This is a genomic window from Pectobacterium cacticida (assembly GCF_036885195.1).
Taxonomy (GTDB): domain Bacteria; phylum Pseudomonadota; class Gammaproteobacteria; order Enterobacterales; family Enterobacteriaceae; genus Pectobacterium; species Pectobacterium cacticida.
Genome location: NZ_CP133656.1, coordinates 115,343 through 346,028, shown reverse-complemented (window position 1 = coordinate 346,028; position 230,686 = coordinate 115,343). Strand labels below are relative to the sequence as shown.

Sequence of the window (230,686 nt, the reverse complement as noted above, 5' to 3'; positions counted from 1 at the left end):
CGCCGAGGAGCATATTGAACAGATCGATGTTTTCATCGCCATTACCAATGATGATGAAGCAAATATTATGTCAGCGATGCTAGCTAAGCGGATGGGGGCAAAAAAAGTGATGGTACTCATCCAACGTCAGGCTTATGTAGATCTGGTTCAGGGTAGCGTCATTGATGTCGCTATCTCTCCGCAACAGGCCACTATTTCTGCGCTACTTAGCCATGTCCGCAAGGCAGATATTGTTAACGTGTCTTCTTTACGCCGCGGTGTTGCCGAGGCCATCGAGGCTATCGCCCACGGCGACGAGGGTACATCAAAAGTTGTCGGAAGAATGATTGACGAGATCAAACTTCCCCCCGGAACGACTATCGGCGCAATTGTACGTGGCGATGATGTCATTATTGCCAATACAAATAGCAAAATTGAGCAAGGCGACCATCTTATTATGTTCTTAGCCGACAAGAAATTTGTGCCTGATGTTGAACGACTATTTCAACCTAGCCCCTTCTTCTTGTAATCTAGGAACAGGTTTATCGCGAATAGATAATCTGGCAAAGAGGCGGCAATTGGTTAGAATTAATTTATATTTTTGGCAAGGAGAGTGGATATGAGCATCATTAAAGAATTTAGAGAATTTGCCATGCGTGGCAACGTTGTCGATTTAGCTGTGGGGGTCATTATTGGCGCAGCTTTTGGAAAAATTGTCTCTTCGCTGGTATCAGATATTATTATGCCACCACTCGGACTTCTGATAGGCGGTGTTGATTTTAAACAATTCAGCCTAATTCTTCGTGACGCAGAGGGCGACATTCCCGCTGTTGTCATGAACTATGGCGTTTTCATTCAAAATATATTTGATTTTATCATTGTCGCATTTGCCATTTTCATGGCAATAAAACTAATGAATAAGTTACGGCGTAAACAAGAAGATGCGCCTGATGCACCACCAAAGCCTAGTGCCGAAGAGAAATTGTTGTCTGAAATTCGCGACTTGCTAAAAGAACAGCAGTCTAAACCGTAAACATCAAAGTCTATTCAGCATCTATCTCATCGCGTAAGAAGCGGAAAGGCCAGAGGTAAACAATCATTTGATTGCTTACCTCTGGCCTCCCAATCTCCTTTCTTAATATGCTTTTCTTTTCTGCGATAACTTCCTTTCCCTTTTTCATTTACTTCGATACGTTGACGAAACAGTGGATCATGCAGCAACGCTTCAATGACGTTGTCCTGAATTTTTCCGCGTCTATGACGATAGGTGGTCATTATCACTCCTAATAAAATTGAGCTAATGAGTAGTATATGTATTAATAAATCTGGAGAAGTATAAAGCAGCAATGGAAAGATGAGAACGAATTCTTTTGGTAACTAGAGCTTTTTATTAAGCTGTGTTTTATATTCCTGATAGAGAAAGTCAGTATTGATCCCTTTCTGCTGCAAGCTAAATTCCAGCATGCGCAAGCGCCGAGATACTTCCTCATACTTAGAGGAATCGCAGGATATCGTTCTAAGAAAGTCAGCTAGTTGTAAGGCATCTTTCCTTTCTTGAAGTTCTACAGGCAAATAACCAGCATTCTTGAGTAACCGATAGGCGATTCTTAGCTCCTGCGGTACACCGCTATCGTCATCAAGAATTAAAGGGCTACCGGTTCCAGGAAGGTTGTCAAAAACACCGTCATCCTGAGCCTTACGAATATGTTTTTCAACTAACTCATCAATCAACCACATGGCAATCTCTTACCCGCTTCATTAATAGAGCTAAGTTAATTTCAGATGTAAAAAAACCGGGTTACCCCGGTTTTTTATGCTTTTGCAGATTACTCTGCAGCAGCCACTTCTTCTGTCTGTGAAGCTGAGCGATCAACTAGCTCGATGTATGCCATCGGCGCGTTATCACCTGCACGGAAACCACACTTCATAATACGAGTGTAGCCACCAGCACGGCTCGCGAAACGCGGGCCCAGTTCATTAAACAATTTTGCCACAATCTCGTTATCACGAGTACGGGCGAATGCCAGACGACGATTAGCAACACTATCGGTCTTGGCAAGAGTAATCAGCGGTTCAACAACGCGACGCAGCTCTTTCGCTTTCGGCAGGGTCGTCTTGATGATTTCATGACGAACCAAAGAACTAGCCATGTTACGGAACATAGCCTGACGATGGCTGCTATTACGGTTCAGTTGACGACCACTCTTACGATGGCGCATGACCTTATCCTTCTCAGTAAAACCTTAACCTGTGATCCGGTTACTCATCAGCAATACTTGCCGGCGGCCAATTTTCCAGGCGCATACCCAGAGACAGACCACGGGAAGCCAGTACATCTTTAATCTCTGTAAGAGATTTTTTACCCAGGTTAGGTGTTTTAAGTAACTCAACCTCGGTACGCTGCACCAGATCACCGATGTAGTGGATAGCTTCTGCCTTAAGGCAGTTAGCAGAGCGGACAGTCAATTCCAGATCGTCAACAGGGCGCAGCAGAATCGGATCGAACTCTGGTTTCTCTTCTTTCACCTCTGGCTGACGAACATCGCGTAGGTCAACAAAAGCTTCCAGTTGTTCAGCCAGGATGGTAGCCGCACGGCGGATTGCCTCTTCAGGATCAATCGTACCATTGGTTTCCATTTCGATGACCAGCTTATCCAAATCAGTACGCTGTTCTACGCGAGCCGCTTCAACATTGTAGGCTATACGCTCTACGGGGCTGTAGCAGGCATCAACTAACAGACGACCAATTGGGCGCTCATCTTCTTCCGTATGAATACGGGCAGACGCCGGCACATAACCACGACCACGCTGAACCTTTATACGCATACTAATAGATGCATTTTCATCAGTCAGATGGCAAATTAAGTGCTGCGGCTTGACGATTTCGACATCACCATCATGGATAATGTCGGCTGCAGTCACAGGGCCAATGCCAGATTTATTCAAGGTAAGAATAATTTCGTCTTTACCTTGAACTCTCACCGCCAGCCCTTTCAGGTTGAGCAGGATTTCCAGGATATCTTCCTGTACGCCTTCTTTGGTGCTGTACTCATGCAGTACACCATCAATCTCAACCTCGGTCACCGCGCAACCAGGCATGGATGAAAGCAGAATACGGCGCAGTGCGTTGCCAAGAGTGTGGCCGAAACCTCGCTCTAATGGCTCAAGGGTCACCTTGGCGTGCGTCGAACTGACTTGCTCGATATCAACCAGGCGCGGTTTTAGAAACTCTGTCACAGAACCCTGCATTGTGTCCTCTCTTTGGTACTAAGCTTTACTTGGAGTAAAGCTCGACGATCAGGTGTTCATTAATGTCCGCAGACAGATCGGTACGTTCAGGAATACGTTTGAACACACCTTCCATCTTGGCAGCATCAACTTCCAGCCAAGTTGGCTTTTCACGCTGTTCAGCCAGCTCCAGAGCGGCTTTTACGCGAGACTGCTTCTTCGCTTTCTCACGGATGCTGACTACGTCATTCGGGAATACCTGATAAGAAGCGATGCTAACAACGCGGCCGTTAACCATAATTGCTTTATGGCTTACCATCTGACGTGCTTCAGCACGAGTGGCGCCAAAACCCATACGGTAGACTACGTTATCCAAGCGACCTTCCAGCAGTTGCAACAGGTTTGCACCTGTATTGCCTTTCAGTCGCGCGGCTTCTTTATAATAGTTGCGGAACTGGCGCTCTAGAACACCGTACATACGGCGAACCTTCTGCTTTTCACGCAACTGAACACCATAGTCAGATAAACGCGGTTTACGTGCGCCATGCTGACCAGGAGCTTGTTCAATTTTACACTTGGAATCGATCGCACGAACACCGGACTTGAGGAACAGGTCGGTGCCTTCACGACGGCTCAGCTTGAGCTTAGGACCCAAATATCTTGCCATTTTCTTTCTCCAGCAATCCTAAAAGCGGCGATTATACGCGACGCTTTTTCGGCGGACGACAACCGTTATGAGGGATCGGAGTCACATCAGTAATATTAGTGATGCGAAAACCAGCCGCGTTCAATGCGCGGATAGTAGACTCACGACCTGGACCAGGTCCTTTAACCATAACTTCCAGGTTCTTAATACCGTATTCTTTCACGGCCTCTGCGCAACGTTCTGCAGCTACCTGAGCAGCGAACGGCGTAGATTTACGAGAACCACGGAAACCGGAACCACCGGCAGTTGCCCAACCCAACGCATTACCCTGACGATCGGTAATAGTTACGATGGTATTGTTGAAAGAAGCATGGACATGAGCCACACCGTCAGAGACTTGCTTTCTTACACGTTTACGTGCACGAATAGGTGCCTTTGCCATTATTCAATCACCCCGATTATTTCTTGATCGGTTTACGCGGACCCTTGCGGGTACGGGCGTTAGTCTTGGTACGCTGACCACGCACCGGCAGACCACGACGATGACGCAAACCACGATAAGTACCAAGATCCATAAGACGCTTGATGCTCAGGGTAACTTCACGACGCAGATCACCTTCTACAACAAACTTAGCAACTTCGTCACGCAGCTTATCGATTTGCTCTTCAGACAGCTCACTGATCTTAACATCTTCAGCAATCCCAGTTGCAGCACAGATAGCCTGTGACCGGGTTTTACCGATACCGAAAATCGACGTTAAAGCAATAACGGTATGTTTATGATCAGGAATGTTAATGCCTGCTATACGGGCCACTATGCACTCCTACAATTTTATACAGCAACACCACTCTGAAAAGCCCGTTTTCAGGATACTCAAATAATGTTGCGGCTACATACAAAAGATTGGCTGGCTAATCTAGCCAGCTCAATCCAACTTTGCAAGAAAAATATGCGAGATAATCAGCCTTGACGCTGTTTATGCTTTGGTTCAGCACTGCAGATCACACGAACGACACCGTTACGTTTAACAATCTTACAGTTACGACATAATTTCTTGACGGAAGCACGAACTTTCATTTTTACTCTCCGTAACTTCTCAAGCTCACCTAATTAACGGTTATAGCCTTTCAGGTTTGCTTTCTTCAATGCAGACTCATATTGACTCGACATCATCAGAGTTTGCACTTGAGCCATAAAGTCCATGATGACGACAACAACAATCAACAAAGATGTTCCCCCGAAATAGAAAGGGACTTTCATTGCGTCACGCATAAACTCCGGGATCAGGCAGATAAAGGTAATATACATCGCACCAATAAGAGTTAGGCGAGTCATCACTTTATCAATATATTTCGCCGTTTGCTCTCCCGGACGAATTCCTGGCACGAATGCACCGGACTTCTTCAGGTTATCTGCTGTTTCACGCGGGTTGAAGACCAACGCTGTGTAGAAGAAACAGAAGAAGATGATTGCAGACGCGTAGAGTAACACATAAAGCGGTTGCCCGGGCTGCAAATACAGCGAAATAGTTGTCAGCCAGTCCCAACCGGTACCGCCCCCAAACCATGATGCGATCGTAGCAGGGAACAGAATAATACTGGAAGCGAATATTGCGGGAATAACCCCAGCCATATTTACCTTCAGCGGTAAATGCGTACTCTGTGCGGCATAAACTCGACGTCCTTGCTGACGTTTTGCGTAATTAACGACAATACGACGTTGACCACGCTCAATGAAAACAACGAAGAAGGTTACTGCAAACACTAAAACTGCAACCAACAGCAACAGGAGGAAGTGCAGGTCGCCTTGCCGAGCTTGCTCGATGGTATGGCCAATGGCCGGCGGCAAACCCGCAACAATACCCGCAAAGATTATGATTGATATACCGTTACCGATACCACGTTCAGTAATCTGTTCGCCTAGCCACATTAGGAACATCGTTCCAGTAACCAGACTTACGACAGCAGTAAAATAGAAAGCAAAACCTGGATTTATTACCAAATCTTGCATTCCAGGCATATTTGGCAAACCGGTAGCAATACCGATAGACTGAAATATAGCCAGGACTAATGTACCGTAACGGGTATACTGGCTGATCTTGCGTCGGCCAGCTTCCCCTTCTTTCTTAATTTCCGCCAACGTGGGATGAACCACCGTCAGCAACTGGATAATAATTGATGCCGAGATATACGGCATAATACCCAGTGCAAAGATAGAAGCACGGCTGAGAGCACCACCCGAGAACATATTAAACATCTCAATAATGGTGCCTCGCTGCTGTTCAAGCAATTTGGCAAGCACAGTGGCATCAATACCAGGAATTGGGATAAAAGAGCCAATACGGAAGACGATTAGCGCACCGATAACAAACAAAAGTCTGCGCTTCAGTTCACCAACCCCACCTTTAGCACTTTGAAAATCTAACCCTGGTTGTTTAGCCATCTGCTACTTATTCCTCAATTTTACCGCCAGCAGTTTCGATAGCAGCACGAGCACCTTTAGTGACACGCAGACCACGAATCGTTACTGGGCGGATAACTTCACCAGAAAGAATCACTTTTGCAAATTCAATCTGAATGCCAATAACATTAGCGGCTTTTAACGTATTCAGGTCAACGACATCGCCTTCTACTTTTGCAAGATCAGACAAACGGACTTCGGCTGTGATCGCTGCTTTACGAGAAGTGAAACCGAACTTCGGCAAACGACGATACAAAGGCATCTGACCACCTTCAAACCCACGACGTACGCCACCGCCAGAACGAGACTTCTGACCTTTGTGACCACGACCGCTGGTTTTACCCAAGCCAGAACCAATACCACGACCTAAACGCTTCGGCGCGTGTTTCGCGCCTTCGGCCGGAGACAGAGTATTTAAACGCATCTGTTACTCCTCCACTTTAACCATATAGGAAACCGCGTTGACCATACCGCGAACCGCAGGAGTATCCTCACGTTCAACAGTATGTCCAATACGACGAAGACCCAGGCCAAGCAGTGTTGCCTTATGTTTCGGCAGACGACCGATTGCACTACGGGTTTGAGTAATTTTAATAGTCTTAGCCACGGTCATTACCCCAGAATTTCTTCAACGGATTTACCACGCTTGGCAGCGACCATTTCCGGGGACTTCATATTCGCCAAACCATCAATTGTTGCACGAACCACATTAATTGGGTTAGTGGAACCATAAGCTTTAGCTAATACGTTGTGGACCCCTGCAACCTCCAGGACGGCGCGCATTGCACCACCGGCGATGATACCGGTACCTTCGGAAGCTGGCTGCATGAACACACGAGACCCTGTGTGAGCACCTTTAACCGGGTGCTGCAGGGTGCCGTTGTCCAGCGCGACATTCATCATATTGCGACGAGCTTTTTCCATCGCTTTCTGGATTGCTGCTGGAACTTCGCGCGCTTTACCGTAACCAAAACCTACGCGACCATTGCCATCACCCACTACAGTTAGTGCGGTGAAGCTAAAAATACGGCCACCTTTAACGGTTTTAGATACGCGATTTACCGCGATCAGCTTTTCCTGCAGTTCGCCAGCTTGTTTCTCGATGTGAGCCATCTTACACCTCTACCTTAGAACTGAAGGCCAGCTTCACGGGCAGCTTCTGCCAGTGCCTGGACTCGACCATGATATTGGAAACCGGACCGGTCAAAAGAGACATCCTTGATGCCTTTTTCTAACGCACGTTCTGCAATAGCTTTACCAATTGCACTTGCTGCGTCCTTATTACCGGTTGATTTCAATTGTTCAGCGATAGCTTTTTCTACAGTAGAAGCGGCTACCAGGACCTCAGAACCGTTCGGTGCAATGACCTGCGCATAAATATGACGTGGGGTACGATGTACCACCAATCGCGTTGCACCCAGTTCCTGGAGCTTACGGCGTGCGCGGGTCGCACGACGGATACGAGCTGCTTTCTTATCCATAGTGTTACCTTACTTCTTCTTAGCCTCTTTGGTACGCACGACTTCGTCGGCGTAACGGACACCCTTGCCTTTATACGGCTCAGGACGACGATAGGCGCGTAATTCCGCAGCAACCTGACCAATAGCCTGCTTATCTGCACCTTTCAGTACGATTTCAGTTTGGCTTGGACATTCTGCAGTAATACCTGCCGGCAGTGCATGATCTACCGGGTGAGAGAACCCGAGAGATAAGTTAACCACATTGCCTTTAACAGCAGCACGGTAACCAACACCAACCAGCTGCAGCTTCTTAGTGAAACCTTCGGTAACACCGATTACCATTGCGTTCAACAGCGCACGGGTAGTGCCCGCTTGGGCCCATCCGTCAACAAAGCCTTCGCGCGGAGCGAAAGTCAGAACGTTGTCAGCCTGTTTAACTTCAACAGCATCATGGATCTTACGACTCAATTCGCCGTTTTTACCCTTAATCGAAACATCCTGACCGTTGAGTTTTACCTCTACGCCGGCAGGAATGACGACGGGTGCTTTTGCAACACGAGACATTTTTCCTCCCGATTAAGCTACGTAGCAGATAATCTCGCCACCAAGACCAGCCTGGCGAGCTGCACGATCAGTCATAACGCCTTTAGAGGTAGAAACAACGGCGATACCCAAACCAGCCATAACTTTCGGTAGCTCATCTTTTCTTTTATAGATGCGCAAACCTGGACGGCTCACCCGCTGAATGCTTTCCACCACAGCCTTACCTTGGAAATATTTAAGTTCTAATTCCAATTCAGGTTTAGCGTCGCCTTCGATTTTAAAATCTTTAATATAACCTTCTTCCTTCAGCACGTTGGCAATTGCCACTTTCAGCTTGGAGGAAGGCATGGTGACCGCAACTTTGTTCGCGGCTTGACCGTTACGGATACGGGTCAGCATATCCGCGATCGGATCTTGCATGCTCATCTGTCTTTACTCCCGTGATTCAATTGGTGACAATTACCAGCTAGCCTTTTTCAAACCCGGAATTTCACCGCGCATAGCGGCTTCACGGACTTTGATACGGCTCAACCCGAACTTCCGCAGGAAAGCGTGCGGACGGCCAGTTTGGCGGCAGCGATTACGCTGACGAGACGGGCTGGAATCACGCGGCAGAGTCTGCAGCTTAAGAACCGCATCCCAACGTTCTTCGTCGGAAGAGTTCACACTAGAGATAATAGCTTTTAATTCCTCGCGCTTAGCGCGGTATTTTTCAGCCAATTTCACACGAACAACTTCGCGTGCTTTCATGGATTGCTTAGCCATTAGTAACCCTACCTTACTTGCGGAATGGGAAGTTAAAGGCGGCCAATAGCGCACGGCCTTCATCATCGGATTTCGCAGTAGTGGTAATGGTAATATCCAAACCACGCACGCGATCGACCTTATCATAGTCGATTTCCGGGAAGATGATCTGCTCACGCACACCCATGCTGTAGTTGCCACGACCATCAAAAGACTTAGCGGACAAGCCACGGAAATCACGAATACGTGGTACAGCAATGGAAATCAGACGCTCAAGAAACTCCCACATGCGCTCGCCACGCAGAGTCACTTTACAGCCGATCGGATAGCCCTGACGGATTTTGAAGCCTGCAACAGATTTGCGTGCTTTAGTGATCAACGGTTTTTGACCGGAGATTGCTGTTAGATCGGCTGCTGCATTATCCAGCAACTTCTTGTCAGCGATCGCTTCACCAACACCCATATTCAGGGTGATCTTCTCGACCCGAGGGACTTGCATGACAGAATTGTAGTTAAACTCAGTCATGAGTTTTTTAACTACTTCGTCTTTGTAGTAATCATGCAGTTTCGCCATCGTACTACTCCAAATTACTTGATAGTTTCGCTAGTAGATTTAAAGAAACGGACTTTTTTTCCGTCTTCGAATCTAAAGCCTACACGGTCAGCCTTACCAGTCGCCGTATTGAAGATTGCAACGTTAGAAACTTGAATTGCCGCTTCTTTTTCAACGATGCCACCTGGCTGATTCAGAGCCGGAACCGGCTTCTGATGTTTCTTAACCAGATTAATACCTTCAACAATGACCTTACTAGCAGACAGGACATTTTTTACTTTACCGCGCTTACCTTTATCTTTACCGGTTAGCACAATAACTTCGTCATCACGACGGATTTTCGCTGCCATGACTCGCTCCTTAAAGTACTTCTGGGGCTAAAGAGATAATTTTCATGAACTTCTCATTACGCAGTTCACGAGTTACCGGCCCAAAAATACGCGTACCGATAGGCTGTTCGCTGTTATTGTTTAAAATAACGCAAGCATTGCCATCGAAGCGAATGACAGAACCGTCCGGGCGACGAACACCCTTCTTGGTGCGCACCACTACCGCCTTCAGAACATCGCCTTTTTTCACCTTACCACGAGGAATAGCTTCCTTAATGGTAATTTTGATGATATCGCCGACGCCTGCGTAGCGACGGTGCGAGCCACCTAGAACCTTGATACACATTACGCGACGTGCACCGGAATTATCGGCCACATTCAGCATAGTCTGTTCTTGGATCATTTTAGTGCTCCGCTAATGTCAACTACTTTAGGACCCTTTCGGGCCATTAAATACCCCATAATTGAGGGCGCGGCATTATAACACCGCTTCCTTGGTATGGGTAGAAAAAATAAACGGCCCTTCGCAGAGCCGTTTATCATGAGAGATAAGCGAACCACTCTATTACAGAATCGCTTTCTCTACAACGCGAACCAACGTCCAAGACTTAGTTTTGGACAGCGGGCGGCATTCGTGGATTTCAACCACATCACCGATGCCCGCATCATTGTTCTCGTCATGTACGTGCAGCTTAGTCGTACGTTTAATGAACTTACCGTAAAGCGGGTGTTTCACAAAACGTTCGATAACGACAACGATGGATTTTTCCATTTTGTCGCTTACAACACGACCTTGCAGAGTACGGATTTTATCGGTCATTACGCACCCGCCTTCTCAGTCAGTAAAGTCTTAACTCGTGCAATATTGCGACGCACTTGTTTTACCAAGTGGGTCTGTTGCAACTGACCACTGGCAGCTTGCATACGCAAGTTAAATTGCTCGCGGAGCAAGCTAAGCAGTTCAGTGTTCAGCTCTTCTACGCTCTTTTCACGCAGCTCATTTGCTTTCATTACATCACCGTCTTAGTTACAAAGGTGGTTTTAATCGGCAGTTTCGCTGCTGCCAGTTGGAATGCCTCGCGGGCTAACTCTTCCGGCACCCCGTCCATTTCGTACAGGACTTTACCTGGCTGAATCAAGGCAACCCAATATTCCACGTTACCTTTACCTTTACCCATACGAACTTCAAGCGGTTTCTCGGTGATCGGCTTGTCTGGGAATACGCGAATCCAGATTTTACCTTGACGCTTAACAGCACGTGTCATAGCACGACGTGCAGCTTCGATTTGACGAGCAGTCAGGCGACCGCGGCCAACAGCTTTCAGACCGAAAGTGCCGAAGCTCACATCCGTACCCTGCGCCAGACCACGGTTGCGGCCCTTGTGCACCTTACGGAATTTTGTACGCTTTGGTTGTAACATCAGCGACGCTCCTTACTTGCGGCCTTTACGCTGCTGCTTCTTAGGTTGAGCAGCCGGTTTTTCCGGTTGTTCAACGGCAGCCATACCACCCAGGATCTCACCTTTGAAGATCCACACTTTTACACCGATAACACCATAAGTGGTGTGTGCTTCGGACGTGTTGTAGTCAATGTCTGCACGCAGCGTGTGCAACGGTACGCGACCTTCACGATACCATTCGGTACGTGCGATCTCTGCACCACCAAGACGACCGCTGACTTCAACTTTAATCCCCTTAGCACCCAGACGCATGGCATTCTGTACCGCACGCTTCATCGCACGACGGAACATCACACGACGCTCCAGTTGAGAAGTGATGCTGTCAGCAACCAGTTTTGCGTCCAGTTCAGGCTTACGTACTTCAGCGATATTGATCTGAGCAGGCACGCCAGCGATATCCGCGACGACTTTGCGCAGTTTTTCAACATCTTCACCTTTTTTACCGATCACGATGCCCGGACGTGCCGTGTGAATGGTCACACGAATACTTTTGGCCGGACGTTCGATAACGATACGAGAAACGGAAGCTTTCTCCAATTCCTTCGTCAGGTATTTACGAACTTTAAAATCGCTGTCCAGATTGTCAGCGAATTCTTTGGTATTCGCATACCAGGTAGAGTTCCAAGGTTTGACAATACCCAGGCGAATACCATTAGGATGTACTTTCTGACCCATTGCTAGTCTCCAGAGTCTCAGCGATCGGACACAACCACTGTAATGTGGCTGGTACGCTTCAGGATACGATCTGCACGACCTTTAGCACGCGGCATAATGCGCTTCATGCTCGGGCCTTCGTCAACGAAAATTTTCGCAACTTTTAGATCATCAATATCAGCGCCATCGTTGTGTTCTGCGTTAGCAATAGCAGACTCCAGCACTTTTTTAACCAGACCAGCAGCTTTCTTGTTGGTATAGGTCAGAACTTCCAGAGCTTGCGACACTTTCTTACCGCGAATCAGGTCTGCCACCAGGCGGACCTTTTGAGCAGAAGAACGAGCGTGGCGATGTTTAGCGATAGTTTCCATCTCTTCCTCCTACCTTAGCGCTTCTTAGCCTTTTTATCGGCCGTATGGCCGCGATAAGTACGAGTCGGCGCGAATTCACCCAGTTTGTGACCGACCATTTCATCGGAAACAAACACCGGAACGTGCTGACGACCATTATGGACAGCGATGGTCAAACCGATCATGTTTGGAAAGATCGTTGAACGACGGGACCAAGTGCGCAAAGGCTTCTTGTCGCCGCTTTCCACCGCTTTCTCTACCTTCTTCAGCAAGTGCAGGTCAATAAATGGACCTTTCTTGAGAGAACGTGGCATGGTTTATCCTCTAAGATTATTTAGTACGGCGACGTACGATAAATTTATCAGTACGCTTGTTGCTGCGGGTCTTTTTACCTTTGGTCTGAACGCCCCACGGACTTACCGGGTGCTTACCAAAGTTGCGACCTTCACCACCACCGTGCGGGTGGTCGACTGGGTTCATTGCCGTACCGCGAACGGTAGGACGAACACCACGCCAGCGTGCAGCACCTGCTTTACCCAAAACGCGCAGCATATGCTCAGCATTGCCAACTTCGCCCAGGGTTGCGCGGCAGTCAGATTCAACTTTACGCATTTCACCAGAACGCAGACGCAGGGTCACGTAAGCACCATCACGTGCAACGATCTGAACGTAAGCGCCAGCAGAACGTGCCAATTGACCGCCCTTGCCTGGTTTAAGTTCTACGTTATGAACCGTTGAACCTACCGGGATATTACGCATCGGCAGGGTGTTACCCGCTTTGATAGCAGCATCAACACCAGATTGGATCTGATCGCCAACTTTCAGGCCTTTCGGCGCCAGAATGTAACGACGTTCGCCATCTTTATATAGAACCAGCGCGATATTTGCGGAACGGTTCGGGTCGTATTCCAGACGCTCAACAACAGCCGGAATACCATCTTTGTTGCGTTTGAAGTCAACAATACGGTAAGCCTGCTTATGACCACCACCAATATGGCGGGTAGTGATACGACCATTGTTGTTACGGCCACCGGATTTGCTGTTCTTTTCCAGCAACGGGGCATAAGGTTTGCCCTTGTGCAGCTCAGGGTTAACCACTTTAACTACGTGGCGACGACCCGGAGATGTCGGTTTACATTTAACAACTGCCATTGTCTTTCTCCTCCGACTTACTCAGCGCCGCCGATGAAGTCCAGATTCTGGCCTTCTTTCAGGGTGACGTAAGCTTTTTTCCAGTCGCTACGACGACCGATACGCTGTCCGTGACGCTTGACTTTACCCTTAACGACAAGAGTATTTACGTCTTTAACTTCTACTTCGAACAGTTTCTCAACAGCAGCAACAATCTCTGCTTTAGTCGCGTCTTTAGCTACTTTGAGAACGATGGTATTCGTTTTTTCCATCGCGGTAGACGCTTTTTCAGATACGTGCGGCGCGCGCAGTACTTTCAGCAGACGTTCTTCACGGATCATGCCAGCATCTCCTCAACTTGCTTAACTGCATCGGCAGTCATAACGACTTTGTCGAAGGCGATCAGGCTAACTGGGTCGATCGCTGCCACATCACGCACGTCAACTTTGTATAAGTTACGCGCTGCCAGGAACAGATTTTCATCCAATTCACCAGTGATGATCAGTACATCTTCCAGGGCCATGTCTTTCAGTTTCTGAGCCAGCAGCTTGGTTTTCGGCGCTTCTACAGAGAACTTCTCGACAACGATCAGACGATCTTGACGTACCAGTTCGGACAGAATGCTTTTCAGCGCGCCACGGTACATCTTTTTGTTAACTTTCTGACTGTGATCTTGTGGCTTTGCGGCGAAGGTTACACCACCGGAACGCCAGATCGGGCTCTTAACAGAACCGGAACGTGCACGGCCAGTTCCTTTCTGACGCCATGGTTTTTTACCAGAACCAGTGACTTCAGCACGCGTCTTCTGAGCGCGAGTACCTTGACGGGCACCTGCTGCATAAGCAACAACAACCTGATGTACCAGCGCTTCGTTAAAATCACGACCGAAGGTAGTTTCGGAAACAGTCAGCGCGCTTTGCGCGTCTTTCAATACTAATTCCATTGCTATCTCCTCACGCCTTCACAGCTGGTTTAACGATCAGGTCGCTACCGGTTGCTCCCGGAACAGCACCTTTAACCAGCAGCAGGTTACGCTCAGCGTCAACACGCACCACATCTAAGCTCTGAACAGTGACACGTTCATTACCCAGTTGGCCTGCCATTTTCTTGCCTTTGAACACTTTGCCCGGAGTCTGATTCTGACCGATGGAACCCGGAACGCGGTGAGACAAGGAGTTACCGTGAGTCGCATCTTGAGTACGGAAGTTCCAGCGCTTAACTGTGCCAGCAAAACCTTTACCTTTAGATGTACCAGTAACGTCTACTTTTTTAACGTCTGCGAAAATTTCAACACTAATGCTTTGACCCACAGTGAACTCTTCGCCTTCAGACAGACGGAATTCACGCAGAGTACGGCCAGCTTCTACGCCAGCTTTAGCAAAGTGACCTGCTTCTGGTTTGGTAACACGGTTTGCTTTTTTAGCACCGGTAGTTACTTGCACAGCGCGGTAACCGTCGTTAGCCAAGTCTTTAACTTGAGTGACACGGTTTGCTTCAATTTCGATAACAGTTACAGGGATAGACACGCCGTCTTCAGTGAAGATACGGGTCATACCCACTTTTTTACCGACTAAACCAATCATTGTTTCAACCTCTCAATCGCTCAATGACCTGATTAACCCAGGCTGATCTGCACGTCTACACCAGCAGCCAGATCCAGACGCATCAGAGCATCAACGGTTTTCTCGGTTGGCTCAACGATGTCAACCAGACGCTTGTGAGTGCGAATCTCATACTGATCGCGCGCGTCTTTATTAACGTGCGGAGAAACCAGGACGGTAAAGCGCTCTTTGCGAGTCGGCAACGGGATCGGACCACGAACTTGCGCACCAGTGCGCTTAGCAGTCTCGACGATTTCCGCAGTTGATTGATCAATCAAGCGGTGATCAAACGCTTTCAGACGGATACGGATTCTTTGGTTCTGCATGAGACCAGAGCTCCAATTATTTATAAACGTAAAAAATTACTCCTCACACCCATTTCGATTGATGGGGGAGTGTAATCGTTAGCACATAACCTCCAAATCGGAGGTATTGTTGGCATTCGTTAACGCATAATGCCGCTGTAAGTCGATATACCACACAATAATGTGTGCAATATTTAACAAAACAGGCCTATCTTAATTCAGATAGGCCCGCGCATTATACGCAAATTTGTTCAGTAAGCAATCGCTCATTACAGGTATTGTGTCTACTGTAGTTGCGCCTGAAGGTAATTCGATAATCCGAGACGAGCGATCAACTCAAGCTCTGTCTCTATCCAATCAATATGCCCTTCTTCATCCGCCAAGATCTCAATTAGCAGATCGCGACTGACGTAATCGCGCACCGAATCCATATATGCAATCCCTTCGCGCAAATCCTTAGCCCCCTCCAATTCCAGCAGCAGGTCGGAACGCAGTATCTCTTCTACGTCCTCGCCAATATTGAGCTTACCGAGATCTTGCAAGTTGGGGATGCCTTCCAGAAAGAGGATACGCTCGATGTACCGATCAGCGTGTTTCATCTCATCGATAGATTCATGGTATTCATGCTGGTCAAGACGTGTTAACCCCCAGTTTTTAAACATGCGGGCATGTAGAAAGTATTGGTTGATAGCAACCAACTCATTACCTAGTAACTTATTTAAATGTGATATGACTTTTTTATCGCCTTTCATGACAGTGCTCCTCCGCCCCAAGTATTAAAAGTGTAGAGCCGTAAGGAGTAGAGTCAATGAAACAACCTACATTTAGTATGGTTTAATGTATAAGTGGCATTAGGCTACATCTGAGATTTGTGATAGCAAAGCTTGTTCTTCTTCCATAATCAGGCGAGCTTGGCGAATACATCTACCACAATCGCTGCCAATTGGCATCAAGTGACGTAATTGATTTAGCGATTTAGGTTGATGCTGGTGAACAGCGTGTCGAATAACTTTATCGGAAATTGCATTACAAAGGCAGACATACATATGAAATAACTCATTCTCTCAATTGCGGCTCTGCATACCTCAATGTTGCCTCTGGCCGCTTAGCAGTTGCAAAAGGTAATTAACTTTCAGCGGACTAGAGTCTAAATAAGAATGATTTTTATTTCAATTACAGTTTTGTCAACGCTATAAAAAAGGACACCGAAGTGTCCTTTTTTGCAACATCGCGTTGTTACTTAATTCCTTGAGAATTAAGCGATAACTTTAGAAACAACGCCCGCACCTACAGTACGACCGCCTTCACGGATGGCGAAACGCAAACCGTCATCCATCGCGATTGGGTGGATCAGAGTAACAACCATTTTGATGTTGTCGCCCGGCATTACCATCTCTACACCTTCTGGCAGTTCGATGGTGCCCGTTACGTCAGTGGTACGGAAGTAGAACTGCGGACGATAGCCTTTGAAGAACGGCGTATGACGACCACCTTCATCCTTGCTCAGGATATACACTTCTGACTCGAACTGCGTGTGCGGCTTGATAGAACCCGGCTTAGCCAGTACCTGACCACGTTCGATTTCTTCACGTTTAATACCACGCAGCAGAACACCCACGTTCTCGCCTGCACGACCTTCGTCCAGCAGTTTGCGGAACATTTCTACGCCAGTACAGGTAGACTTCGCGGTGTCCTTGATACCCACGATCTCTACTTCTTCGCCAACTTTGATAACACCGCGTTCTACACGACCCGTTACCACAGTACCGCGACCAGAAATGGAGAAGACGTCTTCGATTGGCAACAGGAAAGGTTTGTCAATCGCACGTTCTGGTTCTGGGATATAGGAATCCAGGTAGCCAGCCAGTTCAATGATTTTTTCTTCCCACTGGGCTTCGCCTTCCAGCGCTTTCAATGCAGAGCCACGCACGATCGGCGTGTCATCGCCTGGGAAGTCATATTGAGACAGCAGTTCACGCACTTCCATCTCAACCAGTTCCAGCAGCTCTTCGTCATCAACCATGTCGCATTTGTTCAGGAACACGATGATGTACGGAACGCCTACCTGACGGCCCAACAGGATGTGTTCACGCGTTTGCGGCATCGGGCCGTCAGTCGCGGCAACAACCAGGATTGCGCCATCCATCTGCGCCGCACCGGTGATCATGTTTTTCACATAGTCGGCGTGTCCCGGGCAGTCTACGTGTGCGTAGTGGCGTGTCGGGGTGTCATATTCAACGTGAGACGTGTTGATGGTGATACCACGCGCTTTTTCTTCCGGCGCATTATCAATCTGATCGAATGCACGGGCAGCACCACCGTAAGTTTTAGCCAGGACGGTAGTGATTGCAGCGGTCAGCGTCGTTTTACCATGGTCAACGTGGCCGATAGTACCGACGTTGACGTGCGGTTTTGTACGTTCAAATTTTTCTTTAGACACGGCGATATTCCTTACTATAGCGCTCTCACCTTCAGGAGAGAGCGCGGGATTTTGGTTTTAACCCTGTGGCTTATTTACCACGGGCTTCAATTACGGCCTGAGCAACGTTGTTCGGCGCGTCATCATACTTTAGGAATTCCATAGAGTAAGAAGCACGGCCTTTGGTCAGAGAACGCAGCTGAGTTGCATATCCGAACATTTCAGATAGCGGGACTTCAGCGTGAATCACAACGCCAGTCACGTTGGATTCTTGTCCCTTGAGCATACCACGACGACGGCTAAGGTCACCGATAACGTCGCCAGTATTCTCTTCCGGCGTTTCTACTTCAACCTTCATGATCGGCTCAAGCAGCACAGGTTTGGCTTTCTTAAAACCATCTTTGAAGGCAATAGCAGCGGCCAGTTTAAACGCCAATTCCGAGGAGTCAACGTCATGGTAAGAACCAAAGTGCAAACGTACGCCGAGATCAACGACCGGATAGCCTGCCAGCGGCCCTGCTTTCAATTGTTCCTGAATACCTTTATCAACGGCCGGGATATATTCACCAGGAATTACCCCACCTTTAATATCGTTGATAAACTCGTAGCCCTTCGGATTCGAGCCTGGTTCCAACGGATACATATCGATCACAACGTGGCCATACTGACCGCGACCGCCTGACTGCTTGGCGTGTTTACCTTCAATATCGGTAACTTTCGCACGAATCGCTTCACGATAAGCAACCTGAGGTTTACCCACGTTTGCTTCAACATTGAATTCACGCTTCATACGGTCGACGATAATGTCGAGGTGCAGTTCACCCATACCCGCGATGATAGTCTGATTAGACTCTTCATCAGTCCATACGCGGAAAGACGGGTCTTCCTTCGCCAGACGACCGAGTGCCAGACCCATTTTTTCCTGGTCTGCTTTAGTCTTCGGTTCTACGGCGATAGAAATTACCGGTTCTGGGAATTCCATACGTTCCAAAATGATAGCGTTGTCAGGATCACACAAGGTGTCACCCGTCGTGACGTCTTTCAGACCGATAGCCGCTGCGATATCACCTGCGCGAACTTCTTTGATCTCTTCACGCTTATTGGCATGCATCTGAACGATACGACCAAAACGTTCACGAGCTGATTTCACTGGGTTCAGCACCGTGTCGCCAGAATTAACCACACCGGAATACACACGGAAGAAGGTCAAGTTACCTACGAATGGGTCAGTTGCGATTTTGAACGCCAGTGCAGCAAATGGCTCGTCATCACTAGCATGACGCTCAGCCGGAGTATCTTTGCCGTCGTCCAAAATACCGTTGATCGCAGGCACGTCAACCGGTGATGGAAGATAATCAATCACCGCATCCAGCATCGCCTGAACACCTTTGTTTTTAAAGGCGGAACCACAGGTTACCAGAATGATCTCATTGCTTAGAACGCGCTGACGCAGAGCTTTTTTAATCTCTTCCTCAGTCAGTTCTTCACCGCCCAGATATTTCTCCATCAACTCTTCAGAAGCTTCGGCGGCGGATTCAATCAGATTTTGGTGCCATTCATCAGCTAACTCCTGCATATCAGCCGGAATATCTTCATATGTGAAGGTCACGCCCTGATCGGCATCATTCCAGTTGATCGCTTTCATTTTCACCAGATCAACAACACCGGTGAAACCTTCTTCAGCACCAATTGCCAGCTGTAACGGAACAGGATTCGCGCCCAAACGGGTTTTAATCTGACCAACAACTTTTAGGAAGTTAGCACCCATGCGGTCCATTTTGTTTACGAACGCAATGCGTGGAACTTTATATTTGTTTGCCTGACGCCATACGGTTTCAGACTGTGGCTGAACACCACCAACTGCGCAGTAAACCATCACCGCACCATCAAGTACACGCATGGAACGCTCTACTTCGATAGTGAAGTCAACGTGTCCCGGAGTATCAATGATGTTTACGCGATGCGGTTCATACTGCTTGGCCATGCCAGACCAGAATGCCGTCGTCGCTGCAGAAGTGATAGTAATACCACGTTCCTGCTCCTGTTCCATCCAGTCCATGGTAGCCGCGCCGTCGTGGACTTCACCGATTTTATGGTTTACACCGGTGTAGAACAGAATACGTTCAGTAGTCGTGGTTTTACCGGCGTCGATGTGCGCACTGATACCGATATTACGGTAGCGTGCGATGGGTGTTGTACGAGCCATTTGTATCCTCTATATACTAGGGCGTTCAATTTAGTTAACCCAAGCGGGTCGGCTATTTTTGGCGCCCGCTTGGTTAGCATGACTACAACGAAGGGATTACCAACGGTAGTGAGCGAACGCCTTGTTGGCTTCAGCCATACGGTGAACGTCTTCACGTTTCTTAACAGCAGTGCCTTTGTTTTCTGCTGCATCAGAAAGTTCGTTCGCCAGGCGCAGAGCCATAGATTTATCACCGCGTTTACGAGCAGCTTCTACGATCCAACGCATTGCCAGAGCATTACGACGAACCGGACGGACTTCTACTGGTACCTGATAAGTAGAACCACCAACGCGACGGGACTTAACTTCGACAGTCGGGCGAACGTTGTCTAGTGCTACTTCAAAGGCTTCCAGATGATCTTTACCAGAACGCTGAGCCAGGGTCTCCAGCGCGGTATAGACGATTGCTTCCGCAGTAGATTTTTTACCATCTACCATCAGAATGTTGACAAATTTGGCCAGAAGTTCTGATCCGAACTTTGGATCTGGCAGAATTTTACGTTGACCAATAACACGACGACGTGGCATGGAAATACTCCGTTGTTAATTCAGGATTGTCCAAAACTCTACGAGTTTAGTTTGACATTTAAGTTTAAACGTTTGGCCTTACTTAACGGAGAACCATTAAGCCTTTGGCTTCTTCACGCCGTATTTGGAACGGGATTGCTTACGGTCTTTAACACCTGAGCAGTCCAGCGCGCCACGAACGGTGTGGTAACGCACACCTGGCAGGTCTTTAACACGACCGCCACGGATCAGGATCACGGAGTGCTCCTGCAGGTTATGACCTTCACCACCAATATAGGAGGTTACTTCAAAACCATTAGTCAAACGAACACGGCATACTTTACGCAGCGCAGAGTTCGGTTTTTTAGGGGTGGTGGTATATACACGGGTACATACACCACGTTTCTGCGGGCAGGCTTCCAGCGCCGGAACGTTGCTTTTAGCAGCCTTCAGGGAGCGTGGTTTGCGTACCAGCTGGTTAATTGTTGCCATTAAAAAAGCTCCTGGGTTTTGCTTCGTAAACACGTAATAAATCGTCTCATGCTCGCGCAAGGCAAAGTATGAGGACGCGGAATTTTAGGGCTGGCAGTGGAAGGAGTCAAGAAATAGTCAAAAATTCAGCATTACCACGCCAATTGCTGCGGATGAATCACCGTCAGTTGAACAAAATCATTATAGTCGATGAGCGCGACACTGCATGAAATTTGTTCAGTCATCCCCCTCGCTACTACATCTGGCCGGAGTGCATAGAGAGTAACGTTTGAATCAAGTAGACGATGAATAATATTCCCGTTCTTCAACGCAGCAATGACCCCATCCTGCAATAAGACTAAGACATCTGTAGGATCTAAACTACGCAGCAGGACATCCAAATCGGCGTAATAAGGGGAACATGAGAGTGTATGCAGCATAAGCCGAAAGATCCGTCATTAAAATGAAAGGATAGAATGATAGCTCGCCAACTTGTTACGCCAGTCCTCCGGCGCTAATAACTCTGCCTTTAAAACCCAGTCCGTGTCGATAGGCAGACCGCGCTGGCGCACGGACGTTTCGCACAGATAACAACAGTCGATATCGTACAGCGGTAACACGCCAAACGTAGCGATGTAATTACGCATCAAAATCCGGTCTGGCTGTTGCTGAGGCAGCAATTGAAGTATGCCATCGCCAACAAAAAACACGCCAATTTCTTCCGTCAGTGCTGACATTGCCAGTAGCGCATCCAGCCCTTCTCGCCCGGAAGCGCTCCCATGCGGCGAATGGGTAAAAACAAAGGCAACTCGCTTCATAACGCCACCTAAAACTGAATAACTCGATCGCAGGTCAACACCGATTGCGCCAACTCACCCAGCCCACTCAGAACAAACCCGGGTTGTAGATTCGCGCCGGCAAGATTGAGCTGAACGGCTTGCTGTGCATCTGTCACACCGCGGCGCAAAGCGGCAGCGACGCAAACATTCAGCGCCACCTGATGCATTTCCGCCAACTGCTGCCAGGCACGTACAAGGTCAAACTCATCCGTAGCCGGTGAAGTCAGTTGATTGGCATTCAATACACCTTCCCGATAGAAGAACACACTTTTCAGTTGATGCCCCTCAGACAGCAGCGCCTGCGCAAATTGCAAGGCACTGCTCGCTTGCTGTGTGCCATAAGCCGGGCCAGTCACCAGCAAACAATACGTTAGCATCAGCGCTCATGCCCAGCGAAGTCACCGCTTTTGAACTGGCGTATATAAAGATAGACGGTGTGTTTAGAGATATTGAGGCGCTCAGCGACCTGGTTAATCGCATCTTTAATATCGAAGATACCTTTCTCATAGAGACTGAGGACGATTTGACGATTCTTCGCGTTATTGGAAACGTTACGATCCCCATTGACCTCCTCGATCGAAAACTCCAATGTTTGTGCGACAAGATCGTCAACCGATGACGCAAAGTTTACGGAAGAGGCGACATCGTGCGTTTCAGGTGGAATAAAGGTCTGTATGATCTGGGAAAACGGCACATCCAGGTTAATATTGATACACAGCAGCCCAATCACTCGTTGATCGCGGTTACGAATGGCGATTGTGACTGATTTCATCAATACCCCGCTCTTAGCGCGGGTGAAATAGGCTTTCGACACGCTGCTATCTTCACCGGCCATATCATGCAACATGCGTAATGCAAGATCGGTAATCGGTGAACCAATTTTTCTGCCGGTATGCTCCCCATTAGCAATACGTACGGCAGAACATTTCAGATCTTCTAGCGAATGCAGCACAATCTCACAGTGCTCGCCAATCAGCATGGCTAAACCATCAACTACCGCTTCATACGATTTTAGGATCTCATAGTCCGTTTGGCTAAACGGCCGTTCATCAAGCAAATCGAGTTCATATGATTCGCCAGACACAAGCAAATTAGACATGGCAGACACCACCTTCAACGTCACTATCTCCTAAATAATTCGAGCTGCGTGATTAAACGTTAGCGCTTTAAACAACGCCCCGCGTTGGCTCTTTAATGAGCCTTGTCACGCGGCAACCACGCAGACTCCAGATAGCTTACCTTGGTAATCTATCTGGAGAGTAAAAGACGGCCAACACACAAGCAGCTTGAAATATAAAGGGTATATTTATTTTATATAGACTGGAAACATAGTTTAGCAAATGTCACACCACCCGTCCCTGAATTTAACGGATAACCCTCTTGAGGGCTATTCATACTGGCGCAGACAATAAAAGCAGCAACAGAATAGCCTCGTCACTATTCTTGCCTCTTGCCGCATAAGCATGCAGCTGGCGTTACACTTCTATCTCCGCCTTATCCCCTTTTTCTTGCAACCAGTTACGGCGATCTTCCGCACGTTTCTTTGCGAGCAGCATATCCATCATTGCTATCGTCTGATCGATTTCTTCTTCATTAATAGTCAACTGCACCAAACGCCGAGTATTTGGCGCCAGTGTGGTTTCACGTAGCTGTAACGGGTTCATTTCACCCAAACCTTTAAAGCGCTGAACATTCGGCTTGCCTCTTTTACGTTTAAGCAACTCCAGTACGCCCGCTTTTTCCTCTTCGTCCAGCGCGTAATAAACCTCTTTGCCGAGGTCGATACGATACAACGGCGGCATCGCAACATAAACATGCCCATTCTGAACCAGAGCGCGAAAATGACGGACAAATAATGCGCATAACAGCGTTGCAATGTGCAAACCATCGGAATCCGCATCTGCCAGAATGCAGATTTTACCGTAACGTAGTTGGCTGAGATCGTCGCTATCGGGATCGATACCGATCGCCACTGAAATATCATGTACCTCCTGCGAAGCCAGAACCTCATCGGAGGAAACTTCCCAGGTATTCAGTATTTTACCTTTCAGCGGCATGATCGCCTGAAATTCACGCTCACGCGCCTGCTTAGCCGATCCTCCTGCCGAATCCCCTTCTACCAGAAACAACTCCGTTCGGTTAAGATCCTGCGAGGTACAATCCGCCAGTTTGCCCGGCAATGCTGGTCCGCTGGTCAACTTTTTGCGCACCACTTTTTTGGCCGCGCGCATCCTACGTTGAGCACTAGAAATCGCTAACTCAGCCAGTTGCTCTGCTGCTTGCACGTTCTGGTTCAGCCATAGACTGAACGCATCTTTTACGACGCCGGACACAAATGCGGCGCACTGGCGAGAAGAGAGCCGTTCTTTCGTCTGCCCGGCGAATTGGGGTTCCTGCATTTTTACCGACAGCACATAAGCACAGCGTTCCCAGATGTCATCTGCACTCAACTTTACACCACGCGGCAAGATATTACGGAATTCGCAGAATTCCCGCATCGCATCCAGCAACCCTTGCCGCAAGCCGTTAACGTGCGTTCCGCCCATTGGCGTCGGAATGAGGTTAACGTAGCTTTCCGTCAATAATTCTCCGCCCTCTGGAAGCCAAAGTAGCGCCCAGTCGACAGCCTCCGTATCGCCCGTAATCGACCCCAAAAACGGTTTTTCCGGCAGCGTGATCAAGCCGTTTACCGATTCGCATAAATAGTCATTCAGACCATCCTGATAACACCAACGTTGCTCGGTGTTATTCACGTTATCTTTAAAGACGATTTCCACACCGGGGCATAAGACTGCTTTGGCCTTCAGCAGATGCGTCAAACGGGAGACCGAAAAACGAGGGCTGTCGAAGAATTTCACATCCGGCCAGAAATGCACACGCGTTCCTGTATTGCGACGTCCACAACTCCCCGTAATGGTAAGATCCTGTACCTTCTCACCATTTTCAAACGCGATGTCATAGACCTGCCCATCACGTTTCACCGTGACTTCAACACGGGTTGACAATGCGTTCACCACGGAAATACCGACGCCGTGCAAACCGCCCGAAAACTGATAGTTTTTACCAGAAAATTTACCACCAGCGTGCAAACGACACAGAATGAGCTCAACGGCAGGCACGCCTTCTTCCGGGTGGATATCCACCGGCATGCCGCGCCCATCATCAATGACTTCCAGCGACTGATCGGCATGCAGAATGACATCAATACGGCGTGCATGGCCAGCCAAAGCCTCATCAACGCTATTGTCTATGACCTCTTGCCCCAAATGGTTGGGTCGCGTGGTATCGGTGTACATTCCCGGACGACGGCGTACCGGTTCCAGGCCGCTGAGTACTTCAATCGCATCAGCGTTATAACTTGATTGAGCCATAGTTTGCGTTAATTCTTTGAGTTCAGTGAATGGGATTAACGAGTCGCGAGATCGTTTTCAATCCATCATACATAAGTGGAGGTTCAGTCTGTCGTAAGCCCTAAAAAGTTCACTATCGGCGTGAAAAAGCGTTCGAACCCGACAAAGGCATGACTGCCTCCTGACTCCACCGTTTGACGGCAAGCCGTGTAATACGCGACTGCCTGACGATAGTCTAGGATCTCATCCCCCGTCTGCAACAGCAGCCACAGCAAATCCGGCGCTTCCAGCGGCTCAATCTGCATGACTTTCAGATCGTATACGTGTCGCGACTCTAGCACATATCGTTCGCCCGTATAGGGGTTATGGTATTCGCCCAAATGATCCAACAGTAGTTCAAATGGCCTTACCGCAGGGTTCACTACCACGGCTGGTAGCATAAAACACTGAGATAACCAAGTGGCATAATAACCACCGAGAGAGGAGCCAACAATACCTACCGGACGACCCGCTCGCGCCATAATCAACGATTCCATCATTTCAGCAGCTTCCGCCGGATAAGGCGGAAGCTGTGGAACCACCATATCGATGTTAGGATGCCGTTCTGCCAGCCACCTTTTCAACGCAGTAGCTTTCGCCGACTGGGGCGTGCTGTTGAAACCGTGTAGATAAAGAAGTGTTGGCATTAGTAACCGTCCGAATCCATATCAGGCAGGAATTCACTGCCCGACAAACGATGAACCTCCGTTTCTAGTCGCCCATCCGGCAGCAAATCCAGGTAACGCCATCCTGGAGCCACTTCATCAATGGTAAAATTGGTGCAATGCGGTTTGAACTGAACGCAGGTCGAGGGCGTCGCCAACAAACGTCGGCCGTGCCAGTCAACATCCATCTCCTGATGAATATGCCCACATAGCACAGTATTGACCTTCGGATAGCGTTCCAATATTACAGACAGATTATGCGCGTTACGTAGACTGTGTTGATCGAGCCAGGTACAGCCTGAAGGATGGGGATGATGATGTAACAGCAATAACGTAAAACGTTCAGACTGACTTTTCAGGCTACGATCCAGCCATTCAAGCTGATATTCGCTCAACTCACCATACGGGACACCGAATACCTGGCTATCTAACAAGATAATCTGCCATTTGTCGCCGAGCAGGACATGCTTGGATGGCGCAATACCAGCCTCAGCCAATGCATCAACCATTGCAGGCTGGAAATCGTGGTTGCCCGGAAGCCATACGCATGGAGCAGGGAGCTGTGCAATACCGTGCGAGAAATGATGATAAGCTTGCAGCGTATGATCCTGCGCCAAATCACCCGTCGCTACGATTAAATCAAACGCCTCCTGTCTGGCCTTGATTGCATCCAGCACCGCGTGATAACTGCGATAGGTGTTGATACCCAACAGAGTCTCATGCTCGCCCGCAAAAAGATGGGTATCTGTTATTTGTAAAATTCTGACTCTGGCGCCACTCGCCACAGGCAGTGTCAACAGGCTTTCCAAATGGTGTCCTTGGTTACGTAAAACTGTCTTTACCCGTCATCTTCCAAATTGAGGAATACGCTAATTGCCCTTAATGGTTTGGCTATTGTCGTCCCACGTCTTGAAATCTATTGGGTATCGAAAACCGGTATCGACATCGCACCATACGCCAAACAATACTTAAGCCAATCAGCAAGAAACTGATTAATTTGATGCTTTTCGTCACGTTGATGTAACTTCTTATTAGGATAATCATAACGCGCTTTAAAGCGAAAGATCTGCTGACTAGCACACACTTCCGCAACCAATGCGTCATGATACAACCTTACGCTCATCATTGGCAGACTCCAGTAGCTAACGGCGGGCACCGTCTGCTTGATTTCGACCAATGAGGTGTAACGGGTAGACTCAAGAATTGTCAACTGATAAGCCGCATTATTGACGTGATAAACCACAATTTCGCCGATTTCATCCGTTTTTGGCAACAGGCGTCGCAATTGCATGAAATTGGTTTCACACAGCCTCATCATGGCTGGGAAATCCGGCGTATAACGTTTCATCTATATCAATCCACCCATAATTCACCCTAACCACGCACGCTTTAATTCTTCATGGTGCAACGCCAACCATTGCAAGGCAATGACAGACGCGGCGTTATCAATAATCCCCGCTTCAACCCATTGATAACTTTGTTCACGACTTACAACATGCACGCGAATGTCTTCATTTTCTTCCACCAGGCCGTGAACCCCTTGCGCTGAGCGGGTATCGACCTCGCCGACCATTACAGCCAGACGTTCACTGGTGCCGCCAGGGCTGGCAAGATAGCTAATGATGGGGCGACAGCGCCCAATGCGTAACCCAGCCTCTTCCTGGGCTTCACGCCGCGCGACGTCTTCGTGGCTCTCGCCGGGTTCAATCATGCCTGCCACCAATTCAAACAACCAGGGTGACTCGCTGGTGTCATAGGCTGCAATACGAATTTGTTCTATCAAAACGATCTCATCGCGAACCGGATCGTAAGGCAGCAACACCACCGCATGACCACGCTCAAAGATCTCACGGCTGACCTCGCCGCTCATCCCACCATTAAACAAACGATGGCGGAAACGATAACGCGCCAGCGAAAAAAAACCGTCGTACAACGTTTCTCGTGCAATAATTTCTACATCATCTTTGGTAAAAGTCGTTTGGCCGGATACGGTAGACGTCATAGCTGGGCCCCTGTAACAAGTATTCACGGAATACGGTATTGTAGGGCGTAATCCGCTGTCATTATACTTGTCGTTGCTTTTCATTTATTAGGTATGCCATTTACAGCCGGAATAAGTGACCCCACCTGTGGGCGTAAGCCACCTCGAACCATTCAGTCGGTCAGTTAGCCCGATTATTTGGACAGACTTGGCGAAAAGATGGCACATTAAGCTACCCTATCCTATTGGCAGATTCTGATAGAATCGACGATTATTCGTTTACTGACAACGTTACCATAGCGAGATTGCTGCATAACAAGGAATGCAAATGAAGAAATTGCTCCCTCTTCTTGTTGGTCTAAGCCTGGCCGGGTTTAGCGCCATGAGTCAGGCAGAAAACCTGCTACAGGTCTACCAACAGGCAAAAAGCACCAACCCTGATTTACGCAGCTCTGCGGCAACCCGCGACGCGGCATTTGAGAAAATCAACGAGGCGCGTAGCCCGTTGTTACCGCAGCTAGGTTTAGGGGCTGACTATACCTATAACAAAGGCTATCGCGATAATAAAGGCGTTAATAGCAACGTCAAAAGCGCTTCGCTGCAATTAACGCAAACCTTATTCGATATGTCTAAATGGCGCGCGCTGACGTTGCAGGAAAAACAAGCGGGTATTGAAGACGTCACCTATCAGACCGCTCAGCAGAATTTGATGTTAAACACGGCAACCGCCTACTTTAATGTCCTGCGTGCGATAGACTCGCTCTCTTATATCAATGCACAGAAACAGGCAATTTATCGCCAGTTGGATCAAACGACGCAACGTTTCAACGTCGGTTTGGTTGCCATTACCGATGTCCAAAACGCTCGTGCGCAATATGACAGCGTGCTGGCCAATGAAGTCCTTGCTCGTAATACATTGGATAACGCACTGGAATCACTGCGTCAGATTACCGGTAATTTTTACTCTCAGTTAGCCAGCTTAAACATCACCCGTTTTTCCACGCAGAAACCTGAAGCAGTTAACAACCTGCTGAAAGAAGCGGAGAACCGTAACCTAAACCTGTTGTCTGCCCGGTTAAGCCAGGATTTGGCTCGTGAGCAAATTCGCTCGGCAGAAACCGGTTATATGCCAACGCTGGATCTCACCGCATCGACGGGCGTGAGCGATACCCGTTATTCCGGTTCACGGACGAATAATGGCAACTTCAACAGTACCGATACTGACGCGGGGCAACACAAGATCGGCATCAATTTCACGCTACCGATCTACAGCGGCGGTGCAACAAATTCCCAGGTGAAACAAGCGCAGCACAGTTACGTCAGCGCAAGTGAGCGACTGGAAAGCGTGCACCGTTCTGTTATCCAGACAGTGCGCTCATCGTTTAACAATATCTCTGCGTCTATCAGCAGCATCAACGCTTACAAGCAAGCTGTCGTGTCTGCACAAAGCTCTCTGGATGCGATGGAAGCCGGTTATCAGGTTGGAACACGCACCATCGTTGATGTATTAAATGCGACGACCACGCTATATAACGCAAAACAGCAGCTTTCCAGCGCTCGTTATGACTATTTAATCAATCAGTTAAATATCAAATCCGCTCAGGGCACGTTGAGTGAAGCCGATCTGCAAGCGCTGAATGCGTCACTGGGTCAACCCGTCTCGACTACACCGGCGGTAACGAATGACGGCGCTCCGTTAGTCACGACCGCATCTGCATCGCGCTAACTCATGCGGTTTTTCCGATACGCCAGGGAACAATGGTTCCCTGGATCTATTGAAAACGTGCGCGAACAGTTGCGAAGAGAGTAATGACGCACTCATATCACTATGCAACAGCCATACTCTTTTCTGTCCACAGGGAGATAAGCGGCGCTTAGAGCCTGTCCCAGTAGGCGTCATTGTCGCAGTCAGTTTGGTCACGGACAGCGTGCAAAAATCGGAGCGTACACGGAGTACGTGAGGATTTCGAGCACTGCCCAAGGCTAAAATGGCAAGTAAAATAGCCCTAATGGGATATCTTAATGTATAGCAACGTAAAGCCCCCTGCCATGACGCTTAATGCTGCTTTAAATCCAAGCAACGTTCCCCTATTCTTAGGCTCACTTATTCGATATCACAACAATGTTTCGCTCTGGGATAAATATGATGAAACGTACAAAAAACATTAATCAGGAAACGTTCCGCAAGGCGTGGCGGACGCCCCGTCTGGCACCTGTCGCTCTGGCCGTCAGCGCCGTATTCTTCCTGGCCGGCTGTGAACAAACCGACGAAACCGTCTCTCTTTATCAAAACGCTGACGACTGTTCGGCAGCCAACCCTTCCATGAGCGCGCAGTGCACTACTGCGTACAATAATGCGCTAAAAGAGGCAGAAAAAACGGCACCTAAATACGCGACAAAAGAGGACTGCATTGCCGAATTTGGCGAAGCACAGTGCGTTCAAACGCCAGCGCAGGCCGGTATGGCAGCGGAATCGCAACAGGGTGGCGGTATGTCCTGGATGCCATTGATGGCTGGCTACATGATGGGGAGAATGATGGGCGGTGGGGCCGGTTTTGCACAGCAACCGCTATTTAGCCCAAAGACACCAGCCAGCCCTGCTAATGGCCAGTTCGTTGATGCTGCGGGCAAAAACTATGGTAACGCAACGACAGGCCGCACGATGACCGTGCCGAAAACCGCACTGGCGCCAAAACCTGTGACAACCTCTACGATTACGCGTGGTGGCTTTGGTGAAACCGTCGCCAAACAAAATAGCATGCAGCGCAGCAGCACCAGTTCAAGTTCTTCCCATCGTAGCATGGGTGGCTGAGGCATAACCCATGAGGCGAATAGAGATTACCGCGCGTCCTGACTGGCAGGAAAAAGCCGCCGAGTTTGGTTTTCAATTCCACACTATGTATGGAGAACCTTACTGGAGTGAAGAAGCCTACTACCAATTCACGCTGGCCCAGATCGAAGAATTAGAAGAAACCACGGCGGAATTGCACCAAATGTGCCTACAAGTGGTGGAAAAGGTCGTCAACAGCGATGCGTTACTCGCCAAGTTCCGCATCCCCAAACACACCTGGGATTTCGTTAGGCATTCATGGCGTACCAATCAACCCTCGTTATATTCACGTCTCGATTTGGCTTATGACGGCAAATCGCCGGCCAAATTACTGGAAAATAACGCAGATACGCCAACATCGCTGTATGAAGCCGCTTTTTTCCAATGGCTATGGCTGGAAGATCAAATCAACGCGGGGAACCTGCCGCAAAACGCTGACCAGTACAACAGCATCCAGGAAAAGCTGATCGAACGCTTTGAAGAACTAAAACTGAATCATGGCTTCGGCCTGTTGCACTTCGCCTGCTGTAGAGATACGGAAGAAGATCGCGGTACGGTGCAATACCTTCAGGATTGCGCGCTGGAAGCGGGCTTACCCAGCGAATTTCTGTACATTGACGAGATTGGGCTTGGCGAAAAAGGCCAGTTTACCGATCCGCAAGATCAGGTGATCGGCAACCTGTTTAAGCTGTATCCGTGGGAATTCATGTTGCGCGAAATGTTTTCCACCAAGCTGGAGGATGCTGGCGTGCGTTGGCTTGAACCAGCCTGGAAAAGCATCATTTCTAATAAAGCTCTATTGCCTATGCTGTGGGAAATGTTTCCGAATCACCCGAATCTACTTCCCGCCTACTTTGCGGAAGATGACCACCCCACATTGGAAAGCTATGTTATTAAGCCGTTGTTTTCGCGCGAAGGGGCGAACATTAAGATCATTAAAAAAGGAAAAGAAATTGCGTCAGCCGATGGCCCCTACGGCGAAGAGGGCATGATTGTTCAGCAGTACCATCAACTGCCGAAGTTCGGCGACAGCTATACGTTGGTCGGTAGCTGGCTGGTGGACGATCGGCCGTGCGGTATTGGCGTACGAGAAGATCGCGCGCTGATCACTCAAGATCTCTCACGGTTCTATCCACATATTATTTTGGATTAAGTGGGAAAGTGAACGTAACAAAGCACGGCTCTCACCACCGTGCCTTGTTCATTTTCAATGCAATAGCAGATTACCCTACCTGTACGGACAGCATACTCAGCGATCCCATTTCGATCCCATCGACGGGCACTGTAATAGGCTCTTTGCCATCCCAACTCCCTAATACATAGAGCAGCGGAAGATAATGCTCGGGTGTTGGGTTAGATAATGCGGCGCCATCGTGTTGCATGAAATTCACCAGCGGATGATTATCGCCCTGATAAGCGAGGTTATCACGCACAAATTGATTGAATGAGACAGCCCACGGGTATGGCTCCGCGTCGCCGTCCCATTTCACCATCCGCAGGTTATGCACAACATTACCGCTGGCCACAATCATGATTCCCGCATCACGTAGCACTGACAGCTTGCGCCCTAATTCATAGTGATAAGCAGCGGGCTGCGTGCCGTCTATACTGAGTTGCACCACGGGAATATCGGCATTGGGATACATCTTGATTAGCACCCCCCAAGCGCCGTGATCCAACCCCCATTGTCCCCGATCGGCGGTCACAGGATACGGAGCCAGTACCTGCTGGATTCTCTCTGCTAATTCAGGTGAACCCGGTGCCGGATATTGCGTATCAAACAGCGCCTGCGGGAAACCGCCAAAATCATGGATGGTGCGTGGGTTTTCCATCGCCGTCACAGCTGTACCACGGGTATACCAATGGGCAGAAACGGCAATAATCGCTTTCGGACGCGGCAGCGTCTCACCCAGCGCTTGCCATGTCTGAGTGTACACATTGCTTTCCAACACGTTCATCGGGCTGCCGTGGCCGAGGAACAGTGCAGGCATCCGGGAAGTGTTGTTCATAGTCATATCCTCTGAAAGATGTCAGCAAACGTGCAACCGCACGCGATGACCTTACTTTACGCGCTTTATGACACAGAAAAAGTCAGAGTTATGTGATGAAGAACATCAATTAATTTGAAATTGCTTAATGCCTACCAGTCCGCGATAAGGCAACGCAAAACCCCGCCGAAGCGGGGTTTTATGATGATGAGAGTTGACCGTTAAGCCGCGTTCTTTCATAAAAAGCGTCGTGGACAGTCATTCATTTTGCCTCCCCCACAGAGCAAAACCCCGCCGAAGCGGGGTTTTATGATGATGAGAGTTGACCGTTAAGCCGGGTTCTGTCGTGGACAGTCATTCATCTAGGCCAGCAATCACTCACTGGCTCAAGCAGCCTACCCGGGTTCAGTACGGGCCGTACCATGTGAACCCCTATTTGGCCTTGCTCCGGGTGGAGTTTACCGTGCCACGAACTGTTGCCAGCCGCGCGGTGCGCTCTTACCGCACCCTTTCACCCTTACCTGATCCCACTTGCGTGGGCCATCGGCGGTTTGCTCTCTGTTGCACTAGTCGTAGGCTTGCGCCTCCCAGGCGTTACCTGGCACCCTGCCCTATGGAGCCCGGACTTTCCTCCCCTCCGCCTGTCTCCCCCGAAAGGGACGGCAGCGAAGCGGCGACTGTCTGGTCAACTCCGGCGCGGATGATAGGACAATTTGCCCTACTTGTCATCTTCTGATTCGCCATCCACCCCTTCTTGCTCCAGCATATAACGATACAATGCGTTCTTCTTCACACCGTGAATTTCAGCCGCCAGCGCCGCCGCTTTCTTTAATGGCAGTTCAGCGCGTAATAACGCCAACGTGCGCAATGCATCCACCGGCAACGCGCTGTCGTCCACCTGATATCCTTCTACGATGAGCACCATCTCGCCCTTACGCCGATTCTCATCTTCTTTTACCCATGCCAGGAGCTCTCCGACAGGCGCACCGTGAATCGACTCCCAGGTCTTGGTGATTTCGCGCGCGAGCACCACATAGCGCTCAGCCCCCAGCACCTCACAAATATCCTGCAAACTGTCCAAGAGACGATGGGTAGATTCGTAGAAAATCAGCGTACGCGGTTCCTCCGCTAGCTCATGCAACTTATCTTTACGTCCTTTGGTTTTGGCGGGCAGAAAGCCTTCATAGCAAAAACGGTCGGATGCCAGACCGGACGCAGAAAGCGCTGCGATGGCCGCACACGCCCCTGGCAGCGGCACTACGCGAACGCCCGCTTCACGGCAACGGCGAACCAAATGGTAGCCAGGATCGTTAATCAGCGGTGTGCCCGCATCTGAAACCAGCGCGATGCTTTGTCCTGCCTGCAATTTAGCCAGTAATACATCCGCTTTTTGTTGTTCATTATGGTCGTGTAATGCGAATAGTCGCGCATTAATCGCAAAATGTTGTAACAGCAGACCGGTATGACGGGTATCCTCTGCGGCAATCAGATCAACGCTCGCCAATACTGCCAGCGCGCGCTGCGTGATGTCGCCCAGATTGCCGATTGGCGTGGGGACAATGTAGAGGGTAGATGCAGAAATGTCTGCTTGTTGTGCTTGATTCATTGTTTCATCCGGGTTGCCGATTTAATATTGAGCATCTTTAAAAAATCACTGGATACAGTATGGTTCCCTTTCATTTCGTCCGTACCCAGGCGGGGCGTGCTATCCCCGTGTTGTTAGCGGCACTGTTTCTTACTGGCTGCCCAAGTCACGCGCCGCAAAGCCCGCCTCCTGAGATTCAGGGAACGGCCGACGCATCATCCGATTATTATCTGCAACAATTGCAGCAAAGTAGCGATAATAACAAGGCTGACTGGCAATTACTTGCTATTCGTTCCCTGCTACAGGAAGGGAAAATCCCGCAGGCGAGCCAACAGTTCAACACGCTGACAGAAAAACTGAGCGCGGCGCAAAAACAGGAACGGCAGCTACTCAGCGCGGAACTGTCCGTCGCCCAGAACAATATGGATGCGGCTAAGGCAGCTCTGAGCCAGCTTGATGTGAGCGCACTTTCCGATCAGCAGAAGCAGCGTTATTACCAGGCACAAATCAAAACCGCACAAGGCCGTCCGTCCATTGAGCTGCTACGCGCCTATATCGCCCTAGAACCGCTACTGACGGGTGAAGAGCATCAGATGAACCTCGATCAGACCTGGCTGGCATTGACGCAAATGTCTCCGCAAGAGTCTGGCGCGCTGTTGATTAACGCAAATGAAAACGTGCTTCAGGGCTGGGTAGATTTGTTGAATAGCTATCAGAACAACCGCGAATCTCCCAATCAGTTGCAGAGCGCTATTCAAGACTGGCAAACTCGATACCCGCGCCATCCCGCGGCAAAAACATTGCCGACATCGTTAAATCAGGTCATCAATTACCACCCTACCTCTATAAGGAGCATTGCGCTGCTGTTACCGCTTAATGGTCAGGCACAGGTTTTCGCCAATGCCATTCAGCAAGGCTTTAACGCCGCAAAGAACGGCCAGAGCGCCATTGCGGTATCGGCGCCGACGACACCACCAGAGGATGCCGGTCAGGGCGTTCAGGCAATCCCGACATCGGATAACCAGGCCGTACCGCCAGCCCCGTACAGCGATCAGACAGTCACCTCCCCGGCACCTGAATCACATGAGGTAAGCACCGGGCTACCCAGTACGCTCCCCGTCAAAGTGTATGACACGTCTTCACAACCGCTGGCCAATATTCTCACTCAAGCGCAACAGGATGGTGCATCACTCGTCATAGGGCCACTGTTAAAAAGCGAAGTAGAACAGTTGACTAACCATCCTTCACCGCTGGATATTTTGGCATTAAATCATCCAGAGCATGTTAAAAATAGTCCCAACATTTGCTACTTCGCGCTCTCTCCGGAAGATGAAGCCAGAGACGCGGCAACCTATATCCACCAACAGGGTAAACAGCAACCGCTGATCTTAGCGCCTCGCGGTACGTTGGGAGACCGTATCGTCAACGCTTTCGCTCAGGCCTGGAATCAACAGAGCGGCACCGTTCCCCTGCAACAACGTTTTGGCAGTACTACGGAGTTAAAACAGGCCATCAATAGCGGTGCAGGTTTAAGTCTGAGCGGCCAACCTGTGAGCGTATCGCCTCAGCCGTCTCAGCCGGGGAGCACGATTGGCGATTTAACCATCCCTTCACAGGTTCAACCGATGGTCGATACATCCGTCAGTGGTAACATCGACGCCGTCTATATCATTGCGACACCAGACGAACTGGCGCTGATTAAGCCAATGATCGATATGCGCACCTCTTCACGCGCCCGCCCCGCGCTATATGCCAGCTCACGTAGCTTTCAGGCTGGTTCAGGCCCGGATTTCCGCCTTGAAATGGAAGGGTTGCAGTTCAGTGATATCCCGCTGCTAGCCGGTGCGAATCCAGCATTGATGCAGCAAGTCAGCAGCCAATTTAAAAATGATTATTCGTTAGTTCGCCTCTATGCCATGGGGATGGATGCCTGGACGCTCGCTAACCACTTTGGTGAACTGCGCCAAATTCCAGGCCAGCAGATTGCCGGTGCGACAGGAAAGTTAAGCGCGGGACCGGAGTGCACAATCCATCGGCAATTAACCTGGCAGCAATATCGTCAGGGTCAATTGGTGCCTGCCCTCTGAACCGGCGTGCCACTGGCGCAGTTTATGAACAACAGGCCCGGCGTTATCTTGAACGTGCGGGCCTGACTTTCACTGCCGCAAACGTTACGCTACGAGGCGGTGAGATCGATTTAATTATGCGCGATCGCCAGGTTTGGGTATTTGTTGAAGTGCGCTATCGGCGCAACGCCTATTTTGGCGATGCGGCTGCCAGCGTTACCCGACGCAAGCAGCAACGATTGCTGCATGCCGCTGCCATATGGCTAGCGCAGCGCGGCGCCAGCTTTGACACGGTAGACTGCCGTTTTGACGTGTTGGCGATTACGGGCGAGCAGTACAACTGGCTTCCTAATGCCTTTACCGCACAAGGGTAACATGCCTCAATGAACTTCAATTTATGTAGGTTAATTCAACGTGCTGGATAGAATAAAAGTTTGTTTTACTGAGAGTATTCAAACGCAGATTGCCGCGGCGGAAGCTTTACCTGACGCGATTTCCCGTGGAGCGATAGCGATGGTGCAGTCTCTACTGAACGGCAATAAGATCCTGTGTTGCGGCAATGGAACGTCGGCGGCGAATGCCCAGCATTTTGCCGCCAGCATGATTAATCGCTTCGAGGCGGAACGTCCCAGCTTACCCGCCATCGCACTTAATGCCGATAATGTGGTCCTAACAGCGATAGCCAATGACCGTCTACATGACGAAATCTATGCGAAACAAGTTAGGGCGCTAGGCCAGGCTGGCGACATACTGCTGGCTATTTCAACACGTGGCAACAGTCGCGATATTGTTAAAGCCGTCGAGTCCGCCGTGACTCGCGATATGACGATCGTCGCCCTGACCGGCTACGATGGCGGGGAACTCGCCGGGCTGCTCGGACCACAGGATGTTGAAATTCGCATCCCATCACACCGTAGCGCTCGTATTCAGGAAATGCACATGCTGACAGTAAATTGTCTGTGTGACTTGATTGATAACACCCTTTTTCCACATCAGAACGATTGAAGGAGCACTACATGAGGATACGTTTTGCATTTGCCGTGCTATCTATCGCCCTGTTGTTACAAGGCTGTGTCGGGGTAGTTGCCGTTGGCAGCGCCGTGGCAACCAAAACGGCTACCGACCCACGGACCATAGGCACACAGGTTGACGATGGTACATTGGAGGTCCGCGTGGCGAATGCAATTAGTAAAGACGAGCAATTGAAAAAAGAGGCTCGCATCGTTGCAACCGCGTATCAGGGGAAAGTGTTGCTAACAGGACAGGCTCCCACTGTAGAAATGGCGAACCGGGCTAAACAAATTGCCCTGGGTGTAGAAGGCGCAGCCGAGGTTTATAACGAAATACGCCAGGGCAAACCGGTTTCAATAGGAACTGCATCCGTGGATACGTGGATCACCACCAAAGTCCGCTCACAGATTCTGGCAAGCGATAGCGTTAAATCCTCTAACGTAAAAGTCACCACCGAAAATGGCGAAGTTTTCCTGCTTGGCCTAGTGACCCAACGTGAAGGCGCTGCTGCCGCAGAAATCGCCAGTAAAGTTGGCGGTGTGAAGCATGTAACGACGGCCTTCACCTATCTGCAATAACCCGTTATTGCGTTAATGTGTTTGCTTTTTTAAACATAGAAACCGCGGATGAAGACATCAGCGGTTTTTTTATCTCTATTTGACAGGCTCATATTGTAAAACGATGAAGTCAGGGGACAACCCGATCACGGCGCAACAGGATTAAGCAACCAGAGCGCACGGCGGGTTTCCACGCTGATATGGCTCGGTTCTTTATCCCGATCGCTCGCCGCTCCAGAGAGTAATTCAGCAAAACCCGCCTGTTTGATTTGCGTCTGGTAGCGCGGTGCCTTTACACCTCGCTCCGCCTGTAATAACAGCGGAATAAGACGGCTGCTTTGCCTGTCCATCGTCTTACGAGGCCACGCCTTATCTTCATCCAGATACGGAACCATAAAATCCAGCGCCTTTATTGCGCTACTGCCCTTAGGCGTTTGGTATTGCCAGATATTTTCCCCAACGCGGGACGCCAGAATAGCCATATCCGTTATCGCCTGAAGGTTGAAGTAGCTGTAATGGAAAGATCGCGTACGAGCCAGTTCCTCCGGCTGAGAACCATCCGGTTGCAGTTGGTGATTCAACTTTTCCCGCTGTAATTGTGCCATGGATTTCACCACGTCGATGTTGCCCAGATACCAGGCAATCCCCGCCACCTGTACGGTATACCAGCTACCATGGTTGTTCTGAGCGATGGCCTCTTTTTTCCCCAGTTTGCTGGTTTGCAGCCAGTGCAGATAATCGCTCATCCATTTCTGCATCTGCCGCTCATCCTGCTTCGTCCAGCCTGGAGCATGGCGCAACATAAGCAACGAATCGACAATGCGGGTGGAAAAATAGCGTCCGTCCAACACACCCGACGCTCTGCCCGACGCGATACCCGGCACGCCTTGTGCAAAATCGAGATTAGGGTTCATACGCGTAGCAGGATCGATAAACCAGGTCCGGATCATCGATATGGCTTTGTCGGCATAAGCCTGTTTACCCGAGAAGTACCACGCCAACGTCAACACCTGCGTTTGGGCAGTGAATTTTGCCAGCCTAACCCCATCGGTCTCCTCATCCTTGCTGGCAGGGTTTACTTGCCCGTCACGACGAATCCAAGGAAGACCATCAACTTTATCGGGATCGGGCCACCAGTAGATGCTGAGGCTCAAATAATCCTGCTTTGAACCACTTGGCGGCATAGATTTTTTTTCCGTCACGCTAGGGTTAGCGATTTTCAACGCACGATCGGCTTCTGAAATAAGCTGCTCATACGCTATTCGCATCTGCGGCTTTTCCGTTTTCTGCTGCAACTGCTGTTTTACCGAGGATAGCTGGTGCTGTTGTAAGAAGGCGTAGGGATTATCGGGGGATAACGCTTTGGACAGCGCGTCCGCACGGACGACTAAGGCCACACAACACAATGCAACCAGTAACCCCGCGCAATAACGTAACCGCATACTTTCTCCTAATGTCGGAAGCACGACCATTCACGCAAAAATTTCTCGGTATGCTAACGAATAGGACGGGTTAATTCAGATTGTTGGCCCGCAAAAATGCGTTTCCGCCCATCTGACGCATCTGACGTAAAATCCACCGCTGGCGTTGAATAACATAGCCAGATGGCGCATTCACACGGAAGCGAATAGGGTTCGGTAACACCGCCGCCAATAACGCAGATTCGCTGGCCGTCAACCTGCTGGCAGGTTTATTGAAATATCGCCGCGCTGCCGCCTCCACGCCAAAGATGCCGGGGCCAAATTCGGCGATATTCAAGTACACGGTCAGTATCCGTCGTTTTGTCCAGACCAGCTCAACGCCGAGAGTTATCCCCGCCTCCAGCCCTTTACGTACCCAACTACGTCCCTCCCACAGGAACAAGTTCTTCACCATCTGCTGTGATAACGTTGAGGCGCCCCGAATCTGCTGCGTATTGTGTGCATTGTGCTTCAATGCCTGACTAATCGCATTAAAATCAAAGCCCCAATGCTGGGGAAATTTTTGGTCTTCCGCCGCCATCACTGCAAGCGCCATTTCTGGCGCGATATCTTCCATTGCCACCCAATCAGAATGCGCGACATAGGAGAATTCGCCGTTTAGCCATGCACTTATCTGCCTGTCGACCATCAGTGCAGAAAACGGCACCGGCAAGAAGGAGAACAGCAGGATGCCTGCCAGCCACACCCCGATAACCCCCAATACACCGCGAACGAGCAGGCGCTTCAACCGCGTTAGCCAGCTTCCACCCCCTCGACGCGATGTCATTCAATAAGATCCAATACGCGAGCCACGAGTTTGTCGATGCCTTTTGCCGCTTCACTAATGGAATTCGCCAGCATATAAGCAGGTGTGGTTACGATTTTATGTTCCGCATCGACCACGATGTCATCAACCGGGCAAACAATGTGAATGCCGCCCATTTCTTCTACCACCTCAGCGGTATCTACATCATTACCAATAGTTAGGCGTATAGCTTCACCCAACATTTTTGGTAGCAGTACAGGAGAGATGCAAATAAAACCAATTGGTTTATTTTGTTTATACATTTCCCTTGTAAGCAATTGCAGCGTTTCATCGATCTGGCAGGCGGCTCCCTGCGTCGCGAAATCACTGAGATTCTTCACTGCGCCTAATCCGCCTGGCACTATCAGTGCATCTAAATCTTGTGTATTGGCGCAAGAGAGCGGTTGAATTTTCCCTCTGGCTATCCGCGCTGATTCTGCTAAAACGTTACGATTTTCATCAGTTACTTCGCCATTAAGATGATTAACCACCTGTAATTGCGGCTTATCTGGCGCAAAGCAGACGGCTTGTGCTCCTGCACGATCCAGTGCGAGTAACGTCAATACCGCTTCGTGAATCTCAGAACCGTCATAAACACCACAACCACTCAGGACAATGCCGACTCGTTTCATCATTTTTTCCTTCATTTCATTACATTGATTAATTGATTTTTTGATGGACAACCACTAATCTAAATCACACATTTTAGTGATTCTTGTAACAAAGATTTCTCTATTTGCTATGTTGTTGCGTTACGACAATGTACTGTAGTTTATAGTAGTTGCTGTTGTAAGCTGTCCTTGTAAGGTAAACTGTATAGGCGCTATGCTTAAGTGTGTAGCACCGTTAGAATAGAAACATCCGCACTTGCGTGTTTACTAAACCTGAGATCTAAATGCAGGTGCTTGTTTTCCCTGGCGTTGGCGCATAATTCGCGCACCCCGGCTTCGGTCGGGGTCATTTTTTTCTGCTTAAGGAAAATAACAAAACTCGTCGCGTTTCTCCCCACTGGCACACTTTGCATAATCTGCCATCTTTTCGCTCTCCCATATGACATAAAAATTTTTTACGTCGTTTCACGCACCACATCCTTGTGCAATAGCAAACCACTGTCTGGCTCACTCACCTTTCTCTGCCTCGGCCACCCAGTCACGTAGCACCTGAACGTCATGACGCCAGTCGTGCTTCAGCTCATCAATCCATTCCTGCACATTATCCCACCATGCCGGAAGCGACGCGGTCTGAATCTGCTGAGCAACCTGTTGCAGGTGCCGTAATCCGACGGAACCTGCCGCACCTTTGATTTTGTGCCCTTCTTCCGTGATGCCCTTCTGATCGCGCGCCATCATATTGGAATCAAGAATCGCCAGATAGCCCGGCATCATTTGCTCAAACATCGCCAGACTCTGGTGGATCAATTTCGGCCCCACCAAATCTAAATATTGCTCCAGCATGGGAATATCCAGCAAATCTTCTTTCGCCTTTGCCATTTCGTCACCATCCTTAATCGTTGGCGCTTGCGCCCACACCCCATGTGTGTCCCAGAATTGCTTGATCACCGCGGTCAGCGCAGGCACCGATAACGGCTTGCTGAGCACGTCATCCATCCCCGCATCAAGATATTCACGTTTGTCCTTCAGCACATTGGCCGTCAGCGCTATTAGCGGAGGCAGATTGCGATTAGCATAGCGTTCGCGGAGCTGGCGCGCGACATCCAGTCCGGTCATATCTGGCAGTTGAATGTCGAGCAGCACCAGATCGAACTCGTCGGGATCGAACATATCCAGCGCTTCTTTTCCCGTCATGGCGACCTCCACGCTATTACCTAGTTTTTCCAGCACCGAACGCGCGACCACCACATTGAGCTCAATATCTTCGACCAGAAGAATGTGCAACACCGGTAACGGTAAATCATCATCGCCTTGTAGATTGCCTCTCTCTTCATCAGCGCTGGGTGCCATGACCGTCAGAGTGAAGCAGGAACCTTTACCTTGCGTACTGGCAACCTGAATATCGCCGCCCATGTTCTGTGCCAGACGCCTGGATACCGCCAAACCGATGCCGGAGCCGGTGGCTGGCTTACCGCCATGTTGGTCTTTGACCTGGTAATACATGGCGAAGATTTTTTCCTGTTCATCAGCCGGGATCCCCATGCCAGAATCTTCAACGTCAAAGCGCAGCCGATCGTTTTGTTCATGCCAGACGCGCACCACAATTTCACCTTGTGGGGTAAATTTCACCGCGTTACTCAGTAAATTCCATAGAATCTGTCGCAGGCGCGTCCCATCGGTCACCACACGCTGGGGCAACGGAGCGTGTGGTTCCATAATCAACTTCAGACCTTTCTGTTCCGCTAACAGACCACCAAGATTCTCCAGATCCACCAGAAAACCGGTGAAATCGATGGGCTGATTATCCAGTTGCACCTTACGCCGTTCTTGCTTGTCCATCTCAATCACGTCGTTAAAGATATTGCCCAGCGTGACCGCACTGACATGAATGGTTTTCAGGTATTTCAGTTGTTCAGCATCAAGTTGCGTATCCATTAAGATCCGACTTAATCCGACAATGCCGTTGAGCGGCGTGCGAAGCTCATGGCTGATGGTCGAAATAAAGGTGGTCTTCTCCCTGCTGGCATTTTCTAACGCGTCCTGGTAACGCTTACGCTCCGTTATATCGCGCCCAAACCCCATTAGCCCATGGCGCTTGCCCATGCGATCATAAAACGGCACCTTACGCAGCTCAAAACATGCTTTGCGTCCATCGGGATAGACCAACCACTGTTCATAGGTCAGAGAAACATTGTGACGGAACACTTTTTCATCCGTCTCCATCACTTTCTCAGCGATATCAGGGGAATAAACATCCTGCGGCGTCAGACCGATGAGTTGTTTCTGGCTTTTCCCCACCAGCAGTTCCATCGCGCGGTTACAACCGGAAAATGCTTTATCTTCATTACGGTAGTAAACCAAATCCGGTGATGCATCAAGGAACGATCGCAGCAATGACGATTGCTGCTCCAACTCAATTTGCGCTTGTTCGCGACGTGCTATTTCTTCCTGAAGTCGGCTCATCACCAGCGCGCGCGCCTCTTCTGCTTTGACACGATCGGCAATTTCCTGATTGAGCTGCATGATGTTTTCCTGAAGCTGCGCATTCAGTTCCAGGTCGCGGTGACGCATTTCTTCCAGCTTTGCCACCAACTTTGACAGTCGCTGGCGCGACTCTTCGAGCTGCTCCACTACGACAGAAAGAAAATAAACGGCCCAAGGCGTAATTAATAACCCGAAGAAAACGGAGCGCACAACATCGATTTTTTCGACCTCACCGCTGAGCAATAGCGTGACGGCCATTTGCACCACCATTGCCAGCAATACCAAGACAGAGGCTAACAGCAGTGAAAAACGGACAATCCCCAGTTTTACCATCAAATCAACATAATACTGCGCCAACAGGCGAATTTGCTTCATAGCAGTTTTCCTTAGTCACCCACCCGCGCATCATAACGCAAAAGCCTGCCTTATACGGTGCCACCACGCGTAATCAACGTGTCATGACCCTCGCGGCGTGACGTCGTCGCGTTTGTCTTAATTGACCTTTCATCCATCATAGGTCGTCATAACAATTTAGGTCGTCATAACAATAAGGCGTACCGAGCGCAGATCCCTGAACGCCGTGCGTTTGTAGATAGCGATCCAACTCTACCATCGCCGTCCAGCGATTTTCGCACCACAGCGGCGCCAGCAAGGTCGGTCGCCGGGCGCTGGCGGAAACGCGATGATAGATAATGTCTGGCGGCGTATGACGAATCATCTCCCCTGCTGTTTCCACGTAGTCATACAAGGCCAACGCTGACAGCCTTCCCGCACGCCAGGCCTTTGCCATCGTACTGCCTTCCACAATGTGGAGAGGATGCAGCTTAATACCATCCACGCCAGTCTCGACCACCTGTTCCAGCGTCGATAAGCAGCGCTGCGCATCTTCGCCCGGTAACCCCACAATCAGATGGCTGCACACCTTTAGACCACGTGCGCGCGCCCGGCGGGTGGTTTCTTGATAACAGGCGAAATCATGTCCACGGTTAATCCGACGCAATGTCTTGTCGCTCGCGCTTTGTAGCCCGAGTTCAAGCCAAACTTCGTAACCCCGATCGTGATAATGGGACAGCAGATCCAATACCGCATCCGGCACGCAGTCGGGGCGCGTACCGACGCAAAGTCCTACCATTTCCGCCTGTTGCAACGCTTCCTGATACAGGCTTTCCAATACTTTAACTTCGGCATAGGTGCTGGTATACGCCTGAAAATACGCCAGATAACGCTTGGCGCGGTTTACCTTTCCCGCCTGTGATTCCAATTGCTGTGCGATGCTATGCTGTTGCATTTTCTCGTCGGCAAATGAAGCCACATGACAGAACGTACACCCGCCTCGCCCCAACGTACCATCACGGTTGGGACAGTTAAAGCCGCCGTGTAGCGACAGCTTGTGCACCTTCTCGCCATAGCGGCGCTGAAGATATCCGCCAAACATATTGATTAATTTTTGCAATTGCATATTCTAACCCGCTCCCTTGAGGAGAGCAGACTACCTTTCTCTTACTTCCTGCGCGATGACGGCGATCAAGCGTACTTGCCCCAAAAAAGTGCATTTTTATTCGTTTTAGATGAAAAAAAACTCACATTTAGGCAAATTAATTTTTCTAATCCCAACGGCTCCTGTAATGAAAAGATGAAGCATTACTTAAAAATAGTTTCATGAAATCTAAAACTAGCCATATTTAGCATAATATGCTACTGAACAGACATAACATAGCATGGACACGGGTTATGGCGTCTCTATATAGTGATACAGTTCACACTTTAATTACGCGTATCTTTTAATTTCCACAAGATTTTTTCTAATAAAATCATTATTTTTCATAGATATAATTAAATATTATCGCTTATTGGCACAATTTATACAGGTATTTGACCTGAACAGGCTTTCTCGCTAATTTGGGAGCCCGCTGGAAGCTTTCCTGACGGGTTCACGACTCGTCATATTTATGCAGTAAATGAAGACTCCCTCTAAAAACAAGTCATTTACCACTTGTGAGACCGTCACGAGAGGCCGAAGAAGAGAGCGCGATTCGCCGCTCGACGCCACAGTGCTTTCTCGCAGTAGGTTGTGAGAGTCACACAGAGCCTGGGGAGGTTCACTAATATGTTGTACGATGCATCCCAAGAGAGAGATAACTGTGGTTTCGGATTAATCGCCCATATAGAAGGTGAGCCGAGCCACAAAGTTGTGCGCACCGCGATTCACGCGCTCGCACGTATGCAGCACCGTGGCGCAATCCTTGCTGACGGCAAGACTGGCGACGGCTGCGGCTTATTGCTTCAGAAACCCGATCGTTTCTTTCGTCTGGTGGCGGAAGAGCGTGGTTGGCGCTTAGCCAAAAACTACGCCGTGGGCATGATGTTCCTTAATCAGGACGAAGGACTCGCCCGCATTACGCGGCAGATCGTAGAAGAAGAGTTGCAGAACGAAACGCTGTCCGTGCTGGGCTGGCGTGAGGTTCCCACCAATCCAGATGTACTGGGGGAAATCGCGCTATCGTCCATGCCGCGTATTGAACAAATTTTCGTTAACGCCCCCGCCGGCTGGCGTCAACGTGATATGGAACGCCGCCTGTTCATGGCGCGTCGCCGTATCGAAAAGCGTATCGAAGACAAAGAGTTCTACGTTTGCAGCTTTTCCAATCTAGTGACGATCTATAAAGGCCTGTGCATGCCGGCGGATCTGCCACGGTTCTATCTCGATCTGGCCGATTTGCGTCTGGAATCGGCCATTTGCCTGTTCCACCAGCGCTTCTCAACCAACACCGTTCCTCGCTGGCCGTTGGCGCAGCCGTTCCGCTATTTAGCGCATAACGGTGAAATCAACACCATCGCCGGTAACCGACAATGGGCACGCGCACGTGCTTATAAATTCAAAACGCCGCTGATCCCGGATTTGCAGGATGCCGCACCGTTCGTCAATGAAACGGGTTCTGACTCCAGCTCGCTGGATAATATGCTAGAACTGTTTCTAAGTGGCGGGATGGATATCATCCGCGCCATGCGTCTGCTGGTTCCGCCTGCCTGGCAGAACAACCCCGACATGGATCCGGAACTGCGCGCTTTCTTTGACTTCAACTCCATGCACATGGAGCCGTGGGATGGCCCTGCCGGCATCGTCATGTCCGACGGGCGTTATGCCGCCTGTAATCTGGATCGAAATGGCCTGCGCCCTGCTCGTTATGTTATTACTAAAGATAAACTGATCACCTGCGCGTCCGAAGTCGGTATCTGGGATTATCAGCCGGATGAAGTGGTTGAGAAAGGTCGCGTAGGGCCGGGTGAACTGATGGTGATAGACACCCGCAGCGGCCGTATTCTGCACTCTGCCGAAACCGATGACGATCTGAAAAGCCGTCACCCTTACAAAGAGTGGATGGAGAAAAACGTTAAGCGCCTCGTCCCATTTGAAGAGTTGCCTGACGATCAGGTCGGTAGCCGTGAATTTGACGACGATCTGCTGGAAACATACCAAAAGCAGTATGGATACAGTAGCGAAGAGCTAGATCAGGTCATCCGCGTATTGGGGGAAAATGGTCAGGAAGCGACCGGTTCAATGGGCGACGATACGCCGTTCGCCGTGTTATCGAGCCGCCCGCGCATCATTTATGACTACTTCCGCCAGCAGTTTGCACAGGTAACCAACCCGCCGATCGACCCATTGCGCGAAGCGCATGTTATGTCGCTGGCAACCTGCATTGGCCGCGAGATGAATGTCTTTTGTGAAGCGGAAGGACAGGCGCATCGCCTGAGCTTTAAATCCCCGATCCTGCTTTACTCCGACTTCACGCAGCTGACGTCACAGGATGAATTACATTATCGCGCCGATACCTTGGATCTCACGTTTGATCCGTCACAGCAGTCGCTGCAACAGACTATCGAAAAGCTATGTGACGAAGCAGAACGTAAAGTTCGAGACGGTGCCGTTCTGCTGGTGCTTTCCGATCGTGGCATCAGTGAATCGCGCTTACCCGTCCCCGCGCCAATGGCCGTGGGTGCCGTTCAGCGTCGTCTGGTAGAAAAAAGCCTGCGCTGCGATGCCAATATCATTGTCGAAACCGCCAGCGCGCGCGATCCACACCACTTTGCCGTGCTGTTAGGCTTTGGCGCGACGGCAATCTACCCTTACCTCGCTTATGAAACGCTAGCGCGGATGGTAGATAACCACACGATAGATAAGCCCTACCGTACCGTGATGCTGAACTACCGTAACGGTATCAACAAAGGCCTGTACAAGATTATGTCCAAGATGGGCATCTCGACGATTGCGTCTTACCGCTGCTCTAAGCTGTTCGAAGCGGTGGGCCTGCATCAAGATGTGTCGACTCAGTGCTTCCTGGGCGTCGTTAGCCGCATTGGCGGTGCAAACTACAGCGACTTCGAACAAGATCTGCTGAATTTGTCCAAGCGCGCTTGGCTGAAACGTAAAACGCTGGAACAGGGCGGCCTGCTGAAGTTTGTTCACGGTGGTGAATACCATGCCTACAACCCGGATGTGGTTACCACGCTACAAACCGCAGTGAAAAGCGGCGAGTACAGCGATTATCAGAAATATGCCAAATTGGTTAACGAGCGTCCGGTAGCGACACTGCGCGATCTCCTGGCGCTGAAACCACAGGAAGGCGCCGCTATCGCGCTCGACAGCGTTGAACCCGCCTCCGAAATGTTCAAGCGCTTTGATACCGCAGCGATGTCGATTGGCGCGCTCAGCCCGGAAGCGCATGAATCGCTGGCAGAAGCCATGAACGGGCTGGGGGGCTTTTCCAACTCCGGCGAAGGCGGCGAAGATCCGGCGCGTTACGGCACAAATAAAGTATCTCGTATCAAGCAGGTTGCTTCGGGGCGCTTCGGTGTGACGCCCGCCTATCTGGTTAACGCCGATGTGATTCAGATCAAAGTGGCGCAGGGCGCGAAACCGGGCGAGGGGGGGCAGTTGCCGGGTGATAAAGTCACGCCCTATATTGCCCGTCTCCGTTACTCCGTGCCGGGCGTGACCCTGATTTCGCCGCCGCCGCATCATGATATTTACTCCATCGAAGATCTGGCTCAGTTAATTTTCGATCTGAAGCAGGTTAACCCGAAAGCCATGATTTCGGTCAAGCTGGTGTCTGAGCCGGGCGTCGGCACCATCGCCACCGGCGTTGCCAAAGCCTATGCCGACTTGATCACCATCGCTGGTTACGATGGGGGCACGGGCGCCAGCCCACTCACCTCGGTGAAATATGCCGGCTGCCCGTGGGAACTGGGTCTGGTGGAAACACAACAGGCGCTCGTCTCCAATGGCCTGCGCCATAAAATCCGTCTTCAGGTGGATGGCGGCCTGAAAACTGGTCTCGATATCGTTAAAGCGGCGATCTTAGGCGCAGAAAGCTTTGGTTTCGGTACCGGGCCGATGGTTGCGCTGGGCTGTAAATACCTGCGCATCTGCCATCTAAATAACTGTGCAACCGGTGTTGCAACGCAGGACGAAAAGCTGCGCCGCGATCATTACCATGGTCTGCCAGAACGTGTTGCCAACTACTTCAAGTTTATTGCCCATGAAACCCGCGTACTGATGGCTGAGTTGGGCGTCAGTCGTCTGGTGGACCTGATTGGGCGTACCGACCTGCTGGTTGAGCTGGATGGTTTCAGCGCTAAACAGAACAAACTGGATTTGTCACCGTTGCTATATGCGGCTCCCCCTCAACCTGGCAAGGCGCTGTACTGTACCGAAAGTAATTTATCGTTCGATAAGGGCTTATTGAATAAGGAATTACTAGCGCAAGCCCAGCCGCACATTGATGCGAAACAGGGCAAGGCGCTCTACTTCGATATTCGTAACACCGATCGCTCCGTCGGCGCGACGTTGTCTGGCGCGATTGCCGGAAAACACGGCGATCAAGGGCTGGCTGGTGATCCGATTAAGGTCTACTTCTCCGGTACCGCAGGGCAAAGCTTTGGCGTTTGGAATGCCGGTGGCGTGGAGCTGACATTAACCGGCGACGCTAACGATTACGTAGGTAAAGGCATGGCAGGCGGCTGCATCTCCGTGCGTCCTCCCGTAGGCTCGGCATTCCGCAGCCATGAGGCCAGCATTATCGGCAACACCTGCCTTTACGGCGCGACCGGCGGTAAACTATTTGCCGCAGGCCGTGCCGGAGAACGGTTCGCGGTGCGTAATTCCGGCTGTATCACCGTGGTGGAAGGCATCGGCGATAACGGCTGCGAATATATGACGGGCGGCATCGTCTGCGTGTTGGGTCGTACCGGCGTAAACTTTGGTGCAGGTATGACCGGAGGGTTTGCCTACGTGCTGGATGAAGACGGTGAATTCCGTAATCGCGTTAACCCAGAACTGGTTGAAGTGCTAAATGTGGAGGCATTAGCTATCCATGAAGAGCACCTGCGTGGCCTGATTACCGAGCACGTTCAGCACACGGGTTCACAACGCGGGGAAGAGATCCTCGCTAATTGGCTAGCCTGGGCACCGAAGTTTGCCTTGGTGAAACCGAAATCAAGCGATGTGAAGGCATTGTTGGGTCACCGTAGTCGCTCCGCAGCCGAGCTGCGGGTTCAGGCGCAGTAAGAGGTCATCATGAGTCAGAATGTGTACCAATTTATCGACTTACAGCGCGTTGATCCGCCCAAGAAACCGCTGAAGATTCGTAAGATTGAGTTTGTTGAAATCTACGAGCCATTTTCAGAAAGCCAGTCCAAAGCCCAGGCAGACCGTTGCCTGGCTTGCGGCAACCCGTACTGTGAATGGAAATGCCCGGTTCATAACTACATCCCGAACTGGTTGAAGCTGGCAAACGAGGGCCGCATTATTGAAGCGGCCGAATTATCGCACCAGACCAATAGTCTGCCCGAAGTGTGCGGTCGTGTGTGTCCCCAGGATCGTTTATGCGAAGGATCTTGCACGTTGAATGCGGAGTTCGGTGCAGTCACTATCGGCAACATCGAACGCTATATCAATGATAAAGCGATAGAGATGGGCTGGAAACCGAGCGTCGCCAACGTCAAACCCACGGGTAAACGCGTCGCCATTATTGGCGCAGGCCCCGCCGGGCTAGCCTGTGCCGATGTGCTGGCGCGCAATGGCGTACAGGCTGTTGTTTTCGATCGCCATCCTGAGATCGGCGGTCTGCTGACTTTCGGCATCCCTTCTTTCAAGTTAGAAAAAGAAGTGATGGTGAAACGGCGGGAGATCTTCACCGAAATGGGTATCGAATTCCGTCTGAATACCGAAGTCGGCAAAGATGTCGAAATGAAAGCGCTACTGGACGAGTACGATGCGGTCTTCCTCGGCGTTGGCACCTATCAGTCTATGCGAGGCGGGTTGGACAATGAAGACGCTCAGGGTGTTTACGATGCCTTGCCGTTCCTGATCGCCAACACCAAACAATTGATGGGCTTTGAGGCCGCCGCAGGCGAGCCTTACGTCAGTATGCAGGGTAAGCGCGTCGTCGTATTAGGCGGCGGCGATACGGCGATGGACTGCGTTCGTACCTCAATCCGTCAGGGCGCAACGCATGTCACCTGCGCCTATCGCCGTGATGAGGCGAATATGCCAGGTTCTAAACGCGAAGTGAAAAATTCGCGTGAAGAAGGCGTTGAGTTCAAATTTAACTTACAACCGCTGAGCATCGAGATCAACGGCGCAGGGAATGTGTGCGGTGTGAAAATGGCGCGTACCGCGCTGGGTGAACCCGATGCCAATGGACGTCGCCGTCCAGAAGTCGTAGAGGGTTCCGAGCACGTTCTGGAAGCCGACGCGGTCATTATGGCATTTGGCTTCCGCCCACACAAAATGGCGTGGCTGGCAGAACATGATGTCAAATTGGACAACCAGGGGCGGATTCTCGCCCCGGAAAGCGGCGACAACGCTTTCCAGACCAGCAACCCGAAAATTTTCGCCGGCGGCGATGCCGTTCGCGGCTCCGATCTGGTGGTAACCGCTATTGCTGAAGGTCGAAAAGCCGCTGACGGCATCATGAACTATCTGGAAGTGTAGAAATCTCGTCCGTTTTTCAGAGGGTAGCGCTGGCTACCCTCTTGTTTTTTCACAACAGCCCATTCCGAGCCGTTACCTAAACCTCGCCCAAACAGGTTAATAAGGCTTTTATCCCACCTCTACTTTCTAAAGAATTTTTCGTAATAAATCCTACAACGCGCCGTTAAAGCTCTATACTGACCTGAACATAGTTTGCCTTCATTATGATTGGATTTTATTAAGGAGAATATATGGCAGTCGAAGTGGCTCTTGTGACAGGCGCAGGTCAAGGTATTGGCCGTGCTATTGCTCTCAGACTGGCGGCTGACGGATTTGCCGTCGCCATCGTGGACTACAATAAGGAAACCGCGCACAGTGTCGCGCAGGAAATCGAAAAATCAGGCGGACAAGCTATCGCATTACAGGCAGATGTTTCAGATCGCGAGGCAGTCTTCGCGGCTGTCGCCGAAACTAAAAAGCATTTTGGCGACTTTAATGTGATCGTCAATAATGCGGGTGTTGCCCCATCAACGCTGATTGAAGATATCACACCAGAGATTGTCGATCGCGTTTATAACATTAACGTTAAAGGCGTCATCTGGGGCATTCAAGCCGCGCTTGATGCCTTTAAATCACTGGGGCATGGCGGCAAGATCATCAATGCCTGTTCTCAGGCCGGGCATGTAGGGAACCCCGAACTCGCCGTATACAGTTCAAGTAAATTTGCAGTCCGTGGGTTAACGCAGACCGCTGCGCGTGATTTGGCACCACTAGGCATCACGGTCAATGGCTACTGTCCTGGCATCGTAAAAACGCCAATGTGGGATGAAATCGATCGGAAAATCTCTGAGTCGGCCGGTAAACCGCGTGGCTATGCGACTGAGGAATTTGCTAAACGCATCACGCTCGGTCGCCTATCCGAGCCAGAAGATGTCGCCGCCTGTGTTTCCTATTTGGCTAGCCATGATTCTGACTATATGACGGGACAATCGTTATTAATTGATGGTGGTATGGTGTTTAATTAACCCATGCTACGCTAATTAACGCTGTAAAAAGGGCACCTGTGGTGCCCTTAGTTTTTGCCTATTTAACCACTCGCAGCGACGGCCTACCACCTTTAGGCGGCTGTGGCGGTTCATCATCAGAGCTGTCGCTCAATGCCGCAGAATCTAATGGAGTCTCGACCACCGACATCACTGGCGCCGCAGAGTGGGCGTCGTCTCTCGCGCCGTCCAATTCCCCCGCAGACTCATACGCTGGCTCTGGCTCAAACATTGTCCCTGCCCCGTTTTCACGCGCATAAATCGCCATCACGGCCGCCATCGGCACATAAACCTGGCGCGGTACGCCGCCAAAACGCGCATTGAAGCGCACGCTGTCATCAGCTAATTCAAGCCCACCAACCGCGCGCGGCGCAATATTCAACACAATTTGCCCGTCGCGAGCAAATTCCATCGGCACCGATACGCCCGGCAGAGTGACATCCACTACCAGATGGGGAGTTAACTGGTTATCCAGTAACCAATCATAAAAAGCCCGTAGCAAATACGGACGACGTGGAGACAATTGAGACAACGTCATGCCGATTAACCTCGGGTTTGCAAACGCATTTCACGCTCTACTTCCGTCAGGGAAGCCAGGAACGCATCACGTTCAAAGACGCGAGTCATATAACCTTTCAGCTCTTTTGCGCCGGAGCCACTCAACTCAATACCTAACTGTGGCAAACGCCATAGTAAAGGTGCTAAATAGCAATCCACCAGACTAAACTCTTCGCTCATGAAATAAGGCGTCTCATTAAACACCGGAGCAATAGCCAGTAGTTCTTCACGTAACTGCTTACGCGCCGCATCCGCTTCCTGGACGCCGCCATGCATGATTTTCATCAACAAAGAATACCAGTCGCTTTCAATACGGTGCATCATTAGACGGCTGTTGCCGCGGGCCACTGGATAAACAGGCATTAACGGTGGATGAGGAAAGCGTTCATCCAGATACTCCATGATAATGCGTGATTCATAGAGCGTTAGTTCGCGATCCACCAACGTTGGCACGGAACCGTAAGGGTTGAGGTCAATAAGATCCTGAGGCAGATTATCCATGTCAACCTGCTCAATCTCGACACTCACACCCTTTTCCGCCAATACAATACGGACCTGATGGCTAAAAATGTCGGATGGACCAGAAAACAGCGTCATTACCGAACGTTTGTTGGCAGCGACAGCCATGAAAACCTCCAAGTTTATCGAGAAAATACGGTGAATAACCACGCAGTAAATAATCTGCAAACCGCTATTCGAAATTCATCTCGCCAATGGGCAAAACGTCGTCCGGCAAAAACCGACGTTTCAGGCAGCTATGATAGCTGGCACATGGGCATAAAATCGGCAGATAGTTTATCAGATTTTGTTCGTTTTGTGGGGATATAAGCATCACGCTATAAGTAATATACTGATAATAAAACAAATATTATGATGAAACTTATTAGAAGCCATAAAAAACCCGGTGACCAGCACCGGGTTTTCGCATTGCTTTCGCTGCAAAGCAGCCAGAAATTAACGCTTGGAGAACTGAGGACGACGACGTGCTTTACGCAGACCGACTTTCTTACGTTCAACCTGACGAGCGTCGCGCGTTACAAAGCCTGCTTTACGCAGTTCGCCACGCAGAGACTCATCATACTCCATCAGAGCACGCGTGATTCCGTGACGGATCGCACCCGCCTGACCAGAGATACCACCACCTTTAACGGTGATGTACAGATCGAATTTACCGACCATGTCGACCAGTTCAAGCGGCTGACGAACTACCATGCGGGCAGTTTCGCGACCGAAGTACTGTTCCAGACTACGCTGGTTGATAACGATGTTACCGTTGCCCGGTTTGATGAACACGCGAGCGGCGGAGCTTTTGCGGCGACCAGTGCCGTAGTATTGATTTTCAGCCATTGCCTATAATCCCGATTAAATGTCCAGAACTTGCGGTTGCTGTGCCGCGTGATTGTGCTCGGTACCCGCGTAAACTTTCAGTTTACGGAACATAGCACGACCCAACGGGCCCTTCGGCAGCATGCCTTTAACCGCGATTTCAATCACACGCTCAGGACGGCGGGCAATCATCTCTTCAAAGGTCGCTTGTTTAATACCACCGATGTGACCGGTGTGATGATAATAAATCTTATCAGAACGTTTGTTGCCAGTTACGGCTACTTTGTCAGCGTTCAGAACGATGATGTAATCACCCGTATCAACGTGCGGAGTGTATTCCGCTTTATGCTTGCCGCGCAGACGACGAGCCAGTTCAGTAGCGAGACGACCTAAAGTTTTGCCGTTCGCATCAACAACATACCAGTCGCGTTTTACGGTTTCTGGTTTAGCTGTAAAAGTTTTCATTAAAAGCTTACCCAATAATTAGTTACACGTTGGTGAACACCCGAACGCTCGAAAACAGTTGAGGCTCACACGACCATCAAGTCCAGCAAACCTACCCCTTCGAATAGCCATTGCCGGCACTATAAAGTTTTGGGAAAAAAACTTTGTTGTAACGTGGGGTCGCAGGATTATAGAGAAGTCAGTCTTAAAGATCGACCTTTTTCACGCCAAAATGGCTAAAAACCCCGCCTGACACTACGCTAAGTGCGGTTGCCGCAGGTACGCTTCACTTTGCATTTCCTGCAATCGGGATAAACAGCGTTGGTACTCAAATTTCAGATGTTCCCCCTGATAGATATCGAACATCGATGCTTGCGCAGAAATTATCAATTTGATGCGACGATCGTAGCATTCATCCACCAGCGCCAGAAAACGGCGGGCGGTATTTTCTTCCTTTGTTTCCATTACGGTTACATTGTGCAATAGCACCGTGTGATAGAGACTAGCCAGCGCAATGTAATCATTTGGGCTCCGTGCTTCAACGCACAATGTGTGAAAATCGACCGCCAGCACGCCGTCGCTGGCGGCAAGCGTCGCCAGTGGGCGATGGTTAATGTCCAACACCGGCCCCGGCGTCTGCCATACCTTCCCGGTAAGTCGAGTGAACATCTGCTGCATTGCACTCGTCGTTTCTGCGTTCAGCGGCGAGAGGTAAAGGTGAGCCTGCGTCAGTGTGCGGAGGCGATAATCGATACCCGCATCAACATTGCGTATTTCACAATGCTGTTTAATCAGCGCAATGGCGGGAAGGAAACGCGTGCGCTGTAATCCATTGCGGTAGAGTTCATCCGGCGGAATATTCGACGTCGCCACCAGCGTAATACCACGGGCGAACAATGCACGCAGCAATTCAGCCAAAAGCATCGCATCGGTAATATCGGAGACGAAAAATTCATCGAAACAGAGTACATCGGTTTCGGCCTTAAATCCGTCGGCTACCTTCTCCAACGGGTTTTCCTGTCCCTGGAACTGGTTCAGTTCTTCATGTACACGCAGCATGAAACGATGAAAGTGTAGGCGAGTCTTACGCCCAGCCGGCAGGCTATGGAAAAACATATCCATTAGCCAGGTTTTACCTCGCCCAACGCCGCCCCACATATATAAACCGCGAACCGGCGTTGCGGAGTGTTCCTTCCCCCGCCCTAACCAGTGACGCCATTTCCCGACGATGCCGGATGCCCCGCCCTCGTTATTATCTGCACGTTCGCAGAGTGCCTGATATATCGACTCAAGACATTCTACAGTTTGCCGCTGAACATCATCGGGTTGGTATTCGCCAACAGAAAGCGCCTGCTGGTAAAGCGCCAGAGGTGTCATTTGTTGCTGCGTTACCGGTGGAATACGCATAGTCTTCATCATTCCTGAGAGAAAAAAGTGAGCCGTATTTTGCTGTATGTTACCGTCGAGTTAAGCCGTAATCGTTGCAATTAACAACCTTGATGTCTACGGCAGATCAACATTCTTTTCAGGCATCAAGCATCAGGATTCCACTCCGGCAAGGTTAACGGTTATAGTGACTATATATTAAGTGAAAAACCCTACGGGACTACGACGTCAAAATAGGAGCCATTATGACCTGGGAGTATGCACTGATAGGTTTGGTTGTCGGTATTATTATTGGTGCTGTCGCCATGCGCTTTGGTAACCGTAAGCTGCGGCAACAGCAAATAATGCAAAATGAACTGGAGAAGAGCAAAAGCGAGCTGGAAGCGTATCGTCAGGAATTGGTGGGACACTTCGCGCGCAGTGCAGAACTGCTGGATAACATGGCGGATGATTACCGCCAGCTTTATCAGCACATGGCGAAAAGCTCCAATAGCCTGTTGCCTCACGTTCCCGGTCAGGATAACCCATTTAAATACCGTCTGACCGAGTCAGAGGCAGACAACGACCAGGCGCCGGTAGATATGCCGCCACGTGATTATTCCGATGGTGCATCAGGTCTGTTGCGCGCCGAGCGCCCAATTCGCAAATAATTCGTTCTCCCTTGCGTGGGGCTTTCATGCCTCACGTTTTCCTTTCCCATGTTCTACGCTTAAAACGTATGCTTGTTGAGGTCGTGCTGACAGGGCGCTAACATTTGATAACATGATACGTTTGATAACATCCTGTTTAAGAGTAATAGTTACAATCTGCTGACGAAACAGCAGTGAACTTTACACATTGATCGCCGGTCAGACTCTTCACCGTGCCTTTAAGTTTATATATCATCATTTTATTCGTCCGCAGGCTCTAAGAGAGTTAATAACAATGAAAAAAACATCACTATTATTTAGTGCACTGGCAATGAGTATAAGCTTAACCCTGTCCACGCTTCCCGTCGCGAATGCGGCGCTGCCTGCTGCGGTACAAGGGCAACAGATGCCAAGTCTGGCCCCCATGCTCGAAAAAGTTCTGCCCGCCGTGGTCAGCGTACATGTCGAAGGTACACAGGTTCAGCGCCAGCGCGTACCAGAAGAGTTCAAATTCTTCTTTGGCCCCAATTTCCCGACTGACAGGCAAAGCGCTCGTCCATTTGAAGGGTTAGGTTCCGGCGTCATTATTGATGCGGCCAAAGGTTATGTGCTCACGAACAACCACGTTATTAATAACGCCGACAAAATCCGCGTCCAACTTAATGACGGGCGTGAATATGAAGCGAAGTTGATTGGTCGCGACGAGCAAACCGATATCGCACTGCTACAGTTAAACGGCGCGAAAAATCTGGTCGCGGTGAAAATCGCCGATTCCGATCAGCTTCGCGTCGGCGATTTTGCCGTTGCCGTCGGCAATCCATTCGGTCTAGGACAGACGGCAACGTCCGGTATTATTTCCGCGCTAGGGCGTAGTGGCTTGAATCTTGAAGGTTTGGAAAACTTTATCCAGACCGACGCCTCCATCAACCGCGGTAATTCCGGCGGCGCGCTGGTTAACCTCAATGGCGAATTAATCGGTATTAATACGGCTATTCTGGCGCCAGGAGGGGGGAATATCGGTATTGGCTTCGCTATTCCCAGCAATATGGCCCAGAATCTGGCACAGCAGCTCGTGGAGTTCGGCGAGGTCAAACGTGGCTTACTTGGTATTAGGGGCAGCGAAATGACGTCCGAGATGGCGAAAGCCTTCAAAGTTGACGCACAGCGTGGCGCCTTTGTCAGTGAAGTCATACCGAAATCCGCCGCAGCCAAAGCCGGCATCAAAGCGGGTGATGTGTTAACTACGCTGGATGGTAAACCTATCAGCAGCTTTGCGGAATTGCGTGCGAAAATCGGCACTACCGCACCGGGCAAAACCGTGAAAATAGGCCTGCTACGTGATGGTAAATCGATGGAAGTTTCCGTAGTGCTGGATAACAGCGCCTCTGCCGCAACGAGCGCCGAAACGCTTTCGCCACTACTGCAAGGTGCATCCCTGAGCAATGGTCAACTGAAAGACGGCAGTAAAGGCGTAAAAATCGATAGCGTCGGCAAGGACACGCCAGCAGCACAGATTGGGTTGCAAAAGGACGACGTCATCATCGGAGTGAACCGTGAGCGAGTGGAAAACATCTCGCAGTTGCGCAAATTGCTGGAGTCGAAACCGACCATTATGGCGTTGAATATCGTGCGTGGCGAAGAAACAATTTATCTGCTATTGCGTTAATCACTGTTAACTGTTCAGTAGATAACCCATTGGAAATTCATTAATCTTGCAAAATCGGGCACCGAGCTATGCGGTGCCCGAGCTTCTCGTGATATTCTCCCTTCATGTACTCCATCCACAGTAAATTACGGCCATGCTTGTTAAGTTATTACGTTCAGCGCTATTAGGTGTCCTCGTCGCCGGTATTATCCTGGCCGTACTTCCCTTTATTGGGTCTGGCACATCGTTTCTGAAACGCAATGACCAAAATAAGGAAGGCGTCCCCCTAAGCTACCATCAGGGCGTGAGCCGCGCGGCACCGGCGGTAGTTAACATTTATAACCGTGTTGTTAAGCCGGAAAAACACAACGAAGTCGCTATTCACCCTTTGGGGTCTGGCGTCATTATGAATGAAAAAGGCTACATTTTAACCAATAAGCATGTAATCAATGACGTACAGCAGATTCAGATAGAATTGTCGGACGGCAGATTGTACGAAGCGCGCGTGATTGGTTCCGATACTCTGACCGATCTGGCCGTGTTGCAAATTGATGGCGTTAACTTACCCGTTATCCCCATAAATCCAGACCGTATCCCGCATGTCGGTGACGTCGTAATGGCAATCGGCAACCCCTACAATCTTGGACAGACTATTACGCAGGGCATTATCAGCGCCACCGGGCGCGTCAGTCTCAGCGCCTATGGACAGCAAAGAAGTCAGGTAGGCCGCCAAAACCTGCTGCAAACCGACGCCTCAATTAACCATGGGAATTCCGGCGGCGCGTTGGTTAATACGCTCGGTGAATTGGTTGGGATTAATACTCTTTCATTTGATAAAAGTAGTAATGGCGAAACGCCGGAAGGGATTAGCTTTGCTATCCCAGTAGCGCTGGCCACGAAAGTGATGGATAAACTCATCCGCGATGGTCGCGTTATTCGCGGTTATATTGGCATCAATGGTGTACAGCTTGAGAACATTGAAACCAATAGTATAACCAATAGTCGTGGTGCCGCTGGGAGGTTAAACGGCATACTCGTACAGACGATTGATCCTGGCGGCCCTGCGGATAAAGCGGGGATTCGCGTCGAAGATATCATTGTCAGCGTTAACAACAAGCCCGCACGTTCGATCATCGAAACCATGGAGCAGGTATCGGAAATACGTCCCGGCACCGTCATACCGGTCACCATTGAACGCGCGAATAAGCAAATTACGCTACAAATGACGATTCAGGAGTTCCCCACGCAATAGCGGCATGCGGAATAGGTTAATCAGAGCCATGCTGACGGGGAACAAGAAACCGGGTGGGGACTTCCCACCCGATGTTAAATGTAATAAGCGGGCGTTTATTCGGGCGCACTAACGCGCTCAATATTCGCACCTAACGCACGCAACTTATCTTCAATACGGTCATAACCACGATCGATATGATAAATACGATCCACTATCGTCACGCCTTCCGCGATACAACCGGCTAACACCAGACTGGCCGATGCACGTAAGTCAGTCGCCATCACCTGCGCACCGGACAGCTTATCTACACCGTGACAGATCACCGTATTACTCTCGATTTCCGCCTGCGCGCCCATACGGATAAGTTCCGGCACATGCATGAAGCGGTTTTCGAAGATGGTTTCGGTAATCACCCCTGTTCCTTCTGCGACCAGATTCAGCAAGCTGAACTGTGCCTGCATGTCGGTCGGGAACCCTGGATGCGGCGAGGTACGCACGGTCACCGCTTTCGGACGCTTCCCATGCATATCCAGGCTGATCCAATCTTCACCGACTTCAATCTCCGCGCCGGCTTCACGCAGTTTGGCCAATACCGCATCCAACGTATCAGGACGAGTATGGCGACAGGTAATTTTCCCGCGAGACACCGCAGCCGCCACCAGGAATGTGCCGGTTTCAATACGGTCAGGCACCACGCGGTGTACGCCGCCGCCCAGACGCTTGACGCCTTCAATGGTGATTTTATCACTGCCAGCCCCACTGATTTTCGCCCCCAGCGTATTCAGGAAGTTTGCCGTGTCGACAATTTCCGGCTCACGCGCGGCGTTCTCAATAATCGTTGTGCCTTCTGCCAGCGTCGCCGCACTCATAATGGTTACGGTAGCACCCACGCTTACCTTATCCATCACAATATGCGCGCCTTTCAAACGACCATCCACCGTCGCTTTTACATAGCCTTCTTCCAGTACGATCTGTGCACCGAGTTGCTCAAGGCCGTAGATATGTAAATCAACCGGGCGTGCGCCAATGGCACAACCGCCGGGCAACGACACCTGACCTTGCCCAAAACGCGCCACCAGCGGACCTAAAGCCCAGATAGAGGCACGCATGGTTTTCACCAAATCGTAGGGAGCGCAAAATACATTAACCTTGCTGGCATCCACATGAACAGAACCATTGCGCTCAACGTGCGCGCCCAATTGACCGAGCAGTTTCATGGTGGTGTCAATATCGCGCAGCTTCGGTACGTTTTGGATCTCCACCGGTTCTTCTGCAAGTAAAGCGGCGAACAGGATCGGTAACGCAGCATTCTTGGCGCCGGAAATCGTCACTTCTCCCGTTAAGCGGGTTGGGCCCTGAACACGAAATTTATCCATAGTCTTTATATCTCAATGTCTTAATTCATTATTCGTCACACTAATGCTGACGGTTGATGCCCACCCGCACAGGGAAACTTAAAAGCCCATCAGTTTGCGGTCGCGCCGCCATTCTTCCGGCGTATAAGCTTTGATTGACAGCGCATGAATACGGTTGTCCTCCAAGTACTCAGTGAGCGGCGCATAGACGGTCTGCTGTTTTTTTACTCGGCTCATGCCAGCAAAAACGTCGCTTACAGCAATAACTTGAAAATGACTACCGTCACCAGAAACATGAACTTCTTCCAACGCTAAAGCATTCATCAGCACGTCTTTAATTTCGTTATTTTCCATCGCTCTCTATTTCTATGTCAGGGGGATGTTTTACAGGGAAGTATCTTAGATGAATCTGTGGTTATCTAAAACCAAGAATGCGCCGATGACCGAAGAGGGAATAGGACATCGACGCGATAACCTAAGCAACCGGGATGATTTCCTTCAGATTATAAAGCGCAATGAGCGTTTTTAAGCGTTCGCTGGCACCAACAATCTTGATGTTGCCGCCTGAAGGCGGCAACTGGTGAACGTATACAAGCAGTGCCAAACCGGCAGAATCGACACGATTTAACCCAGAGACATCCAGCGTGGTTTTACCCGCTAACAAGGCTTCCCGCTGCTGCCAAAACGGTAATAGCGTTTCACGGTCCAGATCGCCCGTTAAAGCCAGCGTTGACGCCTGCGTCTGCCAGTTCAATGCGTTTGCCATTTTCGTACCTAAATTGCGCTTACTGATCTAACGTGATGGGCTGCTTCGCCGAGGATTCCAACTGCTGAGTCAGGCCATCAACACCTTTCTGGCGCAATATTGTCGCCCATTCATTTTGCTTAGTGGTAATCATGCTGACCCCTTCTGCAATCATGTCGAATGCCTGCCAGTTGCCGGTTTTACTGTTCTTGCGCCATTGGAAATCCAGACGGACCGGAGGACGCCCCCCGTTATCAATGATGGTGACACGAATAGCAACAATATTGGCATCCCCCAACGGCTGCTCTGGAGCAATCTGATAGGTCTGCCCATGATACATGGCTAAAGCCTGACCGTAAGCCTGTTCAAGATAGGCTTCAAACGCTTTGAAATAGGCATCGCGCTGAGTCGGCGTAGCATCTTTGTAGTAACGCCCCAGCACTAGCGCTCCGGCGTATCTCACCTGGACATAGGGCAATAGCTCTTCACGCACGATAGTACGCAAATAATTAGGGTTTTGTTTTATTGTTGATTGCTCGTTTTTTAAACGAGCAAACGTTTTTTCCGCCGCTTCATTCATTAAGCTATAGGGATTCTTTTGATCCACCGCGTTGGCTAATGGCGCGACAACCAGTAGCGCCACCATCAGTAAACGTTTAAACATGTCGATATCCTCTTATGGATGTAAAGGGGCAGGCTCAGTACTGTGCGCAGGCTCGGCATCCGTTTCCGCCTTCGATTGACTCGCATTATCCTCGCCATTACCGCCACTCTTATATAGGAATTGACCGATGAGGTCTTCAAGCACCATAGCCGACTTGGTGTCCTGAATCACACCGCCGTCTTTCAGAATTGCGGTGCCCATTTCCTCATCCTCAAACCCAATGTTCAGCGCCAGATACTGTTCACCTAACAGCCCGGAAGTCCGTATAGCCAAAGAACTGGTATCGGGAATATGATCGTAGCGTTGCTGGATATCCAGCGCCACGCGTGGCAGATAGGTTTTCTCATCCAACGAGATCTCCGCTACACGCCCGATCACAACACCGCCGATCCTAACCGGAGAGCGCGCTTTCAGCCCACCGATGTTGTCAAACGTCGCATACAGACGATATGTTGGTTCGCTGCCGATCGATTTCAGGTCGGCCACTTTCAGGCATAAAAAGAGGACGGCAGCCAGTGCGATCAGCATAAACGCCCCAACCCAGACTTCAGTTTTCTTTGTTTGCATCGACTCAGTTCCCAAACATCAGTGCTGTCAGCACAAAATCCAATCCCAATACCGCTAACGACGCGTGTACGACCGTTCGAGTCGTTGCTCGGCTGATCCCCTCGGACGTCGGGAGCGCATCATAGCCGTTAAACAGCGCAATCCAGGTTACGGTAATCGCAAAGACAATACTTTTAATGACGCAGTTCAAGATATCCTGACGCCAGTCAACCGCGCCTTGCATCGCTGACCAGAAGAATCCGCTATCGATCCCTTTCCAGTCCACGCCAACCAGGCCGCCGCCCCAGATCCCGACGGAAACAAAAATCACCGTCAATAGCGGCATACTGATTAGCCCCGCCCAGAAGCGCGGTGCGACAACGCGACGCAGTGGATCAACCGCCATCATTTCCATGCTGGAAAGCTGTTCTGTCGCCTTCATCAGGCCAATTTCCGCCGTCAACGCCGAACCGGCACGCCCCGCGAATAACAGCGCCGTCACCACAGGCCCTAACTCACGCAGCAGTGACAGTGCGACCATCATGCCCAGGCTGGCTTCAGCGCTGTACGTCGTCAGAATAAGGTACCCCTGCAACCCCAGCACCATGCCAATAAACAGGCCAGATACGATGATGATCAGTAGGGACTGCACGCCAACGCTGTACAGTTGTTTTACCAACAACGGCCACTGTTTCCTGAATTCGGGTTTACCGACCAACGCATTAAATAGCATCAGCCCGGCGCGCCCAAAAGCCGCGCTGGTGGCAATGCCCTGACGCCCAAACGACGCCAATGTCCGTAATAACATGACTGCGTTACCTCTCTGAACCTAGCAGCGATGTCTTGTAATCCCCCGCCGGAAAGCGGAAAGGCACTGGCCCGTCGGCGATACCATCCAGGAACTGACGCACCTGCGGGTCATTATTTTCCCTCAGTTGCTCCGCAGTTCCTTCTGCCACCACGCGCTTATCGGCCACGATGTAAGCGTAATCGGCGATGCTCATCACCTCCGGAACATCGTGAGAAACCACAATACAGGTCACGCCCAAGGCATGGTTTAATTCATCGATCAGCTTCACCAATGTCCCTAACGTAATCGGATCCTGCCCGACAAACGGCTCATCGAACATAATCAGTTGCGGATCGAGCGCAATGGCCCTCGCCAACGCGGCCCGCCGCGCCATACCACCGGAAAGCTCCGCCGGCATGAGTTCAGCCGCTCCGCGTAGCCCTACCGCTTCCAGCTTCATCATGACGACGCTACGTAATAGCGGTTCCGGTAATCTCGTATGTTCTCTCAGCGGCCAGGCGACATTATCAAACACGTTCAAATCGGTGAATAATGCGCCAGACTGAAACAACATACTCATTTTCTTACGTGCGTTATACAACTCGCGGCGCGACAGCGCGGGAATATTCTCGCCATCAAACCAAATCTCACCGCTATCAGGCGGCAACTGTCCGCCGATCAGGCGTAATAATGTCGTTTTGCCAATACCCGAAGGCCCCATGATCGCGGTCACCTTGCCTCTAGGTACGTTCAACGTAATATCGGTAAAAATGTCTCGCTCCCCACGCCGAAAGCGAAGACCGCGGATCTCGACCAGATTCGTTGCCTCATGGTTCATTATTTCCATTCCTTACCCATCAGTAGGCAGCACGCTTAATGTAGAGCCTTCATTCCAGCCTAACCTCTGGCCTCCATTAAGGTGTGGGTTTTACAAAAACTTACTGTGTACTTTCACACCACGTTGCCGCATAGCCGCTTACCCAGTTTTACTTACCACGACAGGTTTTACTTTTTCACCAAGCCCCGTCAGAATTAACATCTATTATCACAGAAATTGCCGTTTATGCGATATTCGTCCAAAAACACGGGCTTATTCGACAATAAGCGGGTGATTATACACTAAATAATTCGAGTTGCAGGAAGGCGGCGGCACGGTGATCACCCTGAGGCCCACATCGATAAGTGGCTGGGGAGAACGATGGGGATAGCCAACGCACGGGTAGCTTGAAGTATGACGGATATATATCCTATTGAAGGACGCTGCATGCTTTTTGCAACACTGCTTTTGTTCGTTGGCTTGCTATTACTGGTTTACGGTGCCGATCGTCTTGTCTTTGGCGCCGCCGTGCTAGCACGCTCTTTCGGTTTGCCCCCCTTCGTCATCGGTATCACGATTGTCGGCTTCGGCACTTCATTACCTGAATTAATCGTTTCGGTAACCGCCGCCTTAAACAATAGGGTCGATATGGCCGTGGGTAACGTGATTGGCTCCAATATCGCTAATATTTTACTTATTCTCGGCAGCGCAGCGCTCATTCGTCCATTAACGGTTCATTCGACCCTACTACGTCGAGAGTTGCCGCTCATGTTGTCCGTCACTTTATTATGCGGTGTTTTACTGCATGATAGTTACCTAAGTCGTACCGACGGCCTGTTGCTGCTTTCTGCCGCCACGCTATGCCTGGTGTTAATTCTTCGCATGGCGCAACAGACGCAGCGTGAAGGGGGGGATCGCCTGACAAGTGAACAGGTGGCAGAGCTGCCACAGGACAACAGTAACCCAATGGTCGCCGTACTGTGGCTGATCCTCAGCATGGTTATTTTGCCGATGGCGGCGCGTATGGTAGTGGATAACGCCACGGTAATCGCACGCTATTTCGACATCAGCGAGTTAGCCATCGGGCTAACTATTCTCGCGATCGGCACCAGCCTGCCTGAGCTCGCCACCGCCATCGTCGGGACGCTAAAGAAAGAAGATGATATTGCGCTGGGCAACCTGATTGGCTCGAACATTTTTAATATTGCGATCGTGCTGGGCGTACCTGCGCTGCTCTCGCCGGGCGCATTGAACCCTCAGGCTTTTCAGCGCGATTATTGGGTCATGCTGGCGGCGAGCGCGCTATTAACCGCGCTGTGCCTCAGCAACAAACGTCGTATCGGGCAGGGCGCTGGCGCATTATTATGCTGCGCGTTCATCGCCTATCTGACGGCCCTGTTCTTTTTTTCATAAGGCCCTGTTTTTCATAATAACGTTATTCCATTTTCCATCATAATCAGGATATTGGTATGTCACCGTTTGAACATGATGCTCACCGAAACCAGCAGTCCGACCGTGCACTATCCGAGCATAAGTTACAGCCCGATTTTGACTTCCAGCAGGCGGGTAAAAACGTACTGCGTATTGAGCGCGATGGGCTTGCGCAATTAGAGCAGTACATTGACGACAATTTTACCCTTGCTTGCCAAAAGATATTTCACTGCCAGGGCAAAGTGGTGGTGATGGGTATGGGCAAATCCGGACACATCGGTCGTAAGATAGCGGCGACGTTAGCCAGCACCGGTACACCCGCTTTTTTTGTTCATCCGGGCGAGGCCAGTCACGGCGACCTCGGTATGGTGACACCACATGATATCGTCATTGCTATTTCCAATTCCGGCGAATCCCATGAAATCCTCGCACTGATCCCCGTACTGAAACGCCAAAATGTGTTTCTGATTTGCATGACCGGCGCACCGGAAAGTACTATGGGCAAGGCGGCTAATATCCACCTGTGCGTACATGTCCCGCAGGAAGCCTGCCCTCTTGGCCTGGCGCCCACGACCAGTACGACGGCAACGTTAGCGATGGGGGATGCGCTGGCCGTGGCCCTACTCCAGGCTCGCGGCTTTACCGCCGAAGATTTTGCCCTCTCTCACCCCGGTGGCGCACTGGGCCGTAAACTCTTACTGCGCGTCAGCGATATCATGCATTCGGGCGATGAAATACCGCATGTCCCGCACAATGCATCACTGCGCGATGCGCTGGTGGAAATTACGCGCAAAAATTTGGGTATGACGGTAATCTGCGAAGCAGATATGACCATCCAGGGTATCTTTACCGACGGCGATCTGCGGCGCGTTTTCGACATGAATATTGACTTGAACAGCGCTCGTATTGCTGATGTGATGACCGCAGGCGGCATCCGTGTCACGCCGCAAACGCTGGCAGTAGACGCGCTTAACCTGATGCAGTCACGTCACATCACCTCCTTACTCGTGACGGAGGATGATCGTTTGGTTGGTATCGTTCATATGCACGATATGTTACGGGCAGGCGTGGTTTAACAAGAAAGGATAATGGTGAATGAGTGAAGTCAAGGCGCAAACCGCTACCTGCTATGGGCCAGTCGATCAACGAGTACTGGAAAAAGCCCGCGAGGTGCGTCTGTTAATCTGTGACGTTGACGGCGTGATGTCCGATGGCCTGATTTACATGGGGAACCACGGCGAGGAGTTGAAAGCCTTCAACGTCCGCGACGGTTATGGCATTCGCTGTTTGCTGACATCCGGCATCGACGTAGCCATTATTACCGGACGTTCGGCAAAATTGCTGGAAGATCGGTGTAAAACACTCGGCATCGTCCATCTTTATCAGGGACAATCGGATAAGATTTTGGCCTTCTCCGACTTGTTGGATAAACTGGCGCTTCCCCCACATCAGGTGGCGTATATCGGCGATGATTTGATTGATTGGCCGGTAATGGCGCAGGTTGGGCTAAGTGTTGCGGTGGCAGATGCGCACCCATTGCTGCTACCGCGAGTGGATTATGTCACTCGGATTGCGGGGGGGCGTGGTGCCGTTCGTGAGCTGTGTGATTTGATACTGATATCGCAGAACAAATTGGAGCACGCCAAAGGGTTGTCAATATGAGTAAAACCAAACGTTGGCTGACCACTTTTCTGGCACTATTAGCGCTCGTCCTTATCGGCTGGAATATTGCCGATGACGACGGGGTATCGGTGCCGAGCGCCAACGATCCCGCCGTGCCAATCTACACGAGTGAAAAGACCGACACGCAGGTGTACAGTCCCGCGGGTAAATTGAGCTACCGATTAATTTCTGAACAGGTAGAATATTTCAACGATGAGCAGTTAAGTTGGTTTACCGCGCCGGTTGCTACGCTGTTCAACGAACAAGGCACGGCAACCTGGTCAGTTCGCGCCGATCGCGCCAAACTGACAAAAGACAGGATGCTCTATCTGTATGGCCATGTCGAAGTAAAGAATCTGACGACGGACACGCAGCTTCAACGCATCACAACGAATAATGCTCAGGTGAATCTGGTCACGCAGGATATTGCTTCCGATGATGAAGTCACCCTGTACGGCACTAGCTTTACCTCAAGCGGGATGAAAATGCGCGGGAATCTGCGTAATAAGACGGCCGAGTTGATCGAAAAGGTAAAAACCTCATATGAAATTCAAAACCCATAACCTGATGCGTAACACCCTGATCGCCAGTTCTCTGTTCGCCGTCAGCGTTTCCGCTCTCGCCGTTACTGGTGACAGCAATCAACCTATTCATATTGATTCGGCACAACAATCTTTGGACATGCAGGGTAATACTGTGACCTTCACTGGCAATGTTGTCGTAAAGCAAGGGACGATCGAAGTGAAAGCCGATAAGGTCGTGGTGACGCGGCCACAGGGCGCGCAAGGCAGCGAAGTGGTGGAAGGTTACGGTAATCCCGTAACCTTTTACCAGATGCAAGACAATGGGAAGCCGGTGAAAGGTCACGCACAGAAAATTCGCTACGAGTTAGCTAACGACTTCCTGGTGCTGACAGGTAACGCCTATCTGGAACAGCAGGACAGTAACGTCAAAGGCGATCGCATTACCTATTTGGTCAAACAGCAGCGAATGGAAGCGAGCAGCGACAAAGGAAAACGCGTGACAACCGTGTTAGTCCCCTCTCAGCTTCAGGGGAAGGAAAACAACAGTCAGTCTTCTCGTGCTCAACCCTCGCAACCACGGGTCACCGAATAAGTTATGGCAACACTAACCGCAGAAAACCTGGCCAAGGCGTATAAAGGCCGTAAAGTCGTGGAGAACGTCAGCCTCACCGTTAATTCCGGTGAGATCGTCGGTTTACTCGGGCCGAATGGGGCCGGGAAAACGACCACATTTTATATGGTGGTCGGTATCGTTCCGCGTGATGAAGGGCGCATCGTCATCGACGACGACGACATCAGCTTACTTCCTCTTCACGAACGCGCTTTGCGCGGCATTGGCTATCTGCCGCAGGAAGCGTCTATTTTCCGTCGCTTAAGCGTCTATGACAATCTGATGGCTATATTACAGATCCGCAAAGATCTGACGACGGAACAACAAGAAGATCGCGCCAATGAGCTAATGGAAGAATTCCATATTATTCATTTGCGCGATAGTCTGGGACAATCGCTGTCTGGAGGGGAAAGACGCCGGGTCGAGATTGCGCGAGCGCTGGCGGCGAACCCGAAATTCATCCTACTGGATGAGCCGTTCGCGGGCGTAGACCCGATCTCCGTACTGGATATAAAAAAAATCATTGAACATCTGCGTGACCGCGGATTGGGTGTGTTGATTACCGATCATAACGTCCGTGAAACGCTGGATGTGTGTGAACGCGCCTATATCGTGAGTCAAGGTAATCTGATCGCCCACGGTTCACCAGCCGATATTCTGGCCGATGAACAGGTGAAGCGCGTCTATCTGGGCGAAGGTTTCCGACTCTGATAGGGTAATATTTTTCTTTGCAGCACTTATGGGACGTTAGCGAGATTTATGAAGCAAGGTTTGCAACTCAGGCTTAGCCAGCAACTGGCCATGACTCCACAACTGCAACAGGCTATCCGCCTGTTGCAGTTGTCCACGCTTGAATTGCAACAGGAAATTCAATTGGCGTTGGAAAGCAATCCGTTGCTTGAACAAACGGATCAGCATGACGAAATCGAATCATTCGAAAAGGTAGACAGTGATTCTCTGGATACCGGTGAAGCCCTTGAGCAACGCGATATGCCGGAAGAATTGCCGCTCGACGCGACGTGGGATGAGATCTACTCCGCCGGTACGCCGTCAGGCACCGGCACCGACTATCGCGATGAAGAACTGCCTATTTATCAGGGTGAAACCACACAAACGCTACAAGATTACCTGATGTGGCAGGTTGAACTGACACCCTTTTCAGATACCGACGCCGCCATTGCGACATCTATCGTCGACGCGGTAGACAGCACCGGCTACCTGACCGTACCGCTGGAAGATATTCTTGACAGCATCGGCGACGACAATGTGACGTTGGACGAAGTCGAAGCCGTGCTTAAACGTGTACAGCGTTTCGACCCCGTTGGCGTCGCGGCGCGCGATTTACGTGATTGTCTTCTGGTGCAACTTTCTCAGTTCGCTGACGGCTCGCCCTATCTGGACGAAGCGCGGCTGATCGTCAGCGAGCATCTCGAATTATTAGCCAACCATGATTTTCGCAGTTTAATCCGACTCACCCGCCTGAAAGAAGACGTCCTTAAAGAGGCGCTGGCGCTGATTCAGTCTCTCGACCCACGCCCAGGGCAATCGATCAACACCGGCGAGTCCGAATATGTCATCCCTGATGTGCTGGTGCGCAAGGTTCAAGGTGCCTGGGTAGTTGAACTGAATACCGATAGCATCCCTCGCTTACAGATTAACCAGCAGTATGCGGCGCTGGGTAACAGCATACGCAACGACAGCGATGGGCAATTTATCCGCAGTAACCTGCAGGAGGCGCGCTGGCTCATTAAGAGCCTGGAAAGTCGCAACGACACATTACTGAAAGTGACACGCTGTATCGTCGAGCAACAGCAGGAATTCTTCGAGCACGGGGAAGAATTCATGAAGCCCATGGTATTGGCAGACATCGCGCAAGCGGTGGATATGCATGAATCCACGATCTCACGCGTCACTACTCAGAAGTTTCTGCACAGCCCACGCGGTATTTTTGAACTAAAATACTTCTTCTCCAGCCATGTTAATACCGATAACGGTGGAGAAGCCTCATCAACGGCCATTCGTGCGCTGGTGAAGAAACTTATCGCGGCGGAAAACCCCGCGAAACCGTTGAGTGACAGCAAACTCACCACCCTGCTCTCTGAACAGGGCATTATTGTGGCACGTCGTACCGTTGCAAAATACCGAGAGTCTTTATCTATCCCACCATCGAATCAGCGTAAACAACTGATTTGATCTCAACAGAGAAGGAAGACACGATGCAGCTCAACATTACCGGACACCATATCGAGATCACGGAACCTATGCGTGATTTTGTGAATGGCAAGTTTGCCAAATTAGAGCAGTATTTTGACCGGATTAACCAGGTTAACGTGGTATTGAAGGTGGAAAAAATCCGGCATATTGCCGAAGCCACGCTCTATGTTAACGGCGGGGAACTGCATGCAACGTCAGAAGCGGAAGAAATGTACGCCGCGATAGATGTATTAATTGATAAGCTGACAAGACAGCTTAATAAGCATAAAGATAAACTCAAGCAGCACTAACTTTTTCCTTGACACAATAGTCGAGGAGCCCACCCGGCCCACGCATCACGTCGGCCGGGGCCACCAGGAGTGCAAGCGTCGTAAAGTGAAAATAAAATGAATCACGATCCAGAATTCCAACTCAGCACCCTATTACGTCCTGAGTGCACACGCAGCCATGTCCATTGCCAGAGTAAAAAACGCGCTCTGGAAATTATCAGCGAGCTGGCCGCCCAGCAGCTTAACATCCCTGCACAGATACTTTTTGAAGCCATGTTGACGCGGGAGCGCATGGGCAGTACGGGAATTGGCGGCGGCATCGCTATCCCACACGGTAAGCTGGAAGACGATAACGTATTAAACGCTATTGGTGTGCTCATCCACTTAGAACACCCTATCGCTTTTGATGCGATTGATAACCAGCCCGTAGATCTCCTTTTTGCCTTGCTGGTTCCGGCTGAACAATGTAAAACCCATTTGCATACGCTATCGCTTGTTGCCAAGCGGCTGGCGGATAAGGCCGTTTGCCGACGCCTGCGAGCGGCACAAAGCGACGAAGAACTGTACCAGATTATGGCGGAGGCCGATTAAATCGGACGATCGACATACTCACGATAGCGAACAACTCGCGCTAAGTTCAGAGAATGCTTGCAATCCCTGGGCGAAGACGTCATTTTTTAGCTATACATCATAAAAATTGTGGCAATGAGAATTCGCCATCAGATTGCCAGAGGGGAGTCGTCAGATGGTACTGATGATTGTCAGTGGGCGTTCAGGTTCAGGGAAATCTGTCGCTCTGCGCGCATTGGAAGATATGGGGTTCTATTGCGTAGATAACCTGCCCGTCGTCCTATTGCCGGAATTAGCAAATACGCTCGCAACCCGGAACATTTCCGCGGCGGTCAGCATTGATGTGCGTAATATGCCGGAATCGCCGGAGATCTTTGAGCATGCCATGGCGCAATTGCCGCCGAGCTTCTCACCTCAGCTACTGTTTCTCGATGCAGATCGTAATACGCTCATTCGTCGCTATAGCGACACCCGCCGCCTGCATCCGCTCTCCAGTAAAAATCTGTCGCTGGAAAGTGCGATTGACAAAGAAAGTGACCTGCTGGAACCGCTGCGCTCCCGCGCCGACCTGATTATCGATACGTCAGAAATGTCGGTACATGAGCTGGCTGAGATGCTGCGCACACGTTTGCTGGGCAAGCGCGAACGCGAACTGACGATGGTATTCGAATCATTCGGCTTCAAGCACGGCATTCCGATTGATGCCGATTACGTGTTTGATGTGCGTTTCCTGCCGAATCCCCATTGGGATCCGAAACTGCGGCCGATGACCGGCCTGGATCGGCCCGTCGCCGCTTTCCTCGACAGGCATACGGAGGTTCACAATTTCATCTACCAGACCCGCAGCTATCTGGAACTATGGCTGCCGATGCTGGAGACCAATAACCGCAGCTACCTGACGGTTGCTATTGGCTGTACCGGTGGGAAACACCGTTCTGTCTATGTCGCCGAACAACTAGCAGACTACTTCCGCTCACGCGGTAAAAACGTACAGTCACGTCACCGCACGCTGGAAAAGCGGAAACCATCATGATATTCGGTAAATCAGCGTCTTTAGGTAACCGATGACAGTACGGCAAACGGTTGAAATCAAAAACAAGCTGGGCATGCATGCTCGCCCGGCCATGAAGCTGTTTGAACTGGTGCAGTGTTTTAATGCCGAAGTGATACTGCGTAACGAGAGTGGTACAGAAGCTGAAGCGAGCAGCGTGATTGCAATGCTCATGCTGGATTCGGCCAAGGGCCGCCTCATCGAGATAGAAGCAACGGGGCCAGATGAAGAACAAGCGCTTTCCGCCGTCGTCCGCCTGTTCGATGCCGGGTTTGACGAAGACTAGCGATTTTCTTTCGCAGATTATCTGCAACCCCCGCGACAGGGATCGCTTCACTTTCCCTTCCGAACCTCCTACTATCTAGCTACATAAATCATAATATTTTCTTATACCCCTGCTCCTTTGGGCGCGGGGGTAATTTTATATCATCTGAATATACCAACTGGAGAGGAGCATGACGAAACCTAACCTGACCATTAGCGAATTGGATGCGGAACGTTTGGATCGGTTATTGGAGCAGCCCGCCTTTGCGGATAGCGATATCGCACAGGCGTTGAATGCGGAACTGGATCGGGCAGAAATTCTGCCTTCGGCATCAATTCCTTCACATGTCGTCACCATGAACAGTCGGGTGCGTTTTCGCGATCTGAATACCAACGAGGAGCATGTCCGCACGCTAGTTTATCCAGCGGCGGTGAAAGACAGCCAAGAACCGTTGTCCGTAATGGCTCCGCTGGGGGCGGCACTATTGGGAATGCATGTAGGAAACTCGATCACCTGGCAATTGCCAAACGGTGAAGAAACACGCATTGAAGTAGTAGAAATACTTTATCAGCCAGAAGCCGCTGGCGAGTACCATCGCTAAGCCAGAAAAACGCTATAGCATAATAGCCGTCGGACACCGCCGACGGCGACGGTTACTCAACACAGAACCGATTTATTCGCCAGCGATCTTCATTTCAGGCAACAGCACGGAACCACACTGGATATTGCTTCGGGTCTCGATATCATTTCCCACCGTCACAATGTTACGCAGCATGTCTTTCAGGTTGCCCGCGATCGTAATCTCACTGACCGGATACTGAATTTCACCATTCTCGATCCAGAAACCGGACGCCCCACGGGAATAATCCCCCGTGACACCACTCACGCCTTGCCCCATGAGTTCGGTCACCAATAGCCCTTTACCCATCTGTTTCAGCATACCGTTGAAGTCCAGACCTTGTCCGGCGATGCGCCAGTTATGAATACCGCCCGCGTGACCGGTGCTCTTCATCCCCAGTTTACGTGCAGAGTAGCTCGTCATCAGCCAGGTCTGCAACACCCCCGCTTTCACAATTTCGCGCGCCTGCGTTCGTACGCCTTCGCTATCGAACGGCGTAGAAGCCAGCCCCTTAAGCAAATGCGGCTGCTCCTCTATCGTCAGCCACTCCGGCAGAATCTGCTGACCTAGTTTATCCAGCAGGAAGGTCGATTTACGATAAACGCTACTGCCACTGATTGCCCCGACTAAATGACCAAACAGGCCTGTCGCCACTTCGGCAGAGAACATCACGGGAGCCTTCATCGTGGGCAGTTTACGCGGTGACAGGCGGGATAGCGTGCGGCGCGCACATTCTTCGCCCACCCATTCCGGGCTACGCAAATCGTCTAACGCACGCCCAATGGTATAAGCATAATCCCGCTCCATATCGCCATTCACTTCGGCAATTACACAACTGGACAGGGAATGGCGGCTGGAGCAGTAGCTCTTCAGCAGGCCGTGGCTATTTCCGAACACCTTAACACCGTAATGGCTGTTAAAACTGCCGCCTTCGGTGTTGGTGATGCGCGAGTCGGCCTGTAACGCCGCCTGCTCTGCGCGCGCCGCTAATTCAATGCCGCGCTCCGCATCCAGCTCGGTCGGATGGAACAGATCCAGATCCGGTGCGTCAAACGCCAGCAGATCGCGATCCGCTGGGCCGGCGAAGGGATCGACAGAAGTGTAACGCGCGATATCCAGCGCAGCTCGTACAGTCCGGGCGATCGCATCCGGGCTGAGATCGGTAGAGGATGCGCTGCCTTTGCGTTGTTGATGATAAACCGTGATGCCCAGCGCACCATCGCTATTGAATTCAACATTTTCAACGTCACCATAGCGGGTACTGACGCTAATGCCTGTCGTTTTTGTCACCGCGACTTCCGCCGCATCAGAGCCGGCACGCGCAAGCTCCAACGCTTGCGCCACCGCGAGTTCCAGCGCTTTACGCTGTTCCGCAACTTGAGTAATTATCGTCATCGTTCTACCAAAGTAAGTGGAAGAAAGCTCACCATCATCCCCACTCGAAAAATGAGTGGAGAAATATGCTTTAAATAATTCAAGTTTCAGGAAGGCGGCAAGCGAAGATCAAATAAGTCATTCGAGTGACTGACAAATCAGCCAGAGGCTAGTTTGAACGCTGCTTGCAGCGGCCCCAACGGGGCGAGCCACACGCCAATGTGTCGAGTAACGCAGCCAACCCACATGCAACTTGAAGTAGTACGAGCACAAAAAGGTGTAGCATAATGCTTTCTAGTCTAACAGGATCGGCGGACAATTTCGCACAAAGCCTAAACCTGTTAGTATCAGCCTCTTTTTTCTGGTGGGCGCGCTGTTCACCATCCCGGAGCCGCGTTAAACCTTGCTCCTGGACACTTTTTAGGAGCCAACCATGAAGCAAAAGTACGAAGACTGGCTAAATGACATCCCCGAAAATCAAGAAGACGACGAAGATGATGAAATTATTTGGGTCAGCAAAAGCGAAATAAAACGCGATGCCGAAGCGCTGAAAGATCTCGGTGCCGAGTTGGTCGATCTGGGGAAAAATGCCCTTGAGAAGATCCCTTTGGATGACGATCTGCGTTCTGCGGTGGAACTGGCGCAACGGATCAAGAAGGAAGGCCGCCGCCGCCAGTTACAGTTGATAGGCAAGCTGTTACGCGCCCGCGATCCAGAGCCGATTCAAAGCGCGCTGGATAAACTGAACAATCGCCATAATCAGCAGGTCGCCTTATTCCACAAACTGGAACAACTGCGTGACCGTCTGATCGCCGAAGGCGACAATGCCATTCCAGACATTCTGGCGCTATACCCTCACGCCGATCGTCAGCAGCTACGTTCTCTGACACGCAATGCGCAGAAAGAAAAGGCCGCGGAGAAGCCACCAAAAGCCGCCCGTCAAATATTCCAGTATCTACGAGAACTGGCTGAAACCGTAGATTAACGGCAACGGCGGGATGAGGAGCCGTTCCTATCCCGCGTTCAGAAACGGTTCTCTTATGTCACGCTGTCTCAGGGTTAGTGATCCAGCGCATGTTGATAATCATGGAGAATTCCGGTTAATCGCCTGACTGGCTCAGTCATCTGTGAAGGAAGCTGTTGCTCCTTCAGCATTTGTTGATAACGCTCAAGCTCCTCTAACAGCCGCATAAAATGACGGTGACGCGAGGCGTCGCGTCGCGCGGAGATCACCTGTTCCGCCGTTGCACGAAGCTGGCGATGAAAAGCAGAGAGCGCCGCATTTGGCGGAATATCCAGTGTTCTTAAGCGCTGATGCATAATGATCAACCATAGCGCGAGACGATACTTGGCAATATCATTAGGGAAGCGGTTTAGCAGCAGGAATAGTTGTTGGTATAGCGCAGGCAGGTGATTTTCCTTGCGCCGTGTCGTGTTCGTGGTTAACGCTGAAACCGCACCATACACAAAGCGGTTCAACAGCACTCTCCCGGTATGCGCCTTCGTGTTATCGCGAATCAGCAGGATGACAATCAGCGCCAGAAAAGATCCAATGATCTGCCCGATCGCATTGTCCAAAAACTGGCTAATATTAAATGTCATCGGATTATCCAGCACCAGAATATTAATCGTGCTGGCTAATGCCCCCAACGAACCCAGTCGGCGCTTTTGTACTTCAAGCCCCAGGAAAAAAGCCATTCCCCCTAAACTCAGGCACAGCAACAGCATACTTTGCTGCGTCGACGGCATAATAAACATGAAGATCAGCGCTCCCAGCGGCAGCGCAAAGATCGTTCCGAAAAGAAAATCTTTTGCCACCATTTGTGGGTTCGGCAAACGCATAGCAAGCGACGTGACCACCGCGATCATTACCATACAGACGCTGCCGGAAGTCCAGCCCGTGCTAAGCCAAAATAGACAGCCTAACGCCGTCGCCACACCGGTACGTAACCCGTTGATCATTGCATGACGGGTTTCCGCGGAAGGGGCTTTCATTTTCACATCGCTGTTTAGTATATCAGCCTCAATTGACGTGATACGCCCGTTGGTCTGCACCCCCTTCGCCAACAGCTGGTAGCGTGTCGCCGCCCCAATCCAACCGATCAGCATCGGCGGCACGTCACGGCTATCCGCCGCAATCAATTGACGCAGCGCCTTCAGACGGCAATGCACATCGCGCAGCGACTCAACTGGTCGATCCAATATTAATTTCAGGCTGCTTTTAATCGGCGTAGGTTCATCGCGCAATATCAGATAGGCTTCGCATGCCTGCGTGATCATCGTCAGCGATTGCGTATGCAGGGAGATGAGACGACGATTGCTGTTCTGCCAGCGCGAGGATTCCAACATCAGGTTACTGCGCATGCCGTTTAGCGCGGTCGTTTTACGCACTAGCGCATGCCACGCCGCATCAATGCTTTCCTTATCCGCACCGTTGATACTGAGCTGCAAGAGTCGGTATTGTTCCACCAGCAACTCACTAATGCTTCGGTCAACGTTCTGCTTGATCGAGCGGGGTGAAAACAGTAAATCGGCCAGAATGGCGCAAACGATACCCAACACAATTTCGCTACAGCGCTCTACAGCAAACTGTGGCGTCAATAGCGGCATTCCCTCCGTTGAGACAATAATAATCAGTGCGGTATAGCCTGCCAGCCCGAATACATAGGCATTCTCGACTTTAACCAGCGAGGAAATCCAGGTACAAAAGCCCGCCCAGATGCAGCACAGCATCAACATCACAACGGGTGCACTCACGGTAGCAATAATGATGATAAGTGCGCCGATACAGCCAATGAAAGTGCCGATAATACGCAAAATACCACGATGCCGGATTGCACCGGAGAAGGGTTCACCACCGGCAGCAAACGCCGGGCCAGCCGCGACAATCGCCGCCGTCAATACCGACCAGCGCGGAGTTTCCAATTGGAGATGAAACCCCAGGAATAGAGACAATACAATCGCAAAACTCAGCTTAAAAGAAAAGCGAAGGCGTGCGAATGTCGGCGTCGTAAATAACGTGGCGCTTATCAACGGCATTTTTTTCATTATCGCCTCGCTTAGCCGAACTCACGCAGACGATAAAGCAGGCGAATAAGCGGCGACGGTTTTTTATCGTTGTTAACCTGTTCTCCGGTAATGACCACGGTCGCCGTGGTACCAGCCGGATAAAGGTCGCCCATTTGATGATCGAGACGGATCTTCACGGGCACGCGCTGAGCCAGACGCACCCACTCCAGATTGGAATCTACGTTAGCCAATCCCTTCGTATTCACACTGCTACTGCTGTTATTCACGCCTGCCGCCACGCTATCTACCGTGCCATAAAATATTTTTTCGCTACCCAGCGGGGTGATCTCCGCACGATAGCCGCGGCGAATACCCTCAAGTTTGGTCTCTTCCATATATGCCAATAGGTAAAACGAATCTTTTTTCACTAACGCCACCGCGGTATTTCCGCGTTCGATAAATTCGCCGCTTTGCACATGCAGATTGGTGATCCAACCGTCGGCAGGCGCACGGACCACCGTGCGATCGAGCTCCAATTTCGCCAGTGACAACACGGCCTGTGCTTTAGCAAGTTGGTGCGTCGCGATCTCCAAGGCACTACTGGATTGATCGATGTTTTCCTGTGACATCGCTCTCACCCCCAACTGCGCACGGCGCATCGATTCCCGGCGTTTTTCCCTAACCATCGCCTGATAGTAGGCGACATCGGCTTCCGCCTGCGCGACGGCCTGACGATAGCGCGGCTGATCAATGACAAACAGTACGTCACCTTTATTTACCAATTGGTTGTCCGTCACTCGGACATCGGTCAGCAATCCGCTCACATCCGGTGCGATCGCCACCACATCAGCCGTAAATTTGGCATCGCGCGTCCAGGGCGATTCGGTATAAAACGCCCAGATGCGGAAAATGGCGGCAATCGCACATAGCACAATGACCAGCGTAACCGCCACGCGACTAAGTTTTCTGATCAACATGGCCTGACGCCTAAATAAGGTTAACAAGAAAGCTTTCACAAACGCCTCACAGACCGTAACGGAACAGTAAATAAAACAGGCAGCAGAATAGCGCGCTGTTAAACAACGCCGGGTGCCAGACGAAATCATAGATCCCCGTCGGTTGCAGCAGGCGATTCACGACAAAGAACAGCGTTAGCGACACCAACAAGACAAAAAATACGGGGGGAAATGACAGCCCGAACAGCACCATAACCGGGAGTGAACTCATCCTCTTTTTCCTTTTTCTTCAATAACGGCAACGGCAGGTTAGCCACCGGATAAAATTTATGACACGTGGCACCACAATAGAGTACAGGTATAGCGTCGTACTGATGTTCAGCATAGACACAAGCTCTCAGCACGCAAGCGAGCAGCCTGCGGCGCAAATAATGTAAAACTGATGAGAGCAACGTCAGCAGGACTGGCTAACGATAGGAAATCAGCGAATTACGCGATAATAGGTAAATAAGCCCAATCATTAGAGAGTCCTGGATAGTGAATAGTCATGGACAATCGCAGACGACGCGCCGGTTCGCTTTTACGCTCAGATAAAACTGTCGCTTAAACGATAGCGGACAATGTTCCACTCGGCACCACCGGATAGGCTATATTATGGATGGATATTATTACCTTATCTACATAGTGTGATCTAAATCACTTTTAAGCTAGAGTGAATAATGGAAAGATTAAAGAGTATGTCGGTTTTTGCACGCGTGGTGGAATGTGGTTCTTTTACCGCCGCCGCTCGCCAGTTACAGATGAGTGTATCCGCCGTCAGCCAGACTATCACCAAGTTGGAAGATACCCTCCAGATTAAGCTGCTAAACCGTAGTACACGCAGTATCGGCCTGACGGAAGCGGGGAAAATTTACTACCACGGCTGCCGTCGCATGCTGCATGAGGCCCACGAGGCGCATGAGCAACTCTATGCCTTCAACAATACGCCGATCGGCACGTTACGCATCGGCAGTTCTTCTACTATGGCGCAGAATGTGTTAGCGACGATGACTGCTGCGATGCTGAAAGAGTATCCCGGCCTATCCGTAAATCTGGTCACTGGCATTCCCGCGCCCGACCTGATTACTGATGGGCTGGATATCGTTATTCGCGTCGGGGCGCTACAGGACTCTAGCCTGTTCTCGAAACGCCTGGGCTCAATGCCGATGGTCGTCTGCGCGGCAAAAAGCTATCTGGCACAGCACGGCGCGCCGGATAAACCGGCAGATATGGTGAATTTTTCCTGGCTGGAATACAGCGTGCGGCCCGACAGTGAATTCGAGCTGATCGCCCCTGAGGGAATGTCGACCCGACTCTCACCGCAAGGGCGCTTTGTCACCAACGATCCACAAACGCTCGTGCGCTGGCTCAAAACTGGCGCTGGCATTGCGTATGTCCCGCTTATGTGGGTCGTGGACGACATTCATCGTGGCGACATTGAAATCCTGTTCAGCCGCTACCACTCTGACCCGCGCCCGGTGTATGCCCTTTATACACGTAAAGATAACCTGCCGTTAAAAGTGCAAGTCTGCATTAACTACATGACGGAGTACTTTAAAAACGTCGCGATGACCTATCAGGCCTATCGCCAGGATCACGGCGAGGAAAAAAAGTAGGATTTGCAAAGAGGAAAATGCGAAACGCCTTCCTCTTTCATACAAAACACATCCCCATCCCACCATCCGTACGTTATATCTCTTTCCTTCGTTCAGGAAAGTAAAATCACATGGATAAGGTACGAATAAATTCGTACAATATAGGTGAAGGGATGGGGTTCAAGGATGCCAAAAAGCAGCTTATCGTCTGTTTGCAGTCGGGTACTGTGTTGCATGAAGCCAGAGGAAATATCAGTACGAAGAATCTGCTGGCAACCGGGCAAATATCAATAACAGAACTCATTGATATTATTTATCAATCTTCGGGGACATCCTACTCTTCTTCACCCCATCATTTTGCAGCGCATATTGATGTTCATATCATCCGTTGCCGCCATCGGGGAATATCGTGGTATATCAAATGGTATTTTGCCGAACCAAATTGTGTCTTTATTAGCGTCCACCATTGAGGTGATGACATGAAAATTTTCAAAGTCGGAGATACACAGTCCGCTATCTGTAACGCATGCCAGTCACTTGAAACTGCGACGTTTCAGCTTAGAGACGTCCCATTCAGCGATAACAGCGGCGTGGTGAGACAGGTTTTGGTTGGCGTTTGCAATCGCTGCGGGAATATTGCCATCATCCCCCATCAATCTACGCCCATGATTAAGAAAGCGCTCGATGTACAGCGTAAGGCGCTGGAAAGCAGAGTCCCTGCGCACATGATAGATATCTTAAATCTGGCAAGCTGCGAATTAGGTGGGGAACCCGATTTTATTCCCACGCTGATGAAATACTATCTTCACACGCTGGCAGCCGATCGCGCAGCGGCACAAGATATCCCGCGTTTTCTGCAAAGTGATTTGGCAAAAGGAAAATCCGAGAAACGTCTTTCTCTTAAAGGAAGGCATGTTGCGACAGACATTGACGTACTAAAAACCACAACAAACATATCCAGTACAACAGACCTATTAAAAGGCATTGTTCTCAAGATTAAGGAAGATGTCTTGGTACAGCGAGATGAAATACACATCAGGCAGCTCAAATCGATTATTGCAGCGGTTTCCTGACTTTTTACTCCATTACCTCTTAGCCCAATAAAAAAACCGCGCTCATAAAGCGCGGTTTTAAAAAGATATCAGAGCAAATTATGCCGTGCCGCCTACCGTCAGACTCTCCAGCTTCAGCGTAGGTTGACCAACGCCGACGGGCACACTTTGCCCTTCTTTACCACACACGCCGACGCCGTTATCGAGCGCCAAATCATTACCAACCATGGAGATTTGCTGCATCGCTTCGATACCAGAACCAATTAACGTAGCGCCCTTGACCGGCGTACTAATACGACCGTTTTCGATCAGATATGCCTCGGATGTCGAGAAAACGAACTTACCCGATGTGATATCCACCTGACCGCCGCCAAAATTTGGCGCATAGAGACCATATTCAACGCTGGAAATTATCTCTTCTGGCGTCGATTTACCCGCCAGCATGTAGGTATTCGTCATTCGTGGCATCGGTAGATGCGCATACGATTCACGGCGGCCATTACCCGTTGGCGCAACGCCCATCAAACGCGCATTCAGTTTGTCCTGCATATAGCCTTTCAGAATCCCGTTTTCGATGAGCACGTTGTACTGCCCTGCCACGCCTTCATCATCCATTGTAAGGGAACCTCGGCGCCCGTTTAGCGTGCCATCATCCACTACGGTACAAAGTTCCGACGCGACGAGTTTCCCCATCTGTCCGCTGAATACGGATGTGCCACGGCGATTAAAATCACCTTCCAGACCGTGACCGACAGCTTCATGCAGTAACACGCCGGGCCAGCCCGCCCCCAGCACTACCGGCATAGAGCCAGCAGGCGCCGCCACGGCCGACAGATTAACCAATGCCATTCGCACCGCTTCTTTCGCCCAGGCATCGACGCGCGCCTCTCCATCGGTGATTTCCCAGAAGTAATCGTAACCGCCGCGCACACCACCGCCGCAGGCGCCGCGTTCTCGTCGTCCTTCGGCCTCAACCAGCACGCTGATTGACAAGCGCACCAATGGACGAATATCCGCCGCCAGCGTACCGTCTGTCGCCGCGACCAACACCTGTTCATACACCCCCGTCAGACTGGCCGAGACTTCTTGTACACGCACATCAGCGGCGCGGGCAACGGTATCTGCTCGTTGTAATAACGCAATTTTATCTTCGCGCGTCAGGCTATCCAGCGGGTTCAATGCTGGATAGAGTGGGCGATGTGCCACTTCACCCAGCGTATGTACCGCCCCTGCTCCGGGTTCCCGCACGATGCTCCGCGCTGCCAGCGCACTCTGATGTAATGCGTTCAGCGTAATTTGATCGGCATACGCAAAACCGGTTTTCTCACCCTCAATCGCTCGGATACCCACGCCCTGATCGATATTGTAGGAGCCGTCTTTAATGATGCGATCTTCCAGTACCCAGGACTCATGGTAACTGGATTGGAAATAGAGATCGGCATAGTCTAAACGGCGCTCATTAAGCGACCCCAGAACAACGGCGAGATCGTCAAGATTTAATTTATTGGCGGTGAGTAATTGCTCACTGACAAACGAAAGGCTCATAGTTTTTCACTCTTTTATCTAATCATCGGTTGAGTATGCCGTGCTAGCCTGGCGATATCATTCGCCTTTCTTTTTATTCGGCTCACGTAGCACTTCCTGAATCTTTGGCTGATCGAGGCTACCAGTAATCTGGTAGCGAATCAGCGAAATCTTGTTCCATAACGGTGCCAACGCTTTACTGGCGGCAAATACCGCTGCGCCAACAACCGGATTAACGGCAAAGGCGGTCGCCACCCCCACCGTTGCTGAAATTTCCGGGGCAATAACGGCTTCCATATTGATTTGCCGCTGGTCGAGATCAAGGTCTCCCGATATCGCAATATCCGCCTCCAGCCCATCGACCAGCAGATCATCCGTATGCAGCACGCCATCCTTAATCCACGCGGTACTGCGAATCGAATCGAAGTAAAACCCATGGCCAAATGTATCGCTGAAATCGAATCGCAGCTTACGCATCAGCGCATCGAAGCTCAATAAACGCAGTAGCTGCCCGGCTTTACCGGTGCCGACATCGGCAATTTCCCCTTTACCAATGCGCGTGTGCAATATGCCACTCAGGCTTGTAATATCCGGTGACCAGGGCGCGCCACGCCAGTAGAGATCGTAATCCACATTAAACGCGCCCGCTTGTAGCGGCGATTCGACACCAAACCAGTCCGCATTCTGCGCCAAACTCTCTCCCGTTAGCTTCCCCTTCAGGGCCGTCCGCACGCCTTCTGCGTTTTCTTGCCAGGTGCCGTTTAGCGTCAGGCGGGCTTTGCCTGTATCAATAACCCCATCTGACAATGTTAATTTCTCCCTCTCTGGCAGTAGCGTTCCCTGAATACGGCCCATATTCTGTCCAAAAATCCAACACTGACGGCAGGTAACCGCCAGCGACGGCCAGTCGTCAAAGCGAATATTCGTGTCGCTCAGCGGCGATCTTTTTTCCGCCAGCGCCACGGGATTAGTCGCTTCATCGCCTTTCCACTGAGGATTGTAGTAAAGATAACGGATGTCGCTGCGCCATATGCCGCGATGAGGTATTTCAATCGTACCGTCAATTTCTCGCCCTTGCGCCTGTACTTCGCTGCCGCCAAGCGTATTTTTACGCGTGATTTCCAGATCGTGCCATTGCTGCCCCAATAATTGCAGCTCAGGCGTCCGCAGCGTCACAGACTCAGGAAAACGGAAAGAACTATGCGCTTTGTTCCCTCCTACCGACGTTGAGGAGCGCAGCGATGGCAGGATCCCCAACCAATTTTCCGCATCCAGCGGCGGGAGATCGAGCACCAAGGCGGAGTCTTCGGGTAACGTTGGTGTCGCCGCTGCCGTCTGCTGCCAGATTGCCCGCGCCAGCGTCACAGTGTTGCTTTTTAGCAACCATCGGCTATTGAAACGGCTACTTTTGCCCACGCGCCCCTGCAAAGTAAACCCCCTCAGATCGCCGCTGGCTTTAAATTCCAGCGGCAAATTCGCGCCAGCAGGTTTACTAAGCGGGTTAGGTAAGTGACTACTTACTTTTCTTAAATCAGCTTGCACATCAACATCGTAAGTTGTTTTACTCGCGTGCCCCAAATTAATAGCTACCGTACTTTTCCAACTCGCCGAGCCCGACAGGGCTTTGCTTGCCGCTGGCGGTAAGCCCGGCAGAAGCGCTGGTCTCCAGTCACCTTGTAAGCCCACGTTCACCAGAAAAGCGTTAGGTTGCTCTTCGGTGGTGAAATCGACCGTTATCGGTTGATTCAGCCAGTTAGCACGAAGTGTTTCACTGCGCAAGTTACCATTATCATAATGGAACGTGCCCGTGAACTCTTGAATCGTGGTGTCCAACGGTTTGATATACAGACTATTATTGTTCAGTGTAATATCGCCGCGCGCGTGGACATCATCACCGTCCAGCGGTATATCCAAGTGCAGAGAGCCTTGCACCCGCCCGCCAATTTGCAACGCGTCTAATGCCGTTCCCAGTGAGGATTTCAGCGGCGTCTAGTGAAAATAGTGGCCGACATCAGCCCCCTCACCCTCCAGTTCGCCATCGATCAGCAGTCGCTCTTCTTTATAATCGGGAATATCCGCGTGAATATTTTTGCCTTCCACCTTACCTAACCACGCTCGCGGCGCGAACATCCGCAGCCCGTTATTGGTAAAGTCCATATTGATATCTAGCGGTTCCAGCGCTGGCCACCCCGGCTGAAACGCAAACGTCGCGTTTTTAACCGGCGCCCAGACCTCAAATCGTCCTTCGTTATGTGTGAACGGAAAATGCTGTGGATTACCGGAAAAGATCAGCGTCGCATTATCGACATGCCCACCCTGCAATGCTCCGCTCAGATAATCCACCAGTTTCGTGCCCATAAGCCGTTCAGGGTAATAGCGCCAGGCATCTGCCGCCTCGGTCAAACGAATTCCCGCCAGAATATTCAATGAGGGTTCCTGGCCGACAGGTTGTTCGTAACGGAAATCACCATTAGCCCACAGCGATTTGGCCTGTACATCCAAGCCATCACTCCATAACTCCAGCCCTTGAGTATCGTTGCGCCAGCTAATCGTGCCGTTAGCTTGCTTGATGTCTAATGGTGCGCGAAACATCGCCGCATAAGGCAGCAAACTTTGTTTTAGTGCGACGCTAGCTTGACCCTGTTCGAGGCTCCCCTGAGCGACACCGGCGAAATGCTCAACACCCGGCAGCAATTTCCATGGCTGCCAGCCCACATTCTGCCAACTCGCCTTAAAACGGCTTTTCTCCGGCTGTTGCAGTGGAATATCCACAGCAACACTATTTACGATGCCCGTCGGCTGCAGTGCAGCCCAGCGCGTTTTCAGCATCGGCGTCGCCCCGGACAGCAGCGGAAGCAGTGTACTCAGCCGTTCCAGCGACAGGTTACTCGCCCGAAGGCGTAGCTCGTCCTGACGATCGGTCGCGGATATAGGCCCATTTTGGGGTGACCAGAGAACAGAGAGACGGCCTTTCGGCCAGACGATGCCATCCGTTGCCAGATTCAGCGACGGGATATCCATCTGCCAGCCATTCTCCTGGCGACTGACATGTAGCGTCATATCATCAATATTTAGGTGATGCGCCTCACGGCCCTCTCCCCAACCCGCCGTTCCCTGGTTAATAAACACATCGCCGCTGTGAATGTCACCCTCACGGACGTTAATCCACGCCGCGAGACTAAAATCAGCGCTTTCCAACCCGGTATTGGTTTTCATCCAGCGGCTGAGCCAAGGCTTCATATCAATGTTGTCAGCTTGCAGATAGAGCGTGCCCGTACTGAGCAAGCCTCGATCATCGTGCAAATCCATACGCATTTGCACTACGCCATGTTGCCCATTAAAACTCGACAGACTAATAGCGCCTTCCGCGCGGTGGCGTTGGTCAGAGTTTAGCCAGGTAAGTTGCGGTATACTCAGCGCCGCTCTGGAGCCGGAAGGGGTAAGAAAGGTAATTTGGCTATCACGCAGATCGAAGTGGTCAAACTGACGCAAAAACAGATCGCTGATCTTCCCTGAGCTTATCCGTTTACTGTCCTGTTGGCGGGTAAGTGGGCTATTAATATCGAGTTTTAACTGGTAAAACGTGAGATCGCGGAACTGCCAACGTCCGTGTAATAGCGACTGCCATACATCCAACGCCAGCGTGATGCGATCAACCTGCCAATCCGAATCGGGAAGGGAGGTACGGAGTTTTTCAATTTCTAACGTAGGGCCAAAAGACGCCCACCGCCCCGATATCGCGCCAATATCTAATGGGACGCCGGTCACCGACTGCACCCACGCCACCAACTGTGGCCGGAGATGATCGAGCTGCGGCAGCACCAGCCTTAAGCCGCTGACTAACAACGCCGTCACCACAACAAGCGCGGCACCCGTGGTGACTACGATTCCGGGCAGTCGCCTCACTACATTCTCCTTCTTTCGTCACCGACGACGAGCGACCAAATTTACATCATGACGACGTCAAACTGCTCCTGGCTATACAGGGGTTCGATTTGTACGTTAACCTGCTTCCCGACGAAGATTTCGACCTCGGCCAACGCATGCGATTCATCGCTCTTCAATGCTTCGCCAACCGCCGGAGAGGCATAGACAAGGAAACGATCGGCGTCATACGCATGATGCACACGCACAATTTCGCGCATGATTTCATAGCAGACGCTTTCGACCGTCTTCACGGTGCCGCGACCATGACACGTTGGACATTCATGACAGAGCACATGTTCGATACTCTCACGCGTGCGTTTGCGCGTCATTTCTACCAAGCCTAGCTGAGAGAAACCATTAATATTGGTTTTGACGCGATCTTTACTGAGGGCCTGTTCCAATGAATGCAGCACCCGCCGACGGTGATCGTCATTATTCATATCGATAAAGTCGATAATGATAATACCGCCGAGGTTACGCAAACGCAGTTGCCGCGCTATTGCCTGCGTGGCTTCTGTATTGGTATTGAAAATGGTTTCATCCAAATTACGATGCCCAACAAAGGCGCCCGTGTTGATATCGATGGTTGTCATGGCTTCAGTCTGATCGATGATCAAATAGCCACCGGATTTCAATTCCACTTTCCTATCAAGTGCGCGCTGGATTTCATTTTCCACATCAAACAGGTCAAAGATGGGCTGTTTACCGGCATAGTGTTCAAGTTTACTGGTCATCTCTGGGATATACTCGGCAGTAAACTCCAACAGGGCTTCATACGTCAGACGGGAGTCAATCCGAATACGATCCAGCGCCGCCCCGGCAAAATCACGCAAAATGCGCTGAGCAAGGGCAACTTCGCCATAGAGCTTACATTTGGTCTGGTTACGCTTTTTGCGCTCCATCACCTTGCTCCACAACCGTTTCAGGAACGCGGCATCCTGTGAAAGCTCTTCTTCACCGATACCCTCCGCCGCGGTACGAATAATAAAACCGCCGTCGTCGTCGCAATACCCGGCGACCGTTTTCTTTAAACGTTCCCGTTCAGCTTCGCTCTCAATACGCTGTGAAACGCCAACGTGCGACGAACCCGGCATAAAAACCAGATAGCGCGATGGCAGCGTGATATCGGTGGTCAGCCTGGCGCCTTTGGTTCCCAGTGGATCTTTGACAACTTGCACCATAAGATCCTGCCCCTGGCGTACCAGTTCAGCGATATCTCGGACGTGAAAATTTTTCTGTTCATCGCCAGCGACACATTCCGTGTGCGGCATAATATCGGATGCATGCAGGAACGCAGCCTTATCCAGGCCGATATCCACAAACGCTGCCTGCATGCCAGGCAGGACGCGGCTCACCCGCCCCTTGTAAATGTTGCCGACAATACCGCGCTTAGCCTCTCGCTCAATATGAATCTCTTGCAAAATGCCACCGTCAATGTAGGCAACGCGCGTTTCCGATGGTGTAACGTTTACCAGTAACTCAGCAGTCATGTTTTCCTCTTGCACTTCGCAATGCAGCAAAATTACTGAATAGCTCATGAGTTTCTACCAGCGGCAACCCAACGACCGCATAATAGCTGCCGTTAAGCGAACGGACAAAACATCCGCCCTTGCCCTGAATACCGTAAGCGCCGGCTTTATCCATCGGTTCGCCACTGGCAATATAGCGTTCGATATCCTGTTGGGAAAGCGAGCGGAAGAGGACATCGGTGATCACCAGACAGCTTAGTGTTTCATCTTTATCTGCCAACGCGACGGCAGTCATAACCTGATGCTGTTGTCCAGATAGTTGGCGTAGCATTTCCGCTGCGTGGGCATTATCCAGCGGTTTTTCCAATATCTGGCCATTTAACACCACAATAGTGTCCGCGCCTAAGACAGGCAAATCACGTGGTGCGACAACAACCCCGGCAGCCGCTTTTTCATGTGCCAACCGCCGAACGTAGACTTCAGCCGCTTCCTCCGGTAACCGCTGCTCTTCCACCGCGACGTTCAGTACAGCAAAAGGCATATCGAGCAGCGTGAGTAATTCACGGCGGCGAGGTGAGGCGGAGGCCAAATAAAGCTGAGTCATAAATCACCTTATTGCACAGCAAACTGACGCCGAATTTTACGCATCAGCAGAAACACCCACGGCCACAGAACGCCATCAATGACGCTATTCCAGAGCGTTTCCGGACGAAAAGTGACATTAATCACCAGAAACTCGGCCCAGAATACGGTGAGATCCATTAGCAGAGACAACAATATGACGATTAACGCTTGCTGCCACAGCGCCATATTGCGGAATAGCTGAAATTTAAAAGCCACCAGATAAGCAATAATGCTCAGCGCCAGTGCCCGTACTCCCAGTGTAGACCCAAGAATCAGATCCATTATCAGACCTAATACCAACCCAGTGCCGACGTTCACCCGATGCGGCAATGCCATCACCCAATAGATAAGAAATAATGTCAGCCAGGAGGGGCGAAACATATAGATTGCATCTGGCCACGGCATAATTTGCAGAACCATGGCGATCAGGAAAGAAAGCCAAATAATCCAGTTGCCATGACGGCGATAATGGTTCATTGGCGGCCCTCCTGCGACTCGGCACCGGACGTAGCAGTGCCAGGTGGCAACGGCGGCCCCATCTCCTCAGACGGCAACACCTGCGGCATCATCTGCATCAGGCGCTCATTCGCCACCCGATGCACTTCAGCGGGCGGCAGCGAGACATTCGCGTTATTTTCCACTCCCCACAGTAATAGAAGATAGCGTAAACGCTGTAGCCCCGCCGTCGGACGCGCCTGAATGATCGTATAAGCCCGCTGCGTATCCTCTTTAACCGATGAAACAACCGCCACCGGATACCCTTCAGGAAAACGACCGCCCAGACCAGACGTCACCAGCACATCTCCCACGCGGATATCGGTATTATTAGGCAGGTGTTCTAGTTGCAGGTCGTCGGCACAGCCATTTCCAGCGGCAATGACACGGATATCATTACGCAGCACCTGAATCGGCAACGCATGGGAAACATCACAGATAAGCAAAACCCGGCTGGTAAACTGGCCCACGGCGATGACCTGACCGACCACGCCCTTATCACTGATAACGGGCTGCCCTTCGTATACGCCATTCGCTCGACCTTTATCAATCACCACCTGATCGCTATAGGGATTTGTACCGGATGACAACACCTGCGTCACCATTTTCTGCTCATCCTGACGCAGCGGTGAACCCAGTAGCTCACGCAAGCGCGCATTTTCTTGTTTGAGCTGACCCAATAGCAGTAGATCGCTGTTCTTCATTAACAGCTCTTGGCGTAACGCAGTATTCTCAAGACCTAATTGTTCACGAGTGGCGAGCGAGGCAGACACATTGTCCAGCACCTGACGAGGCCCATTTGCCAGAAAATAAAATGGGCTGACGGCAGTATCCATGAAGGTTCTGATTTTGACGAACGAACCGAGCCGACTGTCTGCAACGATCACGACAATCGCGGTAATGACAGCAAGAAAAAGTCGTAATTGCAGGGAAGGCCCTCTGCTAAAAAGCGGCTTCATAAAATTTGCGTTTTCCTCGACAGCAACTTTAAATCGCGCCCGGCGATCTTTAACGTCACAAAGCGGCGAGACATAGGGTGGTATTATTACTCAGGTAAATAAAAAAAGGGGTAACCACGAGAGATGAAAAACGCAGGCGTTCATCCATCCGGTCCCCCCTCTTTTCCAGGCAGGATTATTCCTCGCTGAATAAATCGCCACCGTGCATGTCGATCATTTCCAGCGCTTTGCCGCCGCCACGGGCGACGCAAGTCAGTGGATCTTCTGCTACCACGACCGGAATGCCCGTTTCTTCCATTAGCAGCCGATCCAGGTTACGCAACAACGCACCGCCACCGGTTAACACCATACCACGTTCGGAAATATCGGAAGCCAGCTCTGGCGGACACTGTTCCAGCGCCGCCATGACCGCGCTGACGATACCGGTTAACGGTTCTTGCAGCGCCTCCAGAATTTCGTTGGAGTTCAACGTAAAACCACGCGGCACACCTTCAGCCAGATTACGACCCCGGACTTCAATCTCCAGCACTTCATCGCCGGGATATGCGGAACCAATTTCATGCTTAATACGTTCTGCCGTCGCTTCACCGATCAGTGAACCGTAGTTACGACGCACGTAGTTGATGATCGCTTCATCAAAGCGGTCACCGCCAATACGGACAGAAGAGGAATACACCACACCGTTCAACGAGATCACCGCGACTTCCGTGGTGCCACCACCAATATCCACTACCATGGAACCTGTGGCTTCGGATACCGGCATGCCAGCACCGATCGCAGCCGCCATCGGCTCTTCAATCAGGAATACTTCACGGGCGCCCGCACCCAGTGCAGATTCACGAATCGCACGACGCTCAACCTGTGTCGCCCCGACCGGAACACACACCAGCACACGGGGACTCGGACGCATAAAGCTGTCGCTATGCACTTGTTTGATAAAGTGCTGCAACATTTTTTCCGTGACCTGGAAGTCGGCAATAACGCCGTCTTTCATCGGGCGAATCGCCACAATATTTCCCGGTGTTCTGCCCAGCATCTGTTTTGCATCGTGGCCTACTGCCGCCACACTTTTTGGGGAACCGGCACGATCCTGACGAATCGCCACCACAGAAGGTTCATTCAATATGATGCCCTGCCCTTTTACATAAATCAGGGTATTGGCTGTACCCAGGTCGATGGACAAGTCGTTAGAAAACATGCCACGAAATTTCTTAAACATAACTAAAGGATAATCCTGCAAGCTGGGGGCGAAAAATAAATCCGCCTACTTTACCAACCACGCGAAACAGCGACAAGGCACGAATAAGCTCTGCTTCGGTGAAAAATAGGCCTGCGTTGCGCACGTCGGCGTCAGGAAGAAAACACGGCATGTCTTTTTCCTAAGCGGCAAGGCATCTTACCGCTGGCCATCCAACAGCATCGCGCGAACACAAGACATAAAATCTAACATTTAATCGGATCGCCGCTATCGTAAGCACACACTAACCGATTTAACAACCGCCTCATTCTACGTCAATTTACCCGGCACGTTTATATTAAACACGACGCCGCGGTGAATATTTTTTCAGCGCATCCGTAACAGGGACTGATGGAGCAAAAAAATCGCCTTGCCCACCATATACTCCCTTGTCCAACAACGTGCGCCACTCTTCTTTGGTTCGTACGCCGGCGGCAAATACCCGCGTTGACGTCCCTTTACAGGCTTCAGTCAGACTTTGTACAAAAAGCTGATTTTCCGGGCGACGGTCAAGGCTACGCACTAAACCGGGGTGGAGCTTAATAATCTCCACGGGAAGTGACTTGATATACGCGGTACTGACCAGCGTCAACCCAGCTTGTGTAACCGCCAGACGACAGCCAAATCCCAGGATGTCATTGAGAACCGGACGTAGGCGACCGATATATTGACAAATATCAGCCTCTGCAAGTTCAAATAAAATGCACTGCCGCCGCATTTTCGGACATTGCAGTAAAGCACCTTTTAGCCAACGCAGAAACGATTTCTGCAAAAGCGAGTCCACGCTGAGGGGGAGCGCCAGTGTTTCTCCAGGCCAGCTCGCCGACAGATCTATTATTCGCGTGACAAGCTGCCTATCATAATTGGTCGCCAACCCCAGTTGTTGAACCAGTGGCATATATTCCGCGGCGAGCAATTCCTGTTCACCGTCGTAAATCCGACTCATGATTTCACGATGATGTACCACATTCGCTTTGGTAACCGCGGGCTTTTGGTATAACCGCGGACCACCACGCGCTAACGTCTGTTCCAGCAATGTCCGCCATTTCACGCTGCCACGGCTTTTGTCAGGAACCTGTCTGTCAAATACGCACCAGTTATTTTCGCCCCTCAGCACCGCGTTGCGCGTCGCATCTTCCACACTTTCCATTATTTGTTCGGCACTTTGCCCGCTGTGATAAGCGCAGATACCAATATGAAGGACCGATTCCCGATCGATTAATGGGCATGTAGGAAGAATATCGAGCGCCTTCACCAACTGCGAGGCTATCGCATCGGCTTCCTTTAACGTACGGTGGGGAAGTAAGACGGTAAAATCGCTGCTAAAATAACGCGCCAGCAGCGCGGAAGGATAACGCATGACAAACGTCGATAAGAGATTGACCAACGTAAAGCGATATTCCTGAAGTGCGCAACTATCGCCGTGTATTTCCTGTAAGGTTTCAAAATCAGGCACCCGGATCATCATCACGACGCCGTGCGTCCTAACCTCTTCTCCTTCTTCTAATTCTAACTGCGTAGTAAGTTGATTATCAAAAAACAGGCGATTACTTAGCCCCGTCTCAGCATCCTGCGCAGCAAAAGCGCGAATCAAGGTATCGACTCGCCCACGTTCTTCCCGCGCGTCCACGAGATCAGACAGCAATTGATCGAGCGCTCCACTGACATTGACCGGCCATTCATGAACCGAACCGCGCATCACCGATTCTCGTTCGCCTCTAAGAATGCGCTGAGCACGCTTTTCTAACGCCGCCTGTCCGGCGAACTGACGGCGTAGCCAGCGGGTAGAAAAATACAACATCACCAACAGCAACCCCGCCGCTGGCAGTATTGAAAGCATTGAGATAGTGAAACGCGGTAACCCCGTCAACGGATCGACATACTTTAAAGTAATCGTTGTGTTGAGATGCTGCATCAATGGAAATTCCACCTCGTGATAGAGGTGCATGCGGCTCTTATCGGCTTCAGGCAAATACATCGAATAGAGGATCGAATCGTTATCTTGAATTGCCAGGGTGACAATACCTGCCGTTTTCATCATCCCCGGAAGCCAATACTGGATATTTTCGGGCGACTGAACTAACAGCGCTTGATCGACGCTGGTCGTGACCTCGCGCAACATTTGCTCAACCCGTAACTGGCTATAGTAGCGGAGGCTAATCATGCTACTGAACAACATCAGGAAAAGGGAACACAATGTCAGCAATACGATGAGTGTCGAGAATCTGGTCGTCAATCCCATCCTTGCATCCTATTCCAAATCATTATTATTTCTGCGATTTTGTTGTTTTCTATCAGTTTGCATAAGCTAGCAACATAGTACCTTCAACAACCAACCGAATTGTCATCAGCAATAATACTGTCACGAACACAGCGTTGCTGTAAAAACTACAGAGTAACCTGTAATAACTATAGTCACTAAATACGCCCTATTTCTATCATTCTACGACAGGAGATGCCCATGCAGGCTTTAGTTCTAGAACAGTCAGATGGACAAACGCATGCCCAGATCCGTGAAATTAACGCGGAGCAACTTCCCGCCGGAGATGTGACCGTCGATATCAGTTGGTCCAGCATTAATTATAAGGATGCGCTTGCCATTACCGGCAAGGGAAAAATTATTCGTCACTTCCCGATGGTTCCTGGGATCGACTTTGCTGGCACCGTGAACCATAGCGATAGCGAGCGCTTTACCGTCGGCCAGTCCGTGATCCTGACCGGTTGGGGCGTGGGGGAAAATCACTGGGGGGGATTGGCGCAACAGGCTCGTGTAAAAAGCGATTGGCTGGTTCCACTCCCCGCCTTGTTGGATGCACGTAAAGCCATGATCATTGGTACCGCTGGCTTCACCGCTATGCTGTGTGTCATGGCGCTGGAGGAAGGAGGCATTACGCCGGAAAGCGGCGATATTATTGTGACTGGCGCCAGCGGCGGCGTTGGGAGCACGGCGATCGCCCTGCTTGCCGCGCTAGGTTATCAGGTTACGGCCGTCAGCGGTCGGTCTGACAATGCCGATTATTTGAAAAAATTGGGCGCTAAACACGTATTGCAACGCAGCGAATTTAGCGAGGCCCCTCGCCCACTGGAGAAACAACGCTGGGCTGGCGCGATTGATACCGTCGGCGATAATGTCCTGGCGACGCTGCTGGCGCAGATGAACTACAACGCGACGGTGGCCGCCTGCGGTCTGGCGGGTGGGATTGCGCTACCAACCACCGTGATGCCGTTTATCTTACGTAATGTCCGCTTGCAAGGTGTAGATTCCGTTATGGCACCGCTGGCTCGCCGCCAGCAGGCATGGGAGCGTCTGGCTACCATTCTGCCAGAGTCGTTTTACCAGCACGTCACGCAGGAAATAGGGCTGGAAGACGTCCCTGCCACTGCCGCTGCGCTGCTGGAAAATAAAGTTACTGGCCGCACGCTGGTGAAAATCAGCTAACACCTTTCGTTGACGTATCAATTTGCGGAACGAAAACGGTGATAATGGAATAGAAGAGCAAAGCGTCCGCGACAGGGGACAACGTTGTCAGGAACGCCTTTGAACGTCGCTTGCGACGGCCCTGAAAGGGTGAATCTCAGGGATGAGATTCATATCTGCGCGGCTCTAGCGTACATGGATGTATTTACAGCATCTTTACGATCTATCCCTCACCTATCCCTCACCACATTATCAATAATCTTGAGCGCTGTTACACCTTGCAAAAAAGTATTTCATCTCTCCCATCGCGGTTTCTACCGCACTTCATCTATAACTAAACGACCGATAAGTATTTATAACGTCAGGTTACATTAACAATAAAAATGACTGTTGGGAGTTCACATGCATAAACATCGCAAGCTTACGGGAGCCGACGTTACGCCGGAATCTCTCTTTTACCAGCGTCGTCGCGTTCTAAAAGCGCTGGGGATTTCCGCTGCCGCGCTCTCACTGCCGTTTTCTGCACAGGCCGATCTGCTGGCCTGGTTTAAAGGCGCCGATAAACCTAAAGCACCACCGGGTAAACCGCTCACGTTTAGCCAACCTGCCGACTGGAAGCTTGATTTGCCGCTCACGCCGGAAGATAAGGTTACCGGCTATAACAATTTCTATGAGTTTGGGCTGGATAAAGCGGATCCGGCGGCCAATGCTGGCGGGTTAAAAACCGCAGGCTGGACCATTAAGATAGACGGCGATGTCGCCAAACCGCTCACGCTGGATATTGACGATTTGCTCAAACGTTTTCCATTGGAAGAGCGGATCTATCGTTTCCGCTGCGTCGAAGCGTGGTCGATGGTGATCCCGTGGGTCGGGTTTGAGCTGTCCAAACTGATTAAATTTGCTGAACCCACCAGCAACGCACGCTACGTGGCATTTCAGACGCTTTACGATCCAGAGCAAATGCCAGGGCAAAAAGATCGCTTCACGGGCGGTGGGCTGGATTATCCCTATGTTGAAGGGCTGCGACTGGATGAGGCAATGCACCCCTTAGCGCTACTGGCCGTCGGCGTTTACGGCAAGACGTTACCACCGCAGAATGGCGCGCCTATTCGGTTAGTCACACCATGGAAATATGGCTTCAAAAGCATCAAATCCATCGTACATATTCGGTTCACTCGTGAACGCCCGCCCTGCACCTGGAATCTGGCAGCGCCGGATGAGTATGGCTTCTATGCCAATGTTAACCCTCATGTGGATCACCCTCGTTGGTCGCAGGCGACAGAGCGTGTCATCGGTTCAGGCGGTTTACTTAACGTTGAGCGTCAACCGACATTGTTGTTTAACGGCTATGCCGAACAGGTCGCCTCGCTGTATCGCGGTTTGAATCTGCGCGATAACTTCTAGCCCATTACACTTTGTCAGGATAGGAATCGACATCAGCATGAGACTGACACTACAACATATTAATCGGTTAAAATTGTTACTCCATTTGGCTGGCTTTTTGCCGTTACTGTGGCTGATATTATCGGTCGATCAAGGATGGTTCAGCGCCGACCCGGCCAAAGATATTCAGCACTTTACCGGCAGAATGGCACTGAAATTACTGCTGGCAACGCTGTTAGTCTCGCCACTCGCACGTTACGGTAAACAGCCGCTGCTTATTCGCTGTCGTCGCCTCCTCGGCCTGTGGTGTTTTTTCTGGGCAACGTTACACCTGGTAAGCTATGCGCTGCTGGAGTTGGGCCTGAGCCACTTAACGCTGCTAGGTAAGGAACTGTTATTCCGGCCCTATTTGACGTTGGGTATCGTAAGCTGGCTGATTTTACTGACGCTAGCGATAACCTCGCCGCAGATAATGATGCGCAAGCTGGGCGCTCAATGGCAAAAATTGCATAATTTCGTCTACTTAGTCGCCATTCTTGCGCCTATCCACTATCTTTGGTCGGTTAAAATACTGTCTCCACAGCCCATTTTGTATGCGTTGGCTGCGCTAATATTGTTGCTGTTTCGTTATAAAAAATTTCGTCAATGGCGGCGCTAATCGCCGCGCTAGCATGAGGAGAATCGCTTACAGGCGACACGTCGAGTCACTTCGCCTCCCGCTGCTGGCGGGAATATCTCCACAGATAACACCAGTATTTGACTGCGAATTGCTGCGATATGGTTATAATGCACGGCTTAAATTTTTGGGTCGGACAATTTTCACCCGAAAGGTGACAAACGAATCGCTTCGCGCTATTTTGTGCGGCACCTAGTCAATCGCGGAAGATAGCAGCACAATGGCAGAAAAATTTCACATTTTGCTCTTGAACGGCCCAAACCTAAATCTGCTAGGAACCCGGGAGCCCGACAAATACGGTAAGACGACGTTAGCAGACATTGTTAGCGAGCTGGAAATACAGGCTCGCGCACTGAATGTAAAATTTTCCCATCTGCAATCCAATGCGGAGCATGTTCTGATCGATGCCCTTCATCAGGCCAGAGGAAATACCGACTTCGTTCTGATTAACCCGGCGGCGTTTACGCACACCAGCGTAGCGTTGCGCGATGCTCTGCTGGCGGTCTCGATTCCGTTTATCGAAATTCACCTGTCCAACGTGCATGCACGGGAGCCTTTTCGCCATCATTCCTATCTCTCAGATATTGCTGAGGGAGTGATATGTGGTTTGGGGGCAGAAGGATATCAGTATGCTTTACAGGCAGCGGTAAAACGCCTGTCAACTTCCAATTAAACAAAAGAGTACGGAACCACATCCATGGATATTCGTAAAATCAAAAAACTGATCGAACTGGTTGAAGAGTCCGGCATCGCCGAACTGGAAATCTCTGAAGGTGAAGAGTCAGTACGTATCAGTCGTGCGCCCGCAGCGGTTAATTACCCAATGATGCAACAGGCCTACGCCTCGCCAATGATGCAGCCGCAGCCTGCTCTGGCTACCGCCGTCGCACCCGCACCAGTGGACGCGCCCGCTGCGTCGACTGCCGCCATTAGTGGCCACATTGTCCGCTCTCCAATGGTTGGAACCTTCTATCGCACTCCAAGCCCGGATGCCAAAGCGTTCGTGGAAGTGGGTCAGCACGTCAACGTGGGCGATACCCTGTGCATCGTCGAAGCCATGAAAATGATGAACCAGATCGAAGCCGACAAAGCGGGCGTGGTAAAAGCCGTCCTGGTTGAAAACGGCCAACCGGTTGAATTTGACGAGCCATTGGTTGTCATCGAATAACGAGGCTTATCATGCTAGATAAAATCGTTATCGCTAACCGCGGAGAGATTGCGCTACGTATTTTGCGTGCCTGCAAAGAACTGGGCATCAAAACCGTCGCCGTTCACTCCAGTGCGGATCGCGATTTAAAACACGTATTGCTGGCGGACGAGACCGTGTGTATCGGTCCCGCGCCGTCAACCAAAAGCTACTTGAATATTCCAGCGATTATTTCCGCGGCGGAAATTACCGGGGCCGTAGCGATCCACCCTGGTTACGGTTTCCTGTCCGAAAACGCGGATTTTGCTGAGCAGGTTGAACGCTCCGGCTTCACGTTTATCGGGCCGCGCGCAGAAACTATTCGCCTGATGGGCGACAAGGTATCCGCCATCAATGCCATGAAGAAAGCGGGCGTACCTTGCGTACCGGGTTCTGATGGGCCATTAGACGGCGACATGGAAAAAAACCGCGCCTTTGCCAAGCGCATAGGCTACCCGGTTATCATCAAAGCCTCCGGCGGCGGCGGCGGTCGTGGGATGCGCGTCGTGCGCAGCGACAAAGAGCTGGAACAATCCATCAACATGACGCGAGCGGAGGCCAAAGCGGCCTTCAATAACGACATGGTTTACATGGAAAAATACCTGGAAAACCCACGCCACGTGGAAGTACAGGTGCTGGCTGACGGCCAGGGCAACGCCATCTATCTGGCCGAGCGTGACTGCTCCATGCAGCGCCGCCATCAAAAGGTCGTGGAAGAAGCGCCAGCACCAGGTATTACCGACAAACTACGTCGTAATATCGGCGAGCGCTGCGCTAAAGCCTGTATCGATATCAACTATCGTGGCGCGGGAACGTTCGAATTCCTGTACGAAGACGGTGAGTTCTACTTCATTGAAATGAACACGCGTATTCAGGTGGAACATCCGGTCACGGAGATGATCACCGGCGTGGATCTGATCAAAGAACAGTTACGCATCGCCGCCGGCCAACCACTGTCCATCAAGCAGAAAGATATCGTCGTTCGCGGCCATGCGGTGGAATGTCGAATCAATGCGGAAGATCCAAACTCATTTCTGCCGAGCCCCGGTAAAATCACCCGCTTTCACGCGCCGGGCGGCTTCGGTGTCCGTTGGGAATCGCATATTTACGCCGGTTATACCGTGCCACCGTATTACGATTCCATGATCGGTAAGCTAATCACCTACGGCGAAACCCGCGAAATCGCCATCTCTCGTATGAAGAACGCGCTGGCTGAACTGATTATCGATGGCATCAAAACCAATATCGAACTTCAGATGAAGATCATGAGCGATGAGAATTTCCAGAAAGGTGGCACCAACATCCACTATCTGGAAAAGAAACTTGGCTTGCAGTAAGCGTTGCGCAATCAAGTCAAAAGGCCAGCATTTGCTGGCCTTTGTCATGAGTACTTTCATTCTTTAGTTTTGGTATCGCATTCAATATCTTAGTTTATTGATTAATTTTACGTACTCGTCATCGTTATGTAGGATATGACGATATTTCTCCTCCAGGAATGTCAGGATAATATCCCGGTAGAAGAAATCCCGAAATACATCGACCAACTGTGTAGACTGGGTAGCAATAGCGTGCCAATCCACCCCTTCGGTAATAGCAAATATCACTTCTGCGCCGTCGACGACGATATTCTGAAACTTTTTCAGCCCAGTCTGACTTTCAAGTGGTACAAAGTTACTGAGATTACGTAAAGTCGATTCCATTTCGCCAACTACATGCGCTTCCACTTGAACACCTTGCCGTTCTTTTTCTTCCAGCAACGGTTGATAGACAAGAAAAATCTCTTTCCACGTGGAGATATTGATAGTCTTTTGCGCGTTCTCAATTAATGCCAAGCTATAGGCGTAAATAGATTCCTCCGTCGCAAGATTCCAAACCTTATCATCGGGGGCGATCTTTTTCTTTTTAATCTGTTTTAACTGTTCAATATCAGCCTGAAATTTCAACGTCAGTTTTTTTATGACCTGCTCAACGGACACCGCTTTATAAACTTTTTTCTTCTCAATCACCGAATCAAGCAAAATACCTTTATCCAATAAGCGGGAGATCACTTCATATACTTTAGCTTTCGGTACTCCGGATAATTTAGCAACAGCCGATGCTTCAACAGGGCTCGCCGCGGAAAGCACTGCTTCATACACTTGGCTCTCATATTGTGAAAATCCAAATTTCTCTAGCAAGATGTCACCCAATTAAGCGAAGAACTATATGAAGTTATTATACCTTATTGTGGTTTCTTGCGGAACGCCTTTCCTATGGTTACTATCGCGGTAGTAACTATAAAGCATGCGAAAAATAAAACACCAGTGCGGTCTGTAACAGACTACGGCTATCAAATGATAACCAAGAAAAAGGTCTGAGAATCTATAAAAATGGCAAGGTTACCGGAGTGTCATAATATGGCTATTGAACAACACAGTATTAACTATATCCCCGAATCAGATCGTTACGGGAAACCAAAGGATTTGTTCGCCGTCTGGTTCGGCGCGAACCTGAACCTGACGACCATCGTCACTGGGGCGGTACTGGTGATGATAGGGCTAAACCTCTTTTGGAGCATTGCGGCAATCCTCCTAGGCAATGCGATCGGCACTATTTTCGTCGCGTCGCATTCCGTCCAAGGGCCACGCCTGGGTATACCACAGATGATTCAGAGTCGTGCACAATTTGGCGTACTTGGTGCAATCATTCCTATGATTTTCGTCATGTTCGTTTACTTAGGTTTCGGCGTGGCAAATACATTGCTGATTAGCCAGACGCTAAATAATGTCCTGCCGCTCTCTTCTACCTGGGTCATTATTCTCTTTACCTTTATTTCCATCTTTATCGCTATTTATGGCTACCGACTGATTCACTTCACGCAAAAATGGCTGTCGATCAGCGCATTTATCGTGCTTGGTGTCGCTACAATAATGGCTTTCAGTCAGCCTCTACCGGAATCAGCCTGGGATATCAGGGCATTAGACCTTACATTGTTCGTTTCAGCCGTTGGCATTATCGCTACCTATGTGCTGGCCATGGCACCCTATGTTGCCGACTATTCCCGTTACCTCCCCTCAGGCGTCTCGTCCGCAAAAGTCTTTTGGTTTACCTATGGTGGCCTGACTACCTCCGGCATTTGGATGATGACGATTGGCGCGACGCTTGCCGTTATCTTTCCGGGTTTCTCCGATAATGCGGGCGGCAAAATGGCAGAGATGTTCCAAGGCTACAGTTGGCTTATGTATATCCTGATTGCCTATGGTTTGTTTGCCATCAATGTCTTTAATTTTTACGGTGCGTTTATGTCGGTCGTGACATCTATTCAACCGTTCAACAATCTGAAAGTCACTCCGCGCATAAGAACTATTATTTTTGGTGCAATTCTAGCGATCAATATTGTTCTAAGCCTCTTAGGCGGCGAGAGCAATTTTATGACGTTATTTATCAACTTTATTTATTTCATGAGTTATTTTCTGATCCCATGGACGGCAATTAATCTACTGGACTTCTTCGTTCTGCGTAAAGGTGAATATCATATTGAGGATATTTTTGATGTTCATGGCCGCTATGGGAAATATAATAAAATTACTCTTTTTGCCTTCCTGATAGCCATCATCGCTGAAATTCCGTTTATCAATTCGACTTTTTATGTCGGCCCGGTAGCAAAAATGTTAGATGGCGCGGATATGGCCTGGCTTGTCGGTATCGTGGCCGCACTGGTGCTGTATTACTTCCCGATGAAAAATTATCAAAACGCCTACGTTAGACAGAAAGCCTAATAACCAGACAGGATCTTTACCGATGAAAACTACTGTAATTACCAATGTTGTCATTTTTACGGTTGATAGCCGGGACACGGTTATCAGAAACGGGACGGTGATCGTTCAGAATGGCCTCATCGCCGCTGTCGGCAGTAAGGAGGCGATCCCTCTCCCCACCGATGCCGACGAAATCATCGACGGACGGGGACAAATGGCGTTACTACCGGGTCTGATTGATTCGCATAACCACTCCAGCCTGATGCGCGGTGTGGCAGAGGATTTACGTCTGACCGACTGGTTGCCTATTTACGATCTCGAACACCGGGCCTGTAACGAAGAGGACGCCTACCACGCCGCCAGGCTAACCTATCTGGAATGTTTGAAGAACGGGACCACCACCATTCTGGATATGTACCGTTTTATGCATCGTAGCGCCGAAGCCGCCGGTGAGCTTGGACTGCGGGTTCATTTGGCGCCTTATGCTGCAGACATTAAGCCATACGATTTCTTCGAGAGTACCAAAGCGAACGAAAAACTCATTAACACGCATCATATGAGCCAAAACGGTCGGATCCGCGTATGGATGGGTCTGGAAAACCTGTATTACTGTAGCGCAGACATGTACAAAGCCGCGCTCCAAGCCCAGAAAGAGTTCGGTATCGGCATTCATACGCACGGTTGCGAGCAGGAAGAAGAAGAACTCTCGATCATCCGCACCTTTGGTCGATCGACCATTGATATGCTGGAGCAGCGGGGAATTCTAGGTGAAAAGACGCTGCTGGCTCACTGTGTGTGGGTAAACGATGACGATATCAAGAAGATGGCCGCTACAGGCACCAACCTTGCGCATTGCGCCATTTCGGCCGCTAAATTGGGCTGTGGGGTCGCTCGCATTCCAAAAATGTTAAACGAAGGGGTTAATGTCTCGATCGGATCCGATGGTGTTATTGACAACAACAGCATGGATCTGTTTCAAGAAATGAAATTCGCCTCTCTAATACAAAAAGCGACGCAACACGACGCCTCGATTATGGGAGCGAAGCAAATGCTGCGCATGGCCACCATCAACGGCGCGAAATCACTGAATATGGAAAACGAAATTGGCTCGATTGAAACGGGCAAGCACGCCGATATGATTCTGGTAAATTTCTTCAAGCCAAACCTTCAGCCCGTTTTCTGGAACGAACAGGAAGAAACTAACCTGCTGTGGAATCTGGTATTTTCAGCCAAGGGCGAGAATGTCGACACGGTCATGGTTCAGGGCGATATTCTGGTACGCCACGGCGTCATTACCAAAGCGAGCGAAACGGATATCATGCTGACAGCACAGAAACAAGGGGAAGACTGGATGCGCCGACGGGAACAATGTAAACCGGGAGCGGCGGCATAACAGCGCAGCACTAAGGTTATTCGCTAGCTCTACTAGTTTGGGCGCCTTATGTTACGGATTGAATCCACCTCACCTCCCAATAGCGAACGCTATGGCATCCTCGCTCTATAAGGTGAGAATGTCATAGCGTAATTCTTACTAGTCAATTGGCCCACATGCCGTAAAATTCCCGCTTTCGTTATCACAACGCTCATAACAATACCTATGCTCCCATTTACGGTGGAGAAGAACATGGATACACGCTTTCCTCAGGCGCACAAAGAAGCCCGCTGGGCTTTTGGCCTGACGCTAGTTTATTTAGTGGCTTGGGGGCTTGCCGCCTATTTGCCAGACAACACACAAGGGATAACCGGCCTTCCACACTGGTTTGAGATGGCCTGCCTGCTACTGCCGCTGGTGTTTACGCTACTGTGCTGGCTGATGGTGCGCGTCATTTTCCGCGATATCTCACTGGAGAGTGACGATGCAAATTGAAATTTTATTACCGCTGATTGGCTATCTGCTGCTGGTCTTCGGGCTGTCGGTCTATGCGTACCGTCGCCGTCAGGCGGGCAATTTTCTTAACGAGTATTTCCTCGGCGGCCGTTCAATGGGCGGTTTTGTGCTGGCGATGACGCTGATCGGCACTTACGTCAGCGCCAGCTCCTTTATCGGCGGGCCGGGTGCCGCATATAAATACGGACTGGGATGGGTACTGCTGTCGATGATCCAGCTTCCCACCATGCTGCTGTCGTTGGGCATTCTGGGAAAAAAATTCGCCATTCTGGCGCGGCGCTACAACGCCATTACGCTCAATGACATGCTGTACGCCCGCTACAACAGCCCGCTATTGGTGTGGTTCGCCAGTATCAGCCTGCTGGTCGCGTTTATCGGCGCAATGGCCGTGCAGTTCATCGGTGGCGCGCGTCTGCTGGAAACCGCAGCGAATATCCCTTACGACATCGGCCTGCTGATTTTCGGCGTGACTATTGCGCTGTACACCACGTTTGGCGGCTTCCGCGCCAGCGTGCTCAATGATGCGATGCAGGGCATCGTGATGTTGATCGGCACCGTCATCCTGCTGGTCGGCGTTATCTATGCCGCTGGCGGTTTGCACAGCGCGGTGGATAAGCTACAACAGATCGACCCAATGCTGGTCTCTCCACAAGGTAGCGGCGGTGTACTGTCGATGCCGTTTATGGCCTCATTCTGGGTGCTGGTCTGCTTCGGCGTTATCGGCCTGCCGAACACCGCCGTCCGCTGTATCTCTTATCGTGATAGCAAAGCGCTACACCGCGGAATTATTATCGGTACCATCGTCATTGGCATTCTGATGCTCGGCATGCATCTGGCGGGGGCGCTGGGCCGCGCCGTGATGCCAAATCTGACGATTCCCGATCGGGTTTTACCCGCGCTGATGGTGACCGTGCTACCGCCGCTGGCCGCTGGGATCTTTCTCGCTGCGCCAATGGCCGCTATCATGTCCAACATTAATGCGCATTTGCTTCAGGCCTCCGCGACGATCGTTAAAGATCTCTATCTTAGTGTACGTCCAGAGCGGATCCATAATGAGCGTCATATCAAAACCCTGTCCAGTATGACCACATTGCTGCTGGGGCTGTTGGTGCTACTGGCTTCCTTACGGCCACCAGATATGATCATCTGGCTAAACCTGTTGGCGTTTGGCGGGCTGGAAGCCGTGTTCCTGTGGCCGCTGGTGCTGGGCCTGTACTGGGAGCGCGCCAATGCCGCAGGTGCGCTTAGCGCCATGTTTAGCGGGGCGATTTGCTATACCTTACTGGCCAGTTTCAATCTTCAACTGGCCGGATATCACCCGATTGTGCCATCGCTGTTACTCAGCCTGATGGCGTTTATGATTGGCAACCGCTTTGGTCATAACCCACCCGCGCCGGCTGCCGCTTCATCTTCACTTTAAATGTAATCGAGACTGCTATGCCGTGGATTCAACTGAAAATAAACACCTCAGGAAATGTGGCTGAACAACTGGGTGACGCCATGATAGAAAGCGGTGCGGTATCCGTTACGTTTCAGGATACACACGACACCCCGGTGTTCGAACCGCTGCCGGGCGAAACCCGCCTGTGGGGCGATACCGACGCGATTGCGCTGTACGATGCCGAAACCGACATGGATGCGGTTATCGCCATGCTGGAGCAAGAGCCGCTGCTAGGCGTCGGTTTTAAACACAAAATCGAACAATTGGAAGACAAAGACTGGGAACGCGAATGGATGGATAACTTCCACCCGATGCAATTCGGCAAACGTCTGTGGATTTGCCCAAGCTGGCGTGAAATTCCTGACCCGAACGCCGTCAACGTGATGCTCGATCCTGGTCTGGCGTTTGGCACTGGCACTCACCCAACCACCGCGCTGTGCCTGCAATGGCTCGACGGGCTGGATCTGGAAGGGAAAACTATCATCGATTTCGGTTGCGGCTCCGGCATTCTGGCCATCGCAGCCTTGAAACTGGGTGCCGCGCGCGCCATCGGGATTGATATCGACCCGCAGGCGATTCAGGCCAGCCGCGACAACGCACAGCGTAACGGCGTTTCCGAGCGTCTTGAACTTTACCTGCCAAAAGACCAGCCTGCCGACCTGTCTGCCGATGTCGTCGTCGCCAACATCCTTGCTGGCCCACTGCGCGAGCTGGCACCGCTGATTAGTGATTTACCTAAAGCGAGTGGTTACCTCGGCCTATCCGGCGTACTGGCGACGCAGGCCGACGGCGTCGCAGAAGCGTACGCAGACAAGTTTACGCTCGATCCAGTGGCTGAACGCGAAGAGTGGTGTCGCATTACCGGAGTAAGAAAATCCATTTAGATATTGATTAAGTGCAGTTCATGGGGCATTTTGCGCTACCCGTAGACATCGATTCGCCACCAATCGCTTGAACAGAGACATTTGGTAGCAGATTCATTGAGATGTTTTTACTGCCATAGCATAGAATGCTTTTGAACAAAAAATACATAATGTATTGTTATGTCTAGATAAATTAGATTTTCCAGCCTATAAGGTTCACTTTTGTCGGTAAGTTAGGTGCAAATTGGTCAAAGTTTGGCCTTTCATATACCGTAAAAAATGCGTAATATACGCGCCCTTGCAGGCACAGTATGGTCAATTTTTGTCTATGCACATTGGACAATTCCAGCTTACCAATCGTTTGATAGCAGCCCCGATGGCTGGTATTAGCGATCGCCCATTTAGAGCACTCTGTCATGCGATGGGCGCTGGAATGACCGTGTCTGAAATGCTTTCTTCCAATCCGGAAGTCTGGCGTTCAGACAAGTCGCGTTTGCGAAGGGTTCATAGTGATGAACCGGGTATCAGAGCCGTGCAGATTGCCGGTTGTGACCCTGATGAGATGGCGGCGGCAGCAAGAATCAATGCCGATTACGGCGCACAAATCATTGACATCAACATGGGCTGCCCAGCGAAGAAGGTTAACCGTAAGATGGCAGGATCTGCGTTATTGCAGTATCCGGATTTGGTCGAACAAATCCTCTCTGCGGTCGTGAAAGCGGTAGACGTACCGGTGACACTAAAGATCCGTACCGGTTGGGCACCAGAGCACCGCAACTGTGTAGAAATTGCCAAATTGGCTGAAGACTGTGGCATTCAAGCGTTAACTATTCACGGGCGCACGCGTGCGTGCTTGTTCAATGGTTCCGCCGAATACGACAGCATTCGGGCAGTTAAGCAGGCCGTTTCCATTCCTATTATTGCGAATGGCGACATTACAGACCCGCATAAAGCCAGAGCGGTTCTTGACTACACCGGGGCTGACGCCCTGATGATAGGACGAGCCGCTCAGGGAAGACCCTGGATCTTTCGGGAAATCCAGCATTATCTGGACACCGGGGAGTTGCTAGCGCCAATGCCACTGGCAGAGGTCAAGCGCTTGCTGATCGAGCATATACGGGAATTGCACGACTTTTATGGTCCAGGCAAGGGATTTCGTATCGCTCGTAAGCACGTATCCTGGTATTTGCAGGAGCATGCCCCAAACGACCAGTTTAGGCGCACATTCAACGCCATAGAGGATGCCAGCGAGCAGCTGGAGGCGTTGAAGGCATATTTTGAAAATCTTGCGTAAACAGAAAAAGAGCTGACAGAACTATGTTCGAACAACGCGTGAATTCTGACGTACTGACCGTTTCCACTGTAAACTCTCAGGCTCAGGTAACCCAAAAACCCCTGCGCGACTCGGTTAAACAGGCACTGAAGAACTATTTTGCTCAATTGAACGGTCAGGATGTAAGTGACCTGTATGAGCTGGTACTGGCTGAAGTTGAACAGCCACTGTTGGACATGGTGATGCAATATACACGCGGCAATCAAACCCGCGCGGCCCTGATGATGGGCATCAACCGTGGTACTTTGCGTAAGAAATTGAAAAAATACGGCATGAACTAATCAAAATTCATAACCGATTGTTTTTAAAGACGCTTGCCAGAAATGGCAGGCGTTTTTTTATAATGTTTATACAGATGTTTATACATGGAGTGCTGAACGACACTAAAAGCACAAAAACAAAAAAGGCCGCTTTCGCAGCCTTGCTAACGTGGGGGGTTACTTCAATGAACTCAGCTCTTTTTGAAAATCTTCGCTTAACCGCCCTTTGTGTTTGACCACAACATCACGCAGGAGGGCTAACGATGTTGTAATCGCTGACTGTGGCGTTTCCTCGTTTTTAAACGCGTGATTACAGGTTGCCGTTTTATGCCCTTCCAGTACCAGTTGCAGAAGCTCATCCGCCAGCGCGGGGCTGTCGCCAATGACCAGCGTAGCGGGCCTCGGTAATGATCTAATCGTTGGCTGGAAGTTCATCTTACGCCTCTGTACAACGGCTATGCCGCGATTTGGTTGGTCTGTCTGAAAGACAGTGAAGAGATAATATTCACGCGAGCATTACTCTTGATCGACACCAGAGCTGTCACAGACAGGATCCTCCCGAAACATCCAATACCTGTCCTGTCACCCAGCGCCCCTCCGCAGAGGCAAGAAACACTGCCATCGCAGCGATATCATCCGGCTGGCCGATGCGGGAAAACACGGAGTATCGTGCTGCCCGTTCGCGGATATCAGCGTCGGATAGCATATCCTTCACCATTTCTGTCTCTGTAACACCAGGGGCAATAGCATTAACAGTGATGTCTCGGGCGCCGAATTCCGGTGCCAGAGAGAGGGTCAACACATTAATCGCGCCTTTCGAAGCAGCATATACCGCGCGATTAGACGCGGCTATGCGGGTGCGAGCAGAAGAAACATTGATAATGCTTCCTCCCGGTCGCATCCTTTGCCCTGCCGCTTGAATCAGAAAGAAGGGGGCCGTGACATTAATTGCCATAACCCTGTCATACAGTTCATCAGACGTCTCACTAACGGTCGCCAAAGGTGATATCCCTGCGTTGTTCACCAGAATATCCAAACCGCTATTGGTATCGTCTAATACTTGCCTGAATTGTGCCCAGAGTGCTCGGCTACTCTGCTTGGGGTTGAGCGAAAAATCTGCAGGTATGACGACGACCTGCGCGCCAAGCTGGCGTACTTGGTTAGCCGTTTCTTGCGCAGCCTCAGAATCGTCGACATCATGGATACCAATTAATGCGGCCCCTTCAGCGGCAAACCGTTCCACTATCGCTTTTCCAATCCCACGAGCACTGCCTGTTACCAACGCTGTTTTACCTTTTAATCTGCCGTAGCTTTCCATCTCTACTCTCCAAGGTAACAATCAGGAACCTAAATATATTCTGACCCATGCTATATCACTACGCCAAACACAATAACGTTATGTAAGGAGAGCGGATGAGCAACTCATCATCGTGATACATGTAGAAGCAGAATGCTGCCAATACGATTAAATCCCGCTTTGCAGATTGAGGAAAATCAGTCTCGCGCTATGATCATGCTATAGATTCATATCACGGCTGCTTATTACGAAGAAGCTTTAATCTGACAACGTTATTCACTTCTGCTATAAATCATCACTCAACGTGATTTATAAATAGATGTGTTGTCGCGTAGATTCATTATTAACAATAAGTTATAAGCACATCGCTGCATATCACTCACAGGACTTCATAATGAAAAAAATACGTTTTGCTTTATTGACCAGTGCCTTGCTTGCTACCAGCGTATTCGCTCATGCCGATGACCTTAGCGCCATCAAGTCTGCAGGCGTAATCAAGTTCGGTACAGAAGGAACCTACGCGCCTTACACCTATCATGATAAGTCAGGCCAACTGGTTGGTTTCGATGTGGATATTGGCCGTGCGGTGGCAGAAAAACTTGGCGTGAAAGCCCAATTCATTGAAGGGCGCTGGGACGGGTTAATCGCGGGTATTGATGCCAAGCGCTACGATGCCGTCATCAATCAGGTTGGCGTAACCAAAGAGCGTCAGGCCAAGTATGACTTTTCTAAGCCGTATATTGATTCCAAGGCGGTGCTCATTGTCCGTGGTGATAACACCACCATCAAAGATTTCAGCGATCTGAAAGGTAAAAAAGCGGCTCAGAGCCTAACCAGCAATTACTCTAAGCAAGCCACCCGCTACGGTGCAGACATTGTGCCAACGGACGGTTTTAACCAGTCTCTGGAGTTGGTGCTCAGCGGCCGTGCCGACGCTACGTTAAACGACAACCTGTCATTCCTGGACTTCAAAAAGCAAAAACCGGATGCCAACGTGAAGATTGCGGCAACCTCAAAAGATGGTGAACCTTCCGCGATTCTGGTGCGTAAAAATCAGGCTCCACTGGTGGAGGCATTGAATAAAGCTCTGGATGAAATTAAAGCTGACGGCACCTATAAAACGATATCTGTGCGATACTTCGGAGAGGATGTTTCTCAATAATCGCACGGTTATCAGAGTGCGCTGTCATCGTTATGATGGTCACCAGCGCACGCTGTGATTAGCGCATACCGTTATCGGAGCTCGTTTTCATGCCGCCTTGGCTACAACTCATGGCAGACTCCTTCTGGAGTCTGCTTTCTGCGGGACTTAAATTTACTGTCCCGCTGGCGATTCTGTCTTTCATCTTTGGCTTAGCCCTCGGCATTATCATCGCGCTGGTTCGCCTTTATGGCCCCAAGCCGCTGAAATGGCTGGGTGATTTCTATGTTTGGGTTATCCGTGGTACGCCGTTACTGGTTCAGCTTTTCCTGATTTTTTATGGGCTACCCAGCGCGGGCATTACCTTGGATGCATTTCCAGCGGCACTTATTGGTTTCACCGTCAGTGTGGGAGCCTATAGTTCGGAGATCGTCCGTGGGGCAATCTTATCTGTCCCGAAAGGCCAATGGAGCGCCGCCTATTCTCTCGGCATGAACGGCAGACAGGCGATTCGTTGGGTCATTTTCCCCCAATCCGTTTTTGTGTCGCTGCCGCCGCTTTCCAATACGTTTATTTCCTTAATCAAGGACACGTCGCTGGCTGCAGTGATCACCGTGCCGGAGATGTTCTTATCCGCTCAGCGCATCGTTTCCGTGACCTATGAACCCTTGATTCTGTATGTCGAGGCTGCGCTGATTTACCTGATGTTTAGCACCGTGCTAAGTCAGCTACAGGTGAAACTCGAAAAGTATTATCAGCGTCACATCACGCACTAACGCCTCCCACATCAGCCCACGCCGTCCGCTGGGCTAATGACATTATCGCATTCCCGGGTTCCCCCAACTTAACAGGCAAACCTGAAGATGCCCCACGATCTTCATTTTGACGCACCAAAATAGGGCGCATCAACCTCTTTGCATTTGTCACGGTGCGAACATACCCAATTAGAATTACCCACTTAGATCAACAGTAACCCACTTTATTCTTCATTATCAATAAAATAGAAAACTGGCATTTTATTTGCTTTGCTCTGTTCACGTCGGCATACCGACTGACAGGTATGGTGCAGCTCATTGTGCACCGCAACACAACTGTGTACTGCAACAACAGCAGATAACTCTGGACGCTGGGATAATTATGAAAAGAATAGTGATTTCTACTCTGGTTGCTGGCGCATCTATTTTTGCCGCTATCAACCAAGCTCATGCTGGTACGACACTTGATGCCATTCAGAAGAAAGGATTTGTTCAATGCGGTATCAGCGATGGTTTACCAGGTTTTTCCTATGCGGACGCTAGCGGTAAATATTCCGGGATTGATGTTGACGTGTGCCGCGGGCTTGCTGCCGCTGTATTCGGCGATGCCAATAAGGTCAAATACACGCCGCTCACGGCAAAAGAACGCTTTACAGCACTGCAATCCGGCGAAGTGGATGTACTATCGCGCAACACCACTTGGACTTCCTCTCGTGACGGCGGCATGGGCATGCTCTTTACCGGCGTGACCTACTACGACGGTATCGGCTTCTTGACGCATAACAAAGCGGGCTTAAGTAGCGCAAAAGAGTTGGATGGCGCGACCGTTTGTATTCAGGCTGGTACCGATACTGAACTTAACGTCGCTGATTACTTCAAAACCCATAAAATGCAGTACACCCCCGTTACATTCGACCGCTCTGACGAAAGTGCCAAAGCACTGGAGTCTGGCCGTTGCGATACGCTGGCATCAGACCAGTCACAACTGTATGCGCTGCGCATCAAGCTAAGTAAACCCGCTGAGTTCATTGTGTTGCCAGAGGTGATATCTAAAGAGCCTTTGGGGCCGGTAGTGCGCCGTGGTGATGAAGAGTGGTTCTCTATCGTGCGTTGGACGCTCTTCGCCATGCTGAATGCCGAAGAGATGGGCGTGACCTCGAAAAACGTCGATCAGTTGGCTGCTAAACCGACTACACCTGATATGTCTCACCTGCTCGGTCATGAAGGCAGTTATGGTAAAGATCTCAAATTACCAAATGATTGGGCATTCAATATCATCAAACAGGTCGGTAATTACGGCGAGATCTTTGAGCGCAATGTCGGTATGGGCAGCGAACTAAAAATTAAGCGCGGCCTGAACGAATTGTGGAACAAAGGTGGGATCCAGTACGCGCCGGCGGTACGTTAATCCTCAGAAGAAACCGGGCGCAGCCTATTCTGCGCCCCTCAGTGCTTGTATCGAGGTTTCAGCATGCTACAACGCCCAACCGTAAAAAGTGGTTTATCACTGACTAATCCAGCGGTGCGCGCCTGGCTTTATCAAATTGTCGTCGTTATTGCAGTATTGGCCACCGCAGCCTACTTAATCCACAATACGGTGATCAATCTGGCACAAAGGGGCATAACCTCTGGGTTCGATTTTCTTAATAAAAGCGCGGGCTTTGGCATCGTCCAACACCTTATTGATTATCAACAGGGCGATACCTACGCTCGCGTTTTTCTTGTTGGGTTATTCAACACGCTTTTAGTCTCAGCATTATGCATCATATTTGCTTCTATTCTCGGTTTTACGATCGGTCTTGCTCGACTATCGGATAACTGGCTATTACGCAAGATATCTACTATTTATATTGAGATATTTCGTAATATCCCACCGTTATTGCAGATCTTCTTCTGGTACTTTGCCGTACTACGTAACCTGCCAGGGCCACGCCAGTCGCTTAGTGCATTTGATGCCGTATTCCTTAGTAACCGCGGTTTTTATCTCCCCTCTCCCGAAATAGGCCCGGGAGCAGTGGCGTTCTTTGTTTCCCTACTCATCACGTCAATGGTGACATGGGTTTTCTTCCGGCGTAATCGGCGTTATCAAGCGTTAACGGGACAACTACGCAGAACCTGGCCATTGACGTTAGGTCTTCTGCTGGTGCTTTGCACTCTCAGCCATCTTATTTTTGGCCGTGCTTTTCATTGGGATATACCCGAATTAAAAGGGTTTAATTTCCGTGGCGGTATGGTGTTGATCCCTGAACTGGCCGCATTGACGATTGCGCTTTCGGTCTATACCTCGTCGTTTATCGCTGAAATTATTCGTTCAGGGATTCAGTCGGTTTCACTGGGTCAACACGAAGCGGCGCGTTCTCTCGGTTTGCCAAACCCCGTTACGCTGCGCAAGGTTATCCTCCCACAGGCGCTACGCGTCATCATTCCTCCGCTGACCAGCCAGTATCTGAATATTGTGAAGAACTCGTCGTTGGCCGCAGCGATTGGCTACCCCGATATGGTGTCACTCTTTGCAGGTACGGTACTCAATCAGACAGGTCAAGCCATTGAAACCATTGCAATTACGATGTCAGTCTACCTCATTATCAGTCTACTGATCTCGCTGCTGATGAATCTATATAACCGTAAGATTGCGTTAATCGAACGCTAGGAGGGCGTCATGACGATAAATCAGTGTACTCAAGGTCGTCTATCACCCCTAGGTAGGGCCACGCGATGGGCGCGTATTAACCTCTTTTCAAGTATCAGCAATAGCTTGTTAACGCTATTGTGTCTCTGGCTATTGTGGATCGCTTTGCCGCCGTTGCTTAACTGGGCGATCTTTCAAGCTAACTGGATAGGCACTACTCGCAGTGACTGTACACGTGATGGTGCCTGCTGGGTCTTCATTCATGCCAGATTCAGTCACTTTATGTACGGTTTATATCCAGCGGAAGAAGTTTGGCGTATCAACTTCGCGCTCGCTATCGGGTTGCTCAGTATTCTACCGATGTTCCTGAAAAGCATACCCCATCGCGGGCGCTACATCGCTGTCTGGGCAGTGGCTTATCCCCTCATCACCTGGTGGTTGCTCTACGGCGGTTTTGGCGGGCTCAGCCGAGTAGAAACGTATCAGTGGGGCGGGCTCACATTAACGCTGATTATCGCCGCGGTAGGTATTGCGGGTGCGTTGCCACTTGGCATATTGCTCGCATTAGGCCGACGCTCCACGTTACCGGTTATCCGTACGCTTTCCATCGTGTTTATTGAATTCTGGCGCGGTGTACCACTAATTACCGTACTTTTTATGTCGTCCGTAATGCTGCCTCTGTTTTTAACGGAAGGCACGACGATTGATAAGCTATTAAGAGCGCTAGTCGGCGTGATTTTATTCCAATCCGCTTATGTCGCCGAAGTCGTTCGCGGCGGTTTGCAGGCGCTACCTAAAGGGCAGTATGAAGCTGCTGAATCTCTGGGCTTAGGTTACTGGCGTATTCAGGGGTTGGTCATTCTTCCTCAAGCACTCAAAATGGTCATCCCGGGAATGGTGAATACCATCATTTCACTCTTTAAAGACACAAGTCTGGTGATCATCATCGGCCTTTTCGATTTGTTCAGTAGTATACAGCAGGCTACAGTCGATCCCACTTGGCTGGGGATGTCGACAGAAGGCTATGTCTTCGCCGCAATGGTCTATTGGATTTTCTGTTTCAGCATGTCGCGCTATAGCCAGCATCTGGAAAATCGTTTTAACACCGGACACCAGTCGCACTGAGGCCACCCATGAATCAGACTGCATTAACTCAATCACCCAATCACATGATTACCTTAGAAAATGTGAATAAGTGGTACGGGCAATTTCATGTGCTTAAGAATATTAATCTTCAGGTCAGACAAGGGGAACGTATTGTACTGTGCGGACCCTCCGGCTCGGGGAAATCAACCACCATACGCTGTATTAACCATCTCGAAGAACATCAGCAGGGTCGGATTGTTGTTGACGGCCTTGAGTTAAACAATGATTTACGCAATATTGAAAAAATCCGCACTGAAGTCGGCATGGTATTTCAGCATTTTAATCTTTTCCCACACTTAACCGTATTGCAAAACTGCACGTTGGCACCGTGCTGGGTAAGGCACATGCCGAAAAAGGCGGCAGAAGAATTGGCTATGCACTATTTGGAGCGCGTGCGTATCGCTGCGCATGCACATAAATATCCAGGCCAGCTGTCTGGAGGCCAGCAGCAACGTGTGGCCATCGCCCGCTCGCTATGCATGAAGCCCAAGATTATGTTGTTTGACGAACCGACATCCGCGTTAGATCCAGAAATGGTAAAAGAGGTTCTAGACACTATGCTAGGGTTAGCCCAGGATGGGATGACAATGCTCTGCGTAACGCACGAAATGGGGTTTGCAAGAACCGTGGCCGATCGCGTTATTTTTATGGATCAAGGGGAAATAGTGGAGCAAGCGTCTCCAGATATCTTCTTTTCCAGTCCTCGCTCAGAGCGCACGCAATCATTTTTGTCACAGATTCTGCACTAGTCCGAGACTTACCTGTATCGAATAAGAGGCGGAGGCAAGCTCGCCTCCCTCTTTCATGCGCCCGCCCAGTGTAAGCGCCAGTGATATAAACAGTAATTCACCATTTGGATCATCCACCCCACTCAATGTGCTGTTTCCTTGAGGTTCTCACACCAGAAAGAACATCAATATGTCGAGCAGAGAGGCGCCGTCAGCGGGCACAGCATGGTGATCTGTTTAAGCCGAAGATACAGCGCGTGTGCGATGAAAACCACTGCGTGTACGGATTAACATAAGGCCTGGCGTCAGTTGCTGCGGGAAGGCATCAGCATGGCCAGATACACGGTGGCGCATCTGATGGCAGTCATGGGACTTGCCGGTGTGCCGGGGCAAGAAGTTCTGGGCCATCACCAGCCGGAAAGACACTGCCGTCCGTAGGCGACCATGCTTGCGGCAGAACGACTTGATTAGCTGTGGATAGCAGGGCTTCGCGTATGTGGCGACACATTCTCGATGTGTTTGCCAGTCGTATCGTGGACTAGCGGGACTCATCGTCGATGGAAACGACGTTCGTGCCGGAGTTAGCATTGTGGACCCAAAGGAGATGCCAACATTGAGATACTGAACGCGCTTAGGGTGGTAAAGACGAGAAATATTGCGTTCGCGGCCGACAGTCACTAATAAAATAAAACCCCATGCAAAAACATGGGGTTTTCAAAGACTTAATCCTTCACAATAATGCTAAGGATTCTATCTGGCAGGGGCGGAGAGACTCGAACTCGCGACACCCGGTTTTGGAGACCGGTGCTCTACCAACTGAGCTACGCCCCTAAATGCTTACTATTATGCCTGCTAATTCGCAGGCATAATTTTAATAAGTGGCGGAACGGACGGGGCTCGAACCCGCGACCCCCTGCGTGACAGGCAGGTATTCTAACCAACTGAACTACCGCTCCACCGAATTTCTCTACAATCACCAGATTGCTCCGGCTCACTGCTTAATTTGAAGCCTGGCAGTTCCCTACTCTCACATGGGGAGACCCCACACTACCATCGGCGCTACGGCGTTTCACTTCTGAGTTCGGCATGGGGTCAGGTGGGACCACCGCGCTATCGCCGCCAGGCAAATTTCTCGTCTCTTCCTGAGACTCGCCCTTCGGGTCGTCGCTCTGCAACGTACAAAATCGTTCCCGACGATTTTGTCTCCTCCCTTCTCAGGCCAGCGCTCCGCGCTGTTTTATGTCCACGCCATCGCGTAAACATTTAATCTTCAATCTTCGAACAAGCTGAATATCATTCTCTATGCGTCTTTCATCTCTCAAAACACCTTCGGTGTTGTAAGGTTAAGCCTCTCGGGTCATTAGTACTGGTCAGCTCAACGTATCGCTACGCTTACACACCCAGCCTATCTACGTCGTCGTCTTCAACGGCCCTTCAGGGGCATCTTGTGCCCAGGGAAGACTCATCTCGAGGCAAGTTTCCCGCTTAGATGCTTTCAGCGGTTATCTCTTCCGCACGTAGCTACCGGGCAATGCAATTGGCATCACAACCCGTACACCAGCGGTGCGTTCACTCCGGTCCTCTCGTACTAGGAGCAACCCCTCTCAATCTTCCTACGCCCACGGCAGATAGGGACCGAACTGTCTCACGACGTTCTAAACCCAGCTCGCGTACCACTTTAAATGGCGAACAGCCATACCCTTGGGACCTACTTCAGCCCCAGGATGTGATGAGCCGACATCGAGGTGCCAAACACCGCCGTCGATATGAACTCTTGGGCGGTATCAGCCTGTTATCCCCGGAGTACCTTTTATCCGTTGAGCGATGGCCCTTCCATTCAGAACCACCGGATCACTAAGACCTGCTTTCGCACCTGCTCGAGCTGTCACTCTCGCAGTCAAGCTAGCTTATGCCTTTGCACTAACCTCCTGATGTCCGACCAGGATTAGCTAACCTTCGTGCTCCTCCGTTACGCTTTGGGAGGAGACCGCCCCAGTCAAACTACCCACCAGACACTGTCCGCAACCCCGCTCAGGGGCCCACGTTAGAACATCAAACATTAAAGGGTGGTATTTCAAGGTTGGCTCCACGCAGACTGGCGTCCACGCTTCAAAGCCTCCCACCTATCCTACACATCAAGGCTCAAGGTTCAGTGTCAAGCTATAGTAAAGGTTCACGGGGTCTTTCCGTCTTGCCGCGGGTACACTGCATCTTCACAGCGAGTTCAATTTCACTGAGTCTCGGGTGGAGACAGCCTGGCCATCATTACGCCATTCGTGCAGGTCGGAACTTACCCGACAAGGAATTTCGCTACCTTAGGACCGTTATAGTTACGGCCGCCGTTTACCGGGGCTTCGATCAAGAGCTTCGCCTTGCGGCTTACCCCATCAATTAACCTTCCGGCACCGGGCAGGCGTCACACCGTATACGTCCACTTTCGTGTTTGCACAGTGCTGTGTTTTTAATAAACAGTTGCAGCCAGCTGGTATCTTCGACTGGTCTTAGCTCCATCCGCCAGGGACTTCACCAACTCCAGCGTGCCTTCTCCCGAAGTTACGGCACCATTTTGCCTAGTTCCTTCACCCGAGTTCTCTCAAGCGCCTGAGTATTCTCTACCTGACCACCTGTGTCGGTTTGGGGTACGATTCGATGTGACCTGGTGCTTAGAGGCTTTTCCTGGAAGCGTAGCATCGGTTACTTCATCACCGTAGTGACTCGTCATCACGCCTCAGTGTTAACAATGACCCGGATTTTCCTAAGTCATCCACCTTCACGCTTAAACCGGGACAACCGTCGCCCGGATAACCTAGCTTTCTCCGTCCCCCCTTCGCAGTCACACCCAGTACAGGAATATTAACCTGTTTCCCATCGACTACGCCTTTCGGCCTCGCCTTAGGGGTCGACTCACCCTGCCCCGATTAACGTTGGACAGGAACCCTTGGTCTTCCGGCGTGCGGGTTTTTCACCCGCATTATCGTTACTTATGTCAGCATTCGCACTTCTGATACCTCCAGCAGCCCTCACAGGCCACCTTCGCAGGCTTACAGAACGCTCCCCTACCCAACAACACCTTAGTGTCGCTGCCGCAGCTTCGGTGCATGGTTTAGCCCCGTTACATCTTCCGCGCAGGCCGACTCGACCAGTGAGCTATTACGCTTTCTTTAAATGATGGCTGCTTCTAAGCCAACATCCTGGCTGTCTAGGCCTTCCCACATCGTTTCCCACTTAACCATGACTTTGGGACCTTAGCTGGCGGTCTGGGTTGTTTCCCTCTTCACGACGAACGTTAGCACCCGCCGTGTGTCTCCCGTGATAACATTCTTCGGTATTCGTAGTTTGCATCGGGTTGGTAAGTCGGGATGACCCCCTAGCCGAAACAGTGCTCTACCCCCCAAGATGAATTCACGAGGCGCTACCTAAATAGCTTTCGGGGAGAACCAGCTATCTCCCGGTTTGATTGGCCTTTCACCCCCAGCCACAAGTCATCCGCTAATTTTTCAACATTAGTCGGTTCGGTCCTCCAGTTAGTGTTACCCAACCTTCAACCTGCCCATGGCTAGATCACCGGGTTTCGGGTCTATACCCTGCAACTTAACGCCCAGTTAAGACTCGGTTTCCCTCCGGCTCCCCTATTCGGTTAACCTTGCTACAGAATATAAGTCGCTGACCCATTATACAAAAGGTACGCAGTCACCCAACTAGTGGGCTTCCACTGCTTGTACGTACACGGTTTCAGGTTCTATTTCACTCCCCTCGCCGGGGTTCTTTTCGCCTTTCCCTCACGGTACTGGTTCACTATCGGTCAGTCAGGAGTATTTAGCCTTGGAGGATGGTCCCCCCATCTTCAGACAGGATATCACGTGTCCCGCCCTACTCATCGAACTCACAGCCTGTGCATTTTTGTGTACGGGACTATCACCCTTTACTGTGCGACTTTCCAGACGCTTCCACTAATACACACACTGATTCAGGTTCTGGGCTCTTCCCCGTTCGCTCGCCGCTACTGGGGGAATCTCGGTTGATTTCTTTTCCTCGGGGTACTGAGATGTTTCAGTTCCCCCGGTTCGCCTCATGACACTATGGATTCATGTCATGATAGTGTGTCTAAACACACTGGGTTTCCCCATTCGGGTATCGTCGGGTATAACGCTTCATATCAGCTTACCGACGCTTTTCGCAGATTAGCACGCCCTTCATCGCCTCTGACTGCCTAGGCATCCACCGTGTACGCTTAGTCGCTTAACCTCACAACCCGAAGGTGTCTTTGATAAACCAAAGTCATCATCGCGCTGTGATTATTTGAGAGACTCATTGACAGACAAATTCACCGTGTTTACCCATAAATAGCCAAGGTATTCACGATTATTCCGCTGTCATGTTTCAATTTTCAGCTTGTTCCAGATTGTTAAAGAGCAAAATACTTCGCAGCATACTGTTTCCAATACACTCTGAAGTCTTTTTAATGGTGGAGCTATGCGGGATCGAACCGCAGACCTCCTGCGTGCAAAGCAGGCGCTCTCCCAGCTGAGCTATAGCCCCATCGCTACTCGCAGTCACCCTAATTACCACTCATGGAAGAGTTGGTAGGCCTGAGTGGACTTGAACCACCGACCTCACCCTTATCAGGGGTGCGCTCTAACCACCTGAGCTACAAGCCTATTAAGGTATTCTGCTCGCTATCTTCATCAGACAATCTGTGTGAGCACTTCACTCAATCCATATCTTCTTGCTAAGGAGGTGATCCAACCGCAGGTTCCCCTACGGTTACCTTGTTACGACTTCACCCCAGTCATGAATCACAAAGTGGTAAGCGCCCCCCCGAAGGTTAAGCTACCTACTTCTTTTGCAACCCACTCCCATGGTGTGACGGGCGGTGTGTACAAGGCCCGGGAACGTATTCACCGTAGCATTCTGATCTACGATTACTAGCGATTCCGACTTCATGGAGTCGAGTTGCAGACTCCAATCCGGACTACGACGTACTTTATGAGGTCCGCTCACCCTCGCAGGCTCGCTTCTCTTTGTATACGCCATTGTAGCACGTGTGTAGCCCTACTCGTAAGGGCCATGATGACTTGACGTCATCCCCACCTTCCTCCGGTTTATCACCGGCAGTCTCCTTTGAGTTCCCGACCTAATCGCTGGCAACAAAGGATAAGGGTTGCGCTCGTTGCGGGACTTAACCCAACATTTCACAACACGAGCTGACGACAGCCATGCAGCACCTGTCTCACAGTTCCCGAAGGCACTAAGGTATCTCTACCAAATTCTGTGGATGTCAAGAGTAGGTAAGGTTCTTCGCGTTGCATCGAATTAAACCACATGCTCCACCGCTTGTGCGGGCCCCCGTCAATTCATTTGAGTTTTAACCTTGCGGCCGTACTCCCCAGGCGGTCGACTTAACGCGTTAGCTCCGGAAGCCACGCCTCTAGGGCACAACCTCCAAGTCGACATCGTTTACAGCGTGGACTACCAGGGTATCTAATCCTGTTTGCTCCCCACGCTTTCGCACCTGAGCGTCAGTCTTTGTCCAGGGGGCCGCCTTCGCCACCGGTATTCCTCCAGATCTCTACGCATTTCACCGCTACACCTGGAATTCTACCCCCCTCTACAAGACTCTAGCCTGTCAGTTTTGAATGCAGTTCCCAGGTTAAGCCCGGGGATTTCACATCCAACTTAACAAACCGCCTGCGTGCGCTTTACGCCCAGTCATTCCGATTAACGCTTGCACCCTCCGTATTACCGCGGCTGCTGGCACGGAGTTAGCCGGTGCTTCTTCTGCGGGTAACGTCAATCATGAAAGGTATTCGCTCTCACGCCTTCCTCCCCGCTGAAAGTGCTTTACAACCCGAAGGCCTTCTTCACACACGCGGCATGGCTGCATCAGGCTTGCGCCCATTGTGCAATATTCCCCACTGCTGCCTCCCGTAGGAGTCTGGACCGTGTCTCAGTTCCAGTGTGGCTGGTCATCCTCTCAGACCAGCTAGGGATCGTCGCCTAGGTGAGCCTTTACCTCACCTACTAGCTAATCCCATCTGGGCACATCCGATGGCAAGAGGCCCTAAGGTCCCCCTCTTTGGTCTTGCGACATTATGCGGTATTAGCTACCGTTTCCAGTAGTTATCCCCCTCCATCAGGCAGTTTCCCAGACATTACTCACCCGTCCGCCGCTCGTCACCCGAGAGCAAGCTCTCTGTGTTACCGCTCGACTTGCATGTGTTAGGCCTGCCGCCAGCGTTCAATCTGAGCCATGATCAAACTCTTCAATTTAAGATTTGTTTGATTTGCTGAACTCGTCAGCCATGCTCAAAGAATTAAAACTGTTTATTCGTAATGAATTTACTGTTGTTCACTCTTCAAGACTTTTTATATCGTTAAGATACGGTCTTGTGAGTGCCCACACAGATTGTCTGATTGAATTGTTAAAGAGCAGTGCCGCAGCGTACTGCGGCGCGGGCGCATATGTTATGCGTTTCCGCTGTGAAGTCAAGTCATTACTGACTGCCTTCGTTGAATCTTTTTCCTTTCCACCACAACCGCGTGTCGCTGTTGCCGTGTCAGTGGTGGCGCATTATAGGGACTTCTCGCCGCCTGACAAGCGCTAAATGCAGAATAATTTCCAATCGTTCAAAAACAAGCCAAAAGATCGTTTTTTGTACATTTAATACACACTCTAAATGGGGGTTGGTATTTGAAGTATAAAAAAGGGGGAAATCCGTTAGCGACTCCCCCCCATTAATTACATACCGTTTCATATTACTCTTGGCGTGCGACTATCCGCTCCCCTTCCAGATCCAATGTAATAGGTTTGCCGGGTATCAATTTCCCGCCTAGTATCTGCTGAGCAATCGGATTCTCTATTAACTGCTGTATCGCTCTTTTAAGCGGTCGCGCACCATAGACAGGATCAAACCCGACTTCCCCAAGTCTATTTAAGGCCGCATCCGTAATCGTGACACTATATCCGCGCTCTTCAAGGCGCTTATAAAGTCTCTGAAGCTGAATTTGCGCAATCGACGTAATATGTGCCCTCCCCAAGGGATGGAATACGACAACTTCATCAATTCTATTAAGAAATTCAGGGCGGAAGCTGTGGCTAACCACTTCAAGTACCATGTCTTTCATTTCGGCATAGCTGCGCTCACCAAAGCGCTCCTGAATAAGGTCAGACCCCAAGTTTGACGTCATAATGACGACTGTATTACGAAAATCAACCGTCCGGCCCTGACCGTCAGTAAGACGCCCATCATCCAATACCTGTAGCAGGATGTTGAAGACATCAGGGTGCGCTTTTTCTATCTCATCCAATAGAATGACGGAATAAGGACGGCGACGTACGGCTTCCGTCAGATATCCCCCTTCCTCATAACCGACATAGCCAGGAGGAGCCCCGACTAAACGCGATACGGAATGTTTCTCCATAAACTCAGACATATCAATACGAACCATCGCGTTATCACTGTCGAAGAGGAAGGTCGCCAGCGTTTTACAGAGTTCTGTTTTACCAACGCCGGTAGGGCCAAGAAACAGAAAAGACCCAATCGGACGGTTAGGATCGGACAACCCTGCCCGGCTGCGGCGAATAGAGTTTGCTACCGCTTCTACGGCTTCATTCTGCCCAATTACGCGTTGATGCAGCTCGTCTTCCATCCGCAATAATTTCTCTTTTTCGCTTTCTAACATGCGAGAAACAGGAATACCGGTCCAACGCGCCAACACATCAGCAATCTCAACATCCGTCACTCGATTACGCAACAAATGCATCGTTTTCCCTTCCTGCTGAGTCGCCGCTGCCAGTTGCTTTTCAAGTTCAGGAATTCTACCGTATTGCAGCTCAGACATTCTCGCCAGATCGCCCTGTCGACGAGCCTGCTCCAGTGCTATTTTCGCCTGCTCAAGGGACGCTTTAATATTCTGTGTTCCGGTGAGTGACGCTTTCTCCGCTTTCCATTCTTCCTCTTGTTGGGAATACTCGCGCTCTTTTTGCTCAAGCTCAGCACTCAGCAATTCAAGCCGCTTCAGGCTAGCTTCATCAGATTCTTTCTTTAATGCCTGCTGTTCTAGCTTAAGCTGGATAATACGACGCTCCAACCGATCAAGAGGCTCTGGTTTCGAATCAATCTGAATACGGATGCTGGAAGCTGCTTCATCAATCAGGTCGATCGCCTTATCGGGCAACTGGCGATCGGCAATATAACGATGCGATAGCATGGCTGCTGCGACAATCGCCGGGTCAGTGATTTGAACATGATGATGCAATTCATAGCGCTCTTTCAGCCCACGCAGAATTGCGATCGTATCCTCAACAGTCGGCTCCGCCACAAATACCTTCTGGAAACGACGTTCCAACGCGGCATCTTTTTCAAGATACTGGCGATACTCATCCAGTGTTGTCGCCCCCACGCAATGTAACTCACCACGAGCCAGAGCCGGTTTCAGCATATTCCCGGCATCCATCGCGCCATCGGCTTTACCTGCACCCACCATGGTATGGAGCTCATCGATAAACAGGATGACGTTTCCTTCCTGCTTAGACAAATCGTTAAGCACGCCTTTTAAGCGCTCTTCAAACTCGCCACGATATTTCGCCCCGGCGACCAACGCCCCCATGTCGAGTGAAAGCACGCGCTTGTTTTTCAAGCCTTCGGGCACTTCACCATTAACGATACGCTGCGCCAACCCCTCGACAATCGCAGTTTTACCGACACCGGGTTCACCAATTAATACCGGATTATTCTTAGTCCGACGCTGTAGGACCTGAATCGTACGACGAATCTCTTCATCCCGTCCAATCACGGGATCGAGTTTGCCTTGCTCCGCGCGTTCCGTGAGGTCGATGGTGAATTTCTTCAGCGCCTGACGCTGGTCTTCGGCCCCTTGATCGTTCACTTGATCCCCACCTCTGACTTGATCGATGGCTTTTGTTACGCTTTCCTGCGTAACCCCCGCCTTTTTCAATATATCGCCTAACGTTCCACGAGACTCTAGGGCGGCGAGCACAAAAAGTTCCGAAGAGATAAAAGTATCGCCACGTTTCTGTGCCAGCTTGTCGCACATATTTAATACACGCACAAGTTCACTTGACGGTTGGACATCGCCATCAGTGCCCTCAACCTGTGGCAAACGAGTGAGCGCTTGATCTATTTCAGTTTTAAGATGATTAAGGTTGGCGCCGGCAACGGTCAAAAGCGGGCCGACTGTCCCGCCATCTTGATGCAATAAAGCACTCATCAAGTGAAGGGGTTCAATAAACTGGTGGTCGCGTCCGAGGGCAAGAGACTGAGCATCAGCTAAAGCAAGTTGGAATTTGTTGGTAAGACGATCCAGACGCATAACTCCTCCCATACACTGGTCAAAATTGCTACTGGAGATTAAGTGAGGTCATCCCTCAAAAATTTCAAGGTTATTTTGCCAATTATGACGGGATTTCAATGTTACTTGCTCTGGATCGCCTTAATTCAATAGGTTATATCAGCCAGATTAAACTTGCCATACGGCCAGTGATGCTATCACGACGATAAGAGAAAAATTTGTGAGACTCGCTTACTGTGCAAGCGCCTCCACCAAAAATTTTTGTTACTCCTGCAGCCCGTAAACGCAAGCTTGCCAGTTGGTAGATATCAGCAAAAAATTTATTTCCTGCAGGACGAAATGCAGAAGCTGCGGCCAAATCATGTTGGATGAATGCCTCCCTCACATCAGTGCCAACCTCAAAGGCATCGGGCCCGATAGCGGGCCCCAGCCATGCCATTATCTGAGCAGGTTGGGCACGGAAACAGGCTAGCGTTTCCTCCAGCACGCCGGCATGCAACCCTCGCCAACCAGCATGCGCAGCAGCAACTTCGCAACCGTTAAGGGCACAAAAGAGCACGGGCAAACAGTCTGCCGTCATTACGGCACACACTTGCCCTTTAATATCTGTATAAACCGCATCGCCTCGCACGGATGCGGGTGGCTCATCCCCAAGACGAATCACATCGGTGCCGTGCACCTGTTCCAACCAATGCGGCATGGCTGGGAGGCCAGCCATCTCAATCAGAGCTTGCCGATTTGCAGTAACACGCGCGGGCTCATCGCCCACATGGTTCCCTAAATTCAATGAATCATAAGGTTCCATGCTATGCCCGCCGCGACGCGTTGTACTGCAAGATTTTACTCGATCGGGTAAAGGCCAATCGGGATAGATCAACATGGTCAAGCACCTCTTTAAATCAACACTCGTCGTATTAGAAGATCACCCGTCGCGTTAATCCTGAAACGCTTCTGTATCCGCTTTCAGCGCGTCAACCAGATCGACCATATCTTGCGGCAATTCCGCATGCCATTCCATGTGAATGCCAGTAATAGGATGGTATAGACGTAACATAGTTGCGTGCAGAGCCTGGCGATCGAACCCTCGCAGCATGGTAATAAGTTCCTCAGAGGCTCCTTTAGGCGGGCGAGGACGTCCACCGTACAGGGGATCGCCAACAAGAGGATGGTTAATGTGCGCCATATGCACGCGAATCTGATGGGTGCGCCCCGTTTCCAGCCGCAACCGTAACCGCGTATGCGCACGAAAATGCTCCATGATGCGATAATGTGTTACCGCGGGCTTACCCATCGGATGTACCGCCATATGAGTACGTTTAGTCGCATGGCGCGCGATAGGCTGATCGACCATGCCACCGGCTGTCATAGAACCAATCGCGACAGCTTCATACTCCCGGGTAATTTCGCGCGCTTGTAACGTCTCCACTAAACGCGTCTGGGCGGGGACGGTTTTAGCGACGACCATAAGGCCGGTGGTATCTTTATCAAGTCGATGCACAATCCCGGCACGCGGCACATCAGCGATAGCAGGATAATAATGTAACAAGGCATTTAATATCGTGCCATCCGGGTTACCCGCGCCAGGATGAACCACCAGATTCCTAGGTTTATTGATAACCAGAATATCTTGATCTTCATACACAATATCTAACTTGATATCCTGGGCTTCCCAACGAACCTCTTCTTCAATCAACGCATCAATTGCTACGAATTCACCACCAAGTACTTTCTCTTTTGGCATATTGGTGACATTGCCGTTAATCTGTACTCGGTTCTCAAGAATCCACTCTTTTATGCGAGATCGTGAATAATCAGGGAACAATTCGGCCAAAGCCTGATCTAAACGTTGTCCGAGTTGAGATTCGGTCACCGTTGCGGTGAGTTGTACTTGTTGTGCCATGTTATGCAGCTTCTTCGTTAACGTTGGGTTTTGACGGCGACGCCGTTTAAAATAATGTACTATTGTAGCTGGTCTACATCGGGAGCTTAACGGACAGTCTCCCGGAATAACATTCTGAGGATAATCAAAACGTCATGACGCGTATGAAATATCTGGCGGCGGCCGCCACGTTGAGCCTGGCGCTTGCAGGTTGCTCCAGCAATTCCAAAGATGCGGTTCCTGATAGTCCGCCATCTGAAATCTATGCTAATGCTCAGCAAAAACTGCAGGATGGCAACTTTAGCGCTGCTATCACACAGTTGGAAGCACTGGATAACCGATATCCGTTTGGCCCCTATTCGCAGCAAGTCCAGCTGGATTTGATCTATGCCTATTACAAATCCGCAGAACTGCCATTAGCTCAAGCGTCGATCGACCGTTTTCTACGGCTTAACCCAACGCATCCGAACGTGGATTATGTCCTATACATGCGTGGCCTTACCGACATGGCGCTGGACGATAGCGCATTGCAGGGCTTTTTCGGTGTCGATCGTTCCGATCGCGACCCGCAATATGCGCGCACCGCGTTTCGGGATTTCAGCAGACTCATTCAAGGGTATCCGAACAGTCAATACGCTGCTGACGCAAACAAACGTTTAGTCTATCTTAAAGAGCGCTTGGCTAAATATGAACTCTCTGTCGCGCAATACTACACGAAACGCGGCGCTTATGTGGCAGTAGTTAATCGTGTCGAGCAAATGCTGCGTGACTACCCCGACACTCAGGCAACAAAAAATGCTTTGCCGTTGATGGAAAATGCTTACCGTGAGTTACAGTTAGCCGCGCAAGCAGACAAAGTGGCCAAAATCATCGCTGCCAATCCGGCGTAAAGAATCAATTAGTGATATCTGGAAATAAGACGGCGATTTCAGTTGCCGTCTTTTATAGATCGGTAGATTGATCGATTCATTGTGCGCCAATGGGCGAAATCATGCCTGGCGGGAATCGGCAGCGCAGTAACGCCAATACATCTTTTCGATAATGACACAGGCCGAAGGCTTGCTCAAGCCGTTCTCCCCTATTCCCGATGCGCCTCACAATTCGTACTTTCTTGACAAAAAGTGACTAAAAAAAATGATCAACATCACACTTTTTGTCATAACTCACTGTATGCTAAATTTATCCAAGACGGAAATAGGCAGAGAGGTAGGTTTATATGACTATGAATATTACCAGTAAACAAATGGACATCACCCCCGCAATTCGTCAACATGTCGAAGACCGTCTTTCTAAGTTGGATAAGTGGCAAACCCAACTGATCAATCCACATATTATTTTGTCAAAAGAACCTCAGGGTTTTGTCGCGGATGCCACAATCGGTACGCCGAATGGGCCGTTGGTTGCTAGCGCTAAACATGACGATATGTACGCCGCTATCAACGAATTAATTACGAAGCTCGAACGCCAGTTAGATAAACTCCAACATAAAGGTGAAGCCAGACGAGCGGCCGTTAGCGTCAAAGAAGTTAATCTTCAGCCAACCCAAGAGGAATAACTCTGTTCCCCTTTAATCTCAATATAACGCGCCTTCGGGCGCGTTATATTTATTAATAACAGGACATACACGGCCAACGACAATGAACTGATAAAGTGTCACGGGTGCCGTTAGTGTCTTAAGATAATCAGCGACTGTGGAGAAAATTACCCGTCAGTTTTGTCAGCCCACATTAGCATCATTGATGACCTCCCCCCTTTAGTCTCTCGCTCTATCTCGACACATCATAACCGTTGTACTTACCCGCATAACTCCCACTTTAACCAGATAAGTGACATTTTCCGGCTAGCACGACCTTGTGACGATATGTTCGCGATAAGTAAACTGGACGCGCCATCCATATAGCGCGATTATATGGTTCATATATGAAACGTAGTGGTAGGTATAAATGGGAATTGTAAAAATTTCAGACTTGCTGCATGACGATATTCGTGATGCCAGTAAGGCGATGTCGCGCTCGGTAAACGCGCAAGCGGAATATTGGATCCGCATTGGCATGATGAGCGAGCTCTATCCCGAGCTTAATTATCAGCAAATTAAGCTATTGATGTTGAAATCAGGTTCCGATCGCTTACTGGAGGTGATTAATGCTATCGATTCCCATTAAAACTGCCGATGAACTGACCAGACAACGTTACGCGGGGGAATTGCTGGCTAGCGTTTTCGATATGCTGGACGCGTTTATTCAGCCAGGGATAACCACTATGGCAATCAATGACCGGGTTGAAGATTTTATTACCAACCAATTACATTCACGACCTGCTAGCAAAGGGCAATATGATTTCCCTTATGTATTAAACACATCGATTAATGATGTCGTTTGCCACGGTATGCCCAAAGAAACGGAACATCTGAAATCAGGCATGATCGTTAACGTCGATATTACGCTGGAAAAGGGAGGGTTGATTGCCGACTCTAGCAAAATGTATTTGATTGGCGATGTTTCACCCCTGGCCCGGCGATTAGTGAAGAAAACATATGAGGCCATGTGGAAAGGGATTAAAGCAGTTAAACCCGGCGCCACGTTGGGCGATATTGGTTACGCCATCCAATCTTATGTCGAGGCCAATGGTTATAGTGTCGTCAGGGAATATTGTGGTCACGGCGTGGGTAGAGAGATGCATGAGGATCCGCAGGTATTGCATTACGGAAAACCGGGCACAGGCGTTGTGCTTAAGGAAGGGATGGTTTTCACTATTGAGCCAATGGTCAACCAGGGTGACCACCGGGTTAAGACCAAAAAAGACGGCTGGACGGTGGTGACTCGCGATAAGAAACTCTCGGCGCAATGGGAGCATACCGTGGCCGTCACCGCGCAAGGCGTTGAGGTGCTAACGCTGAGAAAAGGGGAACAGGTTCCCGGTTAGTGCCACTCAATACAGGTGATGTTTTAACGGGAGGCAGCATACGCGATAAAATGCAACAGCTCAGCCTCCCCCTTCTACAGTGACCAAAGCGGTATCCCTTACACGTTATGGGGATTTTTAACCGACTCATACGATAAAAATAGGATTAATCCTAAAAAATGCTTAATGTTTTAGGCAAGAGTAACAAGCGATGCGATCAACGCTAAATTAATATTAACATGGTGATAACGCATGATATCTCATTGAATATATTTTAAAAAAAATGTTGATGGCAATATGATTGGCACTTTTTCTGGAAAAATCTTATGTACATTTCTTGTGTTTTCCATGTCATGTGCTAATTAATTAACTAAGTAAAATTTTCACAGGTTGCAATAATCATGTCTATCTAAAAGCGTCTACGTTATATTGCAAACATTCGCGTTTATTAAAATGCTTCTGCCTAGAGCATTAGTTTGGCGCTTTATCTATGTTGCAAATAAACTGATTACCCAATAAATGCAGAACTATCCCCACCTGAAGCTTAGAGATGGATTTGTATTTATGTAAAGAATATTAAATTCACAATAATCCCAAATATTACAAGTATCTAATAGGGGAGGGCATGTTATTGAAGGTGATATTTACGTTTAAATATTATCATTGAGCTGTGACGAATTTCTCCTCACTCTTAATTTTTGTATAAATAATACCTTCGGAGTCTAAATGCATTCATTACAATTATTATTTTTAGATCCTAACATACCGTCGCACAAAGAAATCGCTCTGTGTGAATATCCTTAATAAATCAGATTTGATTATTTTATTCACGGTATGTTCTACCCCGAAAAGCCATTTAATTCTCATCGAGTTTATATATCGAAGATATTCCCTATTCCCGATCGGAGGTACATGCTAAATGAACAATATCTCAATTACTGAAAAAGATAACGGTCAGGTTTCTCTTGTTAATACTCCCACAGGAGAAATTGTTTTATCTTCACCTTCAATTGTAAAACTCCAGCTCGATCGGAATGATATTGCCTCAATGACACGATCGGGTAATGATTTGGTCGTAACACTGCATTCTGGTGAAAGAGTTGTACTGAAGAATTTTTACGCCGCGGGGGAGCAAGGAGCCAGCGAATTAGTGCTGGAAGAGAGTGACGGCGCACTCTGGTGGATAAAAAATCCTGCCGAGCAATCCCAGTTTGAAGCGATTACCAGTCTCGATGACATTATGTCCGGGTACGCGGAAGCAGAAGGTGGCGGCTTTTCCAACTTATGGATGGGATTGGGCGCACTGGCCGGCCTCACCGGTGGCGTTATCGCCCTGGCATCCGGCGGCGGTAACAATAGGCATGAGACGTCCTCACCCACTGCCCCTAATGCACCCGCCGATCTGGCGGTGGCCGGAGACGGCACCGCCATCAGCGGTAACGCTGAACCCGGCAGCACCGTGACTGTGACCGATGGCGGCGGCAACACCCTTGGCAGCGTCGAAGTCGGCGAAGACGGCAGTTTCACCGTCCCGCTCAACCCACCGCCCACCAACGGCGAATCGATCACCGTAATCGTCAGCGATGCGGCAGGTAACTCATCATCGACGACGATCACCGCACCGGACACCACCGCGCCAGACGCGCCGACCAATCTGGCAGTGGCCGGAGACGGCACCGCCATCAGCGGTAACGCTGAACCCGGCAGCACCGTGACTGTGACCGATGGCGGCGGCAACACCCTTGGCAGCGTCGAAGTCGGCGAAGACGGCAGTTTCACCGTCCCGCTCAACCCACCGCCCACCAACGGCGAATCGATCACCGTAATCGTCAGCGATGCGGCAGGTAACTCATCATCGACGACGATCACCGCACCGGACACCACCGCGCCAGACGCGCCGACCAATCTGGCAGTGGCCGGAGACGGCACCGCCATCAGCGGTAACGCTGAACCCGGCAGCACCGTGACTGTGACCGATGGCGGCGGCAACAATCTCGGCAGCGTTGAGGTCGGCGAAGACGGCAGCTTCACCATCCCGCTCAACCCACCGCCCACCAACGGCGAATCGATCACCGTTATCGTTAGCGATGCTGCGGGCAATGCTTCGCCTCCGACTACCGTCACCGCACCGGACACCACCGCGCCGGATACCCCGACCGATCTGGCGGTCGCCGGAGATGGCACCGCCATCAGCGGTAACGCCGAGCCCGGCAGCACCGTGACTGTGACCGATGGCGACGGCAACAACCTCGGCAGCGTTGAAGTCGGTGAGGACGGCAGTTTCACCGTTCCACTCAACCCACCGCCCACCAATGGCGAATCGATCACCGTAATCGTCAGCGATGCTGCGGGCAATGCTTCGCCTCCGACTACCGTCACCGCACCGGACACCACCGCGCCAGACGTGCCGACCGATCTGGCGGTGGCCGGAGATGGCACCACCGTCAGCGGTAACGCCGAGCCCGGCAGCACCGTCACCGTCACTGACGCCGACGGCAACAACCTCGGCAGCGTTGACGTCGGCGAAGACGGCAGTTTCACCGTCCCGCTTACCCCACCGCCTACCAACGGCGAATCGCTCACCGTAATCGTCAGCGATGCGGCAGGTAACTCATCATCGACGACGATCACTGCACCGGACATCACCGCGCCAGACGCCCCGACCAATCTGGTGGTCGCTGAAGACGGCACCGCCGTCAGCGGTAATGCCGAACCCGGCAGCACCGTGACGCTCACCGATGCCAGCGACAATATTATCGGCAGCGCCGTAGTCGACGCGGACGGCAGCTTCACCATTTCATTGACGCCAGCACTGCTCAATGGCGAATCCATTACCGCGACGGCCACCGATGCGGCGGATAATGTCTCCGCGCCGACCACAACAGCGGCGCCGGATATTACCGCACCAAACGCCCCGACCGATCTGGCGGTCGCCGGAGACGGCACCGCCATCAGCGGTAACGCTGAACCCGGCAGCACCGTGACTGTGACCGATGGCGGCGGCAACACCCTTGGCAGCGTCGAAGTCGGCGAAGACGGCAGTTTCACCGTCCCGCTCAACCCACCGCCCACCAACGGCGAATCGCTCACCGTAATCGTCAGCGATGCGGCAGGTAACTCATCATCGACGACGATCACCGCACCGGACACCACCGCGCCAGACGCGCCGACCAATCTGGCAGTGGCCGGAGACGGCACCGCCATCAGCGGTAACGCCGAGCCCGGCAGCACCGTGACTGTGACCGATGGCGGCGGCAACAACCTCGGCAGCGTCGAAGTCGGCGAAGACGGCAGCTTCACCGTCCCGCTCAACCCACCGCCCACCAATGGCGAATCGCTCACCGTTATCATTAGCGATGCTACGGGCAATGCTTCGCCTCCGACTACCGTCACCGCGCCGGATACCACCGCACCGGATGCCCCGACCGATCTGGCGGTCGCCGGAGATGGCACCACCGTCAGCGGTAACGCCGAGCCCGGCAGCACCGTGACTGTGACCGATGGCAGCGGCAACACCCTCGGCAGCGTCGAAGTCGGCGAGGACGGCAGTTTCACCGTTCCACTCAACCCGCCGCCTACTAATGGCGAATCGCTCACAGTAATCGTCAGCGATGCGGCAAGTAACTCATCATCGACGACGATCACCGCACCGGACATCACCGCGCCAGACGCGCCGACCGATCTGGCAGTGGCCGGAGACGGCACCGCCGTCAGCGGTAACGCCGAGCCCGGCAGCACCGTGACTGTGACCGATGGCGGCGGCAACAACCTCGGCAGCGTTGACGTTGGCGAAGACGGCAGCTTCACCGTCCCGCTTACCCCACCGCCTACCAACGGCGAATCGCTCACCGTAATCGTCAGCGATGCGGCAGGTAACTCATCATCGACGACGATCACCGCACCGGACATCACCGCGCCAGACGCCCCGACCAATCTGGTGGTCGCTGAAGACGGCACCGCCGTCAGCGGTAATGCCGAACCCGGCAGCACCGTGACTGTGACCGATGGCGGCGGCAACACCCTCGGCAGCGTTGACGTCGGCGAAAACGGCAGCTTCACCGTGCCACTCAACCCACCGCCCACCAACGGCGAATCACTCACCGTGATCGTTAGCGATGCGGCGGGGAATACCTCGCCGCCCACTACCGTCACCGCACCGGATACTACCGCGCCGGATGCCCCTCATGCCTATATCAGCGAAGACGGGCTGACAATAAGTGGAACGGCTGAGGCTGGCAGTACGGTAAACGTGACACTACCTGATGGAAGCACGCTGGATGCCACTGCCGCCGATGATGGCACCTGGAGCCGGTCGCTACCGGAAACCCTGAATGCTGGGCAGCAACTGAACGTCACCGCTACCGACAATGCGGGCAACACTTCCACGCCGGTCACCGTAACCGTACCGGATACCTCGCTGCCTGACACCACACCACCAGACGCGCCGGAGGCCGCTGTGAGCGCCGATGGCCTCACGGTCAGCGGCAATGCCGAACCCGGCAGCACCATCACTATCACGCTGCCCGGCGGAGACACTGTGGAAACCAGCGCTGACGCATTTGGCCGCTACACTGTCGAACTGCCCGCCGCCCTGCTTAATGGTGAAAGCCTTACCGTCACGGCCACCGATGCTGCGGGCAATGTCTCCGCACCGACTACCGCAATCGCGCCGGATACCACCGCACCGGATGCCCCGACCGATCTGGCGGTGGTCGGAGACGGCACCGCCATCAGCGGTAACGCTGAACCCGGCAGCACCGTGACTGTGACCGATGGCGGCGGCAACACCCTCGGCAGCGTCGAAGTTGGCGAGGACGGCAGTTTCACCGTGCCACTCAACCCGCCGCTTACCAACGGCGAAACGGTTACCGCCACCGCTACCGATACGGCGGGGAATACCTCGCTGCCCACTACCGTCACCGCACCGGATACCACCGCGCCGGATGCCCCTCATGCCTATATCAGCGAAGACGGGCTGACAATAAGTGGAACGGCTGAGGCTGGCAGTACGGTAAACGTGACACTACCTGATGGAAGCACGCTGGATGCCACTGCCGCCGATGATGGCACCTGGAGCCTGTCGCTACCGGTAACCCTGAATGCAGGGCAGCAACTGACCGTCACCGCTACCGACAATGCGGGCAACACTTCCACGTCGGTCACCGTAACCGTACCGGATACCACGTTGCCTGACACCACGCCACCAGACGCGCCGGAGGCCGCTGTGAGCGCCGATGGCCTCACGGTCAGCGGCAATGCCGAGCCCGGCAGCACCGTCACTATCACGCTGCCCGGCGGAGACACTGTGGAAACCAGCGCCGACGCATTTGGCCGCTACACTGTCGAACTGCCCGCCGCCCTGCTTAATGGTGAAAGCCTTACCGTCACAGCCACCGATGCTGCGGGCAATGTCTCCGCACCGACTACCGTCACCGCACCGGATACTACCGCGCCGGATGCCCCTCATGCCTATATCAGCGAAGACGGGCTGACAATAAGTGGAACGGCTGAGGCTGGCAGTACGGTAAACGTGACACTACCTGATGGAAGCACGCTGGATATCACTGCCGCCGATGATGGCACCTGGAGCCTGTCGCTACCGGTAACCCTGAATGCAGGGCAGCAACTGACCGTCACCGCTACCGACAATGCGGGCAACACTTCCACGTCGGTCACCGTAACCGTACCGGATACCTCGCTGCCTGACACCACACCACCAGACGCGCCGGAGGCCGCAGTGAGCGTCGATGGCCTCACGGTCAGCGGCAATGCCGAACCCGGCAGCACCATCACTATCACGCTGCCCGACGGGACGAGGATGGAAACCAGCGCCGACGCATTTGGCCGCTACACTGTCGAACTGCCCGCCGCCCTGCTTAATGGTGAAAGCCTTACCGTCACGGCCACCGATGCGGCGGGCAATGTCTCCGCACCGACTACCGCAATCGCGCCAGATACTACGGCGCCCGATGTGCCGACCAATCTGGTGGTCGCTGAAGACGGCACCACCGTCAGCGGTAACGCCGAGCCCGGCAGCACCGTGACTGTGACCGATGGCGGCGGCAACACCCTCGGCAGCGTTGAAGTCGGCGAAGACGGCAGCTTCACCGTGCCACTCAACCCGCCGCCTACTAATGGCGAATCGCTCACAGTAATCGTTAGCGATGCGGCAGGTAACTCATCATCGACGACGGTCACCGCACCGGACATCACCGCGCCAGACGCCCCGACCAATCTGGTGGTCGCTGAAGACGGCACCGCCGTCAGCGGTAATGCCGAACCCGGCAGCACCGTGACGCTCACCGATGCCAGCGACAATATTATCGGCAGCGCCGTAGTCGACGCGGACGGCAGCTTCACCATTTCATTGACGCCAGCACTGCTCAATGGCGAATCCATTACCGCGACGGCCACCGATGCGGCGGATAATGTCTCCGCGCCGACCACAACAGCGGCGCCGGATATTACCGCACCAAACGCCCCGACCGATCTGGCGGTCGCCGAAGACGGCACCGCCATCAGCGGTAACGCTGAACCCGGCAGCACCGTGACTGTGACCGATGGCGGCGGCACCACTCTCGGCAGCGCTGTGGCCAACGCAGACGGCAGCTTCAGCGTGCCGCTTACCCCTCCGGCCGCCAACGGCGAAGTGCTCACCGTCACGGCCACCGACGCGGCAGGTAATATCTCCGTGTCGATCAACACAACCGCACCGGATATTACCGCGCCGGACGCGCCGACCAATCTGGTGGTCGCCGAAGACGGCACCGCCGTTAGCGGTAATACCGAACCCGGCAGCACCGTGACGCTCACCGATGCGAGCGACAATATTATCGGCAGCGCCGCGGTCGACGCGGACGGCAGCTTCACCATTTCATTGACGCCAGCCCTGCTTAATGGTGAAAGCCTTACCGTCACAGCCACCGATGCTGCGGGCAATGTCTCAGCACCGACTACCGTCGCCGCACCGGATATTACCGCGCCAGACGCGCCGACCGATCTGGCGGTCGCCGGAGACGGCACTGCCGTTAGCGGTAACGCCGAGCCCGGCAGCACCGTCACCGTCACCGATGCCAACGGCACCACTCTCGGCAGCGCCGTGGCCAACGCAGACGGCAGCTTCACCGTGCCGCTTACCCCTCCGGCCGCCAACGGCGAAGTGCTCACCATCACGGCCACCGACGCGGCGGGTAATATCTCCGAGTCGATCAACACAACCGCACCGGATATTACCGCACCGGACGCGCCGACCAATCTGGTGGTCGCTGAAGACGGCACCGCCGTCAGCGGTAATGCCGAACCCGGCAGCACCGTGACGCTCACCGATGCGAGCGACAATATTATCGGCAGCGCCGCGGTCGACGCGGACGGCAGCTTCACCATTTCATTGACGCCAGCACTGCTCAATGGCGAATCCATTACCGCGACGGCCACCGATGCGGCGGATAATGTCTCAGCACCGGCTACAACAGCGGCGCCGGATATTACCGCACCAAACGCCCCGACCGTTCTGACGGTGGCCGGAGACGGCACTGCCGTTAGCGGTAACGCCGAGCCCGGCAGCACCGTCACCGTCACCGATGCCAGCGACAACATTCTCGGCAGCGCCGCGGCCAACGCAGACGGCAGCTTCACCGTGCCGCTTACCCCTCCGGCCGCCAACGGCGAATCGCTCACTGTCACGGCCACCGATGCGGCGGGCAATGCCTCAGCACCGACTACCGCAACCGCACCGGATATTACCGCGCCGGACGCCCCTCATGCCTATATCAGCGAAGACGGGCTGACAATAAGTGGAACGGCTGAGGCTGGCAGTACGGTAAACGTGACACTACCTGATGGAAGCACGCTGGATATCACTGCCGCCGATGATGGCACCTGGAGCCTGTCGCTACCGGTAACCCTGAATGCAGGGCAGCAACTGACCGTCACCGCTACCGACAATGCGGGCAACACTTCCACGTCGGTCACCGTAACCGTACCGGATACCTCGCTGCCTGACACCACACCACCAGACGCGCCGGAGGCCGCTGTGAGCGCCGATGGCCTCACGGTCAGCGGCGATGCCGAGCCCGACAGCAACATCACCATCACGCTGCCCGACGGGACGAGGATGGAAACCAGCGCCGACGCATTTGGTCGCTACACTGTCGAACTGCCCGCCGCCCTGCTTAATGGTGAAAGCCTTACCGTCACGGCCACCGATGCGGCGGGCAATGTCTCCGCACCGACTACCGTCACCGCACCGGACACCACCGCGCCGGACGCGCCGACCGATCTGGCGGTCGCCGGAGACGGCACTGCCGTTAGCGGTAACGCCGAACCCGGCAGCACCGTCACCGTCACCGATGCCAGCGACAACATTCTCGGCAGCGCCGTGGTCAACGAAGACGGCAGCTTCACCATTTCATTGACGCCAGCACTGCTCAATGGCGAATCCATTACCGCGACGGCCACCGATGCGGCAGGCAATGTCTCAGCACCGACTACCACAACCGCACCAGATATCACCGCGCCGGATGCGCCGGCTAATTTGGCGATCGCCGAAGACGGCACCACGGTCAGTGGTAATGCCGAGCCCGGCAGCACCGTGACCGTCACCGATGCGAGCGACAATATTCTCGGCAGCGCTGTGGTCGACGCAGACGGCAGCTTCAGCGTGCCGCTCACCCCGCCGCCCACTAACGGTGAAAGCCTCACCATCACGGCGACCGATGCGGCGGACAATGTTTCTCCGCCAGCAACGATCACCGCACCAGTGGTAATACTGGAAGCAAATGACAATATTGTTGAACTAGACCTGACTACCGATGCCGCAATCACCACCGAATCCTACAGTGATTGGGGGATTCTGGTGGTCGGCGCGCTCGGTAACCTCCTCTCTTTGTTAGGGGATAATAACGCTCAGGTCACCTTCACTATCGACGATGGCGCGACGGCTGATGTCGCTCTGGAGGCCAGCGCTACCGGTGGCGTACTGTCATTGCTAAACAGCATGGGCGTGATAGTACAGCAATATAATGAAGATACGTCGGCGTGGAACACCGTCATTAACACAGCGGAGCCACAGTGGGCCAGTCTGTTGACGATCGGTACGAATAGTATCGCACTTAACGTGGAGGATCTTGACGGCGGCACCTATCGCGCGTTGGCCTATAACACCACGTTGTTGGCGATAGGCTCCTACACGGCGATTAACGCCACAGTCACGCAAACGGCTCCCGGCGCGATCGAAGGAGAAACCTCCGTGAGCGGCAACGTCATCACCGATGTTGATCCCGAACATGGTGCCGATGTGACGCCATCAGGAACGGTGCTCACACAAGTGGTTAACGCCGCAGGGGACGTGACAGTCATCGATCAGGACGGCACGATCGTTCAGGGAACCTACGGCACGCTGAGCATTAATCAGGACGGTGATTATACCTACACGCTGACCGATACATCTTCAGCGGTGCTGAGCAAGACCGACAGCTTCAGCTATACGCTGAGCGCCAATGGCGTTACGGTTAGTGCCGATCTGATCATCGAATTGGGTGAGCAACCCGCCGTACCAGGTAACGTGGTGGCAACGGATAACGATGCTTCCATCGTCTTCGATACCACGGTAACTGCGATCGACAATGGCGCGTCGGCGCAGAGCGGTTTTACCCTGCTGAACATTGGTTTAGGCGATGTGCTAAACGTAGGCATTCTCGACGACATAGCCAATCCGATCATTTTCGATGTCGAAGATGGCACCACCCGCACCATGACACTACAGGCGGAGGTCGGTGGGCTTTCCCTTGTCGCCAATTTTAACCTCCACATCTACAAATTTAATGCCGCCACTCAGCAATATGAGCTACATCGAGAGGAAATAGACTGGCTGCGTGCCACAGCCTTCACAGGGGAATCCGATGAACTCACTCTCACATTGGACGGCGGCCAATATCTGTTCCTCCTGGATACCGCCTCTGGCCTCACTGCGGTAACGGGCTATACCCTCCATATCCTCGAAGATCATGTTTATACGGTAGAAAGTGTCAGCGCCAGCACATCAGGCAACGTGATGGAAGACGATATTGCGCCTGCGGATTCAGTCGTCAGTATGGTAAATGGCGTCGCCATCGCAGCTGAGGGAACGACCGAGATTACGGGCGCTTACGGCGTATTGGCCATCGACGCACTGGGCCACTACACCTATACGCTGAATGCAGGCATCGGCGCCGATGGCATTACCGCGCCGGATAGTTTTGTCTACACGGTGCGGGCACCGGATGGCGAAACCGACAGCGGGACGCTGAATATCCACTTATCATCCAGCCCATTAACGGCGGTAGATGATAGCGTCGCGCTAGCGACGACAGCGGCACAGGTAGAGGGGAGCTACAGCGACAACAATGCAGGATCCATTTCTTGGGATTCAGCGCTATGGTCTTCGACCGCAGGCAGCGGCAGTGGAACCATCAGCGTCGCGGAAAACACCGCAGTGAAAGGCGCAGCCATCACCTTCAATGTCAGTACTTTAAGTGCAGGAACTGTGACGATCGATTGGACGTTATCGTCCAGTTCTGGCGAGGTAGTGGATTCTGGCACACTGAGCAGCGGTGCGCTAAACAGAACGGTGACCGTACCATTGAGGAGCGATGTGGAGTTAGCCGCCGGCGACTACACGCTGGATATCGAGGGTTCTGTCGGTCCGCTATCCGTCAGTACGATTACGATAACGGCCTCGGTAGCGGGCACCAGTGTGCAATTGGATAACTTCCAGACTGCCGCTAACGTCGCGGACGTGGAAGGCAATATCTTCGACGGCAGCGGTTCGGAAAACAATGCCGCCGACCAACTGGTTTCGGTGGAGACCGCCCTATCAATCACCGATGTAAATGGCACAGTCACTACGCTGGATCCTTATGTCACTAGCGACGCAACCGCGACGGTAGCGGGGCATTATGGCGTTCTGACCCTCAATATCGGCGGCAGTTATCGTTACGCCTTAAACGATAACGTGGCGCTAGAGGACATTATTCAGAAGGAGACGTTTGACTATACGCTGACCGCCGACAATGGCGAGACCGCTAACGCCACGCTAACCATCGATCTGGCGCTGCAGGTGAATGGCACTCGCCACGACGACATTGCCACCAGTTCGGCCTATGACGATACCTTCTCGCTCGGCGCCGGAGCCGACACGTTGATTTTCAATCTACTCGACGACGCAGACACCACAGGGGGGAACGGTAGCGATAGCTGGACCGACTTCTCGCTGGCAGAGGGCGACCGTATCGATATCAGCCAACTGTTGCAAGGCTGGGATGGCTCCGCAGCCAATGCAGGCGACTGGATTTCTGTGGAAAGCGTCAACGGCAATACGGTGATCTCGATTGACCGCGACGGACAAGGCTCAGCATTCAGTTCAACGGAATTGATTACGCTACAGTCAACCCAGATCACGCTGGATGAACTGCTGGAAAACAACGCCATCATTGGTTGATGTATCAAGGGAAACCCTCTGGTGCGGTGCTCGTCGCCGCGCCAGAGGCGCTAGCTGTATTCGCTACTTTGACGATAGGAAAACTCATGGGAATCTGTCGTGAATACTCGATGGGAATAGTCTGTTTACTGACAATAACAGGGAGCATTTACAGCGGCATCATCAGTGCTGCACCTCGCTCGAACATTCTCAACGCCAGTCAAATCGTAATGCCAAAAACGCTACCCACGCTTTCCGGCCCTAGCACACCGCCGATAACCGCGAATGTGCCGGAACGATTGAGCATCAATATCGCGGTTGCGCGGGCCGTTGCCTGGCACCCCGACATCCGAGAGACCATCGGGCGACTCCGCGAACAGTCGGAAGCGGTTGATGTTGCGCGAGCGCAATACTACCCGCAGGTGAATGGCGGCATCAATAATGGGTTCACTAACCGCTACGGTAACAACGGATTTAGTCCGTCACTGGTATTATCGATTTCTCAAATGCTGTATGACTTCGGTAAAACGGACAGCCAGGTACGCGCCGCCAACGCTGGCGTAGCACAGGAACAAGCCAATGTACTGGTGAGCATTGATACGGTAGCACACGAAACCGCGTCGGCGTTGGTCCAGGTACAGGGCTACCAAAAACTCGCGGCGATTGCCAGAGAACAACTGACGGCCCTTGAGGGCATTAGCGAATTGGCGCGTCGACGTAGCGACGAAGGCGCTAGCTCGCAATCTGATGTGGTACAGAGTGATGTCCGTATCGAAGGCGCTCGCTCGGCATTAATCCAATATCAGGCCAACCTCGATCGCTGGCGAGCAACGCTTGCCGCCCTGCTAGGGTGGGATCGTATCACACAGGTGACCGATGACTTCCCCAATGCGCTAACGCACGCGTGCAACATCGGCGAACCGGACGACCAACTCATTCCCGCTGTACTTGCGGCGTATGCCAGGGCGAATCAGGCTCAGGCGCAATTAGATGAAGCGAATGCTCGCCTGCGCCCAACGATTACCTTCAAACCGGAAGTTAACCATTATCTCAACGACCGTTATGCGAATAGCGCAACGTTGGACCGTACGCAATATGCAGCCTGGGTGAACGTCGAAATGCCTATCTATCAAGGCGGTAGACTAACCGCTGGTCGTAACGCTGCCGCCTATGCTCTCGAGGCGGCAAATGCCGCTATACAAACCGCGCGCCTGGAGACACGTCAGCAACTAACGGCATCGCAGAACGAGGCCCGAAATCTGGCGCGTACCTTACAAATTCAGGTTCGCCAGCAGGAACTGGGTAAACGGACGCGCGTGCTATATCAGCAACAGTATCTGGAACTCGGCACGCGATCGCTGCTTGACGTGTTGAACGCTGAACAGGAAGTGTTTCAGGCACGTTTTATCGAGCAGCAAACCCTGACGCAACTGCGCCAGTTACAGCTTGATTGCCTGTATAGCACCGGCGGCATGCGCAGTGCCTTCGGGTTGAATAACCAGACCATCCAGGCCGTGGAGATCCAGCCATGAGTCTAACGATAGAACAAGATAAATCCACAGAGCGTGGCGATGATACAACGATGCTGACGCACTGGGCATCCGCCGTTGCCTATGTCGCCAATCATTATCGCCTGTCCTTTTCACCGGGCGCATTGCAGGCCAGTGCCCGGTGGCTGGAGCAGAGCCCCCTCCCTCAGGCGTTACGTCATCTGGCGCGTCAAGCCGGGTTGACGGCGCGGATATGCAACGATCGCGACATGTCGGTATGGCATCTGCCGTTGGCTATCCAACTGATGGATGGTCAGATCGGCGTGATCGAAAGCTTTGATGGCAAAGACAGCGTAAGCCTGTGTTTTATGGCAGACGGTCAGCAACTCAGTCAACATGCATTGAGCAAACTTCTGCCGGAAATCCGTCATGTGGTCGCGCTACGACCAGCTTCGGAAGTAAAAGACAGCCGCGCCGATCGCTATGTCAGCGCCTATCGCCCGGATTGGTTATGGCGACTGGTACTGTGCGATATCAAGCCTTACGGCTATGTCATGCTGGCCTCGCTGCTCGTCAATGTCCTCTCCTTGGCTGGGATCCTATTTTCTATGCAGGTATATGACCGCGTAATCCCCGCGCAGTCTTATCCCACGCTATATGTTTTATCGATAGGCGTACTAATCGCAGTGATATTCGCTTTCCTGCTACGTCTGGCTCGCGCGTACATCACGGATATCCTCGGTAAACGGGCAGATATCCGAGTCTCCGACCGGGTATTCAACCATGCGCTACGCTTGCGCAACAGCGCGATTCCTCGCTCCACGGGGAGTTTCATTTCCCAACTGCGTGAGCTGGAGCAGATTCGAGAGATGGTGACGTCCACGACGGTGTCGGCGGTCGTCGATATGCCCTTCTTCCTGCTTTTTTTATTCGTTCTCGCCATCATCGCGCCAGCGCTGGCGTGGATCGCGCCCGTAGCCGCGGTGCTAATGATCCTGCCCGGCCTGCTAATGCAGAAAAAGCTGGCACGACTGGCACGCCAAGCGACGCAGGAAAATACGCTGCGCAACGCGGTGCTGGTGGAAAGCGTACAGGGATTAGAAGACATCAAGCTGATGCAGGCGGAAAACCGTTTTTTACAGCAGTGGAATCACTACATCAATATTAGCGCCGAATCTGGCGTGCGTACACGCAAGCTCACCCAGTGGCTAATCAGTTGGGGCGTGAGCGTGCAAAGCATGGTGTACGCTCTTGTCGTCATGGTCGGCGCGCCACTGGCAATCGACGGCGAGATGACGACAGGGGCCATCGTCGCGGCCTCACTGCTGTCCTCACGCATGATTGCGCCAATGGCCGCGCTCTGCGGCGTACTGGCGCGCTGGCAGCAGGTAAAAGCGGCAAAAGAAGGGCTTGATAGCATCATGCAACTGCCAGTGGAAAATGGTCAGGATGAAAATAAAGTCCATTGCGATGTGCTATATGGTCACTACCGATTTCAGAATGCCGCGTTCCGCCATCACAGTGAGGATGGCGCTATCGCCCTGAGAGTGGCGAAGCTGGAAATTCGTCCCGGCGAACGTGTGGCGGTGCTCGGTCGCAATGGCGCCGGAAAATCGACTCTGCTACAGGCGATGGCGGGCGGTGTAACGCTGGCGGAAGGCGAGTTACGACTCGATGACCTCAGCATCGCCCATATCGATATGGCGGATATACGGCGTAACGTTGCCCTGATCACCCAGAACGCCCGTCTATTTTACGGCACGCTACGCGAGAATCTAACGCTGGGCGCGCCGCGAGCCAGCGATGCGGAAATCTTCGCCGCGCTGGCGGTATGCGGTGCCGAAACCTTCGTCAAAAGGCTGGCGTTAGGCCTGGATCACCCGGTGATGGAGGGCGGCGTAGGGCTATCCGGCGGGCAGCGCCAGTCGCTTCTACTAGCTCGTCTGCTTCTGCGCGATCCGAATATTGTGTTGTTGGATGAGCCAACGTCCTTTTTGGACGAACACACCGAGCGGGAGTTTATTCAGCGTTTTGCTCAATGGCTGGCAGGTCGCACGTTGATCGTCGCAACCCACCGTGCCGCCATGCTGGAATTGGTTGAGCGCGTGGTGGTGCTGAAAGAAGGGCAGTTAGTGATGGACGCGCCGAAAGCGCAGGCACTGAATGCCGGCCGCCAACGCGATACCGGACGCGGGGAGGGGGAGGAAAAGCATGAAAATCAATCAGCCTGATATCACACTTGACGATACGGAAAATGAGTATGGCGATGAGAGCCGCTACGTTGGCGCTAGACGCGTCACCGTTATTAGCACATTGCTGCTGCTAGCGGCAGGTTTGTGGGCGTGGTTCGGCACGCTTGATGAAGTATCCACCGGGAGCGGCAAGGTGATCCCCAGCTCGCGTGAGCAAATTTTGCAGTCGCTCGACGGTGGCATCCTGGTCGCGCTGAACGTGCGCGAAGGGACATTAGTCGAGGCCGGACAGGTCGTCGCCGAGCTCGATCCGACGCGCTCGGTATCCAACGTGGGTGAAAGTGAGGCTCGTTATCGCGCAGCGCTGGCGGCCAGCGCCCGTCTGAATGCCGAAGTCAATGATAAGCCGTTGTCTTTTCCTCCATCACTGGATACCAGGCCGGAGCTGATCGCGGCGGAAACGCAATTGTACAATACCCGTCGCGCTCAGCTTAAGGACGCAGAAACGCGGCTTAAGCAGTCGCTAGCTTTAGTGGAAAGCGAGTTAAACATCACCGAACGTTTAGTAAAAAGCGGGGCGGCAAGCCACGTTGAAGTACTACGCCTGCGCCGTCAGAAGGCGGAGCTCGATCTCAAGCTGACCGATCTGCGTTCGCAATACTATGTACAGGCACGGGAAGAATTGGCGAAGGCCAATGCCGAGGTCAATATGCTATCGGAAGTGATCCGCGGGCGGGCTGATTCGGTGGCACAACTAACGATACGCTCCCCGGTACGCGGCATTGTAAAAAATATTCAGGTCACCACTATCGGCGGCGTGATCCCGCCAAATGGGGTATTAATGGAGATTGTGCCCGTAGACGACCATCTACTGATTGAAACACGTCTGTCACCACGTGATATCGCTTTTATTCACCCGGATCAACAGGCGCTGGTGAAGATTACCGCTTATGATTACGCCATTTACGGGGGGCTGACTGGCGTGGTGGAAACTATTTCGCCCGACACGATCCAGGACGAGGTCAAACCGGAACTCTTCTATTATCGGGTGTTCATTCGGACCACTCAGGATTATTTGCAAAACGATATTGGCCAACGCTTTTCTATTGTTCCTGGCATGATCGCTACCGTAGATATTAAGACGGGTGAAAAGACCGTGATGGATTATATCCTCAAACCCTTTAATCGCGCGAAAGAGGCGTTACGCGAACGATAAAATAAGCCCGAGTGACGGCGCTACACGCCGTCACTTGTTCATTTTCCGTCACGGGGCCTCTGGTGTGGTCTCCTCTCTGGGTTATCCGTAGCGCGGCTTAGCGTTTCTGATTATATCTTAGTGATCAATGCAATTTAGCCATTTAGACACCCAAACGTCTTGATTGCCAAATTCTTAAGCTTGATATATTGTCAGGTAATATTGATTTGCCAGGGCCATGACCTACTATGAGCACCACAAGACCTTCCACTCTTCCCAACGGTACACTACTGCCCGACAGTAAATTGCCCGCGCTGGGCACCACGATTTTCACGCAAATGAGTGCACTGGCTCAGCAACATCAAGCCATCAATCTATCGCAAGGCTTCCCCGACTTTGACGGCCCGGCTTATTTGCAACAGCGGCTGGCGTATCACGTCAGTCAAGGCGCCAACCAATATGCGCCGATGACCGGCGTTGCGCCGCTACGCGAGGTCATTGCCGAAAAAACGCAGTCGCTGTACGGCTGGCGGCCGGACGCCGAGAGTGAGATTACCGTCACGGCGGGAGCCACCGAGGCGTTGTTTGCCGCGATTACCGCGCTGGTGCGCCCCGGCGACGAGGTGATTTGTTTCGACCCGAGTTATGACAGCTATGCACCCGCCGTCACGCTGGCAGGCGGCATACTCAAACGTATCGCCTTACAGCCGCCCGCATTTCGCGTGGACTGGTCTCATTTTGCCAGCCTGCTGAGCGATCGCACGCGGCTGGTGATTTTGAACACGCCGCATAATCCATCCGCCACCGCCTGGCAGACGGCGGACGTTGAGCAGCTCTGGCGAGCCATCGCCGCACATAATATTTTCGTATTGAGCGATGAAGTCTACGAGCACATCTGTTTCTCCAGCGAAGGTCACGCTAGCGTGCTGGCGCATCCCTCACTGCGCCAACGCGCGATCGCCGTCTCCTCGTTCGGGAAAACATTCCACATGACGGGCTGGAAGGTGGGCTACTGCGTTGCGCCAACGGCACTGAGCGCGGAAGTGCGTAAAGTTCACCAATATCTGACGTTTTCCGTGAACACACCCGCACAGCTCGCCATTGCCGATATGTTGCGTGAACACCCGCAACACTGGCGCGAGCTGCCCGCTTTTTATCGCGCCAAGCGCGATCGTTTCGTTGCGGCGTTAGCGGGGAGCCGTTTCAAGATTCTGCCCTGTGAAGGCACCTACTTTCTATTGGCCGACTACGGCGCGATTTCCGATGCGGACGATGTCAGTTTTTGTCGCTGGCTGACCGAGCATGTTGGCGTCGCAGCGATTCCGCTCTCCGTCTTTTGCGCCGATCCGTTCCCTCATACGCTGATTCGGCTATGCTTTGCTAAACAAGAAGCCACGTTGGATGCCGCTGCGGAGCGTTTATGTCGACTTTAACGATTTCATTATTGCAACAGCCCTTAGTCTGGCGCGATGGGGAAGCCAATCTGCGTCACTTCGATACCCTATTGGCGGAAATTAGCGGCAGGGATGTCATTATACTGCCGGAGATGTTTACCACCGGCTTTGCGATGGAAGCCGCCAAAGGCAGCCTGGAGCAGGCGGTCGTCGTGGCGTGGCTGCACCAATGGGCACAGAAAACCAATGCGCTGATCGGTGGCAGCATCGCGGTGAATTCGCCAAAAGGCGCAGTCAACCGCTTCCTATTAGTCGATCCGCACGGTGAGGTGTATCACTACGATAAGCGCCACTTGTTCCGTATGGCGGATGAGCATCACCACTATCAGGCTGGCACCGAGCGGATTGTCCTGGAATGGCGCGGCTGGCGCATTTGCCCCATGATTTGCTACGACCTGCGTTTTCCGGTCTGGTCGCGCAATCGTCAGGACTATGATCTGGCGATCTATGTCGCCAACTGGCCCGCGCCGCGTGCCAATCACTGGCAGACGCTACTGACCGCACGCGCCATTGAGAATCAGGCTTACGTTGCGGGGTGTAACCGCGTCGGTACCGACGGCAACGGTCACAGCTATCGCGGCGATAGTCTACTTATTAATCCGCAAGGAGAAATCCTGGCCTCTGCGCCTCCCAATCAACCCGCGCAACTGGATGCTACGCTGTCGCTGGAAGCGCTGCAAAGCTATCGGCAATCCTTCCCTGCCTGGCGCGATGCCGATCGCTTTACGCTATGAGCATTTTCTAACGTCGCCGTTCACGTAGCGCTATTAAACCAGCGGCGCGCCGTAGCGCTCACCACAACGTGCTTGAGCACGCTGAACAATATCGGCGCTCACCGCCGCACACCCCGGTTGTTCCGCAGGAAAATAGTCTCGCCCCAGCAGACGATATTTGTCGCGGCCTAGACGATGATACGGCAGGATTTCATAACTCACCTGCGGCAACGGTAAAATAAAATCGAGTATCGCGCTAATATCGCCCCAATTTGCATTAAACACGGGAATAAGCGGCGTGCGCACATGAATAGGCAAGTGAGGGTATGTTTGCCGCAACTGTACTAAATTGTTCAGGATGCGTTGATTGCCGCGCCGGGTAAAGCGCCGATGCAACGCATCATCCAAGCTCTTAATATCAAAATAAACCGCGTCGGTGTATTTGGCGATTTCACATAGATCAGACCAGCGCCCGTCACCACAAGTCTCCAGTAACGTATTAACTTGTCTCCTTTTCGCCTCCTTTAGTAGAGCTAGCGCAAACGCGCCCTGCATCAATGGTTCGCCACCGCTCAATGTAAGCCCCCCTCCCGATCGCCGATAAAAAATACTATCAGACTCGACGATATCTAAAACCTGATGTACCGTCATCCGTTCACCCATGCCATGTAAAGCCCGCGTGGGACAATGGGACACACATGCGAGGCAGTTGGAACAGCGGTGACGATCTACGTCTATCTCTCCGGTTGAGGTAAAGCGCAATGCCATTTCCTGACACTGAGACTCGCACAACCCGCAGGCCGTGCCTCCCAGACATTTACGCACATCGACAGCGATCTCAGGTTTACTACTCTGTGATTCGGGATTGCTACACCATTCGCAGCGTAACGGGCAGCCTTTCAGGAACACCACCGTACGTATTCCAATGCCGTCGTGCAGAGAGTAGCGCTGGGTATTGAATACCCAGCCGGTTAGCATTGCGGAATGATGTGGCATCGCGTTATTCGTTGCGCTTGACGCGAAAACGCGCCGGTTATTATTCCTCAACCTTCACCGCCTAAAACAGGTCGTGACCGGTTCGAGCGATCAAATCATCCTGTAAATCCGGCGACAGATCGGTGAAATAGGCACTATAACCAGCGATACGGACAATTAATCCACGATAACGCTCCGGATCGGCTTTAGCGGCTAACAGCGTTTCTCGGTTAATCACGTTGAACTGGACATGCCATAATTTCAGATCGCACCAAGCGCGAATTAAATCGCACAGTTTACGGGTTCCCTCCTCCCCAGCGACAATCGACGGGGTAAACTTGATATTCAGCAACCGCGCCGCTCGTTCGCTAAACTGGTAATTTTTGGTCTGATAATTAGACAGCAGTACCGCCGTCGGTCCTTTAGCATCGCATCCCTGTGAAGCGGAGGAACCATCTGATAGAGGCATCCAGGCTTTACGACCATTAGGCGTAGCGTGAACCACTTTGCCAAACGGTACATGGGAAGTGAAAGGCACCAGCCTGAGATCGAGGTGTACGCCAAGCGTTTTGGAATATTTGCGCGTGAAATCCAGGCAGACTTTATCTAACGTTTTACCAATGGCATCGGCATAAGGATCGTTATTACCATATTTAGGCGCATTAGCCAGTAGCGCACGCAACACTGGATGGTGCTCAAAATTATCTTGCAGCGCCTCTATTAGCTGCGACATGGTGATACGTCGCTCTTCGTAGACCCATTTCTTTATGGCCGCCAGCGAATCAATCACCGTCCCGTAGCCCATAAATTCGAAATAACCTAAATCTATTCCGCCTTCAATCGTCGGCTGGTGAATATCTTTGCAAGCTGCCATCGATAAGTCGTGCAGTGCCGAACCCAATGGCCAGGCAAAGTGTTGCGCACGCAAATCTATAATAACTTTTTGCTGGATAAAGGCATGGCGCAGAAAATTATTATGCTGTTTAAGGTATGCCTGCCAGAAATCGTCCCAGGTAGCGAAATCACGCGGATCGCCGGTTTCCAAACCGAGCAACTCTGCACCGTGACGCTGCATCCGACCATTGTAAAGCGTCATTTCTAAGGCTGCAGGGAAATTGATGTATGCACAGGGGCTGGTATACGTATCACGATTTGGCATTCGGCATTCTGCGCAACCCGAAACGGCATAATCATAAGCCTGAGAAAATTCAGCGCCCTTGGACAATAATAAGGGGACAACCTCTTCGTCATTAATTAACTTGGGGAAGCCGGTGCCTTCTTTAATTGTCTCCGCAATATCATGAAGAAAGTGTGCGGGAGTCCGATTATGAATCCGCGCGGCAAGATCGGGGTAATGTAACGGGAACTCACGCTTGGAGCGTAAAAACAGGTGAGATAACGCATTGGTGGCATCCATCCCTTCCGGCGTTTGCCCTCCGATGGTCACAGCTTCCCAGTGTGCATAGCCTTCATTAAACGCGCCGCCCGTCGCAGATATATACAAATCGACAAATTGCGCCATCGCGACCCACATGCAAGACAGCCATTCCAGTACCTGCTCATCGTCTAATATGCCTCGCTCTTTATCTCGTTGATAGTAAGGAAAGAGATATTGATCCATTCGACCATTGGAAATAATCGTACCGGTTTTTTGCTCTAAACGAGAAAAGAGTTGTGTAAACCATTGCGCTTGCAGTGCGTCACGAAAGTCCCGTGCGGGGTTTTCCGGTACCCATTCGCAGCGCTCGGCAATGTCTAATAATTCCAACCGGCGCTGCGGATTACGCTCTTTTTCCGCTAATGCTTTAGCAAGCTGGGCATGGCGTTTAGCCCACAGGACAATGGCGTCGGCAGCGATCACGATGGCCTGCAAAAATGGCGCTTTTTCTACGCTGTCTACGGGGTTAAATGGATCGAGTTCGGCCAGGCGTTGCTCTGCTTCCTGCCGGATACCTTTGAAGCCTCGCTGTAACACCTTTTCATAATCATGCACCCATTGGATAGATGAACGGAAGGATGAGGTTTCATTGACGATAAATCGTGACGTTTGGCGATCTTTTGGATCGTAAGTCAGGCGTAAGGTCTCTTCCGGCAAGGCATTCGATAAATGCTCATGGTACGTTTTCCCCTGCCAATAGGGAGAAATTTCCTCATGAATGACGGCACAGTCTTTTTCATCAATAGTAAAGGGTGACGCCTGCCGGAGAGGAAGCTGACTAATGGCCGCATCCAGAAAATCGCCGTCTAACTCAGGATACAGAATACCGTAACGCCCTTGCTTTCCCGCCCGCCCAACAATCAGTTGCTGGTCATCGATATAAACCGTAATGTTTTCGGCAATGTGATACATCGCCTTAGCCCAGCGGAGAATCAACATTTGCCCTTCAGTTTCGCGCATAGACTCCGTGAAATAACGGGCGCGCTCTACATCAATGCTGGGCCTTCCCTGCTGGATGTTTTCTAAAATCTTATCTGTTCTGCTTCGCTTTTTGGCCGTAGGTATCGCATTATCCTGTCTAAGGCGTGATTCCTGCGGACTTAAAATCGTTGCGCTCTGATTCATTGGCATCCTCGTAATATTTATTCAATATCAACATGTGGCTTAATCTTTTCCGCACGTAAATTAAAAAGGCCGTTCGCAATGAACTCCCTTGCCACAAGATATTCCTCCATACGAAAGCCGATTGTCACCGCGTTGGTTTAACTACCATGAGGGCTCATCTATTTGTCGCAAACCACAAGTCATTGAGGCGGAGTCCACACTGCCTGCTTAATATCTAGCTTTTCCGGAATGAGTTTTAATCGGGCAAAGGTATCTGCGATACGTTGCTGGCTGGCAATCGCCTCAGGAGAAATAAACTGAGCATCATAACCCTGCCTCTCAACGGCAAGCTGGGTAATACTTTCAGAGAGACCTAACAAGGGCGCGACTTGGCGAGCAACGCGCGCAGGATCATCGACGGCTTTCTTGCCGATCAGACGGATCTCTTCAATTAGCGCAGTGATAACCTGTGGATGTTTGACAGCAAAGTCACGCCTCGCCAGATAAAACTGGTAATTATTGACGATTCCACGCCCGTCACGCAGTACCCGAGCATGAATTTGACGCTCAGCCGCCGCACTGAAGGGATCCCATATCACCCAGGCATCTACGCTGCCATTCTCGAACGCTGCGCGCGCATCTGCTGGGGGTAAATAAACGGGAGTAATATCGCTGTATTGCAGGCCAGCTTCAGACAGGGCTTGGACTAATAAGTAGTGAACGTTTGATCCTTTATTTAACGCCACTTTTTTCCCTTTTAGCTGCGCCACTGAATTCAGCGGCGAATCCTTAAGGACTAAAATGGCTTCGGCCGTCGGCGACGCCGGCTCATTGGCGACATAAACCAAATCAGCCTGTGCCGCTTGAGCGAATACCGGCGGTGTTTCTCCCGTAAAACCAAAATCAATAGCGCCAATATTCAGGCCCTCCAGCAATTGTGGACCGCCGGGGAATTGTGTCCATTCAACCGTGACGCCTTGTGAGCGTAATCTGTTTTCCAGCGAACCTTCTTCTTTTAATAAGACCAGCGTTGTCGCTGACTTCTGATAACCAATCCGCACGGTATCGGCTAAAGCCGCTCCGGTGGAAAGCGCCAGTGATGTAATAAGAATAAAGCTATAACGGAAAAAATCGATCATAGGGGCACCATAATGATAGAAGGAATACTTCATCCTAACGGTAGATATCAGTATTACTAACTATCAGTTATGGATAATAATATTGATTATTTATCTAAAGAATAATGGTGTGAATAATATCACTCGCATGTTAAACAGCATAATAAAATTAGTTAACAGAAATGAAAAATCAGAATGAAGTATTCACACCCCACTATTTAAACCAAGACTTTTCTTATTTATCGCGTTAAAAACGGCAATAAAAGAATGAATTTATCTTTACGTTCTCCGCTATATCATCAAAATTTTTTTAATAGCTATTTAGCGGGTTTAACTTTAGTGGATTAGACTGAATGAAGGTCGCACCGTAAACACTTACGGAAATGTTAAATATTCAAACATTATCAGGTAGCTCGCTATGACCCACCCACAGAGAGATCTCCACAGCATGATTAACGACAATTTCTGGCTGCCCTTTACTCCAAACGGCGATTTTCATCGTGACCCGAAATTGTTTACGCAAGCGGATGGCCTTTATTATCAGGATCACCTTGGCAATCGTATACTTGACGGTGTCTCCGGCTTGTTTACTTGTGCTTTAGGTCACCGCCGTCAGGAAATTGCCGATGCGGTTTATCACCAATTGATGACGTTGGATTACAGTTCCAGCTTTTATCGTAGCCATCCCCTCGCTTTTGAAACAGCGAGAGAACTGGCGAAAATACTCCCCCCGCAACTCGATCGTCTCTTTTTTGTTAATTCGGGTTCTGAGGCCATCGACAGCGCACTGAAAGTGGCGCTTGCGTACCAGCGTGCACGCAAACAAAGTTCACGAACCCTCTTTATTTCTCGGGAACGAGCCTATCATGGCGTCAATTTTGGCGGGGTCGCACTAAGCGGGCTAACCAACAATCGTCGACAGTTTGCCGGCAGTTGGCCACAGGTGGTACATCTGCGTCATACCTGGCTGGAGGAAAACCGTTACCAGCGTGGTCAACCCTCATCCGGTGACTTTCTGGCTGACGACTTACAGCGCCTGATTGAGTTACATGGGCCTGAAAATATCGCCGCCTGCGTGATCGAACCCATTGCGGGGTCTACCGGCGTGCTGGTTCCGCCAAAAGGCTACCTTGAACGGATCCGGTTACTGTGCGATCGCTATGACATTCTGCTCATTATGGATGAAGTCATTTGCGGATTCGGGCGGACCGGTAAGGCGTTCGCCAGCCAGACCTTTGCTATTCGTCCTGACATCATTACCCTGGCCAAAGCGCTGACGAATGGCGCACAGCCGATGGCTGCGGTGGCGGTTGATCGCCGGGTTTACGAACACATTATTAATGCGGCGGGCGAGCAAGAGATTGAATTTTTCCACGGTTATACGTGGAGTGCCCATCCGGCAGCCTGCGCTGCGGCGCTAGCGACGTTACGGCTGTATCAGGAAGAGAACGTGTTTGCCAATGGAGAAGCGCTAAGCCCTTATTTTCTTGACAAACTCTTTTCGCTTCAAGGGCTGCCGATTATTAGCGATATTCGTGGTTTTGGGTTATTAGGGGGAATTGACTTACGTCCTGCGGAGAAGATAGGGCTGCGCGGTTATCAGTTACAGAAAAAACTTTTTGAGCACGGATTACATCTTAAATCGACTGGCGATACGCTAATTATCGCCCCGATACTGGTGTCGACGCCGGATCATATTGACGAGCTGTTTTCCATACTGCGTAAGGTACTTAGCGCAGAGCGCTAAAAATCTAGCCTCTTCCATGACGTTCACTCACTGCGAACGTCATGGAACGTGGCATAACCGTTATTGCCCTTGCCAAGGGACTAACTTACGTTGCAGATAACGCAACATGACTTCCAGCATAAAGGCAATGGCCGCGATCGTCAGTATCCCAAGAATGACAATATCCGTTAATAAAAATTGTGACGCCGCCTGAACCATAAACCCTAATCCCTGGGTTGCCGCGACCAATTCCGCCGCCACTAATGTCGACCATCCCACCCCTAATCCAATACGTATTCCAACTAAAATATCCGGTAGGGCACTGGGAAAAATGACATAACGAATTAACTGTAATGGCGTTGCGCCAAGCGTCTGTGCGGCGAGAATTTTAGTAGGGTCTGTGCTACGAACACCGTCAGCCGTCGCAATAACAATCGGTGCCAGAATGGCGAGATAGATCAGTAACACTTTAGAAAACTCACCAATACCAAACCAAATAACAATGAGTGGAAGGTAAGCCAACGGTGGGATTGGACGATAAAATTCAATCAGTGGATCGAACACCGCACGCAAAATGCGATGACGACCTATAGCAAGGCCTAATGGGATCGCCGTGGCCAACGCGGCCAATAACGCTAATCCGATACGTTGTAGGCTGGCAAATAAATGATACCAGAGCGTGGCATCCATATAGCCTACGGTCACCAACTGCCATAGCCGCTGTAACACGGCATAGGGCCCAGGGAGGAATAAAGGCTCAACAATTTCCAGCCAGGTAACAAACCACCACGCAAGCAATAATATACCTATGCTGAAACTGCTAATGGCGATAGAAGGAATAGAGCTTTTGGCCACCCGTGAATTTGGTGCCTTATACGTTGGTTCAGCAGATCGTTCGACAGTGCTCATAACGATATCCTCTTAATCGCGTGATGAAAACTGTTCGCGCTTGGCAAATAGACGAGAGAGTACCCATTCTCGGGTTTCAATAAACTGCGGATCCGATTTTATCGCTCGCGTGCTTTCCCCATTCGCATAGCGTGTGCCAAAACCAAGTTTTAAGTGCTCAATAATACGTCCTGGGTAAGGTGACATCATAATTAAATCTGTCGCCAGGAAAATGGCTTCTTCTATATCATGCGTAATCAAAAAAATAGGTTTAGCCGCGGTTTTCCATACCGTAAGTAATAATTCCTGCATTTGCTCGCGAGCGAATGCATCCAGCGCGCCGAAAGGTTCATCTAATAGTAATAGCTGTGGATTAGTAGCCAACGCTCTGGCAATACCGACCCGTTGTCGCTGACCGCCGGAAAGTTGCCACACCGCGCGATGTTCAAAGCCCGTTAAACCCACCTGCATCAATAATCGGCGCGCCTTTTGTTCGCGCTCAGCCTGCGGTATACCAGCTAACTTCATCCCAAACGCCACATTCTCTAACACATCTTGCCATGGTAATAAGGCATCATGCTGAAAAACAACGCCCCGTTCCACGCCCGGACCAGTAACAACGTTACCATCAAGTAAAATTGTGCCTTCAACGGGCGGAATAAATCCGGCAATCAGGTTGAGTAATGTGGTTTTCCCGCTTCCTGATGGCCCGAGTGCTACCATCAATTGCCCCGCCGACAGCGTGAAAGTAATATTTTCCAATACCGATTGTTCGCTAGTGGCATAACGGGCGCTTACTTGTTCAAGCTGCAATAATGTCATTCTTTATCCACCAGTAAAGCCCACTTATATCGACGACGATCGCGCAGGCATCATAAATTATTCGGGAATATATTGGGTTGTAACATAGGGAGAATAATCCGGTAATATGGCGTCAATACGCTGTTGATCTTTGAGGAACACCGCCGTATCGCCTATCGCTTTGGCAGCAGGCGCTGCCAGAAACTCTCGCTGTTCATTGGGCAGAAGGTAGGTATTGCCTTGAAGCAGGGCGGGGATATCTTCGGCTTTTGCACCACTTATTTTTGCCAATTTAGCGACATTGCCCTTATCCGCTAACCACGCCTGAGGATCATTACGGTAGTGGGTATAGGCATCTTGAGTCACTTTGGCAAAGGCTTTTGCTGCCAGAGGCTGTTTCTCGGCAAAGTCTTTTCGTACTAGCCAGACATCAAATGTCGGGGCCCCCAGCTTTGCCAGTTCACCTGAAGAAATCAGCACATCACCGTTTGATTTCGCTATGCCAAGCGCAGGCTCCCAAGTATAGGTGGCATCAATATCACCGCGTCGCCATGCGGCGCCGATCGCCGGGGGATTCAGATTTATAATCTGTACTTTTTTGGCATCAATATTCCAGTTTTTCAACGCGGCCAATAGGCTGTAATGACTCGTAGAAACAAAAGGCGTAGCAACCTTCTTGCCTATCAGATCCTGTGGTTTGACAATACCGGCACCATGACGCACCACCAGCGCTTCGCTAGCGCCCAGTTGGGAAGCGATCAATAATGTTTCAATCGGTATTTTCCGGCTCACTGCCGCCGCATAGGGGCTAGACCCTAGATAAGCGATTTGTACATCGCCCGAGGCAACCGCGGCGATTATTTCCGCTCCGGCATCGAATTTGCGCCAATCTATTTTCAGTCCCGTCGCTTTTTCGTAGGTTCCATCGGCTTGTGCGACCTGCGAAGGATCCGGTATTGTTTGATAGGCGACCGTAATATCGGCCGCTTTTGCTAAGAAACTAATATTGATTAATATGCCTAACGCTATTAGGCGTCGTAAAAAAAGATAGTGCATAGTTATCTCTCTGTGGTTATGAACTTTTTAAGTTTCTGCCATCAATATATGATGAAAGTTCAAGAAACAACCGCACTATCAATATAACTTATAAAGATACTGTTTTCTAAAAAATAGCTATAAAAATAAAATTTTATGAATCAATAAAATACTGACTAGCAAGAACTATAAAATAATATCGCACTCGATATAGCGAAATAACGATAAGATATTGACCATCACAACCCACACTCATAATTCCAACAATAGAATGAGAGTTATCCTATAAATAATAGAATAAGAGTTATCCTGCAATAGAGATAAAATTCAATGATCTTTTTCGCTATAGGCTAATACCGTATTCCCCAGTGCCTGTAATGCCAACGTCACATCCCCCGCGTTCACGGATTCGTCGGGGTGGTGACTGACGCCGCCGCGACAACGGACAAAGAGCATGGCAACAGGCCAACGCTCAGCGATAGCAATGGCGTCATGACCTGCGCCGCTCGGCAACATTATCGTCCGTCCCTGAACCTGCGCCACCGCCTGGTTTAGGTCTGACTGTAAGGAGGGATCGCAGCGGGTTGCGGCAATACGATAATATTCCTGTGCGTCGAACTGACAACCGCGTTGATGCGCGATAGCTTGTCCTTGCGTCAGAATACGGTCCAACAACGCATCCAGCGCCGTATCCTCAGGCCCACGAATATCCAGCGTCAGCTTTACTTCTCCAGGGATCACATTCGCCGCGCCCGGTAAACACTGCACGGTGCCAAACGTCGCCACCAGATAAGGATCGCTTTCTTGCGTGATAAGTTCTGCCTGCGCCATCCAGTGCGCCGCCGCCGCCAGCGCATCGTGACGCTGCGTCATCGGTACCGTACCCGCATGACCCGCCTGCCCCAGGAATGTACAATTAAGCCGCCGCGCACCGTTGATTGCGGTGACAACGCCCAGCGCTAAATCCTGCTGCTCAAGACACGGCCCCTGTTCAATATGGAGCTCCAGGTAGCCGACAATGTCATCAACCGGGCGCTCGGCTCGCGCAATCTGAAGCGGATCCAACCCGGCAATCGTTAATGCCTGCGCCACGCTGATACCCTCGGCATCCCGACACGCTAGCCAGCTTTCTGGCCAACTCCCCGTTAAGCCGCGGCTTCCCAGTAACGTAATCCCAAAGCGTGTGCCTTCTTCATCGCCAAAGCCGATGATTTCCAGCGCCACGGGCAAACGAATTCCCTGTTTATGGAGTGCTTGCACCACCTCAATCGCCGTCAGAACACCTAGCATACCGTCGTAACGACCTGCATTGCGTACCGTATCCAAATGCGAGCCCAACAGCAGCGCTGGCGCATCCGACGAGAGCCCATCATAGCGGCCGCAAATGTTGCCTACGCTATCCTGCCAGACTGTCATTCCCGCTTCACGCATCCACTCCCCTACACGCGCATTGGCGCGCAGGTGTTCCGGCGACAGATAAACGCGGGTCAACTGACCGGACGTTTCACTGATTTCCGCCAGCGCATCACAGCGTGACATAATCCGTTCGGCCGCCGCTTGCGCTGCGGCGGGCAACATCAGTATTTCACTCATGCGCATTCCTCTTGCGCCGCATAGCTATTCCAGGCGGCCTGCATCGCCTCACCTTGTACGGTACGGAAGCCAAGGCGATTTAATACCGCCTCAAGCGCCGTCAGCGTTTGCATTACACAATCTTTACGCGCGTTGTAGCCCATCGTTCCTATGCGCCAGATTTTGCCCTGAAGCGGGCCAAACGACGTACCGATCTCAATGGCGAAATCTTCCAGCAATAGCTTGCGCACCTGCTCACCGTGAACGCCATCGGGAATGACCACGCCCAGCACGTTATTCATTTTGTGTTTGAGATCGCCAAAGGTTTCCAGCCCCATCCCCTGAATCCCCGCCACCAGCGCATTGCCATGCAACGCATGGCGTGCGATGCTGCGGTCCACCCCTTCTTCAAGGATGACACGGGCACATTCTCGCGCGGCAAACAGCATGCTTGTCGCTTCGGTATGGTGGTTTAGACGCTCCGGCCCCCAATAATCCATCACCATGCCGAGATCGAAATAGTTGGAGTAGATCATCTCATCATCACCGTTCTGATGCGCGTCCGTTCGGATCCCCTGTTCGACGCATTTACGCCGACGGATCACCGCTTCCATCTGCGGACTCAGCGTGATCGGGGAACTGCCAGACGGGCCGCCGAGACACTTCTGCAATCCAGCAGACACCGCATCCAGTCCCCATTTGTCCGTTTCTAATGGGTTTCCACCAAACGAGGCCGTGGCGTCGGTGTAAAAAAGCACACCGTGTCGGCGACAAATTTCTCCCAAATCTTCCAGCGGTTGCAGCATCGTCGTTGACGTATCGCCCTGCACCGTCAGCAATAGGCGTGGGCGAACCGTCTTAATTGCATCCTCAATTCGATCGGGCGAGAACACTTCGCCCCACGGCACCTCGATAGTATGGACTTCAGCCCGGCAGCGACGGGCGATCTCACACAGCAGATGTCCAAACCGGCCTAATACCGGCACCAACACTTTGTCACCAGGACGAATCGCTGATACTAAGATCGCCTCGATCCCGGCGCGCGAGGTGCCATCCACCAGCATGGTCCAGCGGTTTTCCGTGCGAAAGAGCTGACGATAAAGCGCCATGACCTGATTCATATAATTAGTCATCGCCGGGTCATACTGCCCCACCAACTGGCTGGCCATGGCCCGTAATACGCGCGGATCGGCATTGATCGGCCCTGGCCCCATCAGTAGACGATGAGGTGGGTTAATTTGCGCGTAGCGTTCGCTATTCATATTGATGTACTCCAATGTATTAATGTTACGGGCCAGCCCAATACCGCCGTTGCCTATGTCCGATACCGGATGAGCGCAGCAGCCCTACGCTTCTGATAATCCACGGACGGAGGCGATAAATTGTTTCAATTCCGGCGTCTGCGGATTCGCAAACAGCGTTTTGCTGTCACCCTGCTCCCAGACGGTGCCTTGGTGCATAAACACCACGCGATCGCCCACCTCCCGGGCAAAATTCATTTCATGCGTGACCAGAACCAACGTCATCCCTTCCGCCGCGAGCTGCTCCAGCACTTTCAGCACTTCGCCGACTAATTCGGGATCGAGCGCCGAGGTAATTTCATCGCACAGTAAAACTTTCGGGTTCATCGCCAACGCGCGGGCAATCGCAACACGCTGCTGTTGGCCGCCAGACAGGTTGGCGGGATAGTAATGCAGACGTTCCCCCAGCCCGACTTTAGTGAGCATTTTTTCGCCCAACTCGCGACATTCCGCGGCGCTTTTACCCAGCACGCGGCGCGGCGCCAGCATGACGTTTTCCAGCGCCGTCATATGCGGAAACAAATTGAAGTTCTGGAACACCATTCCCACTTGACGGCTAATTTCCCGCGCCTGTGAGTCGCGATCGGTAACCGTCATGCCGTTTAGCTTGATGCTGCCATCCTGATAGCCTTCCAACCCATTCATGCAACGCAGAAGGGTACTCTTGCCGGAACCGCTACGTCCGATGATCGAAATGACCTCACCGGCGTCGATATCAAGATCCACGCCTTTGAGGACATGGTTCTGACCGTAATATTTTTGTACCTGATTAATGGTGATGAGCGGCATTGAATTTCTTCTCCAGATAGCGACTGTAGTAAGAGAGTGGGTAGCACATAAGGAAGTAGCCCAACGCCACCAGACCAAACACCTTGAATGGCTGATAAGTGACGTTATTGAGCATGGTTCCCGCTTTGGTCAGCTCAACAAACCCAATGATTGACGCCAGCGCGGTGCCCTTGATCACCTGCACGGAGAAACCCACCGTGGGCGCGATGGCAATACGCATCGCCTGTGGCGCGACCACGCGATAGAGCGTCTGGCCGAAATTCAGCCCAAGACAGCGCGATGCCTCCCACTGCCCTTTCGGCAAGGCTTCTACGCTGCCACACCAAATATCGATTAAAAAAGCGCTGGTAAACAACGTCAGCGCTAACGCCGCCGCCGTCCACGGGCTCACATCAATGCCAAACAGCGCCAATCCGAAAAAGGCGAGAAACAACTGCATCAGCAGTGGCGTCCCCTGAAATAACTCAACATACCCGCGTACAAAACGCGTTAGCCATTTACGCTTGGTTAAACGCAGTAGCATCAGTGGAAAGGTCACCAGCGCGCCGCCGATGAAAGCCGTCAACGACAACAGCAGCGTCCACCGTGCGGCTAACAGCAAGTTACGCACGATATCCCAGTCGGTAAATGTCATCATGGCTGGCTCCTAAAAAAACGCTGCCCTGCAAGGAGTAAGAGTTGCCGCATCAGGATGGACAACGCCAGATAACACAGCGTGGTCACCAGATACACTTCAAAGCTCAAAAACGTGCGCGACTGAATCAGGTTGGCGGCAAAGGTCAGTTCCTCATAAGACACCTGCGACACTACGGACGACCCCAGCATGACGATGATGCACTGACCGACCAAGGCCGGATAAATACGCTGAAGCGCGGGTGGTAAAATTACGCGCAGAAAAGTCTGCGCCCGCGTCAACCCCAGTACACGCGCGGCTTCCCACTGGCCTTTCGGCGTCACCTGAATGCCCGCACGGATAATCTCGGTACTGTAAGCGCCGAGATTAATCAACATGGCTAGCAGCGCCGCCTGTCCGGCCGTGAGTTTCCAGCCCAGACTCGGCAAGCCAAAAACGATGAAGAACAGTTGAACCACAAACGGCGTATTACGAATCAGCTCGACATAGAGGCCCCATAAGCGGCCTATCAGGGTGGGCTTGCCGCTGCGCAAGGCCGCACCACAGATTCCCAAGGCGATGCCGCCGAGCGTTGCCATTACCGTCAACTCTATGGTGACCCATAACCCCGCCAACAACTCAGACCAGAAAGGCAACAGCGCAGGGAAATTAAGCTGATAGGTCATATTTCGCTCCCGTTAAGCCTTGATGCTGTCAGGCAACGGCGCTTTTAACCACTTTTCCGACAGGCTATTGAGCGTGTTGTCCTGCACTGCCTTTTCGATCAACGCATCGACTTTAGCTTTAAGTGCCGACTCGCCTTTTTTCAGCCCGATGTAACACGGCGAATCCTTTAGCATAAACTTCGCTACTGGCGCTTTCGTCGGGTTCTGTTCAGCGATAGCCGCCACGACCAGATTCCCCGTGGCGACAAATTCCACCTGCCCTGACAAATAAGCAGACAGCGTAGTGTTGTTGTCTTCGTAGCGTTTAACCTGTGCAGCCTTCGGCGCAATTTCCGTCAGCACCATGTCTTCTACCGCACCGCGCGTTACACCGATGCTCTTGCCTTCCAGCGCTTCCGACGATGCCAGAGGGCTGTCCTTCGGACCAAATACCCCCAGGAAAAACGGCGCATAAGCACGGCTGAAATCGATCACTTTTTCACGCTCGGCGTTTTTGCCGAGGCTGGAGATCACCAGATCGACCTTATTCGTTTGCAGATACGGCACGCGGTTGGCGCTGGTGACAGGAACCAACTGCAACTTTAGTTTCATCTCTTTCGCCAGATAACGCGCGATATCGATATCATAGCCCTGCGGTTGCAGATCGGTTCCTACCGATCCAAACGGCGGGAAATCTTGCGGTACCGCGACGCGTAGCACACCGCGCTTTTCGATATCCTGTAGCTGATCGGCCATCGCGCTACCCACTTGAACCAATAGCATCGCCGCGCCCATTAACGCCAGTAACCCTTTTTTGATGCTCAATTTGTTGCTCAACATTGTTTCTGCCCCCGGTAAGTATAATTGAAACGAAAGATTCAATAAAGCGACCACTGAAACTATCGTTACAAAAACCAAGCAAGGAGCATGCCAGATTAAATTCGTACGCTTGGTGATGAGGAACGACGTTGAAGGCAGAGCATCATGCTGAAAGAGGGCATAGCGGTGGATATGGATAGGCAATATCGGTGAAAATTTTGGGCGTAGCGCTATGTCACAAAAATAATCCGGTTTTATCACGCCCGAAACGATCTGCATGGCTATATAATAATCGGCAAAACGCATCATTATGGTGCAATAGCACCAATTTAACGCCCCATTAGCGTTGCTCAAGCTCCCCCAGTTCACCATAAAGATCCGCGATCTGGTGAATGCGTTGGCGTCCGTCACGCAGCATTTCATGCAGTAGCGCGTTACTGATGACATTCACCAGACTCATCGCGGATGAATAGCTGTCAAACGCCGAAACGCTGTCCAGCGGGACGTTCAACGACCAGGTTGCTAGTGACATCAGCGCGCTACTCTGCGGTTCACACAACAGCAGCACAGGCACGCTGCGCTTTTGTAATTGCTCCAGTAGTGGCTGAATAAGGCGTGGACGGCGGCGAAAAGCCACGACAATCACCACATCCTGCTCCGTCAGATCGACTAACTCCTCGGATAGCGTCTGCCCCGGTTGCGCTAACAATGCCACCTGCTGGCGAATCTGGAGTAGTTGTTGACGCAGGTGTAGCGCCACCGGATAGCTATTACGCAGACCTATCAAACACAGGCGTTGCGCCTGCATCAGCGCTTGAATCACGGCGCCAAACTGTACGGGGTCGATCTGATTGATCCACTGCGTAAGGTTGGCCATTTCCTGTTTGTAATGGCGCGCCAGCAGCGTATTGCCCTGCACCGCATCGCGGTTATCCGCCAGCGGCATTCCGCTCTGGCGTAGCGTGCGCAGTTCATCACGCATATCACGATAGCTGGGATAGCCCAACCGTTTGAACAGACGGCTAACGGTTGCCTTAGAGACGCCACTCAGTCGCGCGAGTTCGGCGCTATTGTAGCTAATGAGATCGTCGAAATGATCAAAGATAAAATCCGCGACACGCTGCTCCTGTGGGGAAAGTTCGCTATAGCTATCCCGTAATCGTTCGTCTATGTGTCTCATCCGCTTACACTCATTAGCCTTGCTGTAACGTTTGTTTCATGCCGCAGAACATAACATAGGAGTATCGGGATGATACAGAGACTCTTCCCGCCACAAGACGACTTTTATTCGTAGGCCAAAACTGGAACGCCGTTTGCTTATAGCTAGCGTAACGTGAAGAAACCGCACCCTACATAAATGCATATAGGAGTTTTTTAGCATGATGCAAAGCAATATCGCTCCGCTGGGCATGGCGGTTGCGCCTCATCATTTAGCCAGCGCCAGCGCAGTAGCGATCCTGCGTGAAGGCGGTAACGCCATTGAAGCGATGGTCGCCGCAGCGGCAACCATCGCCGTGGTGTATCCGCATATGAATGGCATTGGCGGCGATGGGTTTTGGCTGATTGTGCCGCCACATGGTGAACCTATCGCCATCGACGCCAGCGGAGCCGCGGGGTCGCTGGCCAGCCGTGAACGCTATCAGGGCGAAAGCCGTATTCCGCATCGCGGCCCTAACGCGGCGCTGACGGTAGCGGGTACGGTCGGCGGCTGGCAGGAAGCGCTAAAAATCGCTCAGGAGCTGGGGGGTGAAACGCTCCCGCTCGCTCGTTTACTGTCTGACGCGATTCGCTATGCGGCGGACGGTATCCCCGTCACCCAATCACAAGAAGATGCGCTCACCCAGCATTACCATGAACTGAGCGATAATCCGGCCTTTAGTCGGCTGTTTATGCCACAGGGAACGATTCCACGCGCAGGCAGCCGTTTTACGCAACCTGATTTAGCCGAGACCTTAACCACGCTGAGCATTGAAGGGTTGGACAGTTTTTATCGTGGCTCTGTCGCCGCTCGACTATCGGCACAGATGGCGCTAATCGGTATGCCGTTGACGGCAGCCGATCTGGCGAATTATCACGCCAAACGCACGGCGCCGCTGGTGCTCAAACACAGTAAAGGCGATATCTATAATCTCGCGCCACCGACACAGGGTTTGGTCTCTCTGGCGATCCTCGGTCTGACCGATCGTCTGGAAATGGCCGATCTGAGCGATAGTCAGACGATCCATCGTATCGTGGAATCCACAAAGCTAGCGTTTGGCTTACGCGACCGTTTTATTACCGATCCTAAACTGATGACACAATCTGTGCAGGCACTGCTAGAAAGTGACACGCTAGATAGACTAGCAAAACAGATCGATACGCGAAAAGCCGCACCGTGGGGGGAAGGCAAAGGCCCTGGTGACACCGTCTGGATGGGCGTCTGTGACAGCAGCGGGCTCTGTGTCTCATTCATTCAAAGTATTTACCACGAATTCGGCAGCGGCGTCGTGCTGCCGGGAACCGGCGTGCTGTGGCAGAACCGCGGCGCATCGTTCAGCCTCGATCCCGCACATCTGTTGGCGTTGGAGCCGGGTAAACAGCCTTTTCATACATTAAACCCCGCGGCCGCACGGCTATCCGATGGGCGAACGATGGTCTACGGCTCAATGGGAGGAGACGGGCAGCCGCAGACGCAGGCCGCCCTCTTTATTCGTCACGTTCAGCAAGGTCTGCCGCTGCAACAGGCGATTACCGCGCCACGCTGGCTATTAGGGCGCACCTGGGGGCAGCCCTCCGATACGCTAAAGATTGAAGATCGCTTTCAGCCCGCCACGGTGGATGCCCTGCGCCAGTTAGGCCACGATGTCGAGCTGCTGGGTAGCTTTAGTGAAACCGTCGGCCACGCCGGCGCCATCGTGCGGCACACCAGCGGTATGCTGGAGGGCGCTTTCGATCCCCGCAGCAATGGCAGCGCGGCAGGTTTCTAATTTTTTAACCGGGAGAACACAGAATGACGATGACCGAACAAGATGTGCTGGCAGCTTATCTACAACAGATGGAGACGCTGCTATCCCTGCAACTCAATCAGGAACGGCGTCAAGAACTGTTAGTGCAATTCAGCCGCATTCATGGCATGGCACAGCCGTTAATGGCGTTCCCCCTTGATGAGCATCAGGAGATTGCCGGAGAGTACAGGTTATGAGTTTATACGACAGAAACGCGCCTTCATCGTTATCTATTCGGCAGATTCAGCAAAACTTGCAGGAAGGCGCCTTCTCCGCCAGGGAGCTTGCACAGCAAACGCTGACCGCCATTGAACAGCATAACCCGACGATTAATGCTTACACCCACGTCACCCGCGAACGTATGCTGGCGGAAGCTGAATGCGTTGACGCACGGCGTCAACGCGGCGAACCCTTACCGGCGTTGGCCGGTGTCCCCTATGCCGTTAAAAATCTGTTTGATGTCAGCGGTGAAACCACGCTGGCAGGCGCGGAACTTCTCAGCCAGCGCCCTCCGGCCGCTCATGATGCCTTTGCCCTGCGCCAGCTTACCCATCAGGGCGCGTTGTTGTCCGGTATGTTGAATATGGACGCCTATGCCTATGGTTTTACCACCGAAAATAGCCACTATGGCCCGACGCGTAATCCGCTCGACACACAGCGTATCGCCGGAGGATCATCGGGCGGGTCAGCGGCAGCCGTTGCTGCCGGACTGGTTAACTTTACCTTAGGCAGTGACACGAATGGCTCGATCCGTGTACCGTCGTCGCTCTGCGGCATTTTCGGGCTGAAGCCGACATTTGGTCGTTTATCACGCCACGGTACTCACCCCTTCGTCGCCAGCCTTGACCATATCGGCCCAATGGCGCGGAGCGCAGACGATCTGGCATTGGTATTCGATGCATTACAAGGTCACGATACGCACGATCGTTTTCAAGCCGATCAGGAAACGCGGCATACCGCAGAGCACCTGGAAATCGGCAGCGAGGGATTGCGCTACGCGGTGCTGGATGGCTATTTTTCCACCTGGGCTACCGAGGAAGCCAAAACCGCCGTGCACCAGATCGCACAAGCGCTGGGCGCACAGGATTGTCTGACGTTAGCCGATGCCGCGCTGGCCCGTAGCGCGGCCTTTATTGTGTCAGCCAGCGAAGGGGGAAATCAGTATTTGCCCGATTTACGCACACAGCCAGAACGCTTTGAGCCATTGTCACGTGAACGCCTGCTCGCTGGTGCGATGATCCCTGCCGCCTGGTATGTGCAAGCCCAGCGTTTCCGCCATTTTTTCCGTCAACAGGCGCTGGCGTTGTTCGAACACACAGACCTGCTAATTGCCCCCGCGACACCGTGTACTGCGACACTAATCGGGCAGGAAACGATGCGCATTAATGACACCGATCTGCCCGTGCGCGCCAGTATGGGCATGCTGACACAGCCGATCTCTTTTGTCGGATTACCCGTTGTGACAGTGCCAGTAGCGACCGCAGGCGGCTTGCCAATAGGCGTGCAGATCATCGGCGCACCGTGGCGCGAGGATCATTGTCTGCGCACCGCATGGGCACTGGAGCAGCAGGGTATCACGTATACTTTATGAGGAAACAAGATGTTGCCTGACAATATTAACCAGCAAGATGTGCTGGCCGATGTGACCGCCGCGTTTTATCGCTATGAGAAAGCGTTAACCAGTAATGACATTGCAGTGCTGGATGAATTGTTCTGGCACGATGAAAAAACGGTGCGCTATGGCGCGGGAGAAAACCTGTACGGCATCGAGGAAATTCGTGCCTTTCGCCTCGCTCGCCCTTCAGCCGGTCTGGACAGAACGCTGCGTAATACGGTCATCACCACTTACGGCCACGATATGGCCGTCGCCAGTACGGAGTTCACCCGCGCAGGCAGCACGAAGATCGGCCGCCAAATGCAGACCTGGGTCAAAATGCCCGAAGGCTGGCGTATTGTTGCCGCCCACGTCAGCCTGATGAGCGAATAACGGAGGAGATTTCCCCGCTTGTAGCATCCACCGAGGTCAATGCCCACAGCCCTTACTCTTCGGTGGATGATGATACGCCATCTCAATACCGTCACCATTGGTGCCGTGCGCGAATGCAACGTGATCATCCACAAATAATCATGCACGACTACACCTTAGATCCTATCCCAGTAGGCGTCATTGTCGCGGTCAGTTTGGTCACGGACAGCGCGCAGAAACCGGAGCGTACACGGAGTACGTGAGGATTTCGAGCACTGCCCAGGGCCAAAATGGCAAGTAAAATAGCCCCAATGGGATAGGTTCTTAATTTGCGGCGCATATCAGCCCTATCTGCCATATTAATTTCGCCAATCTATGGCTGATATATTATTAGGTCGCCCTTCATGTATGGCCGAAAATGAACACTGCATTTCCACGGCCAATATCTTTGCTATACTGTATACAATATCGACAGGCGAGATAAGCGAAGAATAGTGTCACGCCATCCTATTTTGGTGCCTGAATCACCCTGGATTGTGATTTATTTTCCTTATTATCTGTTGAATGATCACCGCGATAAATAGCGATGACGGCCTTATCGATAAAGGTTATATCCGACATTGATTCAACATAGAAGAAAAACGACGTAATACATTGTTATATAATAACTATTAGTAAAAAGTTAAATTCAAAATCCCCTTGTTTTCTATGAAGAAATGCCGACAAGGATAACGTGTTATCCTTGTCTAATATCATCCTGCCCGAATACCGCATTGCGGCCATAGGGGTTGTCTCAGAATCTGATTATGGTAGGGTAGCCTACGTTTAACCATTATCGGGACGATGTTATAGAATTATAAACGACACAGGAAAACCATAATTTCATGGCAATTAAACTTGAAGTAAAACACCTTTATAAGATATTTGGTGAACACCCGGAGAGAGCGTTTAAACTGATTGATAAAGGCCTGAGCAAAGATCAGGTATTTGAAAAAACAGGGCTCACCGTCGGGGTAAAAGATGCCAGTCTGGCCATTGAAGAAGGCGAGATATTTGTCATCATGGGATTATCCGGTTCCGGCAAATCAACCATGGTACGCCTTCTCAATCGTCTGATCGAACCCACTCGGGGTCAGGTGCTGATTGACGGTGAGGATATTTCCCAAATATCCGATGCTGCGCTGCGCGATGTACGGCGTAAGAAGATCAGCATGGTGTTCCAATCCTTTGCGCTCATGCCGCATCTGAACATCCTTAACAATACCGCGTTTGGGATGGAGTTGGCTGGCGTGCCGAAAGCGGAGCGCGAGCAAAAAGCGCTGGATGCGTTACAGCAAGTCGGGCTCGAAGCCTATGCGGCGTCTTACCCGGATGAACTCTCCGGCGGGATGCGGCAACGCGTCGGTTTAGCCCGCGCATTAGCCAACAATCCCGATATCCTGCTGATGGACGAAGCGTTTTCCGCGCTAGACCCGCTAATCCGTACCGAAATGCAGGATGAGCTGATCAAACTTCAATCTCGTCATCAGCGCACCATTGTGTTTATCTCGCACGATCTGGATGAAGCCATGCGCATCGGCGACCGAATCGCCATCATGCATGGTGGGGAAGTGATTCAGGTCGGTACGCCCGATGAGATCCTCAATAATCCAGCCAACGATTATGTCCGCACCTTCTTCCGTGGTGTCGATATCAGCCACGTCTTTAGCGCCAAAGATATCGCTCGCCGCCGTCCGGTCACGTTGATTCGTAAAACACCCGGCGTCGGTCCGCGCTCCGCGCTGAAAATCCTTCAGGACGAAGACCGTGACTATGGCTACGTGCTGGAGGGTGGTAAACGCTTCATTGGCGTCGTGTCAATTGATTCACTAAAACAGGCGCTGAAGGAACAGCAACCGCTGGAACAGGCGTTACTACCCGAACCTGCTCCCGTGCCCGCAGATATGTCACTCAACGAGCTGATTTCTCAGGTCGCACAGGCTCCCTGTGCCGTACCGGTCGTCGGCGAAAACCATGAGTACATTGGCATCATTTCCAAAGGAATGTTGTTACAGGCACTGGATAAGGAGGGAGCAACCAATGAATAAATCGACAAATCCATGGGATACCACCGCCGCGGCAGATGAGACAACCGCCCAGAGCGATCCATGGGCAACCAGCACACAAAACGCACCTACGCCCGATAACGCGGCGCAAAGCGATCCCTGGGCCACGACGACAGCTACGCATGATGCGGCCTCAAGCGGTAGCGATGCCTGGGCCAGTGCGCCCGCCGATGCGGCTCATCAGGCGGCGCAATCCGGCAGCGATTGGTTAAACAGCGCGGCTCCCACTACCCCAGAGCATTTTAATTTGCTCGATCCGTTTAAAGACACGCTGATCCCGCTGGATAGTTGGGTCACTCAAGGGATTGACTGGGTAGTACTGCATTTTAGACCGCTTTTTCAGAGCGTCCGAGTGCCGGTCGACTTCATCCTCAGCGGCTTTCAGCAATTTCTGCTGGGTATGCCAGCCCCCATCGCAATTTTGCTGTTTTCACTGATTGCCTGGCAGATGTCCAGCCTCGGCATGGGCGTCGCGACGTTATTGTCGTTGATCGCGATTGGGGCGATCGGGGCATGGTCGCAGGCGATGATCACGTTAGCGCTGGTGCTGACGGCGCTATTCTTCTGTGTAATTATCGGGCTCCCCATCGGGATTTGGCTGGCGCGCAGCGAACGGGCGGCTAAATTTATTCGTCCGCTGCTCGATGCGATGCAGACCACGCCCGCGTTCGTTTATCTGGTGCCCATCGTGATGCTGTTCGGTATCGGTAACGTACCCGGCGTGGTGGTGACCATAATCTTCGCCCTGCCGCCGATTATCCGTTTAACTATTTTGGGTATTCGTCAGGTGCCAGCCGATCTCATTGAGGCCGCCGAATCCTTCGGTGCCAGCCCGCGCCAGATGTTATTTAAGGTTCAACTGCCGCTCGCCATGCCGACCATCATGGCCGGTGTTAATCAGACGCTGATGCTGGCGCTGTCTATGGTGGTTATCGCCTCAATGATCGCCGTAGGTGGTCTGGGTCAGATGGTGCTACGCGGTATTGGTCGTCTGGATATGGGGCTGGCGGCGGTCGGCGGCGTCGGGATTGTCATTCTGGCGATTATTCTTGACCGTCTTACCCAGTCTCTGGGACGTGACCGTCGCAGTAAGGGCAACAAAAGCTGGTATGCCAGCGGCCCAATTGGTCTGCTGACACGTCCTTTCATCAAGCCGTAACGCTCGTCCCGCTTGTCTGGCATACGTCAGACAAGCGGCAACATTCACTATTCGTTTTATCCGCAACGCAACAATATACCTTAAATCATTCGAGTTTCAGGCAAGCGGCAAGAGAAGGCGTCCCGATGAGCTTACAGAGGTAAGTGATTCAGGTGACTAGAGCGCAGCCAACGGACATGCAACTTGAAGTATGACGGGTATAAAAACAGAGGGAATCATGATGCGTAACACTAAACTCTGGGCTGCTGCCCTGACGACAGCACTATTGAGCACACACGTTTATGCTGCTGACACCGCACAGCCGGGCAAAGGTATCTCCGTTGTTCCGGTGCAAAGCACCATCTCCGAGGAGACGTTCCAGACGCTGTTGGTCAGCCGCGCGCTGGAAAAGCTCGGCTATGATGTACAGCCGCCACAAGAGGTAGATTACAATGTCGCCTATACCTCAATCGCCTCCGGCGACGCCACGTTTATCGCGGTAAACTGGGATCCGCTGCACGCCGATCAATACCAAGCCGCTGGCGGGGACGCGAAGTTCTACCGCCAGGGGGAATACGTCACCGGCGCTGCACAGGGTTATCTCATCGATAAGAAAACGGCTGATAAATACAAAATCACCAACATTGCGCAGTTAAAAGATCCGAAAATCGCCAAACTGTTTGATACTAATGGCGATGGCAAAGCCGATCTCACGGGATGTACGCCGGGTTGGGGATGTGAAGCCGTTATCAATAACCATCTCCCCGCCTATGGCCTAACCGACACGGTGGAGCATAATCAGGGCAACTATGCAGCGATGATCGCCGATACCATTACGCGTTATAAAGAAGGCAAGCCGATTCTGTACTACACATGGACGCCTTACTGGGTGAGTGATGTACTGGTTCCAGGACGTGACGTTGTGTGGTTGCAGGTACCTTTTTCTTCTCAACCCGGCGCGATGAAGGGCGTCAGTACCAAGTTGCCTAACGGGGCCGACTACGGCTTCCCGGTCAATAACATGAGGATCGCGGCGAATAAGGCGTGGGCAGAGAAAAACCCAGCCGCAGCCAAGCTGTTTGCTATCATGAAGTTGCCGATTGCCGATGTGAATGCGCAGAACCTACGTATGCATGAAGGTGAGGGATCACAGCAGGATATCGAACGTCATGTCGATGGCTGGATCAAAGCCCATCAGCAATTGTTTGACGGCTGGGTGAAGACCGCCGCCGAGGCCGCGAAATAACGATCTATAGATGCGTGAATGTCGATCGTTTAAGGATCGAGATACCGGGATTATCACGGTGTGGTGCACTCCTGCGGGAACCCCAGCATCGTGTTTCCCCTAAATTCATGCTTAAACGACCATCATTCCCGTCGCCGAGCGCCCCTTTCACAAAAAGGGGCGTTTTTCATTGATGGGCGATAATTACGGCAGGTTAACGATTTCGACCCAGTTCGCACCTTTTCCGGTTGGGAATTGCCCCACTCGCACTAAATCCCCGTTGTCCTGGTTGATGCGATACACCGACAGCGATGTCGATTTTTCGCCGCTGGCGATCAGGAATTTGCCGCTGGGATCGATCTGCATACCGCGCGGCTGCGTTTCCGTCGGGTAGCGCGTAATGTATTTCAACTGACCCGTTTTCGGTTCAACCCGTAATAGCGTAATTGTGCTTTTGGTACGTTCCGATACGTACAAGAATTTTCCATTGGGCGTCAGGCGTAGATCCGCGCTCCATATTTTCGGTCTGTTATCGGCACGCTTTTTATCCGGCGCAATCGTTCCCACCCGCATTCCCGCATCCGCTGGAATGCTGTCTGTGAAATCGAGTAGCGTAAGCTGTCCCGTTTTTTCATCCAGCGTCAGGCGCGCGACTTTACCGGACAGCTCATTATTCACGTAGAGCGTTTTATTATCTGGCGCCCATACCAGATGGCGCGGCCCGTTTCCTTCAGGCAGCTTAACTACTGACGGTTCATTCGGCGTTAACCTGCCTGTTTTCGCATCAAACCGGAACTGGACAATTTGATCGCTGCCCAAATTGCTGGCGAAGACGAACCTATTTTTGTGGTCGGCAATAATGCTATGTGCCTTTTCCCCCGTTGGTACCACCGTGACCGCGCTTGCGTTCACCTTGCCGTCTTTATCAATGCCATTAACCGCGACTTTATTGCCGCCATACGAAGCGCTGAACAACCACTTCCCCGTAAAATCGGTCGAGAGGTACGCCATGTTGTCCGGCAGTTCCGCTTTACCTAACAGGCTGAGCGCACCGCTTTTAGGATCGATGTTATAACTCACCGCCGAATAGGGCACGCTGCGCGTGGCGGCATAGAGGGTAGATTTATCCGGGCTAACCGCCATCGGCATCACTTTCGCCCCTGCGGGTACTTTCCCGATGGCGGTTAATTCGCCACTGTGTGTATTAAGGATGTAGGCGTCGATTACGCCATCAGCGGCGGCTGAAACATAGACTGCGGTGACCGCCTGTGCTTCCATTGACCACAGCGCTGCTGGCAGCGCGGCGCATCCCATGAGTATCGCAATGCTTTTTATCTTAAATGTCCGGTAATACTTCATCATGTTCCCTGTCGATAGTGATATGCTGCGTGCGATAAGCTAAATCAATCGTATTAAAAACAAAACCGTCTATCGCATTATAAAAAGGGTAAAGATATTCTGGCATCTCAGTCAGCGCTACCCGATACTATAGCCTCCATTTTTAACATTACCTTAACGTTCATAGACTATGCCGCTTCCGCAACCTGCTTCCGACGCTCAGCCACAACCAGGGCTCAGCCTGTCTTTGACCCTGATTATGTCTGTCGCGACCGGCCTCGCCGTCGCCAGTAACTATTATGCTCAGCCGCTGCTGGAAACCATTGCCAGAGTCTTTGCGCTTTCCGTCAATCAGGCGGGGTTCATTGTTACCGCCGCACAGTTGGGTTACGCCGTCGGGCTGCTTTTTTTAGTTCCACTGGGGGACATGTTTGAACGCCGAACGCTGATTGTCGGCATGACGTTACTTGCCGCGGGTGGAATGCTACTCACGGCCTCTGCGCCTACGCTCTGGGTAATGATCGCGGGTACGGCATTGACGGGGTTATTCTCCGTTGTCGCCCAGCTATTGGTTCCCCTTGCAGCGACGCTGGCAACGCCGGAAACGCGCGGTAAAGTCGTCGGTACGATAATGAGCGGCCTGCTGCTAGGGATTTTACTGGCGAGAACCGCCGCGGGCGCGTTGGCTTCACTCGGCGACTGGCGCACCGTGTACTGGGTTGCCAGCACACTGATGGTCATCATGGCGCTGATCTTATGGCGGGCATTACCGCGCCTCCCTCAGCAAAACACGCTGAACTACCCGCAGTTGCTGCTTTCCATCTTCCGTCTGTTCTCCGCTACGCCACTGCTGCGTACCCGCGCTGTACTCGGCTGTTTGTGCTTCGCCAACTTCAGCATACTGTGGACGTCGATGGCATTCCTGCTGGCCTCTCCGCCCTACGGCTACTCCGAAGGGATCATCGGCCTGTTCGGGCTGGTTGGCGCTGCGGGTGCATTAGCAGCATCGCGCGCCGGACGTCAGGTCGATAAAGGTAAGGCTAAACAGACTACCAGCATCGGGATTATCCTGCTCTTACTCTCGTGGGGCTTTATTGCGCTCGGCAGTGCCTCCGTGGCAGCACTACTGGTAGGTATTATTGTGTTGGATTTGGCGGTTCAGGGCGTACACGTCACTAACCAGAGCGTGATTTACCGTATGATGCCCGACGCCCGTAATCGCCTGACTGCCGGCTATATGACCGTCTATTTTATCGGCGGCGCGCTGGGTTCGTTGCTTTCGGCCTCTGCTTACCAGCAGTGGGGCTGGCCTGGCGTCTGCGCCGCAGGTGGAATGATCAGCCTGCTAAATCTACTGGTGTGGTGGCGCAACCACCGCCATGAAACGCAGGAAGCGCTGGCAACGCTATAGCCCCGCACGCGGCTCGCTCCCTGTGGACGCTGCTCGTTTGACGACGTTTCCATTGGGGGAGTGCGCCGCTTCAGCAAACTTACTTTCGTGCTGTAATCGCGTGAAATTTCACTACCGCTTTGCTAGTGTTATCGGTTACCACGCTTTAACAACAACATGGCTATTCAGCCCAGTGAAAATATTAACCACGTCTGTTCCATCGGCACCGACAAAAGCGGCTTCTTTTAGCGAAGGCCTCTTTGACAGTCTGCCGATTGTTATCGGCTACATGCCCGTCGCCTTTGCGTTTGGCATGAATGCCGTCAAGCTCGGATTTACGCCGCTAGAGAGCATTTTCCTCTCTTGCGTTATTTATGCTGGCGCGAGCCAATTCGTCATCACCGCGCTACTTAGCGCCGGTGTGTCCATCTGGGTGGCCGCGTTAACCGTTATGGCGATGGATGTGCGTCATGTCCTCTATGGCCCGGCATTACGACATCGTATAGCGCAAAAACTGAGCGCGCGTAAAACTGCATTGTGGGCGTTTGGCCTGACGGACGAAGTGTTCGCCGCCGCCGCTACACGGCTGGCAAAAAATAATCGGCGCTGGTCTGAAAATTGGATGATGGGCGTGTCGCTGTCAGCTTGGCTTTCATGGGCGCTGGGCACGGTGATTGGCGCCGCATTCGGTGACGGCCCCCTAAAAAATTATCCCGCTGTAGAAGCAGCGCTGTCTTTCATGCTGCCCGCACTTTTCCTGAGCTTTTTGCTGGCTTCTTTCAAGCGTAGGCAGGGTCTGGTCGTAACCTGCGCGCTCGGCGGCGCACTACTTGGGTTACTGCTTTCCTCCATTCCGGCAGCAATACTGATCGGCATTATCAGCGGTTGCCTGGCATCGCTGGTTAATACCGCCACACCACGGGTAAACTCATGAACACAAACGTGATTCTTATCGGACTGATGGTCGGGTTAGTGAACTATCTGTTCCGCTATCTTCCCCTGCGACTCAGCACTTCGCGCGCTTCCGGTTCATTACAGCATGGCAGAAAGGCGCTATTGCTTGATAGCATCGGCATTGCCTCCATCTGCGCTCTGCTGATCGTTTCCAGCGTACCGGACATGCTTGCGCATCATGAAAAGCTCTGGCCCACCCTGATGGGGTTTATTACGTTGACAGCCTGCTTTTATAAGACGCGCAGTATCGTGTTATCAACATTGCTGGGGGCGCTATGCTACGGCATTGCGTTTAAATGGTTCTAACCCTTCTCTCCTTAAATTATTAGTTAATCTTTTGATTTAGATAGATAAGCGAAGTACATACTCTATGATGTACTGTTTCTCGCTTACTTTCTGTCACAGAATTAAGCTTAATTCCCACGTGGGTGCCGTTTACCCAGTTAGTAACATTCGTTACTATGTACACCGTGACTAATGAGGTTTATATAAAAAATGGACAGTTCATTCACGCCTATAGAACACATGCTCGATCTGCGTGCCGCGCGTAAACCCAGCTTCCCTCGGCAGGAGGTCTTGCTATTACGTCTTTTTATGCACGTCCAAAGTAAAATTCTGGAACATAGGAATAGAATGCTGAAAGATCAGGGAATTAACGAAACCCTTTTCATGGCATTGCTGACGCTTGAATCGCAGGAGTCTTATAGCATTCAGCCTTCTGAATTGAGTGCCGCGTTGGGATCGTCACGCACCAATGCGACGCGCATAGCTGACGATCTGGAGAAAAGAGGTTGGATTGAACGACGCGAGAGCAGTAGCGACAGGCGTTGTCTGCATCTGCACCTAACGGCGGAAGGTAAAGCGTTTCTCGATCAACTGATTCCGCCCCAGCATAACCATCTGCATGTACTTTGTTCATCACTTGAACCCAATGAGCAAAAACAGTTCGAAACCCTGATGAGAAAGCTCCTTGTTAGATTAGATGAGATGGAACATATCGATAATCAATGCAGTTGATCGCTAATAGCGATCTCTAGTATCAATCTTTAATAACAACAGAAAAATAACGACAACGTATTACATTCTACCTTTTATTTCCTCAGGAATGACCCGATACCTATGCATCGGGCCAGTGGATTGCGCCAACAAATGGCCAGTCAGCTATCGTAGAGTTCGACGTTGTAAAACAACACGCTCACGTTTCTGGCAGCCTCCCTGAAGATACCTTTGGACTGCACAACAAGATGTATTCATTGCGACTAGTACCGACGGCCCAGTCTGGTTCGGTAGCCGATACCAACAGAATAAAATGAGAGAAAAGAGCATGAGTGAAGGTGTGGAAAATCAGGTGGCGCAAACGCCAAAAAGAAACAAGAAACAGCAGCGTAAACGCGTGTTAACTTTGTTGACCCTGCTTTTCATCGCGCTGGGCTGTGCCTGGTTTGTTTATTGGTTTCTCGTACTTAGGCACCACCAAAGTACCGACGATGCCTACGTTGCAGGCAACCAGATTCAAATCATGGCGCAAGTCAGCGGCAGCGTAACGCACGTCAATGTCGATAATACCGATTTTGTTAAGCAGGGGCAGGTGCTGGTGGAACTGGATCCAACCGATGCCTTGCAGGCGTTTGAGCACGCCAAAAATGAGTTGGCCAATAGCGTGCGTCAGACCCACCAGTTAATCATCAATAGTAAGCAGTATCTGGCCAATATCGCGTTGCGCCAAACTGAATTGAATAAGGCGCAAAGCGACTTGAGCCGCCGGGAAGCATTGGGTAACGTCAATGCTATCGGGCGTGAAGAAGTACAGCATGCGCGTGATGCGGTCGCGGCGGCTAAGGCGGCGTTAGACGTCGCCGAACAACAATATCAGGCCAACCAGGCGATGATTTTGGCTACGCCGCTTGAGAAACAACCCGCCATACAACAGGCCGCCGTCGCCATGCGCGATGCCTGGCTAGCGTTGCAACGGACCAAGATTGTTAGCCCGGTCGACGGCTATGTTTCTCGCCGTAGCGTGCAGATTGGCGCCCGCATCTCGCCAACTTCCGCACTGATGGCAGTGGTACCCGCTAGCCCTCTTTGGGTCGATGCTAACTTTAAAGAAACACAGCTCGCCAAGATGCGCATCGGCCAACCGGCCACCGTGATTGCGGACATTTATGGTGATGATGTCGTGTATCAGGGGAAAGTCGTCGGCCTCGATATGGGAACCGGTAGCGCGTTCTCGCTGCTGCCCGCCCAAAATGCGACAGGTAACTGGATCAAGGTCGTCCAGCGTCTGCCCGTGCGTATTGAACTCGACCCACAACAGCTCGCTGAGCACCCGCTGCGTATCGGGCTGTCCGCCTTGGTTAAGGTCGATACCGCGAATACCGAGGGTAACGTGCTAGCAAAAACCCCGCGCACCACGCCTGCTTACCAAAGCGACGCGTTGGCGCTGGATCTCACCCCGGTTAATCAAGAAATCAACGCCATTATTCAGGCGAACGCCGATTAATCGAGCAGGAGAGACTTGTGCAGAGAAAACCGCTTAAAGGCGCCAGTCTGGCCTGGATGACCGTAGCCCTATCACTGGCGACGTTTATGCAGGTGCTGGACTCCACCATCGCAAATGTCGCTATTCCGACCATCGCCGGTAATCTGGGCGCGTCCAACTCACAGGGAACATGGGTGATCACCTCGTTTGGCGTCGCCAACGCCATTTCTATCCCGATCACCGGCTGGTTGGCTAAACGGTTTGGAGAAGTCCGCCTGTTTCTGTGGTCGACGGCGCTTTTCGCCCTGACCTCCTGGCTATGTGGCGTTTCCACCAGTCTGGAAATGCTGATATTCGCCCGCGTATTGCAGGGGATTGTCGCCGGCCCCCTGATCCCGCTATCACAAAGTTTATTACTCAGTAATTACCCTCCAGCGAGACGTAGCATCGCACTGGCGTTGTGGTCAATGACCGTCGTTGTCGCGCCGATCTGTGGCCCGATCCTCGGTGGCTGGATCAGTGATAACTATCACTGGGGCTGGATATTCTTTATTAACGTTCCGTTAGGCGTCGCCGTCGTTTTTATTACGCTACAAACGCTGCGTGGACGAGAAACCAAAACCGAGATCAAGCCTATCGATACTATTGGGCTGGCATTGTTGGTCGTCGGTATCGGTAGCCTTCAGATGGTGCTGGACCGCGGGAAAGAGTTGGATTGGTTTAACTCGACGGAGATCGTCGTCCTCACGGTAGTTGCAGTAATTACGATAGCGTTTCTCATTGTCTGGGAATTAACGGATGACCACCCCGTAGTGGATTTATCGCTGTTTAAATCGCGCAATTTCACCATCGGGTGTTTATGCATCAGCCTCGCCTATATGTTTTACTTCGGCGCCATCGTCCTCTTGCCGCAATTGCTACAGGAGGTGTATGGCTACACGGCAACCTGGGCGGGTTTGGCGTCCGCCCCCGTTGGGCTGATGCCGGTAGTGCTGTCACCGATCATCGGGCGATTCGCGCCGCGTCTGGACATGCGCCAGCTAGTGACGTTCAGTTTCATTATGTATGCCGTCTGTTTTTACTGGCGCGCATACACCTTCGAGCCGGGCATGGATTTCGGCGCATCGGCCTGGCCGCAGTTCGTGCAAGGGTTTGCGGTTGCCTGCTTCTTCATGCCGCTGACAACCATCACGTTGTCTGGGCTGCCACCTGAACGTCTGGCGGCGGCATCCAGCCTGTCAAACTTCGCCCGAACGCTGGCCGGTTCGATCGGTACTTCACTGACTACCACGCTTTGGACACAGCGCGAATCGCTACATCATGCGCATTTAACGGAGTCGATCACACCGTACAATCCGATCGCCCAGGAAACCTACCAGCAGCTTCAGGCCATGGGGATGAGCCAAACGCAGGCGTCGGCCTACATTGCTGAACAAATTACTGCGCAGGGGTTGATTATCTCCGCCAACGAGATTTTTTGGGCTGCCGCGGGGGTCTTTCTGGTGTTGTTGGTGCTGGTTTGGTTCGCTAAACCCCCCTTTACCACAGGAGGGAGTGGCGGCGGAGCGCACTAGCGAATTTCTCAGGGAGAGTCATCTCCCTGAGAAATGGTGCGCCCTATCAGGCTCGGTTTTGTCGCCACCACTCGGACAGCAAAATGCCCGTAGCGACCGAAATATTCAGACTTTCCACCTTACCGGTACCGCCGATAGAGACTTTTACATCACCCTGTTGCCAGGCGCTATCTGACAGGCCATCCCCTTCCTGACCCAACACAATCACGGTTTTCGCCGGAAGCGTAGCTTGCGATAAGGTTACGCCTTTATGGCTGGACGTGGTCACGATGGTGTAGCCAGCGCGGCGGAATTCCGCTAGCACGGACAGAAAATCATCAGCGTTAATCGCTTTAACGTGTTCCGCTCCGCCTTCCGCCGTACGTACTGCCGCACCAGACTCCAGCAGCGCCGCATCCTGCACCAATACGCCGCTTACGCCGAAATGCGCACAGCTACGCATAATGCCACCGAGATTGTGTGGGTTACCTACGTCTTCCAGCGCCAATACGCAATCATGCTCACCAGCCGTTTTTAAGTACTCACGCACGTCCATTCCCTGACGTTTTTTAATCAGGAAGCAGACCCCGCCGTGGTGTTCTGTGCCGGAAGCCTTAATCAACTCGTCCTCTTCCACCACATGATAAGCTTTGCGATTCGCCGCCATCCAGCGCAATGCGTCACGGAAACGCGGCGTGACGTCTTGCAGGAACCAGGCGCGGACAATCCCCTCTGGGCGATTTTTAAACAACGCCTGACAGGCATTCTCACCGTAGACGCGCGTTTCTTCCTGACGCTGACGACGCAGTTGCTCAGGATCGATCTGGCTTTTACCAGTAATTCCGCCATGGTCTGGCGTATCACTGTCGTTTGGCGCACGCGAAACCGTTTTCCATGGAGAGTCATAACTATTCGTATCTTCACCGCGTGGACGGCGAGGCCGCTCGCCGCTGCGTTCGTGACGATCTTTATCGCCCCACGGCGTTTTATCGCTATCGCTGTCGCGGGATGGGTTTTCACGCGCATAACGCGGGTTAACATCACGCGGATGTTTCGGTTTCTCACGCCGATCGCGTGAATCCCCGCTTTCATGCCGATCACTGCGGCGATCTTTGTTAGACGGACGTTTATTTTTGTTCTCTTTCTCGCCCTCGTCATCGCTGCGGACGTACATCACACGAACCTTGCCACTTTTACTATTAAATGAATCGCTCATTGTTCTCTCCACCTACGCGCTGGGCGCGAAGATTACCTTATGTACACCTGCTTAGCCATACGCTTGTGGTAAAAGTCAGAAGCTATTGTAGCTATTGGGCAAACCACGTTGTAGCAACCCGCTCTCAACACCATAATCTGTTCACAATCAAGCAACATACCGTCGTCCTGTCGCGCTGCATTGTGCGCATTATATCGGCGGTATCTTTATCTTAGCCCTTTTATCAGAGGCCCCGTTATGAATACGGTATGTGGATCTTGCCAAACAACCAATCGCCTGCCGGAAGAGCGTGTTGACGACCATGCAAAATGTGGCCGTTGCGGAGAAATGCTATTCAGCGGCAACGTCATCAATGCCACAACAGCAACCTTTGATAAACTGCTACAGGACGATATTCCTATCGTAATCGACTTTTGGGCGCCATGGTGCGGCCCCTGTATCAACTTTGCTCCCGTGTTTGAAAACGTCGCACAGGTGCGTAATGGGAAAATTCGCTTTATTAAGGTCAATACCGAAGCCGAACCGGCTCTCAGCGCGCGTTTCCGCATCCGTAGCATTCCAACCCTCATGATCTTCAAACAGGGCCAGATGATCGACATCCTCAACGGCGCGTTGCCAAAAACACAGTTTGAAAGCTGGCTGGACGAATCGCTTTAGAGAATTGGGATTGCATCGCGAGACATTATTGCTCCGCCCCCTTTTGGTCATCCCGCCTGTCGATTAGAATATCGCCTTTCTGAACCTGTCTCCCATCTTTAAAACGAAACAGGTTCGCTGCAGAATCTCATGGCGTCGCCTATTTCATGATCTCCCATCCTTTAATGATCAACCGTCTTTTCAGGGACAATGCTGTACTCCGCCTGCGCCAGCAGCGTCTTGAGCAGTCAACCAAGCCGTTTCGCGCCCGAGGCTGTCGCGTAAAACGCTGCCAGCAATGTTTGTTGCCAGAAACCAACTGCCTATGCCACACCATTCAGGCACAGCAATCTCGCAGCCGCTTCTGTCTAGTCATGTTTGATACTGAGCCGCTAAAACCGAGCAATACCGGGCGCCTCATCGCCGATATTCTGCCTGAGACGCAGGCGTTTCTCTGGTCACGCACTGAACCCGATCCTCAACTGCTTTCGGCGCTGCAAGACCCGAATGTTCAGCCCTATTTGGTTTTCCTTGCCAATGCTGCGGAAGAAGGTCGTCAGGTGTTTCAACGACTTCCCGCAACAGAAAAGCCAGCGCTGTTTGTGTTACTCGACGGAACTTGGCCGGAAGCGCGTAAAATGTTCCGCAAAAGCCCTTACCTGGACACTCTGCCGATCCTGTCGCTGAAAGTAGATACACTTTCCCGCTATCAACTGCGTGAAGCCAGCGACGCGGGGCAACACTGCACCGCCGAGATTGCTATCGCCCTACTCGCACAGGCGGGAGATGCCGCCGCCGCTGATGCGCTATCTCAGCACTTTGTGCGTTTTCGTCAACACTATCTGGCGGGGAAATCACACCCACATTTGCGGGAAAATCGACCCATCGTCACGGCACAATCGGCGGAAAGCAGTTAGTATCAAAGGAAGTCGATGTGAAGGAGTGACGCATGAGCCAACGCGGATTGGAAGCATTGTTACGCCCGAAGTCTATCGCCGTTCTTGGTGCATCAGAAAAACCAGGTCGGGCCGGTTTCCTGATGATGAGAAATCTACTGGACGGCCATTTCAGCGGCCCCGTTCTGCCTGTCACACCGAAATATCGGGCCGTTTGCGGCGTGCTAGCTTATCCGATGGTCGCCAGTCTGCCGATGACGCCCGATCTTGCCGTGATCTGCACCAACGCCAGCCGTAATCTGGCGCTGCTAGAGGAGCTGGGACAAAAAGGGTGTCAAACCGTCATCATTCTCTCCTCGCCACCGACCCAGTTCAGCGAATTAAAGGCCTGCGCGGTGCGCTATCACATGCGCCTACTGGGCCCCAATAGCCTCGGACTACTTGCCCCCTGGCAAGGTTTAAACGCCAGTTTCTCTCCCGTCCCGATTTTAAAAGGCAAATTGGCGTTTATTTCACAGTCTGCCGCCGTTTCCAATACGATACTGGACTGGGCACAACAGCGCGGTATCGGTTTTTCCTATTTCATCGCCTTGGGCGATAGTCAGGATATCGATGTCGATGACTTGTTAGATTTCCTGGCGCGCGATGGCAAGACCAGTGCAATTCTGCTGCATCTGGAACACATTAGCGATGCTCGCCGTTTTCTTTCTGCTTCCCGCAGCGCTTCCCGAAATAAGCCAATCTTGGTAATAAAAAGCGGGCGTAGTCAGCAGGCCCAGCAATTACTCAATGACCAGCGTCAGGGGCTGGATGCTGGCTATGACGCGGCCATCCAACGCGCAGGCTTACTAAGAGTACGGGATACACACGAGCTTTTTTCTGCGGTTGAGACGTTAAGTCACCTGCGGCCGTTGCGCGGTGAACGTCTGATGCTGGTGAGCAACGGCGCGTCCCTGGCCGCGTTAGCGCTAGACCAGCTTCTGAGCCAGCAAGGTAAACTCGCCCAACTTAATGAAAAGACCCGACAAGCGCTACAGCAGGCATTGCCACAAGCTGTCACAGTCGACAATCCACTCGATCTGCGTGATGATGCGACTGCAATGCGTTATCTGGCGGCAATTTCAATATTGCTGGACAGCGATAACATCGACGCACTCTTAATTATTCATGCACCTAGCGCCGCTGCGCCCGGCACCGACTGCGCTGCACAGTTGATTACGCTATTTCAGCGACACCCGCGAGGACGAAAAATCACGCTACTGACTAACTGGTGTGGCGAGTTTTCTTCGCAGGAAGCACGGCGCTTGTTTAACGATGCCGGCATTCCTACTTACCGCACACCAGAAGGTGCTGTAACGGCGTTTATGCATATCGTCGAGTATCAGCGTAATCAGAAACAGCTTAGGGAAACGCCCGCGCTACCGCTGAATTTAAGCATTAACGCCAATCGAGCTCATGCGCTTATTCATCAGGCGCTGTCAGCTGGCGTGACTCAACTTGATACGCATGAAGTCCAGCCAATTTTGCATGCTTATGGTTTAAGCACACTACCTACCTGGATTGCCGTCGACAGTGCCGAGGCTGTCCATATCGCCGAAAAAATTGGCTATCCGGTCGCGATAAAACTGAGATCGCCCGATATTCCGCATAAATCGGATGTTCAGGGAGTCATGTTATCTCTGCAAACAGCTGAAGAAGTCCAACTGGCGGCAAATGCCATTCTTGACCGGGTGAAACGTACCTACCCGCAAGCACACGTTTACGGCCTATTAGTACAAAGCATGGCAAATCGCGCAGGTGCGCGAGAACTCAGGATCGCTGTCAAACAAGATCCCGTTTTCGGCCCGCTAATTATGTTGGGGGAAGGCGGCATTGAGTGGCGAGAAGAGCAGGCTGCCGTCGCATTACCCCCGCTAAATATGGCGCTAGCTCGCTATTTGGTGCTACAAGCAATAAAAAATGGCAAAATTCTTGAATATGGCGCACGGTGCCCACTTGATATTCCCGCACTTAGCCGCTTACTGGTTCAGGTTTCCAACCTGATTATTGATTGCCCTGAGATATCCCAGTTAGACATCCACCCTTTGCTGACCTCTGGAAATTCATTCACACTAGTGGATGCCACTCTGTATCTAACGCCATTTAATGGCGATCCGCAGTCCAGATTGGCAATCCGCCCCTATCCCCATGCGTTAGAAGAAACTGTCATCCTCAAAAATCAGGATCGTTGCCTGTTACGGCCTATTTTACCCGAAGACGAACCGCTGCTCAGTGCGTTCATTTCTCGTGTGACAAAAGAGGACTTGTATTATCGCTATTTCAGCGAAATTAATGAGTTCACTCATGAAGATTTAGCCAATATGACGCAAATTGACTACGATCGTGAGATGGCGTTTGTTGCTATACGCCAATTCGGTGCAGAGACAGAGATTATTGGCGTGACGCGTGCGGTTTCCGATCCAGATAATACGGAAGCGGAATTTGCCGTGCTAGTACGATCTGATCTAAAAGGACTTGGCCTTGGCCGACTCCTAATGGAAAAGCTGATTGATTACGCTCAGGCACATGGACTCAGCCGGTTGACCGGCATTACCATGCCGCATAATCAAGGCATGATCCAACTTTCCAAGAAACTTGGTTTTCACATCGCAGTACAGTTAGAAGAGGGTATTGTGTCGCTAGAATTGCCGCTTAAAGGATGATCGCATGGCGTGACATGGCGCTCGCAACGGGATTGTTATCGCAAAACAGGCTCACAACAGCCATAAAGTAATGGTATTATCGCCCATTCGGTTACCCCTTAATTTTGATAATGACCAGAAGGTCATATACCCTAGTACAGTTCGAAGTATTGTGGGTATAAACTGATGAGAGAAGAAACGCACTGTGATGCTGTCAAACTTTAAACGCAATAAATACCAACAGCACCTTGCACAACTGCCCAGAATTCCTCAAAACGCAGATGATATTCAGACATTGCATTCGCCGGAGCTTTTCCGCACGACGTTGATTAACGCTATTTTGAACGCTAAGAAGCGCATCTATATCGTAGCGTTATATCTTGAACACGATGACGGCGGCTTGGGGATTCTATCCGCAATTTATGAAGCCAAACAGCAGCGCCCAGAACTGGATGTCCGTGTTCTGGTAGACTGGCATCGTGCCCAGCGCGGCAGGATCGGCGCAGCGGCAGAAAATACTAATGCCGATTGGTATTGCGATATGGCGAAGAAGCATCCAGACACGCATTTTCCTATCTATGGCATTCCCGTTAACACGCGTGAAGCCCTGGGTGTGCTGCACCTGAAAGGGTTCATTGTGGATGACACGGTCATCTACAGCGGAGCCAGTTTAAATGATGTTTATTTGCATCAGCATCAAAAGTACCGTTATGACCGCTATCAGTTGATCCATAATCCAGTGCTAGCTGATACGATGGTGCAATATATTCAAACAATGTTGTCAGCCCCGGCAGCGCAGCGGTTGGATCATACCGATCGCCCTAAAAATCTGGAAATCAAAAGCGATATTAAGCAATTTCGACAATCATTGCGTACCGCTGGCTATCAGGTTCCGGAACACAGTGCTGATGCGAACGAATTAACCGTCACGCCACTGGTCGGGCTAGGGAAACAAAGCCCGTTGAATAAGACCATACATCATCTGATGTATTGCGCTGATGAGCAACTGATCATCTGCACCCCATATTTCAACCTGCCAGCGCTGCTAGTCAGAAATATTATTCGATTATTACGAGACGGCAAAAAGGTAGAAATTATTATCGGTGATAAGACCGCTAACGACTTCTATATTCCCGAAGATCGTCCTTTCAAAATTATTGGAGCGTTACCGTATCTTTACGAGATCAATCTTCGCCGTTTCCTGAGTCGGCTTGAACGCTATATTGAGAACCAAAGACTTGTGGTAAGGCTTTGGAAAGATGGCGACAATAGCTTCCATCTGAAAGGCATGTGGGTAGATGATAAGTGGCAACTGCTGACAGGGAACAATCTCAACCCTCGCGCATGGCGTCTGGATTTGGAAAACGCTATCTTGATTCACGACCCTCAGCAGGTTCTATTACAACAGCGTCTGGATGAACTTGATGTAATCAGGACGCATACCCGCATCATTAAAAGTTACAAAGAGTTAGAGAGTATCGCGCAATATCCCGTTAAAGTACGAAAATTAATACGTCGCCTACGCCGTATACGCATAGATCGACTCATCAGTCGTATTCTTTAAGCATCCAGCCATATTATAAAAAACCTCCGTATCGAGGTTTTTTTACAGGAAGATCCTACTGTACTGCGTACTACTGTGATAATGGGATAATCTGGGAGTAACATTGAGCGCCAGCGGTAATGGCTTATTTGGTATGGCGTGAGGAAAGCATAAGGCTATTCGTTGCTATTGGTTATAACAGTAGCCTGAAATAAAATTTCGTTACAAAACAAAAGGCTGCCTTCAATCAGGCAGCCTTTTGTTTAAATTGAAACCTGGCAGTTCCCTACTCTCACATGGGGAGACCCCACACTACCATCGGCGCTACGGCGTTTCACTTCTGAGTTCGGCATGGGGTCAGGTGGGACCACCGCGCTATCGCCGCCAGGTAAATTCTTTTCAAAACCGAACATTAACTTAATTCACTGGTGCTGATACCCAGAGTCGAACTGGGGACCTCACCCTTACCAAGGGTGCGCTCTACCAACTGAGCCATATCAGCGCACCTGTATAATTTGAAGCCTGGCAGTTCCCTACTCTCACATGGGGAGACCCCACACTACCATCGGCGCTACGGCGTTTCACTTCTGAGTTCGGCATGGGGTCAGGTGGGACCACCGCGCTATCGCCGCCAGGCAAATTTCTCGTCTCTTCCTGAGACTCGCCCTTCGGGTCGTCGCTCTGCGACGTACAAAATCGTTCCCGACGATTTTGTCTCCTCCCTTCTCAGGCCAGCGCTCCGCGCTGTTTTATGTCCACGCCATCGCGTAAACATTTAATCTTCAATCTTCGAACAAGCTGAATATCGTTCTCTATGCGTCTTTCATCTCTCAAAACACCTTCGGTGTTGTAAGGTTAAGCCTCTCGGGTCATTAGTACTGGTCAGCTCAACGTATCGCTACGCTTACACACCCAGCCTATCTACGTCGTCGTCTTCAACGGCCCTTCAGGGGCATCTTGTGCCCAGGGAAGACTCATCTCGAGGCAAGTTTCCCGCTTAGATGCTTTCAGCGGTTATCTCTTCCGCACGTAGCTACCGGGCAATGCAATTGGCATCACAACCCGTACACCAGCGGTGCGTTCACTCCGGTCCTCTCGTACTAGGAGCAACCCCTCTCAATCTTCCTACGCCCACGGCAGATAGGGACCGAACTGTCTCACGACGTTCTAAACCCAGCTCGCGTACCACTTTAAATGGCGAACAGCCATACCCTTGGGACCTACTTCAGCCCCAGGATGTGATGAGCCGACATCGAGGTGCCAAACACCGCCGTCGATATGAACTCTTGGGCGGTATCAGCCTGTTATCCCCGGAGTACCTTTTATCCGTTGAGCGATGGCCCTTCCATTCAGAACCACCGGATCACTAAGACCTGCTTTCGCACCTGCTCGAGCTGTCACTCTCGCAGTCAAGCTAGCTTATGCCTTTGCACTAACCTCCTGATGTCCGACCAGGATTAGCTAACCTTCGTGCTCCTCCGTTACGCTTTGGGAGGAGACCGCCCCAGTCAAACTACCCACCAGACACTGTCCGCAACCCCGCTCAGGGGCCCACGTTAGAACATCAAACATTAAAGGGTGGTATTTCAAGGTTGGCTCCACGCAGACTGGCGTCCACGCTTCAAAGCCTCCCACCTATCCTACACATCAAGGCTCAAGGTTCAGTGTCAAGCTATAGTAAAGGTTCACGGGGTCTTTCCGTCTTGCCGCGGGTACACTGCATCTTCACAGCGAGTTCAATTTCACTGAGTCTCGGGTGGAGACAGCCTGGCCATCATTACGCCATTCGTGCAGGTCGGAACTTACCCGACAAGGAATTTCGCTACCTTAGGACCGTTATAGTTACGGCCGCCGTTTACCGGGGCTTCGATCAAGAGCTTCGCCTTACGGCTTACCCCATCAATTAACCTTCCGGCACCGGGCAGGCGTCACACCGTATACGTCCACTTTCGTGTTTGCACAGTGCTGTGTTTTTAATAAACAGTTGCAGCCAGCTGGTATCTTCGACTGGTCTTAGCTCCATCCGCCAGGGACTTCACCAACTCCAGCGTGCCTTCTCCCGAAGTTACGGCACCATTTTGCCTAGTTCCTTCACCCGAGTTCTCTCAAGCGCCTGAGTATTCTCTACCTGACCACCTGTGTCGGTTTGGGGTACGATTCGATGTGACCTGGTGCTTAGAGGCTTTTCCTGGAAGCGTAGCATCGGTTACTTCATCACCGTAGTGACTCGTCATCACGCCTCAGTGTTAACAATGACCCGGATTTTCCTAAGTCATCCACCTTCACGCTTAAACCGGGACAACCGTCGCCCGGATAACCTAGCTTTCTCCGTCCCCCCTTCGCAGTCACACCCAGTACAGGAATATTAACCTGTTTCCCATCGACTACGCCTTTCGGCCTCGCCTTAGGGGTCGACTCACCCTGCCCCGATTAACGTTGGACAGGAACCCTTGGTCTTCCGGCGTGCGGGTTTTTCACCCGCATTATCGTTACTTATGTCAGCATTCGCACTTCTGATACCTCCAGCAGCCCTCACAGGCCACCTTCGCAGGCTTACAGAACGCTCCCCTACCCAACAACACCTTAGTGTCGCTGCCGCAGCTTCGGTGCATGGTTTAGCCCCGTTACATCTTCCGCGCAGGCCGACTCGACCAGTGAGCTATTACGCTTTCTTTAAATGATGGCTGCTTCTAAGCCAACATCCTGGCTGTCTAGGCCTTCCCACATCGTTTCCCACTTAACCATGACTTTGGGACCTTAGCTGGCGGTCTGGGTTGTTTCCCTCTTCACGACGAACGTTAGCACCCGCCGTGTGTCTCCCGTGATAACATTCTTCGGTATTCGTAGTTTGCATCGGGTTGGTAAGTCGGGATGACCCCCTAGCCGAAACAGTGCTCTACCCCCCAAGATGAATTCACGAGGCGCTACCTAAATAGCTTTCGGGGAGAACCAGCTATCTCCCGGTTTGATTGGCCTTTCACCCCCAGCCACAAGTCATCCGCTAATTTTTCAACATTAGTCGGTTCGGTCCTCCAGTTAGTGTTACCCAACCTTCAACCTGCCCATGGCTAGATCACCGGGTTTCGGGTCTATACCCTGCAACTTAACGCCCAGTTAAGACTCGGTTTCCCTCCGGCTCCCCTATTCGGTTAACCTTGCTACAGAATATAAGTCGCTGACCCATTATACAAAAGGTACGCAGTCACCCAACTAGTGGGCTTCCACTGCTTGTACGTACACGGTTTCAGGTTCTATTTCACTCCCCTCGCCGGGGTTCTTTTCGCCTTTCCCTCACGGTACTGGTTCACTATCGGTCAGTCAGGAGTATTTAGCCTTGGAGGATGGTCCCCCCATCTTCAGACAGGATATCACGTGTCCCGCCCTACTCATCGAACTCACAGCCTGTGCATTTTTGTGTACGGGACTATCACCCTTTACTGTGCGACTTTCCAGACGCTTCCACTAATACACACACTGATTCAGGTTCTGGGCTCTTCCCCGTTCGCTCGCCGCTACTGGGGGAATCTCGGTTGATTTCTTTTCCTCGGGGTACTGAGATGTTTCAGTTCCCCCGGTTCGCCTCATGACACTATGGATTCATGTCATGATAGTGTGTCTAAACACACTGGGTTTCCCCATTCGGGTATCGTCGGGTATAACGCTTCATATCAGCTTACCGACGCTTTTCGCAGATTAGCACGCCCTTCATCGCCTCTGACTGCCTAGGCATCCACCGTGTACGCTTAGTCGCTTAACCTCACAACCCGAAGGTGTCTTTGATAAACCAAAGTCATCATCGCGCTGTGATTATTTGAGAGACTCATTGACAGACAAATTCACCGTGTTTACCCATAAATAGCCAAGGTATTCACGATTATTCCGCTGTCATGTTTCAATTTTCAGCTTGTTCCAGATTGTTAAAGAGCAATATCGTAAACACGACTTATCAAAGTCATCTTTACGATATTCAGGATAATGTCTTTCACTCATTATCGGATTGGCGTCCCCAAGGGGATTCGAACCCCTGTTACCGCCGTGAAAGGGCGGTGTCCTAGGCCTCTAGACGATGGGGACACGAAAACTCCGTACCGAATCAGACATCCGGCACGCTCGCATCAGCATGAGTTAACACTCATTACATCAACAGGTGCGCTTGCTCATTTTTTTCATCAGACAATCTGTGTGAGCACTTCACTCAACGCACATCTTTCTTGGTAAGGAGGTGATCCAACCGCAGGTTCCCCTACGGTTACCTTGTTACGACTTCACCCCAGTCATGAATCACAAAGTGGTAAGCGCCCCCCCGAAGGTTAAGCTACCTACTTCTTTTGCAACCCACTCCCATGGTGTGACGGGCGGTGTGTACAAGGCCCGGGAACGTATTCACCGTAGCATTCTGATCTACGATTACTAGCGATTCCGACTTCATGGAGTCGAGTTGCAGACTCCAATCCGGACTACGACGTACTTTATGAGGTCCGCTCACCCTCGCAGGCTCGCTTCTCTTTGTATACGCCATTGTAGCACGTGTGTAGCCCTACTCGTAAGGGCCATGATGACTTGACGTCATCCCCACCTTCCTCCGGTTTATCACCGGCAGTCTCCTTTGAGTTCCCGACCTAATCGCTGGCAACAAAGGATAAGGGTTGCGCTCGTTGCGGGACTTAACCCAACATTTCACAACACGAGCTGACGACAGCCATGCAGCACCTGTCTCACAGTTCCCGAAGGCACTAAGGTATCTCTACCAAATTCTGTGGATGTCAAGAGTAGGTAAGGTTCTTCGCGTTGCATCGAATTAAACCACATGCTCCACCGCTTGTGCGGGCCCCCGTCAATTCATTTGAGTTTTAACCTTGCGGCCGTACTCCCCAGGCGGTCGACTTAACGCGTTAGCTCCGGAAGCCACGCCTCTAGGGCACAACCTCCAAGTCGACATCGTTTACAGCGTGGACTACCAGGGTATCTAATCCTGTTTGCTCCCCACGCTTTCGCACCTGAGCGTCAGTCTTTGTCCAGGGGGCCGCCTTCGCCACCGGTATTCCTCCAGATCTCTACGCATTTCACCGCTACACCTGGAATTCTACCCCCCTCTACAAGACTCTAGCCTGTCAGTTTTGAATGCAGTTCCCAGGTTAAGCCCGGGGATTTCACATCCAACTTAACAAACCGCCTGCGTGCGCTTTACGCCCAGTCATTCCGATTAACGCTTGCACCCTCCGTATTACCGCGGCTGCTGGCACGGAGTTAGCCGGTGCTTCTTCTGCGGGTAACGTCAATCATGAAAGGTATTCGCTCTCACGCCTTCCTCCCCGCTGAAAGTGCTTTACAACCCGAAGGCCTTCTTCACACACGCGGCATGGCTGCATCAGGCTTGCGCCCATTGTGCAATATTCCCCACTGCTGCCTCCCGTAGGAGTCTGGACCGTGTCTCAGTTCCAGTGTGGCTGGTCATCCTCTCAGACCAGCTAGGGATCGTCGCCTAGGTGAGCCTTTACCTCACCTACTAGCTAATCCCATCTGGGCACATCCGATGGCAAGAGGCCCTAAGGTCCCCCTCTTTGGTCTTGCGACATTATGCGGTATTAGCTACCGTTTCCAGTAGTTATCCCCCTCCATCAGGCAGTTTCCCAGACATTACTCACCCGTCCGCCGCTCGTCACCCGAGAGCAAGCTCTCTGTGTTACCGCTCGACTTGCATGTGTTAGGCCTGCCGCCAGCGTTCAATCTGAGCCATGATCAAACTCTTCAATTTAAGATTTGTTTGATTTGCTGAACTCGTCAGCCATGCTCAAAGAATTAAAACTGTTTATTCGTAATGAATTTACTGTTGTTCACTCTTCAAGACTTTTTATATCGTTAAGATACGGTCTTGTGAGTGCCCACACAGATTGTCTGATTGAATTGTTAAAGAGCAGTGCCGCAGCGTACTGCGGCGCGGGCGCATATGTTATGCGTTTCCGCTGTGAAGTCAAGTCATGACTGACTGCCTTCGTTGAATCTTTTCCCTTTCCACCACAACCGCGTGTCGCTGTTGCCGTGTCAGTGGTGGCGCATTATAGGGACTTCTCGCCGCCTGACAAGCGCTAAATGCAGAATAATTTTCATTTGTCTACTATTTGCCCACAAGGCTATCAGAGTGGCAGTTTTTCCAACGAATTAAAGCCATAACGCTGTAATACTGGCCACAACGTAGCGACTTTAGGAGTAATCGTCAGGCAGTAGACCAGATTCTTATCTGTCGAAAGTGGAAGACTAGCCAAATTAGCAATCATCCATGATGTTCTTCTGGCAATGGCGGCACCCGAATCGACAAGGCGCGTCCCCTGTGGTAATGCGGCTTTCAGCTCTTCTGCTAACAATGGGAAATGCGTACAACCCAGCACGACTGTATCTGGCGGTTCCGGTAGACGCAGCCAAGGGCGTAGGATTTTTTGCAGTTCGGAAATGGAGACCGTCTCACCTTGCAATTTTGCCTCTGCCAATTCGACCAATTCCGACGACCCCAGCGACAAAATTTGGCAATCCGTCGCAAAACGGGCAATTAGTTCGTGCGTATACGGGCGTTGCACCGTTGCGCGTGTCGCCAATAGGCCGACAATGCCGTTGCGCGTCAGTTTAGCTGCAGGCTTCACCGCAGGGACAACGCCCACGACGGGGAAAGTAAAACGCTCACGTAATGCAGGAAGGGAAATCGTACTCGCCGTATTACAGGCAATCACAGCCAGCGCAAGCTGATGGCGTCGCTGAATCGTATTAACAATTTCAACTACCCGCTCGATTATAAACTGCTGTGATTTCTCACCATAGGGAAACGCTTCATTATCGAATGCGTATATGTAGTGGAGATCCGGCAAGAGTTTCCGGATTTCATCATAAACAGACAACCCGCCTACGCCGGAATCAAAGACCAGAATCGTAGGACGGGATGGAAGGTTAGAAGGTATAGCTTCCGGTGAGATAGTATTCTCGCCCTGCCGTGCGGTAGCCATATGCCGTCTCATAATCTTTATCAAACAGGTTGGCGATTCTACCACGAACTGTCAGATGAGAGGTGACTGGATATGAGGCCGCGAGATCCCAAAGGCTTACACCACCTAATTTCACAGGCTGGAACGTATTGTAATCTGTATCGTAACGTTGACCGAGATACTGGTAAGTCACCGACCAATCGATATCGGCTGCCGCCCAATCCAACTGATATTTGACCTGTTGCTTAGCTCGACGCAATAACACTTTATTCGTCTGGCTATTACGTGGGTCAAGATAATCAAAAGAAACCGTATGAGCCAGAGGGCCAGTATCGAAAGATGCCGTTGCTTCAGCTCCTTTGATTCGTGCTTTTTGGATGTTGCTATAACGATTTGTTGCGTCAAAATTGATGAGGTTATCAATATCGTTACGATAGCCAGATAATCTCCAGTTAATTGGACCAGTCACTCCTTCAAAGCCACCTTCCCACTGCTTGCTTTCTTCTGGCTTAAGATTGAGGTTACCGTATTTTTCGCTGTAGACTTGATTCAGATTCGGTGCTTTGTATGCGGTGCCATAAGAGGCAAAGATACTGTACCCCTCAATAAACTCCCACGCAGCACTTGACTGCCAAGTGTTATGCCAACCAAAAACATTATTGTCATCGCCTCTAACAGCACCTTCTAGCGTCACACTACTTATTTTTTGTTGGGCAGTGGCGTAGACGCCAGCATTACGCTGTTCGTGTCCAGCCATCACATAATTTGTACCTGGCTGCGATGTCTGCTTTTGCCAGTCCACACCCGCACTCACGCTCCCCGCACCAACAGCAAGCGTATTCCCCCATTGAAAATTATATTGCTTTACATCATCCAGCGCTGACGCTGGGCTATAACGCCCCTTGGCAGGATCAAAATTTAGATCCTTGGTATGGCTATAACTGGCGACTAATTGGCTCGAATAAATATCCCGATTAAATTGCAAACCAGCATCCCACGTTTGACTATAAAGCTGTCGAATACTTGGTGTACCCAATACAGCCCAGGTCGTATTATCAAGAGCGTCATAGCCATCATAATCGGTTCGGTTATCGAAACCGTAACCACGCAGAAAACCGCTAAACTCCTCGTTGAACTGCTGCTTTACTGCGCCATAAATGGATTTGCTCATAAATCCATCACGATCTGGCTGACGTGGAGCATCAGCGGCAGCAATATCAAACCCCTTTGTGTAGGCGTAGTTACCCGCTAAAGTGACTGTTGTGCCGCTATCCAAAGTTTGCTGGGTTGCCAAATCGTAAGCTTGGTAACCTTTTGAACCGACACCTGCAGCCAATGTGGTGCCATTCTTATCTCTGGTGGTAATGATGTTTACCACACCACCAATAGCATCAGAACCATAGACCGCAGAACGAGCGCCACGGATATACTCTATCTTTTGAACTAAAGAGAGGGGAATCTGGCTGAGGTCAGAAGAGCCGCTAATACCCGCCTGATTCAGACGAATACCATCGATCAGCACCAACACATGGTTAGAGTTAGTCCCACGGATAAACAACGAACTTTTTTGCCCTAAACCGCCGTTTTGTCCGATGTCCACACCCGGCAAGCGACGCATAACATCATTGAGCGACTTCGCTTGCCAGCGATCAATATCCGCTCGCGTGACAATACTGTTTGCCGCCAGCACCGACGAAACCGGCTGGGCGTAGCGATTTGCCGTTACAACCATGTCATCGGTATTTTGTTCCGATGACACATTCTGAGTTGAATGGTTTTCCTGCGCCCAGCCAGAAAATGCCGTGACGGAAAGCGCCGTCAGCAGCGAAACTTTTTTAATCATTGTTAACGCATCCGAGAAATAATAAGGATGCCGCAGGCTCTGTTAATAGCACGCGATATGCAGAACCCATTGCGACGTATTCCGGCAGGTCTTCGGGCTTGGATGCCGCTGTCTACCACAACCGCTGTAACCGGTGGGCTGTGATAACAAAGAAGGCGATGACTTCCCATCATTAAAAGACAGTGTCTGCATAATACTGCAATCGCCGGAACATTCCTTACCGCTGCGCGTCAGCTCCAGATTTACACTGGATTCCCTTTTAACTTGTGCAACAAGGCCGGACGCTCATCCTACATTCACGAATTGTGGAAGTCTAGACTTCTATATAACCGCAAGGTAGTAACGTAACAAAACTGGACTTCTTGCCCGGATTCCCTACAATTCCCGGCCAATAACCCCCTTTTAGACGCTGTTCAGACGAGAAAACCATGACGCCAGAAATCCTGCCTATCGAACACTATGACGCCCAGCTTGCAGAGAAAACTGGGCGTCTGCGTGGAATGATGGCGCCTTTCAATGCACCGGAACCTGACGTCTTCCGTTCTCCCGTTAGCCACTATCGGATGCGCGCCGAATTCCGTCTCTGGCATGAGGGTGACGAGCTTTACCACATCATGTTTGACCAGCAAACCAAGCAGCGCATTCGCGTCGATCGTTTTCCGGCAGCCAGTGAGTTAATCAATAGTCTGATGCCTGTATTGATCGCCGCTATTCAGCCCAATCCCGTTCTGCGCCGCAAACTGTTCCAGATAGACTATCTGTCCACCCTGAGCGGCGAAGCGATCGTTTCACTGCTGTATCACCGTGCTCTGGACGAGGAATGGCAGAATCATGCCCGCGCGCTGCGCGATAGCCTGACGGCGCAGGGGTTCCGTTTACAGTTGATTGGCCGCGCGACAAAAACCAAAATCTGCCTCGACCGCGATTATGTCGATGAACGCCTGCCGGTAGCAGGTCGGGATATGATTTACCGACAGGTAGAAAACAGCTTCACGCAGCCGAATGCCGCAATCAATATTCAGATGCTGGAGTGGGCGCTGGATGCGACGACGGGATCGACGGGAGATTTGCTGGAGCTGTATTGCGGTAATGGAAACTTTTCACTCGCGCTGGCAAGAAATTTCAAACGCGTGCTCGCGACCGAAATTGCTAAGCCATCCGTCGCGGCAGCACAATACAACATCGCGGCGAACCAGATAGAGAACGTGCAAATTATCCGCATGGCGGCAGAAGAATTTACGCAGGCCATGCAAGGGGCGCGCAAATTTAACCGCTTACAGGGCATCGATCTGGCGAGTTACCAATGCGAAACGATTTTTGTTGACCCACCACGCAGCGGACTGGATGACGAAACGGTGAAACTGGTGCAGGCGTATCCGCGCATTATTTACATTTCCTGCAACCCGGAAACGCTGATCCATAATCTGCAAACGTTATCGAAAACTCACGATATTTGCCGCCTGGCGCTATTCGATCAGTTCCCTTATACGCACCATATGGAGTGCGGCGTGTTATTAATACGACGCCAGTAACGTCTATTATCGACGCGCCTTTCCACCACATCCACCGGCTATAGCATTTCGCTCTCTTCGGATGAAACTGATTGCGTAGCTTTTCTGCGGCGTAGCCTAATACCGATCCAGAAAATTAACGCCACACAGAGGATTGACGGAATAAAGTTTGAACCAATTTCAGGGTATTCAACGCGCACAATGGCACTGTAAATGAGCAACCCTAATAAAAAACAAGCGGCTGCCAGCATCGGAATGCCTTCCGGCATACTGTGGTGCAAATAACGCTGGTGTAGACAGTAGACTGATAACACCAGCGCAATCAGAGGAAAAATAGAGAACGGAACAACGCTACTGAACAAAGCAGCAAACGCGCCGTTAACGGATAAGCCAGCAAGCAGCGCCAGGACTAGCGTCCCGTTTTCCTGATGGAGGTTTTCTGTCATGGGTTCTCGCTCCTCATAGTGATTTAGGGCACGGTAAAACTACTGTCATGCTCTTTTCTATACCAGTAATAGGCGCCTTTGGCGATCATCCGCAATTGCAGCACCAGACGCTCTTCCAGCTGTTTACGTTGTTCCAGGGAAACATCCAGCGCTTCCGCGCCTGCGCTGAAAACGATAGTCACCATCGCTTCCGACTGCGCTTCCGCAAAACTGCGGGGAACGTGGTTTTCTACCTCAAGATAATCCGCAAGCTCCGCAATAAAGTGCTGGATTTCCCGCGCGACTGCCGCACGGAATGCCGCCGACGTCCCAGAGCGCTCACGCAACAATAACCGGAATGCGTTCGGGTTATTGCCGATAAATTCCATAAAAGTGGATACTGACGTTCTTATCACGCTACCGGTTTTAGCGATGCGCTGCCGCGCCTGGCGCATTAACTGACGCAACATCAGCCCGCTTTCATCAACCATCGTCAGCCCCAGCTCATCCACATCGCGAAAGTGACGATAAAAGGATGTGGGTGCGATACCCGCTTCTCGCGCGACTTCTCGCAGGCTAAGGCTAGCAAAACTGCGCTCTGCGCTTAACTGACTAAATGCGGCTTCGATAAGGGAACGACGAGTCCGTTCTTTTTGTTGTGCTCTGACACCCATTATGCGGCCCACGTATCCTCTCCCCTTTCCAGAGGGGCACTATAACAAATTTTATTGCCCGCAGAATGCGACAAAGTTTGTCATATTAAGAATGTAATAATTGGTTTCCACAGTAAAGATAGGGATGATTGGGTTCTGCCGCCGTCGGTGCTACAATCGCCCAATGTTGCATTTGCGTTATCAATTTGTATAAAAACAGGTTTACCCTACCATGACTCTACAACATCAATTCGATTACGATGCCATTATTATTGGTTCTGGCCCCGGCGGCGAAGGTGCAGCAATGGGATTAGCGAAGCACGGCGCTAAAATTGCGGTGATTGAACGTCACTACAACGTTGGCGGCGGCTGCACCCACTGGGGAACAATTCCATCGAAGGCGCTCCGTCACGCCGTCAGCCGCATAATAGAATTTAATCAAAACCCGCTGTACAGTGATAACGCCCGCATTATTCGCTCCTCATTCTCTGACATTCTGCGTCATGCCGACAGCGTCATCGGCCAGCAAACCCGGATGCGACAGGGGTTTTACGAACGTAACCAGTGCCAGCTGTTCTCCGGTGAAGCTAGCTTTATTGACGCCCACACGATTGTCGTTCGCTACCCGGACAATACGCATGAAATGCTAACCGCCGCGAACATTATTATCGCCACCGGATCTCGCCCGTATCATCCGGCGGAAGTCGATTTCAACCACCCGCGCATTTACGACAGTGATTCAATTTTACAACTCGACCACGAGCCTCAGCATGTCATCATCTATGGCGCAGGGGTGATTGGCTGCGAATACGCGTCTATTTTTCGCGGTTTGAGCGTTAAGGTCGATTTAATTAATACCCGCGATAGGCTACTGGCCTTTCTCGATCAGGAAATGTCGGATGCGCTGTCCTACCATTTCTGGAACAACGGCGTGGTCATCCGCCATAACGAAGAATTCGAAAGCATTGAAGGGCTGCCTGACGGCGTTATCGTCAACCTGAAATCGGGCAAAAAGATGAAGGCCGACTGCCTGCTCTATGCCAACGGGCGCACAGGGAACACGGAAACGCTAGGGCTGGAGAATATCGGCCTGAGCACTGACAGACGTGGCCAGTTGAAAGTCAACGACATGTACCAAACGGCGCTGGCGCATATTTATGCGATCGGCGACGTCATCGGCTATCCCAGTCTGGCCTCGGCGGCATACGATCAGGGCCGACTCGCCGCGCAAGCCATTATCAAAGGCGATGCCAGCGCACATTTGATTGAAGATATCCCTACCGGAATTTACACCATCCCGGAGATCAGTTCTGTTGGGAAAACCGAGCAACAACTCACTGCGATGAAGGTGCCTTATGAAGTCGGGCGTGCGCAATTCAAACATCTGGCGCGAGCGCAGATTGTTGGGATGAATGTGGGAAGCTTAAAGATTTTGTTTCACCGTGAAACGAAACAGATTTTGGGTATTCACTGCTTTGGCGAACGCGCCGCAGAGATTATCCACATCGGGCAAGCCATCATGGAGCAGAAAGGAGAAGGTAATACTATCGAATATTTCGTTAATACCACCTTCAACTATCCCACCATGGCAGAGGCTTACCGTGTGGCAGCGTTGAACGGGCTTAACCGTTTATTTTGACAGCTTCTCCATATAGCCTTGCATATGTTCTCGGATAGTATCGGCAAGTTGCTCGTAGCGCCCGCGCAGCGGCGAACCGGGGCGATACACTAACGCGATAGTGCGCTTAGGCTCTGGTTTATAGCATGGCAAATAGCAAACACCGTCACGCTGGCGTTCGTGTGGAACCGATAACGAAGGCAGTAACGTAATGCCACTCCCCGCGGCGACCATGTTGCGCAGCGTTTCCAAACTGGTCGCCCGGAAATGCGTATCCTCATCCGCCCCGGCCTGAAAACAGAACCCCATAGCCTGATCGCGCAGACAGTGGCCATCTTCCAGCATTAACAACTTTTCGCCCGCCAGATCGGACATCGCCACGCGTTCGCGGTTTGCCCATGGATGATCCTGATATACAGCCAGCATCATCGGCTCATCGAAAAGTGGCACTTCAATAAAGGCTTCGGACTCTTTCACCATCGCCAGAATAGCGCAGTCAAGTTTTCCACTGTCCAACTGAGCCAGCATCTGGTGCGTTTGCGCCTCATGCAGATACATTTCGAGTTTGGGAAACGTGCGGTGCAACATAGGAATGATTTGCGGCAGTAGATAAGGCCCCACCGTGGGGATAAGACCGATGTGCAACGGTCCGGACATCGTCTCGCCCTGTTGGCTTGCCATCTCTTTCAAGACTTTGACTTCGCGTAATACCGTTCGCGCTTGCTCGACCAGTAACAGCCCGGCTTGTGTAAACAAGACCTTACGGCTGGTTCGCTCAAGCAGCATTACGCCAAGTTCATCTTCTAGTTTACGAATTTGTCCGCTGAGTGTTGGCTGGCTCACATGGCAGGAATCTGCTGCTCGGCGAAAGTGCCGATGTTCTGCCAATGCGACAAGATATTCTAGATCCCGAATATTCATTATTATTCTCCTTATGGCGATAGTCAAAAACGATAAATATGATACCAATGCGTGGCAATACCTATCAATATTCAAAATGAGTCATATCTTCGCTAAGCGCGTCTGTTTACCTAACCACCCATCACGCTATACCGAGCAGGCTAATATATTCAAGTGATTTGACGTTAACAGCATTTTGTGTCATTCGCTCGTTCAGGGCAGTATTGAGAGCGCAGGGGAATGCAATGTGTAAGCCGATAATAGGCAACATAAAACGGGAAAAATGAGCGGCAGGCCGGAGAAAGGTTGGCAAACGGAAACCAAAGAGAAAAGAAAAAAATGATTGGGCGCAGACAATCAGTTAACACATGCGGATTGGGATCTCATCCCTGAGATCCCTCCTTTTCCAGATTACCGCAAGCCACGATACAGCGACTCCACTCGCCGGATTACCGCAACCACGTGGCAACCTTCTGCTTCCTTAAACCATGCACATCGCTTCAGCAAGCCACGTCAGGCCGGACGCCCAGCGTGTGGCAAATGGCGTAACTTAGCTCCGCGCGGTTCAACGTGTAGAAGTGGAAATCTTTAACGCCTTCTCGGCTCAAAATCTTCACCATATCCATCGCGATAGATGCCCCGACCATTTTGCGGGTTTCAGGATCGTTATCCAAACCGTCAAACATACTTGTCATCCAATTTGGCACGCGAACATTGGTCATGGTGGCAAACCGCTGCAATTGCCTGAAATTCGATACCGGCAGGATCCCCGGAACGATTTCCACATCAATGCCCGTGGCAACGCAGCGGTCGCGGAACCGTAGATAGCTTTCTACATCGAAAAAGAACTGCGTAATCGCCCGGTTTGCTCCTGCATCGATCTTATGTTTCAGGTTGATCAGATCGGCCTGCGCGCTTTTCGCCTCCGGATGCACTTCAGGATAAGCGGCAACCGAGATGTCGAAATCCCCCACCTCCTTCAGCAGGGCAACCAAATCCGCCGCGTACATATCCGGTTTGCCGCCTTCGGCTGGCAAGTCGCCTCGTAGCGCGACAATGTGGCGGATACCGCTCTGCCAGTAATCCTGGGCAATCTCACGCAGTTGTTCTCGTGACGCATCAATACAGGTCAGATGCGGCGCTGCGTCCAGACCGGTACGCTCTTTAATCGTCTTGATGATGCTGTGAGTACGGTCACGTTCGCCAGAATTTGCACCGTACGTGACAGAAACAAATTTGGGTTTCAGGCTGCTTAGTCGATCAATAGAGTTCCACAGGGTTTCTTCCATGTCGCTGGTACGTGGCGGGAAAAATTCGAATGACACATTAATTTGTCCCTGTAATTCCGCCAGACTTTGATTCAGCGCTTCCCGCTGGTTTGCGTGAAAAAAGCTCATACCTGCTACCCCATGACCGTGACTGTTTATCATTGTTCGACATACGTCTATACGTTTAGACGTCTATAAAGAAAATGACGTAATTGGTTTACAGAGTCAACGTTTTTCAGCCCGGCAGGTGGTGATGATTACTCAAGGTAAATGAAAAAATTTCACTCAGACCGCATCACACTATGATTAAACGAAAGGGAACACGCCGTCAGCCACAGGGGAAATCGTGAAAGTGCACGGTATGCCCGTCTTCCGACGTCAGGAAAATGGCGTATTGCGGCTCCTCCAGACTGACTTCAAACCCCGCTGCGAAGCGCAGGGCTGACTGATGATTGGTGCCACGTACCGTGCTAAACGAAATCCCTCGCCACGCACCGCTGGCAGGCCGATGCACATGTCCTGCCGAAATATGCCGCACGTTACCGTACCGCTGACACACCTGGAACAATGCCTCTGCCGCTTCGGAAACCAACCGCACGCCATCCAGCGCGGGAAGCCCTATCGGCATGGGTGGATGATGTAAAAACAGGAATACATTCTTACCCGAGGCCGCCTGAAGCTGCCGTTCAAGCCACGCCAATCGTGCCGAACATAGAGTTCCAGCGACATCACCGATCTGCAACGAATCCAGCAGAATTGCGCAATGATTCCCCACGGTCGTCACGCTTTGCACAAATCCGTTCTCATCCGCCAGCAGTGGAAATTGAGCCAAAAACATCGCTCGATCGTCGTGATTCCCCAGCGTCACGCGCCAGGGAATCTGTAGCCTGGCTAACGCTGACGCCAGAAACGCATAGGATGACGCACTGCCGTCATCGGACAGATCGCCGGAGATCACCACGAGATCGGCATCGCGTTGCCGTGCATTAATATCGGCAATCGCCGCCCTCAATTGTTGCCTGGGATCGCGTCCATGTAGATTACCGTCTTGCGCGGTCAAATGGAGATCGGAAAGTTGGATCAGTTTCATCACTATTCTCGGCTTCACTCTATTACATTATCGTGTGCTTATGCAGTCACGCCGACTGGCGGCGAATTAGCAAAGCGCTTACCTGCGCTCGACGCGCGGGAGCTTGTTCTTGCGACTGGCGAAGATCGAGTAACGTTAATGCCTGCGCCGCCATCGTGGCAGGATCCTGTCGAAACGTTGTCAAGGCATAAGCATCCCATCCTGCGGCCGGTATATCATCAAATCCGATGACCATAAGATCCTGCGGAACGGCAAGGCCACACTGCCTTGCGCGATCGATAACGCCAAATGCCACTAAATCATTTACGCAGAATACCGCATCCGGCCTGACGGCATCGGGACGAGAAAACAGCTGCTGGCCCACCGCCAGCCCATCGCCATAATCCGTATCAACACCACGAACCACGGCTACCGACAGCCCTAACACCCGCGCTTCCTCACAAAACGCCTGTTCACGCTCAATAATATTGGGCGTTGCCGAAGCCGCCCCAGCCAGCGCCAAACGTGTTCTACCCGATGAGGCGAACAACCGCGCGGCCATACGCGCCGCGCTGTCATTATCGATATGCACGCTGTCACACGCCGGTTCATGTCGGCCAATGACTATCAACGGCTGGCGATTGAGCTGTGCCAGTTCGACAAATGCTTTCGGCGGCGACCCCGACAGAACAATCGTCGCTTCCGCGCGATGACCGAACAAAATAACACGCGCGGCCACCATCGCTTCCCGGGCATGACCGGTATTGATAAGAACAGGGATCGAGCCGCGTTGAATTAACGCCTGCGACAACTCCGCCACCAAATTGGCGCGGAACCCGACCTCTGGGCGAGTGACCACTAACCCCACCAAACGGCTGTGATTCGCCAGAAGGCCGCGCGCTAAATCGTTAACCTGATACCCTAACGCCTGCGCTGCGGCCATCACTTTGGCATAAGTCGCCGCAGACACGCTGGCGCCGGGGGTAAAACTGCGGGACACCGCCGAGCGCGATACCCCAGCCCGACGCGCGACATCCTGCGCACTAACGTAACCGGGTTTGCCTCCTGTCATTTCCCTATCCTCGCCATCACATCCGCCTTCAAAAAGCGCTCCACGACCAGCATAAACAAGACCGAGGGAACCAACAGCACCAACGCAGTAATGGAAGCCATCTGATAGTTCCCTCCCGCCCCCGCGGTATAGAGCAGTAACGGCATCATTTGCACATCCGGCGCACCGACAAAATAGCTGCCGGTAAATTCATCCAGCGATTCGAGGAAAACGAAGATAGCCGATGCCATTAATCCCGGCATTGCCAACGGCAAGGTGATATCGATAAAGGCACGCCACGGCCCGGCTCCAATCGATCGCGCCGCCTGCTCCATTTCACGCCCCACCGCCGCAAACGCCGCCGAAGCAATCCAAACGGCAAACACCAGCCCGTGAACGGTATGCACCAGAACGACGCCCAACAGCGTGCCGTTTAGCCCCCACTGATAGAACAGCCGGGCGATATTCACGTACACCGTCAGGTTTGGGAAGGCTTGTGGAATCAGGAAAATAAGCAGTATTAACCCGCGGGCGGGCAAGGGTAGGCGCGCCAGCGCATATCCGGCAGGAATCGCCAGCAGAAGCGAGGCCAGTACGGTAAACACCGCCACTAATACGCTATTGCCTAGTGCTTCCCAAGCCACTCCGCGCGGTGAAAACACGCGCTGCCAAAAAGCGAACCCCCAATCATTAGGCAACAGATGAGGATAGAACCATTTTTCCGCCACTGACCACAGCAGGAGGTTAGCCAATGGACCAAAAATCAGGAAGATTAGCGTTCCCAGAATCAACATTCTCGGGATCCACCACAGGACGTTCTTCATGCCCTCTCCCTCATGTTCAGGCGAAGATAAATCACCGCAAACAAGCCCGTCATCAGCAGAGCAATCACACCCAATGCATTGGCCACGCCATAATCGCCATAGGCGTTAATACGGAAAGCAATATTGGCGGTAAGCATCGTCGGTGATTGGGCATTGATCATCATCGGCACGGATAGCACCGACATCATGGTGACGAATGAGAGAATCAGCCCGGTAAGCAGCGTTTGCCCCACCTGAGGCACCACAATTTCGCACAGGATACGCAGGCGTGATGCGCCTAAATTACGGGCAGATTCGATCATCGTGCGATCCAGCGACGCCATTGCGCCAGCAACCAATAGCGCCACAAATGGCGTCTGCTTCCAGACAAAGGCAAACACGATGCCACGCCAGTCCAGCCAATTACTGGCGCTAGCCATATCAACAATACCGAGCGCATCCAGTGCGCCGTTCAGCCAACCGTTCTTAGCCAGAAAGGTACGTAAAATTTGTCCGGTGACGATGAACGGGATAAACAATGGCCAGCGGTAAATCCAGCGCAGTAACGCTACCATACGCGGACTTTCCCCCAGGGTCAGGTAACCGCCAATCAAAACGGATAGCAAGCCGATCAATAGCGTGGCCAGGCTTACTATCAGTAAGGTAAACAGAATATCGGGCAGATACAGCGTTAATGCGGTGACAAAATTATCTATACCTACGCCTGTCTGACTAACAAACGCACCCCCAATCGACATCCCCAACGGGGTGATAAAACAGGCGGCGACCACGACTAGCGCAGGAAGCACCAGCGCGATCCCCACTAATCGGGAAGAAAATTGAGATACTTGCGGCATGAAGGTCTCCGCGCCCTGACTTTATGCTGTCAGAGCGCCTGTAGTACAAGTGTATGGGTTACTTCGCCATCGCCCGCTCATAGGCGTTTAAAATCGCGGTATGGTAAGGCGCAATAGGGAATGTCTTACCTTTACTCGCCAACTCATCAGGTGTCACATCCGTAAACAGACGTTGCCAAATCTCGGGTTTCAGCTCAGCCTGAACATACTTGGCATCAATCCCCGGATACCAGTTAAAGCGCTCAACGATCCCTTCCGCCTGAACTTTGGCGCTGGTAGCCAGTTCGACAAATTGTTTGGCCAGTTCACGATGCGGTGCCTGAGCCGGGATAACATAATGCATCGGCTGCCCCGGCATGCCCGGTGCCGGAAGCAGTAGTTTGAAGTTGTCCGGCAATTGTCCACGCGCTTGCCAGGAATAAAACATATCAACCCACACGGGGCCCATGGCGATCTCACCACGGCTAAGCATATCAAGCGTACCCGCGTTGCCCGGCGTCAATGTCACGTTCTTATTAAAATCCTTCAAGCGTTCAAACGCGGGTTGCCATTTCTTCGCCTCCGCCTCATCAAACGGGCCATTCATCAACTTCTGGGCATCGCCGCCGTAAGCATAAATCCACCCCATCACGAAGCTGACGCCCGATGCGCCACCTTTAATTCCGTTATAACCAAACATCTTCGGATGAGCAGCGGCCCACTGTTGAATTTCGTCATAGCTCTTCGGAGGATTTGGCACCATATCGGGGTTATAGGCCAGCGCGGTCTGGCTGCTAAACATCGGCATCACATAGCCTTTCACATCCGTCCCCATGGCCTTATCCGCCGCCGCCATGCTAACCAGCTTACCGCTGGCAATATCATCACGATATTTCAGCAAATCGCCCTTCTGCACCATTGGACCAACAAATTTTTCATGCACCACCGCGACATCGGTATCCCAGACTTTGGCCCCGGCGGCCTGCTGCGCATCAAAACGCTCAAGAATCTTTTGCGACCCGGCATCCCCCGGACCCGTCCCAATAGCTCGAACCTTGACGCCAGGATGCTGCTTCTCAAACAGCGGCCCCAGATATTCATTCACATAGTCGACCATGTTCTGGTCACCCGCCGTTAACACGGTGAGCTCCTGAGCCTGCACGGCAGCCAACGGCATACTCATCATTAACGTTGCAACAAAAATGCGTTTCATTTTATTTGTCTCCAATTCAGGATCGGGCCGTCAAGCCGGAAGCGGGGAATGACGTGTAAGGGTGTTCGGTACCGCTGCTGAAGACGTCGTCTTTTCTGTCAGCGGGAAAAGAAACAGCGCCTCGGCAGGGATCTGTACCGCAACCCGCTGCCCAATCGCATAGGGACGCGTCGCATGAACCTGTATCCGCCAGGCGCCGCTGGAAACCGAGTGCAACCAGTATCCACCGGGATAGCTTTGTGCCTGCACCGTGCCATAGCGCATTAACATGCCGGGCTGGGGAGGAGGCGCGTCCGCGGGATCGTAAAGTTGTGCGGCCTCCGCACGGAAGCGCGCTTCTATCGTGCCGGGCGATAGCGATGTCCCCACCGGCACGAGTGGATGGCTCTCCGCATCACCTGGGATCATCAACGTTCCCCCGTCATCGTGCGCGTCGAGCACCAACCGATTTTCCGCCCCCATAAATGCTGCGACAAACGCGCTGGCCGGATGGTGATACACCTCTTGCGGGCTACCCGCCTGCATGATGCGGCCCTGATTCAAAATCACGATGCGATCCGCCATCACCATCGCTTCTTCGCGATCGTGCGTCACGTGGATTGCGGTCAATCCCAACCGCTGTTGCAGCGCCCGGATCTCATCGCGCAGTTGCAGACGAATACGGGCGTCAAGATTGGAGAGCGGTTCGTCCAGCAGCAAAATATCGGGCCTCACCGCTAACGCCCGCCCCAGTGCGACGCGCTGACGCTGCCCGCCGGACAGTTCCGCAGGCTTGCGGGCACTCAAGCCTGTCAACCCAAGCATGGTTTCCAATTCAGCGACACGGCTGGCAATCTCCGCACGCGCCACGCGGCGCAAACGCAACCCGTAAGCAATATGTTGCGCCACTGTCATATGCGGCCACAGTGCGTAGCTCTGAAAGACCAACGCCATTCCACGTTTGTCCGGCGGCGCTTGCGTCATATCCTGCCCGTTAACGCGAATCGCTCCCCGTTGCGGCGACGAGAATCCAGCGATGGTTCGTAGTAGCGTCGTTTTGCCGCATCCCGACGAACCAAGCAACGCGACGAATTCACCCTGAGCAATCTCCAGATGGATATCGTTCAATACGGCTGTTGTGCCGTACCCAACATGGAGGTGATCGATAACAATATGCGGGGTTGCCGCAGAGGACGTATTTTTTTGCACTGCTGTGCATTCCGCGCTAATTAAACGATGCGCCGATTGTGCGTAGAGAACGTGTCAAGAACGTGTTATCGCTATGACATTTCAATGACACGGCTGGTGGGGAATATGGGGAAATACTCTTAACGCTCGCCTTATATAAGTGCGCGAAAGCTCTGCGGAGTTTGCCATTATCCGGCGTAAAATTATGCTGAAGAGATAGCAGGCTCAGGATGAGCCGCAGGGAAGCGGTCCGTTAAGCCGGATATCGAAGAAGGCACCGCGTCAGCGGCATAATTTGCGCCGGAAAGCCAAGGGGGTCACGAGGCGAGTGGCGTGTGAGCCGCCACGTGTCGGGCGTTTGCTACGAGGTAGCATGAAAATGGCGGGGTCGTGACGCACGAAACCGTCTCTTGGTCTGCATAAAAATACGACTAAGAGACGGCCACCAACGATGCCGCGATTACAGTAGGCGCTACAGTAGCTGCGCCAGACGGTTTAGGTCAGATTGAAGCGCGCCTGCTGTGACATCGCGCCCCGCTCCCGGCCCGCGAATCACCAGCGGATTATCCCGATACCAACGGCTCTCAATCGCAAACACATTATCACCCGGCAATAGCGAAGCCAAAGGGTGATCGGGACGGACGGCCTCAACGCCAACGCGCGCTTTACCGTTGCAATCAAAACGGGCAACATGGCGCAGAACCAAGCCCATTTCCCTTGCCGCTTCCAGGCGACTCAGCATCTGCTCATTCAACGAATCGCCGTTCTCGAAGAAGTCATCAACCGACCCCTGTTCACACCCCCGCGGCACCAGCGACTCAACTCTAACCTGACTGGGTTCAATATTATACCCCGCCTCACGCGCCAGAATGACCAGCTTGCGCATGACGTCCTGACCAGAAAGGTCAACGCGTGGATCTGGTTCGGTTAACCCCTGCTGGCAAGCCTGATCGACCAGTTCGGTAAATGGCACCGTGCCGTCAAATTGCAAGAACAGCCAGGAAAGCGTACCGGAGAAAATCCCGCTAATTGCCAAAATACTGTCGCCGCTTTCCCGCAAATCTCGTACCGCGAAATTGACGGGTAAACCCGCGCCTACGGTCGCGTTATATAACCAGTGGCGATCCGTTTTCGCGAACGCGTCTCGTATCTGGCGATAATTATTGCCACCTGACGCGCCTGCCAGTTTGTTGGCGCTAATGACGTGAAAACCATAGCTGGCGAAATCCAGATAGAGATCGGCCACCGACTCGCTAGCGGTGACATCCAGCACCACTAAATCATCAAAGGGATGCGCACGCATCCACAGGAACAGATCTTCGCCATTCCGCGTCTGTGCTTCACTCTCAAAGAAAGCCATCACACGGCTGGCATCCAGACCGTCATAATTCAACAGGCTGCGCGTACTGTCCACAACACCGGCTAGCACAAACTCGAAGCCGGTACGCGCGGACAGATTACTTTGCTCACGAGCAAACAGCTCCAACCAGCGCGAACCAATATTCCCTTTGCCGAACAGCACCAGACCGATACGCTTCTCTGCACGGAACAAGGAATGATGTAACCCTCGGATCAGATGTTCCGTCGGGCCGACACGTAGAACCGCGACCAGACTAATTCCCTCATCGGCCTGACTGACAAACTCAATCGGCTGATCTTTCAACTGCTGATAAAAACGGTGGCTATGCAGTGGATTTTTCCCCACGCCCGCTCCCACCATCGCGACCATCGCCAGCCCATTACGCCGGTTGATCTCCACGGGCAGCGCCGCCTGTGATAATAACTGCAACGCGCTATCAACTACTTCAGCGGTATAGCATAGTTGTAAGAGCCTACGATCTGGGTGAACTCCCACAGCCAGAGGTTTTAATTGTGCCCGATTCAGAAGTTGTTCGACGTCTCTTTGCAACTGTGCGAACGCGTGTGATGCGGATACCTGGACTTCAATCAGGCACACATCATCATGGCTAGTGATAATTTTTGCCCCCGTTCCCGAGGCTAGCACACGCTCGATGCGCGTCGACCCCTGTTCGGGGTGATAGCTGCAACGCAATTGCAGGTCGATACCGCTGCCGGAAACGGGTTGCAAGGTACGCGTATGCAGCACCGGTGCCGCCAGACGCGCCAGCTCGCTAGCTTCATCCAGTCGCAACAACGGTAGCAAGCAGGCGTCTTTTACTTTCCGCGGATCGGCGCTATAGACACCAGCGACATCACTCCAGATAGTGACACGTTCAACCCCCGCCAGCGCGCCAATTTGCGTTGCCGAGTAATCACTGCCATTGCGCCCCAGCAGGACTGTTTCACCTGCATCGTTTCGACAAATAAAACCGGTTACCACCAGGCGTTGCCCAACGTGTTGCGCTAAACACTGCTGCAACAGCGGCCGAGAACGACCTTCATCCACCTGAGGCTGTGCGGCGCGTTCCGCACAGAGGAAATCACGCGCATCCAGCCAAGCTGCATTCATGTCCCGATGATTTAGCACAGCAGACATCAAACGCGCTGACCAGATTTCACCGTGCCCAACAACTTCAGCGTACACGGCATCCGTCATCTTGCCATCCAGTAACCCGGCCAAACGCTCCAAATCATGGATAAACTGCGTAGTTAACGCTTCAGCCTCATGCGCAGGCAATAGCCCGGCAATCAATTCGCTGTGATAACGGCGTAATAGTTGCTGAACCTGATGCGCCGACAGCCGGTCGCTCTGACTCAGTTTTAGCCAGCTAATCAGTTGGTTGGTGGTACTGCCAGCCGCGGACACCACCATTAGATCACCGGGATGGCTATATTCCGCCATAATATCGGCTACACGCAGGTAACACTTCGCATCGGCCAAACTACTCCCGCCAAACTTATGCAGTTGTCGCCCGACAACCGAGGTCGTTATGCCTAATGCACTCATGCTTACCTCGCGGCCGCGGCGTGAAACGCACGATCCAGATCGGCAACCAGATCATCGCCATCTTCAATACCGGTGGAAATACGCAGCAATGTTTCAGAGATACCCGCCGCGGCACGCGCCTCCGGCGCCATACCCGCGTGCGTCATCGTGGCCGCATGAGAGATAAGGCTCTCGACTCCGCCCAGCGATTCCGCCAGCGTAAACAACTCTAGCGAAGCCAGAAAACGCCGCAGGGTGTTCTCATCCCCATCCAGCTCAAAACTTAGCATCGCACCAAAACCAGTTTGTTGACGGCAAGCGATATCATGACCGGGATTATTCGGCAACGAAGGATGATATAGCGCTTTTACCAATGGCTGCGTCTGCAAAAATTCAACCAGTTGTTGCGCATTGCGCTGCGCGGCAGCCATGCGTGGCGATAAGGTACGCAAACCGCGCAACAGCAAATAGCTATCAAACGCTGCGCCAGTAACGCCAATATTGTTCGCCCACCAGGCCAGTTCCGTGAGGGTATCGGCCTCTTTGGCGATAACCGCGCCCGCCACCACGTCAGAATGACCATTCAGGTACTTAGTACATGAATGCACCACCAGATCGGCCCCCAATTCCAGCGGTTTTTGCAGCGCGGGGCTCAGGAAGGTATTATCCACCACGCTAGTTGCGCCAGCTTCCCGTGCCGCCTGACAGATCGCGGCAATATCCACCACTCGCAGTAGAGGGTTACTCGGGCTTTCCACCAGCACCAGCTTCGGCTTTTCCGCCAGGGCCGCATTGAGCGCGGCGGTATCGCCTTGATCGACGAACTTAACGCGAAACGCGCCGCGCTTGCTCAGGCTGTCAAACAAACGATAGCTGCCACCATAGCAATCATGCGGAGCAACCAATAGATCGCCGGGACGCAAAAAAACGGTGCAAACCAGCATAATCGCCGACATTCCGCTGCTCGTCATTACCGCACCCGCGCCGCTTTCCAATTCCGCAAGCGCTCGCTGAACCACATCCCGCGTTGGGTTACCGCGCCGCGAATAGTCGTGAGCGCGTGGCTGGTTAAATCCGGTAAAATTATACGTGCTGGAAAGATGTATGGGAGGAACAACGCAGCCATACTGTTCATCGTCATTTAACCCACTGCGGACTGCGATCGTTGCTTGTTTACGCGTCATCGGCTCATTTCCTGGCTGGAGCTGAAAAGATAGGAGCTTAAGAGTAAACCCTGATTTAATAGCCGTCAATACATCTAGACATCTAAACCTCTTTGCGTATAGATTGAGCATAAGCATAATAACCGCTAGAATTGTCATATTTCATGACAGATGCTGTCTTCATTAGATTAATTTTAAGGTATCCCATGGCTGCTGAGTGGAACGGTGAGTACGTCAGCCCTTACGCTGAACACGGCAAAAAAAGCGAGCAGGTCAAAAAGATAACAGTATCTATTCCATTGAAAGTATTGAAAATACTGACAGATGAGCGTACGCGCCGCCAGGTGAATAACCTGCGCCATGCCACCAACAGCGAATTGTTGTGTGAGGCATTTCTGCACGCCTTTACGGGTCAGCCGCTACCGAATGACGAAGACTTGCGTAAAGAGCGCAACGATGAAATTCCTGAAGCCGCGAAAATCATCATGCGAGAAATGGGTATCGATCCTGATACGTGGGACTACTGATCGCATTTGCACTATCGCTTTTCTCGCAAACCCTGCTTTCCCCGGCGGGGTTTTGTTATGCAGAACATCACCGCCCGATACCTCACTCTTACTAACATCCCCCGCTCTCTTCTGCAGACCTTTTCCCCTTCCGTTCATGTTGTAAATCGGGATTGCATTTAATTTGTTATGATATAACATAACATTTTTTGACAGCCACCGGTGATATATACACATCATGACAGAGCGCCACTCTACCAGGCCCACGCTGCTACAGTTGCATCATGTTTCCGTTACCGACGCCAATAGGGCGACAAGATTAAGTGATATTTCTCTGTCTATGTGGGCAGGCGAACGTCTAGTGCTGGTTGGCCCCAATGGCAGCGGCAAATCCACGCTGCTACGCGTGTTAACCAGCGAACTCGGTACGACAACGGGGTGCATTCATCTGAACGGTAAGCCGCTGAATACCCTGAGCCGTCATGAACGAGCAAAACGGATAGCGATTCTGGCGCAGAACGATACGCCGGATCTGCGTCTGCGAGTCGCGGAGTATGTCGCTTTAGGACGGATCCCGCACCACGGAGTTAGCACACCTGAGAACGATCGCCAACTCATTGAAGAAGCACTGGACGATACCGGATTATTACCGCTGCGCCACCGCCTGCTGGGCACGCTCTCCGGTGGGGAGCGCCAACGCGCCGCGCTGGCGCGTGCTTTTGCACAAACGCCTCAACTTCTGCTACTGGATGAACCGACGAACCACCTCGATCCGTTGGCGCGAGCACAACTACTGTCTCTGGTACGGAAACGTGGCATTTCAACGCTGGCAGTGCTGCACGACCTGCCACTCATCCTCCCCTTCGCCGATCGCGTCGCCGTTTTACAACAGGGAGCCTTACTCCGCTGGGGAACGCCGGCATACGCGCTAAGCGCCGACTGCGTGAAATCCGTCTTTGGTATGGAGAGCTTTACCGTGCCGCACCCGATAAACGGTTCACCCATTCACATCTTTGAAGCCCCTGAACTGCACTAAGGAATCCCGATGAAAATAATGCTTCTGTCTGGACTGCTGGCATTGACGTCGTGCTGGGCACATGCCTCAGATTTTCCGGTCACAGTCGACAGTTGTGGGCAACCACTAACTTTCACCCAGCCACCGCAGCGCGCGGTTATTCATGACTTGAACATGACGGAAATGGCATTTGCGCTAGGACTGCAAAAAAGTATTGTCGGGCTGACCGGAATTACCGGCTGGTATAAGGCGCCCCCTGACTTTATCAAGCAACAAGGTACGATCCCTGAGCTGGCAGCAAAATACCCCACGCTTGAAAACCTGCTGGCTGCACACCCAGATTTCTTTTTTGCAGGGTGGAACTATGGCATGAAAGTCGGTGGTGAGGTCACGCCGCAAGCGCTGAAAAAATATGGCATTCAGACGCTGGTGCTCAGCGAAAGCTGCGTTTTCACTGAACCGCAGCAGCAGCGTCCACGAGCCAGCATGGATCTGCTCTACGGCGACATGCTGAAACTGGGGAAGATCTTCGGTAAGCAGGAGTTAGCTCAGCAACAGATTGACGGCTGGAAACAGCACATTGCCACCCTGCAAACCCGTATTGGCGATCGGCCAAAACAGACGGTTTTCCTGTATGACTCTGGCGACGATAAGCCTTTTACCAGCGGGAAATTTGCCATGCCAACTGCCATCATTGAGGCGGCGGGTGGCAAGAACGTGATGGACGATATGGCAACGAGCTGGGCCTCCACATCGTGGGAAAACGTGGCGGCGCGCGAGCCTGACTTTATTATCTTGCTGGATTACCAGACGGGCAACGGCGCAGATGCGTTAAGACGTTTTCTGGAATCACACCCGCTGATGAAATTTACCCCAGCCGTACAACAGCATCGCTATCTGAAGCTGCAATATGCGGAACTCACGCCGGGACCAGCGAATATCGCCGCCGTCGATAAATTGGCGCACGCACTCTACCCGGATGCCTTTCAGTGAGCCCAACATCTTCACGTTATGCCGCAACCTTTGTCGTTGCGCTGCTGGTATTGGCAGGGCTGATGCTGGTAAATATTGCGACGGGTAGCACGACTATCCCCCTTACACAGGTCGCCAGCGTATTAGGGTTATCATCGGCGGATGTCTCACCGATGACATCACGCATCATTCTGGAACTGCGCATTCCCCGTAGCCTTCTGGCGGCGCTGTGCGGCGCAGGGTTAGCAATGGTCGGCGCCTTTTTGCAAACGGCAACCCGTAACGATCTGGCAGACCCTTTTCTATTTGGTTTGTCTGCCGGCGCCTCGGCGGGGGCGGTCGCAGTCATCACCCGCTTTGGTGAGCAACTCGGTGACTGGGCACTGCCGATGGCGGCTTTCTGTGGTGGTATTTTATCGGCCGTCGCCGTGACTGTGCTATTCCTGCTGCAACAGGCGCGCGGTGCAGAACGCCTGATCATTTGCGGATTGGCGATCTCATTTCTGTTCGGCGCGCTGACGAACTATCTGGTGTTTTCCGGCGATCAGCGAGCCGCCAGCTCGATTCTTTTCTGGTCGCTGGGCGGTCTTGGCCTTGCCCGTTGGGACACGTTACCTTTTGCGGTATTCAGCGTTCTGCTGCTATTCGGTCTCACCGCCCTGCGCTGGCGCGCGCTTGATGCTCTGCTGGCTGGCGGCCAGACCGCGGCCTCACTGGGGGTTAACCTGTCTCGCGTGCGGGTGGAAATTTTTATCTGCTGTGCCTTCGCGACTTCACTCCTAGTCGCTCTGACTGGCGTAATCGGTTTTATCGGCCTGATGATCCCTCATCTAGCCCGACCGCTGAGCGGCGTGCTACACAAGAGGCTTCTACCAATGACAGCCGTATTGGGCGCGATACTGCTGTGCGGGGGTGATTGGCTTAGCCGTCAGCTATTGGCACCACAGGAATTGCCCATCGGGATTATTACGGCTGGGCTAGGCGGCATCTTCGTTCTGGGAATGCTGGTAAATCGTCAGCAGGGTTGACATCCTCCCCGCCCTGAAGGACGGGGTTTAACAGCGCACCTGATGAAAAAGCTGACACGCTAAAAACAACAAAGGCACCCGTCGGTGCCTTTGTCGAAAGTGACTGTGCCTATTGGCCAGTACGACTTATTTTTTGCTGCCTGGAACAGAGAAACGTTTGTTGAAGCGCTCAACACGACCGCCAGTATCAACAACACGCTGCTTGCCAGTATAGAAAGGGTGGCATGCGCTACAAACGTCCAGGTTCAGGTCATGGCCCACAGTTGAATGGGTTTTGATCACATTACCGCAAGAACAAGTCGCAGTAATTTCAACGTAATTCGGGTGAATACCTTTTTTCATGGGGAAACCTCTGTTAAGGCCGTGTCGCTATCCAGCCCTATTCCGCCAGACACCACACGATAGTTGAGTAAGTAAGTTCATTATGCGAACGAAATCATCATTTGCGCGAGCGAGACGATCATTTCTTCTAACGACACAATGGCGGCGGATCATACAGAATCTCCCCACCCGATGCAATCGCATCCACACATTCTCCCTTGCAGCATGTACACTAGCGCCTTGCATTATTTTCAATCGGCACGGCGCATGATACAGACCGATCGGTTATATCGTGGAACGCCGCGCGCATCTCGTCGACGCTCATGGAGAAGTTATGTCTGTCGCTCAGGTCGCTTTGCCCGTGCCACTGGCACGTACATTCGATTATTTGCTCCCTACGGGAGGAATGACTCCGCAGGTCGGTACGCGCGTTAGCGTCTCCTTTGGCAACCGCAAAGCTATCGGTATTATTACCGCGCTAAGCGACACCAGCCAACTATCATCAGAGCAATTAAAACCTGTACATGACGTGCTGGATGAACAGTCGCTGTTTCCCCCCAGCCTGTGGCGCATTCTATTGTGGGCCGTCGAGTACTATCACTATCCGATTGGTGAAGTGCTATTCCACGCGTTACCGGTACTATTGCGTCAGGGGAAACCCGCCCATCGCGCGCCGCTCTGGCAGTGGTTTGCCACCGAGCAAGGTCGGGCGACGCCGCTCAACGCGCTGAAACGTGCGGCAAAACAACAACAGGCGCTAGCAGCGCTACTCCAATCGCCGCTTTATCGCCATCAGGTGAGTGAAATGGGGCTGACGGAGGCTGCATTGCAGGCATTACGCAGTAAAGGGTTGTGCGAATTACAGGCCGCAGATCAAATAGCTCAGGATTGGCGCCAACACTTTAGCATGGCGACCGACCGCCTACGCCTGAACACAGAACAGGCCACGGCCGTCGGTGCAATCCGCAGTGAGGACAACCATTTTGCTGCCTGGTTACTGGCGGGAATCACCGGATCTGGTAAAACCGAAGTCTATCTCAGCGTATTGGAAAACATTCTGGCGCAGGGAAAACAGGCGCTGGTATTAGTGCCGGAAATTGGTCTGACGCCGCAAACCATCGCCCGCTTTCGTGAACGTTTTAATGCGCCTGTCGATGTATTGCACTCTGCACTCAACGACAACGAACGCCTCGCTGTCTGGCAGCGCGCCCGCAGCGGTGAAGCCGCCATCATCATTGGAACCCGTTCAGCATTGTTCACCCCTTTTGCCCGTTTGGGGCTGATTGTGATTGATGAAGAACACGACGGCTCCTACAAACAACAGGATGGCTGGCGCTACCATGCGCGAGATTTAGCCGTCTTTCGTGCCAGGGAAGAAGATATTCCCATCGTCATGGGCACAGCAACGCCAGCGTTGGAAACGCTGTATAACGTCCAAATCGGCAAGTATCGACGTCTAAATCTGACCAAACGGGCAGGCAATGCCGCGCTGGCTAAACAATACGTGATTGACCTGAAAGGACTCTCGCTGACGGCAGGATTATCTCAGCCACTGATTACCCGCATTCGCCACCATCTGGCCAATGATAACCAAGTGATATTGTTCCTCAATCGACGCGGGTTCGCCCCGGTGGTGATGTGTCACGAATGCGGTTGGATTGCCGAGTGTCAGCGCTGCGATCGCTATTATACTTACCACCAGCATCAGAACATGTTGCGCTGCCACCACTGCGATAGCCAACGTCCGATTCCACAACAGTGCCCGGGCTGCGGCTCAACAAATCTCGTGCCTATTGGGCTCGGCACCGAGCAGTTGGAACAAAGTCTCGCGCCGATCTTTCCCGACATTCCTATCACCCGTATCGACCGTGACACCACCAGCCGTAAAGGTGCGCTAGAGCAGCAACTCTCGCAGGTGAGGCAAGGAGGCGCGCGTCTTCTTATCGGCACCCAAATGTTGGCTAAGGGGCACCACTTCCCTGATGTGACGCTGGTAGCCTTGCTAGACGTGGACGGCTCGCTATTCTCCGCCGACTTTCGCGCAGCCGAACGCTTTGCCCAACTTTACACTCAGGTGGCTGGCCGTGCGGGCCGTGCGGGTAAGGCCGGTGAAGTGGCGTTGCAAACGCATCATCCCGATCACCCGTTATTACAAACGCTATTACAGCAGGGCTATGATGCCTTTGCCAGCCAGGCGCTGGCCGAACGAAAAAGCGTCTTTTTACCACCCTTTACCAACCATATTCTTTTCCGTGCCGACGATCACGATAACCAGCAGGCGGCCATGTTTCTCCAGCAATTGCGTAATTTACTGGAAGCGAGTCCACTACGGGATGAATCACTCTGGTTGCTAGGACCGGTACCGGCATTACAACCTAAACGCGCAGGCCGCTACCGCTGGCAGCTCCTGCTGCAACATCCCTCAAGATCGCGATTGCAGAAACTGATTAAAACATCATTGGCGCTGATCGGTACGCTGCCGCAGGCACGCAAAGTAAAATGGGTGCTGGATGTAGATCCCACGGACAGCTGACGCTTCCCAATAAGTTATATTTATTTCTTACCATGCGTTTTTGCGAGCGGCGTCGAGAACACGCCATTCATCACGGGTTCTGTGCAAATTAAGCAACAAAACCGTTATGCAATCTGTTATCACTATCGGCGCAGACAGTAGCGGAAACACATCGCCATCCATCCTGCATGCGGTGCTGATGTGTGTTATCCGTATTGGTGTTACTCGTATCATAGTGTGTCAGCGACCAGAATTTTTCCGCTGGCTATTAGCGCCGGAGAACCTCGGCGTCAGGAGAAAGCGTTGAAGCAGAAGAAAGGTGCCGCCACGGCGACGATGCAAGACGTGGCGGAGGAGGCGGGAGTGTCCACCGCTACCGTATCCAGAACGTTAATGAATCCGGAGAAGGTCTCTGCGGCGACCCGCAGAAAGGTTGAACAGGCCGTCATCGCCGTGGGTTATTCCCCCCACGCACTCAATAGAAGCCTCAAACGTAACGAGTCACGGACAATTTTGACGATTGTGCCGGATATCTGCGACCCTTATTTCTCCGAAGTTTTCCGTGGAATCGAGGAAACCGCCGCCGAATATGGCTACCTGGTATTGATTGGCGATTGCGCCCATCAACATCAGAAAGAAAAGACGTTCATCGATTTGATTATGACTAAGCAGATCGACGGTATGTTATTACTTGGCTCTAATCTACCGTTTAACGCAAGCCAGGAAGAGCCGCGTAATCTTCCCCCGATGGTCATGGCGAATGCGTTTTCACCAGATCTGGCACTACCAACCGTGCATATTGATAACCTAACCGCCGCCTTTGAAGCCGTACATTATCTGTATCAGGCTGGTCACCAGCGTATCGCCTGTATTGCTGGCCCCGAGCATATACCGTTGAGCCAATATCGCTTACAAGGGTATATTCAGGCTCTGCACCGTAACGGGCTCCTTATCGATAATCAGTACATCTTTAAGGGCGATTTCGCTTATGAAACCGGGATCAACGGCCTGATTGCGCTAATGCGGCACCCGCAGCCACCCAGCGCGATTTTCTGCCATAACGATCTCATCGCGGTAGGCGTACTGGCTCAGGCCAGAAAAATGGGATTAAACGTCCCACGCGATCTTTCCGTTATCGGTTTCGACGATATTGAACAGGCGCAGTACTGCTGCCCCCCCTTAACTTCCGTTGCCCAGCCACGTTATCAGATCGGTCGTGAAGCAATGCTGCTACTCTTAGAACAGTTGCAGGGTAACACGGTGCAAAGTGGATCTCGTCTGTTGTCCAGTGAGCTGGTGATACGTGATAGCGTCGCCGCCCCGATTTATGCCCTTAATCGGCTTTAGGACTTCAGGCGCTGGTCAAATATTTTAGGGTTAAGTAACATGACCCCCTAATTACGTTATTTACCTATTCATTCACAGCGAAACGACAGTGGCACAAAAAGATTATGTGAGCCGGGGACGTTCATCAGGAACACGTCGGAAAACAACGAGCCGAAAAAAAAGCCAGGCTTCAGGTGCATCTAAAACAATGATCGCACTCGCTGTGGCTATTTTAGTCACCTTCGCGGGCGGGTTGTATTTTATCGCCCATAATAAGCCAGAAGAGACGCCTGTTCTGCCGCACCACAATGCAGGCAAAGGCAATGGGCTGCCGCCGAAACCGGAGGAGCGCTGGCGCTACATTAAAGAGCTGGAAAACCGCCAGTTGGGCGTTACGACGCCAACGGAACCTTCCGCCGGCGGAGAAGTTAGGTCACCTGTACAGTTGACGGACGAGCAACGCCAGCTACTGGAACAAATACAATCTGACATGCGTCAGCAGCCAACACAGCTCTCAGAGGTGCCATATAACGGACAGGTACAGGTTCCACGTTCTCAGGTGACGATAAAACCGCCGGCTCAAGCAGTACAGCCGCCGCCTACAGTAACCACACAGCCCGCAGCGCGTGCGCCAGTCATACCCAAACCAGAGACGCCGAGGCCACAACCTCAGCCGGCTAAGCAGCCTCAGACGGCAAAAGCTGAAAAAAATCAGCGCTGGGCGATTCAGTGCGGCTCCTTTAAAACCATCAATCCTGCCGAGTCGGTAAGGGCACAACTGGCGTTCGCCGGTATCGAAAGCCGTATCACCTCTAACGGCGGCTGGAATCGGATTATGCTGGGGCCATATAGTTCGCGGGCAGCCGTAGATAACATGATCCAGCGACTTAAAGGCGCAGGGGTATCAAACTGTATTCCTCTTGCCAACGGGGGTTGAAAACCCCCATACCTTCCCCCACCTATAACACCATGCGCCCCGAAGATTACGGGGATCTTTTTCTTCAAACGGGGACTGACTCGTGACAACAATTGTAAGTGTACGCCGCAACGGACTCGTGGTCATTGGCGGTGACGGACAAGCGACTTTGGGTAATACCGTAATGAAAGGTAACGTGCGTAAAGTGCGTCGCCTCTACCACGATCGCGTTATCGCTGGCTTCGCTGGCGGGACGGCGGACGCCTTCACCCTGTTTGAGCTTTTTGAGCGCAAGCTGGAACTGCATCAGGGACATTTGGTTAAAGCCGCTGTCGAATTAGCGAAAGACTGGCGTACCGATCGTATGCTACGCAAACTGGAAGCGCTGCTAGCCGTCGCAGATGAAAATGCATCCCTCATCATTACCGGTAATGGCGATGTTGTTCAGCCAGAAAACGATCTGATCGCCATTGGATCCGGTGGCCCTTATGCGCAGGCCGCTGCTCGTGCCCTCTTGGAAAACACCGAGCTGGGGGCGCGCGACATCGTCGAAAAATCTTTGGGGATTGCTGGCGACATCTGTATCTACACCAACCAATTCCATACGATAGAAGAATTAGCCTCCAAGGCGTAAGGATCAACTATGTCTGAAATGACCCCGCGCGAGATAGTCAGCGAACTCGACAGCTATATCATCGGCCAGCACAAAGCGAAACGCGCCGTTTCCATTGCGCTACGTAACCGCTGGCGCCGCATGCAGTTGGATGAGGCGCTCCGCCATGAAGTGACGCCCAAAAACATTCTCATGATCGGCCCGACCGGCGTAGGTAAAACGGAGATCGCCCGTCGTTTGGCGAAACTCGCTAACGCACCGTTCATTAAGGTTGAAGCGACGAAATTCACCGAAGTCGGCTATGTAGGTAAGGAAGTCGATTCCATCATCCGCGATCTAACCGATTCCGCGATAAAAATGGTGCGTCTTCAATCCATTGAAAAAAACCGCTTTCGCGCGGAAGAGATGGCCGAAGAACGCATTTTGGATGTGCTGATTCCTCCGGCGAAAAATAACTGGGGACAGGCAGAGGCCACGCAGGAACCCTCCGCGGCGCGTCAGGCCTTCCGCAAGAAACTGCGTGAAGGTCAATTAGACGATAAAGAAATCGAGATCGATCTGGCCGTGGCGCCGATAGGCGTAGAGATCATGGCTCCGCCGGGTATGGAAGAGATGACTAATCAGTTACAGTCTATGTTTCAGAATCTGGCGGGACAGAAGCAAAAAACGCGTAAAATTAAAATCAAAGACGCCTTCAAACTGTTGATAGAAGAAGAAGCCGCCAAACTGGTAAATCCAGAAGAGCTGAAACAGCAAGCGATTGAAGCCGTTGAGCAGCACGGTATCGTGTTCATTGATGAGATCGATAAAATCTGTAAGCGCGGTGAAAGCAGCGGGCCGGACGTTTCTCGTGAAGGTGTTCAGCGCGATCTATTGCCGCTGGTCGAAGGCTGCACCGTGTCAACCAAGCATGGCATGGTCAAAACCGATCATATTCTGTTTATCGCCTCTGGCGCGTTCCAGGTTGCCAGTCCCTCCGATTTGATCCCAGAGTTACAAGGGCGTCTACCGATTCGCGTGGAATTACAGGCACTGACGACAGAAGATTTCGAGCGCATTCTGACAGAACCGAGTGCTTCGCTGACCGAGCAGTATAAAGCGCTGATGGCGACAGAAGGCGTAACGATTTCATTCACGCCCGATGGCATTCGCCGCATTGCCGAAGCCGCCTGGCAGGTGAATGAACGCACTGAAAATATTGGCGCACGCCGTCTGCATACCGTGATGGAACGCCTGATCGAAGATGTTTCTTACGATGCCAGCGAAATGACGGGTCAAAGTGTTACCATTGACGCAGATTATGTACATAATCATCTGGATGAACTCGTAGCAGATGAAGATCTAAGTCGATTTATCTTATAATCCGTTTCCGCGGATCGCACGATTAACGATAAAGTGGGAGGCGTTGGCCTCCCGTTATTGTTTATAGGCCCGCTGTCACCGACTTTTGTTTATAAACCGATGATTTGCGTTATTAAATCATCAATAAAATTGAAGCGCACCATGACCTCATCGATCCACACGAGCAAAGCCAGAGCCTGGCTAGATAGTCTGCGGCCCAAAACGCTGCCCCTGGCTTTTGCGTCTATCGTCACAGGCTCGGCCATCGCGAGCTGGCATAGCAGTTTTAAACCGGGCGTAGCATTACTGGCGTTGTTAACCGCCGGGCTGTTACAAATCCTTTCCAATCTGGCGAACGACTATGGCGATGCGGTTAAAGGCAGTGATACCAAAGAACGTATTGGGCCATTGCGAGGTATTCAAACGGGTGCGATCACATTAGCGCAGTTGCGTAATGCGCTGATTGTGACAGTGATCCTCACGATTGTTTCCGGCGTCAGCTTAGTGATTCTGGCATGTGAAAAACCGGCGGATATCATCGGCTTCCTGATACTGGGGCTGTTAGCGATTTTCGCGGCCATCACCTATACCGTGGGTAACAAGCCGTATGGTTACATCGGACTCGGCGATATCTCGGTGCTCATCTTCTTTGGTTGGCTCAGCGTCGCGGGCTCTTATTACCTGCAAACCGGTCACTTTGACAGCATCGTATGCTTACCGGCAACGGCCTGCGGCCTGTTAGCCACTGCGGTATTAAATATCAATAACTTGCGCGATATCGACAACGATCGCATCAGTGGGAAAAACACGCTGGCGGTGCGTCTCGGCGCACAAAAAGCGCGCTTTTACCACACCATACTGTTGCTACTGGCACCCATTTGCCTCGGCCTGTTTGCGGCGTTTTATTTGCACAGTCTGGCTGGCTGGCTGTTTATTCTGACGCTCCCATTACTCATCAGGCAGGCGCGCTATGTATTACGTGAAACCAGCGCATTCAGTATGCGTCCGATGCTGGAGAAAACGGTAAAGGGTGCATTGCTGACCAATATTCTGTTCGCCGTAGGGGTAATCCTGAGCTAATCAGAGAATAAGCACGATGGGTATTTACTGATACGTATCAAGTTAACATTTGTTGATTTTGCCAACAGCCGCCAGAAAGGGATATACTCGTAACCCCGGTGGCAAACAGACGTTAATCCTATGAAATACGATACTTCCGAACTGTGCGATATCTACCATGAAGAGGTGAATGTTGTTGAACCGCTGTTCTCCAATTTTGGCGGGCGTACTTCATTTGGTGGCAAAATCACCACGGTGAAATGTTTTGAGGATAATGGCCTGCTTTTCGATCTCCTTGAAGAGAACGGCTTAGGGCGCGTACTTCTGGTCGATGGCGGCGGTTCGGTACGTCGCGCGTTGGTTGATGCGGAAATCGCCCGACTGGCGACGCAAAATGAATGGGAAGGCATCGTCGTTTATGGTGCCGTGCGTCAGGTTGACGATCTGGCAGAGCTGGATATTGGCATTCAGGCAATGGCGGCCATTCCCGTCGGGGCGGTTAGCGAGGGCATCGGCGAGAGCGACATTCGTGTCAACTTTGGCGGCGTCACCTTTTTCTCCGGCGATCACCTGTATGCCGATAACACCGGTATTATCTTGTCGGAAGACCCACTGGATATCGAGTGATCTCATCATCGGCGACATGGCTGATGCTTGTGACTCGATACATAAAAAACCGCTGATATTACAGCGGTTTTTTACCTTAACGCCCCATTATAGCGACCGACGCAGACGAGCCACCGCTTCATGCATTTGCTCATCCGTTGCCGTCGCAAAAGACAAACGTAACGTTGAGTAATCGATATCCCCCGGGAAGAAAAATTCACCCGGCACAAAGACCACACCCTGCTCCAGCGTTTTCTTCAACCATTCTGTCGTATTGAAATCGTCCTGACGGAATTTCGCCCACAAGAACATTCCACCTTTCGGCGGGTTAAAGGTAATCACATCCCCCAGTTCCTGCTCAATCAGTTGAGCCAGCCGTTCACCTTTATGCCTATAGGCATGGCGAATTTTTTCGATCTGAGATTCCAAGCGGCCCAATCCCAGATAGCATTCCGCGACGGTCTGCGACAGCGAGCTGGCATGCAGGTCGGCAGCCTGTTTGATAATTGCCACCTTGTGCAACAGCCAATCCGGTAGAATCGTCCAGCCGAGACGTAGCCCCGGCGCCAGTACTTTGGAAAACGAAGAGGTATACAGTACGTTTTCCGTACTACCGGATGTCTCCTGCGCCAGCTGAAACAGCGTAGCATTGCGTTCTTCGGTAAAGCGCAATTCGCCATAGGGATCGTCTTCGATAATCACAAACCCGTAACGCTCCGCCAGCTTAACCAATTGCAGGCGACGTTCATGACTTAACGTCACGCCGCTTGGGTTGCCAAAGTTAGGGACGATATAAACCCCTTTGATGCGCTGCGTCTTCAGCAACGCTTCCAGCTCATCAACCACCATGCCGTCGGCATCAGACGACACCGACATCACCTGCGCCTGCGCCAATTGCAGCGTTTGTAACGCTGCCAGATACGTTGGTCGTTCAACGACGAACACATCGCCCGGATCGACCATCGCGCGCATTATCAGATCCAGCGCCTGCTGCGAACCCGCCGTCACCACAATATCTTCACCGCGCGTGTTAACGCCACGCACGGCGCACAGTTCGGCGATGCGATCGCGCAATACGCCACTCCCCTCAGTTAGACCATACTGGAATGCCGTTTTCGGCTGTTCGGTAATCGCTATTTGTGTCGCCTGGTGTAGCCCTTCAAAATCAAACAATGCATCCGACGGAATCCCTCCGGCCAGCGAGATAATATTTTCCATCTTGCTGTGTTTCAGCAGTTCGCGGATAGCGGAACTTTTTAGCTGAGCGATACGCTGCGCAAGCAACCCTTCAATGGCCATTTTTTCTTAACCCTTCTACGATATCAGGCCGGTGATCCGGCCTGATATCGACTCTCTATTAAAATTTATCTTATCCGCCCAGATAGGCCGAGCGTACCGCTTCATTAGCTAATAATGCCGCGCCGGTATCTTCCAACACGACATGACCGTTTTCAAGTACATAACCGCGGTCGGCCAATTTGAGCGCCTGATTTGCGTTTTGCTCTACGAGAAAGATGGTCATACCTTCTTCACGCAGTTGCTGGATCGTATCGAATATTTGCTGAATGATGATTGGCGCTAAGCCCAGCGATGGCTCATCGAGCAGGAGTAGCCGCGGCTGACTCATCAAGGCGCGGCCAATCGCCAGCATCTGTTGTTCACCGCCGGACATCGTGCCAGCACGCTGAGCGCGTCGCTCATACAGACGTGGAAACAGATCGTAGACGCGTGTAATGCGCGCTTGATAGTGATCGCGTTCAACAAAGAACCCCCCCCATCGCCAGATTTTCTTCTACCGTCATGCGGGAAAAAACACGGCGACCTTCCGGCACAATAGCAATCGCGTTACGCATAATCTGCGCCGTCTGCCAGTGGGTAATGTCTTTTCCGTCGAATGTAATAGTCCCTTCCGATGCCCGCGGGTCGCCGCACAGCGTGCCTAACAGCGTGGTTTTACCCGCACCGTTTGCCCCGATCAATGTAACAATCTCACCCTGGTTAATATGCAGGCTAACTTGATGCAATGCCTGAATTTTTCCGTAATGGGCCGAAACCCGATGTAATGACAGCATAAACGTTATCCTTCACCCAGATAGGCACGGATGACATCTGGGTTATTGCGAATTTCATCCGGCGTGCCTTGTGCCAGCGGCGTCCCCTGATTGACAACATAAATTCGATCGGAAATACCCATCACCAGTTTCATGTCGTGCTCAATCAGCAAAACGGACACCCGATGGTTATCGCGCAATTCCAAAATCAGTTGGTTTAACTCGTCGGTTTCTTTCGGATTGAGACCGGCAGCGGGTTCATCCAGCATCAGTAACTCAGGCCGCGTCACCATACAGCGAGCAATTTCCAGACGCCGCTGCTGACCGTATGCCAGATTCCCCGCCTGGCGATTTGCTAAATCCAGCAGGCCAATACGCTCCAACCACACTGCAGCGCGATCCTGTGCATCGGCTTCCGCACGACGAAAGCCCGGCGTTTTTAATAACCCGGCAAACACGCCGCTTTTCAGGTGCTGATGCTGCGCCACTAATAAATTTTCCACTACCGTCATTTCACGGAACAGTCGGACGTGCTGGAACGTTCGCACCACGCCCATGCGGGCGATGGTCTGTCCGGGCAGCCCTTCCAAGTGACGATCGCGCAGCATGATGGTGCCGCCGCTCGGGCGATAAAACCCTGTCAGGCAGTTAAATACCGTCGTTTTTCCGGCTCCATTTGGGCCGATCAACGAAACAATTTCGCCAGCATGAATATCCAGTTCTACGTTGTTGACTGCCAGTAGGCCGCCAAAACGCATCATCAGTCCTCTGACGGATAACAGTGGCTGCATCATGCTTGCTCTTCCTTCTTCGTCACTTCCAGCTTCATCTCAGGACGCTTCATTGGCAGCAGACCTTGCGGACGCCAGATCATCATTAACACCATTAACGCCCCCAGCAACAACATGCTGTATTCATTCAGGTCGCGCATCAGTTCGCGCGATACCACCAGCAGGATTGCCGCGAGAATAACCGCAAATTGCGAGCCCATACCGCCCAGAACCACAATAGCCAGCACAAAAGCAGATTCAGCAAACGTAAAAGATTCCGGGCTGACGAAGCCCTGACGCGCGGCAAACAGCGTACCAGCAAACCCGGCGAACGCGGCGCTAATAGTAAACGCCGTCAACTTGATGCGCGTTGGGCTTAGCCCCAGAGAGCGGCAGGCGATCTCATCATCGCGCAACGCTTCCCACGCCCGGCCCAGCGGCATCCGCAACAGGCGGTTTATCACAAACAGAGTCAGGACAACCAACAGGAGCGCAACTAAATAGAGGAAGATGATGCGATCGCTGGGATCGTATTTCAGGCCGAAGAAATTGTGGAATGTGTCCCAGCCGCCACTGCGGGCGCTACGGCTGAACTCCAAACCAAAGAAGGTCGGTTTAGGGATTTGGCTGATACCGTTCGGGCCACCGGTAATTTCGGTATTATTCAGCAATAGAATACGGACAATCTCTCCGAATCCAAGCGTCACAATCGCCAGATAGTCACCGCGCAAGCGCAGTACCGGGAACCCCAGCAGGAAACCCGACAGTGCCGCCGCCATGCCCGCCAGCGGCAGGCTTTCCCAGAAGCCTAATCCGTAATAATGGTTCAGTAATGCATAGGTATAAGCGCCAATAGCGTAAAACCCGCCGTAACCTAATACCAGCAACCCGGACAAACCCACCACTACGTTTAAACCCAGCCCCAACATCACGTAAATCAGCGTGAGAGTGGCAATATCCACCGTTCCGCGTGAGACCAGAAACGGCCAGGCGATAGCGGCGATAATCAATGCCGCAGCCAATACCTTCTGCCGCGGCGTACTGCCATCAAAACTCGGCAGCACCAGCGACGGCGTGGAAAATTTCTTGAGGTTTTGCTGGAAGAACGGACGGATCAGTTGGAAGAAGAACACGACGACGCAGCCTGCGCCAATCCAATACCAGCGGACTTTATCAGCGCCATGAACTACCAGTTTAGTGCCGTCCAGCGCCAGTTGCATACCCATTAAGAACGAGGCCAACACCAGCAACATAAGCGCGGAAACCAACGCATTAAACAGATTGAGCGATTTCATACTTTCTCAACCTCCGGGCGACCTAAGATGCCGGTTGGCATCACCAGCAGCACCACTATCAGCAACGCGAACGACACCGCATCTTTGTATTCTGTGCTCAGATAAGCGGACGTCAGCGCTTCGGCTACGCCCAGAATCAGCCCACCGATCATCGCGCCAGGGATGCTGCCGATTCCGCCCAGTACCGCTGCGGTAAAGGCTTTCATCCCGGCCATAAAGCCGATATAGGGGTTAATAACGCCGTAAAACTGCCCTAGCAGCACACCAGCAACGGCCGCCATGAGCGCGCCGATAACAAAGGTTAGGGAAATGACGCGATCGGTGCTAATACCCAGCAGACTTGCCATTTTCAAGTCTTCCGCGCAGGCGCGGCAGGCGCGTCCCATACGGGAATAGCGAATGAACAACGTCAGCGCCAGCATGGCGAGGAACGTAACAATCCAGATGGTCAACTGCATGGCACTAATGGTGGCGGCAAAACCATTACTCTCGCCCAGCACCCACTGACCGGTCACCAGACTCGGCAGCGCCACATCCCGTGATCCCTGATTCAGGCTGACATAGTTTTGCAGGAAAATTGACATCCCAATAGCGGAAATCAGCGCAATCAGACGCTTTGACGTTCGGACGGGCCGATAAGCGACTCGCTCGATACTCCAGCCATAGGCGCTGGAAATCACGACGGCGGCAATAAAAGCGACGCCAATCAGCAGCCAGCCGGTATCGATACCCATCATCATCAACGCCGCAATAACGATAAAGGAGACATAGCTACCGATCATGTAAACTTCGCCGTGCGCGAAGTTAATCATGCCGATAATGCCGTAAACCATGGTGTAACCAATGGCGATCAGCGCATAAGTGCTGCCCAACGTCAGACCGTTGAACATCTGCTGAAAAAAGTAAAGAAACTGCTCGGACATACCTTAACCTTACATGCTGCTCCCGCACCTTACGGCGTCGGGAGTGCCGGTATTGAGGGATTCGTTGTGGCACACACGCGGAAGACGGAAAATGCGTCCCACGTTGGGGAGAGGCAGATTACGGCACATTCACCCATCGTCTGCCCCGGTTTAAGGATTATTTCACGGCGCTAGACGTGCCGTCCTTGTGCCACTCAAATACGCCAAATTCAAACCCTTTCAGGTCACCTTTTTCATCCCAGCTTAATGGCCCCATCACGGTATCCACGGGATGTGCTTTCAGATCGGCGGCCAGTTTTTCCGGCTCATCGCTACCGGTACGAGTCATCGCCGTCGTCAGCGATTGCAACGCAGCGTAAGTCGTCCAGACAAACGGCCCCGTTGGATCCAGCTTTTTGGCTTTTAACGCATCGACGATCGGTTGGTTAGCCGGCACCTGATCATAGCGCTTCGGCAACGTCACCAGCATGCCTTCTGATGCATCGCCCGCGATATTAGACAGCGAAGCGTTACCCACGCCCTCTGGCCCCATGAATGTAGTGGTCATGCCAGCCTGGCGCGATTGGCGTAAAATCTGCCCCATTTCCGGGTAGTAACCGCCAAAATAAACAAAATCGACGTTCTCTTTCTTCAAACGTGCCACGA

At 51.8% G+C, this 230,686-nt stretch carries 209 protein-coding genes, 6 tRNA genes, 7 rRNA genes, 1 other RNA gene, 3 pseudogenes and 1 riboswitch (2 of these 227 cut by a window edge); of the genes and pseudogenes, 93 read left to right on the top strand and 133 right to left on the bottom strand.

Features of this window, described 5'->3' with window-relative positions; all coding sequences use genetic code 11:
* Both trkA and mscL read left to right on the top strand, forming a co-directional pair.
* On the top strand, positions 1–508 hold the 3' portion of the coding sequence (gene trkA, locus RFN81_RS01640; RefSeq protein WP_264497498.1) for a Trk system potassium transporter TrkA. It extends 869 nt beyond the left edge of the window; only the last 508 of its 1,377 coding nucleotides appear in the window; the start codon falls outside the window, past its left edge; the stop codon is at positions 506–508.
* 90 nt (positions 509–598) lie between these two features.
* Positions 599–1,012 carry a large-conductance mechanosensitive channel protein MscL gene (gene mscL, locus RFN81_RS01635; RefSeq protein ID WP_264497497.1) on the top strand — a complete coding sequence of 138 codons (414 nt, stop codon included), beginning with the start codon at positions 599–601 and terminating at the stop codon, positions 1,010–1,012.
* 26 nt (positions 1,013–1,038) lie between these two features.
* Here mscL and RFN81_RS01630 read toward each other — a convergent pair whose 3' ends face one another.
* The 45 genes from RFN81_RS01630 to nudF all read right to left on the bottom strand — a co-directional run bounded on the left by RFN81_RS01630 (position 1,039) and on the right by nudF (position 27,981).
* Positions 1,039–1,254, bottom strand: a complete 216-nt coding sequence (locus tag RFN81_RS01630) for an alternative ribosome-rescue factor A (protein ID WP_264497496.1) — start codon at positions 1,252–1,254, stop codon at positions 1,039–1,041.
* Between the two features lie 102 nt (positions 1,255–1,356).
* Positions 1,357–1,716 carry a DUF1992 domain-containing protein gene (locus tag RFN81_RS01625; RefSeq protein WP_264497495.1) on the bottom strand — a complete coding sequence of 120 codons (360 nt, stop codon included), beginning with the start codon at positions 1,714–1,716 and terminating at the stop codon, positions 1,357–1,359.
* An 89-nt stretch (positions 1,717–1,805) separates the two neighbouring features.
* Positions 1,806–2,198, bottom strand: coding sequence for a 50S ribosomal protein L17 (gene rplQ / locus RFN81_RS01620; RefSeq protein ID WP_264497494.1), 393 nt, complete (start codon positions 2,196–2,198; stop codon positions 1,806–1,808).
* A gap of 40 nt (positions 2,199–2,238) precedes the next feature.
* Entirely contained in the window at positions 2,239–3,228 is a 990-nt protein-coding gene (locus RFN81_RS01615; RefSeq protein WP_264497493.1) for a DNA-directed RNA polymerase subunit alpha, read from the bottom strand.
* A gap of 25 nt (positions 3,229–3,253) precedes the next feature.
* On the bottom strand, positions 3,254–3,874 hold the full coding sequence (gene rpsD, locus RFN81_RS01610; protein WP_264497492.1) for a 30S ribosomal protein S4: 621 nt from the start codon (positions 3,872–3,874) through the stop codon (positions 3,254–3,256).
* Between the two features lie 31 nt (positions 3,875–3,905).
* The gene (rpsK, locus tag RFN81_RS01605) at positions 3,906–4,295 is read right to left on the bottom strand and encodes a 30S ribosomal protein S11 (protein WP_002438687.1); all 390 of its coding nucleotides are present in this window, start codon (positions 4,293–4,295) and stop codon (positions 3,906–3,908) included.
* A 16-nt stretch (positions 4,296–4,311) separates the two neighbouring features.
* Positions 4,312–4,668, bottom strand: a complete 357-nt coding sequence (gene rpsM / locus RFN81_RS01600) for a 30S ribosomal protein S13 (RefSeq protein WP_010286058.1) — start codon at positions 4,666–4,668, stop codon at positions 4,312–4,314.
* A 146-nt stretch (positions 4,669–4,814) separates the two neighbouring features.
* A complete protein-coding gene (gene rpmJ, locus RFN81_RS01595) occupies positions 4,815–4,931 on the bottom strand; it encodes a 50S ribosomal protein L36 (RefSeq protein WP_002227352.1) in 117 nt (38 codons plus the stop codon).
* 33 nt (positions 4,932–4,964) lie between these two features.
* On the bottom strand, positions 4,965–6,296 hold the full coding sequence (gene secY / locus RFN81_RS01590) for a preprotein translocase subunit SecY (RefSeq protein ID WP_264497491.1): 1,332 nt from the start codon (positions 6,294–6,296) through the stop codon (positions 4,965–4,967).
* A gap of 7 nt (positions 6,297–6,303) precedes the next feature.
* Positions 6,304–6,738 (bottom strand): 50S ribosomal protein L15, encoded by a 435-nt coding sequence (gene rplO / locus RFN81_RS01585; RefSeq protein WP_264497490.1) that lies wholly within the window; start codon positions 6,736–6,738, stop codon positions 6,304–6,306.
* Positions 6,739–6,741: 3 nt separating this feature from the next.
* Entirely contained in the window at positions 6,742–6,921 is a 180-nt protein-coding gene (gene rpmD / locus RFN81_RS01580; protein WP_004846568.1) for a 50S ribosomal protein L30, read from the bottom strand.
* A 5-nt stretch (positions 6,922–6,926) separates the two neighbouring features.
* The gene (gene rpsE / locus RFN81_RS01575; RefSeq protein WP_264497489.1) at positions 6,927–7,427 is read right to left on the bottom strand and encodes a 30S ribosomal protein S5; all 501 of its coding nucleotides are present in this window, start codon (positions 7,425–7,427) and stop codon (positions 6,927–6,929) included.
* A gap of 14 nt (positions 7,428–7,441) precedes the next feature.
* On the bottom strand, positions 7,442–7,795 hold the full coding sequence (rplR, locus tag RFN81_RS01570; protein ID WP_264497488.1) for a 50S ribosomal protein L18: 354 nt from the start codon (positions 7,793–7,795) through the stop codon (positions 7,442–7,444).
* Between the two features lie 9 nt (positions 7,796–7,804).
* On the bottom strand, positions 7,805–8,338 hold the full coding sequence (gene rplF, locus RFN81_RS01565; protein WP_264497487.1) for a 50S ribosomal protein L6: 534 nt from the start codon (positions 8,336–8,338) through the stop codon (positions 7,805–7,807).
* 12 nt (positions 8,339–8,350) lie between these two features.
* Positions 8,351–8,743 carry a 30S ribosomal protein S8 gene (gene rpsH / locus RFN81_RS01560; protein ID WP_264497486.1) on the bottom strand — a complete coding sequence of 131 codons (393 nt, stop codon included), beginning with the start codon at positions 8,741–8,743 and terminating at the stop codon, positions 8,351–8,353.
* A 33-nt stretch (positions 8,744–8,776) separates the two neighbouring features.
* Positions 8,777–9,082, bottom strand: a complete 306-nt coding sequence (gene rpsN / locus RFN81_RS01555; protein WP_034917480.1) for a 30S ribosomal protein S14 — start codon at positions 9,080–9,082, stop codon at positions 8,777–8,779.
* A 13-nt stretch (positions 9,083–9,095) separates the two neighbouring features.
* Positions 9,096–9,635 (bottom strand): 50S ribosomal protein L5, encoded by a 540-nt coding sequence (gene rplE, locus RFN81_RS01550; protein WP_011095504.1) that lies wholly within the window; start codon positions 9,633–9,635, stop codon positions 9,096–9,098.
* 14 nt (positions 9,636–9,649) lie between these two features.
* Positions 9,650–9,964 (bottom strand): 50S ribosomal protein L24, encoded by a 315-nt coding sequence (gene rplX / locus RFN81_RS01545; RefSeq protein WP_264497485.1) that lies wholly within the window; start codon positions 9,962–9,964, stop codon positions 9,650–9,652.
* Between the two features lie 10 nt (positions 9,965–9,974).
* Positions 9,975–10,346 carry a 50S ribosomal protein L14 gene (gene rplN, locus RFN81_RS01540; RefSeq protein ID WP_000613954.1) on the bottom strand — a complete coding sequence of 124 codons (372 nt, stop codon included), beginning with the start codon at positions 10,344–10,346 and terminating at the stop codon, positions 9,975–9,977.
* Between the two features lie 162 nt (positions 10,347–10,508).
* On the bottom strand, positions 10,509–10,763 hold the full coding sequence (rpsQ, locus tag RFN81_RS01535) for a 30S ribosomal protein S17 (RefSeq protein WP_264497484.1): 255 nt from the start codon (positions 10,761–10,763) through the stop codon (positions 10,509–10,511).
* Positions 10,763–10,954, bottom strand: coding sequence for a 50S ribosomal protein L29 (rpmC, locus tag RFN81_RS01530; protein WP_264497483.1), 192 nt, complete (start codon positions 10,952–10,954; stop codon positions 10,763–10,765). Before rpmC ends, rpsQ begins: the two co-directional genes overlap by 1 nt.
* On the bottom strand, positions 10,954–11,364 hold the full coding sequence (gene rplP, locus RFN81_RS01525) for a 50S ribosomal protein L16 (protein WP_005970273.1): 411 nt from the start codon (positions 11,362–11,364) through the stop codon (positions 10,954–10,956). The genes rpmC and rplP overlap by 1 nt, the downstream gene beginning before the upstream one ends.
* 12 nt (positions 11,365–11,376) lie before the next feature.
* On the bottom strand, positions 11,377–12,078 hold the full coding sequence (rpsC, locus tag RFN81_RS01520) for a 30S ribosomal protein S3 (RefSeq protein WP_005970274.1): 702 nt from the start codon (positions 12,076–12,078) through the stop codon (positions 11,377–11,379).
* A 17-nt stretch (positions 12,079–12,095) separates the two neighbouring features.
* Entirely contained in the window at positions 12,096–12,428 is a 333-nt protein-coding gene (gene rplV, locus RFN81_RS01515) for a 50S ribosomal protein L22 (protein ID WP_180743836.1), read from the bottom strand.
* Between the two features lie 14 nt (positions 12,429–12,442).
* On the bottom strand, positions 12,443–12,721 hold the full coding sequence (gene rpsS, locus RFN81_RS01510; RefSeq protein WP_013204132.1) for a 30S ribosomal protein S19: 279 nt from the start codon (positions 12,719–12,721) through the stop codon (positions 12,443–12,445).
* Positions 12,722–12,737: 16 nt separating this feature from the next.
* Complete coding sequence (gene rplB / locus RFN81_RS01505) at positions 12,738–13,559, bottom strand: 50S ribosomal protein L2 (protein WP_264497482.1); 822 nt, start codon at positions 13,557–13,559, stop codon at positions 12,738–12,740.
* A 17-nt stretch (positions 13,560–13,576) separates the two neighbouring features.
* A complete protein-coding gene (gene rplW / locus RFN81_RS01500) occupies positions 13,577–13,879 on the bottom strand; it encodes a 50S ribosomal protein L23 (protein WP_005970277.1) in 303 nt (100 codons plus the stop codon).
* Positions 13,876–14,481 carry a 50S ribosomal protein L4 gene (gene rplD, locus RFN81_RS01495; protein ID WP_264497481.1) on the bottom strand — a complete coding sequence of 202 codons (606 nt, stop codon included), beginning with the start codon at positions 14,479–14,481 and terminating at the stop codon, positions 13,876–13,878. The genes rplW and rplD overlap by 4 nt, the downstream gene beginning before the upstream one ends.
* A 10-nt stretch (positions 14,482–14,491) precedes the next feature.
* Positions 14,492–15,121 carry a 50S ribosomal protein L3 gene (rplC, locus tag RFN81_RS01490; protein WP_010304941.1) on the bottom strand — a complete coding sequence of 210 codons (630 nt, stop codon included), beginning with the start codon at positions 15,119–15,121 and terminating at the stop codon, positions 14,492–14,494.
* 32 nt (positions 15,122–15,153) lie between these two features.
* A complete protein-coding gene (gene rpsJ, locus RFN81_RS01485) occupies positions 15,154–15,465 on the bottom strand; it encodes a 30S ribosomal protein S10 (RefSeq protein ID WP_118785242.1) in 312 nt (103 codons plus the stop codon).
* A gap of 263 nt (positions 15,466–15,728) precedes the next feature.
* Positions 15,729–16,196: a bacterioferritin gene (gene bfr / locus RFN81_RS01480; RefSeq protein ID WP_264497480.1), complete on the bottom strand. Its 468-nt coding sequence runs from the start codon at positions 16,194–16,196 to the stop codon at positions 15,729–15,731.
* 99 nt (positions 16,197–16,295) lie between these two features.
* Positions 16,296–16,490 (bottom strand): bacterioferritin-associated ferredoxin, encoded by a 195-nt coding sequence (gene bfd, locus RFN81_RS01475; protein WP_264497479.1) that lies wholly within the window; start codon positions 16,488–16,490, stop codon positions 16,296–16,298.
* A gap of 209 nt (positions 16,491–16,699) precedes the next feature.
* The gene (gene tuf, locus RFN81_RS01470; RefSeq protein ID WP_264496896.1) at positions 16,700–17,884 is read right to left on the bottom strand and encodes an elongation factor Tu; all 1,185 of its coding nucleotides are present in this window, start codon (positions 17,882–17,884) and stop codon (positions 16,700–16,702) included.
* A 70-nt stretch (positions 17,885–17,954) separates the two neighbouring features.
* Positions 17,955–20,069: an elongation factor G gene (gene fusA, locus RFN81_RS01465; RefSeq protein ID WP_264497478.1), complete on the bottom strand. Its 2,115-nt coding sequence runs from the start codon at positions 20,067–20,069 to the stop codon at positions 17,955–17,957.
* 96 nt (positions 20,070–20,165) lie between these two features.
* Positions 20,166–20,636 (bottom strand): 30S ribosomal protein S7, encoded by a 471-nt coding sequence (gene rpsG / locus RFN81_RS01460; protein ID WP_009111198.1) that lies wholly within the window; start codon positions 20,634–20,636, stop codon positions 20,166–20,168.
* A gap of 96 nt (positions 20,637–20,732) precedes the next feature.
* Positions 20,733–21,107, bottom strand: coding sequence for a 30S ribosomal protein S12 (rpsL, locus tag RFN81_RS01455; RefSeq protein WP_005969567.1), 375 nt, complete (start codon positions 21,105–21,107; stop codon positions 20,733–20,735).
* Positions 21,108–21,238: 131 nt separating this feature from the next.
* The gene (tusB, locus tag RFN81_RS01450) at positions 21,239–21,526 is read right to left on the bottom strand and encodes a sulfurtransferase complex subunit TusB (protein WP_264497477.1); all 288 of its coding nucleotides are present in this window, start codon (positions 21,524–21,526) and stop codon (positions 21,239–21,241) included.
* Positions 21,527–21,544: 18 nt separating this feature from the next.
* On the bottom strand, positions 21,545–21,904 hold the full coding sequence (tusC, locus tag RFN81_RS01445; protein WP_264497476.1) for a sulfurtransferase complex subunit TusC: 360 nt from the start codon (positions 21,902–21,904) through the stop codon (positions 21,545–21,547).
* Between the two features lie 8 nt (positions 21,905–21,912).
* Positions 21,913–22,302 (bottom strand): sulfurtransferase complex subunit TusD, encoded by a 390-nt coding sequence (tusD, locus tag RFN81_RS01440; protein ID WP_264497475.1) that lies wholly within the window; start codon positions 22,300–22,302, stop codon positions 21,913–21,915.
* Entirely contained in the window at positions 22,302–23,024 is a 723-nt protein-coding gene (locus tag RFN81_RS01435) for a helix-turn-helix transcriptional regulator (protein ID WP_264497474.1), read from the bottom strand. Before RFN81_RS01435 ends, tusD begins: the two co-directional genes overlap by 1 nt.
* A gap of 376 nt (positions 23,025–23,400) precedes the next feature.
* Complete coding sequence (gene parE / locus RFN81_RS01430) at positions 23,401–25,296, bottom strand: DNA topoisomerase IV subunit B (RefSeq protein ID WP_264497473.1); 1,896 nt, start codon at positions 25,294–25,296, stop codon at positions 23,401–23,403.
* Between the two features lie 83 nt (positions 25,297–25,379).
* The gene (gene yqiA / locus RFN81_RS01425; protein ID WP_264497472.1) at positions 25,380–25,961 is read right to left on the bottom strand and encodes an esterase YqiA; all 582 of its coding nucleotides are present in this window, start codon (positions 25,959–25,961) and stop codon (positions 25,380–25,382) included.
* Complete coding sequence (cpdA, locus tag RFN81_RS01420; RefSeq protein WP_264497471.1) at positions 25,961–26,788, bottom strand: 3',5'-cyclic-AMP phosphodiesterase; 828 nt, start codon at positions 26,786–26,788, stop codon at positions 25,961–25,963. Before cpdA ends, yqiA begins: the two co-directional genes overlap by 1 nt.
* A gap of 107 nt (positions 26,789–26,895) precedes the next feature.
* On the bottom strand, positions 26,896–27,327 hold the full coding sequence (locus RFN81_RS01415) for a DUF1249 family protein (RefSeq protein ID WP_264497470.1): 432 nt from the start codon (positions 27,325–27,327) through the stop codon (positions 26,896–26,898).
* 21 nt (positions 27,328–27,348) lie between these two features.
* Positions 27,349–27,981 (bottom strand): ADP-ribose diphosphatase, encoded by a 633-nt coding sequence (nudF, locus tag RFN81_RS01410; protein WP_264497469.1) that lies wholly within the window; start codon positions 27,979–27,981, stop codon positions 27,349–27,351.
* A gap of 307 nt (positions 27,982–28,288) precedes the next feature.
* Between nudF and tolC the strand changes: the two genes are divergently transcribed.
* The 3 genes from tolC to RFN81_RS01395 all read left to right on the top strand — a co-directional run bounded on the left by tolC (position 28,289) and on the right by RFN81_RS01395 (position 31,943).
* Positions 28,289–29,686 carry an outer membrane channel protein TolC gene (gene tolC, locus RFN81_RS01405; RefSeq protein ID WP_264497468.1) on the top strand — a complete coding sequence of 466 codons (1,398 nt, stop codon included), beginning with the start codon at positions 28,289–28,291 and terminating at the stop codon, positions 29,684–29,686.
* A 420-nt stretch (positions 29,687–30,106) separates the two neighbouring features.
* On the top strand, positions 30,107–30,772 hold the full coding sequence (locus RFN81_RS01400) for a DUF1190 family protein (protein WP_264498844.1): 666 nt from the start codon (positions 30,107–30,109) through the stop codon (positions 30,770–30,772).
* A 10-nt stretch (positions 30,773–30,782) separates the two neighbouring features.
* Positions 30,783–31,943 (top strand): glutathionylspermidine synthase family protein, encoded by a 1,161-nt coding sequence (locus RFN81_RS01395; protein WP_264497467.1) that lies wholly within the window; start codon positions 30,783–30,785, stop codon positions 31,941–31,943.
* A gap of 70 nt (positions 31,944–32,013) precedes the next feature.
* Here RFN81_RS01395 and ygiD read toward each other — a convergent pair whose 3' ends face one another.
* The 3 genes from ygiD to rsmI all read right to left on the bottom strand — a co-directional run bounded on the left by ygiD (position 32,014) and on the right by rsmI (position 34,384).
* Entirely contained in the window at positions 32,014–32,799 is a 786-nt protein-coding gene (ygiD, locus tag RFN81_RS01390) for a 4,5-DOPA dioxygenase extradiol (protein ID WP_264497466.1), read from the bottom strand.
* Between the two features lie 293 nt (positions 32,800–33,092).
* Positions 33,093–33,471: RNase P RNA component class A (rnpB, locus tag RFN81_RS01385), an RNA gene on the bottom strand.
* Positions 33,472–33,496: 25 nt separating this feature from the next.
* A complete protein-coding gene (gene rsmI, locus RFN81_RS01380) occupies positions 33,497–34,384 on the bottom strand; it encodes a 16S rRNA (cytidine(1402)-2'-O)-methyltransferase (protein ID WP_264497465.1) in 888 nt (295 codons plus the stop codon).
* A gap of 59 nt (positions 34,385–34,443) precedes the next feature.
* On the opposite strand from rsmI, the gene RFN81_RS01375 reads away from it, so the two are divergent.
* Genes RFN81_RS01375 through dolP form a run of 4 tightly spaced genes read left to right on the top strand, consistent with a single transcriptional unit; the run spans position 34,444 to position 38,018 of the window.
* Positions 34,444–36,450: a penicillin-binding protein activator gene (locus RFN81_RS01375; RefSeq protein WP_264497464.1), complete on the top strand. Its 2,007-nt coding sequence runs from the start codon at positions 34,444–34,446 to the stop codon at positions 36,448–36,450.
* Positions 36,447–36,803, top strand: a complete 357-nt coding sequence (locus RFN81_RS01370; RefSeq protein ID WP_264498843.1) for a YraN family protein — start codon at positions 36,447–36,449, stop codon at positions 36,801–36,803. Before RFN81_RS01375 ends, RFN81_RS01370 begins: the two co-directional genes overlap by 4 nt.
* 40 nt (positions 36,804–36,843) lie before the next feature.
* Positions 36,844–37,434 (top strand): DnaA initiator-associating protein DiaA, encoded by a 591-nt coding sequence (gene diaA / locus RFN81_RS01365; protein ID WP_264497463.1) that lies wholly within the window; start codon positions 36,844–36,846, stop codon positions 37,432–37,434.
* Positions 37,435–37,445: 11 nt separating this feature from the next.
* Positions 37,446–38,018 carry a division/outer membrane stress-associated lipid-binding lipoprotein gene (gene dolP / locus RFN81_RS01360; RefSeq protein ID WP_264497462.1) on the top strand — a complete coding sequence of 191 codons (573 nt, stop codon included), beginning with the start codon at positions 37,446–37,448 and terminating at the stop codon, positions 38,016–38,018.
* A 125-nt stretch (positions 38,019–38,143) separates the two neighbouring features.
* On the opposite strand, the gene RFN81_RS01355 is transcribed toward dolP, so the two are convergent.
* From RFN81_RS01355 to RFN81_RS01335, 5 genes are all read right to left on the bottom strand, one after another.
* Positions 38,144–39,439: an alginate lyase family protein gene (locus RFN81_RS01355; protein WP_264497461.1), complete on the bottom strand. Its 1,296-nt coding sequence runs from the start codon at positions 39,437–39,439 to the stop codon at positions 38,144–38,146.
* 70 nt (positions 39,440–39,509) lie between these two features.
* Positions 39,510–40,244, bottom strand: a complete 735-nt coding sequence (gene mtgA / locus RFN81_RS01350; RefSeq protein ID WP_264497460.1) for a monofunctional biosynthetic peptidoglycan transglycosylase — start codon at positions 40,242–40,244, stop codon at positions 39,510–39,512.
* Complete coding sequence (gene elbB / locus RFN81_RS01345) at positions 40,241–40,894, bottom strand: isoprenoid biosynthesis glyoxalase ElbB (protein ID WP_264498842.1); 654 nt, start codon at positions 40,892–40,894, stop codon at positions 40,241–40,243. Before elbB ends, mtgA begins: the two co-directional genes overlap by 4 nt.
* A gap of 486 nt (positions 40,895–41,380) precedes the next feature.
* Positions 41,381–43,732 (bottom strand): aerobic respiration two-component sensor histidine kinase ArcB, encoded by a 2,352-nt coding sequence (gene arcB, locus RFN81_RS01340; RefSeq protein ID WP_264497459.1) that lies wholly within the window; start codon positions 43,730–43,732, stop codon positions 41,381–41,383.
* A gap of 136 nt (positions 43,733–43,868) precedes the next feature.
* Positions 43,869–44,816, bottom strand: a complete 948-nt coding sequence (locus RFN81_RS01335; RefSeq protein WP_264497458.1) for a TIGR01212 family radical SAM protein — start codon at positions 44,814–44,816, stop codon at positions 43,869–43,871.
* A 648-nt stretch (positions 44,817–45,464) separates the two neighbouring features.
* On the opposite strand from RFN81_RS01335, the gene gltB reads away from it, so the two are divergent.
* From gltB to RFN81_RS01320, 3 genes are all read left to right on the top strand, one after another.
* On the top strand, positions 45,465–49,925 hold the full coding sequence (gltB, locus tag RFN81_RS01330) for a glutamate synthase large subunit (RefSeq protein WP_264497457.1): 4,461 nt from the start codon (positions 45,465–45,467) through the stop codon (positions 49,923–49,925).
* Between the two features lie 9 nt (positions 49,926–49,934).
* The gene (locus RFN81_RS01325; protein WP_334584313.1) at positions 49,935–51,353 is read left to right on the top strand and encodes a glutamate synthase small subunit; all 1,419 of its coding nucleotides are present in this window, start codon (positions 49,935–49,937) and stop codon (positions 51,351–51,353) included.
* A gap of 230 nt (positions 51,354–51,583) precedes the next feature.
* Positions 51,584–52,357, top strand: a complete 774-nt coding sequence (locus RFN81_RS01320) for a (S)-acetoin forming diacetyl reductase (protein WP_264497455.1) — start codon at positions 51,584–51,586, stop codon at positions 52,355–52,357.
* A gap of 58 nt (positions 52,358–52,415) precedes the next feature.
* On the opposite strand, the gene sspB is transcribed toward RFN81_RS01320, so the two are convergent.
* The 5 genes from sspB to zapE all read right to left on the bottom strand — a co-directional run bounded on the left by sspB (position 52,416) and on the right by zapE (position 56,110).
* Positions 52,416–52,913, bottom strand: coding sequence for a ClpXP protease specificity-enhancing factor (gene sspB / locus RFN81_RS01315; RefSeq protein ID WP_264497454.1), 498 nt, complete (start codon positions 52,911–52,913; stop codon positions 52,416–52,418).
* A gap of 5 nt (positions 52,914–52,918) precedes the next feature.
* Positions 52,919–53,560, bottom strand: coding sequence for a stringent starvation protein SspA (gene sspA / locus RFN81_RS01310; RefSeq protein ID WP_264497453.1), 642 nt, complete (start codon positions 53,558–53,560; stop codon positions 52,919–52,921).
* A gap of 327 nt (positions 53,561–53,887) precedes the next feature.
* Entirely contained in the window at positions 53,888–54,280 is a 393-nt protein-coding gene (rpsI, locus tag RFN81_RS01305) for a 30S ribosomal protein S9 (protein ID WP_005975490.1), read from the bottom strand.
* A 15-nt stretch (positions 54,281–54,295) separates the two neighbouring features.
* The gene (gene rplM / locus RFN81_RS01300) at positions 54,296–54,724 is read right to left on the bottom strand and encodes a 50S ribosomal protein L13 (RefSeq protein ID WP_137712372.1); all 429 of its coding nucleotides are present in this window, start codon (positions 54,722–54,724) and stop codon (positions 54,296–54,298) included.
* Positions 54,725–54,958: 234 nt separating this feature from the next.
* Positions 54,959–56,110: a cell division protein ZapE gene (gene zapE, locus RFN81_RS01295; RefSeq protein WP_264497452.1), complete on the bottom strand. Its 1,152-nt coding sequence runs from the start codon at positions 56,108–56,110 to the stop codon at positions 54,959–54,961.
* Between the two features lie 224 nt (positions 56,111–56,334).
* Here zapE and zapG point away from each other — a divergent pair, with 224 nt between their 5' ends.
* From zapG to degS, 3 genes are all read left to right on the top strand, one after another.
* A complete protein-coding gene (zapG, locus tag RFN81_RS01290; protein ID WP_264497451.1) occupies positions 56,335–56,739 on the top strand; it encodes a Z-ring associated protein ZapG in 405 nt (134 codons plus the stop codon).
* 274 nt (positions 56,740–57,013) lie between these two features.
* Positions 57,014–58,384, top strand: a complete 1,371-nt coding sequence (gene degQ, locus RFN81_RS01285) for a serine endoprotease DegQ (RefSeq protein WP_264497450.1) — start codon at positions 57,014–57,016, stop codon at positions 58,382–58,384.
* A 133-nt stretch (positions 58,385–58,517) separates the two neighbouring features.
* Positions 58,518–59,615, top strand: a complete 1,098-nt coding sequence (gene degS / locus RFN81_RS01280) for an outer membrane-stress sensor serine endopeptidase DegS (protein ID WP_264497449.1) — start codon at positions 58,518–58,520, stop codon at positions 59,613–59,615.
* 95 nt (positions 59,616–59,710) lie between these two features.
* On the opposite strand, the gene murA is transcribed toward degS, so the two are convergent.
* The 7 genes from murA to mlaF form a co-directional block, all read right to left on the bottom strand.
* Positions 59,711–60,973: a UDP-N-acetylglucosamine 1-carboxyvinyltransferase gene (gene murA, locus RFN81_RS01275; RefSeq protein ID WP_264497448.1), complete on the bottom strand. Its 1,263-nt coding sequence runs from the start codon at positions 60,971–60,973 to the stop codon at positions 59,711–59,713.
* 78 nt (positions 60,974–61,051) lie between these two features.
* Positions 61,052–61,306 carry a BolA family iron metabolism protein IbaG gene (gene ibaG, locus RFN81_RS01270; protein WP_264497447.1) on the bottom strand — a complete coding sequence of 85 codons (255 nt, stop codon included), beginning with the start codon at positions 61,304–61,306 and terminating at the stop codon, positions 61,052–61,054.
* A 121-nt stretch (positions 61,307–61,427) separates the two neighbouring features.
* The gene (gene mlaB / locus RFN81_RS01265) at positions 61,428–61,718 is read right to left on the bottom strand and encodes a lipid asymmetry maintenance protein MlaB (protein WP_264497446.1); all 291 of its coding nucleotides are present in this window, start codon (positions 61,716–61,718) and stop codon (positions 61,428–61,430) included.
* 19 nt (positions 61,719–61,737) lie between these two features.
* Positions 61,738–62,361, bottom strand: coding sequence for a phospholipid-binding protein MlaC (mlaC, locus tag RFN81_RS01260; protein WP_264497445.1), 624 nt, complete (start codon positions 62,359–62,361; stop codon positions 61,738–61,740).
* Positions 62,362–62,373: 12 nt separating this feature from the next.
* Complete coding sequence (gene mlaD / locus RFN81_RS01255; RefSeq protein ID WP_264497444.1) at positions 62,374–62,928, bottom strand: outer membrane lipid asymmetry maintenance protein MlaD; 555 nt, start codon at positions 62,926–62,928, stop codon at positions 62,374–62,376.
* A gap of 4 nt (positions 62,929–62,932) precedes the next feature.
* A complete protein-coding gene (gene mlaE, locus RFN81_RS01250) occupies positions 62,933–63,715 on the bottom strand; it encodes a lipid asymmetry maintenance ABC transporter permease subunit MlaE (protein WP_264497443.1) in 783 nt (260 codons plus the stop codon).
* Between the two features lie 7 nt (positions 63,716–63,722).
* Complete coding sequence (gene mlaF, locus RFN81_RS01245) at positions 63,723–64,535, bottom strand: phospholipid ABC transporter ATP-binding protein MlaF (RefSeq protein ID WP_264497442.1); 813 nt, start codon at positions 64,533–64,535, stop codon at positions 63,723–63,725.
* A gap of 426 nt (positions 64,536–64,961) precedes the next feature.
* On the opposite strand from mlaF, the gene RFN81_RS01240 reads away from it, so the two are divergent.
* The 12 genes from RFN81_RS01240 (at position 64,962) to rnk (ending at position 73,711) form a co-directional block, all read left to right on the top strand.
* A complete protein-coding gene (locus RFN81_RS01240; protein ID WP_264497441.1) occupies positions 64,962–65,927 on the top strand; it encodes a calcium/sodium antiporter in 966 nt (321 codons plus the stop codon).
* A gap of 56 nt (positions 65,928–65,983) precedes the next feature.
* A complete protein-coding gene (kdsD, locus tag RFN81_RS01235) occupies positions 65,984–67,021 on the top strand; it encodes an arabinose-5-phosphate isomerase KdsD (RefSeq protein ID WP_264497440.1) in 1,038 nt (345 codons plus the stop codon).
* A gap of 19 nt (positions 67,022–67,040) precedes the next feature.
* Positions 67,041–67,607: a 3-deoxy-manno-octulosonate-8-phosphatase KdsC gene (gene kdsC, locus RFN81_RS01230; protein WP_264497439.1), complete on the top strand. Its 567-nt coding sequence runs from the start codon at positions 67,041–67,043 to the stop codon at positions 67,605–67,607.
* Entirely contained in the window at positions 67,604–68,170 is a 567-nt protein-coding gene (gene lptC, locus RFN81_RS01225; protein WP_264497438.1) for an LPS export ABC transporter periplasmic protein LptC, read from the top strand. The genes kdsC and lptC overlap by 4 nt, the downstream gene beginning before the upstream one ends.
* Complete coding sequence (gene lptA, locus RFN81_RS01220) at positions 68,151–68,723, top strand: lipopolysaccharide ABC transporter substrate-binding protein LptA (protein ID WP_264497437.1); 573 nt, start codon at positions 68,151–68,153, stop codon at positions 68,721–68,723. The genes lptC and lptA overlap by 20 nt, the downstream gene beginning before the upstream one ends.
* A 3-nt stretch (positions 68,724–68,726) precedes the next feature.
* The gene (gene lptB, locus RFN81_RS01215) at positions 68,727–69,452 is read left to right on the top strand and encodes an LPS export ABC transporter ATP-binding protein (RefSeq protein WP_264497436.1); all 726 of its coding nucleotides are present in this window, start codon (positions 68,727–68,729) and stop codon (positions 69,450–69,452) included.
* 48 nt (positions 69,453–69,500) lie between these two features.
* Positions 69,501–70,934, top strand: a complete 1,434-nt coding sequence (rpoN, locus tag RFN81_RS01210; RefSeq protein ID WP_264497435.1) for an RNA polymerase factor sigma-54 — start codon at positions 69,501–69,503, stop codon at positions 70,932–70,934.
* A 23-nt stretch (positions 70,935–70,957) separates the two neighbouring features.
* Positions 70,958–71,245: a ribosome hibernation promoting factor gene (gene hpf, locus RFN81_RS01205; protein ID WP_264497434.1), complete on the top strand. Its 288-nt coding sequence runs from the start codon at positions 70,958–70,960 to the stop codon at positions 71,243–71,245.
* A gap of 96 nt (positions 71,246–71,341) precedes the next feature.
* Entirely contained in the window at positions 71,342–71,815 is a 474-nt protein-coding gene (gene ptsN, locus RFN81_RS01200; RefSeq protein WP_264497433.1) for a PTS IIA-like nitrogen regulatory protein PtsN, read from the top strand.
* A gap of 154 nt (positions 71,816–71,969) precedes the next feature.
* Positions 71,970–72,827, top strand: a complete 858-nt coding sequence (gene rapZ / locus RFN81_RS01195; RefSeq protein WP_264497432.1) for an RNase adapter RapZ — start codon at positions 71,970–71,972, stop codon at positions 72,825–72,827.
* Positions 72,828–72,858: 31 nt separating this feature from the next.
* Positions 72,859–73,131, top strand: coding sequence for a PTS phosphocarrier protein NPr (gene npr / locus RFN81_RS01190; RefSeq protein WP_264497431.1), 273 nt, complete (start codon positions 72,859–72,861; stop codon positions 73,129–73,131).
* A gap of 169 nt (positions 73,132–73,300) precedes the next feature.
* Positions 73,301–73,711 (top strand): nucleoside diphosphate kinase regulator, encoded by a 411-nt coding sequence (gene rnk, locus RFN81_RS01185; RefSeq protein ID WP_264497430.1) that lies wholly within the window; start codon positions 73,301–73,303, stop codon positions 73,709–73,711.
* Between the two features lie 72 nt (positions 73,712–73,783).
* On the opposite strand, the gene pmbA is transcribed toward rnk, so the two are convergent.
* Entirely contained in the window at positions 73,784–75,124 is a 1,341-nt protein-coding gene (gene pmbA, locus RFN81_RS01180; RefSeq protein ID WP_264497429.1) for a metalloprotease PmbA, read from the bottom strand.
* A gap of 412 nt (positions 75,125–75,536) precedes the next feature.
* On the opposite strand from pmbA, the gene yjgA reads away from it, so the two are divergent.
* Positions 75,537–76,088, top strand: a complete 552-nt coding sequence (gene yjgA, locus RFN81_RS01175) for a ribosome biogenesis factor YjgA (RefSeq protein ID WP_264497428.1) — start codon at positions 75,537–75,539, stop codon at positions 76,086–76,088.
* Between the two features lie 74 nt (positions 76,089–76,162).
* On the opposite strand, the gene aaeB is transcribed toward yjgA, so the two are convergent.
* Genes aaeB through aaeX form a run of 3 tightly spaced genes read right to left on the bottom strand, consistent with a single transcriptional unit; the run spans position 76,163 to position 79,339 of the window.
* Positions 76,163–78,142 (bottom strand): p-hydroxybenzoic acid efflux pump subunit AaeB, encoded by a 1,980-nt coding sequence (aaeB, locus tag RFN81_RS01170; protein WP_378929265.1) that lies wholly within the window; start codon positions 78,140–78,142, stop codon positions 76,163–76,165.
* 20 nt (positions 78,143–78,162) lie between these two features.
* Positions 78,163–79,128 (bottom strand): p-hydroxybenzoic acid efflux pump subunit AaeA, encoded by a 966-nt coding sequence (aaeA, locus tag RFN81_RS01165; RefSeq protein ID WP_264497426.1) that lies wholly within the window; start codon positions 79,126–79,128, stop codon positions 78,163–78,165.
* Positions 79,129–79,135: 7 nt separating this feature from the next.
* The gene (aaeX, locus tag RFN81_RS01160) at positions 79,136–79,339 is read right to left on the bottom strand and encodes a p-hydroxybenzoic acid efflux pump operon protein AaeX (RefSeq protein WP_005975424.1); all 204 of its coding nucleotides are present in this window, start codon (positions 79,337–79,339) and stop codon (positions 79,136–79,138) included.
* Between the two features lie 448 nt (positions 79,340–79,787).
* Between aaeX and aaeR the strand changes: the two genes are divergently transcribed.
* The 3 genes from aaeR (at position 79,788) to RFN81_RS01145 (ending at position 81,775) form a co-directional block, all read left to right on the top strand.
* Entirely contained in the window at positions 79,788–80,723 is a 936-nt protein-coding gene (gene aaeR, locus RFN81_RS01155; protein ID WP_264497425.1) for an HTH-type transcriptional activator AaeR, read from the top strand.
* Positions 80,724–80,833: 110 nt separating this feature from the next.
* On the top strand, positions 80,834–81,172 hold the full coding sequence (locus tag RFN81_RS01150) for a hypothetical protein (protein ID WP_264497424.1): 339 nt from the start codon (positions 80,834–80,836) through the stop codon (positions 81,170–81,172).
* A 9-nt stretch (positions 81,173–81,181) separates the two neighbouring features.
* Positions 81,182–81,775: a hypothetical protein gene (locus RFN81_RS01145; RefSeq protein ID WP_264497423.1), complete on the top strand. Its 594-nt coding sequence runs from the start codon at positions 81,182–81,184 to the stop codon at positions 81,773–81,775.
* Between the two features lie 78 nt (positions 81,776–81,853).
* On the opposite strand, the gene tldD is transcribed toward RFN81_RS01145, so the two are convergent.
* The 9 genes and pseudogenes from tldD to csrD all read right to left on the bottom strand — a co-directional run bounded on the left by tldD (position 81,854) and on the right by csrD (position 94,231).
* Positions 81,854–83,299 carry a metalloprotease TldD gene (gene tldD, locus RFN81_RS01140; protein WP_264497422.1) on the bottom strand — a complete coding sequence of 482 codons (1,446 nt, stop codon included), beginning with the start codon at positions 83,297–83,299 and terminating at the stop codon, positions 81,854–81,856.
* A 57-nt stretch (positions 83,300–83,356) separates the two neighbouring features.
* Positions 83,357–87,184: pseudogene (gene yhdP / locus RFN81_RS01135) on the bottom strand (AsmA2 domain-containing protein YhdP).
* 41 nt (positions 87,185–87,225) lie between these two features.
* On the bottom strand, positions 87,226–88,695 hold the full coding sequence (rng, locus tag RFN81_RS01130) for a ribonuclease G (RefSeq protein WP_264497421.1): 1,470 nt from the start codon (positions 88,693–88,695) through the stop codon (positions 87,226–87,228).
* The gene (locus RFN81_RS01125) at positions 88,685–89,278 is read right to left on the bottom strand and encodes a Maf family protein (RefSeq protein WP_264497420.1); all 594 of its coding nucleotides are present in this window, start codon (positions 89,276–89,278) and stop codon (positions 88,685–88,687) included. Before RFN81_RS01125 ends, rng begins: the two co-directional genes overlap by 11 nt.
* Before the next feature lie 8 nt (positions 89,279–89,286).
* Positions 89,287–89,775, bottom strand: a complete 489-nt coding sequence (gene mreD / locus RFN81_RS01120; protein WP_264497419.1) for a rod shape-determining protein MreD — start codon at positions 89,773–89,775, stop codon at positions 89,287–89,289.
* Positions 89,772–90,752, bottom strand: a complete 981-nt coding sequence (gene mreC / locus RFN81_RS01115; protein ID WP_264497418.1) for a rod shape-determining protein MreC — start codon at positions 90,750–90,752, stop codon at positions 89,772–89,774. Before mreC ends, mreD begins: the two co-directional genes overlap by 4 nt.
* A gap of 175 nt (positions 90,753–90,927) precedes the next feature.
* Positions 90,928–91,971 (bottom strand): rod shape-determining protein MreB, encoded by a 1,044-nt coding sequence (gene mreB / locus RFN81_RS01110; RefSeq protein ID WP_264497417.1) that lies wholly within the window; start codon positions 91,969–91,971, stop codon positions 90,928–90,930.
* Positions 91,964–92,122 (bottom strand): hypothetical protein, encoded by a 159-nt coding sequence (locus tag RFN81_RS01105; protein ID WP_264497416.1) that lies wholly within the window; start codon positions 92,120–92,122, stop codon positions 91,964–91,966. Before RFN81_RS01105 ends, mreB begins: the two co-directional genes overlap by 8 nt.
* Positions 92,123–92,287: 165 nt before the next feature.
* On the bottom strand, positions 92,288–94,231 hold the full coding sequence (gene csrD / locus RFN81_RS01100; protein ID WP_264497415.1) for an RNase E specificity factor CsrD: 1,944 nt from the start codon (positions 94,229–94,231) through the stop codon (positions 92,288–92,290).
* Between the two features lie 219 nt (positions 94,232–94,450).
* On the opposite strand from csrD, the gene RFN81_RS01095 reads away from it, so the two are divergent.
* From RFN81_RS01095 to accC, 6 genes are all read left to right on the top strand, one after another.
* Complete coding sequence (locus tag RFN81_RS01095; RefSeq protein ID WP_264497414.1) at positions 94,451–95,428, top strand: MDR family oxidoreductase; 978 nt, start codon at positions 94,451–94,453, stop codon at positions 95,426–95,428.
* Positions 95,429–95,809: 381 nt separating this feature from the next.
* On the top strand, positions 95,810–96,811 hold the full coding sequence (msrP, locus tag RFN81_RS01090) for a protein-methionine-sulfoxide reductase catalytic subunit MsrP (RefSeq protein ID WP_264497413.1): 1,002 nt from the start codon (positions 95,810–95,812) through the stop codon (positions 96,809–96,811).
* A 37-nt stretch (positions 96,812–96,848) separates the two neighbouring features.
* Positions 96,849–97,448, top strand: a complete 600-nt coding sequence (msrQ, locus tag RFN81_RS01085) for a protein-methionine-sulfoxide reductase heme-binding subunit MsrQ (RefSeq protein ID WP_264497412.1) — start codon at positions 96,849–96,851, stop codon at positions 97,446–97,448.
* A 238-nt stretch (positions 97,449–97,686) separates the two neighbouring features.
* Entirely contained in the window at positions 97,687–98,139 is a 453-nt protein-coding gene (gene aroQ, locus RFN81_RS01080) for a type II 3-dehydroquinate dehydratase (protein ID WP_264497411.1), read from the top strand.
* A 24-nt stretch (positions 98,140–98,163) separates the two neighbouring features.
* On the top strand, positions 98,164–98,634 hold the full coding sequence (gene accB / locus RFN81_RS01075) for an acetyl-CoA carboxylase biotin carboxyl carrier protein (RefSeq protein WP_264497410.1): 471 nt from the start codon (positions 98,164–98,166) through the stop codon (positions 98,632–98,634).
* Between the two features lie 11 nt (positions 98,635–98,645).
* On the top strand, positions 98,646–99,989 hold the full coding sequence (gene accC, locus RFN81_RS01070; RefSeq protein WP_264497409.1) for an acetyl-CoA carboxylase biotin carboxylase subunit: 1,344 nt from the start codon (positions 98,646–98,648) through the stop codon (positions 99,987–99,989).
* 81 nt (positions 99,990–100,070) lie between these two features.
* Here accC and RFN81_RS01065 read toward each other — a convergent pair whose 3' ends face one another.
* Positions 100,071–100,829: a TrmB family transcriptional regulator gene (locus RFN81_RS01065; RefSeq protein ID WP_264497408.1), complete on the bottom strand. Its 759-nt coding sequence runs from the start codon at positions 100,827–100,829 to the stop codon at positions 100,071–100,073.
* A 219-nt stretch (positions 100,830–101,048) separates the two neighbouring features.
* Here RFN81_RS01065 and RFN81_RS01060 point away from each other — a divergent pair, with 219 nt between their 5' ends.
* From RFN81_RS01060 to fis, 7 genes are all read left to right on the top strand, one after another.
* Complete coding sequence (locus tag RFN81_RS01060) at positions 101,049–102,410, top strand: purine-cytosine permease family protein (RefSeq protein WP_264497407.1); 1,362 nt, start codon at positions 101,049–101,051, stop codon at positions 102,408–102,410.
* 22 nt (positions 102,411–102,432) lie between these two features.
* A complete protein-coding gene (locus tag RFN81_RS01055) occupies positions 102,433–103,782 on the top strand; it encodes an amidohydrolase family protein (RefSeq protein WP_264497406.1) in 1,350 nt (449 codons plus the stop codon).
* A 231-nt stretch (positions 103,783–104,013) separates the two neighbouring features.
* On the top strand, positions 104,014–104,256 hold the full coding sequence (locus RFN81_RS01050) for a YhdT family protein (protein WP_264497405.1): 243 nt from the start codon (positions 104,014–104,016) through the stop codon (positions 104,254–104,256).
* Positions 104,246–105,697, top strand: coding sequence for a sodium/pantothenate symporter (gene panF / locus RFN81_RS01045; protein ID WP_264497404.1), 1,452 nt, complete (start codon positions 104,246–104,248; stop codon positions 105,695–105,697). Before RFN81_RS01050 ends, panF begins: the two co-directional genes overlap by 11 nt.
* A 17-nt stretch (positions 105,698–105,714) precedes the next feature.
* A complete protein-coding gene (prmA, locus tag RFN81_RS01040) occupies positions 105,715–106,602 on the top strand; it encodes a 50S ribosomal protein L11 methyltransferase (RefSeq protein ID WP_264497403.1) in 888 nt (295 codons plus the stop codon).
* A gap of 307 nt (positions 106,603–106,909) precedes the next feature.
* Positions 106,910–107,875 carry a tRNA dihydrouridine synthase DusB gene (dusB, locus tag RFN81_RS01035; RefSeq protein ID WP_264498841.1) on the top strand — a complete coding sequence of 322 codons (966 nt, stop codon included), beginning with the start codon at positions 106,910–106,912 and terminating at the stop codon, positions 107,873–107,875.
* Between the two features lie 23 nt (positions 107,876–107,898).
* The gene (fis, locus tag RFN81_RS01030) at positions 107,899–108,195 is read left to right on the top strand and encodes a DNA-binding transcriptional regulator Fis (RefSeq protein ID WP_005975342.1); all 297 of its coding nucleotides are present in this window, start codon (positions 107,899–107,901) and stop codon (positions 108,193–108,195) included.
* A gap of 156 nt (positions 108,196–108,351) precedes the next feature.
* Here fis and RFN81_RS18690 read toward each other — a convergent pair whose 3' ends face one another.
* Both RFN81_RS18690 and RFN81_RS01020 read right to left on the bottom strand, forming a co-directional pair.
* Positions 108,352–108,609, bottom strand: a complete 258-nt coding sequence (locus RFN81_RS18690; RefSeq protein ID WP_378928887.1) for a hypothetical protein — start codon at positions 108,607–108,609, stop codon at positions 108,352–108,354.
* A gap of 106 nt (positions 108,610–108,715) precedes the next feature.
* Entirely contained in the window at positions 108,716–109,492 is a 777-nt protein-coding gene (locus RFN81_RS01020) for an SDR family NAD(P)-dependent oxidoreductase (protein ID WP_264497402.1), read from the bottom strand.
* 373 nt (positions 109,493–109,865) lie between these two features.
* Between RFN81_RS01020 and RFN81_RS01015 the strand changes: the two genes are divergently transcribed.
* The 7 genes and pseudogenes from RFN81_RS01015 to RFN81_RS00985 all read left to right on the top strand — a co-directional run.
* Positions 109,866–110,633: an amino acid ABC transporter substrate-binding protein gene (locus RFN81_RS01015; RefSeq protein WP_264497401.1), complete on the top strand. Its 768-nt coding sequence runs from the start codon at positions 109,866–109,868 to the stop codon at positions 110,631–110,633.
* An 89-nt stretch (positions 110,634–110,722) separates the two neighbouring features.
* On the top strand, positions 110,723–111,388 hold the full coding sequence (locus RFN81_RS01010; protein WP_264497400.1) for an amino acid ABC transporter permease: 666 nt from the start codon (positions 110,723–110,725) through the stop codon (positions 111,386–111,388).
* A 361-nt stretch (positions 111,389–111,749) separates the two neighbouring features.
* Positions 111,750–112,775, top strand: a complete 1,026-nt coding sequence (locus tag RFN81_RS01005; protein ID WP_264497399.1) for an amino acid ABC transporter substrate-binding protein — start codon at positions 111,750–111,752, stop codon at positions 112,773–112,775.
* 63 nt (positions 112,776–112,838) lie between these two features.
* Positions 112,839–114,017 carry an amino acid ABC transporter permease gene (locus RFN81_RS01000; protein ID WP_264497398.1) on the top strand — a complete coding sequence of 393 codons (1,179 nt, stop codon included), beginning with the start codon at positions 112,839–112,841 and terminating at the stop codon, positions 114,015–114,017.
* Between the two features lie 9 nt (positions 114,018–114,026).
* The gene (locus RFN81_RS00995; protein ID WP_264497397.1) at positions 114,027–115,121 is read left to right on the top strand and encodes an amino acid ABC transporter permease; all 1,095 of its coding nucleotides are present in this window, start codon (positions 114,027–114,029) and stop codon (positions 115,119–115,121) included.
* Between the two features lie 8 nt (positions 115,122–115,129).
* The gene (locus RFN81_RS00990) at positions 115,130–115,891 is read left to right on the top strand and encodes an amino acid ABC transporter ATP-binding protein (RefSeq protein ID WP_264497396.1); all 762 of its coding nucleotides are present in this window, start codon (positions 115,130–115,132) and stop codon (positions 115,889–115,891) included.
* A 179-nt stretch (positions 115,892–116,070) separates the two neighbouring features.
* Positions 116,071–116,271: pseudogene (locus tag RFN81_RS00985) on the top strand (IS3 family transposase); the annotation flags it as partial.
* A gap of 354 nt (positions 116,272–116,625) precedes the next feature.
* Here the strand turns inward: RFN81_RS00985 and RFN81_RS00980 are convergent.
* The 10 genes from RFN81_RS00980 to rluD all read right to left on the bottom strand — a co-directional run bounded on the left by RFN81_RS00980 (position 116,626) and on the right by rluD (position 127,082).
* Positions 116,626–116,701: transfer RNA gene (locus RFN81_RS00980), tRNA-Trp, on the bottom strand.
* A 48-nt stretch (positions 116,702–116,749) separates the two neighbouring features.
* A tRNA-Asp gene (locus tag RFN81_RS00975) sits at positions 116,750–116,826 on the bottom strand.
* 52 nt (positions 116,827–116,878) lie between these two features.
* Positions 116,879–116,994: ribosomal RNA gene (gene rrf / locus RFN81_RS00970) — 5S ribosomal RNA — on the bottom strand.
* A 215-nt stretch (positions 116,995–117,209) separates the two neighbouring features.
* Positions 117,210–120,115, bottom strand: a 23S ribosomal RNA gene (locus tag RFN81_RS00965).
* Positions 120,116–120,333: 218 nt separating this feature from the next.
* A tRNA-Ala gene (locus RFN81_RS00960) sits at positions 120,334–120,409 on the bottom strand.
* A gap of 42 nt (positions 120,410–120,451) precedes the next feature.
* Positions 120,452–120,528, bottom strand: a tRNA-Ile gene (locus RFN81_RS00955).
* Between the two features lie 72 nt (positions 120,529–120,600).
* A 16S ribosomal RNA gene (locus RFN81_RS00950) occupies positions 120,601–122,140 on the bottom strand.
* The 16S, 23S and 5S rRNA genes sit together here with 4 tRNA genes alongside, the layout of an rRNA operon.
* 486 nt (positions 122,141–122,626) lie before the next feature.
* Positions 122,627–125,203, bottom strand: coding sequence for an ATP-dependent chaperone ClpB (clpB, locus tag RFN81_RS00945; protein WP_264497395.1), 2,577 nt, complete (start codon positions 125,201–125,203; stop codon positions 122,627–122,629).
* 133 nt (positions 125,204–125,336) lie between these two features.
* Positions 125,337–126,062 (bottom strand): purine nucleoside phosphorylase YfiH, encoded by a 726-nt coding sequence (gene yfiH / locus RFN81_RS00940; RefSeq protein WP_264497394.1) that lies wholly within the window; start codon positions 126,060–126,062, stop codon positions 125,337–125,339.
* Between the two features lie 54 nt (positions 126,063–126,116).
* On the bottom strand, positions 126,117–127,082 hold the full coding sequence (gene rluD, locus RFN81_RS00935; RefSeq protein WP_264497393.1) for a 23S rRNA pseudouridine(1911/1915/1917) synthase RluD: 966 nt from the start codon (positions 127,080–127,082) through the stop codon (positions 126,117–126,119).
* A 134-nt stretch (positions 127,083–127,216) separates the two neighbouring features.
* Between rluD and bamD the strand changes: the two genes are divergently transcribed.
* From bamD to RFN81_RS00885, 10 genes are all read left to right on the top strand, one after another.
* On the top strand, positions 127,217–127,951 hold the full coding sequence (gene bamD, locus RFN81_RS00930; RefSeq protein WP_264497392.1) for an outer membrane protein assembly factor BamD: 735 nt from the start codon (positions 127,217–127,219) through the stop codon (positions 127,949–127,951).
* A gap of 326 nt (positions 127,952–128,277) precedes the next feature.
* On the top strand, positions 128,278–128,616 hold the full coding sequence (gene raiA, locus RFN81_RS00925; protein ID WP_264497391.1) for a ribosome-associated translation inhibitor RaiA: 339 nt from the start codon (positions 128,278–128,280) through the stop codon (positions 128,614–128,616).
* Between the two features lie 388 nt (positions 128,617–129,004).
* A complete protein-coding gene (locus tag RFN81_RS00920; RefSeq protein WP_264497390.1) occupies positions 129,005–129,223 on the top strand; it encodes a ParD-like family protein in 219 nt (72 codons plus the stop codon).
* Entirely contained in the window at positions 129,204–129,983 is a 780-nt protein-coding gene (map, locus tag RFN81_RS00915; protein ID WP_264497389.1) for a type I methionyl aminopeptidase, read from the top strand. The genes RFN81_RS00920 and map overlap by 20 nt, the downstream gene beginning before the upstream one ends.
* A gap of 898 nt (positions 129,984–130,881) precedes the next feature.
* The gene (locus RFN81_RS00910) at positions 130,882–141,438 is read left to right on the top strand and encodes a BapA/Bap/LapF family large adhesin (RefSeq protein WP_264497388.1); all 10,557 of its coding nucleotides are present in this window, start codon (positions 130,882–130,884) and stop codon (positions 141,436–141,438) included.
* An 86-nt stretch (positions 141,439–141,524) separates the two neighbouring features.
* On the top strand, positions 141,525–142,949 hold the full coding sequence (locus tag RFN81_RS00905; protein WP_378928880.1) for a TolC family outer membrane protein: 1,425 nt from the start codon (positions 141,525–141,527) through the stop codon (positions 142,947–142,949).
* Positions 142,946–145,138, top strand: a complete 2,193-nt coding sequence (locus tag RFN81_RS00900; protein WP_264497387.1) for a type I secretion system permease/ATPase — start codon at positions 142,946–142,948, stop codon at positions 145,136–145,138. Before RFN81_RS00905 ends, RFN81_RS00900 begins: the two co-directional genes overlap by 4 nt.
* Positions 145,119–146,315, top strand: a complete 1,197-nt coding sequence (locus RFN81_RS00895; protein WP_264497386.1) for an HlyD family efflux transporter periplasmic adaptor subunit — start codon at positions 145,119–145,121, stop codon at positions 146,313–146,315. Before RFN81_RS00900 ends, RFN81_RS00895 begins: the two co-directional genes overlap by 20 nt.
* A gap of 227 nt (positions 146,316–146,542) precedes the next feature.
* Positions 146,543–147,727, top strand: a complete 1,185-nt coding sequence (locus RFN81_RS00890) for a pyridoxal phosphate-dependent aminotransferase (RefSeq protein WP_264497385.1) — start codon at positions 146,543–146,545, stop codon at positions 147,725–147,727.
* Entirely contained in the window at positions 147,715–148,482 is a 768-nt protein-coding gene (locus RFN81_RS00885) for an amidohydrolase (RefSeq protein ID WP_264497384.1), read from the top strand. Before RFN81_RS00890 ends, RFN81_RS00885 begins: the two co-directional genes overlap by 13 nt.
* 33 nt (positions 148,483–148,515) lie before the next feature.
* Here RFN81_RS00885 and RFN81_RS00880 read toward each other — a convergent pair whose 3' ends face one another.
* The 3 genes from RFN81_RS00880 to RFN81_RS00870 all read right to left on the bottom strand — a co-directional run bounded on the left by RFN81_RS00880 (position 148,516) and on the right by RFN81_RS00870 (position 153,117).
* Entirely contained in the window at positions 148,516–149,457 is a 942-nt protein-coding gene (locus tag RFN81_RS00880; protein ID WP_264497383.1) for a glycyl-radical enzyme activating protein, read from the bottom strand.
* A 61-nt stretch (positions 149,458–149,518) separates the two neighbouring features.
* Positions 149,519–151,999 (bottom strand): (2S)-3-sulfopropanediol dehydratase, encoded by a 2,481-nt coding sequence (gene hpsG / locus RFN81_RS00875; RefSeq protein ID WP_264497382.1) that lies wholly within the window; start codon positions 151,997–151,999, stop codon positions 149,519–149,521.
* Between the two features lie 179 nt (positions 152,000–152,178).
* Positions 152,179–153,117 carry a sulfonate ABC transporter substrate-binding protein gene (locus RFN81_RS00870; protein WP_264497381.1) on the bottom strand — a complete coding sequence of 313 codons (939 nt, stop codon included), beginning with the start codon at positions 153,115–153,117 and terminating at the stop codon, positions 152,179–152,181.
* Positions 153,118–153,514: 397 nt separating this feature from the next.
* Here RFN81_RS00870 and RFN81_RS00865 point away from each other — a divergent pair, with 397 nt between their 5' ends.
* Positions 153,515–154,843: an aminotransferase class III-fold pyridoxal phosphate-dependent enzyme gene (locus RFN81_RS00865; RefSeq protein ID WP_264497380.1), complete on the top strand. Its 1,329-nt coding sequence runs from the start codon at positions 153,515–153,517 to the stop codon at positions 154,841–154,843.
* Positions 154,844–154,903: 60 nt separating this feature from the next.
* Here the strand turns inward: RFN81_RS00865 and RFN81_RS00860 are convergent, their stop codons facing one another.
* The 10 genes from RFN81_RS00860 to RFN81_RS00815 all read right to left on the bottom strand — a co-directional run bounded on the left by RFN81_RS00860 (position 154,904) and on the right by RFN81_RS00815 (position 164,485).
* Positions 154,904–155,731 carry an ABC transporter permease subunit gene (locus RFN81_RS00860; RefSeq protein WP_264497379.1) on the bottom strand — a complete coding sequence of 276 codons (828 nt, stop codon included), beginning with the start codon at positions 155,729–155,731 and terminating at the stop codon, positions 154,904–154,906.
* Positions 155,732–155,743: 12 nt separating this feature from the next.
* Positions 155,744–156,532, bottom strand: a complete 789-nt coding sequence (gene tauB / locus RFN81_RS00855) for a taurine ABC transporter ATP-binding subunit (protein ID WP_264497378.1) — start codon at positions 156,530–156,532, stop codon at positions 155,744–155,746.
* A gap of 57 nt (positions 156,533–156,589) precedes the next feature.
* Positions 156,590–157,567 (bottom strand): taurine ABC transporter substrate-binding protein, encoded by a 978-nt coding sequence (tauA, locus tag RFN81_RS00850; protein WP_264497377.1) that lies wholly within the window; start codon positions 157,565–157,567, stop codon positions 156,590–156,592.
* A 306-nt stretch (positions 157,568–157,873) separates the two neighbouring features.
* Positions 157,874–159,139, bottom strand: a complete 1,266-nt coding sequence (gene hpxK / locus RFN81_RS00845; protein ID WP_264497376.1) for an allantoate amidohydrolase — start codon at positions 159,137–159,139, stop codon at positions 157,874–157,876.
* Positions 159,136–160,380, bottom strand: a complete 1,245-nt coding sequence (locus tag RFN81_RS00840; protein ID WP_264497375.1) for a pyridoxal-phosphate-dependent aminotransferase family protein — start codon at positions 160,378–160,380, stop codon at positions 159,136–159,138. The genes hpxK and RFN81_RS00840 overlap by 4 nt, the downstream gene beginning before the upstream one ends.
* An 84-nt stretch (positions 160,381–160,464) precedes the next feature.
* Positions 160,465–161,208, bottom strand: a complete 744-nt coding sequence (locus RFN81_RS00835) for an amino acid ABC transporter ATP-binding protein (protein ID WP_264497374.1) — start codon at positions 161,206–161,208, stop codon at positions 160,465–160,467.
* Positions 161,189–161,842, bottom strand: a complete 654-nt coding sequence (locus RFN81_RS00830; RefSeq protein ID WP_264498839.1) for an amino acid ABC transporter permease — start codon at positions 161,840–161,842, stop codon at positions 161,189–161,191. The genes RFN81_RS00835 and RFN81_RS00830 overlap by 20 nt, the downstream gene beginning before the upstream one ends.
* Positions 161,842–162,507, bottom strand: a complete 666-nt coding sequence (locus RFN81_RS00825; RefSeq protein ID WP_264497373.1) for an amino acid ABC transporter permease — start codon at positions 162,505–162,507, stop codon at positions 161,842–161,844. The genes RFN81_RS00830 and RFN81_RS00825 overlap by 1 nt, the downstream gene beginning before the upstream one ends.
* A 12-nt stretch (positions 162,508–162,519) precedes the next feature.
* The gene (locus RFN81_RS00820; RefSeq protein WP_264498838.1) at positions 162,520–163,305 is read right to left on the bottom strand and encodes a transporter substrate-binding domain-containing protein; all 786 of its coding nucleotides are present in this window, start codon (positions 163,303–163,305) and stop codon (positions 162,520–162,522) included.
* 340 nt (positions 163,306–163,645) lie between these two features.
* Positions 163,646–164,485 (bottom strand): MurR/RpiR family transcriptional regulator, encoded by an 840-nt coding sequence (locus RFN81_RS00815; protein ID WP_264497372.1) that lies wholly within the window; start codon positions 164,483–164,485, stop codon positions 163,646–163,648.
* A 199-nt stretch (positions 164,486–164,684) separates the two neighbouring features.
* Between RFN81_RS00815 and RFN81_RS00810 the strand changes: the two genes are divergently transcribed.
* The 7 genes from RFN81_RS00810 to proX all read left to right on the top strand — a co-directional run bounded on the left by RFN81_RS00810 (position 164,685) and on the right by proX (position 172,744).
* Entirely contained in the window at positions 164,685–166,271 is a 1,587-nt protein-coding gene (locus RFN81_RS00810; protein WP_264497371.1) for a gamma-glutamyltransferase family protein, read from the top strand.
* Between the two features lie 23 nt (positions 166,272–166,294).
* Positions 166,295–166,486: an oxalurate catabolism protein HpxX gene (gene hpxX / locus RFN81_RS00805; RefSeq protein WP_264497370.1), complete on the top strand. Its 192-nt coding sequence runs from the start codon at positions 166,295–166,297 to the stop codon at positions 166,484–166,486.
* A complete protein-coding gene (locus tag RFN81_RS00800) occupies positions 166,483–167,880 on the top strand; it encodes an AtzE family amidohydrolase (RefSeq protein WP_264497369.1) in 1,398 nt (465 codons plus the stop codon). Before hpxX ends, RFN81_RS00800 begins: the two co-directional genes overlap by 4 nt.
* Before the next feature lie 9 nt (positions 167,881–167,889).
* Positions 167,890–168,276, top strand: coding sequence for an oxalurate catabolism protein HpxZ (gene hpxZ / locus RFN81_RS00795; RefSeq protein WP_264497368.1), 387 nt, complete (start codon positions 167,890–167,892; stop codon positions 168,274–168,276).
* Between the two features lie 863 nt (positions 168,277–169,139).
* The gene (gene proV, locus RFN81_RS00790; RefSeq protein WP_264497367.1) at positions 169,140–170,342 is read left to right on the top strand and encodes a glycine betaine/L-proline ABC transporter ATP-binding protein ProV; all 1,203 of its coding nucleotides are present in this window, start codon (positions 169,140–169,142) and stop codon (positions 170,340–170,342) included.
* A complete protein-coding gene (proW, locus tag RFN81_RS00785) occupies positions 170,335–171,519 on the top strand; it encodes a glycine betaine/L-proline ABC transporter permease ProW (protein WP_264497366.1) in 1,185 nt (394 codons plus the stop codon). Before proV ends, proW begins: the two co-directional genes overlap by 8 nt.
* Before the next feature lie 220 nt (positions 171,520–171,739).
* The gene (proX, locus tag RFN81_RS00780) at positions 171,740–172,744 is read left to right on the top strand and encodes a glycine betaine/L-proline ABC transporter substrate-binding protein ProX (RefSeq protein ID WP_264498837.1); all 1,005 of its coding nucleotides are present in this window, start codon (positions 171,740–171,742) and stop codon (positions 172,742–172,744) included.
* 183 nt (positions 172,745–172,927) lie between these two features.
* On the opposite strand, the gene RFN81_RS00775 is transcribed toward proX, so the two are convergent.
* On the bottom strand, positions 172,928–174,085 hold the full coding sequence (locus tag RFN81_RS00775; protein WP_264497365.1) for a lactonase family protein: 1,158 nt from the start codon (positions 174,083–174,085) through the stop codon (positions 172,928–172,930).
* Positions 174,086–174,251: 166 nt separating this feature from the next.
* On the opposite strand from RFN81_RS00775, the gene RFN81_RS00770 reads away from it, so the two are divergent.
* The 6 genes from RFN81_RS00770 (at position 174,252) to emrB (ending at position 180,458) form a co-directional block, all read left to right on the top strand.
* Entirely contained in the window at positions 174,252–175,472 is a 1,221-nt protein-coding gene (locus RFN81_RS00770; RefSeq protein ID WP_264497364.1) for an MFS transporter, read from the top strand.
* Positions 175,473–175,644: 172 nt separating this feature from the next.
* Positions 175,645–176,385 carry an AzlC family ABC transporter permease gene (locus tag RFN81_RS00765; RefSeq protein ID WP_264498836.1) on the top strand — a complete coding sequence of 247 codons (741 nt, stop codon included), beginning with the start codon at positions 175,645–175,647 and terminating at the stop codon, positions 176,383–176,385.
* A complete protein-coding gene (gene ygaH, locus RFN81_RS00760; RefSeq protein WP_264497363.1) occupies positions 176,382–176,711 on the top strand; it encodes an L-valine transporter subunit YgaH in 330 nt (109 codons plus the stop codon). Before RFN81_RS00765 ends, ygaH begins: the two co-directional genes overlap by 4 nt.
* 189 nt (positions 176,712–176,900) lie before the next feature.
* The gene (mprA, locus tag RFN81_RS00755) at positions 176,901–177,422 is read left to right on the top strand and encodes a transcriptional repressor MprA (RefSeq protein WP_264497362.1); all 522 of its coding nucleotides are present in this window, start codon (positions 176,901–176,903) and stop codon (positions 177,420–177,422) included.
* Positions 177,423–177,729: 307 nt separating this feature from the next.
* On the top strand, positions 177,730–178,905 hold the full coding sequence (emrA, locus tag RFN81_RS00750; RefSeq protein WP_264497361.1) for a multidrug efflux MFS transporter periplasmic adaptor subunit EmrA: 1,176 nt from the start codon (positions 177,730–177,732) through the stop codon (positions 178,903–178,905).
* 17 nt (positions 178,906–178,922) lie between these two features.
* Positions 178,923–180,458: a multidrug efflux MFS transporter permease subunit EmrB gene (gene emrB, locus RFN81_RS00745; RefSeq protein ID WP_264497360.1), complete on the top strand. Its 1,536-nt coding sequence runs from the start codon at positions 178,923–178,925 to the stop codon at positions 180,456–180,458.
* Between the two features lie 46 nt (positions 180,459–180,504).
* On the opposite strand, the gene RFN81_RS00740 is transcribed toward emrB, so the two are convergent.
* Positions 180,505–181,653 carry a tRNA/rRNA methyltransferase gene (locus RFN81_RS00740; RefSeq protein ID WP_264497359.1) on the bottom strand — a complete coding sequence of 383 codons (1,149 nt, stop codon included), beginning with the start codon at positions 181,651–181,653 and terminating at the stop codon, positions 180,505–180,507.
* A gap of 237 nt (positions 181,654–181,890) precedes the next feature.
* On the opposite strand from RFN81_RS00740, the gene trxC reads away from it, so the two are divergent.
* The 4 genes from trxC to pssA all read left to right on the top strand — a co-directional run bounded on the left by trxC (position 181,891) and on the right by pssA (position 187,430).
* Positions 181,891–182,310, top strand: a complete 420-nt coding sequence (gene trxC, locus RFN81_RS00735) for a thioredoxin TrxC (protein WP_264497358.1) — start codon at positions 181,891–181,893, stop codon at positions 182,308–182,310.
* Positions 182,311–182,474: 164 nt separating this feature from the next.
* Positions 182,475–183,206, top strand: coding sequence for a tRNA-uridine aminocarboxypropyltransferase (locus RFN81_RS00730; protein ID WP_264497357.1), 732 nt, complete (start codon positions 182,475–182,477; stop codon positions 183,204–183,206).
* A 32-nt stretch (positions 183,207–183,238) separates the two neighbouring features.
* Positions 183,239–185,887 (top strand): bifunctional acetate--CoA ligase family protein/GNAT family N-acetyltransferase, encoded by a 2,649-nt coding sequence (locus RFN81_RS00725; RefSeq protein WP_264497356.1) that lies wholly within the window; start codon positions 183,239–183,241, stop codon positions 185,885–185,887.
* Between the two features lie 187 nt (positions 185,888–186,074).
* A complete protein-coding gene (gene pssA / locus RFN81_RS00720) occupies positions 186,075–187,430 on the top strand; it encodes a CDP-diacylglycerol--serine O-phosphatidyltransferase (protein ID WP_264497355.1) in 1,356 nt (451 codons plus the stop codon).
* Positions 187,431–187,682: 252 nt separating this feature from the next.
* On the opposite strand, the gene rrf (RFN81_RS00715) is transcribed toward pssA, so the two are convergent.
* From rrf (RFN81_RS00715) to btuB, 8 genes are all read right to left on the bottom strand, one after another.
* Positions 187,683–187,798, bottom strand: a 5S ribosomal RNA gene (rrf, locus tag RFN81_RS00715).
* 37 nt (positions 187,799–187,835) lie between these two features.
* A tRNA-Thr gene (locus RFN81_RS00710) sits at positions 187,836–187,911 on the bottom strand.
* An 18-nt stretch (positions 187,912–187,929) separates the two neighbouring features.
* Positions 187,930–188,045: ribosomal RNA gene (rrf, locus tag RFN81_RS00705) — 5S ribosomal RNA — on the bottom strand.
* Between the two features lie 215 nt (positions 188,046–188,260).
* Positions 188,261–191,166, bottom strand: a 23S ribosomal RNA gene (locus RFN81_RS00700).
* Positions 191,167–191,407: 241 nt separating this feature from the next.
* A tRNA-Glu gene (locus tag RFN81_RS00695) sits at positions 191,408–191,483 on the bottom strand.
* A 141-nt stretch (positions 191,484–191,624) separates the two neighbouring features.
* Positions 191,625–193,164: ribosomal RNA gene (locus RFN81_RS00690) — 16S ribosomal RNA — on the bottom strand.
* Positions 193,165–193,543: 379 nt separating this feature from the next.
* Positions 193,544–194,401, bottom strand: coding sequence for a glutamate racemase (gene murI, locus RFN81_RS00685; RefSeq protein WP_264497354.1), 858 nt, complete (start codon positions 194,399–194,401; stop codon positions 193,544–193,546).
* The gene (gene btuB, locus RFN81_RS00680) at positions 194,346–196,223 is read right to left on the bottom strand and encodes a TonB-dependent vitamin B12 receptor BtuB (RefSeq protein ID WP_264497353.1); all 1,878 of its coding nucleotides are present in this window, start codon (positions 196,221–196,223) and stop codon (positions 194,346–194,348) included. The genes murI and btuB overlap by 56 nt, the downstream gene beginning before the upstream one ends.
* Positions 196,224–196,289: 66 nt before the next feature.
* Positions 196,290–196,518: riboswitch (cobalamin riboswitch) on the bottom strand.
* Positions 196,519–196,651: 133 nt separating this feature from the next.
* Between btuB and trmA the strand changes: the two genes are divergently transcribed.
* Complete coding sequence (gene trmA, locus RFN81_RS00675; RefSeq protein ID WP_264497352.1) at positions 196,652–197,755, top strand: tRNA (uridine(54)-C5)-methyltransferase TrmA; 1,104 nt, start codon at positions 196,652–196,654, stop codon at positions 197,753–197,755.
* Between the two features lie 38 nt (positions 197,756–197,793).
* Here trmA and RFN81_RS00670 read toward each other — a convergent pair whose 3' ends face one another.
* Positions 197,794–198,180, bottom strand: a complete 387-nt coding sequence (locus RFN81_RS00670) for a YijD family membrane protein (RefSeq protein WP_264497351.1) — start codon at positions 198,178–198,180, stop codon at positions 197,794–197,796.
* A gap of 23 nt (positions 198,181–198,203) precedes the next feature.
* Positions 198,204–198,833: an HTH-type transcriptional repressor FabR gene (fabR, locus tag RFN81_RS00665; RefSeq protein WP_264499049.1), complete on the bottom strand. Its 630-nt coding sequence runs from the start codon at positions 198,831–198,833 to the stop codon at positions 198,204–198,206.
* Positions 198,834–199,044: 211 nt separating this feature from the next.
* Between fabR and sthA the strand changes: the two genes are divergently transcribed.
* Positions 199,045–200,451: a Si-specific NAD(P)(+) transhydrogenase gene (gene sthA / locus RFN81_RS00660; protein ID WP_264497350.1), complete on the top strand. Its 1,407-nt coding sequence runs from the start codon at positions 199,045–199,047 to the stop codon at positions 200,449–200,451.
* On the opposite strand, the gene oxyR is transcribed toward sthA, so the two are convergent.
* The 10 genes from oxyR to metB all read right to left on the bottom strand — a co-directional run bounded on the left by oxyR (position 200,443) and on the right by metB (position 212,808).
* Complete coding sequence (gene oxyR / locus RFN81_RS00655) at positions 200,443–201,351, bottom strand: DNA-binding transcriptional regulator OxyR (protein WP_264497349.1); 909 nt, start codon at positions 201,349–201,351, stop codon at positions 200,443–200,445. The two genes, sthA and oxyR, sit on opposite strands and share 9 nt — an antisense overlap.
* A gap of 479 nt (positions 201,352–201,830) precedes the next feature.
* A complete protein-coding gene (gene metF, locus RFN81_RS00650) occupies positions 201,831–202,727 on the bottom strand; it encodes a methylenetetrahydrofolate reductase (protein ID WP_264497348.1) in 897 nt (298 codons plus the stop codon).
* 199 nt (positions 202,728–202,926) lie between these two features.
* Positions 202,927–203,688 carry a phosphodiesterase gene (locus RFN81_RS00645; protein ID WP_264497347.1) on the bottom strand — a complete coding sequence of 254 codons (762 nt, stop codon included), beginning with the start codon at positions 203,686–203,688 and terminating at the stop codon, positions 202,927–202,929.
* A gap of 46 nt (positions 203,689–203,734) precedes the next feature.
* A complete protein-coding gene (locus tag RFN81_RS00640) occupies positions 203,735–204,739 on the bottom strand; it encodes a LacI family DNA-binding transcriptional regulator (protein WP_264497346.1) in 1,005 nt (334 codons plus the stop codon).
* Positions 204,736–205,542 (bottom strand): ABC transporter permease, encoded by an 807-nt coding sequence (locus tag RFN81_RS00635; RefSeq protein WP_264497345.1) that lies wholly within the window; start codon positions 205,540–205,542, stop codon positions 204,736–204,738. The genes RFN81_RS00640 and RFN81_RS00635 overlap by 4 nt, the downstream gene beginning before the upstream one ends.
* Complete coding sequence (locus RFN81_RS00630; RefSeq protein ID WP_264497344.1) at positions 205,539–206,378, bottom strand: ABC transporter permease; 840 nt, start codon at positions 206,376–206,378, stop codon at positions 205,539–205,541. Before RFN81_RS00630 ends, RFN81_RS00635 begins: the two co-directional genes overlap by 4 nt.
* 58 nt (positions 206,379–206,436) lie before the next feature.
* Positions 206,437–207,570, bottom strand: a complete 1,134-nt coding sequence (locus RFN81_RS00625) for an extracellular solute-binding protein (protein WP_378928866.1) — start codon at positions 207,568–207,570, stop codon at positions 206,437–206,439.
* Between the two features lie 30 nt (positions 207,571–207,600).
* Entirely contained in the window at positions 207,601–208,758 is a 1,158-nt protein-coding gene (locus RFN81_RS00620; RefSeq protein ID WP_264497343.1) for an ABC transporter ATP-binding protein, read from the bottom strand.
* Positions 208,759–209,209: 451 nt separating this feature from the next.
* Positions 209,210–211,645, bottom strand: a complete 2,436-nt coding sequence (locus tag RFN81_RS00615) for a bifunctional aspartate kinase/homoserine dehydrogenase II (RefSeq protein ID WP_264497342.1) — start codon at positions 211,643–211,645, stop codon at positions 209,210–209,212.
* A gap of 2 nt (positions 211,646–211,647) precedes the next feature.
* Positions 211,648–212,808: a cystathionine gamma-synthase gene (metB, locus tag RFN81_RS00610; protein ID WP_264497341.1), complete on the bottom strand. Its 1,161-nt coding sequence runs from the start codon at positions 212,806–212,808 to the stop codon at positions 211,648–211,650.
* 185 nt (positions 212,809–212,993) lie between these two features.
* Here metB and metJ point away from each other — a divergent pair, with 185 nt between their 5' ends.
* The 4 genes from metJ (at position 212,994) to RFN81_RS00590 (ending at position 216,308) form a co-directional block, all read left to right on the top strand.
* Positions 212,994–213,314, top strand: coding sequence for a met regulon transcriptional regulator MetJ (metJ, locus tag RFN81_RS00605; protein WP_264497340.1), 321 nt, complete (start codon positions 212,994–212,996; stop codon positions 213,312–213,314).
* Positions 213,315–213,531: 217 nt separating this feature from the next.
* Positions 213,532–214,329, top strand: a complete 798-nt coding sequence (locus RFN81_RS00600; protein ID WP_264497339.1) for an ABC transporter ATP-binding protein — start codon at positions 213,532–213,534, stop codon at positions 214,327–214,329.
* A 9-nt stretch (positions 214,330–214,338) separates the two neighbouring features.
* On the top strand, positions 214,339–215,301 hold the full coding sequence (locus RFN81_RS00595) for an ABC transporter substrate-binding protein (protein WP_264497338.1): 963 nt from the start codon (positions 214,339–214,341) through the stop codon (positions 215,299–215,301).
* Positions 215,298–216,308: a FecCD family ABC transporter permease gene (locus RFN81_RS00590; protein WP_264497337.1), complete on the top strand. Its 1,011-nt coding sequence runs from the start codon at positions 215,298–215,300 to the stop codon at positions 216,306–216,308. Before RFN81_RS00595 ends, RFN81_RS00590 begins: the two co-directional genes overlap by 4 nt.
* Positions 216,309–216,434: 126 nt before the next feature.
* Here RFN81_RS00590 and rpmE read toward each other — a convergent pair whose 3' ends face one another.
* Positions 216,435–216,650, bottom strand: coding sequence for a 50S ribosomal protein L31 (gene rpmE / locus RFN81_RS00585; RefSeq protein WP_264497336.1), 216 nt, complete (start codon positions 216,648–216,650; stop codon positions 216,435–216,437).
* 313 nt (positions 216,651–216,963) lie between these two features.
* Between rpmE and priA the strand changes: the two genes are divergently transcribed.
* From priA to rraA, 8 genes are all read left to right on the top strand, one after another.
* Positions 216,964–219,162, top strand: coding sequence for a primosomal protein N' (gene priA, locus RFN81_RS00580; RefSeq protein WP_264497335.1), 2,199 nt, complete (start codon positions 216,964–216,966; stop codon positions 219,160–219,162).
* Positions 219,163–219,268: 106 nt separating this feature from the next.
* Positions 219,269–219,448 carry a hypothetical protein gene (locus RFN81_RS00575; RefSeq protein WP_264497334.1) on the top strand — a complete coding sequence of 60 codons (180 nt, stop codon included), beginning with the start codon at positions 219,269–219,271 and terminating at the stop codon, positions 219,446–219,448.
* Between the two features lie 29 nt (positions 219,449–219,477).
* Positions 219,478–220,488: a DNA-binding transcriptional regulator CytR gene (cytR, locus tag RFN81_RS00570; RefSeq protein WP_334516395.1), complete on the top strand. Its 1,011-nt coding sequence runs from the start codon at positions 219,478–219,480 to the stop codon at positions 220,486–220,488.
* An 88-nt stretch (positions 220,489–220,576) separates the two neighbouring features.
* Positions 220,577–221,404, top strand: coding sequence for a cell division protein FtsN (ftsN, locus tag RFN81_RS00565; protein ID WP_264497332.1), 828 nt, complete (start codon positions 220,577–220,579; stop codon positions 221,402–221,404).
* An 82-nt stretch (positions 221,405–221,486) separates the two neighbouring features.
* Positions 221,487–222,017 carry an ATP-dependent protease subunit HslV gene (hslV, locus tag RFN81_RS00560; RefSeq protein ID WP_264497331.1) on the top strand — a complete coding sequence of 177 codons (531 nt, stop codon included), beginning with the start codon at positions 221,487–221,489 and terminating at the stop codon, positions 222,015–222,017.
* A gap of 9 nt (positions 222,018–222,026) precedes the next feature.
* Positions 222,027–223,358 (top strand): HslU--HslV peptidase ATPase subunit, encoded by a 1,332-nt coding sequence (gene hslU / locus RFN81_RS00555; protein ID WP_264497330.1) that lies wholly within the window; start codon positions 222,027–222,029, stop codon positions 223,356–223,358.
* A 141-nt stretch (positions 223,359–223,499) separates the two neighbouring features.
* Positions 223,500–224,417, top strand: a complete 918-nt coding sequence (locus RFN81_RS00550) for a 1,4-dihydroxy-2-naphthoate polyprenyltransferase (RefSeq protein ID WP_264497329.1) — start codon at positions 223,500–223,502, stop codon at positions 224,415–224,417.
* Positions 224,418–224,537: 120 nt separating this feature from the next.
* The gene (rraA, locus tag RFN81_RS00545; protein ID WP_264497328.1) at positions 224,538–225,023 is read left to right on the top strand and encodes a ribonuclease E activity regulator RraA; all 486 of its coding nucleotides are present in this window, start codon (positions 224,538–224,540) and stop codon (positions 225,021–225,023) included.
* An 87-nt stretch (positions 225,024–225,110) separates the two neighbouring features.
* On the opposite strand, the gene RFN81_RS00540 is transcribed toward rraA, so the two are convergent.
* The 6 genes and pseudogenes from RFN81_RS00540 to RFN81_RS00515 all read right to left on the bottom strand — a co-directional run.
* Positions 225,111–226,301, bottom strand: a complete 1,191-nt coding sequence (locus tag RFN81_RS00540; protein WP_264497327.1) for a PLP-dependent aminotransferase family protein — start codon at positions 226,299–226,301, stop codon at positions 225,111–225,113.
* A gap of 70 nt (positions 226,302–226,371) precedes the next feature.
* Positions 226,372–227,074, bottom strand: a pseudogene (livF, locus tag RFN81_RS00535) (high-affinity branched-chain amino acid ABC transporter ATP-binding protein LivF).
* A 5-nt stretch (positions 227,075–227,079) separates the two neighbouring features.
* On the bottom strand, positions 227,080–227,847 hold the full coding sequence (gene livG / locus RFN81_RS00530) for a high-affinity branched-chain amino acid ABC transporter ATP-binding protein LivG (RefSeq protein WP_264497326.1): 768 nt from the start codon (positions 227,845–227,847) through the stop codon (positions 227,080–227,082).
* A complete protein-coding gene (locus RFN81_RS00525; RefSeq protein WP_264497325.1) occupies positions 227,844–229,118 on the bottom strand; it encodes a high-affinity branched-chain amino acid ABC transporter permease LivM in 1,275 nt (424 codons plus the stop codon). The genes livG and RFN81_RS00525 overlap by 4 nt, the downstream gene beginning before the upstream one ends.
* Positions 229,115–230,041 carry a high-affinity branched-chain amino acid ABC transporter permease LivH gene (livH, locus tag RFN81_RS00520; protein WP_264497324.1) on the bottom strand — a complete coding sequence of 309 codons (927 nt, stop codon included), beginning with the start codon at positions 230,039–230,041 and terminating at the stop codon, positions 229,115–229,117. Before livH ends, RFN81_RS00525 begins: the two co-directional genes overlap by 4 nt.
* A gap of 157 nt (positions 230,042–230,198) precedes the next feature.
* Positions 230,199–230,686, bottom strand: partial view of a branched-chain amino acid ABC transporter substrate-binding protein gene (locus RFN81_RS00515; protein ID WP_264497323.1) — the 3' end only. Its footprint extends 625 nt past the window's final position; 488 of the gene's 1,113 nt are visible here — the last part of the coding sequence; its start codon lies off the right edge, out of view; it ends in the stop codon at positions 230,199–230,201.

Bases quoted from the DNA above. Each gene is read 5' to 3' on its own strand.
- mscL (WP_264497497.1), top strand. From the start codon at position 599: ATGAGCATCATTAAAGAATTTAGAGAATTTGCCATGCGTGGCAACGTT.
- RFN81_RS01630 (WP_264497496.1), bottom strand. From the start codon at position 1,254: ATGACCACCTATCGTCATAGACGCGGAAAAATTCAGGACAACGTCATT.
- RFN81_RS01625 (WP_264497495.1), bottom strand. From the start codon at position 1,716: ATGTGGTTGATTGATGAGTTAGTTGAAAAACATATTCGTAAGGCTCAG.
- rplQ (WP_264497494.1), bottom strand. From the start codon at position 2,198: ATGCGCCATCGTAAGAGTGGTCGTCAACTGAACCGTAATAGCAGCCAT.
- RFN81_RS01615 (WP_264497493.1), bottom strand. From the start codon at position 3,228: ATGCAGGGTTCTGTGACAGAGTTTCTAAAACCGCGCCTGGTTGATATC.
- rpsD (WP_264497492.1), bottom strand. From the start codon at position 3,874: ATGGCAAGATATTTGGGTCCTAAGCTCAAGCTGAGCCGTCGTGAAGGC.
- rpsK (WP_002438687.1), bottom strand. From the start codon at position 4,295: ATGGCAAAGGCACCTATTCGTGCACGTAAACGTGTAAGAAAGCAAGTC.
- rpmJ (WP_002227352.1), bottom strand. From the start codon at position 4,931: ATGAAAGTTCGTGCTTCCGTCAAGAAATTATGTCGTAACTGTAAGATT.
- secY (WP_264497491.1), bottom strand. From the start codon at position 6,296: ATGGCTAAACAACCAGGGTTAGATTTTCAAAGTGCTAAAGGTGGGGTT.
- rplO (WP_264497490.1), bottom strand. From the start codon at position 6,738: ATGCGTTTAAATACTCTGTCTCCGGCCGAAGGCGCGAAACACGCGCCG.
- rpsE (WP_264497489.1), bottom strand. From the start codon at position 7,427: ATGGCTCACATCGAGAAACAAGCTGGCGAACTGCAGGAAAAGCTGATC.
- rplR (WP_264497488.1), bottom strand. From the start codon at position 7,795: ATGGATAAGAAAGCAGCTCGTATCCGTCGTGCGACCCGCGCACGCCGT.
- rplF (WP_264497487.1), bottom strand. From the start codon at position 8,338: ATGTCTCGTGTTGCAAAAGCACCCGTCGTCATTCCTGCCGGCGTAGAG.
- rpsH (WP_264497486.1), bottom strand. From the start codon at position 8,743: ATGAGCATGCAAGATCCGATCGCGGATATGCTGACCCGTATCCGTAAC.
- rpsN (WP_034917480.1), bottom strand. From the start codon at position 9,082: ATGGCTAAGCAATCCATGAAAGCACGCGAAGTTGTTCGTGTGAAATTG.
- rplE (WP_011095504.1), bottom strand. From the start codon at position 9,635: ATGGCGAAACTGCATGATTACTACAAAGACGAAGTAGTTAAAAAACTC.
- rplX (WP_264497485.1), bottom strand. From the start codon at position 9,964: ATGGCAGCGAAAATCCGTCGTGATGACGAAGTTATTGTGCTAACCGGT.
- rplN (WP_000613954.1), bottom strand. From the start codon at position 10,346: ATGATCCAAGAACAGACTATGCTGAATGTGGCCGATAATTCCGGTGCA.
- rpsQ (WP_264497484.1), bottom strand. From the start codon at position 10,763: ATGACCGATAAAATCCGTACTCTGCAAGGTCGTGTTGTAAGCGACAAA.
- rpmC (WP_264497483.1), bottom strand. From the start codon at position 10,954: ATGAAAGCAAATGAGCTGCGTGAAAAGAGCGTAGAAGAGCTGAACACT.
- rplP (WP_005970273.1), bottom strand. From the start codon at position 11,364: ATGTTACAACCAAAGCGTACAAAATTCCGTAAGGTGCACAAGGGCCGC.
- rpsC (WP_005970274.1), bottom strand. From the start codon at position 12,078: ATGGGTCAGAAAGTACATCCTAATGGTATTCGCCTGGGTATTGTCAAA.
- rplV (WP_180743836.1), bottom strand. From the start codon at position 12,428: ATGGAAACTATCGCTAAACATCGCCACGCTCGTTCTTCTGCTCAAAAG.
- rpsS (WP_013204132.1), bottom strand. From the start codon at position 12,721: ATGCCACGTTCTCTCAAGAAAGGTCCATTTATTGACCTGCACTTGCTG.
- rplB (WP_264497482.1), bottom strand. From the start codon at position 13,559: ATGGCAGTTGTTAAATGTAAACCGACATCTCCGGGTCGTCGCCACGTA.
- rplW (WP_005970277.1), bottom strand. From the start codon at position 13,879: ATGATCCGTGAAGAACGTCTGCTGAAAGTACTGCGCGCGCCGCACGTA.
- rplD (WP_264497481.1), bottom strand. From the start codon at position 14,481: ATGGAATTAGTATTGAAAGACGCGCAAAGCGCGCTGACTGTTTCCGAA.
- rplC (WP_010304941.1), bottom strand. From the start codon at position 15,121: ATGATTGGTTTAGTCGGTAAAAAAGTGGGTATGACCCGTATCTTCACT.
- rpsJ (WP_118785242.1), bottom strand. From the start codon at position 15,465: ATGCAGAACCAAAGAATCCGTATCCGTCTGAAAGCGTTTGATCACCGC.
- bfr (WP_264497480.1), bottom strand. From the start codon at position 16,196: ATGAAAGGCGATAAAAAAGTCATATCACATTTAAATAAGTTACTAGGT.
- bfd (WP_264497479.1), bottom strand. From the start codon at position 16,490: ATGTATGTCTGCCTTTGTAATGCAATTTCCGATAAAGTTATTCGACAC.
- fusA (WP_264497478.1), bottom strand. From the start codon at position 20,069: ATGGCTCGTACAACACCCATCGCACGCTACCGTAATATCGGTATCAGT.
- rpsG (WP_009111198.1), bottom strand. From the start codon at position 20,636: ATGCCACGTCGTCGTGTTATTGGTCAACGTAAAATTCTGCCAGATCCA.
- rpsL (WP_005969567.1), bottom strand. From the start codon at position 21,107: ATGGCAACAATTAACCAGCTGGTACGCAAACCACGCTCCCTGAAGGCT.
- tusB (WP_264497477.1), bottom strand. From the start codon at position 21,526: ATGCTGCATACACTCTCATGTTCCCCTTATTACGCCGATTTGGATGTC.
- tusC (WP_264497476.1), bottom strand. From the start codon at position 21,904: ATGAAGCGAGTTGCCTTTGTTTTTACCCATTCGCCGCATGGGAGCGCT.
- tusD (WP_264497475.1), bottom strand. From the start codon at position 22,302: ATGCTAACGTATTGTTTGCTGGTGACTGGCCCGGCTTATGGCACACAG.
- RFN81_RS01435 (WP_264497474.1), bottom strand. From the start codon at position 23,024: ATGTCTAATTTGCTTGTGTCTGGCGAATCATATGAACTCGATTTGCTT.
- parE (WP_264497473.1), bottom strand. From the start codon at position 25,296: ATGGCTCAATCAAGTTATAACGCTGATGCGATTGAAGTACTCAGCGGC.
- yqiA (WP_264497472.1), bottom strand. From the start codon at position 25,961: ATGCCAACACTTCTTTATCTACACGGTTTCAACAGCACGCCCCAGTCG.
- RFN81_RS01415 (WP_264497470.1), bottom strand. From the start codon at position 27,327: ATGAAACGTTATACGCCGGATTTCCCAGCCATGATGAGGCTGTGTGAA.
- nudF (WP_264497469.1), bottom strand. From the start codon at position 27,981: ATGACGTCTACCGTATCCGGCCAAACGACTTTTACCAAAGATGATGTA.
- tolC (WP_264497468.1), top strand. From the start codon at position 28,289: ATGAAGAAATTGCTCCCTCTTCTTGTTGGTCTAAGCCTGGCCGGGTTT.
- RFN81_RS01400 (WP_264498844.1), top strand. From the start codon at position 30,107: ATGAAACGTACAAAAAACATTAATCAGGAAACGTTCCGCAAGGCGTGG.
- RFN81_RS01395 (WP_264497467.1), top strand. From the start codon at position 30,783: ATGAGGCGAATAGAGATTACCGCGCGTCCTGACTGGCAGGAAAAAGCC.
- ygiD (WP_264497466.1), bottom strand. From the start codon at position 32,799: ATGAACAACACTTCCCGGATGCCTGCACTGTTCCTCGGCCACGGCAGC.
- rsmI (WP_264497465.1), bottom strand. From the start codon at position 34,384: ATGAATCAAGCACAACAAGCAGACATTTCTGCATCTACCCTCTACATT.
- RFN81_RS01375 (WP_264497464.1), top strand. From the start codon at position 34,444: ATGGTTCCCTTTCATTTCGTCCGTACCCAGGCGGGGCGTGCTATCCCC.
- dolP (WP_264497462.1), top strand. From the start codon at position 37,446: ATGAGGATACGTTTTGCATTTGCCGTGCTATCTATCGCCCTGTTGTTA.
- RFN81_RS01355 (WP_264497461.1), bottom strand. From the start codon at position 39,439: ATGCGGTTACGTTATTGCGCGGGGTTACTGGTTGCATTGTGTTGTGTG.
- mtgA (WP_264497460.1), bottom strand. From the start codon at position 40,244: ATGACATCGCGTCGAGGGGGTGGAAGCTGGCTAACGCGGTTGAAGCGC.
- elbB (WP_264498842.1), bottom strand. From the start codon at position 40,894: ATGAAACGAGTCGGCATTGTCCTGAGTGGTTGTGGTGTTTATGACGGT.
- arcB (WP_264497459.1), bottom strand. From the start codon at position 43,732: ATGAAGCAAATTCGCCTGTTGGCGCAGTATTATGTTGATTTGATGGTA.
- RFN81_RS01335 (WP_264497458.1), bottom strand. From the start codon at position 44,816: ATGCAATTGCAAAAATTAATCAATATGTTTGGCGGATATCTTCAGCGC.
- gltB (WP_264497457.1), top strand. From the start codon at position 45,465: ATGTTGTACGATGCATCCCAAGAGAGAGATAACTGTGGTTTCGGATTA.
- RFN81_RS01325 (WP_334584313.1), top strand. From the start codon at position 49,935: ATGAGTCAGAATGTGTACCAATTTATCGACTTACAGCGCGTTGATCCG.
- RFN81_RS01320 (WP_264497455.1), top strand. From the start codon at position 51,584: ATGGCAGTCGAAGTGGCTCTTGTGACAGGCGCAGGTCAAGGTATTGGC.
- sspB (WP_264497454.1), bottom strand. From the start codon at position 52,913: ATGACGTTGTCTCAATTGTCTCCACGTCGTCCGTATTTGCTACGGGCT.
- sspA (WP_264497453.1), bottom strand. From the start codon at position 53,560: ATGGCTGTCGCTGCCAACAAACGTTCGGTAATGACGCTGTTTTCTGGT.
- rpsI (WP_005975490.1), bottom strand. From the start codon at position 54,280: ATGGCTGAAAATCAATACTACGGCACTGGTCGCCGCAAAAGCTCCGCC.
- rplM (WP_137712372.1), bottom strand. From the start codon at position 54,724: ATGAAAACTTTTACAGCTAAACCAGAAACCGTAAAACGCGACTGGTAT.
- zapE (WP_264497452.1), bottom strand. From the start codon at position 56,110: ATGCGTATTCCACCGGTAACGCAGCAACAAATGACACCTCTGGCGCTT.
- zapG (WP_264497451.1), top strand. From the start codon at position 56,335: ATGACCTGGGAGTATGCACTGATAGGTTTGGTTGTCGGTATTATTATT.
- degQ (WP_264497450.1), top strand. From the start codon at position 57,014: ATGAAAAAAACATCACTATTATTTAGTGCACTGGCAATGAGTATAAGC.
- degS (WP_264497449.1), top strand. From the start codon at position 58,518: ATGCTTGTTAAGTTATTACGTTCAGCGCTATTAGGTGTCCTCGTCGCC.
- murA (WP_264497448.1), bottom strand. From the start codon at position 60,973: ATGGATAAATTTCGTGTTCAGGGCCCAACCCGCTTAACGGGAGAAGTG.
- ibaG (WP_264497447.1), bottom strand. From the start codon at position 61,306: ATGGAAAATAACGAAATTAAAGACGTGCTGATGAATGCTTTAGCGTTG.
- mlaB (WP_264497446.1), bottom strand. From the start codon at position 61,718: ATGGCAAACGCATTGAACTGGCAGACGCAGGCGTCAACGCTGGCTTTA.
- mlaC (WP_264497445.1), bottom strand. From the start codon at position 62,361: ATGTTTAAACGTTTACTGATGGTGGCGCTACTGGTTGTCGCGCCATTA.
- mlaD (WP_264497444.1), bottom strand. From the start codon at position 62,928: ATGCAAACAAAGAAAACTGAAGTCTGGGTTGGGGCGTTTATGCTGATC.
- mlaE (WP_264497443.1), bottom strand. From the start codon at position 63,715: ATGTTATTACGGACATTGGCGTCGTTTGGGCGTCAGGGCATTGCCACC.
- mlaF (WP_264497442.1), bottom strand. From the start codon at position 64,535: ATGAACCATGAGGCAACGAATCTGGTCGAGATCCGCGGTCTTCGCTTT.
- RFN81_RS01240 (WP_264497441.1), top strand. From the start codon at position 64,962: ATGCTTTTTGCAACACTGCTTTTGTTCGTTGGCTTGCTATTACTGGTT.
- kdsD (WP_264497440.1), top strand. From the start codon at position 65,984: ATGTCACCGTTTGAACATGATGCTCACCGAAACCAGCAGTCCGACCGT.
- kdsC (WP_264497439.1), top strand. From the start codon at position 67,041: ATGAGTGAAGTCAAGGCGCAAACCGCTACCTGCTATGGGCCAGTCGAT.
- lptC (WP_264497438.1), top strand. From the start codon at position 67,604: ATGAGTAAAACCAAACGTTGGCTGACCACTTTTCTGGCACTATTAGCG.
- lptA (WP_264497437.1), top strand. From the start codon at position 68,151: ATGAAATTCAAAACCCATAACCTGATGCGTAACACCCTGATCGCCAGT.
- lptB (WP_264497436.1), top strand. From the start codon at position 68,727: ATGGCAACACTAACCGCAGAAAACCTGGCCAAGGCGTATAAAGGCCGT.
- rpoN (WP_264497435.1), top strand. From the start codon at position 69,501: ATGAAGCAAGGTTTGCAACTCAGGCTTAGCCAGCAACTGGCCATGACT.
- hpf (WP_264497434.1), top strand. From the start codon at position 70,958: ATGCAGCTCAACATTACCGGACACCATATCGAGATCACGGAACCTATG.
- ptsN (WP_264497433.1), top strand. From the start codon at position 71,342: ATGAATCACGATCCAGAATTCCAACTCAGCACCCTATTACGTCCTGAG.
- rapZ (WP_264497432.1), top strand. From the start codon at position 71,970: ATGGTACTGATGATTGTCAGTGGGCGTTCAGGTTCAGGGAAATCTGTC.
- npr (WP_264497431.1), top strand. From the start codon at position 72,859: ATGACAGTACGGCAAACGGTTGAAATCAAAAACAAGCTGGGCATGCAT.
- rnk (WP_264497430.1), top strand. From the start codon at position 73,301: ATGACGAAACCTAACCTGACCATTAGCGAATTGGATGCGGAACGTTTG.
- pmbA (WP_264497429.1), bottom strand. From the start codon at position 75,124: ATGACGATAATTACTCAAGTTGCGGAACAGCGTAAAGCGCTGGAACTC.
- yjgA (WP_264497428.1), top strand. From the start codon at position 75,537: ATGAAGCAAAAGTACGAAGACTGGCTAAATGACATCCCCGAAAATCAA.
- aaeB (WP_378929265.1), bottom strand. From the start codon at position 78,142: ATGCCGTTGATAAGCGCCACGTTATTTACGACGCCGACATTCGCACGC.
- aaeX (WP_005975424.1), bottom strand. From the start codon at position 79,339: ATGAGTTCACTCCCGGTTATGGTGCTGTTCGGGCTGTCATTTCCCCCC.
- aaeR (WP_264497425.1), top strand. From the start codon at position 79,788: ATGGAAAGATTAAAGAGTATGTCGGTTTTTGCACGCGTGGTGGAATGT.
- RFN81_RS01150 (WP_264497424.1), top strand. From the start codon at position 80,834: ATGGATAAGGTACGAATAAATTCGTACAATATAGGTGAAGGGATGGGG.
- RFN81_RS01145 (WP_264497423.1), top strand. From the start codon at position 81,182: ATGAAAATTTTCAAAGTCGGAGATACACAGTCCGCTATCTGTAACGCA.
- tldD (WP_264497422.1), bottom strand. From the start codon at position 83,299: ATGAGCCTTTCGTTTGTCAGTGAGCAATTACTCACCGCCAATAAATTA.
- rng (WP_264497421.1), bottom strand. From the start codon at position 88,695: ATGACTGCTGAGTTACTGGTAAACGTTACACCATCGGAAACGCGCGTT.
- RFN81_RS01125 (WP_264497420.1), bottom strand. From the start codon at position 89,278: ATGACTCAGCTTTATTTGGCCTCCGCCTCACCTCGCCGCCGTGAATTA.
- mreD (WP_264497419.1), bottom strand. From the start codon at position 89,775: ATGAACCATTATCGCCGTCATGGCAACTGGATTATTTGGCTTTCTTTC.
- mreC (WP_264497418.1), bottom strand. From the start codon at position 90,752: ATGAAGCCGCTTTTTAGCAGAGGGCCTTCCCTGCAATTACGACTTTTT.
- mreB (WP_264497417.1), bottom strand. From the start codon at position 91,971: ATGTTTAAGAAATTTCGTGGCATGTTTTCTAACGACTTGTCCATCGAC.
- RFN81_RS01105 (WP_264497416.1), bottom strand. From the start codon at position 92,122: ATGCCGTGTTTTCTTCCTGACGCCGACGTGCGCAACGCAGGCCTATTT.
- csrD (WP_264497415.1), bottom strand. From the start codon at position 94,231: ATGGGATTGACGACCAGATTCTCGACACTCATCGTATTGCTGACATTG.
- RFN81_RS01095 (WP_264497414.1), top strand. From the start codon at position 94,451: ATGCAGGCTTTAGTTCTAGAACAGTCAGATGGACAAACGCATGCCCAG.
- msrP (WP_264497413.1), top strand. From the start codon at position 95,810: ATGCATAAACATCGCAAGCTTACGGGAGCCGACGTTACGCCGGAATCT.
- msrQ (WP_264497412.1), top strand. From the start codon at position 96,849: ATGAGACTGACACTACAACATATTAATCGGTTAAAATTGTTACTCCAT.
- aroQ (WP_264497411.1), top strand. From the start codon at position 97,687: ATGGCAGAAAAATTTCACATTTTGCTCTTGAACGGCCCAAACCTAAAT.
- accB (WP_264497410.1), top strand. From the start codon at position 98,164: ATGGATATTCGTAAAATCAAAAAACTGATCGAACTGGTTGAAGAGTCC.
- accC (WP_264497409.1), top strand. From the start codon at position 98,646: ATGCTAGATAAAATCGTTATCGCTAACCGCGGAGAGATTGCGCTACGT.
- RFN81_RS01060 (WP_264497407.1), top strand. From the start codon at position 101,049: ATGGCTATTGAACAACACAGTATTAACTATATCCCCGAATCAGATCGT.
- RFN81_RS01055 (WP_264497406.1), top strand. From the start codon at position 102,433: ATGAAAACTACTGTAATTACCAATGTTGTCATTTTTACGGTTGATAGC.
- RFN81_RS01050 (WP_264497405.1), top strand. From the start codon at position 104,014: ATGGATACACGCTTTCCTCAGGCGCACAAAGAAGCCCGCTGGGCTTTT.
- panF (WP_264497404.1), top strand. From the start codon at position 104,246: ATGCAAATTGAAATTTTATTACCGCTGATTGGCTATCTGCTGCTGGTC.
- prmA (WP_264497403.1), top strand. From the start codon at position 105,715: ATGCCGTGGATTCAACTGAAAATAAACACCTCAGGAAATGTGGCTGAA.
- dusB (WP_264498841.1), top strand. From the start codon at position 106,910: ATGCACATTGGACAATTCCAGCTTACCAATCGTTTGATAGCAGCCCCG.
- fis (WP_005975342.1), top strand. From the start codon at position 107,899: ATGTTCGAACAACGCGTGAATTCTGACGTACTGACCGTTTCCACTGTA.
- RFN81_RS18690 (WP_378928887.1), bottom strand. From the start codon at position 108,609: ATGAACTTCCAGCCAACGATTAGATCATTACCGAGGCCCGCTACGCTG.
- RFN81_RS01020 (WP_264497402.1), bottom strand. From the start codon at position 109,492: ATGGAAAGCTACGGCAGATTAAAAGGTAAAACAGCGTTGGTAACAGGC.
- RFN81_RS01015 (WP_264497401.1), top strand. From the start codon at position 109,866: ATGAAAAAAATACGTTTTGCTTTATTGACCAGTGCCTTGCTTGCTACC.
- RFN81_RS01010 (WP_264497400.1), top strand. From the start codon at position 110,723: ATGCCGCCTTGGCTACAACTCATGGCAGACTCCTTCTGGAGTCTGCTT.
- RFN81_RS01005 (WP_264497399.1), top strand. From the start codon at position 111,750: ATGAAAAGAATAGTGATTTCTACTCTGGTTGCTGGCGCATCTATTTTT.
- RFN81_RS01000 (WP_264497398.1), top strand. From the start codon at position 112,839: ATGCTACAACGCCCAACCGTAAAAAGTGGTTTATCACTGACTAATCCA.
- RFN81_RS00995 (WP_264497397.1), top strand. From the start codon at position 114,027: ATGACGATAAATCAGTGTACTCAAGGTCGTCTATCACCCCTAGGTAGG.
- RFN81_RS00990 (WP_264497396.1), top strand. From the start codon at position 115,130: ATGAATCAGACTGCATTAACTCAATCACCCAATCACATGATTACCTTA.
- clpB (WP_264497395.1), bottom strand. From the start codon at position 125,203: ATGCGTCTGGATCGTCTTACCAACAAATTCCAACTTGCTTTAGCTGAT.
- yfiH (WP_264497394.1), bottom strand. From the start codon at position 126,062: ATGTTGATCTATCCCGATTGGCCTTTACCCGATCGAGTAAAATCTTGC.
- rluD (WP_264497393.1), bottom strand. From the start codon at position 127,082: ATGGCACAACAAGTACAACTCACCGCAACGGTGACCGAATCTCAACTC.
- bamD (WP_264497392.1), top strand. From the start codon at position 127,217: ATGACGCGTATGAAATATCTGGCGGCGGCCGCCACGTTGAGCCTGGCG.
- raiA (WP_264497391.1), top strand. From the start codon at position 128,278: ATGACTATGAATATTACCAGTAAACAAATGGACATCACCCCCGCAATT.
- RFN81_RS00920 (WP_264497390.1), top strand. From the start codon at position 129,005: ATGGGAATTGTAAAAATTTCAGACTTGCTGCATGACGATATTCGTGAT.
- map (WP_264497389.1), top strand. From the start codon at position 129,204: ATGCTATCGATTCCCATTAAAACTGCCGATGAACTGACCAGACAACGT.
- RFN81_RS00910 (WP_264497388.1), top strand. From the start codon at position 130,882: ATGAACAATATCTCAATTACTGAAAAAGATAACGGTCAGGTTTCTCTT.
- RFN81_RS00905 (WP_378928880.1), top strand. From the start codon at position 141,525: ATGGGAATCTGTCGTGAATACTCGATGGGAATAGTCTGTTTACTGACA.
- RFN81_RS00900 (WP_264497387.1), top strand. From the start codon at position 142,946: ATGAGTCTAACGATAGAACAAGATAAATCCACAGAGCGTGGCGATGAT.
- RFN81_RS00895 (WP_264497386.1), top strand. From the start codon at position 145,119: ATGAAAATCAATCAGCCTGATATCACACTTGACGATACGGAAAATGAG.
- RFN81_RS00890 (WP_264497385.1), top strand. From the start codon at position 146,543: ATGAGCACCACAAGACCTTCCACTCTTCCCAACGGTACACTACTGCCC.
- RFN81_RS00885 (WP_264497384.1), top strand. From the start codon at position 147,715: ATGTCGACTTTAACGATTTCATTATTGCAACAGCCCTTAGTCTGGCGC.
- RFN81_RS00880 (WP_264497383.1), bottom strand. From the start codon at position 149,457: ATGCCACATCATTCCGCAATGCTAACCGGCTGGGTATTCAATACCCAG.
- hpsG (WP_264497382.1), bottom strand. From the start codon at position 151,999: ATGAATCAGAGCGCAACGATTTTAAGTCCGCAGGAATCACGCCTTAGA.
- RFN81_RS00870 (WP_264497381.1), bottom strand. From the start codon at position 153,117: ATGATCGATTTTTTCCGTTATAGCTTTATTCTTATTACATCACTGGCG.
- RFN81_RS00865 (WP_264497380.1), top strand. From the start codon at position 153,515: ATGACCCACCCACAGAGAGATCTCCACAGCATGATTAACGACAATTTC.
- RFN81_RS00860 (WP_264497379.1), bottom strand. From the start codon at position 155,731: ATGAGCACTGTCGAACGATCTGCTGAACCAACGTATAAGGCACCAAAT.
- tauB (WP_264497378.1), bottom strand. From the start codon at position 156,532: ATGACATTATTGCAGCTTGAACAAGTAAGCGCCCGTTATGCCACTAGC.
- tauA (WP_264497377.1), bottom strand. From the start codon at position 157,567: ATGCACTATCTTTTTTTACGACGCCTAATAGCGTTAGGCATATTAATC.
- hpxK (WP_264497376.1), bottom strand. From the start codon at position 159,139: ATGAGTGAAATACTGATGTTGCCCGCCGCAGCGCAAGCGGCGGCCGAA.
- RFN81_RS00840 (WP_264497375.1), bottom strand. From the start codon at position 160,380: ATGAATAGCGAACGCTACGCGCAAATTAACCCACCTCATCGTCTACTG.
- RFN81_RS00835 (WP_264497374.1), bottom strand. From the start codon at position 161,208: ATGCCGCTCATCACCATTAATCAGGTACAAAAATATTACGGTCAGAAC.
- RFN81_RS00830 (WP_264498839.1), bottom strand. From the start codon at position 161,842: ATGACATTTACCGACTGGGATATCGTGCGTAACTTGCTGTTAGCCGCA.
- RFN81_RS00825 (WP_264497373.1), bottom strand. From the start codon at position 162,507: ATGACCTATCAGCTTAATTTCCCTGCGCTGTTGCCTTTCTGGTCTGAG.
- RFN81_RS00815 (WP_264497372.1), bottom strand. From the start codon at position 164,485: ATGAGACACATAGACGAACGATTACGGGATAGCTATAGCGAACTTTCC.
- RFN81_RS00810 (WP_264497371.1), top strand. From the start codon at position 164,685: ATGATGCAAAGCAATATCGCTCCGCTGGGCATGGCGGTTGCGCCTCAT.
- hpxX (WP_264497370.1), top strand. From the start codon at position 166,295: ATGACGATGACCGAACAAGATGTGCTGGCAGCTTATCTACAACAGATG.
- RFN81_RS00800 (WP_264497369.1), top strand. From the start codon at position 166,483: ATGAGTTTATACGACAGAAACGCGCCTTCATCGTTATCTATTCGGCAG.
- hpxZ (WP_264497368.1), top strand. From the start codon at position 167,890: ATGTTGCCTGACAATATTAACCAGCAAGATGTGCTGGCCGATGTGACC.
- proV (WP_264497367.1), top strand. From the start codon at position 169,140: ATGGCAATTAAACTTGAAGTAAAACACCTTTATAAGATATTTGGTGAA.
- proW (WP_264497366.1), top strand. From the start codon at position 170,335: ATGAATAAATCGACAAATCCATGGGATACCACCGCCGCGGCAGATGAG.
- proX (WP_264498837.1), top strand. From the start codon at position 171,740: ATGCGTAACACTAAACTCTGGGCTGCTGCCCTGACGACAGCACTATTG.
- RFN81_RS00775 (WP_264497365.1), bottom strand. From the start codon at position 174,085: ATGATGAAGTATTACCGGACATTTAAGATAAAAAGCATTGCGATACTC.
- RFN81_RS00770 (WP_264497364.1), top strand. From the start codon at position 174,252: ATGCCGCTTCCGCAACCTGCTTCCGACGCTCAGCCACAACCAGGGCTC.
- ygaH (WP_264497363.1), top strand. From the start codon at position 176,382: ATGAACACAAACGTGATTCTTATCGGACTGATGGTCGGGTTAGTGAAC.
- mprA (WP_264497362.1), top strand. From the start codon at position 176,901: ATGGACAGTTCATTCACGCCTATAGAACACATGCTCGATCTGCGTGCC.
- emrA (WP_264497361.1), top strand. From the start codon at position 177,730: ATGAGTGAAGGTGTGGAAAATCAGGTGGCGCAAACGCCAAAAAGAAAC.
- RFN81_RS00740 (WP_264497359.1), bottom strand. From the start codon at position 181,653: ATGAGCGATTCATTTAATAGTAAAAGTGGCAAGGTTCGTGTGATGTAC.
- trxC (WP_264497358.1), top strand. From the start codon at position 181,891: ATGAATACGGTATGTGGATCTTGCCAAACAACCAATCGCCTGCCGGAA.
- RFN81_RS00730 (WP_264497357.1), top strand. From the start codon at position 182,475: ATGATCAACCGTCTTTTCAGGGACAATGCTGTACTCCGCCTGCGCCAG.
- RFN81_RS00725 (WP_264497356.1), top strand. From the start codon at position 183,239: ATGAGCCAACGCGGATTGGAAGCATTGTTACGCCCGAAGTCTATCGCC.
- pssA (WP_264497355.1), top strand. From the start codon at position 186,075: ATGCTGTCAAACTTTAAACGCAATAAATACCAACAGCACCTTGCACAA.
- murI (WP_264497354.1), bottom strand. From the start codon at position 194,401: ATGGCTACCGCACGGCAGGGCGAGAATACTATCTCACCGGAAGCTATA.
- btuB (WP_264497353.1), bottom strand. From the start codon at position 196,223: ATGATTAAAAAAGTTTCGCTGCTGACGGCGCTTTCCGTCACGGCATTT.
- trmA (WP_264497352.1), top strand. From the start codon at position 196,652: ATGACGCCAGAAATCCTGCCTATCGAACACTATGACGCCCAGCTTGCA.
- RFN81_RS00670 (WP_264497351.1), bottom strand. From the start codon at position 198,180: ATGACAGAAAACCTCCATCAGGAAAACGGGACGCTAGTCCTGGCGCTG.
- fabR (WP_264499049.1), bottom strand. From the start codon at position 198,833: ATGGGTGTCAGAGCACAACAAAAAGAACGGACTCGTCGTTCCCTTATC.
- sthA (WP_264497350.1), top strand. From the start codon at position 199,045: ATGACTCTACAACATCAATTCGATTACGATGCCATTATTATTGGTTCT.
- oxyR (WP_264497349.1), bottom strand. From the start codon at position 201,351: ATGAATATTCGGGATCTAGAATATCTTGTCGCATTGGCAGAACATCGG.
- metF (WP_264497348.1), bottom strand. From the start codon at position 202,727: ATGAGCTTTTTTCACGCAAACCAGCGGGAAGCGCTGAATCAAAGTCTG.
- RFN81_RS00645 (WP_264497347.1), bottom strand. From the start codon at position 203,688: ATGAAACTGATCCAACTTTCCGATCTCCATTTGACCGCGCAAGACGGT.
- RFN81_RS00640 (WP_264497346.1), bottom strand. From the start codon at position 204,739: ATGACAGGAGGCAAACCCGGTTACGTTAGTGCGCAGGATGTCGCGCGT.
- RFN81_RS00635 (WP_264497345.1), bottom strand. From the start codon at position 205,542: ATGAAGAACGTCCTGTGGTGGATCCCGAGAATGTTGATTCTGGGAACG.
- RFN81_RS00630 (WP_264497344.1), bottom strand. From the start codon at position 206,378: ATGCCGCAAGTATCTCAATTTTCTTCCCGATTAGTGGGGATCGCGCTG.
- RFN81_RS00625 (WP_378928866.1), bottom strand. From the start codon at position 207,570: ATGAAACGCATTTTTGTTGCAACGTTAATGATGAGTATGCCGTTGGCT.
- RFN81_RS00615 (WP_264497342.1), bottom strand. From the start codon at position 211,645: ATGAGTGCATTAGGCATAACGACCTCGGTTGTCGGGCGACAACTGCAT.
- metB (WP_264497341.1), bottom strand. From the start codon at position 212,808: ATGACGCGTAAACAAGCAACGATCGCAGTCCGCAGTGGGTTAAATGAC.
- metJ (WP_264497340.1), top strand. From the start codon at position 212,994: ATGGCTGCTGAGTGGAACGGTGAGTACGTCAGCCCTTACGCTGAACAC.
- RFN81_RS00600 (WP_264497339.1), top strand. From the start codon at position 213,532: ATGACAGAGCGCCACTCTACCAGGCCCACGCTGCTACAGTTGCATCAT.
- RFN81_RS00595 (WP_264497338.1), top strand. From the start codon at position 214,339: ATGAAAATAATGCTTCTGTCTGGACTGCTGGCATTGACGTCGTGCTGG.
- rpmE (WP_264497336.1), bottom strand. From the start codon at position 216,650: ATGAAAAAAGGTATTCACCCGAATTACGTTGAAATTACTGCGACTTGT.
- priA (WP_264497335.1), top strand. From the start codon at position 216,964: ATGTCTGTCGCTCAGGTCGCTTTGCCCGTGCCACTGGCACGTACATTC.
- RFN81_RS00575 (WP_264497334.1), top strand. From the start codon at position 219,269: ATGCAATCTGTTATCACTATCGGCGCAGACAGTAGCGGAAACACATCG.
- cytR (WP_334516395.1), top strand. From the start codon at position 219,478: ATGCAAGACGTGGCGGAGGAGGCGGGAGTGTCCACCGCTACCGTATCC.
- hslU (WP_264497330.1), top strand. From the start codon at position 222,027: ATGTCTGAAATGACCCCGCGCGAGATAGTCAGCGAACTCGACAGCTAT.
- RFN81_RS00550 (WP_264497329.1), top strand. From the start codon at position 223,500: ATGACCTCATCGATCCACACGAGCAAAGCCAGAGCCTGGCTAGATAGT.
- rraA (WP_264497328.1), top strand. From the start codon at position 224,538: ATGAAATACGATACTTCCGAACTGTGCGATATCTACCATGAAGAGGTG.
- RFN81_RS00540 (WP_264497327.1), bottom strand. From the start codon at position 226,301: ATGGCCATTGAAGGGTTGCTTGCGCAGCGTATCGCTCAGCTAAAAAGT.
- livG (WP_264497326.1), bottom strand. From the start codon at position 227,847: ATGATGCAGCCACTGTTATCCGTCAGAGGACTGATGATGCGTTTTGGC.
- RFN81_RS00525 (WP_264497325.1), bottom strand. From the start codon at position 229,118: ATGAAATCGCTCAATCTGTTTAATGCGTTGGTTTCCGCGCTTATGTTG.
- livH (WP_264497324.1), bottom strand. From the start codon at position 230,041: ATGTCCGAGCAGTTTCTTTACTTTTTTCAGCAGATGTTCAACGGTCTG.